Raw genomic sequence first — 179,581 nt, 5'->3', positions numbered from 1 at the left:
AAAAATGGTTTGTAATATATTCATAAGTCTATTATGCAGGAAAAACACATAAAAAGAAACCCCCAATTCCCCCATGAATGGGGGCTAGGGGGCTGAAGTGTCGAAGACACTTTTTTAATGCCTGGAAACGGAAGGAGGGGTGTCCGATGTACCCGGTGAGCGACGCGTTTCTGCAGGCAGTGCAGGGAAACACCCGGAAGTATTACTGGACGGGGAAGATCACCACGGCAGGCGGTGTGGAGTATCCCTTTGACCAGGAGGATATTGTGAAAGGCAGCGGCTATATCACGGCCCAGTGTTGCGGCAATTCTGAGATCGAACTGGGTGCGGTGTATGCTGCGGAGATGGGGATCAGCCTGTTCCTGGATATTGACCGGTATACGCTGGAGGATGCGGAAGTGGAATTGTCCTATCATCTCCGGCTTGCCAGCGGCGTCTATGAGACTGTCCCTATGGGGATCTTTGAAGTGAGTGAAGCCAACCGGACCGTCCATGTGCTGGAACTGAAGGCTTATGACCGGATGCTCCGCTTTGACCGGGCTTTCAATGGCTTTGAAACCATCGGCACCGCTTATGGGATGATGGCGCTGTGCGGTACGGCCTGCGGGGTGGAACTGGCGCAGACCCAGGCGGAGATTGAGGCTCTTCCGAATGGCTCAGAACTGCTCTCCATTTATCCGGAGAATGACATTGAGACATACCGGGATGTGCTGTATTTTACGGCACAGGTGCTGGGCGGGTTCTTCTGCATCAACCGGGCCGGGGAGCTGGAATTCCGGCAGTATGGGGAGACACCGGTAATGGAGATCCTGCAGAAGCATCGGTTTTCCAGCAGCTTTTCTGATTTTGTGACCCGGTACACAGCGGTCAGTTCCACCAACCTGCGGACGCAGACTTCCGAGTATTACGCTTTGGAAACAGATGACGGGCTGACCATGAACCTGGGAGTCAATCCCCTCCTGCAGTTCGGACTGGAAGAGACCAGGGCAGAACTGTGCGGGAACATCCTGGATGCCCTTTCCAAAGTGAAATATGTGCCTTTTGATTCCGATACCATTGGAAATCCGGCATTGGATCTGGGAGATGTGCTGACCTTCTCCGGCGGGCAGGCGGATGCCCAGCAGATCACCTGTGTGACGTCTTTTACGGTTAAGATCAGCGGCAGGCAGAGCCTGAAATGTGTGGGGAAAAATCCCCGGCTTTCTCAGGCAAAGTCCAAGAATGATAAGAACATCTCCGGCCTCTTAAACCAGATCGAGGCGGGAAAGATCGGCATCCATACCTTTACCAATGCTTCTGAGTATTCCATTGGGGAGACGGATGTCCGGATTATCAGCATTGAGTTTGCTTCCAAAGAGGAAAACCATGCCCAGTTCTTCGGCCAGGTGGTGGTGGATGTGGCGGCTGATCCGACAGTAAGGTCAGCCAATGCCAGCGGCACGATCGTGATCCCGTTTCCTTCCGGGAATACAGGAGACAGTGGAGGGACATCCGGTGGAGCAGCGGATACAGAAAATGGTTCTGAGGATGGTGCTGCCGGGGAAGAAACCACAGATATTTCCGTAGATGTGAGCCTGCCGGTCACCTGGACGGAGGACGGGAAGGCAGTCTGCTATGTCACCTTTGAACTGAACAATGCGGAGATCCTGCTCCATCATCCGGTGGAGACTTGGCACAGCGGAAAGCACATCCTGTCTTTGTATTATCCGATTGAAAATATCGTGCCGAATATCACAAATACCTTCAACGTGTACCTGCGGATGGAGGACGGCTCCGGCAGTGTGGGGATCGGGGACTGCATTGCTTCCATCAGCGGCCAGGCCATGGCAGCCGCGGCAGCATGGGACGGCAGGATTGATATTGAGGAAACGGCGGCTCTGTTTTCTGTGAGCGGCGGCCTGCAGGGGAAGAGTGTGACGGATGTGATGGCAGTAGAAACGATGGAACTGGTGCAGAAAAGTTACTCAGATACACTGACAGCAAAGCCGAAGATCGGGGCGTTCTGCCGGCCGGTGACGCTGCCGGTATCCAGTGACGCAGAATGATGGGAGGGAAATAGACATGATCTTAAAAGGCGTGATGACAATCGAACTGACAGACGCGAATACCGGGGCGGTGGAAACGGTTACGGAGGAGAACATGATTACAGAGTCCGTCAATAATATCCTGGGGTTAAACCCTATGGGTATCTTTTACGCGGCAACCGGGGAGTATGACGATGCGGTCCTCTGGAACGGGAATCTTCTTCCCATCTGCCCCAACTTGATCGGCGGCATCCTGCTCTTTTCTGAAGCGCTGGCGGAGGATGAGGAACTGCTGTATGAAAGCTCCGACAACCTGCCGGTGGCCTACGCTTCCAACAATGTCAATTCTACGGCGAACCTGGCCAGGGGGAGCCTGAACCTGACGGAGAGCATGGCGCTCAGCAATGGATATAAGTTTGTGTGGGAATTTACGCCCAACCAGGGCAACGGGACGATCGCAGCGGTGGCGCTGACCAGCGCTTTGGGCGGACAGAATGGTTTTGGAAGCCTTGTGGGGGATGCCAGCGCCTTCCTTCAGTTAAAGGCTGCGGATATCGGGGCAATCCCGGATGCCAACAAGATGGTGCTGTTTGAGGTAGTGGAGATGGATTTCGAGAACAGCCTGCTGTATTCCATCACCTTTGAGAATGCGGGCGTCCGGATCCGGAAGCTGCGGATCCCGGTGTTTTCCATCGGGCTGAATGAGAAGCTGGACGATTCCACTTATACCGTCCTGGATGATGAGGTGCTGACGCCGGAGACCTTTGAATTTCTGGGAAGCTATACCAAGTACGGGGAATTCATGGACGGGCAGGATGGATACTGGTACGGGTTTTCCAATGAGGGAAATTCTTCCGGGGATGCTGCGATGCTCTGGATCAAGATTTCTAAAACGGATTATTCCTTCACTGAGGGGCAGTGGACGCTGTCCAATGCCAAGCTGATGGATGTGGGGAACCGAGAGAACGGCACCTTTGCGGAGCGTGTGGTGAAATGCTGCGTCCGGGGCGGGTATCTGTATGTGCCAGCCTATGACAAGACGGGAATTTATAAGATCAGCCTGTCCAATTCCACGGATGTGACGCTGATCAATTTCGGATTTACCTCTAAGTGGAAGCCCCTTTGTGAGACCGGCTCCTGTGAGCTGTATATGACTTTGATCGGGGATTTGATTGTAGGCGGAGATTTTCAGATCACAGCGGAGGATACGGTGATCCAGACCCAGGGAAGTTTCCGGCTCAATAACGCCGCAACTCCCCTGTTCCAGTACAAGAATTTCCTGTTTGGATGGGGCGGCAGCTATGGGAATGAGTACCGGACGGCTTATCTGCTGACGCCGTACCTGGCATCCATCAATAACCTTTCCTCAGCGGTGGTGAAGACGGTGGATAAGACTATGAAGATCACCTACACGATGACGGAGGAGTAAGGGGGATTAGCGGCGGCGCTTTGGGGAGTCCCCGGAGATGAGGATGTATTCCTGCTGTGGCTCTGCTACACGCTGGAGTTCCTGGCCTTCTTTTTCCAGCCGGAATTGGAGGCTTCGGATTTCAGCGGCTTTGCTGTCCAACTCCTTCTGGGCCTCTCTGTGCTGTTTTTCAGCCAATTCCGTTTCGGTCATCGGGCGGATACACAGGGAACCTTCCCCATATTCGACCACAATGGTACTTCCGATGGAAAAGCCAAGTTCTTCCAGCCAGCGCCCCTCCATCTGAATTTTCGGGACCTGGGTGTAGGAACCGCCGGAAAGGCGGCTAGTGTATGCGACTTTGATATGTTTCTTGTTCATGAGCGTACCTCCTGTTCGTCTGTTTTGTGGTTTTTCCTGGGTCGCTTCCGATAAGACCCTTCCCTGCCAAGCCAATAGGTGTCATGGGACCGGATCTGCCGGAGACAGCAGGGAAGCGTAGCTCCATGCCCGTGTTCATGGTAAGGGGTTCCTCTGTGATGGGTGTGATAGATCCGGCAGCTTCTGAAACGTGGGTATTCCTCCAGAAGGATATGCCAGCAGTGGCCGGTGTTGTTTGACTGGAGCGTCACGGCGCTTCCATGTAATGCGATGATGGAAAAATAGACGGGGTCAATGGCGTTCAATTCCTTTGGCGTAAACATTTTTTCCTCCTTCCTGCCAAGGGCTTTTGGTGATTGTATTTATCACTCTATCTGGCAGGAATAGCAACCTGATTCTGTGCCATAAACCGCACAAATCTCCGCAATGGAGATTGTGCAGATTAGACACTTCACATAGCAACCTGAAGGCAGGCGCTCAGAGATGGGCGTCTTTTCTTATGGAACGAAAGCGAGGTATTTGTAATGAAAGAATTTTGGAACATGGTCCAGATGGTATTTGCCGCTGTGGGCGGATGGCTGGGGTATTTCCTTGGCGGCAATGACGGGCTGCTGATCGCCCTGGTGCTTTTTGTAGCGGTGGATTATCTGACCGGTGTGATGTGCGCCATTTCTGATAAGACGCTGTCCAGCAACGTAGGCTTTAGGGGCATCTGCAGGAAAGTGCTGATCTTCCTTTTGGTAGGGATCGCTAACATCCTGGATGTCCATGTTATCGGCACTGGATCGGTGCTGCGGACGGCGGTGATCTTTTTCTACATTTCCAATGAGGGCGTGAGCCTTTTGGAGAATGCGGCACATCTGGGGCTTCCGGTGCCGGAAAAGATCAAGGCTGTCCTGGAACAGCTTCATGACCGGGCAGAAAAAACAGAAACAGAGGAGAAATGAGATGAAGTTAGTACAGAGTATTTTGACGAAAAATCCCTGCTATACGGCAGGAAGAAAGATCACAGTCAAGGGGCTGATGCTCCATTCGGTGGGATGTCCCCAGCCGAAGGCGTCTGTGTTTATCAATAGCTGGAACAGCCCGTCCTATGACAATGCCTGTGTGCATGGTTTTATTGACGGCAATGACGGCACAGTGTATCAGACCCTCCCCTGGAACCACCGAGGCTGGCACTGCGGTTCCGGCAGCAAAGGCAGCGGAAACAATACCCATATCGGAGTGGAGATGTGTGAGCCTGCGTGTATCCGGTACAGGTCAGGCTCAAACTTTACCTGTTCCGATCTGTCCACGGCAAAGGCTGTGGCGAAGCGCACTTATGATGCGGCAGTGGAACTGTTCGCCATGCTGTGCAAGCAGTACAATCTGAATCCGACCGCAGACGGTGTGATCGTCAGCCACCGGGAGGGCTACAGCCGTGGGATTGCCTCCAACCATGGCGATCCGGAGCATCTCTGGAACGGCCTTAGTATGGGATATACCATGGATGGATTCCGTAAGGCAGTGAAGGCTGCCATGGGTGGAAGCACGGCCGGAGGCGGTTCTTCTTCTGGCAGCGGTGGTTCTGGGATTTCTGGGTTCCCAGCGGTTCCCTTTACGGTAAAGGTACTCATTCCGGATCTGAACTATCGGTCTGCCCCGTCCATGAGTGGAAGTGTAAAGGGCCAGACGGGAAAAGGGGTCTTTACCATTGTGGAAGTAAAAAATGGCTGGGGACGTTTGAAGAGCGGAGCAGGCTGGATTTATCTGGAGAACCCGTCCTACTGTACGGTGCAGTCCTCCGGTTCCGGAGGCAGTTCTTCCAGCGGCTCTTTTCTGGTACAGGTATCCGCCACAGACCTGAACATCCGGAAAGGTCCGGGAACCAACTATGGAACTACTGGAAAGTACACGGGAAAAGGAACCTTCACGATTGTGGAGACCCGATCCGGACAGGGCTCCAAAGCCGGATGGGGGAAACTGAAATCCGGAGCCGGATGGATCAGTCTGGATTATGCTAAACGAGTGTAAAAGAAAGTGAAAAGTGCCGGGCAGGAGAGAAACAATCTTCTGTCCGGCAAAATTTCTGCAAAGGATAAGTTTGGCGAGAGTGGAAGCAAAAAACGGTGGAAATGGTGAAACTGCTTGACTTTCAGGGGCTTTAGAGTGATAGATAGACTACCAAAAAAGAAAGGAGAACTTGTAAGAATGGTAATAGCAGGAAGAGTGAATAGGGTGGCTTTTTATTGCCGTATGAATCATAGGGATCATGATTATACCCAGTTTTTGGACGATGTAAAAAAACGGTTGGAAAGAGCCTATGGAAAACAGGAATGGGAACTGAAAATCTATTTTGAAGAAGCCTCTGGCGCTGATCCGGACAGGAAGGAGTTCAACCGTCTGAAACAGGAAATTTCACAAGATCAGATTGATGTAGTGGTTTCTGTCCGGGCGGCGATGATCGCCAGGGATTGGGGACAGTTTATGGAGTTTATGGAAATCTGTGAAAAGGCGCAGGTGGAAGTCCTCTGTTTGGATGAAGTGGAAGATGCAGGGCGTATTTTTCAAAGGATTCAGAAATTTATTGCGGCTTATTTTGAAGGAAGTGAAGAAACATGCGGATAAGGATTATCACTGCGGTTCCTGCGGCAGAAAAGAAAAAAAGAGTTTGTGCTTATGCCAGGGTTTCCACTGACAGCAGAAGGCAGGAGGAATCTCTGGAAAATCAGACAGCAACCTACGAAAGGCTGATCCGGTCGAATCCGGAATATGCGTTTGCTGGTGTCTATGCAGATCAGGGGATCTCCGGATATTGTGAAAACCGGCCGCAGTTCCAGAAGATGCTGGAGAGAGCAAGAGCAGGGGAGATCGATCTGATCATAACAAAGTCCATATCAAGGTTTGCACGAAATACCGTCACCGTTCTGAAAGTTGCGAGAGAACTGAAAGAACTGGGTGTCGGTATTTTTTTTGAAGAACAGAAAATCAACACTCTTTCAGGGGACGGTGAGATGATGCTTGCCGTCCTCGCTTCTTTTGCCCAGGAAGAGAGCAGGAGCATGAGTGAAAACAATAAATGGAGCATCAAGAAGAAATTTGAGCGGGGAGAGGTGATGATCACCACTTCCCGTTTTTGCGGCTATGACAAAAACGAATACGGGGATCTGGTGGTGAATGGCAAAGAGGCAGAGATTGTCCGGCTGTCTTTTGACCTTTATCTGATGGCCGTAGGAAGTACCAGAATTGCGAGCCTGCTGGATTATCTTGGAGTTCCCACAGTGGCAGGGGGAACCTGGGAAGGCGGGACCATTGGCGGAATGATTGCCAATGAAAAGTATAAAGGGGATTTCCTTTTACAGAAATATTATACGCCGCCAGACAAGCGGAATTTCACACGGAGAAATCGAGGGGAAGTACAGAGCTATTATATTTCAGAGAACCATGAGCCGATTGTTTCACCGGAAGTCTGGCAGCAGGCGCAGGAGATGCGGGATTACCGGAAAAAGATCAGAAATATCGGGCAGGACGGAACGAGGAAATTTCAGAACCGGTATCCCTTAAGTGGAATGCTGATCTGCCCGCATTGTGGAAAGACGCTTCGGCGGAGGCAGGTTTACAAGAAAAAGATCCAATGGCTGTGCAGCACTTACATTGAGCATGGGAAACAGGCGTGCAAGGGAATCCGGATTGATGATGCGGAACTTGCAGGACTGCACGTCACGGGACAAACGGTAGTAGAGGAGGTTTTGAAGGATGGCAAGAAGCATTACCGTTATACCAGCAAGGCAGAATTTGACTTCACAGGAGAATCCCAGCCAGAACGTCCGGAGGATACGGATGGCAGCGTACTGCCGGGTGTCAACCGACCAAGAAGAACAGTTATTAAGCTATGAGAACCAGGTGAATTATTATACGAAATTCATCAAAGACAATCCGCTGTATACGTTTGCCGGGGTCTATGCGGATGAAGGAATTTCCGCAACCAATACCAAAAAGAGAGAAGAATTCAACCGCATGATCGCAGACTGCAGGGAGGGAAAAATTGATATGATCATTACGAAATCCATCTCCCGGTTTGCCAGAAATACATTGGACTGCCTGAATTATGTACGGGAATTGAAAGAACTTGGTATCGGGATTCTTTTTGAAAAAGAGAATATCAATACTCTGGATGCAAAGGGGGAGGTTCTGCTGACAATCCTTTCTTCCCTGGCACAGGATGAAAGCCGGTCGATTTCTGAAAACTCCACATGGGGTATCCGCAGGCGCTTTGAAACGGGAAAGCATAAGATGAGTACCAAGCGGTTCCTGGGATATGACAGCGATGAAACAGGAAAACTGATCGTCAATTCCAGACAGGCGAAGATCGTTGTCCGGCTGTTCCAGGAATTCCTGGATGGAAAGACTACGGATTATATCAAGCGGATCTTTGAGCGGGAAGGGGTGGTAAATTGGGATGGAAGTACCAAGTGGCATGCCACTACAATGAACAGCATGCTTCAGAATGAAAAGTATAAAGGAGACGCCCTGCTACAGAAGAGTTATACCGTGGATTTTTTGACCAAGAAGCGGGCGAAAAATGCTGGAGAAGTCCAGATGTATTATGTGGAGGATGATCACGAGGCGATTATAGATCCACGTATTTGGGAATGTGTCCAGTTAGAATTTAAACGGAGAGAAAAATACCTACAGGAGCATGGAACCCATTCTTATTCCAGAAATCCGGAGACAAATCCCTTTGCTTCTAGGATTATCTGTGGAACCTGCAATAAAGTTTTTTCCAGAAAGGGATGGCGCAGCAGTGCCGGATATGACAGAAAAGTGTGGCAATGCAGCGAAAGATACCGGGTGAAAGGAGTCCAGGGATGCGATAACCGCCATGTGGAGGAAGAGACACTGATAAAGGCATATCTTATGGCATGGAATGCACTGGTGGAAAATCGTGAGAGTTTCCTGGAACAGTGGAAACGGCAGATGCAGGGAGAAGACCTTCTGGCTGGATACCGGGCGGAGAAATTTGTGGAATACACAGAAGATGTGAAGCCACTCAAAGAGATGGACACGGATTTCATGCTGAAAACATTGGATCATATCAAGGTGTTTGAGGATGGGACACTGCTGGTGATATTTCTGGACGGATCGGAGATTGAGTGTAGAAGTGAAGAAGCGTAAGAAAAGAGGCCGATTGGGATGTGAGAGTCCTGATCGGCTTTTTTTCTTGCGCTTTTTCCGGATAGTAAAAGATAGGGCTTTATGGTAAAATATGATCAGATTACAAAATGCTATTTTCAGTATTATGGGGTGACAATGATGCGGAAATATACAATACATAATTTTGTTAGTAGTTTTTCGGTTAAGCCAAATGGCAGTATGTCTTTACTTTTAGGAGCGGGAGCATCCATATCATCAGGCATTTTATCTGGAGGACAGATGATATGGGATTTTAAAAGAGAAATTTATTGTAATGAAAACAAAATATCAAAATCAGAATTTCCTGATTTGCAAAAAGAAAACATACAAAGCAAAATACAAAAGTATCTTGATGCAACAGGAGATCATCCTACCTTATATTCGCCAAATGAATATTCACATTATTTTGAATTTGTGTATCCCAATAGCAGAGATAGAGAACTCTATATACAGAGAAAAGTACAAAATGTTAAACCAGCTTTAGGTTATTTATGTTTAGGAGCAATGATTTTAGAAAATCGTATTAATTTTGTAAATACAACTAATTTTGATGATCTAATAAAAGCTGGTGTATATGCTTTAGATGCAGGGAAATCTATAAAAACTATTTCTTCTGCAGTAGAAAATAGTGTTGGATTTAACTTAAATGATGGATTTCCCACGATATTAAAATTGCATGGAGATTATTTATTTGATCACTTGAAAAATACAACTCAGGAATTACAGAAATTAGAAAACTCTGTTAGCCAAAAATTTCAGGACGGTTTACATGAAAAAGGGTTAATTGTGGTTGGATATGCTGGCAATGATACTTCTGTAATGACAGCATTAGAAAAAATTGTAGCAAATGATGGATTGCCATATGGTGTGATTTGGTGTAAGCCCAAGGAGTCTGAACTGAGCGAAAAAGCAGAAAAATTTATGGAATATGCCTGTGCTAATAATGACTTATCTGGAATCTTGGATATCGACAATTTTGATGATCTAATGTATAGACTATATTTGTCCTTAGGAAAGTCGTATAAGGAGATTGATGAACTCTGGAAAGATTCAGAAAAAATAAAACCTATTATGTTCGGGGGATTAAAGAAAAGGAATGTATTTACTAAAACAAATACATTTGAATCGAAAGTTTTGCCAGGTAAAAGCTATGTCTTCGATACTACGATTACTTCATGGAAAGAGTTGAGAAGGCATTTGAGTGAATCAAAAGAGGTTGTTGCAGCCTTGTTTAAGGGAAAAGTATGGGCTTTTGGAAAACGAGATGAGATACAAAAAAAATTTTTAGGAACGATAAAATCAGATATACAAGAACAAGCATTTCCTGAGAAATGGTATCAAAAAGATTATTCGTTTGTATGGAGCCTTTATTATGATTTGATAAAAATAACTTTACTTTCTAAAGGCTTAGTTTGCTTCGGCAGAAATAAATATTATGATCCCAAGAAAAGTGTGGAAGAAAAGGGAAATATTGTTTTTGAAGCAGTTGAATTGCATCTTTCGTCCATAGATGACAAAGTGGTATTATCAGTTTTGCCAACATTTTTTATAGAGAAGAGGAATGGAAAATCTATCGACAGATTACAAAAACAAAGTATTATAAACCGCTATTTTGCAAAAATGTATAATGATAGGGCGAGTCATTTAATTAATGAATGGACAACGAGAATGAAGAGCAATGGCAGATTGATTTTTGAAGTATCGGGATTTTCATTGGAGTTTGATAAACTTGTATATACAAGCGGAGGTACGGGGAGAGGTAAAGAGTGGCCTGCGGTTCAATGCTTTCAATGTGAAGAACCTCAAATGTGTTTTTCAATTGAAGACAGCAGTAAAGTTGCGGTAAATCAGTTAAAAGGTTTGGTAAACTATGGACCTATAGAACGATTTGGAAATAGTGGTTCTATTCAAGAAAGTATCAAGCTAGCTATTTTGACTCCGCGTCAAAAACAACAAGATATTATAGAACATTTACAAAAACTAAAGCAGAATTCTGTCACAAAATTAAAGCAGGAAAAATATTTTTTGCCTGAATATATCGGCTTTGAAAAAATATTTAGATGCGATATAGACATTCCTAATATACAAGATGGTCAGAGATTTAAATCATATAACCTAGACAATGTATTAAAATTGGATGCCATTAAATTTTATGAAGGTCTGGTTAAGTATGTAAATGTGTTCGCAAAAAATTTAGCAGCTTTTGATGTATTAATAATTTATATTCCAAGCTGCCTTGGCCATTTACGAGAAAAAAAGGATGATACAGAATATTTTGATTTGCATGATTCTTTAAAAATTTATTGTGCCAGTAAAGGGATTGTTATTCAGTTGATAGAAGAAAGATCAGCAGTGCAAAATTGGAGTACTGATTTGGCAAAAATAATGTGGGGATTATCCACCGGTCTGTATTCAAAAGCTGTAGGACGTTTGTGGAAGCCTGCTGTATATAATAAACACACGGCCTTTATAGGATTAAGCTATGTGCAATCTGTTAATAATGGTGAGCGGATATCTATTGGATGTAGTCAATTATTTGATGCAGAAGGAAATGGTATGAGGCTTTATTTGAGACCTCTAAAAAATCCTCAGTACATCCAAAAGAATCCTTTTATGAGAAATGAAGATGCTTGTAGATTAATGTTAAGCTTAAAAAAATTATATGATGATTCTGTTCCAACGTATGATTTGAGACGCGTTGTAATTCATAAAACTACATTTTTTACAAAAGAAGAAATGGAAGGGATTTCAAGAGGCCTGGCAGGTATAGATGATATAGAATTATTGCAGATACAAGAATTTACACCATGGAGAGCTATTCGATTTGATTCAGATAATATGAAAATTGTATCCAAATTTGCAATCCAACGAGGAACAGTTATACAGTTGAATAAAGACAATTTTTTAATATGGACACACGGATCTGTCCAACATGATGAATTAGCAGGACAGCATTTAAACTATTATAAAAATGGTAGAGGAATACCGGCACCACTATTAGTAAGAAGGTTCATGGGACAGGCAGATGGAGCCACACTGGCAAATGAAATCATGATGCTTACGAAGATGAATTGGAACAGTGGAGATAGTTTTTATAAAGTTTTACCAGTTACATTGGATTTCGCAAAAATGCTTTCAAGGGTGGCCAAACAAGATGTTGTGATTTATGATAAGCCATATGATTTTAGATATTTTATGTAATAATATGTAAAATACCATGGAGAAAGGTATGAGTAACTATGAGGTATCTAGTAGGATTAAGCTGTGAAGAATATTACCATTATGATAATATAAGTTTTTGCCATAATGATTTGTTCCTTTTACAAGAAACATTGATTAATTTTTGTGATTATGCAAAAGAAAATGTCCACAGTCAAATGATATATAAGGATGCGGATGAAAGTGACTGTGAGTACTGGTATAGTGAAATAAGTAAAATATGTAATAAAATGACACCGTATGACTCAATTCTGTTCTATTTCGCAGGCCATGGTATGGCCTTGGGAGAAGATGCGTTTTTACTTCTACCTAATTCTGTTCCGGGAGATGAATTAAATACAGCACTTTCATTATCAAAAATTAATCATATTTTAAAAAAATCTAAAGGAAATGCTTTTGTAATAATAGATGCTTGCCATTCTGGATTAGATGTCAGAGGAGATATGAGTGCAGGTTTTGTTACTAAACTTCTAGATAAAAGTTGGGCTACGTTAGCTTCTTGTTCTGAAAAAGAATGTAGTTATCCGGATTCAAAAAAAGAACAAGGGATTTTTACATATTGTATTTCAGAGGCAATAAAAAAATGGAAAAAAGAAAGTGAAATAACTATAGAAGAATTAAAAATTGTTGTCTCAGAAATGCTTGAAAAATGGTGTGAAGATACGGGCTTATCTCAGCATCCAACATTAAATGGTTCTATAGTTGGGATTCAAAGTCTTGCCATTCGGAATAATAAAACTGCAGAATATGAAATAGTAGTAATAGATAATAAAGGAGAGGTTGCAAAAATGAATGATGAAATTCAGGTTGTTCATAATGAATTGCCAGCTCTATGGACAGCGGCAAATGGAATACAGCTACCTAAAAAGGCTGATGTATCGACGATATTAAGATATAATGTTCAGTTAAGAGAAAAGGAAATTAAGGGGATTTATGGCTTATATATAGGAGATAATTTCGAATTTGCTTCAGAAACTATATGGGAGCGTTCAATCTTTATTTTACGAGATAGAGTTTTGTCCCTAGGCCTGGAATTTGTAGGAGAGATGGTAGGATTGGATAATCTTGACTATGTTAAAGAATTACCTGCTTTCGAGGTTATAAATTTGGCTGCTGAATTAGGATTTATTAATAAAACAGGAAAGATGCGCCTTTCTCAAGCAAATGAATTAGTTCAACATTATAAAGGAAGAGACATAGAAGAAGATATGCCTCAAAACGAAAGTGATACGGTTATAAGAGCCTGTATACAATATGTTTTAGGATATGATAGTTCTGAGATAACTATTGAATATGGAGATTTTAGGAGCAGTTTAAAATATGATCTATTTGAAAAAAATGCTGCTAAAATGGAAATGCTTTCTAACAGCCCATATTTTTATAAAAAAACGACAATCCGTACGTTGATTAATTTACTTTCAAGTACGGAAGGTGCTGAGTATGAAACAGTATCATCCAATTTTTGCACAATAGTTGAATGTGTCTGGAATAGTTTATCGTCAGATGATAGATATTATATTGGAATTACATATAGTAAGTATGCGAATCGAGGTGATCAAACGCATATTATTACATTTAAAAGAGCATTAGAACGGGTACATGGTTTTGATTATGTTCCTGAAAATTTGCGTTCACTTTCTTTTATTCAAGCAGCAAAGCATGTAAAAAGTGTTCATTATGCATTTAATAATTTTTATAATGAACCTGAAGCTGTCAATAGTTTGGAACGTTTGGGAAATAAAATCCCTAGACCTGCAATTAAAGAATGTGTAAGTGCATGTATAATGGTTCTTTTAGGAAATGCTTATGGTAGATCCTTTAATGCGGTAGATCCTGTATATCAAGTGTTAAATAAATTAGATAAAGCTTCATGGATTTATTATATAAATGAGTGTTTGCCATATGACGAAGAAGTGTTAAATAAAATTAAAGAAGGGGATGAAAGAACAACGCACTGGTGCGAATTGGTTAATGAGTATGATTTAAGTGAAATGGAAATCAAAGACAGTAAACTACAAGAAATGTTAAACTATTCAAAAAAGAATGATAGGAATAATACTAAAGCTATTGCAGGAATGTATTTAAAGAAATTAGAACACCAATAAATAGTAGAAATTAGTCATTGAATTGGGTATTAATAGTTCTTTGAAGATAGAAGCTTAAAATATATCTGTTGCTGATAAAGGTATGTTTGTAGAGTTTTATTTTGTAAAGAAACTTTAGATAAAGCGTTAGAGACAAAAATGGGATAGTTCGTTTTGGAGGGGTAGAAACAAAGCATAAGTATTTTTACACCCCCCATAAATATATATGTAACAGTTATGCAATATAGTATAAGAAGAAACTATCACCGCATGTGGAGACGGTTGTGCTGATGTCAAAAGTTAAAGAATAGAATACTGAAAAAGTATAGAAAACAAGGGATTTCCGGGAGTCGGGGCTTGTCAGAGGACAGGTTTCGATTGCCGGATTTTTTCATTTTATAGGTAAGTAGAAACTGGTCTACTTTGGAAAATAATGGAGAGTTGGTGGCCAATTTTGATATTAGGGGTGTGGAGCTGACAGGTTGGAAACAAGAATAATCTGGAAGGAAAGGTATAAGGAGGCAGGAAAAGTGGATGGGAAAAGTCAATGACGGCGTGAAGTATGAGTGGATTGTCGCTCAGGAGGAGCTTGATAAGTTCTGAATGCAGAAAGGAACAGCTATTCTGTTCCTTTTTGCGGATTACTCACGTTTTGCCTGAATGATGTCCTCGATATCCCTGCCACCGTAGAAAATTCGGATCACAGTTATCGTGCGGCTGCCGTTATTTACGACATAATAGACGATGAAATTGTCTACCGGTACCCGATGCATCCCCATGCTTTTCCACGGCTCCCAATCCACGACAGCATATCGGGACGGCATAAAATCCAGCGACCGGATTTCTTTCCGGATACGATTGACCTGGCCCTCTGCTGTCTCCGGTGCCTGCAGGTCATAAGCGATGTAAGAATAAATCTCCCTCAGATCATCTTTGGCTTCCGAGGAGTAGATAATGGAATAGGTATCGCTCATATACCGAACTCCCGCTTTAACTCGGAATCCACCTCATCTGCTGTATAGGTTTTTCCGGATTTCATGGATTCCACACCTTTCATAAGCTCTGCATTCAGCTGTTCCCGGCTCATATCGCCGACTGCGGTAGGTTTTGTGGAAGGCAGGCGCAGTTCAAAAGGCATTCCCTTTTTTAGTACAATTTGACTGTAAAGCATCTGGATTGCGCTGGACGGGGAAATCCCAAGCTGAGAAAGGATTCCTTCTGCGTTTTCTTTTAGCTCCTTATCAATACGGGCATAAACTGCGGATGTATTTGCCATATCTATCACACTCCTTTGGATATATTATACCCACTTTCTTTTGCAAATGCAAGCAAATGCAAGCATATTTAAAATTTGTTTACAGACATGTAAGGAGGAATTGTAGAAAACTATATCAAATCCAATAACGAGTGGAAATTTGGCGGACTTTACTTTGACAAAAGCATTTTGTCAGAAAGCGAGTCGGTGTCTATTTTTGAGAATGTGAAGTGGGTTATCAAACGGCGTTTTTAGAATGGAACCTTCATCATTTCCTATCCCAATACGGTTATGCCAATGTGGACGGGGAGATGGTGATCGTGAAATAGTGGGGCTAAAAAGGAAATGGTTATGACACCGGAAGATACCAGAACTGGTATGGTTTTCCGGTCGGATCTGCTGTGGAGAATGCGGAGGTAAATATAAGAGACGGATGCTTTATAAACCCAGCAGCCAATATATAGTGCGGACTTGTGTTAATCACCTGACAGATAAGAACGGTTGTTCATAGAAGCACTTCACGAATGATGCCCTGAAACTGCCTTTTGTCTATAATTTCTATAATTGAGATCAGGCAACTTGAGCTTATCGGGCAAAGAGATTATAATGATAATGTGCTGATGGAGCTTGCAAATGATAGCATTATAAGTTCAAACAATTTATCAATGATAAAAATCTGATGTTCAGTTTGGTGAAGTCTAAGTTTTCAAACATTGGTAGCTCTTGGCATAATTTGTCGATTCCGTGTGGAAATAGAGTAGAAATTTTAGTGGAGATTATAATATGTCAATTATCCTTACCGATGAACAAGAAAAATTTATTGAGAAAGCTTTAAATGGGAAGAATATTCTTGTTGATGCCTGTGTTGGTAGCGGAAAAACAACGGCTATACAGGCTCTATGTACTCGTTTTCCTAAAAACAAAAAGATACTTTATCTTACATATAACAAGCTTCTTAAAATTGACGCTAAAGAAAAGATAAAGGGTAGAAATGTTACTGTAACAAACTATCACGGATATGCATGGTCTTGTTTAAACAGAATAGGAATGCAGGTCGGTGTATCAGATTTGCTTCAGGAATTTAATAAGAAGAAACCGCCTGTTAGAAAGGTTGATCTTATTGTCCTGGATGAATATCAAGACATAGATCAGGAAATTGCTGATATGTTAGATTATATAGTCAGCTGTAATCCCGAGGCACAGCTTGTTGCTGTCGGAGATATGAAACAAAAAATATATGATAAGACTGCACTTGAAGTGGAAGAATATATTGAAAAGTTTCTTGGAGAGCACATTGAATTAAAATTTACAAAATGCTTTCGTCTTCCAAATGATTATGCACAAAAGTTGGGGCGTATATGGAAAAAGAAGATTACTGGAGTTAACAGTGAGTGTGAAATTTCTGAAATGTCGGAACAAGAAATAGTAGACTTTTTGGCTAAGCAGGAACCGAGCAAATTGTTATGTTTGGGAGCCAGAGAAGGAACTATGACAAAGATTCTTAACAAACTTGAATCAAAGAACAAAGATAAATTTAATAAAAATACTGTCTATGCAAGTATCTCAGATCAAGATACATCTGGGAAAGTGCAGCCAAGTAAGGAAACGGCAATATTTACTACCTTTGATAGTAGTAAAGGGTTAGAAAGAGAAATTTGTGTTGTTTTTGATTTTACAGAAAGCTACTGGAGAATGCGAGTTGGAAAACCTCAGCAAAAGTATGAGATACTTAGAAATATATTCCTTGTTGCAGCAAGCAGGGGGAAAAAGCAAATAATTTTTGTCCCAGGTAATGAAGAAACATTGTCAGAAGAATCTATTTCTACTCCAGAGGATATGAATACATCATTGGAGAACGTTGGAATATCGGAAATGTTTGATTTTAAATTTCAGGAAGATATAGAAGAGTGTTATGATCTTTTAGAAAAGAAAAAAATCAATATGGAAGATACCAGCGTAATCGATATTCGAAGTAATGATGGACTCATTGATTTATCTCCATGTATAGGTATTTTTCAAGAGGCATTTTTCTTTGATAATTATGACATTGACCGGGAATTTGCACTGTTTCGCCTGATTCATAAGGATAGAAAAATATTTAACGATAAGATAAAAGGTGTGGAAAAGAAGATTCTTCATCTAACATCATTAGAAACAAATCAGCGTAGATATTACTCTCAGGTTTCACTGCCATTAGTTACAGATGAACAGAAAGAGTTATTAACTAGACGAATCGAAACACGTCTTAGACATGACGAAGAGGAACAAATTATTTGTAGTATAGCATTTGCAGAAAGACGGAACGGGGAAAAGGTGTTTGAGGCTCTTGGGTATGCGGATGTAAAAAAAGATGATACAATATATGAACTTAAATTTGTTTCTCAACTTAACCATGAACATTATCTTCAGTGTGCGTGCTATATGATTGCACAAAATTTAGATAAGGGCATTTTATGGAACATAAGGACAAATGAAATGTGGGAAATTTCGATTCCGGATAAACAGAAGTTTATGGATTCAGTAGTAAAAACCATTACCAAAAGACAATTAACTAAATATTATAAGCCGAAAGGAAAATAGAATGAGAGAACACATTGCGGTAATAGATACAGAAACGACATGGAGCGGTGCTGTAATGACAGTGGGAATCGTGATTGCTGATGCGAGTAATTACGAGATCGTCGGGTATAAGTACTATGTAATCAAAGAAGCTTTTCGGGAAGGCGGAATGTTTGATTACGTTGTTCACATAAAAGGAATAAATGAGGAAAAGGTTTCTCGGAAAAAAATTGCAGATAACATTTCGGCCTTTCTAATGGAGCATGATGTTTCTTCTGTTTTTGCCTATAATGCAGGATTTGACAAAAACTGCCTTGCGTTTATGAAAGATTATATTTGGCATGATATTATGCGAATTGCAGCTTACAGACAATATAATCCAATGATTCCAACTTCGGCAGAATGCTGCAAAACAGGTAGATTGAAACGAGGATATGGCGTTGAAAATATCATGAGAATGATTAGCAATAAGGATTACATAGAAACACATAATGCTCTGTTGGATGCAAGAGATGAATTGGAAATCATGAGACTTCTTGGACATCCATCTGATATTTATCCCCAGATTTAAAGCAAAATGAGGCGTTTGAGATCTTGCTGTTCCTAGCAATTATCAGCGCCGTGGAATTTCTGTCTTTTAGCATCGATGATGAGAAAAAATGGGATATTTGAATATAACGCCTTCATCTTGCCAGTTAAAAAAAACAGGTTTGGAACAAGACGAGGGGATAATTGCCTGGTTGCTGATTTCGGCGGCAAGGCTGCAGGGGCAGTTTGGGCGAGAATTATGGATGACTATGGTCATGTGTATGCGAACTACAGGGAGGTGCAGAGATATGATTTTGGAAACAGAGAGACTGCTTCTCCGTCCATGGGAGGAGAGAGACGCAGAGGATTTATACCGATATGCAAGCCATCCTGATGTGGGACCTATAGCTGGATGGCCTGTTCATACAAGTGTGGAAAACAGCCGGGAAATAATCCGGGAAGTTCTTTCCGCACCGGAGACTTATGCAGTGGTTTTGAAAGAAAACGGCCATCCGGTTGGAAGTATAGGGCTGATGATCGGTGAAACCAGTAATATAGGACTTCCGAAGACAGAAGGTGAGATTGGATACTGGATCGGTGTTCCTTATTGGGGAAGAGGCTTGATTCCAGAAGCTGTTCGGGAAATTTTGAGACATGGATTTGTAGATCTGAATCTGTCTAAAATATGGTGCGGATATTTTGATGGGAACCAAAAATCAAAACGAGTTCAGGAAAAATGCGGCTTTCATTATCATCATTCAAGTGAAAATGTTCCCTGCGCTATAGAGGGCCTTTTACGGACGGAACACATCACCTGCCAGACGAAAGAAGAATGGAGCAACATGAAAGAAGGAATAGAATACTGATGGACATTAATCACATGGAAACAATCAATATTTATGGAGATAATCGTTTTGCTGAACACACCAAAATCCGAGAAGCCTGCCGCGGTATCGTGGTGAAGGACGGAAATATTCTGTTGTCTTATATGGAAAACAGCGATCTGTGGATGATTCCGGGCGGTGGTGTTGAGGTCGGTGAAAGCTATGAGGACTGTTGCATTCGGGAATTGGCAGAGGAAACAGGGATTCTTGTAAAACCGCTATACTGTAGCCTGATCATTAATGAATATTATGAAGAGTATTTGTATTCCAGCCATTATTTTATCTGCGAAGCTGATGGTCATACGGAACGCTCACTTACTGAGCAGGAGGAACAAGAAGGTCTGGAGCCCAGATGGGTTCCGGTGGAAAAAGCCATTGAAATTTTCTCAAAGCATCAGGAATATGGGCATATGGAAATGAAACGTGGGATGTATTTTCGTGAATATAAGGCGTTGACAGCATGTTTACTTAATGAATGATGCTTGAATGAAGAATCAGCTTCGTGCTAAAAAATGAAAAACTGTAAAAACATGTATTTTTCGGGAATCGGAACTTGTCAAAGGACAGGGGGCGGTTTCCGATTTTTTATTGGTAAACAAAGCTCAAAGTCTCTGTTTTATATAGCTATCCGTTCCCATGATTCAGACCTGTTTCCTTATGGTTGATTTTATCAACCAAAATCAACTTCTAATCCATTGTTAATACGATTAATACAGGTATAATAATAGGCAAGGAAGGTGATAAATTTGAATGAACTAAATATAGCAAAAACACTTGTTTTAAAACGTAAGGAAAAAGGAATCACCCAGGAAGAGATTGCGGCTTATATCGGAGTATCAAAAGCATCGGTATCGAAATGGGAAACAGGACAAAGTTATCCTGATATTACGTTTCTCCCGCAGCTTGCTTCGTATTTTAATATTACGGTTGATGAGCTTATCAATTATCAGCCGCAGATGATGAAAGAAGACATACAAAAGCTGTATCTGCGGTTATCAAATGATTTTGCTCAAAAACCATTCGATCAAGTGATGGACGAAATTCGAGAAATCAGAAAAAAATACTTTTCATGTTTTCCTCTGCTTTTTCAAATCGGTGCATTGTTGCTGAATCACTATATGTTGGCAAAGGGAAGCCGGCAGCAGGAAATTCTCCGTGAAGCCATTGCACTGTTTTCACGAATAAAAACCGAAAGCGATGATTTAACATTGTGCAGGAAGAGCAATGTAATGGAAGCTACCTGCTATATCATTTTGGAAGAACCCGATAAGACCATTGAATTACTCGCAGACGCAAAAACGCCTGTGCTGAATGAAAATCATATTTTGTCAATGGGGTATTCTATGAGTGGTAAGCCGGATAAGGCTAAAGAGATCTTACAAATTGAGATATACCAAAATTTCTTAAACATCATGCAAAGTCTTACTACGCTTTTACAGCTTGAGATAGCAGATGCACAAGCCTCGAAAAATATCATTGACCGGATTAATTGTCTTTCTGAAACTTTTCATGCACCGGAGTTACATCCTGCCACAATGCTTTCTGCATATTTAAACGTGGCTGCGGTTTTGGTCTTGCAAAATGACACCGACAACGCACTGGCGGCATTACAACAGTATTGTGATTTAGCAGTGGGAATATCTTATCCAATATCACTTCACGGCGATCGTTTTTTTGACAGAATTGATGAGTGGCTGGCGGAGCTTGATTTAGGTGTTCATGCACCGCGGGATGATAAAACAGTCAGGCAAGGCATCATTGACGGTGTTGCGAAGAATCCGGTCTTTTCGGTACTGGCTGATCATGTAAAGTATCGGCATATTGTCGAAAAACTTACATCTGTGTTAGGAGGATAGCGTTATGGATGTTTTAGTAGAATATCTTCCTTTTTTGATTCCTTTGATCATAATTGAATGGATTCTTGCAATAACAGCACTGATACACGTTTTAAGACATCCACATTACAAGTTCGGCAATAAGCCTGTCTGGATTGTTGTTGTATTGTTTGTACAGATCATCGGGCCGATTGTCTATTTTGTTTTTGGCAGAGGTGAAGAATGAGTATTTTAGAAATTGAGACTCTCAGTAAAAAATTTGGCGGGCACAATGTTATCAATAACCTTAGCCTTTCCGTGCCTGAAAATACAATTTATGGATTTTTGGGACAAAACGGTGCGGGAAAAACAACAACAATGAAAATGATATTAGGTCTGCTGAAACCAACAAGCGGTAAAATATCGGTATGCGGAGAAGAGGTAACATACGGCGAAACCAAAACCAATCGTTATATTGGGTTCCTGCCCGATGTTCCTGAGTTTTACGGTTATATGAAACCCAAAGAATATCTGGCACTTTGCGGTGAGATTACAGGGCTGGATCGAAAAGCAGTAAAAGCAAAGTCAGAAGAGCTTCTGTCACTGGTAGGGCTTGAGAAAGCGAACAAGCGTATCGGGGGCTTTTCCCGTGGGATGAAGCAACGGCTTGGAATTGCACAGGCCCTGTTATCGGAACCGAAACTGTTGATCTGCGATGAACCGACTTCCGCACTTGACCCGATTGGACGAAAGGAAATTCTTGACATACTGCTCTCAGTTAAAGGAAAAACGACCGTTGTTTTTTCAACACATATCCTGTCTGATGTAGAACGGATCTGTGATCACGTTGCAGTTTTGAACAATGGCAGTTTAGTGTTAAATGGGACCCTTTCTCAGTTAAAACAAAACCATCGTCTTGACACACTGCAGATCGAATTCCGTTCGTCGGAAGATTTGCAACGTTTTGCTGGGAATGAATGTGTTGGTATGCTTTTTCAAAATGCGGAGTGTACAGATTGCACGGTGATATTGAGGTCAAAGAATATCGATGAGGCAGCAGGACAGATTTACGATGCTATTTATAAAACAAAAATCTATCCGGTAAAGGTCGAAATTTTAGAGCCTACGTTAGAAAATCTGTTTCTGGAGGTGGTGAAGTGAGAGCGTTCATTGCCATGGCGAAAAAAGAATTTCTTGAAAGTATAAGAACATATAAATTGCTTATTGTTGCTACAGTTTTTTTACTTTTCGGTATGCTGAATCCGATTACGGCAAAAATTATGCCGAAACTTCTTTCGTCGTTTATGCCGGAAGGAATGACGATTACTCCTGGTGAACCAGGTACCGTTGATTCGTGGATACAGTTTTATAAAAACATGTCAACACAGCTGATTCTTTTTGTCATTGTTTTTAGCGGTATCGTGTCAAATGAACTTACCAAAGGAACACTGATCAATATGTTGACCAAGGGGCTGCCGCGAAAAACGGTCATACTCTCAAAGTTTACAGCAATCATTTCCATATGGACAGTGAGCTATCTGATATGTTTTGTAATAACGTTGGTTTACACAATGTATTTACTGCCGGGAGAATTACCAAATATAATTTTTGCTGCATGTTGTATGTGGTTATTTGGCGTACTGGAAATCTCAATGATGCTTCTTGGAGGGGCTCTGTCTGGCAGTATTTATGGATCCCTTCTTTTAGCAGGCGGTTTTGCAGGGGTGCTTATGCTTGCGAATATTTTTCCGAAGCTTGAAGAGTACAATCCATACTTACTGTCAACAGGGTGTGTGTCTTTACTCACATCAGAGAGGGTTCCATCGGATTTCTATGTTTCTATCATTGTAACGCTTGCTTTCATTTTATTGATTATGATAAGCAGTATCTGTTCTTTTAACAAAAAACAGATATAGCAGCGATGCTGCATATGAGGAGGGACACAAGGCGTATTGGGCTTTGTGTCCCTCCTGCTCTTTTATTATAAATCCACTCTTAATGTACGTTTTGGTTGCCTTTTGCATTAAAACATGACATGCTATTGTCATAGATCGTAGTTATACTGAATGCAAAGGAGATGATGGAAATGAAGATAGACCGACTGATTGGAATTTTATCCATCCTTCTTCAGAAGGATAAGGTGACTGCTCCTTATCTGGCAGAAAAGTTTGAGGTATCCAGACGGACGATCAACCGGGATATTGAGGATTTGTGCAAGGCCGGTATCCCGTTGGTAACGACCCAGGGTGTAAACGGTGGAATCTCCATTATGGAAGGATATAAAATAGACAGTACGCTGCTGACCTCCACCGATATGCAGGCGATTCTTGCAGGTCTTCGCAGTCTGGACAGTGTAAGTGGTACAAACCGGTATATGCAGCTGATGGAAAAGCTGTCTGCTGGTGCCTCTGATTTTATGCCGGGCGGACAGCATATTTTGATTGATCTTTCTTCCTGGAGCAAAACCGCTTTGTCACCAAAGATAGAACTGATTCATGGGGCAATTGAGTGCGAAAGGTGTGTCAGCTTCCATTATTATGCCCCGAAGGGAGAAAGTGAACGGCTCATTGAGCCCTATTATCTGATTTTTCGCTGGGCCAGCTGGTATGTCTGGGGATATTGTCGGGAAAGAAAAGATTACCGATTATTTAAACTGAACCGGATGACAGAACTGCAGATGGAGGAACCTTTTGAAAAACAGGCAGCACCACTGCCGGATCTGTCCAATGAAACAGTGTTTCCGCACACCTATTTGGTAAAAGCATTGATTGTACCGGAATATCGGTGGCGGTTGATAGAAGAATACGGACCTGGTTGTTTTACTCAGCAGGTAGATGGAAAACTGTTATTTTCTTTTGGATTTACCGATGAGGATGCGATCTTTGGCTGGATTTTATCTTTTCAAGGCGGTGCAGAGCTTTTGGAGCCGGCGTTTCTTCGGAAAAAATTGAGTTCCTTTGGACAAGAACTGCAAAAACAATATGCAGATTCATGACAAACAGTTGTCCTGTTTGGTTTGATAGAATGAAAATACCAAACGGAAAGGAGCATTTAACATGAATTATGAAATCGTAAATTTACAAGAAAAAGTGGTGGTAGGAATTGTTGCCCGTACCAATAATCATGCACCCGATGTGGGAGCGGTGATCGGAGATCTATGGCGTCAGTTTTACACAGATGGAATCTATGAGAGGATACAGGATAAGACGGATGGAAAAGCCATTGGGCTTTATACGGACTATGCCGGAGATGCAGATGACGACTATACGATAATGGTTTGTTATGCAGTAGAACATCAGCCGGAACATCCCCGGTATGAGACTCGCAGAATTCCAGCAGGACCGTATGCGAAATTTGTGATCCAATGCGATATGCGTACATCGTCTGAAGAGATTTCAAAAGCCTGGCAGGAAATCTGGAAAATGGATCTCCCGAGAGCATATCTCTGTGATTTTGAAGAGTATCAAAATGACGATATGGAACATGCAGAAATTCATTTCTACATCGGATTAAAGAATGCGCTTCCGGAACAGAAACCAAAGAGAGGGAGGAAAAAAGAATGACGGCGTTTGATTATAAAAAAGAGTATAAGGAATTTTATCTTCCGCCCAGGAAACCACAGATTGTGGAAGTTCCTGAGATGAACTTCCTGGCGGTGAGAGGAATGGGGGATCCGAATGAAGAAGAAGGAGATTATAAGGCGGCAATCGGATTGCTGTATAGTATTGCTTACACCATCAAAATGAGTAAGATGGGCAAACACAGGATAGAAGGATACTTTGATTATGTGGTCCCGCCACTGGAGGGATTCTGGTGGCAGGACGGAGTGCAAGGTGTTGATTACACACGGAAAGATCAATTTCAGTGGATTTCTCTTATCCGCCTTCCGGAGTTCGTTACCAGGGAGGAGTTTGATTGGGCCATACAAGAAGCAAGTGTGAAAAAGCAGATGGATTTTTCAAAAGTGGAATTTTTTACTTACCATGAGGGGTTATGCGTCCAGTGTATGCATATCGGTCCGTATGATAATGAGCCGGTGACGGTCCGGGAGATGGAGCGGTATGCCAAAGAACAAGGCTATGAACTGGATTTTTCCGATCAAAGATATCACCATGAGATTTATCTCAGTGATGTGCGTAAGTGTAAGCCGGAAAACTTAAAAACGGTTATCCGACAGCCGATTAAATAAGGTGAAAAGAAAAAGCACTGTACCCATAAGGAAGTAGTTCTATTTATGCAGGGCGGCATGGCCGAAAGGCTGTGCGGTTCTGCATTTTTCTGCTTGTCAAAGATTCTTTGCGCGAGTATTTTAGGTGTGTAAAGGTAAGTTGCTGGCTTTTTTTGAACCATGAGCTCGATAATGAATCCAGAAGGAGGTAACAAAAATGAACATCGGTGCAAAGATTATCGAAATAAGAAAACAGAGAAATATGACACAGGAAGATTTTGCAAAAATATTCCATGTAACAAGACAAACGGTTTCTAATTGGGAAAATGAAAAAAGTTATCCTGATTTACAAACGCTTGTTCAAATCAGCAATGAATTTGATGTGTCACTGGACACGATGTTAAAGGAGGATATGCTCATGGTAAAAAGAATTGATCACTTTAAGATTTACAAAAAAGCCTTTATAGGTTTAATAACGTGCATTTTAACTGTCGGAGTTTTTGCCGGTATCTATATAGGTGTATGTAAAATTCAACACAATCGTATGTATGACAAAGTGGAGAATGCCGGTTTTACAAAAGAATTGAATGAAGATTTTATCGAAAGGTATCAGGGATATTATGCCTTAACAGAGAATGATGTTGATTATCTCGTAGAACCGAAAAGCATCGGCGAATATGAATTAGACACTGATAATTTCGTACTGACTGCCCGCAAAGGTGACAGGGATATTACAATAAATATCGATGAGAATAAAAACATATATTTGGCTTTATATCCGGGAGAGGTCGAAATAGACGAAAATGGTAATGTGATGAATCCATCGAAAAAGTTAACCGATGTGCAAAAAGAACATATGGAAAATTTATTGAACAATCGAAAAGAAGAAATCCTCCCAATTATTAACAGAGCATTGGAATTGTGGGATTCTATCAATTAATAGAAATCCTGTTATTGAAGGGGCAGATAGAAAATAGATGAGAGATTCTCTGCAATCTATGCTATAATTGAAAAAACTGCTGAAAAGGAACTGCAACATGAATCAATACAAACTGTTAATAATAGAAGATGATACGGATTTAAGAGAAGGCTTATCCTTCTCTTTTTCCGGTGATGGATATGATATTACAGAAGTGGGAACCAAAAGGGAAGGATTGAGAGAAATAGAGAAGGGAGAGTACGATATTGTCCTTTTGGACTGCAATCTTCCGGACGGAACAGGGTTTGAACTTTGCAAAGAGGTGCGGAGCTACAGCAATGTTCCGATTATTATGCTGACTGCCCGTGATACCGAGCTGGATGAGATTCAGGCGTTGGAACTGGGAGTCAATGACTACTTGTCCAAGCCATTTTCACTTGGCGTATTAAAGGCGAGAATGAAGCGGATTTTACAGGAAAAAGTGGAAACTGCAAAGATTGTCACCGGATCATTAAGCATCGATCAGAGCAGCTGCAAAGTGTGGAAACGGGGAGAGGAAATTCCGCTTAGTAAATTAGAATATCGTTTACTTTTATACCTGATCGAGAATAAGAACCATATTCTTTCTAAAGATCAGATTTTAGAGAAAATATGGGACAGTAATGGGAAATATGTAGATAACAATACGTTGTCTGTCAACATCAGCAGGCTTCGTACGAAAATAGAAGATGATGCATCCAATCCTGTGCATATCAAAACGGTGCATGGAATCGGATACATCTGGAAGGAATAAAACGATGTGGATTATGATTATCTTAGCCGTGCTTTTGGTTTTATCCGTCTGCTGCGGCATTTATCAGAAAAGAAAAACATACCGCATGATTGACCGCCTGCTGGACAGAGTATTAAATCAGGAAATGATTGTATATTCTGATGTCGAGGAAGGAGAATATTCGGCCCTGATCAGCAAGATCAAGCAGATTCAGGAAGTGCTTGGTAATCATGCACAAAGTGCAGAGCGGGAAAAGGAGCAGGTGAAAAGTCTGGTGTCCAATATGTCCCACCAGCTGAAAACCCCGCTTGCGAATCTTTCTCTTTATACGGAAATTCTGGAGACAGGTGAGCTGGCGCCGGAGAAGAAAGCGGAATTTGCGGATAAAATGCAGAGACAGATTGAAAAGCTGAACTGGATTGTAGAGTCTCTTTCGAAAATGGTGAAGCTGGAGCAAAATATTGATGAATTTGAAGTGCAAGATACGAAGATAAAGCAGACCATTCTGGATGCGGTGGATGCAGTCTATGCGAAACTGGAGAAAAAGGGAATCCGCCTTGAAATGGAAGAATTTGATGATAGACTGCTATATCACAATCGGAAGTGGACAGCCGAAGTCTTTGTGAATCTATTGGAAAATGCCGTAAAGTATACAGAACCAGGCGGAGCGATTCGGATTCAGGTTCGCCCGTATGAACTGTATACAGAAATTCAGATTGCAGATACGGGACGGGGCATCCGGCAGGAAGAACTGACAGATATTTTCAAACGGTTTTACAGAAGTCCGGAAGTGGAGAATATGGAAGGCTCCGGGATCGGCCTGTATCTGTCGAATCTGATTCTGGAAAAAGAGAAGGGTTACATCACAGCTGTTTCCGAGTATGGAAAAGGCAGCTGTTTTTCTGTGTTCTTACAAAACTGTAAGAACGAATCATCCGTTTTGTAACGAAATTGCAAGATCCTCCCTCTATACTGGAGGTATCAAGAAAAGGAGCGATGACGGATGAGTATTTTAGAATTACAGAATGTGGAAAAAATATACGGCGAAAAAGAAAATCAGGTCAAGGCATTACGAAATATCAATCTGCAGGTGGAAGAGGGCGAGTTTGTTGCTATCGTAGGCACGTCCGGCTCGGGCAAATCGACACTTCTCAATTTAATCGGTGCTTTGGACAATCCGACACGAGGAAAGATTTTCATCAAGAAAAGGGAAATCGGTTCTTTGTCGAGGAAAGAACTGACTATCTTCCGGAGAAGAAATATTGGTTTTGTCTTTCAGAATTACAGCTTGATGCCGGTGCTGAATGTATATGACAACGTGGCCCTGCCGGTCACCTTTGACAGGGGAAGGCATATCAACCGCAAGTACATGGAAGAACTGCTGCGGGAGCTTGGCATCTGGGAAAAGCGTAAGAAATATCCAAATGAACTGTCGGGCGGACAGCAGCAGAGAGTAGCCATTGCAAGGGCGCTTGTCAATAAACCGCAGCTTCTCCTTTGCGATGAACCGACAGGAAATCTGGATTCGGCGACAACGATTGAGGTCATGGGGTTATTAAAAACGAGCTGCAGAAAGTATAAGCAGACAATCCTGATGGTAACCCACAACGAAGCCATCGCCCAGACGTGTGACCGGGTGATCCACATTGAAGATGGATGTATTGTTACGGGAAAGAGAGACATCCCGGTAAAAGGCGGTGATGGCGTATGTTAAAACTGGCGTGGAAATACATGCGGTATTACAAAAGCCAGACACTGGCCATTTTTGTGAGCGTCTTATTAACAGCGTCACTGCTTTCTGGAATCAGTTCTCTGATTTACAGCAGCCAGAAAAGTGATTTGGCAAACAGGAAGACCATTTACGGTGACTGGCATTATTATGTTGAGACAGACAAAGAAACATATGTGTCTGTGCAGAGCGGCGACAAGGGAGACGGATATGATCTGGAACAATGTGGAAAGATGGAAATCCGCGATGTGGTTTCGGAAGAATTTTTAATCACGTTTATTCATGCGGACGAAACTTACCGCCAGATGGCACATAGAGAACTACTGGAGGGAACCTTCCCGGAAAAGGAAAATGAAATTGCGGCGGACGGATATGTACTCAGCAATCTTGGATTTTCCGGTAATCCTGGGGATTCTCTTCGGATTGGCGAGAAGGATTATGTGGTAACAGGGGTGCTCAAAAGTGAATGGGCGGCAAGCTCCAGTGAGATGGAAGTCTTTGTGAGTGATTCTTTTACGGGCCGGGGAAGTCAGACCTTCTTATATTTGAAATTCGATGAAGACAAGAAGCTGTACAGGCAGCTGGATGCGTTTTTACAGGAACACCGGATTTCCTCCGAGGCTGTTGTCGGGAACGATGAAGTCACACAGTATCTTGGCGGCGAGAAACCCCAGAGCTTTTATGATACCGTGAAATTCGGATTGACCAGCGAGGAAGGGAATTTTACCTATATTGTCCTGCAATTACAAAGCGATTACAATCTGGCTTACTATGGAATGATTCTGCTGCTGTGTCTGTTCAGCCTTTTTATTGTATACAGTGTATTTAATATTTCTGTGTCAAAGAGGACTTCCGAATATGCCATGCTGCAGACATTGGGAGTCAGTGAGCAGCAGATCGGTGGCACGTTGCTTCTGGAACTATGGATGCTGTTTCTCGTTGGATATCCCCTTGGATGCCTTTTAGGCAACGGGATGCTAAGCCTTGTGTATCAGAGATTCAGTGGAGTTTTTGGAGAACAGGTGTTATCTGTCGCAGACCAGACGCTGGCAGAAGGAAGCGGAGGGATTCAGTTTTATCTTTCCTGGGACGCCATGGTATTTGGATTTGTGTTCCTGCTGATTTCATTTGCGCTAATTGCGTTCCTTGTAGTCCGGTCCATGCGAAAACAGTCCTTGAAAGAAGGAATGAGCGGCGATCTTTCTTTTACAAAAAGAAGAAAAATCTATGCACTGCGTCATGTGAACATGGCAGGAGTGGTAGTAAGGAAATTTATGTTTGCGAACAGGAGGAAAGTGGTTGGGATTCTGTTGTCCCTGTCCATTGGCGGCTGTATTTTCTTATGTACCACTTATATGGTAGAGAATTTGAAAGTGCATGCGGAGCTTTCTCTGAAATCGGACGACGGACTTAGTTCGGAATACCGGATTGGTCTAAAGTCCAATTCACTGGAAGATACGATTCCGGAATCGGTGGCGGATCAAATAAAAAGTATGCCGGAAACAGATCAGGTCTACGCAACGAAGTATACGCTGGGAGAAATACAGCTTACAAAAGGTGAATTTCTGGCGGATGAGAGATGGAAAGACTTTTTTCAATATCAAAATGAGGAACCGTATTTTATTCAGAGGTATGCGGGGATCTGCAATCAGCAGGAGGATGGAACGTACCGGATCAAATATGATGTGTACGGTTATGATGATGCGATGATGGAACAGCTTCGTGACTATGTTCTGGAGGGAGAGATTCTTCCGGAAAGCATAAAAAAGGAAAACCAGGTGATTGTGACGGCCAATATGGATGGCCAGGGGAATTACTATTTTTACGGGAAAAAGCCGGGAGATACGATTACGCTGCGGGTTCCAAAGCCAGAGGCGTATACAGATGACCTGCTGAAATTTCAGAGCAAGGAAGAAAATTATATAGAAAAAGAATTTGTCATCGCGGCCATTGTAAGCAGACCGCTGGCTCAGGAACAGGATTTCTTGAATACGGAAGTCTGGGAAAATGCGCAAAGCATCATTATGACAAATGAACAGATGAAAGAAAATTTCGGAATCACGAATTACAGTTTTATCCATGCGTCACCGGCAGAAGGAGCAGAGACGGCAAGCGTAAGTAATCAGTTACTGCAGACGATTCGTGATGTTCCAAAAGCAGTATTGCAGGACTATACTTCCGCGATTGAGACACAGAGGAATTATCTGAACCAGCAGCAGATTTTCTTCTCCAGCATTGCAGTGATTCTGTTCATCATTAGCCTGTTCCACATTATGAACAGTATGAACCACACCATTCTCGCAAGGAGAAAGGAATACGGAATCATGCGTGCCATGGGGATTACGGACAGTGGCTTTTACAAAATGATCCTGCAGACAGGTATTTTGTATGGATTACTGGCAGATGCATTGATCTTCGTATGTTATCATTACATTTTCCGTAGAGTCATGGATTACTACATGGCACATGTCGTACAGTTTTTACATGTAACCTCCACGGTCCCGAACATGGTTTTGGCCGGAATCATGGTGTTGAATGTGGTGCTTGCCATTGTGGCGGTGATGATTCCGGCACGGAAGATGATACGCGAAAATATTATCAGTGAGATCAGACGGTAAACCGCTCTTTTACCATTTCCAGCATCCGTTCTGCAATAGGAGTAAATACCTGATATTTTTTCCAGATCAGGTAGATACTGGTTTCGAGCTTCGGATTCAGCGGGCGAAAGACAAGTCCGCTGTCCGGATGGGTGTCAATGAGGTGGTCAAAGGTCAGGAGATACCCCAGTCCTTCCCGGACGAAAATGGAGCCATTGTAAGAAAGGCGGAAAGAGCCTTCCAGTTGCAGCTCATCCATACGGCTGCCGCACCATCTGGCAATATCATGGTTCCATCCCTGTTCCGAGCAGAACAGAGGGAGCCCGGCCAGATCATCGACTGTAACAGCGGATTTTCCAGCCAGCGGACATTCGGCAGGCATGACAAGACCCCACACATCCGGTTCGGGAAATTTTAGAAAATGATACCGGGCAGGATCGGGCCCCTGGGCCAGTACGGCAAAGTCAATAATTCCTTTGTCCAGTTTTTCTGTAACCTGCTCGGTATCACCGCTGGTAATATGATAATGAAGAGCGGGATAGGTTGTTTTCATGGTACGGATCACAGCGGCAAGATGCCGGATCTGATAGGATTCTGCAAGGCCCAGATAAATATCGCCGCCCAGAATATCGTCCAGAGTATGAAATTCTTCTGTGATTTTATCTGCCATTTTGACAAGATCTTCCGCACGTTTCCGCAGCAGAATCCCTTCTTCGGTGAGCTGAATGCTGAAACTGTGTCTCGTAAAAAGTTTCTTTCCAAGTTCCTCTTCCAGGGCTTTCAGCTGTTTGGAAAGAGTGGGCTGAGTGACGTGAAGCTGCTCGGCGGCCCGTGTCATATTTTCTTCCTGTGCAACAGCAAGAAAGTAGTTTAATGTTTTTAATTCCATTCCAATCTCTGCCTCCTGATATTCTAAAAAATTATATCACGATATAAATTATAACCATTAGCGACAGGGAAAACAAGAAGATATAATAAAGACAGAATGAAAGGATGGTAATGGACATGACTGATACTCAAAAGCTGAATTTAACGGAAGAATGGGATAAAATATTTCCGAAAAGTGAAAAGGTGAATCACCGGAAGGTGACATTCCACAACCGGTATGGGATTACCCTGGCAGCGGATCTATATGAGCCAAAAGAGAGTGAAGGAAAACTGCCGGCCATTGCGGTGTGCGGACCATTCGGAGCGGTGAAGGAGCAGGTAGCAGGACTCTATGCCCAGACTATGGCAGAGAGAGGGTTTCTTACGATTGCATTTGATCCTTCTTTTACCGGGGAAAGCGGGGGCGAACCGAGGTACATGGCCTCCCCGGATATCAATACGGAAGATTTTCAGGCAGCGGTTGATTTTCTCTCTGTACAGGATAACGTAGACCCGGAGAAAATCGGTATCATCGGCATCTGCGGATGGGGCGGCATGGCGCTGAACACGGCGGCACTGGATACCCGGATCAAAGCGACGGTGACGTCTACCATGTACGATATGTCCCGTGTCAATGCAAACGGATATTTTGACGCAGAGGATTCTGCAGATGCCAGATATGCAAAGAAAGAGGCGCTGAATGCACAACGGATCGTAGACTACAAAAACGGAAGCTACGCACTGGGCGGCGGCGTGGTGGATCCGCTCCCGGAAGATGCGCCGTTCTTCGTGGCAGATTATCACGATTATTATAAGACAGACCGCGGCTATCACAAACGCTCCTTAAATTCCAATGGAGGATGGAATGTCATCGGCTGTATGTCGTTTCTGAATCAGCCGATTCTGAAATACAGCAACGAAATCCGCAGCGCGGTGCTGATGATGCATGGGGAGAAGGCGCATTCCTGTTACTTCAGCCGTGATGCCTATGCTGCGATGGTCAAAGAGAATCCATATGCGGATAATAAGGAATTACTGATTATTCCGGATGCGGTGCATACCGATCTGTACGATGGAGGCGGAAAGGATGCGATTCCATTTGACAAAATGGAACAGTTTTTCCGGACTTATTTAAACTGTAAATAGATGGACAGGAATGCTGACAGAAAAACGAATTTATAAATAAAAACGAAAGCCAGTATGGTAAAGTTGCTTTCTGGAAGACAGAATGTTATACTAAAGAAAACACTTTAATAAAGTATGGGTGATATAACATGGAAAGAAAGCAGACAACAAATATGGAGGTAAAGAAAGCAAACAGAAATCGTGTTTTCAGGTATATCTGTAAGCGTGGAACTGCCTCTAATCCGGAAATCTCGTATGATATGAAGATGAGTCTTCCTACTGTGACGCAGATCACAAAAGAGTTGATTGAGAAGGGCTTCATTGAAGAAACCGGAGAACTGCAGTCTACTGGAGGAAGACGTGCGAAGGCACTCTCAACTGTGATAAATGTAAGGCAGGCTGTAGGATTAGATATTACGAAAAACCATATTAGCTTTGTGCTTACGAATCTTACCGGTGAGATTTTAAAGCATGTGCGTATTTATCTTCCGTATGCCCATGAGCCGACTTATTATCATAAGGTGAAAGAGGAACTGGAATGTTTTCTGGATGAAAGCAATGCTGACCGTAAAAGAATTTTGGGTATAGGAATTTCTTTTCCTGGAATCATTGATTTGGATAGACAGTTAATTACGTATTCGCATATCCTTGGGGTAGAAATGATACCTTTTGATTCCATAAGCAGTTTTTTTGATTATCCCTGTTGTTTTGTGAATGATGCGAATGCGGGAGCTTATGCGGAAGGAATTTGTTCAGATGAACGAGAGCGTTTTTTCTACTTGTCTTTAAGTAATACAGTTGGAGGGGCAATTTTTGATAATAATGGGCTCGTACAGGGCAAGCATTTTCGCTGCGGAGAAGTCGGGCACATGACTGTGATTCCGGATGGAAAGATATGCTATTGCGGGAAAAAAGGATGCCTGGATGCGTATTGCAGTGCGGCAATTTTGTCAGATGCAGCAGGAGGAAAATTAGAAAAGTTCTTTGAGCTATTGGAGAAGAAAGATCCAAAGGTGGCAGATATATGGGATGTCTATACAGGCTATCTTGCTGTGGCATTAAATAATATCCGGATGCTCCTTGATTGTGATATTATTCTGGGAGGATATGTGGGAAGCTATATAGAGCCTTATTTACCGGATCTATGGAATAAAGTATCGGAACGGAATACATTTACAGAGGATCAACAATTTGTAAATAGCTGCAGATATAAGGTTGGGGCAGCGGCGCTAGGAGCAGCACTGGAAGTAATTGAAAATTTTGTAAAACAGATATAAACTGCACGCAGGTGCTTTTACAGGAGACTTCAGAAATGGAGTCTCTTTTTTTGATGCAGTTTTACTAAAACGTAAGATGTCTTTTTGAAGATAATGACGAAATAATACTTGATTGCCAGGAACTATTGACAAAAAGTGGAATAGGATATAAAGTAAAAAACATAATAAAACTATTTAATTAAGTATAAAATAAAGTAACATAAAAAGGAGGAAATAATAATGAAAGGAAAGATGAAAGTTGCTGTCATGCTGGGAATCGGAAAGATGGGATTTGAAGAGCGGGATATTCCAAATCCAAAAGATGACGAGGTATTGGTAAAACTGGAATATGTGGGTATCTGCGGAAGTGACCTGCATTATTATGAAACAGGGGCCATTGGAGACTATGTGGTAAATCCGCCTTTTGTGCTGGGTCATGAACCGGGAGGAACTGTTGTCGAAGTTGGTAAGAATGTAAAGCATTTAAAGGTTGGAGACAGAGTTGCTTTGGAACCAGGAAAAACCTGTGGACACTGTGAATTTTGTAAAACGGGACGTTACAATCTGTGCCCGGATGTGGTGTTCTTTGCAACACCTCCTGTAGACGGCGTATTTCAAGAATATGTTGCTCACGAAGCAGATCTGTGTTTCAAACTTCCAGATAATGTAAGTACGCTGGAAGGTGCTTTGATTGAGCCATTGGCAGTAGGGTTCCATGCAGCGATTCAGGGAGAGGCACACCTTGGACAGCAGGCTGTTGTCATGGGCGCAGGCTGTATCGGTCTTGTTTCAATGATGGCATTGAAAGCAAGAGGAGTGTCGGAAGTGTATGTGGTGGACATTATGGAGAAACGGCTTGAAAAAGCATTGGAACTGGGGGCGACGGAAGTTATTAATGGCGCAAAGGAAAATGTACTGGAACGGGTAAAGCAGCTGACAGATGGAGCTGGTGTAGATCTGGTAATTGAAACAGCGGGTACGGAAATTACAACAAGGCAGGCAATTCATATGGCAAAAAAAGGCTCCAATATTGTTCTTGTGGGATATAGCAAGAGTGGAGAGATGACACTTCCGATGAGTCTTGCACTGGACAAAGAACTGACCTTTAAGACCGTATTCCGTTACCGTCATATTTATCCAATGGCGATTGATGCGGTTGCAGCAGGAAAAGTAAATCTGAAGGGGATTGTAACGGATATATTTGGATTGGACGAAGCACAGAAAGCAATGGATTATAGTGTGAATAATAAAGCGGATATTGTGAAGGCTGTTATCCGTATTACAGAATAAGGAAACAAATTTTTTCAATTACCGGCCCGGATCAGGAAAAAGTAGAGCCAGCCAGTATTTGTAATTGATAAAGGAGAATTGTAATGAATCAGAAAGATACAAACGTAAAAGTACCACTGATCAGTAAGATTGCATACGGTATGGGAGATGTGGGATGCAATTTCAGCTGGATGTTCGTGGGAAATTTCCTGATGATATTCTATACAGATATTTTTGGAATTAGTATGGGAGCGGTGGCAGGTCTGATGTTGTTCTCACGATTTTGGGATGCAATTAATGATCCGATTATTGGCGGATTAAGCGATAAAACCCATACGAAATGGGGAAGATACAGACCATGGCTTTTGGTGGCGGCACCATTGACAGCCGTGATACTGATCTTGACGTTTTGGGCACATCCGGATTGGTCGTCCACTGCAAAGGTCATCTATATGGCAATCACTTATTGTATTCTTGTATTAGGTTATACGTGCGTGAATATTCCTTATGGGACACTGTGTGGAGCAATGACACAGAATATAGAAGAACGGGCGAAAATCAATACATTCCGATCTGTCAGTGCAATGATTGCGATTGGCATTATCAATATTGTGACGGTTCCTCTTATTGGAAGGCTTGGTGGTGGAAATGATCAAAAGGGATATTTATTGATTGCTGTTTTATATGGATGTATTTTCGCAGCGTGTCATATTTTCTGCTTCGCAAAAACAAAAGAAGTGGTGGAAGTACCGGAGAAAGAAAAAATTTCTATAAAGGTTCAGTTAGCGACTGTGACAAAAAATCGTCCATATATGATCGCTCTTGCAGGACAATTTCTGTTCGGTGTGACACTCTATGGAAGAAATGCGGATGCATTATACTATTTTACCTATGTGGAGGGAAACGAAGCGTTATTTAGCACCTATTCTTTGTTTATTATTCTTCCATCTATTATTGGTGCTGCCTGCTTTCCACTGGTATTTCGGCTTACCAATAATAAAGGACGTTCTGCATCCATCTTTGCACTGTTGACGGGAATTAGTATGTTCTGTATGTACTTCTTTACAGTTGGAGAAAATCCTGTTCCATTTTATACATTTTCTTGTCTGGCACAATTTTTCTTTTCCGGTTTTAATACTGCGATCTATGCGATTGTTCCGGATTGTGTGGAGTATGGAGAATGGAAGACCGGACTCAGAAATGATGGATTTCAGTATGCATTTATTTCACTGGGAAACAAAATCGGAATGGCGATTGGAACTTCTGTACTTGCAGGTGTTTTGAGCATGTTTGGATATGTTGCAAACCAGCAGCAGAATGCAGCGGTATTATCCATTATTAAACATTCTTTTACAACAGTTCCGGGGATACTCTGGATCGTAACGGCGATAGTTTTGTATTTCTATCGTTTGAATAAGAAAGCATATAATAAAATTGTGAAGGAAATACAGGAAAGAAAGGTTGAGGGCAAGCATGTATGATGTTGTTGCGTTAGGCGAGCTGTTGATTGACTTCATCCAGAATGGGAACAGCTCCAATGGGAATCCGGTATTTGAAGCAAATCCAGGAGGTGCACCATGTAATGTGCTGTCAATGCTGACCGGGTTGGGTTATAAAACTGCCTTTATAGGAAAGGTCGGAGACGACTATTTTGGGAAAATGCTTGGGAATACCATCAAAAGAATTGGCATCTCCGACAAAGGTTTGATTTATGATAAGGAAGTGAATACTACCCTTGCGATAGTACATACGATGGAAGATGGAGACAGGGATTTTTCCTTTTATAGAAAGCCAGGGGCTGATATTATGCTGGATGAAAAAGACGTATGTAAAGAATTGATTGAAAATTGTCGTATTTTTCATTTTGGCTCCCTTTCATTAACGGATGAGCCGGCGGCTACGGCGACAAAGGCTGCTGTTACTTATGCAAAACAGATGGGAAGATGGATTTCTTTTGATCCGAATTTAAGAAAAACATTATGGAATGATTTGGAACATGCAAAGACAGCTATCTGGTATGGAATACAAGAATGTGACATTTTAAAGATTGCAGACGATGAAATAGAATGGTTGACTGGAACAAATGATTATGATCAAGGGGTAAGGATCATAAGGAAACAGTCAAAGGCAAAAATGATTAATGTGACATTGGGGAAAAAAGGAAGTATTTCGTATTATTGTAATGAAAAAGTTTTTGGAAAACCATTTCTCAGCAAGGCTACAGTTGATACAACAGGTGCAGGGGATACGTTTTGTGCCAATGTTCTAGGCTTTGTACTGGATCATGGGTTAGACAATTTGGGAAAGAAGCAATTAGAGCAAATGCTGTTGTTTGCAAACGCCGCTGCATCAATTGTCACAACTCGAAAAGGTGCGATTTGTTCTATGCCAAAGAAAGAAGAAATTCTCTTCCATGCCGAAAGGACTGACAGCATCGACGGGAATGGATGCTCTGACACATGCCATCGAAGGATATACGACAAAAGCAGCCTGGGAAATGACCGATATGTTCCACCTGAAAGCAATCGAAATCATCAGCAGATCCCTTCGGAGCGCAGTGGCAGGAGAAGCAGAAGGCCGGGAAGGCATGGCACTGGGCCAGTACATTGCCGGTATGGGATTCTCCAATGTAGGACTCGGAATCGCTCATTCCATGGCACATACATTGGGAGCAGTTTATGATACTCCGCATGGTGTTGCATGCGCTATGATGCTGCCGATCGTAATGGAGTACAACGCTGACTGTACAGGAGAAAAGTATCGTGAAATTGCAAGAGCAATGGGCGTCAAAGGTGTGGACGAGATGTCTGTTGAAGAATACCGGAAAGCAGCAATCGATGCCGTTCAGCAGCTGTCTGTAGATGTTGGAATCCCGACAAAACTGGAAGCATTAAAAGAAGAAGATCTGGACTTCCTTGCAGAATCTGCTCATGCAGATGCATGTGCGCCGGGCAATCCGAAAGACGCAAGCGTGGAAGATCTGAAAGATCTGTTCCGCAGATTGATGTAAAAACAGTTAGAAAAAGCAAAAAACCCGCTGGTGCCTTTGTGTGGGGCATCCAGCGGTTTTTTGGATATTTCACCATCTGGCATGGAATTCAATGCTGTTCTACGATCCATTGAATCCCCGCCGCTGTCCTTTGATCAGGATGATCGAAATGTCCGCCCTCATTCCATTCAAAGGTTACGTGAATGTTCTGTGACTGAAACCAGGAGAAGGCCTTTTCCGTATGATGTGCGACTGTTTTCATGAGAGGATTTCTTGTTTTGTGCTCTTTTTTTCCGAGAGAAAGGTAAATACAGTCCGGCCGGACAGCCAAGGAATGGGATTCCATGTATTCGGAGAAGCCGGGAAACCACAGAGAACCGGACATACTGGCAGCTCTGGAAAACAGATCTGTGTGATAGAGCGTATAGATGGCGAACAGCCCGGCAAGAGAATAGCCAGCGATTCCTCTCCAGACTGGTTCGGATCCGATCCGCCGTTCTGCTTCAGGAAGAATCTGTTCTGTCAGCTGGTGGATGTATGCGTCAGCGCCTCCGGTAAAAGGATCACCTTTTGGAAAGACAGCCGGACAGTCCCAGGGTGCCATATCGTGATTCCAGGAAAGATCACTGATCGAAATAAGTGTAAGATCCGGACAGCCGGATTCCAGCAGATACCGGGAGATGCAGGCACCTTCGTCCTTAACCGAAGGAAGATAAATAACGGGTGCGTCCGGTCGTCTGCCAGGTAAAATGGAAATCTGATTTTGGCCCAATGAAAAAGACTGCATAAAACGTTCTTCCTTTCTTTTCATATCGTTTAATTAAATATAGAAATAGTATAGCAGAAAGAAAACTAACCGGAAAGAGTTTGAAAAGATACATCGGGCATTCTGGAAATTCCATATTTGATAATTTTTTATCAGAAATTCTTTGACAACAGAAAAAGGAAGGACTATACTAAAAGTTAGAAATAACTAATTAAAGAAAGAAGGCCTTAAAATTGGGAAGGTATTATCGAGTGGCAAAAAATCTGACAGAGGAGATGGTTTCGGAAATCCTGAAAGAGATGTTGGAAATCCCGGAGGTGGAACGGGCAGAGTTTACGGAAGATAATACGAAAATACTGGTTCTGACACAGGAGGAGCAGTATCCCGAAGTCATGACGAGAATCGTCAATATCTTCAGCCGTGTTGGACACGGATGCGAATTATCGTTTGCCGGATTTGCACATTAGGAAGAGCGTGTGAGGGCACAAAAACAGAATAGACAGACAGAAAAAGGCGGGGAGACGACTGGAAAATGTCGTACTCCCCGTCTTTTTTTGCCTGTATGAATGTGGTATACTGAATCTATCTTAAGACTGGAGGGAAATGTCATATGGAGAGAAAGGAAACATTCAGCGAATTTTCTTACAAAAGAATCGATCTCGAGGAAGTGAAAAAGAAGATCAGGGAAATCACAGAAGAGGTAAAACAGGCATCTTCTGCTGAAGAGCAGGCAGCGGCCATTTACCGGATGAATGAAGTGGAAAAGGAGATTTCCACAGCAGATTCTCTCGTATACATCCGTTATACGGTGAATACAAAAGACGAATTTTATGTGAAAGAGCGGGAATATAACGATCAGATTTCTCCGATTCTCGAAGAAGAGATGCAGAAATACAATGAAGCGCTGCTTCACTCGCCATTCCGGAAAGAACTGGAGGAAAAATTTGGAAAAGTGATCTTTTTGAATCTGGATCTTGCGATGAAAGGATTTTCACCGGAAATTACCGGGCTTCTTCAGGAGGAGAGTACGCTGCAGACCCGGTATCAGTCTCTGCTTGCAGGAGCGCAGATCAAATTTCAGGGCGGACAATATAATCTTTCCCAGATGGGACTGTTTATGCAGAGCCAGGACCGTGAGATCCGGAAGGAAGCGTACGAAGCCTACGGGAAGTTTTTTGATGATCATCAGGAAGAACTGGATGAAATTTTCGATCAACTGGTGAAAAACCGTACCGAGCAGGCACACCGCCTTGGCATGAAAAATTTCGTGGAGCTTGGCTATGTGCGCCGCCAGAGAAACTGCTATGCACCGGAAGCCATTGCGGACTTCCGTGATCAGGTGGTTCGGGATCTCGTTCCGGTTGTCTGTGAAATCAAGAAGACACAGGCAGAGTGTATCGGTGTAGATCATTTGAAAATATACGATGATTCCTTCCGTTTCCCGGATGGTAATGCGGTTCCGCAGGGGACGCCGGAGGAAATCATGGAGGCAGGACGCCGGATGTATACGGAAATGTCCCCGGAGACTGCGGATTTTATCAAAATGATGTTCGAACGGGAGCTTTTCGATGTGGTAGCTAAACCGGGGAAAGCGACCGGGGGTTACTGCTGTGATATACCGGGCTATGGCTGTCCGTTTATCTTTTCCAATTTTAACGGTACGGCAGGAGATGTGGATGTGCTGACCCACGAAGCGGGACATGCTTTTGCCTCCTACATGGCGGAAAAGCACATCGATCTGCTTTCCATGCATCTGCCGTCCATGGAAGCTGCAGAGACTCACTCCATGTCCATGGAATTTTTTGCGACACCGTGGTATGAGCTGTTCTTCAAACATCAGACAAAGAAATATGAAGTTTCCCACCTTGAGGGAACGCTGAATTTTATTCCATATGGATGTCTGGTGGATCACTTCCAGCAGGTAGTCTATGAGCATCCGGAGATGACGCCGCAGGAACGCAACGAAGCGTGGCTGAAGCTGGAAAAACGGTACCGCCCGTATCTGGATCTGGAGGGAATTCCTTTTTACGAAAGAGGAGCCGGATGGCAGAGACAGAACCATATTTATGCATCACCGTTTTACTATATTGATTACTGTCTGGCACAGACCGTGGCGCTGCAGTTCTGGCTGGAAATCGAAAAAGACTGGGATCAGGCCTGGGTAAAATACAAAGAGTTTGTAAAACGCGGAGGTACGGATACATTCCTTGGACTGGTAAAGGGAGCGGGACTGACTTCTCCGATGGAGGACGGATGTCTCCGTTCGATCGCAGAGTATTCCGGTAAGTGGCTGGAAAAGCATAAAATCTGAAGTGTTTAAGAAATAGGATGTTAAAAATAACATCAATGGATGGACTGAGAAAGGGACAAGCTTTCTCAGTCCGTAACTATGTTATGGAGGTGACAGAATGACCTTGCATACCATGCTTTCAGAACTGCATTACCGGGATCAGATTCAGGAAGCGGTTCAAAAGGAAATAAACAGGCTGGGTGACACAGTGGAAGTGCTTGCAGACAAAGCGTATCAGGGAGAGGATTTCCAGTTTTTCCTGTGTGATCAGGTTCCGGCTGTCCGTTTAGCTGTCATTACCTGTCTTCTTGTGGAGAAATATGAAGAATACAGGGCACGGGGAATCTCGGACAGTATTATTTTTGATACCTTCCAGGATGTTACGCTGCGGGCAGAGATTTATTTTCAGAAAACCGGCCGGGCCGGGCTTGAAAAAGACGATGTGATCTGGTTTCGCCACATTATGAATGCTGAGATTTTTAAAATTGGCTCTTTGCAGTTTCAGCCATTCCAAATGGTATATCTGGATGATGATTATTTTTATATGATTTATTCCACGAATGCACAAGAACTTCTTCCCTGCGGCTGTCCGGTGTTAAACTGTCATGTTCAAAGAGGGGCAGATCTGCATACAGAGGCGGTGGAGGACTCCTTCCAAAGAGCGAAAAAGTTCTTTGCTCAGATTGATCCTGAAACGAAATATAAGGCTTTTCTGTGTTACAGCTGGCTGCTTTATCCGCCGATGATCCAAGCTCTTTCTCCGTCCTCCCATATCAGGCAGTTTGCGGAAAAGTTTCAGATAATTGGTACAAGCAGAAATTCAGATCAGGCAATGGAAAATCTTTTTAACGGGAAAGAAAAGAGACTTACTCCAGACTCTACGTTCCTTCAAAGGATGGCATTGAAGCAGGAAGAGCGGTTTGGATTTGGCTGTGGTGTTATTTTGCTTTAATTTGAGTGGAAATTGAACGAGAAATTTACGCACTGATAAGAAAATATGATATAATCATTTCATCAGGTAAAGTGATACGGAAAACCTGCGGGCAGTGAGATGATTTGAAGCAAAGAAACGAGGCGGGAATTGGTCAGACCAGTTCCTGTCTGTTTTATAATAATCAAATATAGAGCAGGGATTCTGGCAGGGGAAATACCTGGTTTTCGAAAGGCTTTAAATCCGTTTCGCGCCGCGGTAAGGAGGAGAATATGGAGCAAAATAAATATCTGGAATATCTGGCTGAACTGTATCCGACGATCGAGAAGGCATCCACTGAGATCATCAATCTGCAGTCGATTATCAACCTTCCGAAAGGAACAGAACATTTTCTGTCAGATATCCACGGGGAATATGAGGCTTTTTCCCATGTGCTGAGAAATGGTTCGGGTGCCGTGCGAAAGAAGATTGATGATGTATTCGGACATACCCTTGGTACGGCGGAGAAGAGGTCGGTCGCAACATTAATTTATTATCCGAGAGAAAAGCTGGAACAGCTAAGACAGTCCGGGGAGGACATGCAGAACTGGTATCGAGTGACGCTTTACCGTCTGATCGAACTTTGCAGAGTCGTTTCTTCCAAGTATACCAGATCCAAGGTACGGAAAGCGCTGCCGCCGGATTATGCTTACGTTATTGAAGAGCTGATTACAGAGAAGCCGGAACTTTCGGACAAAGAGGCGTATTATGAGGCCATCATTCAGACGATTCTGGATATCGGGAGGGCAGAGCCTTTCATTATAGCAATGGCAGAATTGATACAGAGGCTTGTGGTAGACCATCTGCATATTATCGGCGATATTTTTGACAGGGGACCTCTGCCGCACCAGATCATGGACTGCCTGATGGACTATCATTCACTGGATATTCAATGGGGAAATCATGACGTCCTCTGGATGGGAGCCGCAGCCGGACAACAGGCATGTATCGCGACGGTGATTCGCCTGTGCCTCCGGTACGGAAATCTGGACATTCTGGAGGATGGATACGGCATCAACATGCTTCCGCTTGTAACCTTTACGCTGGAGACCTATGTGGATGACGAAGCCCGGCAGTTCGGAATCAAAACCCAGCAGGAAAAAGCAGATATTTCGCTGGCGCTTCAGCAGAGAATGCACAAGGCAATTTCGGTGATTCAGTTTAAAATCGAAGGACAGCTTGCCGGTGAAAATCCGGAGTTTGGAATGCAGGGACGCTGCCTCCTTGACAAGATTGACTATGAAACAAAGCAGATCCGGATTGATGGAAAACAGTATGAGCTTTTGGACGGGCGGTTTCCGACAATCGATCCGGCTGAGCCATATGCCCTGAGCGAACAGGAGAAAAACGTGATGGAGAGGCTGACTCGGGCCTTCAAAAACTGTGAAAAACTGCAGAAGCATGTGAAGTTTCTGTTAAAGAAGGGCAGCCTTTATAAAGTATACAATGGAAATCTCCTTTATCATGGATGTGTGCCGATGAATGAGGACGGAAGCTTTATGGAAGTTCCGGTTTATGGGCAGACTTATCATGAGAAGGCACTCTACGATGTCCTGGAACAGTATGTGCGTAAAGCATTCTTCTCAATGGAAGAGGAGGAGAAAGAACGGGGCAGGAATATTCTCTGGTTTTTATGGTCTGCACCGGGATCTCCACTCTATGGCAGAAGTAAGATGGCGACCTTTGAGCGGTATCTGATTGCAGAAAAAGAAACGCATCAGGAAGTGAAAAATGCATATTATCAGCTCCTTGAAAAGAAAGAGACGGCAGAGAAAATCCTGAAGGAATTCGGACTGGAAGGAGAAGAAGCACGCATTATTAACGGGCATGTTCCGGTGCATCAGAAAGAAGGAGAAAGTCCTGTCAAATGCGAAGGCAAACTTCTGATTATCGATGGCGGATTTTCCAGAGCATATCACAGGGAAACCGGAATCGCCGGATATACGCTGATTTATAATTCCTACGGAATGTCGCTTGCGGCACACGAGCCGTTTGAGACGACAGAAATCGCCATTCAGGAGGAAAAGGATATTGTCTCCCATCAGATTGCGGTGAATTACAGCCACAAGCGCCAGACAGTGGGAGATACGGATAACGGAAAACAGCTTCTGAAAAAGATTGGGGAATTAAAGGAACTGATCGGCGCATACCGGTCAGGAACAATCAAAGAGAGAGGAAATTAAGGAGGAGCAACATGTATCAGGCAGCAGAAACAAGATATCAGGGGATGAGCTATGCAAAATGCGGGAAGAGCGGACTGAAGCTCCCGGCAGTTTCATTCGGACTGTGGCATAATTTTGGCAGCAATGCAGCATATGACAGAATGAAGGAACTGGTATTTACAGCGTTTGATCTGGGAATTACCCACTTTGATCTCGCGAATAACTATGGGCCGGTACCGGGAAGCGCCGAGGAGAATTTCGGACGGATTTTAAAGAATGAGATGGCAGCGTACCGGGACGAGATGATTATCAGCACAAAGGCAGGATACGACATGTGGGACGGCCCTTATGGAACAGGAGGAAGCAGAAAGTATCTGACAGCCAGCCTGGATCAGAGCCTGAAGAGAATGGGACTGGACTATGTGGATATTTTCTACCACCACTGCATGGATCCGGAAACACCGCTGGAAGAGTCGATGGGCGCTCTTGCGTCAATTGTCAAAAGCGGGAAGGCATTGTATGCAGGGATTTCCAACTATGATGGAGAGACGATGGAAAAAGCGGCAGATCTTCTGGAATCTTATCATTGTCCGTTTATCATCAACCAGAACCGTTACTCGATCTTTGACCGTTCGATCGAAGAAAACGGATTGAAGGCAGCGGCAAAACAGCGTGAAAAAGGGATCATTGCATACAGCCCGCTGGCACAGGGAATGCTTACGGACCGTTATCTGAATGGCATACCGGACGACAGCCGGATCCGGACAGACGGACGGTTCCTGAAAGAAAGTGCTCTGACAGACGAGCGGATTCACCAGATCCGTGCCTTGAAAGAACTGGCATCCCAGAGAGGACAGACCCTTTCACAGATGGCCTTGAACTGGGTATTAAAAGACGAAGAAGTGACAAGCGTTCTCGTAGGAGCATCCAGACCGTCTCAGCTTATGGAAAATGTCGGAGCGGTCAGCAGAACGCCGTTTTCTGAGGAAGAACTGGAACAGATCGATAAAATCAGCTTAAAGAAATTCAATTAATATAAAATGAGAGCAGCCCCGGGCAGAAAAATCCGGGGCTGTATTTTTCAGCTGTTTAATCTGTTTGGGGAAATGTCTCCCGGGATGGATGTCTGTCCGGGCGGAACCGGGCCTGATACTGTCTCGGAGTACAGTTCATATACCGCTTGAACAGTTTCCCGTAATAACACGCATTGGAAAATCCGCAGGACTCGGCTGCCTTGGAGATCGTACAGAGACCTTCCTGCAAAAGCGGAAGACTCTGCTGAATACGGTAATATAAAAGATAATCAAAGACGGTCATATTCATATGCCGCTTGAAAAAGCGACAGCACTCACTTTTTGACAGATGCACATGATCTGCAATCTCTTCCAGTGTAATCTGCTTTGCATAGGAAGTATGAATGAAAGACAAAATCTCTTTCAGCCGTCCAATGGAATCTGATGAGGACGGCTCTTCAAAGGAGCAACTTGTGAAATGTCCATATAAGTGTCTCCAGATTTCGGATATGAGAATATGAAGACGCAGTTCCTGGTCCGGTGCCGGCTGCAGATAAAGTGCATAGATCTCCCGAAGAAGGGAAAGAATTTCTGATGTCCATTCTTCCGATGAAAGAAATACAGCAGAAGAGAACGCCGGGGCATTCAGGACCGGATCCACATATTTGGTCTGAAGAATGCTGTTTTCAAATCCGTACAGAAACCGGGGATGAAACGTGGTGGAAAAATACTGGCAGTCCTGGTTGTCAATTCGCATTCCTGCATGCATGGCGTTGCTGTTGCAGAACAGCCCGTCGCCGGCCTTCAGATGGTAGGTGCGCTCATTGACCCGGTATTCGATCTGGCCTTTCAGAACTAAAGTCAGTTCTATTTCCGTGTGCCAGTGCCAGAAAAAGGCGCCGCCTTCATATCTGGACAACATCTCGCCGCTTAAATTCACCGGAAACGTATAATCTCCATGTTGTTTTAATTCTTTTTTATCTTCGTTAATCTGAATCTGCATAGTTTCAAACTCTACAGTCGAAATACAGCCCTTTCGGCTGGGAAGCATAGTAGTTTCGTAGTATCAATAAAACTTGGCTGAAAGGCTGTGATTTCAGTCCTATGTATCATACGCTGTTCCGGGGAAAAAATCAAGCTTTAACACCTCAATATTGTTATGGTTTTGAGCAATATATTTGTTGTACTGATCTCATAAACGCATTATAATTTTATTACAGAGAATAAATCAGGAAAAGAAAGCAGGTATGAAGTATGGAAAAGAAACTGATGGAAACATTTCAGAAACTGTACGGAGGGGAAGGGGAAATCAAAACCTTCTTTTCGCCGGGAAGAGTCAATCTGATCGGAGAACACACAGACTATAACGGCGGACATGTATTCCCATGCGCACTGACCCTTGGTACATATGGAATTGCAAGAAAAAGAGAAGACAGAAAGCTTCGCTTTTATTCTGCAAACTTTGAAAAATTAGGCGTGATTGAGACAAGCCTCGATGATCTGGTGCCGTCACAGGCAGCACAGTGGACCAATTACCCGAAGGGTGTAATCTGGGCATTTGAAAAGAAAGGCTACTCAATTCCGCAGGGAATGGATGTCCTGATTTACGGAACAATCCCGAATGGATCCGGACTTTCTTCCTCCGCATCACTGGAAGTGCTGATCGGAGTTATGCTGAAAGAACTGTTTAACATTGAAATCTCAATGCAGGACATCGCGCTGATCGGCCAGTATTCCGAGAACAATTACAATGGCTGCAACTGCGGTATCATGGATCAGTTCGCTGTAGCAATGGGCAAAAAGGACTGTGCAGTATTCCTCGATACGAATACACTTCAGTATGAATATGCTTCCGTAAAACTGGATGATGCAAAGATTGTCATCACAAACAGTAAAGTAAAACACAGCCTTGTAGATTCCGCTTACAATGACAGAAGACGGGAGAGTGAAGAAGCGCTTCATGATCTCCAGAAAGTCGTAGATATCAAGACACTCGGAGATCTGACAGAAGAAGAATTCGAGGCACACAAGGATGCCATTAAAGATGAAATCTGCAAAAAACGTGCAAAACATGCGGTTTATGAAAACCAGAGAACAATCCGTGCGGTAAAAGCACTGAAAGAAAATGATATTGCAGAGTTCGGACGTCTGATGAATCAGTCTCATATTTCTCTTCGCGATGACTATGAAGTATCCTGCGAAGAAATCGATGTTCTGGTAGATCTGGCATGGAAGATTGACGGAGTGATCGGATCCAGAATCACAGGAGGCGGATTCGGCGGATGTACAGTCAGCATTGTAAAAAATGATGCAGTGGATACCTTTATCGATCAGGTCGGAGCAGGATACAAAGAAAAGACAGGCCGTGAAGCAGAGTTCTATGTAGTAGAGATCGGTGACGGTGCAAGAGTATTATAAGGAAAGAAGGAAAATACGATGTTAAACGAAAGTATCAGCAGGCTGGTGCAGTATGGAATCGAAACCGGACTTCTTCCGGAATGTGAAAAAATCTATGCGACAAACCTCCTTCTGGATCTGTTCCATGAGGACAGCTATGAGGAACCGGAAGAAAAGGCAGAGAACATTGATCTGGAAAGTGTATTAAAAGAGCTTCTTGATGAAGCGGTAAACAGAGGACTGATCGAAGACAGTATCGGATACCGGGATCTTTTTGATACAAAGATGATGAACTGTCTGGTACCGCGTCCGGCACAGGTACAGAAAGAATTCTGGGATGCATACGAAAAATCTCCGGAAGCAGCCACAGAATATTTCTACAAACTGAGCCAGGATAGCGATTATATTCGCCGTTATCGTGTAAAGAAAGATAAAAAATGGACGGTAGAAAGTCCGTATGGTACGATTGACATTACGATCAATCTTTCCAAACCGGAGAAGGATCCGAAAGCCATTGCAGCAGCGAAAAATGCGAAGAACAATGCATATCCGAAATGCCAGCTCTGTATGGAGAACGAAGGATATGCGGGAAGACTGGATCACCCTGCAAGAGAAAACCACCGGATCATTCCGATTACCATCAATGAATCCAAATGGGGATTCCAGTATTCACCGTATGTTTACTATAATGAGCACTGCATCGTGTTCAACGGGGAGCATACGCCGATGAAGATCGACCGTGCTGCATTTACCAAGCTGTTTGACTTTGTAAAGCAGTTCCCGCATTACTTCCTTGGATCCAATGCGGATCTTCCGATCGTAGGCGGTTCCATTTTAAGCCACGACCATTTCCAGGGAGGCCATTATACGTTTGCCATGGCAAAAGCACCGATTGAAAAGAAAGTGACAATCCCGGGTTATGAAGATGTAGAGGCCGGAATCGTGAAGTGGCCGCTTTCCGTACTTAGAATTCGTCATCAGGATGAAAAGAGACTGATCGACCTTGCGGATCATGTACTGAAAGCATGGAGAGGATATACAGATGAAGCGGCGTTTATCTTTGCCGAGACAAACGGAGAGCCGCATAATACCATCACTCCGATTGCAAGAATGAAAGACGGTATGTACGAACTGGATCTGACGCTTAGGAATAATATTACGACAGAGGAGCACCCGCTCGGCGTTTACCATCCGCACGCACAGTACCACCATATCAAGAAAGAAAACATCGGTCTGATCGAGGTAATGGGACTTGCAGTTCTGCCGGCCCGCCTGAAAGACGAGATCGAACTTCTGAAAAAATACATTCTGGAAGGCAAAGACATCCGCAGCAATGAGAAGATCGAAAAACATGCGGACTGGGTAGAGAAATTCCTTCCAGAATACGAAGAAATCAATGCGGACAACATCGAAGAGATCCTGCAGCAGGAGATCGGTAAGGTGTTTGTTCATGTACTGGAAGACGCAGGTGTCTATAAATGCACCGAAGAGGGAAGAGAAGCGTTCATGCGCTTTATCCAGACTCTGTAGAAACAGACGGAGAAAAAGAGATGTATAGGATTGCCGACGATGTTGAGGCGGTTGTGACCAGCTTCAATCAGGGAGAGATGCTTCGGGATGCGGTACAGTCGCTATGCGGACAGACAGTTCTTCCATCCAGAATAATTATTGTGGACGACGGTTCCACGGATGAAACTTCAATCCTCATATTGGAGCAGATTCAGGAAGATACAAAGCGGCCTGTTCCTGTCAGTGTGATTCGCCGGTCTAACAGTGGGGTATCGGCGGCAAGAAATACCGGACTTTGTGAAGTAAAGACTTCCATGGCTCTTATTCTGGACGGGGATGATAAGCTGGAACCGGAATTTCTGGAAAAGGTCAGCCACATGCTGAGAGAAGATCCATCCATGGTGGCAGCATCCTCATGGATGCGGACCTTTGGCGTACTGGATGCAGTTGTGAAGCCTTCCGGAGGACCGGTGAAAAATTTCCTTTCACGTAATTGCTGTCCGGCATCCCATATCCTTCGGAAAGAGGTATGGGAAGTATGCGGCGGTTATGATGAATCCATGCGTTCCGGATTTGAGGACTGGGATTTCTTTTTGAATCTTCTGGAGACAAGACCGGATGCGTGGATTGGAATTGTTCCGGAACCGCTTCTTGACTATCGGACTGCTCCGGCATCAGCGAATGTAAAGAGTATGTCGAAGAGACTGGAACTGATGCGTTATCTGATTGACAAGCATTTTCGTTCTTATCAGGAGCATCTTGCGGATGCCATTCTGGGAATAGAAGCCATTTCCATGTCAAGGCTTGACGGATGGGAGAGAGAAATGCTTCACATGCTGGAATCCGGGCAAAAACCTGGAAATAATTCGGAAGAGTTTCTAAGACATCCATCCTATGGGGACGGCGGTATGGCAGCTGCAGTTCGGATTGCATCACGCTTTGACGTGAAAGCATCAGATAATGAATAAAAGAATGAAGAAAGGGACCGGCGGGCATTGCCCGACGGTCCCTTCGTTCTTTTAGGATCAGGATTCGGATACTTCTTTTAACATACTGATATCAGTATCCGCAATTAACGAATAATTGGTATGATAGATAACGAATCCCGGTTTCTGGCCTTTGACCTTTTTCACATGCTTTTTCTCTACATAATCGACTTCGACCTTTTCGCTTCCATTATTTTTGGAATAGAAAGCGGCAAGCTTTCCGGCCTCTTCAAAGACACGGTCCGGCATTTCTTCTCCCCGGGATTTGACAATGACATGGGAGCCAGGTACTTTTTTTGCGTGGAACCACCAGTCATTTCCCGATGCGAAAGAGAAAGTCAGCTCTTCGTTCTGGAAATTATTTTTTCCTACATACATATCATAGCCGTCGCTGGAAATATAGTGGAGCGGCATACTTTTGAATTTCTCTTTTTTCTTTGTGAATTTCCGGCGGACATAACCGCTCTGTGTCAGCTCTTCTTTGACCTGCGCCAGATCGTCTTCAGTCCGGGCAATGTCCAGTGCGTTGCTGACGGATTCCAGATAGGAGATCTCGTCCCGGGTCTCTACGATCAGATGGGAGAGCGCTTCATAAGTCCGCTTCATCTTATTATATTTTTCAAAATAGCGTTTTGCATTTTCCAGAGGCGTCTTTGTTGGATCCAGTGGAATCCGGATCATTTCATTTGTGTAGTAATTCAGCGCCTCCAGCTCCTTGGCCTCCGGTTCTGCCTGATAGCCGTAAGTCTGCAAAAGTTCTCCATAGACTTTGTAGGTTTCCCTCTTGTCCGTATCTTTCAGCTGGCGGGCCTGCAGGTCGTATTTCTTCCGGTTTCGCTCCAGGGCAGTCTGCACGATGTGCCGGAGATCGGCTGATTTCTGGCGGATCCGGGTGATCCGGTTCTTGACTGCGTAGTAGGAAGAGAGTACCTGAGAAATGGTGTCAAACTCCTGACGGGCACATCCTTCCAGATGCGTCAGCGGAACAGATGCAAACTCCTGAGGCTCGTTGTTCCGGTAATAGATGGCCGGATGAAAATCCTCTTCTCGAACCTGATCAAGAAACAGAGAAAACTGCCGGTACAGATGCGTCATCAGATCATCGGAAAGCTCTGACGGCGGAAGAGCAGAATCCAGTCCGGCGAGAAAGCAGATTTCTTCAGCCACGACAGGACTGATTCCGGTAAGGCTTGTGTAGAGAGCCTTGGAAAGCGCGGACGGCTTCTGTCTGAGAAGCGCTGCAAAATCGGATTCCGATATGGTCAGCGGGTCTGCTTTGTGCATCGTATCCGGTATAAAGTAAGTCCGTCCCGGAAGAACCTCCCGCACGGAACTCATCTGGGCAGGCACGTGCTTGATACTGTCGATGATCCGGTCATCCTCATCACAGAAAATGACGTTGCTGTGTTTGCCCATGATCTCAATGACAAGTTTCTTACGGCAGAGATCTCCAAGCTCATCCAGATGCTCGATTCCAAGCACGATAATCCGCTCAAGAGACGGCTGTGTGATGGACACGATTCGTCCGTTTGCAATATGTTTTCTGAGAAGCATACAGAAATTCGGGGCTGTAAACGGGCTTGGTTTGTTCTCGTCTGTCAGATACACAAGAGGCAGGGAAGCGCTCGCTGAGATATAGAGACGGCGCTGTCCGGAAGGTGCCTTGACAGTAAGAAGAAGCTCGTCAGCCTCCGGCTGGGCGATCTTTGCGATCCGTCCGCCAAGGAGGGCATCCCGCATTTCTTTTACTATATTTGCAATGGTAATTCCATCTAATGCCATAGGTCATTCTCCTTTGCTTTTAGTCTGTTTTACAGTATAACATAGTTGAACATGGTTGACGATAAAAATCAAATGAATTATAATGAAAAACAGCAAAATAAACTTTATAGAGGAAATGATCATGATAAGAAGTATGACGGGCTTTGGCCGGTGCGAGATTCAAAGCGGAGAAAAGAAATTTACAGTCGAGATGAAGGGTGTAAACCACCGCTACCTGGATGTCAATATCCGTATGCCGAAAAAGCTCTATTTTTTTGAAACCGCAATCCGGAGCTATTTGAAAAAGTATATTCAGAGAGGGAAAGTGGATATCTTTGTAACTTACGAAGACCTCTCAGAAGGACAGATGTCTCTGAAATATAATGAGGCGCTTGCCTCTGAGTATCTGGACTATTTCAGACAGATGGAGGAGAAGTTCGGACTGGAAAATGATGTCCGCATTTCCGCTCTTTCCAGATACCCGGAAGTCTTCACAATGGAAGAGCAGGATGTGGATGAAGAGGAAATGTGGAATGGCCTGAGAGAGGCACTGGATGGAGCTTGTGTCCAGTTTGTATCGGCAAGAGAGACCGAAGGAGAGAAATTAAGAGAAGATCTCATCGGCAAGCTTGACGATATGAAGGCTGTTGTAGAGAAGATTGAGGAGCGCTCCCCGCAGATTCTTTCGGAGTATCGGGAAAAGCTGGAAGAGAAGGTAAAAGAACTTCTGGCAGATACGCAGATCGATGAGAGCCGTATCGCCGCGGAGGTTGTGCTGTTTGCGGACAAGATCTGTACGGATGAAGAAATTGTCCGTCTGAAAAGTCATATCGATCATATGAAATCCACCCTCCAGGCAGGAGAGGGCATCGGACGTAAACTGGACTTTATCGCTCAGGAGATGAACCGGGAGGCCAATACGATTCTGTCAAAGGCCAATGACCTGACCGTTTCCAATTATGGAATCGATCTGAAAACAGAGATCGAGAAAGTCCGGGAACAGATTCAGAACATCGAATAGCAGTTAGATAGGAAAGGGAAGAAACAAACATGCAAAAAGGGATACTGACCGTGCTTTCGGGATTTTCCGGAGCAGGAAAAGGGACGGCCATGAAGCGTCTGATGGAGAAATATGAGGACTATGCTCTGTCCATTTCAGCCACCACGAGAAAACCGAGAGAGGGAGAAGTGGACGGAAGAGAATATTTTTTCAAAGAAACCGAAGAATTTGAAAAAATGATTGCACAAGACGAATTAATAGAGTATGCTAGATATGTTAACCATTATTATGGGACACCACGCTCCTATGTGAAGGAGCAGCTTGAGAAGGGCAAGGATGTGATCCTTGAGATCGAAATACAGGGGGCATTGAAGGTAAAAGAAAAGTTTCCGGATACGCTTCTTGTTTTTGTCACCCCGCCAAGCGCTGAGGAGCTTCGCAGACGTCTGATCGGACGGGGAACCGAGACGATGGAAGTCATCGAAGAGCGGCTTGCCCGCGCCAAAGAAGAGGCCAGAGGCATTGACTGTTACGACTGTCTGATCATCAATGATGATCTGGAGACCTGTGTGGATGAGCTTCACGCAGTGATTCAGAATGAGAAGAAGAAAGTCATGAGAAACGCGGAGTTTATCGCTAAAATAAGAGAAGAACTTGAAGAATTGTAAAGAAGAATAGAAAGGAGAATGAGGCTATGCTGCATCCATCTTACACAGACTTAATGAAAGTGGTGAATCAGGACGTAGAAGAGGGGGATACAAAGATTGTAAACAGCCGTTATTCTATCGTTCTTGCTACAGCAAAGAGAGCAAGGCAGCTGATCGATCATGCGGACCCGCTTGTTTCGGTTAAAGACGGAGAAAAACCGCTTTCTATTGCTATCGACGAGATGAACAATGGAAAGTTAAAAATTCTTGGAGAAGAAACCGAAGAATAAGAGACAAAAAGGCAGGTGCTTTTGAAACAAGTATCTGCCTTATGAACTGTTAGGAGAGAATACATGAATATTTTATTTATCTCACTTGGGTGCGACAAGAATCTTGCCGACTCGGAAACGATGCTGGGGATGCTGGCTTCCAGAGGATATCAGATCGTCGATGAAGAGGAAAAGGCGGATGTGATTATTGTCAATACCTGCTGCTTTATCCATGATGCCATGGAAGAAAGTATTGAGACGATTCTGCAGATGGCGGAGTACAAAAAATCCGGCAGTCTGAAAGCTCTGATCGTGACGGGATGTATGGCAGAACGATACCGTGAGGAGATCACAAAGGAGATCCCGGAAGTGGACGCGGTCCTCGGGACAGCTTCCTACGGACACATCCTTGACGCAGTGGATGAGGCTTTGAAAGGACACTCTTATCTGATGATGGAGCCGCTGAATACACTGCCGATTATCGAAACACACCGGCTCGTGACTACCGGCGGCCACTATGCCTACCTGAAAATCGCAGAAGGGTGTGACAAACACTGTACGTACTGCATCATCCCGAAACTCAGAGGAAATTTCCGAAGCGTTCCGATGGATCATCTGATCAAAGAGGCGGAACAGCTGGCTGCGGACGGAGTGAAAGAGCTGATCCTGGTGGCTCAGGAGACGACACTTTACGGAAAAGACCTTTACGGGGAAAAGAAACTTCCGGAGCTGCTCCATAAGCTCTGCCAGATCAGCGGGATCCGCTGGATCCGGATTCTTTACTGCTATCCGGAGGAGATTACCGAAGAGCTGATTCAGACGATGAAAGAAGAGTCGAAGATCTGTCATTATCTGGATCTTCCGATTCAGCATGCAAGCGATGGCATTTTAAAGAGAATGGGAAGACGTACATCCAAAGAGGAACTGGTACACATTATCTCAAGACTGAGAGAGGAGATCCCGGACATCACACTTCGTACAACACTGATTACCGGATTCCCGGGAGAGACGCAGGAACAGCATGAAGAGCTGATGGACTTCGTGGACGAGATGGAGTTTGACCGTCTTGGAGTATTCACCTATTCGCCGGAAGAGGGCACTCCTGCGGCATCCATGCCGGATCAGATTGAGGAAAGCATCAAGGAAGACCGGAGAGCCGAACTGATGGAACTTCAGCAGGAAATTGCCTTTGAACAGGCAGAAAACATGATTGGAAAAGAAGTTCTCGTTATGATCGAAGGGAAAGTAGCAGATGAAAATGCCTATGTGGGAAGAACTTATAAAGATGCGCCGAATGTAGACGGACTGATCTTTGTCAATACCGACGCAGAACTCATGTCCGGAGACTTCGCGAAAGTCAAAGTAACCGGCGCATGTGAATATGATTTGATAGGAGAGTTGATGTAAATGAATCTGCCAAACAAACTGACTGTACTGCGTGTCATTATGATTCCGTTTTTTGTTGTATTTATGCTGACGGATCTGGGAGGAACGTACAGCAACTATATCGCACTTGTGATTTTTTGCGTGGCAAGTCTTACAGATATGCTGGATGGAAAGATTGCAAGAAAGTATAATCTGGTAACAAATTTCGGAAAATTTATGGATCCGCTGGCGGACAAGCTGCTTGTAAGCTCCGCAATGATCTGTCTGATTCCGATGGATAAACTTCCGGCCTGGATTGTCATTGTCATTATCAGCCGTGAATTTATTATCAGCGGATTCCGTCTGGTAGCATCGGACAGCGGCATTGTGATCGCCGCAAGCTACTGGGGAAAATTCAAAACCGTTTCCCAGATGTTTATGATTATTTTCCTGATACTGGATCTTCCGGGGAATATTGCTTCCGTTATCGAGACAGTGCTGATCTATCTTGCGCTGATTCTGACGGTAGTATCCCTGATCGATTACATTGTAAAAAACAAAGAAGTATTGACAAAAGGAGGTATGTAGGATGGTTGCAGAGCTGATTTCCGTCGGTACAGAAATCCTGCTCGGCAATATCGTAAATACCAATGCAGCTTACCTAGCAGAGAAATGCGCTCTGCTAGGTTTGTCTTTATATCACCAAAGTGTGGTAGGGGACAATGAGGCGCGCATGGAAGATACGATCCGCCGGGCGTTGGAACGGTCTGATGTGGTAATTCTGACAGGAGGACTTGGACCGACCAAAGACGACCTGACAAAAGAAGTGACCGCAAAAGTATTTGGAAAGGAATTATATGAGGATGCCCGTACAAAAGAGCGGATTCAGGAATTCTTTAACCGGCTTCATTCAAAGGGGAACATTACCCGGAATAACTGGAAGCAGGCGCTGGTTCCGGAGGGAGCCATTGTGATTGAGAATCAGAACGGTACGGCTCCGGGGCTGATTGTGACGGGAGAGGAAGGCACTGAGTATGAAGGCAAGCGTGCAATCCTGATTCCGGGGCCGCCGAATGAGTGCATCCCGATGTTTGAAACTCAGATTGCGCCGTATCTATCCGGGCTGCAGCCGGAAGGAATCTATTCCTGCATGGTAAAGGTCTGCTCTATTGGTGAAAGCCGGGCGGAGACCATGGTTGCAGATCTGATGGATGCTCAGACCAATCCGACCCTTGCGCCGTATGCAAAGACTGCGGAGGTGCATTTCCGGATCACTGCAAAGGCAAAAGACGAGGAGACGGCAGAAAAGCTGATGGCGCCGATGGTGCAGGAACTGAAAAACCGGTTCGGCGATTATATTTATACGACAAAAGAAGAAGTCACACTGGAAGAAGCCGTGGTTCATATGCTGGAGGAACGTCATATGACAGTGACGACAGCAGAGTCCTGTACCGGAGGACTTCTGTCCGGACGGCTGATCAATGTGCCGGGAGCATCCAGCGTGCTGAACGAGGCGCATGTGACGTATTCTAATGAAGCAAAAGAGCGGATTCTGCATGTGCCGCATGAAATTCTGGTGCAATACGGAGCAGTCAGCGAGGAGACAGCACGGGCCATGGCAGAGGGAGCATGCAAAGTCTCCGGGGCAGACGCATCCATTGCTGTGACCGGAATCGCAGGTCCGGACGGCGGAACACCGGAAAAGCCGGTAGGGCTTGTTTACATCGGCTGTACTGTGAAAGGAAAAACAAAAGTCGAACGATGCTGCTTTACGGGAAATCGTCAGAAAAACCGGGAATATGCTGTGGCGAGAGGACTCATTCTGTTAAGAGAGATGCTTCTGGAAGCAAAATAGGATGATCGCCACATGGATCTAACCGAAAAATTCGACGTTTTGTGCAATCAGCTGATTGACGAAAACGCATTTTTGTGAGAAAATTAACACGGATAAAGGCTGTCAAAAGGCAGTCTCCCAAGAGAGATTACACATAGTTGAAAGGAGTCCTTAAGATGATTTATTCACACGAAGTAGAAATGATGTGTCCAGTTGCACAGGGTGCAAATCATGGACCAGCTCCAATCCCAGAAGAAGCAAAATGGGTACAGGCAAAAGAAATTAAAGATATTTCCGGTTTAACACACGGTGTAGGCTGGTGTGCTCCTCAGCAGGGAACATGTAAGCTGACACTGAACGTAAAAGACGGAATTATCCAGGAGGCACTGGTTGAAACAATCGGATGCTCCGGTATGACACATTCTGCAGCCATGGCTTCCGAGATCTTACCAGGAAAAACTATCCTCGAAGCTTTAAATACAGACCTTGTCTGCGACGCAATCAACACAGCAATGAGAGAGCTTTTCTTACAGATCGTATACGGACGTACACAGAGCGCATTTTCTGAAGACGGACTTCCGATCGGTGCAGGACTGGAAGACTTAGGAAAAGGTCTTCGTTCCCAGGTTGGTACCATGTACGGAACACTTGCAAAAGGTCCTCGTTATCTGGAAATGGCAGAAGGATATGTAACAGGAATCGCATTAGACGAAAACAATGAGATCATCGGTTACAAATTCGTAAGCCTTGGAAAATTCACCGATTTCATTAAGAAAGGTGACACACCGAACGAAGCATGGGAAAAAGCACAGGGACAGTATGGCCGTGTGGATGATGCAGTGAAGATCATCGACCCAAGACAGGAATAGGCGAGAGGAGGACTTTTAAAATGGCTTTATTTGAATCATATGAAAGACGAATTGATAAAATCAACGCTGTATTAAACAGCTATGGCATCGCTTCTATCGAAGAAGCAGAGAAAATTACAAAAGACGCAGGCCTTGATGTTTACAATCAGGTAAAAGGCATTCAGCCGATCTGCTTTGAAAACGCATGCTGGGCATATATTGTAGGTGCTGCAATCGCAATCAAAAAAGGATGCACAAGAGCAGCAGACGCAGCAGCAGCAATCGGAGAAGGACTTCAGGCTTTCTGTATTCCAGGATCTGTAGCTGACCAGAGAAAAGTAGGTCTTGGACATGGTAACCTTGGAAAAATGCTTCTGGAAGAAGACACAGACTGCTTCGCATTCCTTGCAGGACACGAATCTTTCGCAGCAGCAGAAGGTGCGATCGGTATCGCTGAGAAAGCAAACAAAGTACGTAAAAAACCATTACGTGTTATCTTAAACGGTCTTGGAAAAGATGCTGCAAAGATCATTTCCAGAATCAACGGATTTACATATGTACAGACAGAGTACGACTACTACACAGGAGAACTTAAAGAAGTATCCCGTACATCCTACTCTGACGGACTTCGTTCCAAAGTAAACTGCTACGGAGCAAACGACGTTCGTGAAGGTGTTGCAATCATGTGGAAAGAGGGCGTAGACGTATCCATCACTGGTAACTCTACAAACCCGACACGTTTCCAGCATCCGGTTGCAGGTACATACAAAAAAGAATGTATCGAAGCAGGAAAGAAATACTTCTCTGTAGCATCCGGCGGTGGTACAGGACGTACACTTCACCCGGACAACATGGCAGCAGGACCGGCTTCCTACGGTATGACAGATACATTAGGACGTATGCACTCTGACGCACAGTTCGCTGGATCCTCTTCCGTACCGGCTCACGTAGAAATGATGGGGCTGATCGGAGCAGGAAACAACCCGATGGTTGGTATGACAGTAGCTGTTGCAGTTGCCATTGAGGAAGCTGCTAAGGCTGGCAAATTCTAAGAAATTTTAATTTTAAGCGGTACTTTGTAAAACAGAGTGCCGCTTATTTTTATTTTTCTGTATCTCCTCTAAGTTTTTCAAGACTTTATGTGTCGATGATCAGGATTTAATTTTAGTATGGAATTAAGAAACGGGAGACTGTGAATAAAAGATAAGAATAATATAATGAAATGAAGGCTAGCACCTTAGGCGCTAGCCTATTACAATGCAAAATACATGCTTGACAGGTAATCATGATTTTATAACAAAAGTGAAAGTGCTAGAGGTAATACCGTATCTCACCAAATTGTGTGTACCATTTGTCTAATATAAGGTCACTGTTTGCTTCGATAATTCGGATCATTCGGCGAAGTTCTTTTTGAGGAATCTTGGAGTTATTATTGCATACTAAAGCTTTTCCAGTGCTGGTTATCCAAATTTTTGTGGCATTTGCTGATGCGCGTCCTTCTGAAATATGCACGTGTACTGGTTCCAGAGGATCGTTTTCATTTGACCAAAAGTAAACAAGATAGGAACCAATTCTAAAGATTTGCGGCATCAGAGAAGCCTCCTTCCTGAGAAAACTCCATGATCAAGTGCGCGTTGTTGCGAATCAGTTTTTTGAAATAGTTCATTTCGTTTTCTGAGTAGCCGTGAATATCTGTCCATTCATATTCGGGAAGAAAACAAGTTGCATTATGGAACCCGTCTTTCAGATCGGGTGTTTCAATATAGACTTTGACACGACCATCTGGGAGCATCTCAGAATGTGTGATTTCCGTATCATCATTAAGAGTTAAATATGGATACATCATGCCTTTATACCGTCCTTTCTATATATTATTCCCCAGATTGCTATGGAGACATCTGGTGATTTTCTATTTTTTCTTCTATAAGAAGATGTATGATATTTGTGTCCTGTATTATCATGAGCAAGAGTGATGTTGCTAAAGAATAATGAGATCATACCATCAGCACACCACTTTTTTACCTAGATCAGCGAAGCTATTGTAAAGCTTAAGTCTCCATATATTCCCACTGTTACAGGCTGATCGAAAGGAATCATGACAGGAGCGGAATCTTCGTCATAATGGTAAACAGTCGTTCGTTCCTTTTCGGGATCGACAATCCAGTATTCGCGGACACCTGCCTCGGCATATTTGCCATTTTTGATGCTGTAGTCCAGCTTACGACTGCCTGGCGAGACAATCTCGATGATGAAGTCGGGAGCACCAACACATCCTTTATCGGTCAGCTTATCTTTTGAGCAGATAACAGAAATATCCGGCCCAACATACACAGTATCGTCTGCGTTGAGATTTACGGCAAATGGTGCGGGATAGATTTTACAGTCACCACGTTTGTCAGAAATGTAGTTGCCAATAACGCGGCTTAACTGATGTACCAGTTCCTGATGTAAGCGACTTGGAGGAGCCATCATGTAAAGCTGTCCGTTGATTAGTTCTGCACGTTCTCCGTCCGGAAGATTCCAGTAATCATCTGATGTATAGCGTTTTTCTGGTAATGGCATAGTGTCACGTCCTTTCTCAAAGCTCTTTTTTGTTCAAGCTGTTTAAATATATTATACAAAAGAACACAATGAATATCAAACTTTTTGGAACACCCACTGGTTTGAAATCTCTTAGTATTATTGAATTTTTGACATCGACACAACAGACTTTGCAAATCTGGACATAGAGAAGATTCTGAAATGGATTGACAAAAACCGCGAAGAATGAGAAAAATATGATATACTTACGATAATAAAGCAAGGGGTGATAGGTATGGAGACTTTTCATGAAGCATCCATGAATGTTTATTTTATCCGGCATGGTCAGACTGATTATTCCCTGAAAGATCAAAAGATTTACCAGGGATTCGGTGTGAATCTGGCGCCGCTTTCCGAAGAAGGGATCCGTCAGATTGAAGAGGCAGCCAAAGATCCGAGACTGCAAGGTGCAGAGTTGATTCTGACCTCTCCTTATACAAGGGCGGTTCAGACGGCGGCAATTCTTTCCAGACGGTTGGATCTGCCGATTGCCGTAGAGACCGACCTGCATGAATGGGTGGCAAATAAGCATTACATTTACGAAGAAAATGAAACAGCTCACAAAGCATTTCATGAGTTCATGGAACGTAACGGAGAAGCAATGGAAGGAGCCCTCTGGGAGTCCGCAGAGGATATCCGGCAGAGGGTAGAAGGGGTTCTGAAAAAATACAGGCAGTATCATAAAATCATAGTTGCCGGACATGGATATATGATTCAGGCGATGACAGGGGTACCGCATCCTGACAATGGAGAGATCTGCTTTTATCAGGAAAAGCTATAAGTTTCCGAAGACATTGGGAAGTATCTATCAGTAACTTGTACCGCATACCGGGATGATTGTGGTATAATAATAAAAGCGCTTGCGTTTGCAAGAGAAGATACGACAGCAAAAACGAGGAGGTTTACCAACATGAAGTATGATTTTACATCCATTATGGACCGGCGCGGTAAGGACGCCATTGCAGTGGATCTTCCGGGCAATGTTCCGGCAGGGGGATTTGCGCCGGGAGGACCGAAGGAAGGGTTTGATCTGATCCCGATGTGGGTGGCAGACATGAATTTCCCGACAGCGCCGTCTATTATCGAAGAGGTGAAGACACGTCTGGAACATCCGGCATTTGGATATTTTAATCCATCGGATGCATATTTCGATGCCATTATCAACTGGCATAAGGAACGTAAAGGCGTGGAAGGACTTACAAAGGAAGATATCGGTTATGAGAACGGAGTGCTTGGGGGACTGGTATCTGCACTGAATGCGTTTGCATCTCATGGGGATCCGATCCTTGTTCACAGTCCGACTTATATCGGTTTTACAAACAGTATCGAAGGAGCAGGGTATAAGATAGTACACAGTCTGTTAAAGCAGGATGAAGAAGGAGTCTGGCGGATGGACTATGAAGATATGGATGCCAAAATCAAGGCAAACAAGATTCATGTCGCAGTGTTCTGTAATCCACACAACCCGACCGGAAGAGTCTGGGAGCCGGAAGAAATCGAAAAGGCCATGGAAGTCTACAAGGCAAACGACTGTATTGTTATTTCCGACGAGATCTGGTCTGATCTGATTTTGGAAGGATATCACCACACACCGACCCAGTCTGTAAGCGTGGACGCAAAGAACCGGACCATCGCACTGTATGCGCCAAGCAAGACATTCAATCTGGCCGGTCTGATTGGAAGTTATCACGTGATCTATAATTCCTATCTTCGTGACCGAGTTGTGGCAAGCAGCAGCAAATGCCATTATAATTCCATGAATGTGCTCTCCATGCATGCGCTTGTGGGAGCATACAGGAAAGAAGGAGCTGAGTGGGTAGATGAGCTCCGTCAGGTACTGTCCGGAAATGTGGACTATGCATATGATTACATCAAAGAGCATTTTGAAGGTGTAAACCTCTCAAAACCGCAGGGAACCTACATGTTGTTCCTGGATTGTGAAGAGTGGTGCAAAAAGCATGGAAAAACAGTGGACGAGCTTTTGAAGGCAGGATGGGATGTCGGTGTTGCATGGCAGGACGGACGTCCGTTCCACGGTGAATACGGTATTCGTATGAACCTTGCGCTGCCGCTTTCCAGGGTGCAGGAAGCATTCCGTCGGCTTGACGAATATGTATTTTAAAGGATAAAGGCTGATTACAAAAGAGATGTGCCAGGATAGAAGTGTAACATATATCCGGGGCGCATCTCTTTTTACTGCCTTTTTATGTCGAATATGGTATAATCAGCACAGGACGAAATGTCTGAAGGAATGAAAACAGTTACAAAAGAGAAAAGAGGGTGGAAAGCTATGACCGAAGAGGAAAAAAGACGGGAATTAGCCAGGCGCAAGAGAATCCGAAGAGAAAAGCGCCGGAAGAAGCTGATCTGGAAGCGGAGAATTCTGATCGGCTGTATGGTACTGATTCTTGTGCTGATTGTTGGCTTGATTTCATCGATCCGCTCCTGCCATCAGAAGGCAGTAGAGACTGATGCGAAGATTCAGGCGGAGAAAGAAGCCAAAGAGAAGAAAAAACGGGAAGAAGCGGAGAAAAAAGAAAAAGAGGAGCACACACTGCACATGGTAGCTGTCGGAGACAACTTTTTCCATGACACCGTACTGGCCGACGGACAGCAGGAAAGCGGAGTGTGGAGCTATGATTACATTTATGAAAATGTAAAAGAAGAGATTGAAAGGGCGGATCTTGCCGTTGTCAATCAGGAGACGCCGATTGTGAGCAGCCACGACAATACGAGCGGCTACCCGACCTTTGGAATGCCGCAGGAAGGCGGCCAGGCCCTTGCAAATCTGGGATTCGATGTGATTACCATGGCAACGAATCATTCCTATGATAAAGGAAAAGAAGGCGTGACAGATTCCCTTGCTTTCTGGGAATCCCAGGAGACGCCTCCGGCAGTGCTTGGAATTCATGAAAGCGCCGAAGACCAGCAGGCGGACCGGGTGAAGATCATCGAGAAGAAGGCGTTTAAGATTGCAATGATGAATTACACAACCCTGATCAATATCGGAGCTCCGGTTCCGGAAAATGAATCTTATGCGGTTGATGTCTATGATGAAGAGACGGTAAAAGCGGATGTGGAACGAGCCAAAGAAGAGGCGGATATCGTGATGGTCTTTCTGCATACCGGGGTGGAATATCAAAATGAACCGGATGAAGCGACGAAAGAGCGGGTGGAGTATCTGGCCGATCTTGGAGTAGATGTAGTGATTGGCACGCATCCGCATGTGATTCGTCCGTACGGCATGATGGAACGTCCGGATGGAAAGCAGATGCTTGTGTACTATTCTCTTGGGAATTTTGTTTCCGGACAGCAGGGAATTTCCCAGCTTCTGGAGGGAATGGCAGATATGACGTTTGTCAAAGATCCGGATACAGGCGAGATCAGTATTGAAACGTACTCCATGGAGCCTCTCGTGATGCATTATGAACCGGGATATTCAGGATATGCGGTATATCCGCTGGAAAAATATACCGAGGAGCTGGCAGCGGCCAGCGGTGTCCATCAGGAGACGAATGAGGATTTTTCACCGGAGAGTATTCAGGCTTACTTTGAACCATATCTGAAGCCGCAGGTATTTGAGCGGTCAGAATAATCCGGTCAGTCAGACAGCCTGCAACAGGGGCGAGATGAAAAAGGAGGTAAAAAAGAGCTATGGAACAATTATCGTTATTTGATGACAGAGAACGGTCGGCGCCTCTTGCCTCCCGGCTTCGTCCTTCCTCTTTGGAGGAGTTTGCAGGGCAGGAGCATCTGGTCGGGAAAGGGAGGATTTTAAGGCAGCTGATTGAGAAAGATCAGATCTCCTCCATGATTTTCTGGGGGCCGCCTGGTGTCGGAAAGACAACCCTTGCAAGTATCATTGCGGGGAAAACGAAGGCGGAGTTTGTCAATTTCAGTGCCGTGACAAGCGGGATCAAAGAGATTAAGGAAGTCATGAATACGGCGGAGATGCAGCGTCAGATGGGAAAACGGACCGTGCTCTTCGTGGACGAGATCCACCGGTTCAACAAGGCGCAGCAGGATGCCTTCCTTCCGTTTGTGGAAAAAGGAAGTATTATTCTGATCGGGGCGACTACGGAGAATCCGTCTTTTGAGGTAAATTCCGCGCTCCTTTCCAGATGCAAGGTCTTTGTACTGAAAGCACTGGAGATGAAAGATCTGGTGAAACTGCTCGAGCATGCGTTGAAAAGTCCGGCGGGATTCGGAAATCAGAATATTCAGATTACCGGGCAGCAGATAGAGGCGATCGCCGCCTTTGCAAACGGGGATGCCAGGACTGCGCTGAATACGCTGGAGATGGCGGTGCTGAACGGGGAAATGAGCGCAGAGGGAATCCGGATCACCAATGAAGGACTGGAGCAGTGTATCAGCCGGAAGTCTCTGCTCTATGATAAGACCGGGGAGGAGCATTACAATCTGATTTCCGCCCTTCACAAGTCCATGAGAAACAGCGATCCTGATGCAGCAGTCTACTGGATGTGCCGGATGCTGGAAGGCGGAGAAAATCCACTTTATATTGCCCGGAGACTGATCCGGTTTGCAAGCGAGGATGTGGGGATGGCAGACAGCCGGGCGCTGCAGGTGGCGGTTGCGTCATATCAGGCGTGCCATTTTCTTGGAATGCCGGAGTGCGATGTACATCTGACCCATGCAGTTGTATATCTGGCAATGGCGCCAAAATCCAATGCCCTGTACCGGGCGTGTGAGTCCTGCAAGCGGGATGTGAAAGAAAAACGCGCAGAGCCGGTGCCGCTGGTATTGAGAAATGCGCCAACAGGACTGATGAAAGAGTTAAATTACGGAAAAGGGTATGAATATGCTCATAATACTGAAGAAAAACTGACCCGTATGCAGTGTATGCCGGACAGTTTAAAGGGAAGAATCTATTATGAGCCGACGGAACAGGGAGAAGAGCGCAAAGTAAAAGAGCGCCTTCAGAAGATAAAGGAATGGAAAAACGGAGATCGAAATGATGTGGAGTAGAAAAAAGCTGAAGAAACAGGGAAAGCAGGCTTTGCGTAAGAACTGGTGGCGGATTATCGGAATCAGTTTGATGCTGGCATTTATTGCAGGAGGTATGAGGATTTCCTACCGGATTGACGATGCGGCAGTCAGACTTACCGGAGAGGAAATCGGAATACCGACGAATGCGCAGATTTTGAACGACTGGTATTTGAGTATAGAGAGAAGCTCTGATACGGAGAGCGGACAGATTCTGGCCTTTCTGGGGGAGCACTATACCCCGAAAAAAGGGGTGCTGGCCGGAGTCTATAATCATATGACCAAGGAAAGATCTGCTTTTTTTGGATTTTTAAATGCGATGAATGATTTTTTGTTCAAAGATAAAATTGCAGAAGGCTTTGTTATTCTGATCGGTGTCATTTTGCTGATTCTGTTTCTGATTTTTGTAAGTAACGTCCTAAGCGTAGGGCAGTGCAGATTTCTTCTGGAAAACAGAACATACCGCCAGGTAAAAATGGGCCGGCTTGCCTTTGTCTGGAGAGCAAGACGCTGGAAAAATGTAATGTTTATCATGCTGAAAAAATCAGTTTTTCTGTTTCTGTGGGATATGACGATTATCGGCGGTATCATCAAAAGGTATTCTTATCGGATGATTCCGTTTATTCTGGCGGAAAATCCGGATATTCCGCACCGTGAAGCCTTTCTTTTGTCCAGACAGATGATGAATGGAAATAAAATGCGGGCTTTTATCCTGGATCTTTCTTTTCTGGGATGGCATATCCTGAATATATTTACCATGGATATTTTAAGGTATGCCTTTATTACCCCGTATACGGAGACCACATCTGCCGAGCTTTATGTGGCGCTGAGAGAGGAAGCGTTTGAAAAAGGACTTGATGGAGTCCGTTTCCTCGATGACGAGAGGTTGTATGAAGAATCAGATCTGGAAGAGTATCCGGTAGAATCCCATAGACTTTATAATCCGCAGATGAAAAAATGGATCCGCATTGAGTATGAGCGGACCTATTCTTTGAGATCCCTTATTCTTATATTTTTTACCTTTTCATTCGTCGGATGGCTGTGGGAAGTGTCTCTTCATTTGTTTGGGGACGGTGTGTTTGTAAACAGGGGATTTTTTCATGGACCGTGGCTGCCGATTTACGGAACGGGAGGCATTCTGGTAGTCGTGCTTTTGAAACGGTTTGTGCATAAGCCGCTTGTGACTTTTTTGATGGCGGTGGTTGTGTGTGGTGCTGTAGAATATCTGTCCGCATGGCTTTTGTGGGAAATTAAAGGTATGTACTGGTGGAATTATACCGGATACTTTTTGAATCTTCACGGGCGCATCTGCGCGGAAGGGTTGATCGTATTCGGGCTTGGAGGCTGTGCCTTTATCTATATCGCGGCGCCGTTTTTTGATGAAATTTACAGGCGGATTCCACAGAAGATTGCAAGAATTATCTGTGTAGTCCTGCTGCTTCTGTTTGCTGTTGATATCGTTTATTCACTGATCCATCCGAACAGCGGAGCAGGGATTACCGACTATCATGTACATGCTGGCGAAGTATTGTCGCTGCTTTGTCTTTGAATAAATACACGGTGCACACTTTCCTTTTTTCCATGATTAATTTATAATAGAATCAGCGCATTAATGAAAGAGTAAGAAAAAAGGAGACAGGAGAGAAACATGTACGCTGATGAAAATGTAATCACAATCAAACATAAGGTACTGAATGAAGTGGCGAGGCTGGCTTTTGAAGGAAAACTGGAAGAAGAGCGGGATCACATTGCAGGCAGACTGATTCCGGGACCTCTTCCGCAGTTTCGATGCTGTATTTACAAAGAAAGAGAAATCATACGTCAGAGAGTTCGTCTGGCAGAAGGAAAGGCGCCGGGTGAAGAGGATGATGGAAATATTATTCAGGTCATTAATTCGGCGTGTGAGGACTGTCCGATTTCCAGTTATACAGTGACTGAAAACTGTCAGAACTGTCTTGGAAAAGCATGTATCAACGCATGTAAATTCGGAGCAATCGAATCAGGAAGACACCGGTCCCATATTGATGCATCCAAGTGTAAAGAGTGCGGACAGTGTGCAAAGGCATGTCCGTATAATGCGATTGCACATTTGAAGCGGCCGTGTAAGTTCAGCTGTCCGGTTGACGCAATTACTTACAATGAATACGGTCTTTCCGTGATCAATAAGGACAAATGTATCCGCTGCGGAAAATGTATCCACAGCTGCCCGTTTGGAGCAATCGGAACAAAGAGCTTCATGGTACCGGTTATTGAAGCGTTGAAGTCCGGAAAACATGTTTATGCAATGGCAGCCCCTGCCACAGAAGGACAGTTTGGTCCGGATATCACGATGGCAAGCTGGAGAAAGGCCATGAAGGAAATCGGCTTTGTGGACTTTTACGACGTAGGACTTGGCGGGGATATGACTGCGGCATACGAGGCGGAAGAATGGACGGAAGCCTACAAGGAAGGAAAGAAGAAAGTGACATCCTGCTGCCCGGCATTTGTCAATATGGTGCGGATGCATTTTCCACAGCTTGCAGACTGTGTTTCTACAACGGTATCACCGATGTGTGCGGTATCCAGGCTGATCAAGGCACAGGATCCTGAGGCAGTTACGGTATTCATCGGACCATGTGTGGCGAAGAAATCAGAAGTTGTGGATCAGCAGATTGAAGGAAATGCAGACTTTGTACTTACATACAGTGAGATCCGCGCGATTATGAGAGCCAAAAATGTGAAACTGGAACCATGTGAGAATAACGATCAGATTGCATCTACATTTGGAAAACGCTTTGCAAATTCCGGTGGAGTGACGGCGGCAGTACTGCAGAGTATGAAGGAGGCCGACGCCGATATCGATGTGAAAGTACAGAAGGCGAACGGGGCCGCAGAATGCAAGAAGGCTCTTCTTCTTTTAAGAGCAGGAAAACTTCCGTTTGACTTTATCGAAGGAATGGCATGCGAAGGCGGCTGCGTGGGAGGACCAAGCGCATATAACGACCAGTTCTCATCCAAAAAGAACAGAGATGCACTGATCAGCCAGGCAGACGACAGAGGAATTCACGAAAACCTGAGCAGATATCAGATGGACAGCTTCTCCATGCACAGAGAGTAGGAAATATCTGATTTCCTGTATATAGAAACGAATATAGAAAAAGGAAAGTTCATTGGAACTTTCCTTTTTTGTTGTTTATCTATGATTTCTTTTTTTCTTCTTTCGGAAGAATGGTATTCAGAATAATCGCCGTCAGTGTTGCAAGGACAACCGGAGAACTTCCAAAGATTGTTGTAACCCAGGATGGAAATGACGCCAGTGAAGCAGGTGCCTGTGTAACACCCATGCCAAGGGCAACTGACAGCCCGACAATAGCGGTATTCCGGTAATTCATCTCCTGGAGCATGATCAGCTTGATTCCGGTCATTGCGATGGATGCGAAAACGGAAATCGTTGCGCCTCCAAGTACACATTGAGGAATCGTAGTCAGAAGCGCTGAAAATTTCGGGACAAATCCGGCAACCAGCATGATGACCGCTGCAAGACCAAGTACACAGCGGTTGATGACTTTTGTTGTCGTAACAATGCCGACATTCTGACTGTAAGTTGCTGTCGGAAGTCCGCCGATCAGGGAGCACAGAATATTTGTGACTCCGTACATGACGATACCGCCCTGCAGTTCTTTATCTTTTGGTTCCCGTTCCATACTTCCTACTGTTGTAGCAGAAAGATCTCCGATCGCCTGAATGGAGTTGATGGCAAACAACACACCGATCGCAATGCAGGCGGATGGATCGAAAGAAAGTCCGAAATGCAGTGGCTGCGGGAGCTGGAAGTAGCCCGCGGACTGGATTCCGGAAAAATCGACGAGTCCCAGACAAGATGCAAAGATATACCCTGCGATGATTCCTACGAGGATGGACGCAAGCTTTAAAAATCCTTTCGCAAAGTGATTCAGACCGACTACTACGGCAAGAGTGAAAAAGGCCGCAAGCCAGTTTTTCCAGGAACCGTAATCAGGATTCGAAGTACCTCCTGCCATATAGTTGACCGCGGTAGGATACAGGGAGAGTCCGATTGTAAATACGACGGTTCCGGTAATGATCGGCGGGAACAGAACACGGATCTTCTGTATGGCAAGACCGACTATAATTGCGACAAATCCGCCGATGAGCTGCGCGCCGAGAATCGTTCCGACATCAGAATTCGCGGCGATGGCCTGCATGCTTGGCACGTAGGCAAAGCTGATTCCCATAATGACCGGAAGAGCCGAACCGAGCTGAAAATTTTTAAACCGGATAAAAGGAAACAGCTGAAGCAGAGTGCTGATTGCGGAAGTGAAAAGGGCAGCCTGCACTAAAATAACCTGATCACGCTCGTTGAGTCCGGCCACACCGGATACGATGATTGCAGGGGTGACACATCCAACAATCATGGCAACGACGTGTTGAAGCGCAAGAGGAAGTGCCTGGCCAAACTTCGGTACTCCGTTCAGCTCAAAAACTGAGGCATACTGCCTGCTTTGAGACGAGTGGTTTGAATTTGACATAATGTCCTCCTTAGTATAAATCTATAAAACATGATAATACTATACCAGTCACAGCCTGCCTGCAAGTGGTTTTGCCAAAAATCTTAAATTTTCTTAAAGATTTCTCCGCCTTTCTGCATGTTACGGTGTATAATAAAGGCAGGAAAGGTGCAGGTGATGGTATGAATTACGAAGGACAGATTTGCAGGGGACCGATGGAACGTTCCTCTTTTATGCTTCCTGTGGAAGTGGGGTGCGCGTATAACGGCTGTAAATTCTGCACCCTGTTCAAGCATCTGAAATACAGGGAGCTCCCAATGGAACAGATCGAAGAAGAATTAAAACGGGTCAGTACGGTGGGCGGAAATCCCAGGACCGTATTTCTGGGAGATGGAAATGCATTCGGACTTTCAACGGAAAAACTTTTGGCGATTATTGAAAGGATACATGTTCATTTTCCGGGATGCGAGGGGATTCACATGGATGCGACTGTGACCGATATCAGCCGGAAAAGCGATGAGGATCTGCGAAGGCTCTACGAAGCGGGAGTCCGGCATCTATATCTTGGTATTGAGAGCGGACTGGATGATGTCCTTGCTTTTATGAATAAGGATCATACATTAGAGCAGGCATACCGGCAGATTGACCGGATGAGAGAAGCCGGGCTGATTTACGATGCACATTTTATGACCGGTATAGCCGGAAAGGGCAGAGGTATAGAAAATGCGGAGTATACCGCAGAGTTTTTTAACCGGACCAGGCCGTCCAGAATGATTAATTTTTCCATGTTTCTTCATGAACGGGCAGCATTGTACGAAGAAATTCAAAAAGGTACATTCCGGCCTGCGGATGAGCTGGAAAATCTGATCGAAGAGAGAAGACTTCTGGAGCTTCTTAAGCCTTGGGGGCAGGAAGTGCTTTACGACGGATTTCATGACATGATTGAGTTCCGGGTCAGAGGAAAACTCCCGAAAGATAAGGAAAGTATGCTTGCAAGGCTTGACGAAAGAATTGCCGTAGAAAAGCCGGGACTTACAGCCTTTGTGAAATAAGAGAAAAGAAAAATGAAGGAGTGTCTGATTAGAAATCAGACACTCCGTTTTTTGACAACAAAGAGAATGACGGAACGTTCACCTAAAAGGACGGTATGGTCTGCCGGAGGCATTTCCGTATCCTGAAAGATCGTCCGGGACGGATCACCGGTATTGACGGCAATGTGCCAGTTCCATTCAAAAGGAAGATCAGGCAGAAAAAGGGTAACGGGTTCCCAATGTGCATTGATGGCAAGGTAGATGGTATCCTGAATCTGCTGTTCCTTGTCAAAACCGGAAAACAGCACACAGAGAACGTGCGATTCCAGGTCAGATACAGGTTCCCATGGATGGATACCGTGAAAACTCATCGATGGGAAAGAAAATCTTCCGGCAGGAAGATCTGTACGGATGGCAGGATGTCTCTTACGGAATGCAATCATATACTTGACGAAGGAAAACAGATTCTGGTTTTTCTCAATCAGCGACCAGTCCAGCCAGGAAACCGGATTATCCTGACAGTACGGGTTGTTATTCCCGTACCGGGTGTCTCCGAATTCGTCTCCCGAAAGAAACATCGGGGTTCCGCGGCTGCATAAGAGTACGGCAAATGCGTTCTCCATCATGCGTAGACGAAGGGAAAGAACATCCGGATCATCCGTTTCCCCCTCGACCCCGCAGTTCCAGCTGTAATTATCGTTGGTGCCGTCCGCATTGCTCCACCCGTTTCCCTCATTGTGCTTCGTGTTATAGGAATACAGGTCATTCAGGCAGAAGCCGTCATGGCAGGTCAGGAAATTGACGGAAGCATTGCTTCCGCGCCCTTCCGGAGGATAAAGGTCCGGTGATCCCATAATTCTCTGCGCTGCGGCATGAAGCATGAAAGCATCTCCCTTTAGAAACCGCCGCATATCATCCCGGTATTTACCGTTCCATTCTGCCCAGCGGTTCCAGGATGGAAAGGAACCGACCTGATAAAGTCCTCCTGCATCCCACGCCTCGGCAATCAGCTTGACATTGCCGAGGATGGAGTCGAAAGCAAGTGACTGCAGAAGGGGAGGCTGGTTCATAGGGGATCCGTTCTCGTTCCTTCCAAGGATAGAAGCAAGATCGAAACGGAAGCCGTCCACCCGGTATTCTGTTACCCAGTATCTGAGGCAGTTCATAATCAGATTTTGCACGACCGGATGATTGCAGTTCAGCGTATTTCCACATCCGCTGAAATTATAATAATGTCCGTCCGGGGTCAGCATATAATAAATCTGATTGTCGAATCCTTTGAAAGAAATATAAGGACCGCGCTCGTCACCTTCGGCTGTGTGATTAAATACCACGTCAAAGATCACCTCGATGCCGTTTGCGTGACATGCACGGATCAGCTGCTTCAACTCGGTCCCTTCCCGGTTATATTCGGAGGTAGAGGCATAACTTGTATTTGGAGCAAAAAAGCTGACCGGATTATAGCCCCAGTAATCCAGAAGCTGATTTTCGTCGAGGAGACGGCAGTCCCGCATTTCATCGAACTCAAATACCGGCATAAGCTCAATGGTAGTCACACCAAGCTCAAGAAGGTAGGGAATCTTCTCGATCAATCCGGCAAAAGTGCCGGGATGTGTGACGCCGGAAGAAGGATCTTTTGTAAATCCCCGGACATGGAGCTCATAGATGATCGTGTCCGACATGGAAATCATCGGTTGTTTATGATCGCCCCAGTCAAAATTGCTTCTGACAACACGGGCACGATATCCATGTTTCTGGTCGTTTTTACATCCCCAGCGGCTCTGCCCGGTGACAGCTTTTGCGTAAGGATCAAGAAGAATTCTTGTCTTGTCAAAACAAAGTCCTTTTTCCGGTTCGTACGGGCCGTCCAGCCGGTAGGCGTATTCAAACTCTTCGATGTCAAGCCCGAATACGATCATGGAGTAGACAAAACCGATCCGGTAGGTTTCCGGAAATTTCAGAACTGCAAAGGGTTCTTCAGCCTCCCGGTGATAGAGAAGCAGCTCACAGGAGGTAGCAGCCTGTGATTGAATCGTAAAGTTGACACCTCCGGGAATAACGGTGGTTCCAGGAGAAAGAAAAAATCCGGGACGTACCTGAAATCCGGAGATGACATCCAGTGGTTTTAGATGGTTGCTGGGAACAAGAGTTAAATCGGAGCAGGTCAAAATAATATACCTCCTTTCAAAAAGAAAGAGCTGCTCTGTCTTGCAGAGCAGCATTGATTTCCATGGATATTATGCTTCCGTGTTGTCTTTTTCGTCTTCTTCAGGCTCTTCACCGTCGGACGCGGCTTCTTCAGAAGAGGCCTCCTCTTCAGATGATTCCTCCTGCTCTTCTTCAGAAGAACCGTTGTTCAGAGGTACATATTCTCGTCCGGATGTATCGCTTAAATCATCATCCAGATCGAAGTCAAGATCTTCAAAATCATCAGCAAATTCGTCTTCCAGCTCTTCATTATCTTTTTTATTCTTCATATAAAGAATGCCGGCCGCTGCTGCACCGATCGCCGCGAGTCCGACGATACCTTTTGTCCATTTTTTCGCCATAAAGGGCAACTCCTTTCTGTTCAATCATATACTATCCTTATTGTAATACTTTTTGAGTGAAAAAGAAAGAAAAGATTCATAATTTTATATTTTCTTAATAGAAGTTTAGAATAGTTAATGAATGATTGAATCGTTTGGAGTTGAGGTGTAAAATGAAATGTGTTAGAATAAACCGTATTTAGTAAGGAACCGAGGTATTGAATTTGGAATCAAGCAAAAAGCGAAAAGTACAAAAGAAACTCTTCAGTGTGATCTACGGCAGAACTGCTGTCATTCTTCTTCTGATTCTGATCCAGATTCTTGTCATGGTTTTTGGTATTTATTTTCTGACGGATAGCTGGACCTATCTATATGGAGTCTTCAGTATTATCGGTACGATTGCGGTGATTTATATCATTAATTCGGAAGATAATCCGGCGTTTAAGCTGACATGGGTCCTGTGTATCATGGCTCTTCCGATTTTCGGAACGTTTTTCTACATCTATGTCAAATCCGAAATCGGTACGCGGTATATTGGCAAGAGGCTTGAAACCCTTCGGCAAGAGACCGAAGAGTACATGTGTCAGGATATGGAGATCATTGATGCCATGAAGGAGAGTAAACTGGCGAATAAGAATCTGTCCTTTTATCTTGGAAAACATATGGGATTCCCGACTTATGGCAACACCAGGCTGGAATATTACCCTCTTGGAGAGGACAAGTTTGATGCACTTAAAAGAGAGCTGAGAAAGGCGGAGCATTTCATTTTTATGGAATACTTTATCGTGGAAGGCGGAGAAATGTGGGATGAAGTCCGTCACATTCTGGAAGAAAAAGTAGCCGAAGGCGTGGAAGTCCGGTTTATGTATGACGGTATGTGCAGTATTTCCAAGCTTCCGTCAGATTATCCGTGGTATCTTAGAAGAAGAGGAATCCGGTGTAAGGTATTCAATCCGATCAATCCGATTGTATCCACAATTCAGAATAACCGTGATCACCGAAAGATCTGTGTGATTGACGGCAAGGTAGGATTTACAGGCGGGGTTAATCTGGCGGATGAATATATTAACAGGAGAGAGCGTTTCGGACACTGGAAGGATACGGCGATCATGCTGGAAGGAGATGCCGTACAGAGTCTTACGATCATGTTTCTTCAGATGTGGAATATTGATGAGAAGAAGAGTGATGTCTACGAAAAGTATTTGTATCCTTCCCGTAAACCGTTTGATCCGAAAGACGGATACGTTCTTCCGTACGGGGATACCCCGTACGACAATGAGACTGTCGGTGAGGAAGTATACTTCCATATCCTGAATCATGCAAAAGAGTATGTCCACATTATGACACCGTATCTGATTCTGGATAATGAAATGATAAAAACACTCGCCCGTGTGGCAAAAAGCGGGATGGAAGTGATCATCATCATGCCGCACATTCCGGATAAGCCGTATGCGTTTGCGGTGGCAAAGACATATTATAAAGAACTGATTGAAGCAGGGGTCCGGATTTATGAGTATACTCCGGGATTTGTTCACGCCAAGATCTTCGTATCTGATGATGACACCGCGACAGTAGGAACAATTAATCTGGATTACAGAAGTCTGTATCTTCATTTTGAAGATGGAGTCTTTATTTATAACAATCCGGTTGTCGCGGATATTGAGAGGGACTTTCAGGAGACATTGAAGAAGTGTCACTTTGTGACGATGAAAGAGGTTCAGGAGCGAAGTGTTAAGGAAAAAATCGAAGGACAGGTGCTGAGGCTGTTTGCACCTCTGATGTAGACCTGGATATGTCCCGGAAAGCATCCTGCCGGGCGGAAAGGCTGCGAAATCTTTGGAAAACTTCCGAAAAACGGAAAATCAAATGTACATTTGCCTAAAAATATAGTATAATGCTTAGGTGGTTAAAAAACGATTCACATACAGGAGGATATGTTATGGTAAAAGCAGTAGTAGGTGCTAACTGGGGAGATGAGGGGAAAGGTAAGATTACGGATATGCTCGCAAAGCAGGCCGATATCATCGTCCGCTTTCAGGGAGGAGCAAATGCCGGTCATACGATTATCAACGACTATGGAAAGTTTGCACTTCATACACTACCATCCGGTGTGTTCTATAATCATACAACAAGTGTAATCGGAAACGGAGTTGCACTGGACGTTCCGGTTTTAATAAATGAAATTCAGTCTATCGTGGACAGAAATGTGCCGACTCCGAAGATCAAAGTGTCAAACCGTGCACAGATGGTAATGTCTTACCACAAGCTCTTTGACCAGTATGAAGAGGAGCGTCTTGGAAAGAAATCTTTCGGATCTACCAAGTCCGGAATCGCCCCGTTCTATTCAGACAAGTATGCAAAGATCGGCTTCCAGGTAAGCGAACTGTTTGATGAAGAACTGTTAAAGGAAAAGGTTGTGCGTGTTGCAGAGCAGAAAAATGTTCTTCTGGAGCACTTATATCATAAACCGCTGATTCAGCCGGACGAGCTGTTCGACGAGCTGATGGGTTACAAGAAGATGATCGAGCCGTATGTCTGCGATGTATCTTTATTCCTTCACGAAGCATTAAAAGAAGGAAAAGAGATCCTTCTGGAAGGACAGCTTGGAACATTAAAAGATCCTGATCACGGAATCTATCCGATGGTTACATCTTCTTCCACTCTGGCTGCATACGGTGCAATCGGCGCAGGAATTCCGCCATATGAGATCAACAAGATCGTGACAGTATGTAAGGCATATTCCAGTGCGGTAGGAGCAGGTGCGTTTGTCAGCGAGATCTTCGGAGAAGAGGCAGACGAGCTGAGACGCCGCGGTGGTGACGGCGGAGAGTACGGCGCAACGACAGGCCGTCCGAGAAGAATGGGATGGTTTGATGTGGTTGCATCCAAATACGGATGCCGTATGCAGGGAACAACTGATGTGGCGTTCACAGTACTGGATGTACTTGGCTACCTGGATGAAATTCCGGTATGCGTTGCTTACGATATCGACGGAGAAATCACAACAGAGTTCCCGCCGACTTACCTTCTGGAGAAGGCAAAACCGGTGATCGAAAAGCTTCCGGGATGGAAATGCGATATCCGCGGCATCAGGAAATACGAAGATCTTCCGGAAAACTGCCGGAAATACATCGAGTTCGTAGAAGAGAAGATCGGTTACCCGATCACACTTGTTTCCAACGGACCGGGACGTGAGGATATCATTTACAGATAAAGAAAAACAAGAAAGAGCGGCTGCATGATGATTCATCATGCAGCCGTTTTGGATGTCCGGAATAAGTGGTTCAGAGCGGTTTTGAAATCTATAAAAGCGGAATTCCGTTTACCGCAGCTTCTTCAACCACTTCGTTCGGCCAGATGGAAGACTGAACTTCACCGATATGAGCCTTGCGCAGGTAGAACATACAGATACGGGACTGTCCGATCCCTCCTCCAACTGTATACGGGAGTTCCCCGCCGAGGAGAGATTTCTGGAAATCCAGTTCGGCACGTTCCTCGCAGCCGGCAAGAGCAAGCTGGCGTTTCAGCGCAGCTTCATCGACACGGATTCCCATGGAGGAAAGCTCGAGAGCTGTATCAAGAACAGGGTAGTAGACGATAATATCGCCGTTTAATTCCCAGTCATCGTAGTCAGGAGCACGTCCGTCATGGCGTTCGCCGGACGCTAATGTTTTTCCGATCTGTTTGATGAAGATGGCTTTTTTCTGCTTCGCATAGCGGTATTCCCGCTCCTTCGGCGTACATTCAGGATAGAGATCTTCCAGCTCCTGGGAAGTGATAAATGTAATGTCATCCGGCAGAATTTCTCCGATGTAGTTATAGCGCCGTGCCATAAAGTGTTCGGTTTCCTTCAGTGCCGCATAGACTTTCCGTACCGTGTATTCCAGCGTTTCATCATTGCGCTCTTCTCTGGAGATCACCTTTTCCCAGTCCCACTGATCCACATAGATGGAATGAAGATTGTCGGTATCCTCATCTCTGCGGATCGCACTCATATCTGTATAGAGACCTTCTCCAGAGTGAAAACCATAACGCTTCAGCGCATAGCGTTTCCACTTCGCGAGAGAGTGTACAATCTCCACCTCTTTATCATTCTGCTCTTTTATTCCAAAAGAAACCGGGCGTTCCACACCGTTCAGGTTGTCATTCAGTCCGGATTCCGGACGAACAAAAAGAGGGGCAGATACACGTGTCAGATGAAGGTTCTTTGCAAGAGACCTTTCAAAGTGATCTTTCACCTCTTTGATGGCAACTTCCGTTTCACGGATGGAAAGCGGCGGGCGGTAGCCCTCTGGTATCATTAAGTTTTCCATGTTCGAGTCCTCCTTTAAAAATTATTACTAGTGTAAAATAAAACTTTTATACTGTCAAGAGATAAAGTGATAACAGATAAGAGCGGTTTTGTTTATTTTTTAAGAAAGAAGTTAGATAAATTTTAGAACAGTGCCACAAAACAGACACATTTCGATGGTAAAGTGAAAGATGTAAAGGGGGAGTCATAAAGTTTTTTTCCGTTTCATATAATAGTGATACCGGGAAACAGAAAAAGGAGGTTTTTATATGCAGCAGAGTAGTATACCGGGACGCATGGAAGCAATTTCAATGGAAGAATACTTAAACAGAAGAAAAGAGATGAAAGAAAAAGAAAAAAGAAGCCAGAGAGAAGACGCAGGGGCGGATTTCAACCCGATTCTTTTTTTCAGTCTGGCATGAAATAAAATAGAATAACGCCCGGCCGGAAGTCAGGTCCCGGGCAGATAATAAAACAGTGTGTCCATGGAGAAAATGATTTGCTCCGGGCACACTGTTTTATTCTACAGGAAAATGTTTGCTGAAATCTGATATTCTGGTAAAGAGATTACATATCTTCATCGTTTCGGTGAAGAAGACGGTAAAACAAAGTGTAGGCATAAAGCAGAACAGGAACGAAAATTGTACAGGCGATGGATGCTTTTAACAATCCCAGGGATGCGGAATGATCAATCAATGCAAAAATGAGTGTACTGGCATACATGGTGATCAGAAGAATGATTCCAAGGACAGCCAGAATTCGTTTTGTCTTTTTCATGGTTAAACCTCCTGATGGATTATTTTCATGACAATTATATAAAAGATACGTTAAAAAAGCAATGGAAGAGGGCAGGGTGGTTTTTCTTGCAATATAAAATATCCTGTTATATAATGAAGTCTGCGAAGATTATTTTAAATCAAAGGAGAATTTGATATGAGTACGTTATTGGAACAGTGGAGAGAGACTGCGTATTCCAGAGAGATGACAAAGCAGCAGCTTGAGACTTTCTGGGGCGCATATTTTCAGACTGAAAAAGAAATTTACGAAAAATTACTTTCCAACCCGGATGAGAAAGTGAAAGGCACAGTGAAAGAACTGGCCGAAAAATATGGTGTGGAAGTTATGACAATGGTAGGATTCCTTGACGGAATCAACGAAAGCCTTATAAACGAGAATCCGATCGAGACCATGGAAGAAGATACAGAGGTCAATCTGATCTATGATAAAGAAAAACTTTACAAAAACATGGTAGATGCGAAGGCTGAGTGGCTTTACCAGCTTCCACAGTGGAACATCCTGCTTTCCGAAGAACAGCAGAAAGAGCTGTATAAGGAAGCGAAAAAGATGCATACTTTTGTAAGAGAAGGAAAGAAGATTGGAAGAAACGACCCGTGTCCGTGCGGAAGCGGCAAGAAGTACAAACATTGCTGCGGCAAAAATAAATAATGTCTTTTGTGACAGGAATGTTCTGTCTTCTTTATTATCTGGCTGTATGCCGGTATGTCGGAAGATGGAATTCAACCTTTTCCCGCTTCTGGCTTCTTTGTGGTGTGCTTTGCATCGGGTATGGATTGTTGCAGGAAAGACTTCCGTGGCAGGCTGAACGGGCGGCACTTGTGCTTTGGACACTGCTTTGGACGGCAGTGGCGGCTGTCTGGATCCGGATGCTGTTTTTTGGCAGGCAGAAAGAAGCGAAAGACCTGGAGTATCTGATTGTTCTTGGGGCAAAGGTAGACCGTACCCGGATCACAAGCTCGCTAAAGCTCCGGCTTGACAGGGCATACACTTATGCAGTCAGACACAGGGCTGTGAAAATTGTGGTTTCCGGAGGGCAGGGAAGAGGCGAGGATATCCCGGAAGCAGAGGCCATGAAAGAGTATCTGGCCGAAAGAGGGATCGAAAGAGAGCGGATTTTTCCGGAGGACCGGTCTTCCACAACGGAGGAAAATCTAAGGTTTACGGCGCGGCTCATTCCGGAGATCAGGGAAAAGAAAGCCGGCGTGGTGACGAACAGCTTCCACATTTACCGGGCATGGCTTCTTGGAAAGAGGGAAGGGTACCAAAGACTTTTCCCTGTTCCGGCAAAGTCAGAGCCGGTTCTTTATCTGAATTATATGGTGCGCGAAGCACTGGCTGTGCTGCTTTTGTCTGTAAAAGGATGGAGAAACAGGCATTGACAAATAAAATCGGAATGATTATAATTACTCTATATTTGAGAAACGAAAACGTGGTGACGAGACGAGTAGGGTGTGAAACCGGATCCAGAGAGAGAGGCCATTGGCTGGAAGCCTTTTATCACGGACCATCTGAAGACTACCTCTGAGCGGCGGCAAAACCGTCCGGTTTAATACCGTTATCATTATCAGCAAGAGATGTCTTTCATCTTTCGGGGTGGACGGCATAAGCGGGGTGGAACCGCGGGTGAGAACTCGTCCCCTGCAGCGATAGCTGCAGGGGACTTTTTATTTCACAGGGATCTGATTTTACAGTTAAGAAAAGGAGGAACTTGAAATGAACAGTATTAAAGAATGCAGGACGTTGAACAATGGTGTACAGATTCCGTGTCTGGGATTCGGCACTTACAAGGCAGCGGAAGGAAGTACATCAAAGATTATCAAAACAGCTGTCCGGTGCGGATACCGGTATCTGGATACAGCCTCCTTTTATCAGACAGAGACCTATGTGGGAGAGGCTGTGAAAGAAAGCAAAATTCCAAGGGAAGAGTTTTTCCTTGTCTCCAAGGTCTGGAAAGATGAGATGGGATATGATAATACTCTGCGGGCTTTTGAGCAGACATTAAAAAATCTTCAGACAGACTACCTGGATCTGTATCTGATTCACTGGCCGAAGCCATCGCCGGACTGTGAGAACTGGAAGAAACTGGATATCGAAACATGGAAAGCACTGGAGAAGCTCTATCACGAGAAGCGGGTACGCGCTATCGGTGTCAGCAATTTCCTTCCGCACCACATTGAGAATCTTCTGGAATCCTGTGAGGTTGTACCTGCGGTTGACCAACTGGAGTTTCATCCGGGATATACTCAGGAAGCGGCAGTGCGCTACTGCCAGGAACATGATATTCTTGTACAGGCATGGAGCCCGCTTGGAAGAAGGCGGGTGATGGATGATGAACTGATCCGTGCTCTTGCAGAAAGGCACCATGTGACCCAGGCACAGATCTGCCTGCGGTATGCCTTCCAGAAAGGAATCATTCCAATTCCGAAGGCATCGAGTGAGGAACGGATGAAGAATAATCAGGATATTTTCGGTTTTGAGTTGACGAAAACAGAAATGCAAAAGCTCGATACCATGCCTCCGGTCGGATGGTCAGGTGAACATCCGGACCGTGAGAGGGTTTCCATAGAATAAACAGAATAGAAAGGGGAAGAACAAGATGAAAATTACATTAAAAGACGGGTCTGTGAGAGAGTACGACAAGAGCATGTCTGTATTCGAGATTGCATCCGATATCAGCGAAGGCCTTGCAAGAGTGGCAATGGCAGGAGAAGTCAACGGGGAAGTGGTGGATTTGAGAACGGTGCTTTCCGATGACTGCGAACTCAGCATCCTGACATTCCAGGACGAAGGAGGAAAGGAAACATTCCGGCATACTTCCTCCCATATTCTGGCACAGGCGGTAAAACGTCTGTATCCGGAGACAAAACTTGCCATCGGACCGGCAATTGCTGATGGATTTTACTATGATCTGGACAGAGAGACTCCGTTTACAACAGAGGATCTGGAAAAGATCGAAAAAGAGATGAAAAAGATTGTAAAAGAGGCGCTGCCGATTGAAAGCTTTACACTTCCAAGAGAAGAAGCCATCGCTCTGATGAAAGAAAAAGAGGAGCCGTACAAGGTGGAACTGATCGAGGATCTTCCGGAAGATTCTATTATCAGTTTCTACAAACAGGGAGAGTTTACGGATCTTTGTGCAGGACCGCACCTGATGAATACAAAAGCGGTAAAAGCATTCAAGCTGACAAGTCTTGCAGGTGCCTACTGGAGAGGCAATGAGAAGAACAAGATGCTGACAAGAATCTATGGTACTTCCTTTACAAAAAAAGCAGATCTGGATGAGTATCTGACAATGATGGAAGAGGCGAAGAAAAGAGACCACAGAAAGCTTGGAAAAGAACTGGGGCTGTTCATGCTCAGAGAAGAAGGCCCGGGATTCCCGTTCTTCCTTCCGAAAGGAATGGCGCTGAAAAACGCGCTTCTGGAGTACTGGAGAGAGATCCATACAAAGAACGGCTATGTGGAGATTTCCACTCCGATCATGCTCAGCCGTCATCTCTGGGAGACAAGCGGACACTGGGATCATTACAAAGAAAATATGTATACAACAGTAATCGACGATCAGGATTTTGCCGTGAAACCGATGAACTGCCCGGGCGGCATCCTCGTTTATGAGTCAGAACCGCGTTCCTACCGTGACCTTCCGCTTCGTATGGGAGAACTTGGTATTGTACACCGCCACGAGAAATCCGGACAGATGCACGGACTGATGAGAGTGCGCTGCTTCACACAGGACGATGCCCATATCTTTATGACACCGGAACAGGTGAAAGATGAGATCAAGGGTGTTGCGCTTCTGATTGACGAAGTATACAAGCTGTTTGGCTTCAAATATCATGTAGAACTTTCTACAAGACCGGAAGACAGCATGGGAAGCGATGAAGACTGGAATCTGGCTACAGAAGCGCTCAGAGAAGCACTGGATGCACTGGGAATGGACTATGTAGTCAATGAGGGTGACGGTGCTTTTTACGGACCGAAGATCGACTTCCATCTGGAAGACTCCATCGGACGTACATGGCAGTGCGGAACAATCCAGCTTGACTTCCAGCTTCCGCTGCGTTTCAATCTGGAATATACAGGGGCAGACGGAGAGAAACATCGTCCGATCATGATCCACCGTGTAGCATTCGGCTCCATCGAGCGGTTTATCGGAATTCTGATTGAACACTTTGCAGGGGCATTCCCGACCTGGCTTGCTCCGGTACAGGTGAAAGTGCTTCCGATTTCCGACAAACATCTGGAATACGGAGAGAAAGTATTCGAGGCATTAAAAGAGGCAGGAATCCGCGCCGAGATTGACACAAGAGCAGAGAAAATCGGCTACAAGATCCGTGAGGCTCAGATGCAGAAGATCCCGTATATGCTGGTAGTAGGAGCAAAAGAGGAAGAAGAGAGCCTTGTTTCCGTAAGAAGCAGATTTGCAGGAGATGAAGGACAGAAAGCTCTGGAAGACTTCCTGTGCGATATCAAAAAGGAAATCTCTGGAAGAGTGAGAAGAGAAATCGAAACAAAGGAATAGATTATCTGAAAGCTGGACATACTACCTCCTGAGAAATAGAAGGAGGATGAAAAGATGCCAGAATTAAAATGTACGGTGCAGAATTGTATGCACAATCAGAACTATTATTGTAATCTTGACAGTATTCGCGTAGGAGGCGATCAGGCAAAAAATGCATCCGACACATGCTGTGACAGCTTTGAGGAGAGAAAATCCGGAACATTTACAAATGCGTCCATGGAGGCTTCTCCTCTCAGCACGATTGACTGTAAGGCTCAGGAATGCTGTTACAATGAAAACTGCAAATGTAATGCAGGGAAGATCAGTGTAGAAGGCGGCGGGGCATGCAGCTGCGAAGAGACAGAGTGCGCAACTTTCCAGTGTCGGTAAGAAAGAAGTAAGAGAGCAGACGGAATGATTTCCGTCTGTTCTTTTGTTGACGCGTTTCAAAGCTTTCGCTATAATAAATTTATATGTGTTTCAACCGGGAGGGAAGAATTTGAAGCGAAAAGATACCAGTCATTCGGGAATCGGAAACAAAAAGGAAAAAGAGCCGGATAAACTGCCTGCTTTTGGAAGAAAAGGCCCGTCCAGAATTCGCCAGTCCTTTGGGAGAGGTCTGACATTTTTCCTTGTAATCGCGGCATGTATCGTTCTTTATTTTGCGTTTCTCAGGGTAGACACGATCTTCGGCGTGATCCGGACGATCATGGGAATTCTGAAGCCGATTATTTACGGATTTGCCATCGCCTATCTGCTGAATCCAATTGTAAAAGCAGTAGACAGATACCTTTGCCCGCTGCTGGAGAAGAAGCTGAAAAAGAAGAGGACGGCAGACAGACTTTCCAGAGGAATTGGAATCTGCCTGGCTCTGCTTGTTTTATTCGCAATTATTATTACTCTGTTGAATATGCTGATTCCTGAACTCATAACAAGCGTTCACAATTTAATGGAGACATTGCCGGGGCAGTTGAACGCAGTGATGGACTCTTTTGATCATATTCAAAAAGAACAGTCGCCGGTCGGTGCTATAGTGGAAAATATTTTGAATCATGCGTCGGAGAATATTCAGAATTGGATTCAAACGGATCTGCTCAGACAAATGAATGTGCTGATGACCAATATAACGACAGGTGCTATTAATGTATTAAGCGAAGTGTTTAATTTTCTTGTCGGATGTATTGTTTCTGTCTACATGCTGTTCGGAAAGGAAACTTTTGCGGCACAGATTAAAAAAATGCTGTATGCGGGCATGCAGGTAGAGCGCGCCAATATGGTGCTGCATATTACAAGAAAAAGCAATGAAATTTTTGGCGGATTTATTATCGGAAAAATCATTGACTCCGCCATTATCGGCGTACTTTGTTTTATCGGGATCACCATTCTGGACATGCCGTACATCCTGCTTGTCAGCGTGATCGTCGGAGTGACCAACGTGATTCCGTTCTTCGGACCTTATATCGGTGCTATTCCAAGTACGATCCTGATTGCCCTTGCAGATCCGCTTAAGGGACTTTATTTTCTGATCTTTATCATTGCCCTACAGCAGCTGGACGGCAATGTGATCGGACCGAAGATTCTTGGAAATTCCACAGGACTGTCCGCGTTCTGGGTGGTGTTTTCCATTCTGCTCGGAGGCGGACTGTTCGGATTTATCGGAATGATCATCGGGGTTCCGACGTTTGCTGTGATTTACTATATCGTGAAGATGGTAGTGGAAGAGAAACTGAAGAAGAAAAAACTGCCTCCGGACACGGAACACTACGGAGATGTAGAGTATCTGGAAGAAGATGGAGAATTTACATATTTAGAAGAAACAAAGGAGAGAAGAGAAGATGCCGATTCGAGTACAAAATGATCTTCCAGCAAAAGAAATACTGGAGTGTGAAAATATTTTTGTGATGGATGAGCACCGTGCGGTGCACCAGGACATCCGTCCCCTGAAAATAGGACTGCTGAATCTGATGCCGCTCAAAGAGGATACGGAGCTTCAGCTTCTGCGTTCGTTTTCCAATACCCCGCTTCAGGTGGATGTGACCTTTGTGATGGTGTCCAATCATCAGTCCAAGAACACATCAGCAAACCATCTGAATAAATTTTATGTCCGGTTTCAGGACGTAAAAGATCAGAAGTTTGACGGATTTATCATCACGGGGGCTCCAATCGAGCAGATGCCGTTTGAGGAAGTAGACTACTGGGATGAGATGAAGGAGATCATGGAATGGACAAAAACCAATGTCACCTCCACGATTCATCTGTGCTGGGGAGCCCAGGCAGCTTATTATTATCATTTTGGAATTGACAAATACCCGCTTGATAAGAAGCTGTTCGGCGTATTCCGCCACCGCGTCATGAACAGAAGAATCCCTCTGGTCAGAGGATTTGACGATGTATTTTACGCGCCGCATTCCCGTCACACCCAGGTGGATCCGGAGCAGATCAAGGCGTGCGAGGATCTGATGGTACTTGCAGAGTCTGAAGAAGCGGGGATCTTCCTTGCCATGACGAAGGACGGAAAGCAGATCTTTGTCATGGGACATCCGGAATACGACCGGATGACACTGGATCAGGAATATAAGCGTGACAAAGCAAAAGGACTTCCGATTGAGCTTCCGGTCAACTATTATCCGGATGACAATCCGGAAAACCGTCCGCTCCTTACATGGAGATCCAATGCCAATAACCTGTATACGAACTGGCTGAACTACTACGTATATCAGGTGACACCGTACGATATGGTAGGAACACCGTTTTAGAACCGGGTTCTGATAAAGAAAATGTTGAAAAAGTAAATGGGTAATAAAAAAGAGCAGATTCCATGCAAAATGTCTGGATCTGCTCTTTTCACATTCTGGAAGTGTCAGAGTGTTTCCACGCCCCATGCTTTTTTTACATCCTCAATCGGAAGTTCTTCCCCGGTATAAAGGCGGAATGCTGCCGCGCCCTGATAGAGGAGCATGCCAAGGCCGTTGCAGCATGGCAGTCCTTTTTCTTTGGCGTACCGAAGCAGCGTTGTCTCTTCCGGAGAGTAGATAATATCCATGACAAAGAGACCTTCATTCAGAAACTCAGGTCCGGGAATCGGACAGGCATCTGTATTCGGTTCCATGCCGATGCTGGTGGCATTGATCAGAATATCGGCACGGACAAGTTCCTGTTTCAAGACAGTAGGATCCCCGATATCCAGAAGTGAAATCTGACATCCGGTTTCTTTCCGGATTTTCTCAAGAAATGCTTCGGATTTCCAGAAGCTTGACTTTCGGACAAAAACAGAAATTTCTGAAACGCCGTCCAGTGCCGCCTGTGTGATAATGGCAGTGCCGGCACCTCCGGCACCGAGGATGACAAGATGCTTTCCTGAAACAGAAACGCCCGCCTCGGAAAGAGCCAGCATAGCGCCGCTTCCATCGGTGTTATAACCGGTCAAATGCCCGCTGTCGTTCACAATGGTATTGACTGCGCCGCAGAGACGTGCTTCTGTGGAGATTTCGTCCAGATACTGCATGACAGCAGTCTTGTTCGGCATGGAAACATTTGCTCCGCGCATCCGAAGGGTACGCATGGACTGAACAGCATCCGGAAGTGTTGTCTGGTCGATCTGAAATGCAAGATACACGTAATCCAGTCCCAGTTTCTCAAAAGCCGTGTTGTACATCAATGGGGATCTGGAATGGGACGCCGGATCGGCAAAGAAGCCTAAGAGTCCGGTATGCCCGCTGATTTGTAATGACATAGGGATTCCCTCTTTCTATCTGGTTTTGATTATGGTAAGATTATAAAGAATGAGAAAAAGAAAGTCAATCTATCACGGAAGGCGGAAAACAGGATGAAGCACATATTTTTAACCGGATTTATGGGGACAGGCAAGACAACGATTTCAGGAAGTCTGAAAGAACTCCTGCATATGGATGTGATCGATATGGATCAGGCAATCGAAGATATGGAACAGATGCCGATTCCGGAGATCTTTGCACAGAAGGGAGAGGAGTATTTCCGGCAGTGCGAGACCGGGTTTCTGAGAAAGCTGAAAGAAAGAGAAGGAGCCATCATCTCCTGCGGCGGCGGCGTGCCTCTGCGAGATGAGAACGTGGAGGCCATGAAAGCGTGCGGCATTGTAGTCCTTTTGACCGCCAGTCCTGAGACGATCTATGAAAGAGTAAAGGACAGCCATGACAGGCCGCTTCTGGAACAGAACAAAACGCCGGAATATATCCGGGAACTGCTGGATAAAAGAGAGCCGTATTATCAGAGGGCGGCGGATCTGGAAGTTTCCACAGACGGAAAGAGTGCAGGGCAGATTGCAGAAGAAATAAAAAAATTTCTTGACAGCAGTAAAGCAGTGTGATAAAGTATATCCAAGATTTATATTTCAAACCGATGAGAAAGAAGAGTAGATCATCAGGCGATATCACAGAGAGCGGCAGATGGTGGAACTGCTGTATGGAGCGGATGATTGAATGGACTTTCGAGGGCAGCCTGAAAGCCGCATGGCAAGTATGGTTTGTCGGGAACCGAACCCGTTATCAATCAGGAGTGTATGTTAGTACATGAGAAAGTGGGCATCAGATGCCAATTTGAGTGGTACCGCGATAATAAGATGATTATTACCGTCTCAAGCAGAAGCTTGGGGCGGATTTTTATTTGAAGAAAAGATTTACAGACTTCTTTGAAGGGTTCCACTTCCTTTCTTACTGACAAGGGCCGGATGTTTGGCATACAACATCCGGAAGAATCATCATATTTTATGTAGTAGAAAAGGAGAAAACAATATGAAAAAGAAAATGGTAACCGTATTATTAAGTGCAGTGATGGCAATGGGACTTCTGGCAGGATGTGGAAGCGGTGATGGAAGCAGCTCGGGAGATGCGGAATATACAATTGGTATTTCCCAGTTTGCGGAGCATGGATCTCTGGATAACTGCAGAGAAGGCTTTATAGAAGGACTGAAAGAAGAAGGTATTGAAGAAGGAAAGAATCTGAAAATTGAATATAAAAACGCGGCAGCGGATCAGGGAACGACAAAACAGATCAGTGATGCATTTGTATCCGACAAAGTAGATCTGATCTGCGGAATTGCGACACCAAGTGCTCAGGCATCATTTAACTCTGCGTTGAATGCAGACATTCCTGTGATTTATACAGCTGTGACAGATCCGGTAGCTGCAAAGCTGGCTGATGAGGATGGTACTCCGGTTGGAGAAGTGACAGGAACAAGTGACGAGCTTCCGATTAAGGAGCAGCTGGAAATGATCCGTCAGATTCTTCCGGACGCGAAAAAGATCGGAATTCTCTATACAACAAGTGAAGCAAATTCCGTATCTGCGCTGGAAACATACAAAGAGCTGGCAGGAGATTATGACTTTGAGATTGTGGAAAAAGGCGTGACCCAGACAGCGGATATCTCTCTTGCAACTGAGGAGCTTTTAAGCGAAGTGGACTGTCTGACAAACTTGACGGACAATACTGTCGTCAATTCCCTTGCGACGATTCTTGACAAGGCGAACGCACAGAACATACCGGTATTTGGAAGTGAAATTGAGCAGGTAAAACTTGGATGTGTAGCAGCAGAGGGACTGGATTATATCGAACTTGGAAAGCAGACCGGAAAGATGGCGGCGCAGGTATTAAAGGGAGAAAAGAAAGCGTCCGAAATGAATTACGAGACAATTTCAGAACCTGGACTTTATGTCAATACAAAAGCAGCGGAAAATCTTGGAATTACGTTGGATGAAAGCCTGGTAAGCCAGGCGGTGGAAAGTTTCGATGAAATTTCCGCATCATAAAGGAAGAAAACGGGAGGCAGACAGATGAACCTTATTGTAACAACAGTAGAGCAGGGCCTGATTTACGGGATCCTGGCACTTGGAGTCTATATCACTTACAAGATTCTGGATTTTCCGGATCTGACCGTGGACGGCAGTTTCCCTCTGGGTTCTGCCGTGACGGCGGCTTTAATTGTCAAAGGAGTCAATCCGTATCTGACTCTGGTGATTTCCTTTGGGGCAGGAGTACTGGCAGGAGTCTGTACGGGATTGATTCATGTAAAATTCAAGGTCCGGGATCTGCTGTCCGGAATTATCATGATGACCGCGCTCTGGACGATCAATCTTCGACTTGCCGGAACAGCAAACGTGCCGATTTTTGGAGAAAAGAGTATTTTTGATAACGAGTTGATGGATGGAATTTTTACGGGATCTCTTTCTTCTTACAAAGTGTGTGTGATTTCCCTGGTGATTGCGTTGATTGCCAAAATCATTCTTGATCTGTATATGAAGACAAAATCGGGATTTCTGCTCCGGGCGGTGGGCGATAACGCAAATCTTGTGACGTCCCTTGCCAAGGATCAGGGAAATGTCAAGATCCTCGGTCTTGCTATTGCGAATGGACTTGTATGTCTCTCGGGCAGTATTTTCTGTCAGGAACAAAGAGTGTTTGAGATTTCCAGCGGTACCGGTGCGATTGTTATCGGGCTTGCAAGCGTGATTATCGGAACCAGCCTGTTCAAGAGCCTGACGTTTATGAAAGCAACCACGGCGGTTCTGATTGGTTCCGTCATCTATAAGGCCTGTGTTGCGGCAGCGCTGAAGTTCTTTGAACCGCAGGATATGAAGCTGATCACGGCAGTATTGTTCCTGATCATACTGATCATCGGAATGGAAAGAAAGAAGAAGGTAAAAGGAAATGCTTGAATTAAGAGGAATTACGAAATATTATAATCCGGGCACTATCAATGAAATGTGTCTGTTTCAGGATTTCAACCTGACTGTCCGGGAAGGAGAGTTTGTCTCTGTTGTAGGAAGCAACGGGTCCGGAAAGACTTCCATGCTGAATATTCTCTGCGGAAGTATCCCGGTGGAGTCGGGGCAGATCCTGATGGACGGTGAAGATATCACAAAAATGAAAGAATATAAAAGGAACCGTAGAATCGGAAGAGTGTATCAGAACACTGCCATGGGAACCTGCCCGTCCATGACGATTCTGGAAAACATGTCTCTTGCGGACAATAAAGGAAAGTTTTATGGACTTGGAAGAGGGATCAACAAAGGACGGAAAGAGCATTACAGGGAACTGCTCCGGCAGCTTAACCTGGGACTGGAAGATAAGATGGACGTCAAAGTCGGAAGCCTTTCCGGCGGCCAGCGCCAGGCCATGGCTCTTCTGATGTCCACGATGACCCCGATAGATTTTCTGATTCTGGATGAGCATACGGCGGCGCTGGATCCGAAGACGGCGGAGACCATTATGGAACTGACCGATAAGATTGTAAAAGAAAAGCAGCTTACGACCATCATGGTCACACATAATCTCCGGTATGCGGTAGAATACGGCAACAGGATGCTGATGATGCATCAGGGACGCTGTATTCTTGACAGATCAGGGAAAGAAAAAGAGGAGACAACAGTCGATACGATTCTGGAACTCTTTAATGAGATCAGTATTGAATGTGGAAATTAGAATAAACCAGGAAAAAGGATCAGAAGCAGAAGATTTGTTTTTGATCTTTTTTTTATTGTAGAATATTCAAAGGGGCACCCGGAATTCAGAATTGAATTTGACTTTCTGCGTTCAGAATAGTATGATGAAATTAATGCAAAACTTGTAAAATAAGGCAGAAAAAGGAGAACACGATGAAAAGAATCGCGAAATTTCAGAAAGTAAGTAAAGAACAGTTCCTGGAGGGGACAGAGGGGATTCTGACCGCAGAGGAGGCAGAGAAGGTGTATGAAGAGATCAGGCTTCCGAGAAGGGCAACAAAAGGCTCTGCGGGATATGACTTCTTCGCCCCGTATCCGGTCACGCTTGCACCGGGAGAGACGGTGAAAATCCCGACCGGCATCCGTGTCTGGATGGAGGAGGAATGGGTGCTGAAATGTTATCCGAGAAGCGGCCTTGGGTTCAAGTACCGCCTTCAGCTCAACAATACGGTCGGTATCATTGACAGTGATTATTACTACTCAGACAATGAAGGGCATATTTTCGCAAAACTGACCAATGATACCAATGAGGGAAAAACTGTGGAGCTGAAAGCAGGAGAAGGATTTATGCAGGGAATCTTTGTGGAATATGGCATCACCCTCGATGACGATGCTGACGGCATCAGAAATGGAGGTTTGGGCAGTACAACAAAATAAGAAGGAGGATGTGTAATGAATCTGGTACAGGAAGTCATGGATTATATCAGTCAGTATGATCCGGAAGTGGGAAAGGGACTGGAAGCGGAGCTGGCACGTCAGAGGAGAAATCTGGAGCTGATTGCGTCGGAGAATATTGTAAGTCCGGCGGTCATGCTTGCGATGGGAACAGTGCCGACCAATAAGTACGCGGAAGGATATCCGGGAAGACGCTATTATGGCGGATGTGAACATGTAGACGAGATTGAGACACTGGCAATCGAACGGGCCAGGAAGCTGTTTGGGGCGGAACATGCCTGTGTACAGCCTCATTCCGGTGCACAGGCCAATATGGCGGTTTATCAGGCATTTATTCAGCCGGGGGATACGGTGATGGGGATGAACCTGAATCATGGCGGGCATCTGACCCATGGTTCTCCGGTCAACCAGTCCGGAAAGCTTTATCATTTTGTACCATACAATGTCGGTGAGGATGGTTTTCTTGATTACGATGAGATCCGCAAAATTGCAAAAGAATGTAAACCGAAGATGATTGTAGCAGGTGCGTCCGCCTATCCAAGAGAGATTCGTTTTGATCTGTTTGCGGACATTGCAAAAGAAGTGGGCGCATACCTCTTTGTCGATATGGCGCACATTGCAGGGCTTGTTGCAGCGGGACTTCACCAGAGCCCGGTTCCATATGCGGATGTGGTGTCCACCACGACTCATAAGACATTAAGAGGCCCGAGGGGAGGTCTGATCCTCTGCAAGGAAGAATATGCAAAGCAGGTGGACAAGGCTGTATTCCCGGGCACACAGGGCGGACCTCTGGAACATGTGATTGCGGCAAAGGCCATCTGCTTTGGTGAGGCGCTGAAGCCGGAGTTCAGGAACTATCAGGAACAGATCGTGAAGAATGCCCATGCTCTTGCGGAGGCCATGCTGGAAGAGGGATTTGACCTCGTAAGCGGCGGCACGGACAATCATCTGATGCTGGTGGATTTAAGAAAGATGAATCTGACCGGAAAAGAGATGCAGAACCGGCTGGATGAAGTGTATATTACAGTCAATAAGAACGGAATCCCGAACGACCCGCAGAAACCGGGGATCACAAGCGGTATCCGGATCGGTACGCCGGCAGTGACAACACGGGGATTGAAAGAACCGGAAATGAAAGAGATCGCAGGACTGATTCGTCTTGCAGCAGTTGATTTTGAAAAGAACGCGGATCAGATCCGCAGGGCGGTGACCGACATCTGCGGCAGATATCCGATCTATCAATAACAGATGAATCCGCAAATCATATCAGGCGGACAGCATACCGTTAACGGGTATGCTGTCCGTTTTAAATATGTGGTTGATTACAGCTTCCAACTCTGACTGATGTCCTGCAGTCCTGCCATATGAGGGTAGATAGTGCCGGACTGAAGAAGTTCTTTTGGAGTTCCCTGTTCCGCAACAGTTCCTTCGGAAAGAACCACGACCTTGTCGGCACCGCTTACTGTCCGCATACGGTGTGCAATGACGAGAACAGTTTTCTCTTTGATCAGACGGGAAAGAGCGCTTTGAATCAGCGTTTCGTTCTCGACGTCCAGACTTGCGGTGGCCTCGTCCAGAAGAATGATCGGGGCGTCTTTCAGAAAGGCCCGTGCGATGGAGATACGCTGCCGTTCACCGCCGGAAAGTTCGCATCCATTTTCTCCGATCATGCTGTTGTAACCGTCCGGAAGCCGGAGAGCAAACTCTTCACAGTTTGCCAGTCTTGCGGCAGCCAGGACTTCAGCGTCTGTGGCGTCTTTTCGTCCGATCCGGATATTCTCCATGATTGTATTATTAAACAGGGTCACGTCCTGAAAGACGATGGAGTAAAAGGAAAGCAGTGTTTCCGGATCCACTTTGGAGATGTCCATACCTCCCACGGTGATGGTTCCACGCTGAATATCCCAGAAACGGGCAGCCAGACGGGAGACGGTTGTCTTGCCGCCGCCGGACGGGCCGACCAGGGCAGTAACTTCCCCCTGCTTTGCAGTGAAGGATACGTCTTTTAAAATGGTTTCTCCGGTATTGTAGGAGAAGCCTACATGATCGAAGCGGATATCATATCCTTTGTTGGTCAGGTCTTTGCTTCCGGTCTGTACCGGGTGATCGAGAATCTCGTTCATACGGCTGATATTTGTCCTGCTGGAAATGACGGCGGCCAGATTCTGGAGTGCGCCTTCCAGCGGAGAGTAAAGACGGGATACTACAAGCAGAAACATAAAAAACAGAGGAATATCGATCTCCCCGCGGATCAGAAGCACGGATCCGGTCAGAGCGGTGGTGGCGATTCCAAATTTCAGAATCAGGGTGGAAGATACGACAAAAAGGGCGGTGCCAAGCTCCGTTACAATATGGCGTTTTTCCGACTCGTCGATTTTCCGGTACAGACCGGTAAGATAGCGGTGCTCTGCGTTATATGCTTTCAGATCCTGCATACTTTCGATACATTCCTGGACGCCCTTCTCCAGTGCAACGTTGGCAGCCACCGCTTTCCGGTTGAAATATTCCTGAATCCGGGCAGAAAAGAGAGTAATGGCAAAGGCAACAGGAAGGACCCAGATCGCGGCAAGGGCCATTTTTACATTGAAAAACAGCAGGCAGACCGCAACGAGGGTGGTTGAAATCAAGGATCCGAACAGGGCGGGCACATAGTGGGAAAACGTAGTCTCCAAGGTGGCACAGTCTCCCATGATGGAATTGGTCAGATCGGCGAGATCTTTTTTTCCGAAGAAGGAGAGGGGGATCTTCCGGAGCTGTTCGGCCAGCGAGATCCGCCGCACACCGCTTTCCACATAGGTTGCCAGATAAGTGGCATTATACTGAAACCAGGTGACGACAAAAATCAGAACCAGGCATGCGGCACATCCTGCCAGATAAAAGAGGATCCGGCTGCCGTTTACGCCTCCGGCCATCATGTCAAGCACAAACTGGTATAAAAGTCCGACCGGAAACATAAAGGAAAGATCCTGCAGGACACAGGCCAGACAACCTTTGATCAGGTCAATGGCTCCCTGACGGGATAATGCAAATCGTCTTTGTAATTTCTGAATCATACTTTCTCCTCCTTTTCGATTTTCCATTCCGCCGCTTCGGAATAGTTCCGCCACATATGGGCAAACAGTCCGTTTTTTTGAAGCAGTTCTGCGTGAGTGCCGCTTTCCGTGATTTTCCCATCCTGCATGACATAAATACAGTCTGCTCCGGTGATGGAAGAAAGCCGATGGGCAATCATGAGCACGGTCTTGCCTCTGGAGAGTGTGGAGAGTGCCTGCTGTACACGGACTTCGTTATCGGGATCCGCAAATGCGGTGGCCTCATCCAGGATCAGGACAGGCGCGTTTTTCAAAATCGCCCGGGCAATGGCGATCCGCTGCTGTTCACCGCCGGACAGGTAGATGCCGTCCGCACCGATGACCGTGTCAATGCCGTCCGGAAGCTTTTCGATGATATCCATACACTGGGCGGCTTCCAGTGCCTGAAATACCTCCTGCCGGGAAGCATCAGGCCTTGCCATCCGGACATTTTCCAGAATGGAGGCCTTGATCAGCCGACTGTTCTGAAAGACAAAGGATACCTGATTCATCAGATCTTCTTTTGAAATCTGCCGGATATCCACATCTCCGATCAGCACCCGGCCTTTCTGAGGATCAAAGAATCTGGCAGCGATGCCGGCAAGCGTTGTTTTGCCGCCGCCGGAAGGACCAACCAGGGCGGCGACCTGCCCGGATGGAATGGACAGGGAAAGGTCGCTGAGAGCATCTTTCTGGCCGTCGTAACTGAATGTCACATGTTCCAGAGTGATAGAATGGCTGGAAGGGATTGTATGGGCAGCACTTTCGGCAAGGGGCTTTTCATCCAGGATGGTATCGATGCGGGAGAGGGCGTCCGTGACAATCATTGCATCTTCGCTCATGAACATGATTTTGGTCAGGGTTGTTCCGATTACCGGCGTAATAATAATATAAAAAATCAGATTCAGAAGAAGGTTGTTTGACACGCCGTTTCTGGACAGAAAGATTCCGCCTGCAATCAAAAAGGCAAAGACGCCGTTGATGGCTGTGGTATAAAACATCATTGGAAGCCGCAGCGTCTTCGTATAGGCGATCACCCATTTCTCATAGTTGTCAATGGAAGCTTTGAACCGTTTGAAGGTATAGACACTCTGGCCAAAGGTCTTGACAACAGGAATACCGCGGACGTACTCTACCGCTTCATTGGACATGTCTGAGAGGGCGTTTTGGTACTCTTTCATTTTTGCCTCCATATCCGGCCCTGTCATTTTCATCATAATCAGAAAGCCGAGTATGACAGGGATGAGACTTAAAAGCCCGAGACGCCAGTCAAATACGAGAAGCAGAAAGAGAAGACCAACGGGAGTTGCAATGGCTCCGGCCTTGTCCGGAAGACGGTGAGCAAGATATGTCTCCGCGGCGGCGCTGGATGTGTTGACAATTCGGCGGAGTTTTCCGCTGCCGTATTTTTCGATGGTGCCAAGCGGGAGAGAAGCAATATGGCGCAGGAGCTCTTTCCGGATGTTGGAAGCAATCCGGAATGCGCTAAGATGAGAACACATCAGCGCAGCAATGTAGACCAGAACAGAAAGTACTGCAAAAAGCACAGCACTCCAGCCATAGGACGCTGTCTGGTCTGCCCTGAAAAAATCAGGGGCTGCTTCCAGAAGATCATGGATGATACGCCAGATGTACCAGAAAGGGACAAGTGCCAGAAGCGCACTGACCACTGACAAAATCCATGAAAGCCATGTCAGGATTTTGTGACCGCCGGCATAGGACAAAAGCCGCGATAAATTTGACTGTTTTTTCATGATAAACCTCCTTATAAAAAGTGTCGGATGCTGTCCGAATACCTGCCAAGCCCGGCCGGAACATACAGGAACGGAGAAGCAGCCGGAGTCCGCTATAAAAAAGTTAGCACAAACTAACCTCTGGATAAAAATTACAGGGCTTACTGCCCCATAATCTTCAGCCATCCTGCAGTATAAAATTCCCGCATCTCTTCGAGATAGTTTTCCGCTTTTGGAAGCGGCATTTCATGGATAATAAGCTCAAAAAAAGCATTAAACATTCCGGTCACAAGGATGTGTTCCAGATGCTCATCAATCGGCGGTGCGGGTCTTCCAAGTGACTTCAGCACATTCAGATAGTCATGAGTCGCCTGAAGCTCGATTCTTACCATTTCATCAATCATACCGGCAAAGCGTGTGCCTGTGGAATGACAGAGAATCAATTTGAACTCCTTCAGATGAGAATAGGCATACAAAAGCATCTCGCGCATACATGAGCCGGACGTGATGCCTACCTGGTCAGGCTGAGCTTCCGCCGGAAGAGAAGCGAATTCCTGTTGAGCGCTGCAGAAACAGTTCATGAAATACTCATACTGTTCTCCGACGAGAGCTTCGAACAGAGCTTCCTTACTGGAAAAATATCCGTAAAAGGCTCCGGTGGTTACACCAGCCTGTTTCACGATATTCCTAAGAGAAGCTGATTGAAATCCCTTTTCCAGGAATTCGTCCATTGCTGCTGTCAGGATAGCCTGCAATGTGTCTGGTTTTGTTTCATTCATGCGGATCCCCTTCTATATAACACTGCTATATATCACTGTTATATTACAAAAGAAATGGAAAGATGTCAATAGAAGAAGGGGATTTTCCTGAGAATAAACAAAAGGCAGATTCCGAAATGTGTCTGAAACAGGACTCTGCATTCATGCAGAGTCCTGTAAATCTTATCTTTTATTTCCCATGCAGAACGTGGCAACAACGCCAGGGCCGGTATGGCTTCCGATGACAGTTCCGATCACGTTGATCAGAATGTTATCGATTCCGTATTTTTCCCGGATCAGACCGGCGACATATTGGGCATCTTCCTCGCAATCCCCATGTGTGATCATGACAATTTCATTGTCCCAGCCCTTCATCTGCTCCTCCATGATATCGACGATCTTGTGCAGGGAGCGCTTGCGTCCCCGTTCTTTTCCGATGACACTGAGTTTTCCTTCATTGTCCATGTGGATCATAGGCTTGATCTTTACCATGGTTCCAAGGACGGCGGTAGCTTTGGAAACACGGCCTCCCCGGTGCAGATGGTTCAGATCATCCACTGTAACATTGTGGCAGACGTGAAGCTTGTTCTCCTCTGCCCAGGTCACGATCTCATCGTAAGTTTTCCCTTCTTTTTTAAGCTTCAGAACATAGTAGAGAAGCAGTGCTTCGCCAAGACATGCACAAAGAGAATCGATCACGGTGATCCGTGCTTCAGGATAGTCTTCCATCAGATCCTGCGCGGCCATCCGTTCACTGTTCAGGCTTCCACTTAATCCGGAAGAAAATCCGATGTGGATAATATCTTTGCCTTCTTTTATGATAGGTTCAAACAGTTCCCTTGCCTGACCTGGTGTCACCTGGGACGTAGTCGGAAGAGAACCTCTTCTGATGCGGTCAAAAAATTCTTTTTTTGAAATCCCCTCCATATCCGGATAGGTTTCGCCGTCAATGGTATATGATAATTTCAGCGTCGGAATATTACGCTCTTCCAGCCATTCTTTTGGAAGATCGACGGTGCTGTCCGTAGTAATAACAAACTCTCTCATTGCTGTAACCTCCTCATCCTGCTTTTTACTTATCATACCATTTTTCAAGGCATGAAGCAAAAGATTTTATGCTGGAGGCTGTAATTTAATTCCTGCGGATATTCAGATAGCTTCGTCCGGAAACCGTACGGTTAAAACAGATGGAACACACGATAATGATGCACCCCGCCGCAAAACCGATCCAGTCAAATAAGGCCGTGAGCGTGAGAAGAAGAAGGCGCATGAATTTTAATGCATACCCCAGTTCAAAATTGGGCTGGGTATAGTTTGCCACAGCAACAAAGGCCATGTAAAGCATGATTTCGGAATTAAACCATCCGGATTGAACGGAAAATTCCCCCATCACAATACCGGCGATAACACTGAGAGGAGTACTGAGCATGCTGGGTGTGTTGAGAGCTGCCAGCCGCAGTCCGTCAATGGAAAGCTCCAGCAGCAGAAGCTGAAAGTACAAGGGGATATTTACAGTAGACCTCACAAGCACAAAATCGAAAATTTCCGGTATCCACTGCGGATTCTGCATAAAAAGCAGGAAAAGTGGCGTGAGAAAAATGGTCATCAGAGTAATCAGACCGCGGGAAATCTTCAGATAAATCCCGGTCAGTGTTGGAAAATAATAATCGTTTGCCTCCTCGATCATATCAAAGATAGATGTCGGCAGAATCATCGCGGAAGGAGAGGTATCTACAAGCAGAATGATTTTTCCCTCCAGAAGACAGGCGGCAGCAGTATCCGGACGCTCTGTATACTTGAACTTCGGAAATGGATTATACCACTTTCTTTTAAAGAGAAGCTCGGCAAGACTCTGCTGATTCATTTTCAGATCTTCTTCCTGCATTGCTTCCAGTTTTTGTGTAAGAAGTGAAAGCAGGTTCTGATCTACCCGGTCAGACATATAGCAAAGAGCGACATCTGTCCGGGAAGACTTCCCGATTTCCGTCATTTTCATAGTCAGATGCGGATCGCGAATCCTTCTTCTCATTAATGCGGTGTTAAAGACAATTGTTTCCACAAATCCATCTCTGGATCCCCGGAGTGATTTGTCCTGTGCTGGTTCGTCCACACTTCTGGAAGGATAGGTTCTGCAGTCAATGGCAATGCAGGATTCAAAGCCGTCTACAAAAAGACAGGAGACTCCGGATAAAATATTCTTTATAATTTCATCATATTCTGAAAAAGTATCGATTTCTACATACGAGATCATTGTTCTGGAAAGCTCGGTCGCCGTTTTCGGCATTTCTTCCGGTGTGAGTTTAAAGAGCGTATCCATAACTTTGGACATGACTTCATCTTTCATAAATCCGTCGATAAAGAAAAAGCAGCTTTCACGTCCGCCGATGATCATATCGCGTTCTATAATGTCAAAGCTTTCTTTTACCGGAAGGATTTCATTAATATAAGAAATATTTTCCTGTATCATCTTGGAAATCTTCATTAGACTGTTCCTCCGTTTTTCCTGTTTCAGTATGGAGTTTTTCCGAAATGGAGAAAAAGTATGCAAAAAAGCGGGCACAGTATCGAATAATACTGTGCCCGCCAAAGAACTCTTTTTAAACTATACCCAGTGAAATACGGAGCTTAGCAGGATTGCGACAAGGAAAAGCGGAGCGATCCATTTAATCATGACAGAGAAAAGCTTTTCGCTTTTGAATGTTCTGCTGCTCAGACGTACTTCTTCGCCGATAGCCTCCGGTTTGATAAAGAAACCTACAAAAATGCAGGTGAAAAAGGCTACAACAGGCATCATCACGCTGTTGCTGATAAAATCCATGAAGTCCAGAATCGAAAGATTCAGAATTTTGACGAAGCTTAACGGCCCAAATCCCATAGAAGAAGGAGCGCCGAGAATCAGTGCGCATACGGCTACGGTAAGCGCTGAACGTTTCCGGGTCCAGTGCAGTCTGTCGCAGATAATCGAGACAATCGTTTCCATCAGGGAGATGGAAGAAGTCAGTGCGGCAAACAATACAAGGAGGAAAAATACAGCTCCGATCAACTCTCCGAAAGGCATGTTTGCAAATACTTTTGGAAGTGTGACAAACATCAGGCCGGGACCTGTCTGAAGAGCGTCCTTGCCGGAAAAGACGAATACAGCAGGGATAATCATGAGACCGGCAAGAAACGCAAAGCCGGTGTCAAAAATTTCGATCTGCCGTACGGAAGATTCCAGGTTATTGTCTTTCTGCATGTAGGAGCCATATGTTACCATGATTCCCATGGCAAGGGACATAGAGTAAAACAGCTGTCCCATGGCAGCGAGGACGGTTTTGGTTGAAAAATCTTTCAGGTTCGGTTTCAGATAGTAGGCGACACCTTCACCGGCTCCTGGCAGTGTGATGCAGTATACCGCAATTCCGACTGTCAGGATTACGAGTACAGGCATCATAAACTTGCTGACCTTTTCGATTCCTTTTTCCACGCCCAGAAGGACAATAACAGCTGTGGCGGCGAGAAAAAGAAAAAACCAGCCCAGCGGCTCGACAGGAGAAGCGATAAAATCAGTATAATAGGTATCGGCTGCAGCTGACTTTCCTCCTCCTGTCAAAAAGACTGCAAGATATTTTGTAACCCATCCGCCGATTACGGAATAATAAGGAAAGATGATGATCGGCACAAGGGATGCCAGAATTCCGAGAAACCCAAAACGATGATCCAGTTTTTTGAATGCACCAATGGCGCTTAATCCGGTTTTTCGTCCGATGGCGATTTCCGCAAGCATCAGAGAAAAACCAAAAGTGACAGTAAGAATCAGATAAACCAGAAGGAAAGTTCCTCCGCCGTATTGTGCTGCCAGATAGGGAAAACGCCAGATATTCCCAAGACCTACAGCAGATCCGGCCGCAGCAAGAACAAAGCCGAGCCTGCTGGAAAAATTACTTCTTTCTTTCATTTGTACCCCCAAATTCCCAACAATTTATTTTTTTATCACTTTAAAGTGAGTGTGTATATTATGTCACAGAGACGTGTAAAAAACAAGAGAAAAATAGAAAGGTCAGATTTCTAAAAAAAGTATTTGACAGAAAAAGAAAGCTGTGCTAAAATAACAGCTGTGTGAAAAGAAAGCAGAGTATCCACTCTCACCGCAGCACGAAAGAGTGACTGATGGTTTGATATAGAATTACAATCGTTATCTCTATATTTTATATCAGAGAGCCCGGTTTGTAAAGATAGATCATGTGGATAGTCTGTGCTATCCATTTTTTTATGGCAAGGAATGAGTATTCAAACATGGAGGTGTACAACAATTAGCGATTTAATGATTAACGAACAGATCCGCGACAGAGAAGTGCGGCTGATCGGACAGGATGGAGAACAATTAGGAATTATGTCTGCAAGAGAAGCGCAGAAGATCGCGCAGGAAGCCGAGCTTGATCTCGTGAAGATTGCTCCAACAGCAAAGCCGCCGGTATGCAAGATTATCGATTACGGCAAATACAAATACGAGCAGACAAGAAAAGAAAAAGAGGCAAAGAAAAAGCAGAAGACTGTAGATGTAAAAGAAGTTCGATTATCTCCAAATATTGATACGAATGACTTGAACACGAAAGTAAACAATGCAAGGAAGTTTATCCAGAAAGGGAATAAGGTAAAAGTTACACTTCGTTTCCGCGGACGTGAAATGGCTCATATGCAGCAGAGCAAACATATTCTGGATGATTTTGCGGAACACCTGAAAGAGATTGCGGTTGTAGAAAAGCCGGCAAAGCTGGAAGGAAGAAGCATGAGCATGGTTTTAACTGAAAAACGTTAAAAATAAATTTTATAATTTAAGGAGGATCATTATTATGCCAAAAATTAAAACAAATAGAGCAGCTGCAAAGCGCTTTAAAAAAACAGCAACAGGACAGTTAAAGAGAAATAAAGCTTACAAGAGCCATATCTTAACAAAGAAATCTACTAAGAGAAAAAGAAATCTTAGAAAATCTATCATTACTGATTCTACAAATGTAAAGAACATGAAGAAAGTATTACCATACTTATAAGAGTTGGAAGAATAGAAGGAGGAGTAAGACATGGCAAGAATTAAAGGCGGAATGAACGCAAAGAAGAAACATAATAGAGTATTAAAACTGGCGAAAGGATACAGAGGAGCACGTTCCAAACAGTACAGAGTTGCAAAACAGTCTGTTATGAGAGCTCTTGCAAGCTCCTACGCAGGACGTAAGCAGAGAAAACGTCAGATGCGTCAGCTCTGGATCGCTCGTATCAACGCGGCAGCAAGAATGAACGGATTATCCTACAGCAAGATGATGCATGGATTAAAGGTTGCAGGTGTAGAGATCAACAGAAAGATCCTTGCGGATATGGCAATCAACGATGCGGAAGGATTTACAGCATTAGCAGAACTTGCAAAAGCAAATCAGGCTTAAGATAGAACTGGAAAAACAGAGGAAACCTCCTCTGTTTTTTTGATGCCTGAAAATGTGGTTCCGAGACTGGCTGTATCCGGCTTGCAGGATATGAATAATAAACTGAAATTATGAAATAATAAGAATATATCATTTTTCTTTATTGAAACTCTGTGTTATGATCATCACTGAAAAGAAAATAGAAGCGGAGGAAATAGAATGTACGATATTTGTGTCATTGGAGCGGGGCCGGCAGGAATCAGCAGTGCGGTATATGCCGCAAGCAGAGGGTTAAAAACCATTGTCTTAGAACAGAAAAAGGTAGGAGGACTTCTTGGAAGTGTGTCGACTGTCACTCATTATGCAGGAATTCTTGCGGACGAAACAGGTGAGAGTTTTTCCCTTAGACTGAAGGAACAGGCCGAACGTGCGGGAATCGAAATTGCAATGGAAAAAGTAGTAGAAGCAGATCTTTCCGGAGCGGTAAAACGGATCGTGACAGAAGGAACGACATACGAAGCGAAGGCGGTAATCATTGCAGCAGGAACGACGCCAAGAAAGCTTGGTATTCCGGGAGAAGATACATTTGCGGGACGTGGAACAGGGCTGAATCCGGCAAAAGATGCAAAGAAGTACGAAGGCAGAGAAGCATTTGTTGTGGGCGGAGCAGACGGAGCGGTGAAAGAAGCGCTTTTTCTTTCGAAATTTGCTTCTAAAGTAACGATTATCCACTTTGAAGATACGCTGGGAGCAATTCCGGAATTTACAGAGAAAGTAAAACGGACGGCGAATATGGAGGTGCGCCTTCACAGCAGACTGTCCCGGATTGAAGGAGAGGGGCAGGCGGATCGAATTGTTATTGAAGACGAACATACGAAAGAGCAGGAGTGGATTGAGGCGCCGGGATGTGCGGTCTATATCTATGCTGGTTCAACGCCGAATACATCGCTCTATCCGGAACTGGAGAAAAAAGACGGGTATCTTGTAACCAACGAAAAACAGGAGACGAATCTGCCGGGGGTATATGCGGCGGGGGATATCTGTGTCAAACTTGTACGACAGGCGGCCACAGCAGTAAGTGACGGGGCGGTTGCTGCGATTTGGGCGGCAGCGTACGTCAGAAGCCTGTCATAATAATAAAGAAAGAAGCGAAAAGACAAGCGGAAAGAAAAAAAGATTTCTTTCTGCTTTTTTTTGTTTTGGAGTGCGGAAAGAGTAGAAGCTAAAAATCCTTCCTTTATTCAAAAAAGAAAAAGCTGAAATCCTGCATAAAATGAGGATTTCAGCTGAATAATGAAAAATGCGGAAGATGGGACTTGAACCCACACGACTGCAATAGTCACAAGATCCTTAGTCTTGCTCGTCTGCCAGTTCCGACACTTCCGCATGTGACTGCCTTATCGGCTGTCCGTAGATTATATTACTACAAGTAAAAGAAAATGTCAATATAAAAATTAAAAATAATTGAAAAATGTATATTTTTTAATCAATAGATACAATTTATCATCAGATCGTGCTATAATAGAAAATAACACATTCTGATCAAAAAAGCAGAGCCTGACCTGCAGCACTCTGCTTTCAAGATGCGGAAGATGGGACTTGAACCCACACGACTGCAATAGTCACAAGATCCTTAGTCTTGCTCGTCTGCCAGTTCCGACACTTCCGCATGTGACTGTCTTTCGACCGTCCGAAAGATATATTACTACAGATCAGAGGGAATGTCAACAAAAAAATATAATTATTTTGTAGCATGAGGAGGAAGGACGATGTTAGAGAAAATTGACTTGTCGAAAAAAATGAAGAAACCGGAATACAAAGAAGAGATTCAGACACTTTCGATCAGGCTTGGGGAACTGCAGAGAGCCTGCCAGAGTGCCAAAATTCCGGTGATGATAGTATTTGAAGGCCTGGATGCGTCTGGAAAAGGAGTGCAGATCGGCAAGCTGATCCAGGCATTGGACCCGCGGGGCTTTGAAGTGTTTGCAGTCAAAAAAGAAACAGAAGAAGAAAAGTTCTATCCTTACATGAAGCGTTTCTGGACGAAGATCCCGGAGCGGGGCAAGATATCTATTTTTGACACGAGCTGGTACCGGAAGGTGCTTGGGGAGCGGTTTGAAAATCAGATGTCCAAAGGGGAAGTCGCCAAAGCATACCATACTATCCAGAATTTTGAAAAAGAACTGACTGATGACGGTATGGTGATTATTAAACTTTTCCTTTATATCAGTAAAAGGGAGCAGAAAAAGCGGTTTGAAAAGCTGACATCTTCCAGAGAAAGTGAATGGAGAGTGACAGGAAATGACTGGCGCAGAAACGAGGAATATGATGCATATCTCCAGGTGAACGAAGAGATGCTGGCAAAGACGGATACGGACTTTGCTCCTTGGACGATCGTGGAGGCAACGGATAAGAGATATGCTGCCGTCAAGATTTACAAGACGGTGATCAAGGCTCTGGAAGCTACGGTGGAACGGAAGCCGGAGGAAGAAGAAAAAGCATCGGAACTGGATGAAAAGCCGGTAGAGTCTGTATTGAATAAAGCTGATTTGTCCCTGTCCTACACAAGAGAAGAATATGAGAAGAAAAAGAAAAAGCTTCAGAAAGAACTGACAAAACTTCATGGGGAGTTGTACCGCAGAAGAATTCCGATGATCCTCGGATTTGAAGGGTGGGACGCCGGAGGAAAGGGCGGTGCCATCAAGAGGCTGACTCAGGCACTTGATCCGAGGGGATATGTCGTGATTCCGACGGCAGCTCCGAACGACTGGGAGAAAAAGCATCATTACCTGTGGAGATTCTGGATTAAGATGCCGAAGAAAGGACATATTACCATTTTTGACCGGACCTGGTACGGACGGGTGATGGTGGAACGGATTGAAGGATTCTGCACAAAGCAGGAGTGGAAACGTGCCTATAAGGAAATGAATGATATGGAAGAACAGCTTGCGGATTCCGGCGCGATTGTAATGAAATTCTGGATGCAGATCGATAAAGACGAACAGGAGCGGAGATTTAAAGAACGCCAGGCAAATCCGGCGAAACAGTGGAAGATTACGGACGAAGACTGGAGAAACCGGGAAAAATGGGATCTATATGAAAGAGCTGTTGAAGAGATGCTCGTGAAAACATCAACCCCGTCTGCACCTTGGATTATTGTAGAAGGAAATGATAAGTACTATGCGAGAATCAAAGTGCTTGAGACGGTAGTAGAAGCAATCCGCAGGCGGCTTTCTGAAGAAAAAGAGAAATAAAAAACAGTCTTTCATCGCTTTTTTGAAAAAATTAAAAAAAGAAAAAGGAAATCAACATCTTTTGTCGAATATATAATTTGTAGGAGAATGTACACAGGCAAGAAGGAAGGGAAAGACGTGTATTATTCAGAAGACGTGATAGAAGAAGTAAGAATGAAAAACGATATTATAGACGTGATTTCTTCTTATGTAAGACTGCAGAAAAAAGGAAATTCTTATTTTGGACTTTGTCCGTTTCACAATGAAAAATCCCCGTCCTTTTCTGTCAGCCGGGACAAGCAGATGTACTACTGCTTTGGCTGCGGGGCAGGAGGAAATGTGTTTACATTCTTGATGGAATATGAGCACTATTCGTTTACCGAGGCGCTCCGTTATCTTGCGGACAGAGCGGGAGTGGAGCTGCCGAAGGAACAGTATTCCAAAGAGGCAAAAGAAAGAGCAGATTTAAGAGAGACGCTTCTTGCGATCAACAAGCTTGCAGCAAAATATTATTTTGCACAGCTGAAGTCGGAAAAAGGGCGGCAGGCCTATCAATATCTGACCGACAGAGCATTGACAGAGGAGACCATCGTGCACTTCGGGCTCGGATATGCAAATAAATACAGCGATGATCTGAGCAGATTCCTGAAGTTGAAGGGCTATTCGGATGAGCTGATCGTGCAGTCCGGGCTTGCAAGTGTCGATGAGAAACAAGGAATTCATGATAAATTCTGGAATCGTGTGATGTTTCCGATCATGGACGCAAACAGCCGTGTTATTGGATTCGGCGGCCGTGTCATGGGTGACGGGAAACCGAAATATCTGAACTCCCCTGAGACTCCGATTTTTGATAAAAGCAGAAATCTTTACGGGCTGAACCGTGCAAGAAGTTCCAGAAAGCCTTATTTTCTGCTGTGCGAAGGGTATATGGATGTGATTGCGCTTCATCAGGCAGGATTTACCAATGCAGTTGCCTCCCTCGGGACTGCATTTACACCTGGACATGCATCTTTAATTAAGCGGTACGTTCAGGAAGTATATCTGACTTATGACAGCGATGAGGCAGGAACGAAGGCAGCCCTGAGAGCGATGCCGATTCTGAAAGAGGCGGGCATTACGGCGAAAGTGATCCGGATGGATCCGTATAAGGATCCGGACGAGTTTATCAAAAATCTGGGTGCGGCGGCTTTTGAAGAGCGGATCAGCAAAGCCAGAAACGGGTTTATGTACAGTCTGGAGGTGCTGGAACGTCAGTATGACATGAATTCCCCGGAAGGTAAGACCGGTTTCATGAAAGAGGCAGCGGCAAGACTTGGAGAATTTGAAGAGCAGATTGAAAGGGATAATTATACCGAGGCGGTTGCCAGAGCATATAAAGTAGCCTTTGAGGATCTGAAAAAGCTGGTGGCAAAGACGGCTATAGAGAAGGGGCTGGCAGCACCGGCCAGACGGCCGAAGCAGACTGCGGCTGTCAAGGAGAAGGAAGACGGAAATCTGAAGTCCCAGAAGATCCTTCTGACCTGGATGATTGATGATATGACAGTATTTTCTCAGGTGAAGAATTACATTACACCGGACGATTTCACCGGAAGCCTGTATAAGGAAGTTGCCTCACTGCTTTATGAGCAGTATGAAGAGGGAGATCTCAATCCTGCCCGCATTTTGAATCACTTTACGGATGAGGAAGAGCATCGGGAGGCCGCATCACTGTTTCATACAAAGATTCGTGAGCTATCCACGAAAGAGGAGCAGGAAAAGGCTCTCAAAGAGACGGTGATCAAGGTGAAAAACCACAGTATTGAAGAAGCGGGAAGAGCGCTGGACCCGACGGATATCAAAGGTCTTCAGAAGCTCATGGAAGCCAAAAAGGATCTGCAGAAACTGTATCAGATGCAGATATCCATAAAATAAAAGTATAGAACAAGCGATGAGAGGATGGACAAAAGCATGGAAGAAAACGTAGCAAAATTTGAGGAAAAGCTGAAAGAGCTGGTCGAACTTGGAAAAAAGAAAAAGAAAGTTCTGGAAATTCAGGAGATCAGTGATTTTCTGGCTGATCTGGAATTATCTTCAGAGCAGATGGAAAAGGTGTATGAGTATCTGGAGGCAATGAACATCGATGTGCTGCGTATTGGAAATGATGATGACCTGGACGCAGATATTGACGATCTGATTCTTGCAGAAGAAGAGGAAGAGGTCGATATGGAAAAGATCGATCTGTCTGTGCCGGACGGGATCAGCATTGAGGATCCGGTGCGTATGTACTTGAAAGAAATCGGAAAGGTTCCTCTTTTAAGTGCAGAAGAAGAGATTGATCTGGCCAAAAGAATGGCGGAAGGCGATGAGAGTGCCAAAAAGAGACTGGCAGAGGCGAACCTCCGTCTTGTAGTCAGCATTGCAAAGCGCTATGTCGGGCGGGGAATGCTCTTTCTGGATCTGATTCAGGAAGGTAATCTTGGTCTGATCAAGGCGGTTGAGAAGTTTGATTACCAGAAGGGATTTAAGTTCAGTACCTATGCGACCTGGTGGATCCGTCAGGCAATTACGAGAGCGATTGCGGACCAGGCGAGAACGATCCGTATTCCTGTTCATATGGTGGAGACGATCAACAAACTGATCCGGGTATCCAGACAGCTCCTTCAGGAGCTCGGAAGAGAGCCGCTTCCGGAAGAGATTGCAAAAGAACTGGACATGCCTGTGGACCGTGTCAGAGAGATTTTGAAGATTTCACAGGAACCGGTGTCTCTGGAGACACCGATCGGGGAAGAAGAGGACAGCCATCTTGGTGATTTCATTCAGGATGATAATGTGCCGGTTCCGGCGGAAGCTGCTGCCGCCACACTGTTAAAGGAACAGCTCAATGAAGTGCTGGATACACTGACAGACAGAGAACAGAAGGTCTTAAGACTGCGTTTTGGAATGAACGACGGCCGGGCAAGGACACTGGAGGAAGTCGGTAAAGAGTTTGATGTTACAAGAGAACGTATCCGTCAGATTGAGGCCAAGGCACTGAGAAAACTGCGCCATCCAAGCCGCAGCCGTAAATTAAGAGACTATCTGGATTAGGAGCGGAGCATGGAATTATCAAAGAGACTTCGGGCGGTCGCCGAGCTGGTGACGCCCGGATACAGAGTGGCAGACATCGGGACGGATCACGCGTATGTCCCGATCTGGCTGGTGCAAAACGGACGGATTCCATCCGCGGTTGCGATGGATGTTAACGAAGGGCCGCTCCAGCGTGCCAGAGAACATATCGGAGAATATGGGCTTGAAGAGCAAATCGGGACAAGAAGATCAGATGGACTCAAAGAACTGAGCATCCAGGAAGCAGACAGTATGATCGCCGCCGGAATGGGCGGCGCTCTTATTATACAGATTTTGTCGGCCTGTCCGGAAACGACGGCTTCGCTGAAAGAATGTATTCTCCAGCCGCAGTCGGAGATCGGGAAAGTCCGCCGGTTTCTGATTGAAAACGGATTTTCCATTGAGTATGAGAATATGATATATGAGGATGGAAAATACTACCCGATGATGAAGGCTGTTCCGGGGAAGAGGGAGCAGTTCCCGTACACGGAAGAGGAATATGAGTATGGAAGAGTTCTTCTGAAAGAGAAACATCCGGTTCTCCATGATTTTCTGAAACGGGAAATCCGGATCCGGACGAACATTCTGGAGAATCTGAGGAAGAGCCAGGATCCGTCGGAAAGTTCCAAAGCCCGGATCATAGAGATAGAAAAAGAACTGAAGCAGCTGTATGCAGCAGAAGGCAGGTACCGGTAAAAGGAGAGGCAAGATGAAGGTAAAAGAAATCCGAAATATTTTGGTGGAGGCTGCACCGGAGAGTTATGCGCTTGACTGGGATAACAGCGGTCTCATACTTGGAAGAGAAGAAAAGGAGGTCCAAAAGGTCCTGATTACGGTTGATGTCGATGATGCTGCCGTGGAGACGGCACTGGAAATCAAGGCGGATATGATCCTTTCTCATCATCCGCTTCTGTTCCGGGCTGTGAAGCGGATTACGGATGAAGCGTTTATCGGAAGAAGAATTCTAAAGCTGATACAGGCAGACGTGGCCTACTATGCCATGCATACGAACTACGATATCTGCAGGATGGGGATGCTTGCCGCAGAAAAAATCGGACTGGAAGAGACCGGTCCGCTTGAGGAAACCGGGGAATGGCTGGGGGTTCCGTGTGGAATCGGCGTGACCGGAACGTTGAAAGAGCCGGAGAGCCTTCTTGAATTTGCGGCCAGAATCAGAACACGTTTTGGCCTGGAGGAACTTCGGTGCTTTGGAGCAGACAGGCCGGTCAAAACGGTGGCGGTCTGTCCGGGATCGGGCGAAAGTGTAGTGCAGGAAGCGCTTTTGAAAGGTGCAGATGTATTTCTGAGCGGAGATATCGGTCACCATACCGGAATTGATGCCGATGCCCAGGGGATGGCAGTGCTTGATGCGGGACACTACGGACTGGAATATCTGTTTATGGAGGATATGAAACAGTATCTGGAGGATAAAACGGAAGGCAGAATCGAAGTGATTACCATGCCGAAGCATTTGCCGTATTCCGTGATTTTATAAAGGCTGGAAAGAAGGTGTTAGTTTGCACGATGTACTACAGTATACGGTTACATTTGAAAATGGAGAAACAAAGCAGTATCCGGAAGGAACCACTTTTCTTGAGATTGCAAAAGACAGACAGAAAGAGTACAAAAATGATGTTGTTCTTGTGATTCAGGACGGAAAACTGAAAGAACTGTATAAAACGCTCCGGAAAGATTGCAGGGTCAGGCTTGTCACGACCGGAGAGGACATCGGGTATAAGACCTACAAAAGAAGTATGAGCCTGATGCTTGTAAAGGCGGTCTATGATACAGCCGGACATGATAAGATTCAAAAAGTGCGGATTCATTACTCGGTGGACCAGGGGTATTACTGTACGATTGACGGGGATATCTGTCTGGATGAGGTATTTCTAAACCGTGTTAAAGATACGATGCGAAAGATCGTAGAGGCTGATATTCCGATAGAAAAACGGAATCTCCATACGGATGAAGCGATTGAGCTGTTTCATCAATATGGTATGTATGATAAAGAAGAATTGTTCAAATACCGGAGAAGTTCCAGAGTCAACCTGTACAGGATGGGAGCTTTCGAGGACTATAACTACGGCTACATGGTGCCGTCCACAGGATATCTGAAATATTTTGAACTCTATCCGTATGATGAAGGATTTGTGATCCAGATGCCGAAAATGTCGGATCCGGAACGGGTTCCGCCTTTACAGGTGCGGGAAAAGTTGTTTCAGGTACAGAAAGAATCCATGAAATGGGGTGATCTCCAGGATATTGAAACCGTTGGCGATCTGAACCGCGAAATTGTGCGGGAGGGAGCTCAGAACATGGTACTGGTGCAGGAAGCACAGCAGGAAAAGAAGATTGCTGAAATTGCGGAACAGATCGCAAAAAGAGGTGATGTGAAGTTTGTGCTTGTGGCAGGACCTTCTTCTTCGGGAAAGACGACCTTTTCGCACAGGTTGTCCGTCCAGCTCAGGGTAAACGGCCTGCGTCCTCATCCTCTTGCGGTCGACAACTATTTTGTCAACCGGGAGCACACTCCAAAGGACGAGAAAGGGAATTATGACTTTGAGTGCCTGGAAGCGATTGACGTAGAACAGTTTAATGAAGATCTGAGACGTCTGCTTCATGGCGAAGAGGTGGAAATTCCGACCTTTGATTTTATCACGGGACAGAGGAAATACGAAGGGAAAAAGCTGAAAATGGAGAGCAGGGATATTCTTGTGATTGAGGGAATTCACTGCCTGAATCCAGAGCTTACCAAAGCTCTTCCGAATGAGCGGAAGTTTAAGATTTATATCAGTGCGCTGACACAGCTGAATGTAGACGAACACAACAGGATCCCGACTACGGACGGACGTCTGATCCGCCGGATTGTCCGTGATGCAAGGACCCGGGGCACTTCCGCGGCAAGAACAATTGCCATGTGGTATTCGGTCAGAAGGGGGGAAGAGCGAAATATTTTCCCGTTCCAGGAGGAAGCGGACATCATGTTTAACTCGGCCCTGATTTACGAACTTGCGGTATTAAAACAGTATGTGGAACCACTGTTATTTCAGATTACACCGGAAATGGAAGAATTCCATGAAGCCAAGCGGCTTTTGAAGTTTCTGGACTATTTTCTCGGGATCGGAACAGAGAGGATTCCGGCAAACTCCCTGTTGCGGGAGTTTATCGGAGGCGGATGCTATGATCTTTAAAGAGTATTCAGAGAAACAGACGGGAAGAAAGAACGCATATCATCCGGCAGCGGGGCGGTAAAGGAAAGAGGATGCCCCGTAACAGGATGGAGAAAAGAGAGACGGCAGGAGTGAAGCGCCTGCCGTTTTATTTTTGTGTAATCCGGACAGTAAAGAAAGTCGCCGGGCAGAGGATGCCCAAGATATTTCATGTGGACACGGATCTGATGGGTACGCCCTGTGTCAAGGCGGAGCCGGACGAGGGAATATCCGCCCTCGGAGTAAAGGAGTTCATAATGGGTACGGGCCGGTTCACCGTGTTCAAAGTCCACCCGGCGTTCGATGGTAGATCCTTCTTTACGTCCGATTGGAGCATCGATGATTCCGGAAACATCCGGAGTGCCTCTGACAACTGCAAGATACTCCCGCTTAATCTGGCGGGCAGAGACCATCCGGGAAAGAAGGGCAGCGCTGTAGGCATGCCTGGCAAGGATGAGAAGTCCAGTTGTGTCCCGGTCCAGACGGTTGATACAGCGGTACACAAATGATTCCCCTTTTTCTTTGAAATACCAGGCGGCAGCATTGGCGAGAGTATTCTCGTAATTTCCCTGAGACGGATGAATCGGCATGTCAGCCGGTTTGTTCACGACAAGAAGATCTTCATCCTCGTATACAACCGGAAACGGAAGCGGACGCGGAACAATATGATCGGAAGAACTGTCTTCGACAATCCGCACCTGAAGGCAGTCGCCCGGCAGGAGTGGATCGTGTGCTCGTGCCCAGACACCGTTTTTTAGAATTCCCTCCGGAGTTTTTTTGAGGGAGACGATGACAGCATGAGAATATCCCCTGCTTTTCAGAAAGCTTTGGACGGTAAGCGGCGCAGCCGTACCGTCCGTTTCTTGTATGATATAGGTCAGTTCTCTTTTCATAAAGGACTTCCTTTCTCTCGTTTGAGCGTAAGATTACCGGTAAATCCGGAGAAGATGATCCATGGAGGCGCTCATGTTCCGAAGCAGCAGATCCACGGTGGTAAGCGCTGCCATGGATTCCACAACGACAACGGCCCGCGGAACAATGATCGGATCATGTCTTCCTTTGACAGAGATGTCAACCTCTTCCATAGAGGAGTTGACCGTCTGCTGCAGAGAGGAGATGGAAGGAGTCGGCTTGATGGCCGCACGGAAAATGACAGTGCTTCCGTCACTCATCCCTCCAAGTGTTCCGCCGGAATGATTTGTCTTCTTGGTGATCTGTCCGTCTTTCAGGCAGAAAGCGTCATTGTTTGTGGAACCGTTTGAACGGGCGGCTTCAAAGCCATCTCCGATTTCAAATCCTTTGACAGCTCCGATGGAAAGAACTGCGTGGGCAAGGAGGGCGTCCAGCTTGTCAAAAACCGGTTCGCCGATGCCGGCAGGAAGTCCCGCGATCTGACATTCGATAATGCCTCCTGCGGAATCCTGGTTTTCCATACAGGTACGCAGATATTCTTCCGCTTTTTGAGAGTATCCCAGATGAGGCATACAAAGCGGACTGCTTTTCAGAACGGAAAAGTCGTACTCATCAGCAGGGATGGTGTATGGACCGATCGCTTTCGTATATGCCTGAACCTGGATGCCGAGATTTTTCAGAAGGAGAGAAGCAATGGCGCCGGCAGCAACACGTCCGATCGTTTCTCGTCCCGAGGAACGTCCGCCGCCCCGGTAATCCCGGAATCCGTATTTTGCATCGAAGGTATAATCCGCATGACCGGGCCGGTAACAGTCTTTGATCTGAGAATAGTCATGGGAGCGCTGGTCCTGATTCCGCACGAGAAGGGAGATTGGTGTACCGGTTGTCTTTCCCTCAAACACGCCGGAGAGGATTTCCACTTCGTCTGCTTCCTTGCGCATGGTAGAGTAAGCATTCTGTCCCGGTTTTCTGCGGTTTAAAAAGGCCTGAATATCGGAAGGGGAGAGTGCAAGCCCTGCCGGGCAGCCGTCTACTACGACACCGATGCCGGCTCCGTGGGATTCTCCCCATGTTGTAATCTGAAAAAGAGTTCCAAAAGATGATCCTGCCATAATGATACCTCCAAATATACAAAATAATCTGAATAAACTTCTATCTATTATATAGAAGCACTGAAAAAACTGCAATCGAAATTTGAGGGAAAACGCCGAAAAGTAAGTAGGATATACGACAAGATTCAACAAATTTTCACTGTACTTTTCCACATAGACATATTATAATAGCGATGTATAAGGTAAAATAGTAAGGGGTAGATATTGAATGAAGAAAAACGAAAATATTCCGGAAGAAGAACTCCGGATTTCGGATCAGGATCATACAATGGACAGTGAAAATGAAATAGCAAGAAAGACGAGAATCAAACATAGACGGGGACCAAGGAAAAAGAAAGAGAAACGCCGGATATCCAAGGCGGCAAAGAAACGGATCGCGATTACCTGCGGCAGCATTGTCGGAATTGTAGCGGTTGCCTATTTTGGCGGAGTGATCTTTTTTCAGAGCCATTTCTATCCGGGAACAACGATCAACGGTAACAGCTTTTCACTCAGAAGCGTTCATGATGCGGAGGATTATATGGCAGAGCAGGTTGCCGGATACACGTTGACATTAAATGAAAAAGACGGAGGAACGGAGACGATCTCCGGAAAAGATATTGACATCTCCTATCAGGAGAGCGGTGCTCTTGAGAAAGTCAAGGAGGAGCAGAATCCATTTCTCTGGCCGACGGCACTGTGGACAAAATCCGATGTCACAACGGAAGTCGGAATCGAATATAATGAAGAAAAGCTGGCAGGGTTTGTTTCCATGCTGAAGTGCGTGACTTCCGCAGGCCAGACTGCCTCAGAAAATGCACATCCGGTATATGACGGAAACCAGTTTGTCATCCAGGAGGAAGTAGTCGGAAACCAGGTGAATCAGGAGACGCTTCTTCAGAAGGTAAAAGAGTCCGTAAGCGGCTTTAATCAGGAAATGAATCTGGAGACGGAAGGATGCTATATCACACCGGCTTACACGAAAGATTCTCCGGAAGTGCAGGCTGCGGTTGATACCATGAATAAGTATCTCCAGAGCAAGATTACATATGATCTGTCACCAAAGACAGAAGTAGTAGATAAGACGCTTATTTCCCAGTGGCTGACGGTTGATGAGAATATGCAGGTGACATTCAATACCGATCAGGTGAATGCCTATATTGCGCAGCTTGCTACAAAGTATAATACAGTTGGAACGACGCGGACATTTGTGACGGGCCGCGGAGATACAGTGCAGGTATCCGGAGGTGACTTTGGCTGGTATTTAAATCAGGAAGACGAGTATGCGGCTCTGGTTGCGAATATTCAGAGCGGCGAAGAAGTTTCAAGGGAGCCGAAATGGTCCAGAAGAGGAGCGGATCACGGAGACGACAATGACTACGGAGACACTTACGCGGAAGTGGATCTGACGACACAGAAATTCTGGTTTTTCCAGAACGGAGAAGTGATCATGAACTGTGATATTGTCAGTGGAACTCCGAATGGAGAAGATGACACACCGCAGGGAAGCTATGACCTGACTTACAAGACCAAGAATGCAGTACTTCGTGGAGAACTGCTTGCAAACGGAGAGTATTCCTATGAATCTCCGGTGGCATTCTGGATGCCTTTCAATGGAGACATCGGATTCCATGATGCGTCCTGGCAGACACGATTCGGAGGGGACTGGTACCTGAACCATGGTTCCCACGGATGTATCAATATGAAATACGATGATGCGGCAAAGCTTTATGATCTGATCAATGAGACGACACCGATCATCTGTCATTTCTAAACCAGATTTCAGAACGGAGCAAAGAAAACATGTATGAATTGTTAAAAAGAGACGGCCTCGCAAAAAGGGGCCGTTTTACAACGGTACACGGTGTTGTTGAAACACCGGTGTTTATGAATGTGGGGACGGCTGCCGCCATTAAAGGAGCAGTGTCCACCGATGACTTAAGAGAGATCAAAACCCAGGTGGAGCTTTCCAATACCTATCATCTCCACGTAAGACCGGGCGATGAGGTGGTAAAAAAACTTGGAGGGCTGCATAAGTTTATGGTATGGGACAAGCCGATTCTGACGGATTCCGGCGGATTTCAGGTGTTTTCCCTTGCGGGCCTCAGGAAGATCAAGGAGGAAGGAGTACATTTCCATTCTCACATTGACGGGAAGAAGATTTTTATGGGACCGGAGGAGAGTATGCAGATCCAGTCCAATCTGGCATCCACCATTGCTATGGCGTTTGACGAATGCCCGGCCAGTACAAAAGACCGGGATTATATTGAGCGTTCTGTCGCGAGAACATCACGGTGGCTTCGCAGATGTAAGGCCGAGATGGAGCGGCTGAACAGTCTTCCGGATACGATCAATCCGCATCAGCTGCTGTTCGGAATCAATCAGGGCGGAATTCTGGAGGATGTCCGGATTGCACATGCGCAGGAAATCGCAGAGCTTGATCTTCCGGGATATGCCATCGGAGGACTTGCGGTAGGAGAATCTCATGAGGAGATGTACCGGATTCTGGATGCCGTTGTTCCTTATCTGCCGCTTGAAAAACCAACGTATCTGATGGGAGTCGGTACCCCTGCAAATATTCTGGAGGCAGTGGACCGGGGCGTTGACTTTTTTGACTGCGTTTATCCGACACGAAACGGCCGGCACGGCCATGTGTACACGAATCATGGCAAACTGAACCTTTTCAATGCCAAATATGAACTGGATGACCGCCCGATTGAAGAAGGCTGCGGATGCCCGGTATGCCGGAAATATTCCAGAGCCTATATCCGTCACCTTCTGAAAGCAAAGGAGATGCTCGGCATGCGGTTCTGCGTACTTCACAACCTGTATTTTTACAATACAATGATGGAAGAAATCCGTGCCGCAATCGAAGAAGGCCGCTACAAAGAATATAAAAAGCAGAAACTTGAGGGAATGGCGCAGGGACAGAAAGGATAAAACCTGATAAAATTCCCAAAAGTACTTGATGAAACGGGAAAAATTGTGTATGATAGCAATAGTGTTTAGCTAGAAATTAGGAGGAAAGAATGATGGAATACACGTTACTTACAGAGTCAAGCGGAGGCATTTTCTCAAACCCGCTGTTTTTGATCCTTTTTTATGTAGTTGTTCTTGGCGGACTCTGGTTCATTCTGATGAGACCGCAGAAGAAAGAGCAGAAGAGGGTAGCGGCGATGATCGCTGATATGGAAGTTGGAGATACTGTTCTGACGACAAGTGGATTTTACGGAGTAGTGATCGATATCACAGAAGAAGATGTGATCGTAGAGTTCGGAAATAATAAAAACTGTCGTATTCCGATGCAGAAGGCTGCTATCATGCAGGTAGAAAAGCCTGGTGCAGGTGAAACAAAATAATGATAAGTCAGTGAAAAGAAAAGCAGATTCCGTTTTAGAGGGATCTGTTTTTTGTTGTTGAAAAAAGCCTCAGGCAGGTGGTTTTCATGGAGAAAACGGGTGGAAAAGGCACTTTTACGAGGTAAAGGGTTGAAACAAAAACAAAAATATTATATGATATTCTGTAACAGATTTTCTGGGAGGGATAGCAATGAAATTAAACATAGGAATTATAAAAGGAGACGGAATCGGCCCGGAAATTGTCACGGAGGCCATGAAGGTTCTGGATAAAGTAGGAGAGATATACGGACATACCTGTGATTACACGGAGCTTCTTCTGGGAGGCGCATCCATCGATGTGCATGGAGTGCCGCTTACAGATGAGACGGTGGAAAAGGCAAAAGCATGTGACGCTGTACTGATGGGGTCCATCGGAGGCGATGCAAAGACTTCCTCATGGTATCAGCTGGAACCGTCCAAAAGGCCGGAGGCAGGACTGCTTCGGATTCGTAAGGAGCTTGGCCTTTTCGCCAATTTAAGACCGGCAGTTCTCTATGAGGAACTGGAAGGGGCATGTCCTCTGAAACCGGAGCTCACCGAAGGCGGATTTGATTTTATGATTATGAGAGAACTGACGGGCGGACTGTATTTTGGTGAAAGAAAGACAGAAGAAAAGGATGGTGTCATGACCGCGGTGGACACACTTTCCTATAATGAAAATGAAATCCGCAGGATTGCAAAGCGCGCATTTGACATTGCCGGGAAACGTTCCCGCAAGGTGACAAGTGTGGATAAGGCAAATGTTCTGGATTCCTCCAGACTGTGGAGAAAGGTGACAGAAGAGGTGGCGGCAGAGTATCCGGACGTGACGCTGGAACATATGCTTGTTGATAACTGTGCGATGCAGATCGTAAAAAATCCAAAGCAGTTTGATGTGATTCTGACAGAGAATATGTTTGGAGATATTTTATCCGATGAAGCCAGCATGGTGACTGGATCTATCGGAATGCTGGCAAGCGCAAGCCTTAATGACAGTAAATTCGGCCTGTATGAGCCGAGCGGAGGATCCGCGCCGGACATTGCAGGAAAGGGAATCGCAAACCCGATTGCCACAATCCTTTCCGCAGCAATGATGCTTCGTTTCTCCTTTGATCTTGATAAGGAAGCGGACGCGGTAGAGAGGGCAGTGGATCAGGTTTTGAAAGACGGATACCGGACAGGAGATATCATGTCTGCAGGATGTACACAGGTCGGCACAAAGGAAATGGGAGATCTGATCTGTGAAAGAATTCAGGCATAATGACTATAGAAACAGAGTAAGGACAGGAGGAAGAAAGATGAGAAGTGATACTGTAACAAAAGGAAGCCAGCAGGCGCCGCATCGTTCTCTGATGAATGCGCTGGGACTGACAAAAGAAGAGATGGAACGTCCGCTTGTAGGAATTGTAAGCTCTTATAATGAGATCGTGCCGGGACATATGAATCTCGATAAGATTGTGGAAGCAGTCAAAATGGGAGTTGCCATGGCTGGAGGGACCCCGATCGTATTTCCGGCGATTGCAGTCTGTGACGGGATCGCCATGGGACATATCGGAATGAAGTATTCTCTTGTGACGAGAGATCTGATTGCAGACTCTACGGAAGCGATGGCTCTGGCTCATCAGTTTGATGCCCTTGTCATGGTTCCAAACTGTGATAAAAATGTGCCGGGTCTTCTGATGGCGGCGGCCCGGATCAATATTCCGACTATTTTTGTCAGCGGCGGCCCGATGCTTGCCGGACATGTGAAAGGAGAGAAGAGAAGTCTTTCCAGCATGTTTGAGGCGGTTGGAGCTTATGCGGCTGGAACGATTACAGAAGAAGAGCTGGATGAGTTTGAATGTAAAGTCTGCCCGACATGCGGTTCCTGTTCCGGAATGTACACGGCCAACAGTATGAACTGTCTGACAGAGGTGCTTGGAATGGGCTTAAAGGGCAACGGTACCATCCCGGCAGTTTACTCCGAGAGAATCCGTCTTGCAAAACATGCGGGTATGCAGGTGATGGAGCTCTGGAGAAAAAATATCTGTCCTCGTGACATTATGACCAGGGAAGCCGTTTTAAATGCCCTGACAGTGGACATGGCCCTTGGATGTTCCACAAACAGTATGCTTCACCTTCCGGCAATCGCCCATGAGATTGGAATGGATTTTGAGATTGATTTTGCAAACGGAATCAGCGAGAAGACACCAAACCTCTGTCATCTGGCACCGGCAGGACCGACATATATAGAGGACCTTAATGAGGCGGGCGGCGTTTACGCAGTCATGAATGAGCTGGACAAAAAAGGGCTTCTCTATACAGACTGCATGACGGTGACCGGAAAAACAGTGAAAGAAAATATCGCAGGATGTATCAATAAAAATCCGGAAGTCATAAGACCGGTAGATCACCCATATAGTGAGACGGGAGGCCTTGCCGTTCTGAAAGGGAATCTTGCTCCGGACGGAAGCGTGGTAAAACGTTCGGCGGTAGTAGAAGAAATGATGGTTCATGAGGGACCTGCCAGAGTCTTTGACTGTGAAGATGATGCAATCAAGGCAATCAAAGGCGGAGAGATTCATCCGGGTGATGTAGTGGTTATCCGCTATGTCGGACCAAAAGGCGGACCGGGAATGCCGGAGATGCTCAATCCGACATCCGCAATCGCGGGAATGGGACTTGGATCCAGCGTTGCCCTGATTACAGACGGACGATTCTCAGGGGCATCCAGAGGCGCGTCTATCGGACACGTATCGCCGGAGGCGGCAGTAGGCGGACCGATAGCACTCGTAGAAGAGGGAGATATCATTAAGATTGACATTCCGGGACTGAAACTGGAACTGGATGTTCCGGAAGAGGAGCTGGAAAGAAGACGCAAGGCATGGCAGCCGAAAGAGCCGGAGGTCAAGACCGGTTATCTGGCACGGTATGCAGCCATGGTAACAAGCGGAAACAGAGGAGCGATCCTGGAGATTCCGAAAAACTAGACGAAAGGAAGAAGAGCAATGAAGCTTACAGGAGCAGAAATTGTAATAGAATGTTTAAAAGAGCAGGGTGTGGATACCGTATTCGGATATCCGGGCGGTGCGATTCTGAATGTATATGATGCGCTGTATAAGCACCAGAACGAGATCCGTCACATCCTGACTTCTCATGAGCAGGGTGCGGCGCATGCGGCGGACGGTTATGCCAGGGCAACGGGAAAAGTCGGTGTATGTCTGGCCACAAGCGGACCGGGGGCGACAAATCTTGTAACAGGTATTGCGACTGCCTATATGGATTCTATTCCTGTTGTGGCAATCACCTGCAACGTCGGAGTATCCCTTCTTGGAAAGGACAGTTTCCAGGAAATCGATATTGCGGGAGTCACCATGCCGATTACGAAACATAATTATATTGTAAAAGATGTCAATAAACTGGCTGATACGATCCGGAAAGCGTTCCGGATTGCACGTAAGGGCCGTCCGGGTCCCGTACTGATTGACATTCCAAAGGATGTAACGTCCAATCTTGCCGAATATGAGCCGAAAAAAATCACACCTCAAAAGAGAAACGAAAAGGTCAATGAAGAAGATCTTCAGACGGCAGTAGAGATGATCCAGAACTCGAAAAAGCCATATATTTTCGTGGGTGGAGGCGCAGTGCTCTCCGATGCGGACGAAGAACTGTTTGAATTTGTTAAAAAGGTGGATGCGCCGGTTGCGGACACTCTGATGGGAAAGGGTGCGTTTCCTGGAACAGATCCATATTACACAGGAATGCTTGGCATGCATGGAACAAAAACATCGAATCACGGAGTCAGTGAGTGCGACCTTCTTGTTGTAGTGGGGGCACGATTCAGTGACCGTGTCACGGGAAATGCGGAGAAATTTGCGTCAAAGGCGAAAATTCTGCAGATTGACATCGATCCGGCAGAAATGAATAAGAATGTAGTTATCACGCATGGAATTACCGGGGATGTCAAGGTGGTACTTTCAAAGCTGAATCAGATGCTGGAGCAGCAGAATCACAGTGAATGGATTCAGACGATCGAAGCATACAAGGCAAAATATCCGATGACCTATCATCCGGACGTGTTAAGCGGACCGTTTGTCGTAGAGGAAATTTACCGGCAGACGAAAGGAGATGCTGTTATTGTAACAGAGGTCGGACAGAATCAGATGTGGGCCGCACAGTATTATAAATATCCAAAGCCGAGAACACTTCTGACATCCGGCGGTCTCGGAACGATGGGATACGGACTTGGGGCGTCCATCGGTGCGAAATGTGCGAGACCGGAAAAATGTGTGGTTAATATTGCAGGTGACGGATGTTTCCGGATGAACATGAATGAGATTGCAACAGCAGCACGTTATCAGATTCCGATTATCGAAGTCATTCTGAATAACCACGTACTTGGAATGGTGAGGCAGTGGCAGGATCTGTTCTATGGAAAACGGTATTCTGCTACCATACTCAATGACAATGTGGACTTTGTCAAACTTGCCGAGGCGATGGGAGCGAAAGCATACCGCGCCACAACAAGGGAAGAATTTGTCCGGATCTTTGAGGAGGCAAGAAACGCAGACGGACCGGTTCTGATTGACTGTCAGATAGACTGCGATGAGAAGGTATGGCCGATGGTTGCTCCGGGAGAAGCGATCGATCAGGTATTTGATGAGGGAGATCTGAAAGAAAAAGCAAAACAGAATTAAAAATCGACCTGCCGGGCGAAGGGGAATGTTTGGCCGGGAAACAGGGAGGAATCGTATGAGCAGAGTATATAATTTTTCGGCGGGACCGGCTGTTCTGCCAGAGGAAGTATTACAGGAAGCCGCAAAGGAGATGCTGGATTACAGGGGGACCGGAATGTCCGTTATGGAGATGAGCCACCGGTCTGCGGCGTTTGAAACGATCATACAGGATGCCGAGAAGGACATCCGGACACTTTTAAACATACCGGAAGACTATGAGGTACTGTTTCTGCAGGGAGGGGCATCGCTGCAGTTTGCAATGATTCCGATGAATCTCATGAAACATAAAAAGGCAGACTATATTCTGACCGGGCAGTGGGCAAAGAAAGCCTGGAAGGAAGCGCAGAAGTACGGAGAGGCAAAAGCAGCAGCCTCCTCTGAGGAGCAGAATTTTTCCTGCATCCCGGATCTGAGTGAGCTGTCTGCTTCCGGGGATGCGGATTATGTTTACATCTGTGAGAACAATACGATCTACGGAACGAAGTTTCATACCCTTCCGGATACGAAGGGCATCCCGCTTGTAGCGGATGTTTCCTCCTGCTTTCTGTCTGAGCCTGTGGACATTACAAAGTACGGCATCATGTATGGCGGTGTGCAGAAGAATATCGGGCCGGCCGGTGTGACGATTGTGATTATACGGAAGGATCTGATCCGGGAAGAGGTGCTTCCGGGAACTCCGACCATGATGCAGTACCATGTCCACGCCAAGGCAGGTTCCCTTTACAATACTCCGCCTGCATATGGAATTTATATCTGCGGGAAAGTATTCCGGTGGCTTCTGGATCAGGGAGGACTTCCGGGAATTCAGAAGAAGAACCAGAAAAAGGCGGCACTTTTGTACGAATATCTGGATGACAGCCGCCTGTTTTCCGGCACAGCAGCGAAGAAAGACCGTTCTTTGATGAATGTTCCGTTTGTGACAGGGGAGAAAGAGCTGGATGCCAGATTTACAGCCGCGGCTGCAGAACATGGTCTGGTCAATCTGAAAGGACACCGGAGTGTCGGCGGCATGCGGGCAAGTATTTATAATGCCATGCCGTATGAAGGCGTGGACGCACTTGTAACATTTATGGAAAAATTTGAAAAGGAGAATCGGTGATGTATCAGTATCAATGTTTGAACGCCATTTCGGAAGCAGGTCTCTCTCTCTTTTCGGAAGACTATCAAAGAACAGAAGAGATGGCCGGGGCAGACGCGGTTCTCCTGAGAAGCGCATCTCTGCACGAAACGGTATTTCCGGAGAAGCTAAAAGTGATCGCGCGGGCAGGTGCGGGGGTAAACAATATTCCTCTGGAAGAATGCGCGGAAAAAGGGATTGTTGTATTTAATACGCCTGGAGCAAATGCAAACGGCGTAAAAGAACTGGTGATTGCGGGGATGCTTCTGGCGTCCCGCGATATCATCGGAGGCATCGAGTGGGTGAAGGCCCATGCCGGAGAAGAGAATATCGCAAAGACAGCGGAGAAGCAGAAAAAGATGTTTGCCGGACAGGAGATTGAAGGAAAGAAGCTTGGCGTGATCGGTCTTGGAGCCATTGGCGTGCTGGTGGCGAATGCGGCGCTTCATCTTGGTATGGAAGTATATGGATACGATCCGTATATGTCGGTGGATTCCGCGTGGAATCTGTCGCGCCACATTCATCATGTGAAAAATCTGGAGACGATTTATCAGGAATGTGATTATATTACGCTTCATGTCCCGGCACTGGATGACACGAAAGGAATGATTGACCGGGAGGCTGCAGGGCAGATGAAAGACGGTGTAATTCTCCTGAACTTTGCAAGAGACCTTCTTGTTAAGGAAGAAGATCTGATCGAGGCACTGGAAACCGGGCACATACGGAAATATGTCACAGACTTTCCGACAGCGGGGCTGGCAGGAAGAGATCATGTCATCGTTATTCCCCATCTGGGTGCTTCCACGGAAGAGTCTGAGGACAACTGCGCCAGAATGGCTGTCCGGGAGATCCGGGAGTATCTGGAAAACGGAAATATCATGAATTCCGTAAACTTTCCGAACTGCGATATGGGAAAGAAAGGGAAAAATCCAAGAATTACCGTACTTCATCACAATGTGCCGAACATGATCGGCCAGTTTACGGCTCTTCTTGCAAAGAGAGGAATCAACATCGCGGATTTGACGAACAAAAGCCGCGGACGCTTTGCTTATACGATGATCGATATTGAAGATACGGATTCTTCCGGAATTGCGGAAGAACTTTCCAAAATCGAGAATGTCCTGAAAGTGCGTATCATTCTGTAAAAGAAAGAAAATATAAGGGAAATTTCATTCTTATTTAAGAACTCTTTCATTGTATCCGGGAAAGAAGTGCGCTATAATCGTAACGGATAACATAGGAATCGAGGTCAGATACGAATGAAGAGAAACATTCTTTCTGTTGGAAAAAAGACGAAAAAAAATCTGTTTCATACAAAAAGAATACGAAATAAATGGAACGTACCGGCCGCTTTTGCAGCCGGTGTCGTTTTTTGTCTGCTGATTTTCCTTTTGGTGAAAGTTATGCCGCAGTTCAACCGGAACGAAGAAACGCTGATTGTACTGACTGCACGGTCTGAAACAATTTACCAGGGAGAAAATCTGCCGGAATTATCAGCCGGGGCAGAGTTCGCAGACGGAACGGGAAAGAAAGAAAAGGAAGCATGGCTGAGCAAAGAGGCGGGATACCGTGTTCAGGATCTGCTGGATGATCTGAACGAAGGCGGCGATTACGAGGTAGAATGCGATGCGGACGGCAGTGAGGCTGGAGAATTTCCGATCCGGATCAGACTTTCCGGAGAACTGGAAAGTTCCCTTGAGAGTGAATGGAAAGGAAAAGTCCGGATCGAGGTGAAGGACGGTACTCTGACGGTGAAGAAGGATTCTTCGGAGGCAGGAAAATAAGTATTGACAAACCTGCAGATGTGAAGTAATATGGAAACAACTTCATAGATCTGCTTTGAAAATACGAAGAAAAGAAGTAGTAAGTATCATGGAATGTTACAGAGAGTCCCGCGTGGTGGAATGGGATACAGAAAGTGTTACTGAATTCCTCTTGGAGTAGAGTGCTGAATGTACAGACTAGTAGGCATTTCCGGCAGCAGCCGTTATCTGCAAGGGTATATCTGGAGACAGCGTACCTGATGAGGCAGTCATCGTGAGATGGCTGTAAAGTGAGGTGGAACCACGATGACAGTATCGTCCTCTGAGTAAATCAGAGGACTTTTTTTATTCTATAGAAAAGATCTTTGGACTCCCTATAGAATCAGGACACTTCCTTTGCAAGGTGATTTTCAAAGTCAGGAAAAGTGTGAGAAAGCAGGAGGAGAAGCATATGATTATTGTACTGAAACCAAGAACAACAGAAGAAAATTTGAACCGGGTAATAAAAATGGTAGAGGCAAAAGGTCTGGAGGCTCATGTCGTCCGGGGAGAAGAGATGACGATTATCGGATGTATCGGTGATACCGTAAGAATTGATCCGCGCCTGTTTGAGGTGGATAAAAGTGTAGATAAAGTCATGCACGTGCAGGAGCCTTATAAACTTGCAAACCGTGCATTCCACCCGGAGGACACCATTGTGGATGTATCCGGTGTCCAGGTGGGAGGCGGAAACATGGCGATGATTGCCGGACCGTGTTCAGTGGAAAGCGAGGAACAGGTGATTGAAGTGGCAAAGGCAGTCAAAGCTGCAGGCGCCAATTTGTTAAGAGGCGGGGCATTCAAGCCGCGTACAAGCCCGTATTCCTTCCAGGGACTTGGACTGGAAGGACTGGAGATGCTCTGTAAGGCGAAGGAAGTAACGGGGCTTCCGATTGTGACAGAGCTGATGTCCGCAGAATACCTTGATATTTTCGATGAGAAGGTGGATCTGATTCAGATCGGGGCGAGAAACATGCAGAATTTTGACCTACTGAAACAGCTTGGGAAGACCAGACGTCCGATCCTTTTGAAACGCGGATTAAATGCTACCTATGAGGAATGGATTATGTCTGCGGAATATATCATGGCGTCCGGAAATGAAAATGTCATTCTCTGTGAACGGGGCGTCCGGACTTTTGAGACTTATACAAGAAACACACTGGATCTTCAGGCGATTCCGGTACTGAAGAAGATGACCCATCTTCCGGTTGTTGTGGATCCGAGCCATGCCGGGGGCAAATGGTGGCTGGTAGATACGATGGCAAAGGCGGCGGTAGCAGCAGGCACAGACGGGCTGATGATTGAAGTACATAATAATCCGGACTGCGCGCTGTGCGACGGAGGTCAGTCCTTAAAGCCGGAGAAGTATGCGGAACTTTTAAAACAGCTTCGAAAGATTGCACCGATTGTAGAAAAAACTTGGTAGAAGAAGGCAGGCGGAAGAAATGGAATTGAATGTTAATCTGGGAAAAGACAGTTACCGTATTTTGATTGAAAGAGGACTATTAAAAAGAGCGGCCAAAGAAATCCGGGAGATTTATCAGGGGAAGAAAATCGCGGTGATCTCTGACGACAGTGTTTACGCATTTTACGGAGAGAGCCTTCTGGAACAGCTGAAAGAATACTGGGAGTGCAGTGCAGTCATTCTTCCACATGGGGAGGCGTCCAAAAGTATTGATGTCCTTCCGGGAGTGTATGCACAACTGTTAGAGGCGGGAATTTCCAGAAGCGACCTGATCGTTGCCCTCGGAGGAGGTGTTGTCGGAGACCTGGCCGGATTTGCGGCGGCAACGTATCTGAGGGGAATTCCATTCGTACAGATTCCGACTTCCCTGCTGGCTCAGGTGGATTCCTCTGTCGGAGGAAAAGTAGCAGTTGACCTGAAAGAAGGCAAAAATCTTGTAGGGGCATTCTATCAGCCAAAGAAAGTCCTGATTGATCCAGATGTGCTTAAAACACTTCCGGAGCGTTACATCCATGACGGAATGGGAGAAGTCATCAAGTATGGCTGCATCAAGGATGCAGAGCTTTTTACGCTGCTCAGGCGGGCCGGAAGTTTTGACGGACTTGCAGATCATCTGACGGAAGTAATTACAAGATGTGTGGATATCAAACGTCAGGTGGTGGAGGAAGACCAGTTTGATACCGGAGAGAGGATGCTGCTTAATTTCGGTCATACGCTGGCACATGCAGTGGAGCAGAGGTTCGCATATGAAAGAGAAAGTCATGGGGAAGCAGTTGCGATCGGCATGTATCAGATCACACGGATCTCGGAAGAACTGGGACTGACCCGGGAAGGAACGGCCGGGGAGATCCGAAAGATTCTGGAAAGCTACGGACTTCCGGTTTCCTGCGGCGTGCACCTCTCAGAACTGAAAGAAGCCATGAAGCGGGATAAGAAAAACTTTAAAAACAGTCTGAGGCTTATCCTTCTGAAAGAAATCGGAGAGAGCATCATTTATCCGTCGGATTTGTCATTTTTTGAAGATGAACGTATGGTATAAAAATACAGCAGGGAAGAAGTCTCTTTCCTGCTGTGTTTTTAAGAATTTTGTTTTTCGGTTCCGGAACCCTAAGCATTCCGGCCTGCGATCAGTGCATGAATCTTGTCTGTCGGATTCAGTACAGAACTGATGGCGATATCATGATTCATGGAATCGATGATGATTGCCAGGAATTTGCTCATGTCTGCTTCGATGAAGTATGGACGTTCATAGATCTCCGGCGGCAGATAGGTCAGATTCGTTGTAATCAGACGATCTATATAGCCTGTCCGGTAATAGTCGTCAAATTTCTCAAGCCCGTCGGTAAAGAGTCCGAATGTAGTGCAGACAAATACCCGGGAAGCGCCCCGGTCTTTGATCTGTCTTGCAACATCCAGCATACTTTCTCCGGAAGAGATCATGTCATCTACGATGATGGCGGTCTTTCCCTTTACGTCATCACCGAGAAATTCGTGGGCAACGATCGGATTTTTTCCATTTACGATTGTGGAGTAATCTCTTCTTTTATAGAACATTCCCATATCCACGCCAAGAACATTGGAAAAATACACTGCACGATGCATCGCACCCTCGTCCGGGCTGATGATCATGAGATGATCCTTGTCAAGCTTCAGGTCAGGCTCCGCTTTCAGAAGCGCTTTGATAAACTGATAAGGCGGATTGAAGTTGTCAAAGCCTTTCAGAGGAATCGCGTTCTGCACACGCGGGTCATGGGCATCAAAGGTGATAATGTTGGATACTCCCATGTCAACCAGTTCCTCCAGTGCCTGGGCACAGTCAAGAGATTCGCGTTTGGTACGTTTGTGCTGGCGGCTTTCGTAAAGAAACGGCATGATGACATTTAATCTGTGAGCTTTGCCGTTTGCTGCGGATATGATACGTTTCAGATCCTGATAATGATCGTCCGGCGACATGTGGTTCAGATGACCGTTCACTGTATAGGTCAGACTGTAGTTGCAGACATCGACCATGACAAAAAGATCTTTTCCGCGGACCGATTCGCCCAGAACGCCTTTTGCCTCACCAGAACCGAAACGCGGGCAGCTGTGCTCTATGAGATAATTTTCGCATTTATAGGATGCGAAAAGTGCGGAATCTACATATTTTTTAAGGGATTCCTTGCGAAATCCGACAATATGGTCGTTGACCTTCTTCCCAAGAGTTTCGCAGCTCTTGAGCGCGGCGATTTTAAGCGGAGCTGTCGGAAGCACCTGCTCTAACATTTTTATATTTGTCATAAACCCTCCTATGTAAGAAAACATGGAATTAAGACGCGGCATCAGCCGTAATCTCAATCCATTTATAACATTTTTTTATAGGTATGGCAAGAAAGGAATAGAAAAAATTGCATTTTGGGAAGGAATTTAGTATTATGAAAAAAGCAGGAAAATGAAGAGGAAAAGGAGACGAGATATGGAAAAACAGCGGAAAAGACATGAACATCTGGTTTCGGCTGTAGAAGAGGGAAGTATTGCATGGGAGATGGGCATCGAACCGGGGGACAGGCTTCTTTCGATAAACGGTCAGGAAATCGAGGATGTTTTTGATTACCATTACTATGTCAATGATGAGAATCTTCTCGTTCTGATTGAGAAGCCGGACGGCGAGCAGTGGGAACTTGAGATAGAAAAAGAATATGAGGAGGATCTGGGTCTGACCTTTGAGCAGGGTCTGATGGATGAGTACCGGTCCTGCAGAAACAAGTGCGTTTTCTGTTTTATTGATCAGATGCCAAAGGGGATGCGTGAAACACTGTATTTCAAAGATGACGATTCAAGACTGTCTTTTCTGCAGGGAAATTATGTGACGCTGACAAATATGAGCGACCATGATATTGACCGGATCACCCGTTATCATCTGGAGCCGATCAATATTTCCTTCCATACGACAAATCCTGAACTTCGATGTAAAATGCTTCATAACCGGTTTGCGGGAGAAGCATTGAAGAAGGTGGACCGCCTTTATGAGGCGGGAATTACGATGAATGGACAGATTGTACTCTGTAAGGGATTAAATGACGGTCAGGAACTGGAACGGACGATACAGGATCTGACAGCATATCTTCCGAAGCTGCAGAGTGTATCGGTCGTGCCGGTAGGGCTGAGCAAGTACCGCGACGGACTTTACCCGCTGGAGCCGTTTACGAGAGAAGATGCAAGAAAAGTGCTGGATACGATCCACCGGTGGCAGGAAAAAGTATATCAGGAATACGGATATCATTTCATCCATGCCGGAGATGAATGGTACATCCTGGCAGGATACGAAATGCCGGAGGAGAGCAGGTACGATGGATATCTGCAGCTGGAAAACGGGGTCGGCATGATCCGGCTTCTTCAGAATGAATTTGAAGAAGGCTTTCAGAAAATCCGTCCGACAGACCGGAAGATGTCCCTGTCGATTGCAACCGGAGCGCTTGCCTATGATTATCTGAATGAGTTCATCGGGCGGATGAAAGAAAAATGTCCGAATCTGGATGTTCATCTATATAAGATCCGCAATGAGTTTTTCGGAGAAAGCATTACCGTGTCCGGCCTGATTACCGGGCAGGATCTGATCAAACAGCTGAAAGGGCAGGAACTTGGGGACAGGCTTCTGCTTCCGTGCAATATGCTAAGAAGCGGAGAGGATGTTTTCCTGGACGATGTGACAGTTTCGGAGTTAGAAGAAACTTTACAAGTGAAGATAGATATTGTAAAATCAAGCGGACAGGATTTTATCGATGCAGTTTTAAAGGAGAGGTACGATGAGTAAACCAGTAGTTGCGATCGTAGGACGCCCGAATGTCGGGAAGTCTACGTTATTTAATGTTCTGGCCGGGGAGATGATCTCGATTGTCAAAGACACACCGGGAGTGACAAGAGACCGTATTTATGCGGATGTATCCTGGCTGGACAGAGACTTTACATTGATTGATACAGGAGGAATCGAGCCGGACAGCTCGGATATTATCCTTTCACAGATGCGGGAGCAGGCGCAGATTGCGATAGATACGGCAGATGTGATTATTTTTATTACAGATGTGAGACAGGGGCTTGTAGATGCAGACTCCAAGGTTGCAGATATGCTGCGCCGCGCGAAAAAGCCTGTGATTCTTGCAGTGAACAAGGTAGATAATTTTGACAAATTTATGCCGGACGTCTACGAATTTTATAATCTTGGAATCGGAGACCCGAATCCGGTATCTGCATCCTCCAGGCTTGGAATCGGAGACCTTCTGGACGCAGTTGTCGCGTATTTCCCGGAAAAAGACAAAGAAGAGGAGGAAGACGAAAGACCGCGGGTTGCCATTGTCGGAAAACCAAATGTCGGAAAATCCTCCATCATCAATAAACTTCTCGGGGAGAACCGTGTCATTGTATCTGATATTGCAGGGACAACACGGGATGCTATTGATACGGAGATTGTTCATAACGGAAAAGAGTATGTATTCATTGATACAGCAGGTCTTCGCAGAAAGAGCAAGATCAAGGAAGAGCTGGAACGGTACAGTATTATCCGGACCGTAACCGCGGTAGAAAGAGCAGATGTTGTTTTGATGGTGATTGACGCAGTGGAAGGTGTAACCGAGCAGGATGCCAAAATCGCCGGAATCGCGCATGAGCGCGGCAAGGGAATCATTATTGTAGTCAATAAATGGGACGCGATCGAGAAAAACGACCGGACCATGCGTGAATATGAAGGAAAGATCAGGAATGTACTGTCCTATATGCCGTATGCGGAGATCATGTATATTTCGGCAAAGACAGGGCAGAGGATTCAGAAGCTCTTTGATATGATCGATATGGTGATTGAAAATCAGTCCCTGCGGATTGCGACAGGCGTGCTGAATGAGATCATGACAGAGGCAGTTGCCATGCAGCAGCCGCCTTCTGATAAAGGAAAACGCCTGAAACTTTACTATATTACACAGGTATCTGTCAAACCGCCTACTTTTGTGATTTTTGTCAACGATAAGGAACTGATGCATTTTTCTTATACAAGATATCTGGAGAACAAGATCAGGGAGGCATTCGGTTTCCGGGGAACTTCACTGAAATTCTTTATCAGAGAAAGAAAGGAAAAGGAGAAGTAAGGTCATGGAACGGATCGTGTGTATTTTGATCGGGTATGTTTTCGGGCTTTTCCAGACAGGATATATTTACGGGAGACTGCAGCATGTGGATATCCGGAAAATGGGGAGCGGAAATGCCGGTTCTACAAATGCGCTGAGAACACTCGGGGTCAAAGCGGGAGCGTGTACGTTTTTGGGGGATTCCTTTAAGTGTATTTTTGCCGTTCTGGCAGTACGGCTGATTTTTGGAGAAACACATGGAGACATTCTTCCACTTCTTTCTATTTATGCCGGAATGGGAGCAGTGCTTGGACATAATTTCCCGTTCTATCTGAAATTCAAAGGAGGAAAAGGAATTGCGGCCATGGCAGGACTTCTGGCCGCCCTTACGAATGTCTGGATCTGCTTGATTGCGATCGTGGTATTTGTTACAATAGTAGCAGTAACAAAATATGTTTCCGTTGGTTCGATTGCGGTCGTTCTGATTTTCTTTGCAGGTGTCGTATTCCGCGGACAGACAGGAAGCTACGGGATGGCTGCGCCATATCTCCATGAGATGTATGTGGTGGCAGCATTTCTTGCAGTTCTTGCAATCTGGAAGCACAGAGCGAATATTCAGAGACTGTTAAGCGGCACAGAAAATAAAATCAGCATCGGAAAGAAAAAATAGGAGGCACAGTATGGCAAAAGTTGGAATTATGGGAGCCGGCAGCTGGGGAACGGCGATTTCATGGCTTCTGACAAACAATGGACATGAGGTGACTGTCTGGTCTATCGACGCGAAAGAGGTGGAGATGCTTGACAGAGAGCGGGAACACAAGTCCAAACTTCCGGGGGTGAAGCTTCAGGACGGTATCCGTTTCACAAATGAGATCCGGGAAGGCATTGAAGGAAAGGACTTTGTAGTGCTTGCCGTTCCGTCACCATTTACGAGATCGACGGCTCAGAGGATGTGTCCTTATGTGAAAGAGGGACAGATCCTTGTCAATGTGGCAAAGGGGATCGAGGAAAAGACGTTGATGACATTGAGCGAGCAGATTGAGGAAGAAGTGCCTCAGGCGGATGTGGCGGTTCTTTCGGGACCAAGCCATGCGGAAGAAGTAGGAAAGGGTCTGCCTACCACATGTGTAGTCGGTGCAAAAACAAGAGAGACGGCAGAGTACCTTCAGAAAGCATTTATGAGCGAAGTGTTCCGTGTGTATACAAGTCCGGATATCAAAGGCATCGAACTGGGAGGATCTTTGAAAAATGTCATTGCTCTTGCCGCCGGTATTGCGGATGGCCTTGGATACGGCGACAATACAAAAGCCGCTCTGATCACAAGGGGGATTGCTGAGATTGCACGTCTGGGAGTAAAGATGGGCGGAAAGATCGAAACCTTTACCGGGCTGACAGGAATCGGTGATCTGATTGTGACCTGTGCAAGTGTCCACAGCCGGAACCGGAAGGCAGGATATCTGATAGGACAGGGAAGGACGATGCAGGAAGCCATGGATGAGGTCAAAATGGTAGTTGAAGGCGTCTACTCTGCAAAAGCGGCAAAGCAGCTTGCCGGGCAGTACCAGATTTCCATGCCGATTGTAGAACAGGTCAATCAGGTGCTCTTTGAAGGAAAGAGTCCGGCCGAGGCGGTCAAAGAGCTGATGCTTCGTGACCGGAAAGAAGAACACAGTGCCCTTCCTTGGGGAGAAGAAGATACAGATACAAAATAAAACAGGTCTAAATACCTCCTTGCAGGCATACATTGGTATCAGCATTGCAAGGGGGTATTTTCATGGAGAATTTTCAGCTTTATCATGATATGCAGGTCAGAACAAACGGGGAAATCTATTTCGGGGTTGTAGGTCCGGTAAGGACCGGAAAGTCCACGTTTATCAAACGGTTTATGGATCTTCTGGTTCTCCCGCATATGAATGATGAAAATCAGCGGGCGAGGACAATGGATGAACTGCCACAGTCCTCTTCCGGAAAAACCATTATGACAACAGAACCTAAATTTATTCCAAAAGAGGCGGCGGAGATTACACTTTCAGATGATGTCCGGGTTCGGGTCCGGCTGATCGACTGTGTCGGATATATGACAGAAGGGGCAAAAGGGCATATCGAAGACGGGGAGGAACGCAAAGTTAAAACACCGTGGTTTGACTATGAGATTCCGTTTACAAAAGCAGCCGGAATCGGAACAAGGAAGGTGATTCATGATCATGCCACTATCGGAATTGTAGTGACAACGGATGGAACGATTGGAGAGATCCCAAGAGAAGCGTACCGGGACCCGGAAGGAAAGACCATCCGGGAACTGAAAGATATCGGGAAACCCTTTCTAGTTCTGGTAAATTCAGCAAGGCCTTACGGGAAGGAAGCGTCAGAGACCGTAAAAGAGATCCAGGAGTCCTATCAGGTGGCGGCGATGCCGGTCAATTGTGAGCAGCTGAAAGAGGAGGATATCCATCGGATGATGGAGGAGATCCTGTTTGAATTCCCGGTTTCCGAGATGGAATTTTATATACCAAAATGGGTGGAAATGCTGCCGCGAAGCCATAGAATCAAGGAAGAAATGGTATCCTATATCAGAGACTTGATGGAGGAAAAGACGGAAATCCGGGATTTTATCGGAGGAATCGAACAGCCGGATGATACATATATCGAAAGTGTCCGTGTGGATCATATTGCGATGGATACCGGATGTATCCGGATGGAAATCCGTGTTTACGAGAAATACTATTATGAAATGCTCAGTGAGATGACAAACATGAAGATACAGAATGAGTACGAACTCCTTAGGGCCATGAAGGAAATGTCCGCCCTTCAGGAGGAGTATGCCAATGTCAAAGATGCTATGGACAGTGTCAGGGCAAAGGGGTATGGAGTGGTGAGTCCGAAGAAAGAGGAGATTTCCCTTACAGATCCGGAGATCATCAAGCAGGGCAGCAAGTACGGGGTGAAGATCCATTCGGAGGCACCGTCGATTCACATGATACGGGCCAATATTGAAACGGAGATCGCGCCGATTGTGGGCAACGAGCAGCAGGCTCAGGATATCCTGCGGTACATCAAAGATGCGAAAGAGCAGGAAGGAGGAGTCTGGGAAACCAACATTTTTGGAAAAACAATCGAGGAACTTGTGATGGACGGAATGCGGCATAAGATTACGATGATCAATGACGAATGTCAGGGAAAACTTCAGGATACGATGCAGAAAATTGTAAACGACAGCAATGGAGGGATTGTCTGTATCATTATCTAAACCGGATAAATGGGCCTGTACGCAAAAAGTTGAAAAACTTGATGAACGTACAGGCCTCTTTGTGGTATACTTGATCTGTTAGAGAAAGAAGGAGAGCGGATATGATAATGATTACGGGCGGAAGCTTTCAGGGAAAGACAGAGTATGCCAGAGCACAGTACCCGGACCGGGAGATCATCGTACATTTTGAAGAACAGATTTTACAGTGCATCCGGGAGAACAGGGATCCAGCAGCGTACACCGGGCAGTTTATTGAGAGTCATCCGGATGCAGTTGTTCTGATGGATGAAATCGGAAACGGGATTGTTCCGGTGGACCGGGAGGAGCGGGCATGGAGAGAGGCTGCAGGACGTGCCGGATGCCGGCTGGCAAAAGAGGCCGGGGAGGTCTACCGCGTCATGGCAGGGATCGGGATCAGGATCAAATGAGCAGGGAAAAATATCCGCGGTTTCCGCTCTTTTTGAGTCTGTGCGGCAGAGAGATCCTGATTGTCGGCGCCGGGAATATCGCGGTCCGGAGAGCCGGCATCCTTCTTCCTTTTGGCTGCAGCATCCGGATGTGCGCTCCGGAAAGAGAGGATGAGCTGAAAGAGCCTCTCAGAGGATGGATTCTGGACGGAAAGATCCGGTACGAGAGCAGGCGGTTTGAAAAGGATGTGCTGACCGGCCGGGAGTTTCTTGTGTTTGCGGCGACGGATGAAAACGAAACAAACGCAGAGATTGTTCAGATATGCAGGGGAAAAGGGATTCTGGTGAATAACGCATCGGACGCTTCCGTGTGTGATTTCTTCTTCCCGTCTGTACTGCGGGATGAGGAGATTGTAATCGGAATTGCAGGGGACGGAAGCGACCACAGAAAGGTAAAACAGATACGAAAAAAGATACAGGACATGCTGAAAGGAGAGAAAAGACCCAAATGAAAGTCACTTATCTGTATCACAGTGGATTTACAGTAGAAGATGAACGTGCAATGTATGTTTTTGATTACTATAAGGGGAAGCTGCCTGAGACAGAGGCCGATAAACAGATGTATGTTTTTGTGAGCCACCGCCACAGCGACCACTTCAATCCGGAAATTTTTGAGTGGGAGAAAGAGCATCCGAAGATCCAGTACATTCTGTCGGATGATGTGGAGGCGGATCCTGCTCCCAACCGGATTTTTCTGCCTCCGGATAAAAAAATAAAGATCGGAACGCTGAAAATAGAGACGCTTCGTTCTACGGATGAAGGCGTTGCTTTTCTCGTTGCCTTCCGTGACAAGAGAATTTATCATGCAGGTGATCTGAACTGGTGGCACTGGGAAGGCGAGAGTATTGACTATAACCGCAGTATGCGTAAAAATTACCAGAAGGAAATCAAAAAGCTTGCACGAAAGAAGATCGATCTGGCGTTTGTCGTTCTGGATCCAAGACAGGGCGGAGCGGCATTTTCCGGCATTGATTATTTCATGAGAAATGTGAGGGCAGAGCATGTCTTCCCGATGCACATGTGGAAGGATTATGGGCTGACAGACCGTCTGCTGACTTCGGAAATTTCCTCGGGCTACCGGAACCGGATTCACCGCGTATGGGAGGAAGGACAGACTGTGGAGATCAAGGAACGGAAGGGAGAATAACAATGCTTGTAAAAATCTATACGGACGGTGCGGCAAGAGGAAATCCGGACGGACCGGGAGGATATGGAACGATTCTCTCCTATACCGATCCGAAAGGACAGACCCATATACGGGAGCTTTCCCAGGGGTATGAAAAGACAACTAACAACCGGATGGAGCTGATGGCAGTCATTGCCGGACTGGAAGCGCTGAACAGGCCCTGCGAAGTGGAAATCTATTCGGATTCCAAATATGTAGTGGATGCGTTTAACCAGCACTGGATTGACAACTGGATCCGGAAGGGCTGGAAGCGCGGGAAAAATGAGCCGGTCAAAAACATCGATCTCTGGAAAAGGCTTTTGGAGGCGGCAAAGCCGCACAAGATGACATTGATCTGGGTAAAAGGGCATGACGGCCACCCGCAGAATGAACGATGTGACGAACTTGCGACAACGGCAGCGGACGGTGAGGATCGGATCGTTGATGAAGGGCTTGCAAGTGAAGGCCAAGTGTGATATTGTATTACAGGTGCAGGTAAGATAAACAGTCGCGGCTGCGAATCCCGAAAGGGTGCAGACGAGGAAAGTCCGGGCTTCACAGGGCAGGATGCCGGATAACGTCCGGTGGAGGCGACTCCAAGGATAGTGCAACAGAAATAAACCGCCGCTTATGCGGTAAGGGTGGAAAGGCAGTGTAAGAGACTACCGCTTTTCTGGTAACAGAAGAGGCACATGTAAACCCCATCCGAAGAAAGACCGAATGAAAACGATACGGCGGCCCGTCGTGTTTTAGGTGGGTTGATGGACTCCCGCGGCGACGCAGGAGCTAGATAGATGACTGTTCAAGACATAACCCGGCTTATCGTCTTGCCTGCCGTTTATACAGAAAGCAAAAAAGGGTGCGGTGCTTAAACCGCACCCTTTTTATAAGCTTTCCGGCAGAATGATAGATTCCGTTTATGCGACAGCAGTTTTTATTGATAGCGCAGATAATCAGCTGCCATTTCAATCAGTTCTTTTGGGTAAAGAGTACCGTGAGAAAGAAATCCGGGAAAGAAGGCCCGGAGCTGCGCTTCGTTGGCGGCCGCTATCTGGCAGACAGTGCGGATCGCCCTTGCGATACTTGGGACAGAGACGTGATACATTTCGGCAATCGGCCGGTAGATTTCCTTTTGGATGTTACACAGACAATGCTCGTCTTCCAGTACAAGAAAGACGGCCTCCTTCAGATAGTAAAAGCCTTTGTATCTCCCTGAAATTCCGATGCTTTTCAGAAAGATACTTAATTTTTCTTCCACATTTGATGTTGTCATCTTTGTTTCCTCCTTGGTTGGCCGGAAGCTTACATAACCTTTATATAAAAAGGGAGGAAAAAAGAAAGTCAAGATATGCAACAAAACGTGGCATTTTAACACGCACACCTAAAATATGGATAAAAAGAACCGGGAGGGCATCAGCCCTCCCGGCAGTTTATTTTCTATGATACTTTTCTTCGCAGTATTTGCAGCGGTATTCTTCACGTTCCGGATCCGTCAGAATAAACACATGATCCAGCTCCTGCTCGATGGAAGTGATGCATCTCGGGTTTTTGCAGCGGATCACATTGGTGATTTTTTTCGGAAGCTTCAGAGACATTTTATCTACAATTTTTTCATTCTCAATGATGTTTACCGTAATATTGTGATCGATGAAACCAAGGATGTCCAGATCGATCATCTCCAGAGGACATTCAATTTTGATGATGTCCTTCTTCCCCATCTTGTTGCTTTTTGCGTTCTTGATAATCGCGACACAGCAGTCCAGCTTGTCGAGACGCAGATATTTGTAAATATCCATACTTTTTCCTGCCTGGATATGATCCAGTACAAAGCCTTCGGAGATTCTTCCGATATTCAATGTATTTTTAACCATAATTAGCTCCTTTCCAGATTTGCAGATCAGTCGACATGGATGTCGAGAAGAGTAAGAATCAGTGCCATCCGTACATAAACACCGTATTTGGCCTGCTTGAAATAAACGGCGCGTGGATCGTCATCCACTTCCACGGAGATTTCATTTACTCTCGGGAGCGGGTGGAGCACAAGCATATCCTTGCTGGCAAGTTCCATCTTTTTCTTGTCCAGAATGTAGAAGTCTTTCATACGGACATAGTCTTCCTCGTTGAAGAAACGTTCTTTCTGAACACGGGTCATGTAAAGGATGTCCAGATCCGGAAGTGCTTCTTCCATACGGACAACCTCTTTGTATGGAACATTGTTGCGTCTCAGTACATCGTGGCGGATGTAGGTTGGAAGACGCAGCTCCTCAGGGGAGATCAGTACAAAGTTCAGATTGTCATAACGGACAAGTGCCTGAATCAGAGAATGAACAGTACGCCCGAACTTCAGATCTCCGCAAAGACCGATTGTCAGGTTGTTAAGACGCCCTTTTAAAGAACGGATCGTCAGAAGGTCCGTCAGCGTCTGGGTCGGATGCTGGTGTCCCCCGTCACCGGCATTGATAATCGGAATAGAAGAATGGGCAGCGGCTACCATCGGAGCGCCTTCCTTTGGATGACGCATCGCAACGATGTCAGCATAGCATGCCACAGTCCGAATCGTGTCCGATACACTTTCCCCCTTTGCAGCGGAACTCGAATCGGCAGAAGAAAAGCCAAGAACACTTCCGCCCAGGTTTAACATGGCAGCTTCATGACTTAAACGGGTACGGGTACTTGGCTCATAAAACAATGTTGCTAATTTTTTTCCTGCACAGGCATGTGCATATTTCGCTGGATTATTTTCAATATCATTGGCAAGATCTAAAAGCTTGTCCAGTTCTTCCACGGAAAAGTCCAGCGGACTCATTAAGTGTCTCATATAACATCCTCCTCTTGCTACCTAGCTCTCCTAATAATATATAATAAATTGATCTTGTTTTCAACAGCCAATTCAAATATGAACGTAGATTTTGCAGAAGAAATGTATTATAATATGGAAGAGTTTAAGCGAAGGAGGAAGCAGATGGCATCGTTAGAGGAACTGCGCGGTGAGCTGGATTGTCTTGATGAGCAGATCATCGCTTTATTTGAAAAACGGATGGAAGTCTGTTCTTTAGTTGCAGACTATAAGATTGAAAATGGAAGAAAAGTCTATGACCGGGCAAGGGAGCAGGAGAAGCTGCTAAAAGCAGCATCCCGGGTGGAGCATGCGTACAACAAGAAAGGAGTACAGGAGCTGTTTACCCTTCTGATGTCGGTCAGCAGGAAACTTCAATATCAGAAACTTTCCGCCTGCGGGACAACGGGGAGACTTCCGTTTATAGAAGTAAAAGAGCTGGATGTAAAGAATTCACGGATTGTATTCCAGGGAGTGGAGGGAGCCTACAGTGAGGCGGCGCTGAAGCAGTATTTCGGAGATGAAGTCAACAGTTATCATGTACGTACCTGGAAAGATGCGATGGACGCCATCGAGGATGGAGCAGCGGATTTTGCCGTGCTCCCGATTGAGAATTCTTCAGCAGGCGCAGTGAATGAGGTATACGATCTGCTTGTAGAATATGAAAATTATATCGTGGGAGAGACCGTGCTTCCGGTCAGCCATGTACTTGCGGGACTGAAGGGGAGCAAAGAGGATGAGATCACAAGAGTCTATTCCCATCCGCAGGGGCTGATGCAGTGTGAGAAATATCTGTATGACCATCCTGCAATGGAGAAGATCAGCGTACCGAATACTGCGGTTGCGGCACGCAAGATTGTGGAGGAGCAGGATGTGCACCATGCGGCAATCTGCAGCGCCTGCGCGGCTTCTTTATACGGACTGGAAATTCTGCGGGAGCAGGTCAACGACAACCGTCATAATTCCACCCGCTTTATTATTGTGACCAACCAGAAGATTTTTCTGGAGCATGCGGACAAGATCAGTATCTGTTTTGAACTTCCGCACGAGAGCGGCTCGCTTTATCAGATACTGTCCCACTTTATCTACAACGATCTCAATATGACAAAGATCGAATCACGGCCGATCGAGGACAGGCCTTGGGAATACCGCTTTTTCGTGGACTTTGAGGGGAATCTGGCAGACGGAGGCGTGAAAAACGCGATCCGGGGACTGCGTGAAGAGACGAAGAGCATGAAAATACTGGGGAACTACTAGAAAACAGAAAAGAAGGAAGAGAAGATGCATACAAACGAACTGATGATTTACAGAAATATGGAATATGGTCGGATTCTCCAGGATATGACTTTTCTGATGGAGCATGCGGGAAGTGATTATTATAATCCGGAGGATCTGAAAAATCTGTTCTTTGAATGTGTCAATAAGATCCTTGAGCTTTCGGAACAGCATGGTCTGGAGGGAAATCTGTGGCATACCTATCTGACATTTCTGCTCGTTAACGACGAAAATGCCTACAGCACAGCCTGCGAGATCCGGGGAGCGGTTGAGGGAAGTGTCAATGACGTGGCGCTGCATGATTTCGCGATTATGAAGGAGCTGTTTGACTATGATGTAAAGGGGCTCGGTGAGAAACTAGGCACGAAAGCCCACAGGATTTTATTTGACTATCAGGGAACGAGGCAGGAAGGACATGTCTACAACCGTAGGGTAAGAGACCGGATCTGCACGTTGGCTGTCCACCTTGCAGGGACTTCTTCTCCGGAAGAATTTAAAACAGTCATGACCCAGTTTTACAAGGAGTTCGGGGTAGGGAAATTCGGGCTTCACAAGGCTTTTCGGGTCGAACATACTGAAGAGGGTGCCAGGATTGTTCCGATTACCAAGATTGCCCATGTCAGACTGGATGATCTGGTAGGATATGAGATCCCAAAGAAGAAGCTGATTGAAAATACAGAGGCTTTTGTACGGGGAAGAAAGGCGAATAACTGCCTGCTGTTTGGGGACGCGGGAACCGGAAAGTCCACTTCCATCAAGGCAATTCTGAACCAGTACTATGAAGAAGGACTGCGTATGATCGAAGTGTACAAGCACCAGTTCCAGGATCTCAATGATATCATTGCCCAGATCAAAAACAGGAATTACAAGTTTATCATTTACATGGATGATCTTTCTTTCGAAGAATTTGAGATTGAATATAAATATCTGAAAGCGGTGATTGAAGGCGGTCTGGAGCGTAAGCCGGATAACGTTCTGATCTATGCCACATCCAACAGAAGACATCTGGTACGGGAACAGTGGAGCGATAAAAATGACAGAAGAGATGATGATCTTCACACATCGGATACGGTACAGGAGAAGCTGTCCCTTGTGGCGAGATTTGGGGTATCGATCTTTTTTGTCGGTCCGGATAAAAAAGAGTTCCAGAATATCGTTCTCGAACTTGCAAAACGGAACGGCATTCAGATGGAGGAAAACGAACTTCTGCTGCAGGCAAATCAATGGGAGATGACCCACGGCGGCAGATCAGGAAGAACAGCACAGCAGTTTATTGACTACCTGCTGGGGAAAGCATAAAACATAAGAAAAGAGAGGATGAGACGATGAAAAAAGAGAATGTAAAGTATGGAGCGTATGTGCAGATTTTAAAGGAAGAGCTGGTACCGGCTATGGGATGTACGGAGCCGATCGCACTGGCCTATGCAGCGGCTAAGGCAAGAGAAGTTCTTGGAGTAAAACCGGACAAAGTGAAGATCGGCGCAAGCGGAAGTATTATTAAAAATGTAAAATCGGTAATTGTACCGAATACGGATCATCTTAAAGGAATACCGGCGGCAGCGGCAGCCGGAATCATTGCAGGAAAACCGGAAAAAGAACTGGAAGTCATCGCAGAAGTATCACAAGAACAGATTGAGGAGATGAAAGACTTCCTTAAGAACACGGATATTTCCGTAGAATACGTGGATAACGGCATCACTTTTGACATCATTGTAACAGAGACAAAAGGGGAATCCAGCGCGACAGTACGGATCGCGAACTATCATACAAACATCGTACTGATTGAAAAAGACGGACAGGTACTTTTTGAGGAAAAGGTAGAAGGCGAGAAAGAAGAGGGACTGACGGACCGTTCTCTTTTGAATATGAAAGATATTCTGGATTTTGCAGAAACCGTGGACATCGAAGATGTCAGAGAAGTGATCGGACGCCAGATCCGGTATAATACGGCGATTGCACAAGAGGGATTAAAAGGAAACTATGGTGCAAATATCGGAAGTGTTCTTCTCGAAATGGAAGGGGACAATATTCGTGTCCGGGCAAAAGCTATGGCAGCAGCAGGATCTGACGCGAGAATGAACGGATGTGAACTTCCGGTAATCATTAATTCAGGAAGCGGCAATCAGGGAATGACCTGCTCTCTTCCGGTGATTGAATATGCTAAAGAACTGAATTCCGGGGAGGAAAAGCTGTACCGGGCACTGACGTTGTCAAACCTTGTGGCAATCCATCAGAAGACCGGAATCGGAAGATTGTCCGCATACTGTGGGGCAGTCTGCGCAGGTGCGGCGGCAGGAGCCGGAATCGCTTATCTGCACGGAGGCGGATATGAAGAGATTGCACATACGGTAGTCAATGCGCTTGCGATCGTATCCGGAATTGTCTGCGACGGGGCAAAGGCATCCTGCGCAGCCAAGATCGCATCTTCAGTGGAGGCGGGAATTCTTGGATATAACATGTATAAATGCGGACAGCAGTTCTATGCAGGCGATGGTATCGTGACGAAAGGCGTTGATGAAACGATCAGAAATATCGGACGTCTTGGCAAAGAAGGCATGAGGGAGACTAATGTCGAGATCATTGATATCATGGTAGGAGAAGGATGTAAATAAACGAAAGTAGGTGAAAAGATGCCGGCTTTTTTCGATGACATCGAAGCATTTCGCGGGGATGGAAGCAGAAACGAAAAGGGAGAATCCCTGGAAGCGTTTCTGGAAAAGTATGATCCTTACAAATACAAAAATCCATGCTGTACGGTGGACATGGCAGTATTCGGGTATTCCGGAACAGAACCGGATCGGGCAGAGGACCTGAAAGTCCTCCTGATCCGGAGAAAGAATCATCCGAGTATCGGAGACTGGGCACTGCCTGGCGGGTTTATAGATCTTTATGAAGATCTGGAAGAATCCGCAAAACGAGAACTTTATGAAGAGACACATATTGAAGGAGTCGAGACAGAGCAGATCCGGGCCTTCGGAGATGTCAGAAGAGATCCGAGAGCGAGAGTGATCACTACTGCATTTATGGCTCTTGTCCGGCTGGAAGATGTGAAAGCACAGGCAGGCGATGATGCAAAGGATGCGGCCTGGTTTACAATTGATGTCAGCGAAAAAGAGACAGAAGAAGGGAGCTTCTATGCGATGGAGCTTTCTAATCCGGAACGGAAGCTTCTGTTGAAACCTTTGGTCTGTCTTCGGGAAACCGGAGAATTGATCCGAAAAGAAGAGACTGTCATCCGGGACCGCGGCCATGTGGCATCTGATCATGCGGCCATTCTGCTTCTTGCCTGGCTGAAACTGAAACGCAGGATGGAAAACGCAAGAGCAAAAAAGGAGACAAAAATCAAATGAAATGGAATAAATTCAGACTACAGACGACAACTCAGGCGGAGGATGTTGTCAGCAGTATTCTTACGGACCTCGGAATCGAGGGCGTGGAGATCGAGGATAAGGTTCCGCTTACACAGAAAGAAAAGGAGCAGATGTTTGTCGACATTCTGCCGGAGACCGCACTGGATGACGGCGTGGCGTATTTAAGTTTTTATCTGGAAGAGAGCGAGGACAAAGAAGCAGTTCTTGAGAAAGTCAGAAATGAACTGGACGAAATGAGAGAATTCATGGATCTGGGACCTTGCACGATCGAGGAATCCCAGACCGAGGATGTGGACTGGGTCAATAACTGGAAACAGTATTTCCATCAGTTTTACGTGGATGATATCCTGATTATTCCATCCTGGGAAGAGGTAAAGCCGGAAGATGAAAGAAAGATGATCATTCACATTGATCCGGGAACTGCATTTGGAACGGGTATGCATGAAACGACACAGTTGTGCATCCGCCAGATTAAGAAATATGTGACGGATACGACCCGGATTCTGGATGTAGGATGCGGAAGCGGGATTCTTGGCATGCTGGCACTGAAATTCGGTGCGGCCTATTCAGTGGGAACGGATCTGGATCCGTGCGCGATTGATGCCACCCATGAAAATATGAAAGAAAACGGGGTGGAAAAAACCCGTTATGAGGTCATGATCGGAAATATCATCGATGATAAAGAAATTCAGGACCGTGTCGGATATGAAAAATACGATATTGTTGCGGCAAATATTCTTGCGGATGTCCTTGTCGCCCTGACTCCGGTGATTGTAAACCAGCTGAAACCGGGCGGAATTTATATTACAAGCGGCATTATTGATGACAAGGAAGAAGTCGTGAAACAGGCAGTGAACGATGCGGGACTGGAGCTTCTTGATGTAACTTATCAGGGAGAATGGGTCTGTGTCACAGCGAAAAAGCCGTTGGATAAGGCAGGAGAGTAATCAGCATGCAGCATTTTTTTGTGACACCGGAACAGGTGGAGGAAGAAGAGATTACGATTACGGGAAGCGATGTGAACCATATCCGGAATGTGCTGCGCATGAAGAAAGGCGAACAGCTCGAAATCAGCGACGGCAATAATAAAAAATATTTGTGTGAGATCCGGGAAATGACTGCGGATACCGTTCAGGCCGGGATTCTGGAGGTTTATCAGACAGATACGGAGCCGGCCTGCCGGACTGTCCTGTTCCAGGGGCTGCCAAAAAGCGACAAGATGGACTGGATTGTGCAGAAGGCTGTGGAGCTTGGTGTATCCGAGATCGTTCCGATGGCTACCCGCAGGGCGGTCGTAAAGCTTGACGCGAAGAAAGCAAAAAAGAAGACGGACCGCTGGCAGGCAATCGCCGAGAGCGCCGCAAAACAGGCGGGACGCGGAGTGATACCGGAGGTTCACGATGTAATGAGCTTTTCGGAGGCGCTTGCCTTTGGCAGGACACTGGATCATGTATTCATACCGTATGAGCTTGCCGAAGGAATGGAAGAGACGAGAAAACAGCTTCAGTCACTGAAAAAGGGAGAATCTGCAGGGATTTTTATCGGACCGGAAGGCGGATTTGAAGTGGAAGAAGTAGAAAAAGCCGCGGCGGAGGCCGGGGCGGCTCCGATTACACTTGGTAAACGGATCCTGCGTACCGAGACGGCGGGACTATTTGTACTTTCTGTTCTCTCGTATCTGATGGAAGAATAAAACCGGTGTCAAGATCCGGAAGAAATCATATGGTAATAAAAAAGGCGGAAAGGTAAGATCTGATGGAAGTATATTTGGACAATTCGGCAACAACAAAAGCATTTGACGAGGTCGGCGATCTGGTCCGGAAGGTGATGTGTGAGGACTATGGAAACCCGTCATCCCTGCACCGGAAAGGGATGGAAGCAGAGCAGTATGTCCGCAGCGCGAGGGAGACTTTCGCGAAAATCCTGAAAGTCCAGGAAAAGGAGATTTTCTTCACTTCTGGAGGGACAGAAAGCGATAATCTTGCATTGATCGGGACGGCACGGGCATACAAAAGACGCGGTAACCACCTGATTACAACGGCGATTGAACACCCGGCCATTTTAAATACGATGCGGTATCTGGAAGACGAGGAAGGATTCCGGGTCACCTACCTGCCGGTGGACCAGTACGGCAGAGTGAAGCTCTCCGCGCTCCGGGAAGCACTCTGCAAGGAGACGATTCTTGTTTCCATCATGTATGTAAACAATGAGGTCGGATCTGTTCAGCCGGTCAAGGAGGCGGCCGGCATTGTGAAGGCATACAACAGGGAGATTATTTTCCACTCGGATGCCGTACAGGGATTTGGAAAGTACAGAATTTTTCCAAAAAGAGAAGGAATCGACCTCCTGACAGTCAGCAGCCACAAGATTCACGGACCGAAAGGAATGGGAGCGCTTTATATCAGCGACAAGGTGAAAATCCGTCCGATTGTGTTCGGAGGGGAACAGCAGAAAAATATCCGGTCCGGAACGGAAAATGTGCCGGGAATCGCGGGATTTGCTCTGGCTGCAAAAATGGTTTATTCGGATCTGGAAGAAAAGACGGCGCGGATGCGGAAACTGAAAGAGCGTTTCATAGAAGGAATCAGGCAGGTGGACCATGTGTCTGTACACGGACTGCCGGATGAAACAAGCGCTCCGCATATTGTCAGTGTCGGAATTGCCGGAATCCGGAGTGAAGTACTGCTTCATACACTGGAAGAAAAAGGAATCTATGTATCGTCAGGCTCGGCCTGTTCTTCAAATCATCCTGGTATCAGCGGGGTGTTAAAGGGAATCGGTGTGGAGCGTGAATATCTGGATGCAACACTGCGGTTCAGTCTTTCAGAGTTCACGACAGAAGAAGAAATTGACTATACGCTGAAAACATTATATAATTGTATACCGATGCTCAGAAGATACAGACGGAGATAAAGGAGAAAGAAATGACATTTCAGACGTTTTTGATAAAATACGGAGAGATTGCGATCAAAGGGAAGAACCGTTACATGTTTGAAGACGCACTGGTGCGTCAGATCCGCTTTGCTCTTCACAACACAGAAGGAACATTCCGTGTGCATAAATGTCAGGGGCGCATTTATGTGGACTGCGACGGATATTATGACTTTGATGAGACCGTTGAGAGCCTGAAAAAGGTATTCGGGATTGTCGGCATCTGCCCGGTTGTCCGGACAGAGATCAAAGAGTTTGAAGAATTGAAAAAAGATGTAGTGGCATACATGGACGAAGCATATCCGGACAAAAATCTGACATTTAAAGTGGAGTCGAGGCGCGCAAAGAAGACCTACCCGGTCAACTCCATGGAGATGAACTGTGATCTGGGAGAGGCGATCCTGGATGCGTTTCCGGAGATGCGGGTGGACGTTCACAATCCGGATGTGCTCCTGAACGTGGAGGTACGGGAAGAGGTTTATATTTATTCCCACATCATACCGGGGCCTGGCGGAATGCCGATCGGAACAAACGGCAGTGCCATGCTGCTCCTCTCGGGAGGAATTGACAGCCCGGTTGCAGGTTATATGGTAGCAAAAAGAGGCGTCGGTCTTGAGGCGGTTTATTTCCATGCACCTCCGTACACAAGCGAGCGGGCAAAACAGAAGGTAGTGGATCTTGCAAAGAAGGTGGCGGCTTACACCGGACCGATCCGGCTCCATGTTGTCAACTTTACAGATATTCAGCTTTACATCTATGATAAATGTCCTCATGATGAGCTGACGATCATTATGAGAAGATATATGATGCGGATTGCCGAGACGATTGCAAAGGAAAATGGCTGTCTGGGACTGATCACAGGGGAAAGTATCGGACAGGTTGCAAGTCAGACGATGCAAAGTCTTCTTGTGACAAATGAAGTATGTACCCTTCCGGTATACCGCCCATTGATCGGATTTGACAAGCAGGAAATCGTAGAGATTTCAGAAAAGATTGATACTTATGAGACTTCGATTCTTCCGTACGAAGACTGCTGTACGATCTTTGTCGCAAAGCATCCGGTGACCAGGCCGAAATTGGATGTGATCAAGCGTTCTGAGACAAGGCTGTCGGAAGATATTGACCGTCTCGTACAGGAAGCGCTTGACACAACAGAAGTCATCGATGTGGAAGCATAGGAGAATTGGAAAAGTTTCCAGAGTGAATGAGGGTCCTTTTGACTCTCTTATGGAATAAAAAAATCCCCCGCGCTCAACGTGGGGGATTCGATTTCATCTAAACAAGATAAGGTTTTAAAACTTCTAAAACTTCATCAACGCCAGCATCAGCGTGAATGTTTAAATCAATCGGTTTAGATAAATCCAGGCTGAAGATACCCATAATGGACTTTGCGTCGATTACGTATCTGCCGGATACTAAATCGAAATCGTAATCAAATTTTGTAATGTCGTTTACAAATGATTTTACTTTGTCAATCGAGTTTAATGAAATCTTTACTGTTTTCATTGGAAACACACTCCTCTCTCTTTGTTTATATCAATATCTTATGATAGTACAATTAAAAAGTCAAGAAACAACTTGCCAAAGAAATGGAAGAAATTTCGTCATATTTTATAAAATTTTAGAAAAGGACTGAGGAAAAAATGAAAAAAGCGGCACTTCATAATCTCGGATGCAAAGTAAACGGATATGAGACAGAGGCCATGCAGAAACTTCTTGAAGAAGATGGATATGAGATTGTCCCTTTTCATGAGAAGGCGGATGTTTATGTAATCAATACCTGCACAGTGACAAATATTGCTGACAGAAAATCCAGACAGATGCTCCACCGTGCAAGAAAGCTGAATCCGGAGGCGGTGATAGTGGCGGCAGGATGCTACGTCCAGGCACAGGAAGAAGCGGGACAGGCGATTGAGGGAATCGATATTCTGATCGGGAACAATCAGAAAAAGAATCTGATCAGCCTTCTCCATGCACATGAACAGCATGAGGATATAAAGGCGGTGATTGATATCAATCATACCGGCGAGTTTGAAGAACTCTACGTGGATTCAGCCGGAGACCATACGAGAGCCTACATCAAGATTCAGGACGGATGCAACCAGTTCTGCACGTACTGTATTATCCCGTATGTGCGGGGCAGGATCCGCAGCAGACAACCGGAGGAAATCGTAAAAGAAGTGGAACGGCTTGCGGATGCCGGCTATCAGGAAGTAGTTCTGACCGGAATTCATGCAAGTTCCTACGGGGTGGATTTTGTGAATCCGAAGATGGATCTGGATTCCTGGGTGACTATGGAGGGAGAAAAAAAAGATCTTCTCTACCTGATTCAGCAGATCCATAAAGTAGAAGGAATCAGGAGAATACGCTTAAGCTCGATCGAGCCGAGAATTATTACAGAAAAATTCGCAAAAGAACTTGCAAAGCTTCCAAAGGTCTGCCCGCATTTCCATCTGTCCATGCAGAGCGGCTGCGATGCAACGCTAAAGAGAATGAACAGACACTATACGAGCAGAGAATACTATGAAAAATGCGGTATTTTAAGAACGTATTTTGAGCATCCGGCGATTACAACGGATGTTATTGTAGGCTTCCCGGGAGAGACGCAGGAGGAGTTCGAGACGACCAGGGCGTTTATTGAAAAAGTCGGATTTTATGAGACTCATGTGTTTAAGTACTCCAGAAGAAACGGTACAAAGGCGGCGTCCATGCCGGACCAGGTGCCGGAACAGGAAAAGGCGGAAAGAAGCCAGATCCTGCTTGATCTCTGTAAAAAGAAAAAGAAAGAGTTTGAAGATCAGATGATCGGAAAGCAGGTAGAAGTCCTTCTGGAGGAAACCTTTGAAAAAGACGGGGTCCTTTACCGGACGGGCCTTACAAAAGAATATGTAAAAGTTGCGGTAAAGGCTGATAATACGAGGGAAAATCAGATTCTGGAAATGACCATTGAGAATCATTCTCAAATTATGGATTGAATTTTAGATGGGATTATATTAGAATAGAGTAGTAGTATTGGAGGTCGCAACGATGAAAGATTTATCAAACACACAGTTTTTCCAGGTGGGCCAGGGCCCGCAGATTCAGGCAAAGGATATTCTTGAGATCGTTTATAAGGCTTTGCGTGAGAAAGGATACAATCCGGTCAACCAGATGGTTGGTTATATCATGTCCGGAGACCCGACTTATATCACAAGCCATAACGGTGCAAGAAGTCTTGTCATGAAGATGGAACGAGATGAACTGGTCGAAGAGATGCTCAAAGCATATATTGAGCACAATGGCTGGGAGTAACGATGAGAGTAATGGGATTGGACTTTGGCGCGAAGACCGTAGGAGTCGCTGTGAGCGATCCTTTAGGTCTGACTGCCCAGGGGGTCGAAACAATTACAAGGACGCAGGAGAACAAGCTGAGAAAGACACTGGCGAGGATTGAGACACTTGCCGGAGATTTTAAGGTGGAAAAAATTGTGCTTGGATTCCCGAAACACATGAATAATGATATCGGAGAGCGTGCCGAGAAGACACTCGCGTTTAAGGAAATGCTTGAGAGACGGACCGGGCTTGAGGTGGAATTATGGGATGAGAGGCTCACGACAGTCTCTGCTGAGAAAGTACTGATGGAAAGCGGCGTGCGCCGGGAAAACAGGAAACTCTATATAGATAAAATTGCAGCAGTTTTCATACTGCAGGGATATCTGGATTCCGTTGGTATGAGAGGAGTTTAGAATGGAGAAAATTATGTTTATGCCGGAAGGTTCGGATCAGCCGGCAGCATTCTATGTTTTGGAACAGACAAAAATCAGGGGAATTTCCTATATTCTTGTGACGGATAAAGAAGAGGGAGATGCGGAATGTCTGATTTTAAAAGATAAAAGCAATAGCGAAGGGGAGGACTCCCTGTATGAGATCGTAGAAGACGAAGTGGAACTTCAGGCAGTATCGAAAGTGTTTGAAGAACTTCTGGAAGATGTGGGGATCGAACTGTAGCTTTTTGCGGATCTTATTACCAGTCAGAGAATGAATGGACGGAAAATAAAATCATGGAGGTGTAGATTTGAAAAAAACGAACAATTCAAAATTGCGTATCATTCCGATAGGCGGACTGGAGCAGATCGGAATGAACATTACTGCCTTCGAATATGAAGACAGTATTATTGTGGTAGACTGCGGTCTTGCATTCCCGGAGGACGACATGCTGGGAATTGATCTTGTGATACCGGATGTCACCTATTTAAGAGATAATATTTCAAAAGTGAAAGGGTTTGTGATTACCCACGGACATGAAGACCATATCGGAGCGCTGCCGTATGTATTGAAAGAACTTAATCTTCCAATTTACACGACAAAACTTACGATGGGCATTATCGAAAACAAGTTAAAAGAACACAATCTGATGAGGAGTACGAAGCGGAAAGTCGTACGCCACGGCCAGTCTATTAATCTCGGGAAATTCCGAATTGAATTTATCAAAACAAACCACAGCATTCAGGATGCGTCTGCGCTTGCCATTTACTCACCGGCGGGGATTGTTGTTCATACGGGAGACTTTAAGGTGGATTACACGCCGGTATTCGGTGACGCGATTGATCTGCAGCGCTTTGCCGAGATTGGAAAGAAAGGCGTACTGGCGCTGATGTCGGACAGCACCAATGCGGAGCGGCCGGGATTTACCCAGTCTGAACGTACGGTCGGACGGACATTTGACCATATTTTTGCGGAGCACACTAATACGAGAATTATTATCGCGACGTTTGCATCGAACGTGGACCGTGTGCAGCAGATTATCAACTCTGCTTACAAATATGGCAGAAAAGTTGTCGTGGAAGGACGGAGCATGGTCAATATCATCTCTACCGCCGCGGAACTGGGATATCTGGACATTCCAAAGAATACACTGATCGAGATTGACAAGCTGAAAAACTATCCTCCGGAGAAGACGGTTCTGATTACGACAGGAAGCCAGGGAGAGTCCATGGCGGCACTTTCCCGCATGGCAGCGGATATTCATAAAAAAGTGACCATTATGCCGGGAGATACGGTTATTTTCAGTTCCAACCCGATCCCGGGAAATGAGAAGTCTGTATCGAGAGTGATCAATGAGCTCTCTGCAAAAGGGGCAAATGTGATCTTCCAGGATGCCCATGTATCCGGACATGCCTGCCAGGAAGAACTGAAACTGATCTATTCTCTTGTGAAGCCGAAATATGCGATTCCGGTACATGGAGAGTACCGCCATATGAAAGCAAATGCGGGGATTGCGGAGCAGCTTGGAATTCCGAAGGAAAACATTTTCATTCTCCATGCCGGAGACGTGCTGGAGCTGGATGACAAGGGTGCAAAGATTGCTGACCATGTGCAGACGGGAGCGATCCTTGTCGATGGACTTGGCGTCGGCGATGTGGGAAATATTGTGTTAAGAGACCGCCAGCATCTGGCAGAGGACGGAATCCTGATCGTTGTTCTGACCCTTGCAAAAGGAACAAACCAGCTGCTGGCCGGACCGGATATTGTGTCCCGCGGATTTGTCTATGTACGGGAATCCGAAGGGCTGATGGAAGAGGCGAAAGAGGTGCTTGGTGTCGCTCTGGAGGGATGCTTAAGCAGCCGTAACGCAGACTGGAGCAAAATCAAACTTGTAATCCGTGATACCATGAATGAGTTTATCTGGAAGAGAACAAAGAGAAGACCGATGATTCTTCCGATCATTATGGACGTCAATGTATAGGCGGGAAAGGGACAAAACGGATGATAGTGGATGAGAGGATCGTAGATTACATCCGTTCACTGGAAACACGAAACAGCGAAATACTGGAAATGATTGAGCAGGAAGCACTTAAAGAGCGGGTTCCGATTATCAGAAAGGAAATGCAGAGCTTTTTAAAAGTGCTTCTGCTTTTGAAAAGGCCAGAACGGATTCTGGAGATCGGTGCCGCGGTCGGGTTTTCGGCACTGCTCATGAGCGAGTATGCTGGAAACGGATGCAGAATCGATACGATCGAAAATTATGAAAAGCGGATTCAGAAAGCTGAAGAAAATATCAAAAGAGCCGGAAAAGAAGAGCAGATTCATCTTCTGAAAGGGGATGCGATGGAGATCTTAAAGACACTGGAAGAACCGTATGACATGATCTTTGTCGACGCAGCGAAGGCACAGTATATTGCCTATTTTCCGGAAGTGATGCGGCTTTTAAACAAGGACGGGATGCTGATCTCGGACAATGTCCTTCAGGACGGCGGAATTATGGAATCCCGGTTTGCTGTGGAGCGGCGTGACCGGACGATCCACAGTAGAATGAGAGAGTATCTCTATCTTTTAAAACATGACGAAAGACTGGAGACAGCTGTCGTGCCAATCGGGGACGGGGCGTCTGTCAGTGTAAAGAAGGAGTGAACAAAAATGCGTCATCCGGAATTATTAGTGCCGGCGAGCAGCCTGGAAGTGCTGAAAACCGCAGTGATTTTCGGGGCAGATGCCGTATATATCGGTGGAGAGGCCTTTGGCCTTCGTGCGAAAGCGAAAAATTTTTCCATGGAAGACATGAAAGAAGGAATTGCCTTTGCGCATGAACATCAGGTGAAAGTCTATGTGACAGCCAATATTCTTGCGCACAATGCAGACCTTGAGGGCGTACGGGCATATTTTCAGGAATTAAAGGAAATTGGACCGGATGCACTGATCATTGCAGATCCGGGAGTGTTTGAGATCGCAAAGGAGGTCTGTCCTGAGATTCCGCGCCATATCAGTACACAGGCGAACAATACAAACTATGGTACCTACCTCTTCTGGCATCACCAGGGAGCGGAGAGGGTTGTGACGGCAAGAGAGTTGTCTTTGGATGAAATCCGGGAGATCCGTGAGCACATTCCGGATGACCTTGAGATCGAAACATTTATTCACGGGGCAATGTGTATTTCCTATTCCGGCCGCTGCCTTCTGAGCAATTATTTTACCGGCCGGGACGCGAATCAGGGGGCATGCACCCATCCGTGCAGATGGAAATATTCCATCATGGAAGAGACAAGACCGGGCGAATACATGCCGGTTTATGAAAATGAACGTGGAACCTACATTTTTAATTCCAAGGATCTGTGCATGATTGAGCACATTCCGGAATTGATGGAAGCCGGGATCGACAGTTTCAAAATCGAGGGAAGAATGAAGACGGCTCTCTATGTAGCCACTGTGGCACGGACCTACCGGAAAGCGATCGATGACTATCAGGAGAGCCCGGAGCTTTACGAGGAACATATGGACTGGTACAAAGAGCAGATCGCAAACTGTACCTACCGCAAATTTACAACAGGCTTCTTCTTCGGAAAGCCGAATGAAGAGGCGCAGATTTACAATAACAATACCTATCTGAAAAATTATACGTATCTTGGTATTGTAGACGAGATAAAGGACGGTCTCATCCGGCTGGAACAGAAAAATAAATTCTCTGTAGGTGAGGAGATTGAGATCATGAAGCCGGATGGAAGCGATGTGAAGACGAAAGTCCTTGCAATCTATGACAGCGAAATGCAAAGTCAGGAATCTGCCCCGCACGCCAGACAGCTTTTGTGGGTGAAGCTTGACAGGGAAGCATCCAGATACGACCTTCTGAGGAAAAAAGAAGAATAAAGAAGACATAGTATGTAAAACACGGCAGAAAACGCCGTGTTTTTTTAATCCTCAAAGAAGAGACGGAGTTTTTCAATAGCGCTCTTTTCAATCCGGGAGACGTAGGATCTGGAGATGCCAAGCCTTTTCGCGATTTCACGCTGTGTCAGGATTTCCTCGTTGTAGAGACCGTAACGAAGTTTCAGCACCAGACGTTCTCTCTGAGAAAGTTCGGATTCTACTTTTTGATATAGTTTTCCAATATCATCCTGGAGTGTGATCTGCTCATCCACTTCCCGTGCCTCGGATTCCATAATGTCAAAAAGACGGATTTCGTTTCCCTCCTTGTCAGTTCCGATGGGTTCGTAGAGGGAAACCTCCCCGGATACTTTTTTCCGGGAGCGCATCAGCATCAAAAGTTCATTTTCAATACAGCGGGCGGCATAGGTGGCAAGACGTACGCCTTTGTCCGGATTGAATGTCATGACAGCTTTGATCAGTCCGATGGTTCCGATGGAGATCAGGTCCTCGGTATCTTCGGAAAGATGCTGGTATTTTTTGACCACATGTGCTACAAGGCGCAGATTATGTTCAATCAGGATGTATTTTGCTTCCAGATCTCCCTCTGTATACTTCTGCATATAATACTGTTCTTCGTCGGCAGTGAGGGGCTGTGGAAATGATTTCAAGGGAATACGCACCTCTTAACATGTTTGCTATCAGTTTATGAGAATGTAGGATTTTTTGTGCTTTTCCAAAATAAGAATTGACATTTAGGGACGAAGGGACTACCATGAAAGCAAAGATCTGAAAATTCACATGCCGGTTCCGGCAGAAACAGGGATTCACCTGGGTATTTCAACGGGAAAATCAGAAAAAGAAATATGGGATTTGCAATGGTAAAATCAGCAGTGATGGATGGACTGACGGTGAGAGAAGTCTGCGTGGAGGCTGATACAGGGAGCGGCCTTCCGGTTTTTCACATGGTAGGGTATCTTTCGTCCGAAGTAAAAGAGGCTGGAGAACGTGTCCGGACAGCGATCCGCCATACAAGGGCGCGTCTGCAGCCCCAGAGGATGGTGGTCAACCTGTCGCCGGCAGACATTCGAAAGACAGGTGCCTCATTTGATCTTCCGATTGCGGTGGCCCTTGCTTTGTCGGCGGGGAGTATTATGGACCGGTGTGAAAAGAGGGTCCTTTTCATTGGAGAACTGAGCCTGGATGCCAGAATACGGAAGGTAAGAGGTATCCTGCCGATTGTTTCTTATGCCAGAGAAAATGGATACGAGATCTGTGTCGTACCGTGGGAAAATGAGACAGAAGGGAAGCTGGTTTCGGGAATCGAGGTGGTTGGAGCCGCCACGCTTTCCGAAGTATGGAATTTTCTTGAAACAGGGGAACGGCCGGTCAGAAAGCAGCAGGCGGCAAAAGTGCGTGACAGAGACAAAAGTGAGCTTGACTTTGCGGATATAAAGGGTCAAAGTGGTCTGAAACGAGCTTCGGAAGTGGCTGCCGCAGGAGGTCATAACATTTTATATCTTGGCCCGCCGGGTTCGGGAAAAACCATGGCGGCACAGCGGCTTCAGACCATTTTGCCGGATCTGGACGCCAGGACCGGGATGGAGGTAACGACGATCTACAGTGCAGCAGGACTTTTAGATGAAGCGCAGCCGCTGCTTATCCGGCCGCCGTACCGGGAAGTCCACCATACGGTAACAAAAGCAGCACTTCTTGGAGGCGGCAGATATCCGACACCGGGAGAATTAAGCCTTGCCCATGGGGGAATTCTTTTTCTGGATGAGCTTTCCGAGTATCAGAGAACGGTGCTGGATGCGCTGAGAGAGCCTCTGGAGACAAAGCAGGTACGGATAACAAGAAAAAAAGGCACTTACATCTTTCCGGCGGATGTACTGGTTGCTGCAGCTATGAACCCGTGTCCGTGCGGGAACTATCCGGATCTGGAGCGCTGCCGCTGTACACCCGGCGAGATTCACCGGTATCTTGGCAAGGTCAGTCAGCCGTTTTTGGACAGGATGGATATTTGTATCGAGACGCCGAAAATTTCCTACGGGGAGCTGACATGCGAAAAGCAGGAAGAATCTTCCGGAACAATCCGGGAAAGAGTGCTTCGGGCCAGGAAAATCCAGAAGAAAAGGTATCGGGAAAGGGAGATGTTGACAAACAGCAGAATGGGACGGAAGGAAATCGAGGAATTCTGCTGTTTAGAAGAAAAAGAGAAGCAGATGATTGAACGCGCGTTTGAACGCCTGAATCTGACAGCCCGCACCTACTACAAGACACTGAAAGTAGCGCGGACCATTGCGGATCTGGAAGGAAGCGGACAGATCCGTACGAATCATCTTGCGGAAGCAATCAGTTACCGGATGGTAGACCAGACAATATGGGGGAATCAGAAAAGATGAGTAAAGAAGAGGAGTTTGTATTCTGGCTGGCATGTATCCAGGGAATTTCATCTTCCAAAAAAAGACTCCTGCAGGAGACATTCGGCTGTGCGAAAGCAGTCTATTATATAGAAGAAACAGGACGGAAATCATGCTGGTTTTTAACGGAAAAGGAGAAAGCAGCTCTCAAAGAGCATCAGAAGGAGGCAGTTCTGGATGAACGGAAAAGAGTCTGGGAAAAGGCCAGGAAAAAGGGGATCAAGCTTACATACTGGACAGACAGTGCCTATCCGGAAAAGCTTTCCCGGATCGTGCAGCCACCCTATGCACTGTTCGGAGCCGGGAAGGAATGTTTTGCCTTTGAGGGTGTGACTGCGGCAATTGTAGGAGCAAGAGAGGCAAGCGCATACGGCAGGCAGATGACATATGAGTATGGGAGAGAACTGGCAAAAGCCGGAATGAACATCATCAGCGGCATGGCAAGAGGAATCGATGCTGCAGGACTGGAAGGAGCGCTGCTGGAAGGGAAAGGGCATTGTGCAGTGCTTGGTTCCGGAGTGGATGTCTGTTACCCGAAAGACAATCAAAGGCTTTATCAGAGACTTTGGGAAGACGGAAGGATCCTCTCGGAATATCCGCCTGGAACACCGCCGCTTGCCCGTAATTTTCCTCCAAGGAACAGGATCATCAGCGGGCTTGCCGATGTGGTTCTTGTAATGGAGGCAAGAAAAAGGAGCGGCTCTTTAATCACGGCTGACTTTGCGCTGGAACAGGGAAAAGACGTATATGCCCTTCCGGGGCCTGTGACCAGTGACTTGAGCCGGGGGTGCCACCAGCTGATCCGGCAGGGCGCTGGTATTTTGGTTTCACCGGAGGAATTCCTTTGTGATTTGCCGTATAAATTGCAGAAATCACTCATAGAATTCTGTAAAAATCCGGTTAAAAATTCAAACGAAAATGAAATAATGCTTGAAAGTCCTGAAAAATTGTTGTATAGTGTTCTGAGTTTGGAGCCTAAAAATATACAGGAAATCGAGGATCAGTTATCGCTTCCGAGAGGTGAAATCATGGAAGCGCTGTTGAATCTGGAGATGAATGGATGGATCCAGGAAGTTTCAAAAAATGATTATATCCGATTGAAGTAAGATTTGAAGTTGGATGGAGGAATAGGTATTATGGCACGTTATCTGGTGATTGTGGAGTCACCTGCGAAAGTAAAAACGATCAAAAAATTTCTGGGAAGCAATTATGTGGTGATGGCATCCCAGGGACATGTGCGCGATCTGCCGAAAAGCCAGCTCGGTATTGATGTAGAGCACGATTTTGAACCAAAGTATATTACTATTCGCGGAAAAGGAGAGATCCTTGCGCAGCTTCGCAAAGAGGTCAAAAAGGCGGACAAGATTTATCTTGCGACTGACCCTGACCGTGAAGGAGAAGCAATTTCATGGCATCTGACCAAGGCGCTGAAACTGGAAGGGAAAAAGGTTTACCGTATCAGTTTTAACGAGATCACAAAGAACGCAGTCAAGGAGTCCATCAAGAACGCCCGGGAAATCGATATGAATCTGGTTGACGCACAGCAGGCGAGAAGGGCGCTTGACAGGATTGTAGGATATAGAATCAGCCCTTTGCTCTGGAAGAAGGTAAAACGCGGCTTAAGTGCAGGCCGGGTACAGTCTGTGGCGCTTCGGATTATTGCGGATAGAGAGGCGGAGATTGATGCGTTTATACCGGAAGAGTACTGGACGCTGGACGCGGTTTTAAAGGTACAGGGAGAGAAAAAGCCTCTGCGTGCCAAATTCTATGGGACGAAAACAGAAAAAATAGTGATTCGTTCTGCCGAAGAAGAACAGAAGATAGAAAAAGAACTTGAGAATGCCGATTTTCATGTTGCAGAGGTCAGAAAAGGAGAGCGCACCCAGAAGTCTCCGCTTCCGTTTACTACCAGTACCCTGCAGCAGGAAGCATCCAAGGTACTGAATTTTGCGACACAGAAGACAATGCGGATTGCCCAGCAGCTATATGAAGGAATTGATATCAAGGGTCAGGGAACGGTTGGTATCATTACCTATCTCCGTACGGATTCCACCCGTGTTTCCGAGGAAGCGGAGCGTCTTGCGAGAGAATATATCTCCTCTGTTTACGGTGCAGAATATGTAGCGGACACAGAAAAGAAAAAGGACGGGGGAAAAAATATTCAGGACGCCCACGAGGCAATCCGTCCTACGGATATTTCCAGAACACCGGCTTCTCTCAAAGAGTCTCTTTCGAGAGACCAGTTCCGCCTGTATCAGCTGATCTGGAAACGCTTTGCGGCGAGCCAGATGCAGCCGGCGAGATTTGAGACGACTTCCGTCAAGATTGACGCGGGAAATTACCGGTTTACCGTTGCAGCATCCAAAATCGCATTTGACGGATTCCGTTCCGTTTATGTACAGCCGGATGAAGAAAAGGCAGAGAACAATGTCCTGCTCAAAGGACTGGATGAACAGTCCGTCCTGACAAAAGAGGATTTTGAAAAGAAGCAGCACTTTACGCAGCCGCCGGCACACTACACAGAGGCGTCTCTTGTAAAGGCACTGGAGGAACTGGGAATCGGACGGCCTAGTACGTATGCTCCGACGATTTCCACGATTATTGCAAGACGTTACGTTGCAAAGGAAAATAAAAATCTTTATCTGACCGAGCTGGGCGAAGTAGTCAACAATATGATGCTGAAATCTTTCCCAAGTATTGTGGATGTGAATTTTACAGCCAATATGGAAGGACTTCTGGACCGGGTTGCCGAAGGCAAAGTGCAGTGGAAATCGGTAATCAGCAATTTCTATCCGGATCTGGAGGAAGCAGTGGAAATAGCGGAAAAAGAGCTTGAGGAAGTCAAAATCGAAGATGAGGTGACCGATGTTATCTGTGAAGAATGCGGACGGAATATGGTCATCAAATACGGACCTCACGGGAAATTCCTGGCATGTCCGGGATTTCCGGAATGCCGCAATACGAAGCCGTATCTGGAAAAGGCGGGTGTATCCTGCCCGAAATGCGGAAAGGATGTGGTAATCCGGAAGACCAAAAAAGGAAGACGCTACTACGGATGCGAAAATAATCCGGAATGCGATTTTATGTCCTGGCAGAAGCCGTCTGACAGGAAATGCCCGAAATGCGGCAGTTATATGGTGGAAAAAGGGAACAAACTTGTATGCTCTGATACCTCCTGCGGGTATGTTGAAAAAAAAGAAAAAAAATAATTTCCGAAATTTATTGATAACATGGAAATTGTATGATAATATTAAAATATGAGCCGCATATTCTATAATTTGTTCGTACAATTACATGGAACAACGTCATGAATTTGAATGGAGGAAAATTATGAGTGTACAATTATTGGATAAGACGAGGAAAATAAACAAATTGCTTCACAATAATAATTCCAGTAAAGTTGTTTTCAATGATATATGTGAAGTGCTTACGGAAATTCTGAATTCAAATATCCTTGTGGTAAGTAGGAAAGGGAAAGTTCTGGGAATCAGTAAAAAAGAGGAGATCCGCCCGCTGACAGAACTGATTAATGGAGAAGTTGGCGGACATATTGATTCCATGCTGAACGAACGTCTGTTGAGCGTTCTATCAACGAAGGAAAATGTCAACCTCCAGACACTGGGATTCGATGCCGAAACAGCGAAAGGCTACCAGGCGATTGTATCTCCGATTGAGATCGCGGGAGAACGGCTTGGAACTCTGTTTATTTATAAACAGGATGAAGAATATGAAATTGACGATATTATTCTCAGCGAGTATGGTACAACAGTAGTCGGACTTGAGATGCTCCGTTCTGTCAATGAAGAGAATGCAGAGGAGACGAGAAAAGAACATATTGTTCAGTCGGCGATCAGCACGCTTTCGTTTTCAGAGCTGGAAGCGATTATCCATATTTTTGACGAGCTTGACGGTATGGAGGGAATTCTTGTCGCAAGCAAGATCGCGGACAGAGTAGGAATCACAAGATCTGTCATTGTAAATGCGCTTCGTAAATTCGAAAGCGCAGGCGTGATTGAGTCCAGATCCTCCGGAATGAAAGGAACCTATATTAAGGTGGTGAACGACTACGTATTCACGGAACTGGAAAAGATAAAAAAAGAAAAGCAAAAATAGAAAGGCATTGAACAGTAGGATATGCAAATAGAAGGGAGCGTCAGTATTCTGAGGCTCCCTTTTAGGAAAGGAGAAATAAAAATGTACGAGGACGGAGCTGCTGTTTTACAAATGAAAAAGGTATTTTTGAAAGATGAGAAATATAACCGGAAAAAATATATGACACGCATAAAAAACTATGATCCGCAGCAAGAAGAGATGACGCTTTACACAAGCCGGGGCGATGTGGACGAGTTTTCCCTGGATGCTGTATATGAATGTATTTTTGAAGTGAAAGAAGGCCGGTTCGGATGCGAAGGAGTCATTCGGAAACGTTTCCGCAGCCAGGAGAAGGATCAGGTTGTATTCCGGATTCAGAACGGGTTTTATAAAGTTTAAACGGACAGAATTATAAACGAATTATAAAGAATGAGAATGGATGTTGACAAATAAAATAGAGAGTGCTATTTTATTACTAGAGTGTTTTAGCACTCTAGTTCAATGAGTGCTGATAAACTGATAGGCAATGAAGGAGGAACAATCATGAAATTAGTACCATTAAGTGACAGAGTTGTATTAAAACAGATGGAAGCAGAAGAAACAACCAAATCCGGGATCGTGCTTCCGGGACAGAATAAAGAAAAGCCGCAGCAGGCAGAAGTCATCGCGGTAGGACCGGGAGGACTGGTCGATGGGAAAGAAGTGGAAATGAAAGTTTCTGTTGGAGATAAAGTCATTTATTCAAAATATGCAGGTACAGAAGTAGAGCTTGACGATGTAGAATATATCATCGTAAGACAGAGCGATATCCTCGCAGTGATCGAAGCTTAAATTCAGAGTGACAGATAATAATATTTAAAATAAACAGATTATGGAGGGATTTGAAATGGCTAAGGAAATCAAATATGGAGCAGAAGCCAGAAAAGCGCTTGAAGCAGGCGTAAATAAACTTGCTGACACAGTCAGAGTTACACTTGGACCAAAAGGAAGAAACGTCGTACTTGACAAATCATTCGGCGCACCGCTGATCACAAACGATGGTGTGACAATCGCAAAAGAGATCGAGCTGGAAGACGCATTTGAAAATATGGGAGCTCAGCTGATTCGTGAAGTTGCGTCCAAGACAAACGATGTAGCTGGAGATGGTACAACAACCGCAACCGTACTTGCCCAGGCAATGGTTCATGAAGGTATGAGAAACCTTGCAGCAGGCGCAAATCCGATTGTTCTTAGAAAAGGTATGAAAAAGGCAACTGACCTCGCAGTGGAAGAGATCGCAAAAATGAGCAGCAAAGTAAAAGACAAGGCTCAGATCGCAAGAGTTGCCGCTGTATCTTCCAGTGATGATGAAGTAGGAAACATGGTTGCGGACGCAATGGAAAAAGTTTCCAACGATGGTGTTATCACAATCGAAGAATCCAAGACAATGAAGACAGAGCTTGACCTGGTAGAAGGTATGCAGTTTGACCGTGGATATATTTCCGCATACATGGCAACGGACATGGATAAGATGGAAGCAAATCTGGAAGATCCGTATATCCTGATTACAGATAAGAAGATCTCCAATATTCAGGAGCTGCTTCCTCTTCTGGAACAGGTTGTTCAGGCGGGGGCAAGACTTCTTATCATTGCAGAAGATGTAGAAGGAGAAGCACTGACGACTCTGATCGTAAACAAACTGCGTGGTACTTTCAATGTTGTTGCTGTGAAAGCTCCGGGATACGGCGACAGAAGAAAAGAAATGCTTCGCGATATCGCAATTTTGACAGGCGGAGAAGTAATCTCTGAAGAACTGGGACTGGATCTGAAAGAGACAACTCTGGATCAGCTTGGCCGTGCAAAATCTGTAAAAGTTCAGAAAGAAAATACAACTATCGTTGACGGTATGGGAGAGAAATCTGAAATTGAAGCACGGATCGCGCAGATCAAGGCTCAGATTGAAGAGACAACATCTGATTTCGATAAAGAGAAACTTCAGGAAAGACTTGCAAAACTTGCAGGCGGTGTAGCAGTCATCCGGGTTGGAGCAGCTACAGAGACAGAGATGAAAGAAGCAAAACTTCGTATGGAAGATGCTCTTGCTGCAACAAGAGCAGCCGTAGAAGAAGGAATTATCGCCGGAGGCGGATCTGCATATGTACATGCGACAAAAGCTCTGGAAAAACTTGTTTCCGAAATGGAAGGGGATGAAAAAACCGGTGCTCAGATTATCATGAAAGCACTGGAAGCTCCTCTTTACAGAATTGCGGCAAACGCCGGACTGGAAGGTTCCGTAATTATCAACAAAGTGAAAGAATCAGAGCCGGGCATTGGATTTGACGCATACAAAGAAGAGTATGTAGACATGGTTGCAGAAGGAATTCTTGACCCTGCAAAGGTTACAAGAAGTGCCCTTCAGAATGCGACGAGTGTTGCCTCCACACTTCTGACAACAGAGTCTGTCGTTGCCAACATCAAAGAAGAAACACCGGCAGCAGCAGGAAATCCGGGCATGGGTATGATGTAAATATAAAAAATTCGAAAACTCCTCGCAAGAGGAGTTTTCTTTTTGTATCAGAAATGATATACTGATTAGGAATAAACAGATGGAGGAAACGTGTATGAGCGATTATTACACAGAACAATTAGTCAAAAAGAAACCGGAAGGGAAAGACATTATCATTAAGATTCTGCTGGTGTTTTGTACGGTCCTTTCCTTTTTCTTTGTTTTGTTGTTGCCGTTTTTGCTGATTCTTCCGGTGCTGATGATTGTACTGGACTACTTTATGTTCCGGAGACTGGATCTGGAATATGAGTATTTGTATGTGAACGGAGATCTGGATATCGACAAGATCATGGGAAAACAGAAGAGAAAAAGAGTATTTTCCATGAATGTCAATGACATGGATCTGCTTGCGCCGCTTGGAGCAGGAGAGCTCAACCAGTACAGAACCGGCAAGGTACTCGACTTCAGCTCCCATATGCCGAATGCGAGATGTTATGTAATGGTGATTACCAAAGACGGACATCAGACAAAAGTGATTTTTGAACCGGAGCAGGTTATTCTTGACGGAATGAGGATGCTGGCACCAAGAAAAGTCATTTTATAGAGAAAAAGAAAGAGTTGACAGCAGATATTTTTTTCGGTATTATATCATTTAATACAAAAACAGTCAGAGAAAGAGAGGAAAAGAAGTCATGGGTAAGATTATTGGAGAAGGTATTACGTTTGATGATGTATTACTGGTACCGGCTTATTCGGAGGTTGTTCCGAATCAGGTCGATCTGTCTACACACTTGACAAAGAAGATTCAGTTAAATATTCCGATGATGAGTGCCGGGATGGATACGGTAACGGAACATCGTATGGCCATTGCTATGGCACGCCAGGGTGGTATCGGAATCATCCATAAGAATATGTCGATTGAGGCTCAGGCTGAAGAGGTGGACAAGGTAAAACGTTCTGAGAACGGTGTTATTACAGATCCATTTTATCTGTCGCCGGAGCACACACTGGAAGACGCCAACAATCTGATGGCAAAATTCAGAATTTCCGGTGTGCCGATCACAGAAAACGGAAAACTGGTTGGTATTATCACGAACCGGGATCTGAAATTTGAGACAGATTTTTCAAAGAAGATCAAAGAGTCCATGACTTCAGAAGGACTGATCACGGCTCAGGAGGGCATCACTCTGGAGGAGGCAAAGAATATCCTTGCCAAAGCCAGAAAGGAAAAACTCCCGATTGTAGATAAGGATTTTAATCTCAAAGGACTGATTACAATAAAGGATATCGAAAAGCAGATCAAATATCCGCTTTCCGCAAAGGACGAGCAGGGACGTCTTCTCTGCGGTGCAGCAGTCGGCATCACAGCCAACTGTCTGGAGAGAGTAGAGGCACTGGTCAATGCAAAAGTTGACGTGATCGTTCTCGACTCCGCGCACGGACACTCGGCAAACGTGCTCCGCTGTGTACGCATGATCAAGGAGAAATTCCCGGATCTGCAGGTAATTGCAGGAAACGTTGCAACAGCGGAAGCGACAAAAGCGCTGATCGAGGCCGGAGCAGACGCTGTCAAAGTCGGAATCGGACCTGGATCCATCTGTACGACACGTGTCGTTGCAGGAATCGGTGTTCCTCAGGTGACAGCAGTCATGAACTGCTATGAAGCGGCAAAAGAGTACGGTATCCCGATTATCGCAGACGGCGGTATCAAGTACTCCGGAGATATGACGAAAGCGATTGCTGCCGGAGCCAATGTATGTATGATGGGAAGTATCTTTGCAGGATGTGACGAGAGTCCGGGAACATTTGAACTGTTCCAGGGAAGAAAATACAAGGTTTACCGTGGAATGGGCTCGATCGCTGCGATGGAAAACGGAAGCAAGGACCGTTATTTCCAGACGGATGCCAAGAAACTGGTACCGGAAGGTGTGGAAGGACGTGTTGCATATAAAGGTACCGTGGAGGATACGGTATTCCAGCTTATGGGCGGACTTCGTTCCGGTATGGGATATTGTGGAACAAAGACAGTGGAAGAGCTGAAAGAAAACGGAAGATTTGTTAAGATTACAGCTGCTTCCTTGAAAGAAAGCCATCCGCATGATATCCATATTACAAAAGAAGCACCGAACTACAGTGTTGATGAGTAAAGGCATGCGATAAATTAAATAACAGACCTCCTGACTTCCTTTCTATGGGAAGCGGGAGGTTTTTTGATTTAACAGGAAACTTCGTTCCCTGCTAAACAAAAACGCTCTGCGGGATCGCGCGCGCAAAGCAGAAATTTGTCGTTAAAGCGACTGTGCCCGGCGCGAGAGTTCCTCGAGAGGAATCCTTTGCTTTTTTCGGTATGAGAACAAGATAAGAAAAGCTTAAGAAATTCGAATCAAAATTTTTAAAAACGCCGGAACCTTTTTGTTTATAATAGAAAGAGGGAAAAAGAAAAGGGGAATAGTATCGTGCGAAAGAGAAGACAAAGAAGAAAAAGAAAAAGCAGAGGGTCGGACAGACTGCTGAAGGCAGGTCTTATGATTTTAATCCTCCTGGCGGTTGTGCTGGGGGGAATGAAACTTACCGGGGCAGGACCGATTTTTAATGGATACAGAGAGCTGGAAGGAGAGGCTGTGGATGCCTATCGTCCGGATATGGAGGTGGAGCTTCTGACACCGAATCCGTATTCCAGACCGGAGACCGGAACATCGAGAATCCGGAATATTGTCATTCATTATACTGCCAATCCGGGAGCTACGGCGCAGCAGAACCGGGATTATTTTGAGGGTCTCAAAGACACACATCTGACACAGGCAAGCAGCCATTTTATTGTAGGGCTGGAAGGTGAGATCGTCCAGTGCATCCCGACCTGGGAGGTGGCGTATGCGTCCAACAGCAGAAACGGAGATACCGTTTCCATCGAGTGCTGTCATCCGGATGAAACGGGAGCATTTAATCAGGCGACATATGACTCCATGGTAGAACTTTCTGCATGGCTCTGTCTGAAGTTCGGACTTACAGAAGATGATCTGATCCGCCACTATGATATTACCGGAAAGATATGTCCGAAGTATTTTGTAGACTATCCTGAAAAATGGGATGAGTTTTGCGGCGATGTCGGGAAAATGCTTGAAAAAATGCAGTAAACTGGTTATGATAGAAAAAGCGAAAAGGGAACAAAAGAAGTGGATGGAGGTAGCTTGATTTATGGAAAAAGAATTTGATGTAATCGCGCTGGGTGAACTGTTAATTGATTTTACAATGAACGGAATGAGCAGCCAGGGGAACCAGATGTTTGAGGCATGTCCGGGAGGCGCGCCGTGCAATGTGCTTGCCATGCTGAACAAGCTTGGAAAAAGAACAGCTTTTATCGGAAAAGTAGGAAAGGACCAGTTTGGTTTACGGCTGAAAGAGACACTGGAACAGGCCGGCATCAATACGGAGCATCTGTATATGGATTCCGAAGTGCATACAACGCTGGCGCTGGTTCACACACTGGAAAACGGAGACAGAGATTTTTCCTTTTACCGGAATCCGGGAGCGGATATGATGCTGACGGAAGATGAAGTGGATACCGAATTTTTGAAGAAAGGAAAAGTGTTCCATTTCGGGACTCTTTCCATGACACACGAAGGAGTACGCAAGGCGACAAAAAAGGCTCTGAAAGCGGCGAAGGAGGCAGGAATGCTGATCTCCTTTGATCCGAATTTAAGACCGCCTCTCTGGGACAGCATGGAAAATGCAAAGGAGCAGATCCGGTACGGCCTTGGATTCTGCGACATTCTGAAAATTTCGGATAATGAGATTCAGTTTATTACCGGTAAAGAAGATTATGATGAGGGCGTGCGTCAGCTGACAGAGGAGTACCACATTCCGCTTGTGCTTCTGACCATGGGAGCCGATGGAAGCCGGGCTTATTATCGGGGAATGAGGGTGGAATGCCCGGGATTTTCCTGTGATACGATCGAGACAACCGGAGCAGGAGATACTTTCTGCGGAAGTGCACTGAATTATCTTGTAGATCATGGACTTGAAGAGCTTACCGAAAGTGATCTGAAAGAAATGCTGACATTTGCCAACGCGGCAGCGGCTATTATTACAACGAGAAAAGGGGCGATCCGTTCCATGCCGGAACGCGGGGAAGTGGAAGCGCTGATCCACAGTATGGAGGAGAGAGAATGTTAGAACGGTTTTTTCCGGATGAATATATGGCATCTACCTATGTCATTCCTTTTGAAAAACTGTATAAAGAAGGATACAGGGGAATTATTTTTGATATCGATAATACGCTCGTTCCCCACGGGGCGCCTGCGGACGAGAGGTCCAAAAAGCTGTTCCATGAGCTGAAGAGCATGGGATATTCCTGCTGTCTGCTCTCGAACAATCAGGAGCCTCGGGTAAAGATGTTCAACGAAGAGATCGGTGTCCATTATATCTGCAACGCCCATAAGCCGGCGGTGAAAAACTACCGGAAAGCCATGAGTCTGATGGGAACAAACCGTGAGACCACACTGTTTGTAGGAGACCAGCTGTTTACAGATGTATGGGGAGCGAAAAGGACTGGAATCCGAAATATTCTCGTGCGTCCGATTCATCCAAAGGAAGAAATCCAGATCGTGTTGAAACGTTATCTGGAAAAAATCGTACTTCATTTTTATATAAAAGAAAAGAAGAAACACGTGTAAAATTGACCTGCCCGGGCCAGCTTATCTGAAAACTTTCCCTTCTGAAAAGACTTGACGAAAATTTTTCAGGGGGGGGGGTATAATGGAAAGAGAATTTACAAAAGAGGGCAGAATGATGAGTATACTGGAGTTTATAAAAAAGCAGTTAAAATACAGGTATGAGATTACAGAGATTCAGTGTCTGGATGAGATTCATGGAGAACCGGAACTGGTAGTCGTACCGTTCGACAGGCATTGCTCCATGGACAAGGTAATCGGAAAGATCCGGGAAAGCGGAGGGCATTACAGTTCGATTATCCTTTTGGAAGAGGACCAGAAACAGATGGACCTTGTTGTCGGAAATTTCCAGAAGAACGGACTGGATCTGATTTACATACGGGAAGATACATGCGGTACGCAGTCTTTTACAAGGCTGGATTTTGAAAGACTCTGGTAAAAGAAATGGAGAATGCGATGAAAACGGTCAAAATCAGAAATCTTGTAATTGGCGGGGGAAAGCCGAAAGTATGTGTTCCGATGATGGGTGACGAGGAGGCTGTGCTCCGGACAGCGGAGGGTATAAAGAAAAGCCGTGCAGATCTGGCGGAATGGCGCATCGATACAGATCCGGACTGGAATAATGAAAGCCATATTCTTCAGACAGCGGAAAAACTGCGGAGTGTTCTGGGGGATATGCCGTTGCTTTTTACATTCCGGACAAGGGAAGAGGGAGGTAGTGCGGCGGTTTCTGAAGAGCGCTACCGGGAACTGAATAGAACAATGATCCGGTCCGGCCTGATTGACCTGGTGGATGTCGAGTTTTTCAAGACGGAAGAGACTGTAAAGAGCCTGATCCGGGAGGCAGAAGCACATGGGGTCAGGACGGTGCTTTCCAACCACGATTTTGAGAAAACTCCACAGGAAGAAGAAATTGTCCGAAGACTGTGCGCCATGCAGGAAGCAGGTGCTGATCTGGCAAAAATTGCAGTTATGCCGAAGGAAGAGCAGGATGTTATCGAACTGTTGAACGCGACATGGACTATGAAAAAATTCCATCCGGATACTCCGGTGATTACAATGTCCATGGGGCAAAGAGGAATGATCAGCCGGCTCTGCGGGGAGCTTTACGGTTCGGCTGTGACATTTGCAGCCTATGAAAAAGCATCCGCGCCGGGGCAGATGCAGGTGGAAGAGGTACGTGAAATTATTGAAAAACTGCATGTCTGATACGGGAAAACGAGAGAAATTTGTAAGATGACGGTATTTTTCGTAACTTTCAGTTGAAAAAAGGACAGGAATCATATAAAATAAGACTTAATGAAAGTTTAGAATTAGAAAAGAATACGTTCGTATTCGTTTAAGGAGGATTTAAAGATGATTTCAGCAGGCGAATTTAGAAACGGTTTAACCGTCGAAATTGACGGAAACGTATACCAGATTCTGGAATTCCAGCATGTAAAACCAGGAAAAGGAGCAGCGTTTGTCAGAACCAAATTAAAAAATGTTATAAGTGGTGGTGTGGTTGAAAAGACTTTCAGACCAACTGAAAAATTCCCGAAAGCTCACATTGAGAGAAAAACCATGCAGTATCTGTACTCAGATGGTGATCTCTACCACTTCATGGACGGCGAGACTTATGACCAGATCGCACTGAATGAGGAGACCATCGGAGATGCTCTGAAATTTGTAAAAGAGAATGAAGAAGTGAAGATCTGCTCCTATCAGGGAGAAGTATTCGCGGTAGAACCGCCGTTATTTGCAGAACTTGCAGTAACAGAAACTGAGCCGGGTGTAAAAGGTGACACTGCAACAGGTGCTACAAAGCCGGCTACAGTAGAGACAGGAGCTACCGTTATGGTACCGCTGTTCGTAAACGAAGGAGATGTGCTTAAGATCGATACACGTACAGGGGAATATTTATCACGTGTATAGGAAAAGTTTACAGATAATCAAGAGTTCCGCATTGTGCGGGACTCTTTTTCTTGAATTAACAGGAAACCTCAGTGTAAAAAACAGTTGCATTCTGCATTTTAAGCACGTATAATAGATTCAATACCAAATAAACACTCAATTCATAAACTCATTTTTATCAGATCAGAATCAGATCAATTCAGACTTCAGCGGGCCCGAAAGGAGCTTAGATGGAGTATCAGTTATTTTTATCAAATGTAAAAGAAAGACTAATAGAGGAGCTGCCGGCGGATGTCCATGTAGAAGATTACCGGACAACGAAGAATAACGGCGAAGTGCGTCAGGGTTTTTTATTCCGGAAATGTGAAGAGGGGATCTCGCCTATTGTCTATATGGAAGATTACTATGAACGGTATCTCAGAGGCATGGAAATGAAAGGAGTAACGGAAGGTCTTCTGGAGTGGTACAGTCAGAGCCAGAAGGTCCCGGAACCATTGATGGAAGCGGAGTATCTGGACAACTATGAGCGGATGAAGGACAAGATTGTATACAGGCTGATTAACGGGGAGAGAAACAGGCAACTGCTAAAAGAGGTTCCGCATCTTTCCTATCTGGACCTGGATATTGTGTTCTGCGTATTGTTTTCGGTAGAAAAGTACAGTGCCATTTCCATGATGATTACAAATGAACATCTGAAAATGTGGGGGATCACCCGGGAAGAGATCAGGCAGGCGGCCGGACAAAATACGCCCCGCCTTCTCCCGGCAGAGCTTCAGGATATTCAGAATGTAGTCATGGAACTGATTCCGGACTGCCGTGGAGAAAGCTGCTTTGCCGGCTATATGTATGTCCTTACCAATATGCAGAGAAGCCATGGTGCGGCCGCAATTCTGTACCCGGGGCTTCTGGAAATGATCGGGGAGGAGTGGAAGGAAAATTTTTATATTCTTCCAAGCAGTATTCATGAAGTTCTTCTTGTGCCGGAGAGTAAAAGTCCGGGTATCTGTGAATTAAAAGATGCGGTCTACAGCATCAACCGTTCCGAGGTTTCGGGGGAAGAATACCTTTCGGACACAGTATATTATTATAATTACAGGAAAAAGCGGCTTTGCATGTAGATATTAAAGAAAGGTTATGCTAAAATAAAAAGAACTATGGATAATTTCAGAGAAACGGGAGGAGAGACATTTTGATAACAGTGAAAAACTATGTAAAGCCCGGCACACTCGAGGAGGCATATGAGTTGAATCAGAAACGGGCCAACCGGATCATTGGAGGGATGATGTGGATCCGAATGGGCAGAGGAAATGTTAATACAGTCATTGATCTGTCCGGGCTTGGGCTTGATCAGATCACAGAGACCGAAACAGAATTTCGCATCGGCTGTATGAGTACTCTTCGTCAGCTCGAGACACACAGTGGGCTGAAAGAGACATTTGGAGACTTTTTTAAAGAGTGTACCAGACATATTGTCGGAGTGCAGTTTAGGAACGGGGCGACAGTAGGGGGAAGCATTTTCGGAAGATATGGATTTTCAGATATTCTGACGGCATTTCTTGTACTGGATACGAAAGTAAAGCTTTATAAAAAAGGAATCGTTCCTCTTTCTGAATTTATCAGAATGGATCGTGACAGAGATATTCTGGAAGAACTGATTGTGGCCAAGGACGGCAGAAAGGCAGTTTATCTCTCGGAGAGAAGAAGTCAGACTGATTTCCCGGTGCTGACCTGTGCGGCATCTGAAAAAGACGGAACAGTTCTACTTTCCATCGGCGCAAGACCAATGAAGGCGGATGTGACAGAGACTACAATAGACGAGATGGAACAGGCGGCTGATACCTTCACCTATGGAAGCAATATGCGTGGAAGCGGAGAGTACCGGAAGCATCTGGGACGAGTCCTTGCCGGCCGGGCGAAAAAAGCGTTGGAAGAGGGGAATGTGTAGATGGAAGTACAGTTTGAATTAAATGGGAAACCAGTCCATACAGAGATTGAAGCAGGTGCAGTGCTTCTGGATGTATTAAGAGATCTTGGATGCTACAGTGTAAAGTGCGGATGCGAGACAACCAACTGTGGACTGTGCACCGTCTGGGTTGACGGAACACCACGGCTTTCCTGCTCGATTCTGGCAGCAGGAATTTCAGGAAGAAAGATTACGACACTGGAGGGGCTTCAGGAAGAAGCGGCCCGGTTCGGAGCATATCTGGCGGCAGAAGGGGCAGAGCAGTGCGGATACTGTTCTCCTGGATTTATCATGAATGTCCTTGCCATGGAAAGAGAGCTCTGTGTATCCGGACATTGTCCGGACGCGGAAGAAATCCGGGAATATCTGGCCGGAAACCTGTGCCGCTGCACAGGATATGCAGGACAGCTGCGCGCTGTGGAAAAATATCTGAGAGAAAGCAGGGGGTAGATCCATGAAGAAAGTAAATCAGGCGATACCAAAGATCGACGCCAAAGCGCTGGTGACAGGAAAGCCGGTCTATACAGATGATCTGGCACCGAAGGACTGTCTCGTCGTGAAAGTACTGAGAAGTCCGCATGCCCATGCGCTGATTAAGAACATTGACTCTGCCAGAGCGATGAAAGTGCCGGGTATGGTGGCAGTATTTACCTATGAGGACTGCCCGAATGAGCGGTTTACAATGGCTGGACAGACCTATCCGGAGCCAAGTCCGTATGACCGTCTGATCCTCGATCAGAGAGTCCGTTTCGTAGGGGACGCGGTGGCGATCGTTGCGGGAGAGACAAAAGAAGCAGTAGACAGAGCCATGAAGATGATCAAGGTGGAGTATGAAGTACTGACTCCGCTTCTGGACTTCAGAAAGGCAAAAGATAATGATATCCTGGTACATCCGGAGGAAAACTGGAGAAGTCTCTGCAATGTCGGAGCAGACAATCAGAGAAATCTGTGCGCCAGCGGTAAGGATGAAGCCGGGGATGTAGATCAGGTCCTTTCAGAATGTAAGTATGTGGTAGAGCAGACCTACCATACCCAGGCAAACCAGCAGGCGATGATGGAAACATTCCGCACTTACTGCTACATGGATGTCTATGGAAGGCTGAATGTGGTGTCATCCACCCAGGTTACCTTCCATGCAAGAAGAATTCTTTCCAATGCCCTTGGAATACCGAAATCAAAGATCCGTGTGATCAAACCGAGAATCGGAGGCGGTTTTGGAGCAAAACAGACCGTTGTGTCCGAAGTATATCCGGCATTTGTTACATGGAAGACAGGACGTCCGTCAAAGATCATTTACACAAGAGAAGAATCACAGATCGCATCATCCCCACGTCATGAGATGGAAGTGCATGTGCGGGTAGGAGCCGATGAGGCCGGAATTATCCGGGCGATTGACGTCTATACCCTATCCAATACGGGAGCATTCGGAGAGCACGGGCCGACAACGGTTGGACTTTCCGGACACAAATCCATTCCTCTTTATGGAAAAACAGATGCGTTCCGGTTCCGGTATGATGTCGTTTATACGAATGTCATGTCAGCGGGCGCATACCGTGGATATGGAGCCACACAGGGAATTTTTGCGGTAGAATCCGCGGTCAACGAGCTGGCGGAACAGATGCATATGGATCCGGTGAAACTCCGTGAGCTCAATATGGTAAAAGAAGGACAGGTTATGCCTGCGTACTATGGCGAGACTGCACAGAGCTGTGCGTTGGACCGCTGTATGGCAAGAGCAAAAGAGATGATCGGCTGGGACAAAAAATATCCGGCAAGAGATATGGGTAATGGAAAGGTGAGAGGAGTCGGCGTTGCCATGGCAATGCAGGGATCCGGAATTTCCAACGTGGATACCGCTTCCGTTGCAATGAAAGTCAATGACGACGGATTCTACAGCCTGATGGTCGGAGCTTCTGACATGGGAACAGGATGTGATACCATTCTGGCACAGATGGCGGCCGACTGTATGGACTGTGAGATGGAAGATATTATTGTATCCGGCGTGGATACGGATTCTTCTCCGTACGATACCGGATCTTACGCGTCCAGTACGACTTATGTGACCGGAATGGCAGTGATCAAGACCTGTGAGAAACTCAAAGAGAAGATCTGCCTGAAAGGAGCCGAATATCTGGGCTGCGAAAAGGAAGAGGTAGAGTTTGACGGTAAGCGTGTATGGTGTCCGAAGGACGGAAAAGAGATCACCTTAAAAGAAATCGGAAACCGTATCATGTGCGCAAACGAAGAAGCGCTGATGGCTTCAGAGGCTCATTACTCACCAACGTCTCCACCGCCGTTCATGGTTGGTATGGCAGAAGTGGAAGTGGATCTGGAAACTGGAAAAGTGACACCGATTGATTACGTTGCCGTAGTAGACTGTGGTACTGTTGTCAATCCGAGTCTTGCAAGGGTACAGACAGAAGGCGGACTGGTACAGGGAATCGGAATGGCCCTTTATGAGGATGTTGTATATAATCCAAAAGGACAGAATTTCAGCAATTCCTTTATGCAGTACAAGATTCCGACGAGACAGGATACCGGAGAAATCCGCGTGGAATTTGAAAGCAGCTATGAGCCGACCGGACCGTTTGGAGCAAAATCCATCGGAGAGATTGTAATCAACACTCCTTCTCCGGCACTGGCAGCCGCAGTTGCCAATGCAACAGGCGTTCATATCCGGGAGCTTCCGATTACGGCGGAGAAAGTATATATGGGAATGAAACATTCATCATGATGAAAATACACTTTGCGCTTCTTGCGGCAGGAAGAAGCCTTCGTTACGGAAAAGAAGATAAACTGATGGAGCAGATCGGAGGAAGAGAAATTCTCTTCCTCCTGCTTGATAAGACGAGAAAGATTCACGCTTCCTGGAAAGGAAGTACAGTTCTTGTTGTTTCAGGTGAAAAAGAAAAGAGACTCGATATTCCGGAAATCTGTGTAGTCAACAAACATCCGGAGAGGGGGATTTCTTCTTCCATCGCCCTTGCCCTGGAAACGATCCGGCATCAGCCTGAGTGGCAGAGCGGCGACGCGGTATGCTTTTGCGTCTGTGACCAGCCGTTTCTAAAGAGAGAAACACTGGAAGCGATGCTGGAAGGTTTTCAAAGAAGCCGGAAGGGAATCGGCTGTATCGACTGGAATGGTCCGAAAAATCCCTGCGTGTTTCAGGAACGGTATTTTCCGAAACTTTTGAACCTTTCCGGTGATGAAGGCGGGAAGAAAGTTTTGAAACGACATCTGGACGATCTGTACCGTCTGGAGGCAAAAAAAGAGGAAGTCTGGGATATGGATGAGAAGAAGACCGTAGTTGTGCGGGGCGGAGGGGATCTGGCGACAGGAACTGCTTATCTGCTTGCCCAAAAAGGATACCGGGTGCTCGTACTGGAAACCGGATGTCCCGCATGTATCAGACGGCAGGTTGCCTTCTGTGAAGCGGTGTATGAAGGAAGCTGCACCGTGGAAGGAATGACGGCAAGGAAAGTGCTGTCCCGGGAGGAGACAGAAGAGGCCTGGGAATGCGGGGAAGTTCCGGTTTTGATTGACCCGGAATGCAGCTGCCTGTCCTGGCTCCATCCGATTGCTCTGGTGGACGGGATTCTTGCGAAAAAGAATCTGGGGACCACCATCGATATGGCACCGCTGACGATCGGACTTGGGCCGGGATTTACAGCAGGAGTGGATACGGACCTGGTCATTGAAACCATGAGAGGAGAGACTCTTGGGAAAATCTACCGAAGCGGAACAGCCATTCCAAATACCGGAGTGCCAGGTATGATTGCGGGATATGCCAAAGAGCGGGTGATCCATGCACCTTGCAGCGGTGCGATTCGGTATCTGAAACAGGTGGGCGATCTCGTTGAAGAGGGAGAAGTTCTGGCAGTGATCGGGGAAATGGATGTCCGTGCGACGCTCACCGGATACCTGCGCGGTGCAATCAAGGAAGGATACCCGGTCACAAAAGGGTTAAAAATCATGGATATCGATCCAAGAACAGACGGCAATGAGAGATGCTTTGTGATTTCGGATAAAGCGCTTGCCATCGGGGGAAGTGTCTGCCGTGCGCTGGACGAATGGGAGAAAACATGCTTGGAGAATTAGGTCTGGAAAACAAAAGATGCATCGCATTTACGGGTGCCGGCGGAAAGACGACGGCCGTCTATACCTGTGTGCGGGAAATGCGGGAAGAAGGTCTGCCGGCAGCGGCTGTGACAACAACAAAGATGTGGAAGCCGCAGGAAGGATTTCTTCTGTGGCGTGATGACCTCTCCGCAGAGGAAGTCAAAGAATGGATTAGATTACACGGGATGAGGCCGGTGACCATCGGCCGGGAACTTCCGGATGGAAAGATCGGATCCATACCCTTAAATACCCTAAAGACTCTGGTGGATCAGGGAGTCCGTCTGTGTGTGGAAGCAGACGGGGCAAAGGGCAAATGGATCAAAATTCCAAATGACCGGGAGCCTGTGGTGCCGGACTTTTGTGATGCGGTGATAGGGATTCTTAATCAGAAAGCGCTGGGAAAGTCCTTTCTGGAAGTGGCACACCGGTCGGAAATCTGTGCGGAAAGGCTTGGAAAAAGACCGGAGGATCTGGTAGAGATGAAGGACCTTTGCAGACTATGGCTTGACAAAGATGGAATTTTCCAGAATTGCAGACAGATAAAAAGGGCGGTCCTAAGCGGGCTGGAACCGGGGATGGGAGAAGCCCTCTTCAAAGAATACCGTGAGGTTTTTCGATGGATGAGACAACAGGAGATGCCTGTTTATATATGGGAGCGAAATGATGACAGACAGAGAGTTTTTAGAACGGATCAAGAGCCTTTATGAGAAAGACGGAGGGATGATCGTCCGTCTGGCAGAGAAAGGTGGAAAAGTCCGGACATGGATTTTGAAGAACCAGGAAGAACTGAAGAAAGAAAAGACGGAACTGATTCCGGAGAAATGGAAGGAGCGGATCCGGAAATTGTATCAAAAGGCGTCCCTCTCGGGGACTGCCATGGATTGGGATGAAGACGGCGGATTTTTGTTTCTGGAGAATGCAGAAAAAGAAGACCGGATTGTAATCTGCGGAGCAGGGTACGTCGGACATGCACTGGCGAAGCTTTCTGTCTTTGCCGGAATCCGGACTATTGTTCTGGAGGACCGGGAATATTTCGCGGAGCTTGCCAAAAAGAGCGGTGCCCATGAGGTGATCTGCCTTCCATTTGATGAAGCGGTGCGAAGTCTGAACGATGAAAAAAATACCGCCTATGTTGTCATGACAAGAGGGCATGCCTATGATCAGAAATGTCTGATGGAGATTGCCAAAAAAGAATCCTACTATACCGGGATGATGGGAAGCAGAACGAGGGCCGCCATGATGCGGGAAGAACTGGAAAAAGCCGGAATTGACCGGGAATGGACTAAGAGGCTGCATGCACCGATCGGTCTGAAAATCGGCGCGCAGACGCCGGAAGAGATTGCGGTGTCTGTCATGGCAGAGATTCTTCAGGAGAGGAGCAAGGCCGGATGCTCCATGAAGACCGGTTACGAAGTATTTCGTCATGCCCTCGAGAACATGCAGGAGGGAGAACGCTTTGTACTTTCCACGATTCTGGAAAGAAGAGGTTCCGCCCCAAGAAAAGAAGGAACGCATTTTATTGTGTCGGAATCCGGGAACTGTTTTGGAACCATCGGCGGAGGAAAGCTGGAGGCAGATATCGTCCGTGCATCGCAGGAAATGATGAAACAGGGAGAGGACTGGAGAATCGAAGAGTCTGACCTGAATAACCGGGATGCGGCCGATGAAGGGCTCGTATGCGGAGGACATGTGAAAGTCCTGATGGAAACGGGAAAAAACAGATAGAAAGAAAAAACGAGGACTGTGCCGGGATGGCACAGTCCTCGCTGGTCTCTGCTTTGCCTTATCTAATCTTCTTTAAATGTGAGAGAAGTGTCGGTCATGGATGAAATGATCGCAAGAGATTCCAGATGGATACCAAGATCACGGATCTTGTCGCCGCCCTGCTGGAAGCCTTTCTCAATAACGATTCCGGCACCTTCAATGGTAGCCTGTGCATCCTTGACGATGGAGATCAGCCCGAGAAGGGCGCATCCGTTTGCCAGAAAATCGTCGATGATCAGAACATGATCGTCCGGTCCGAGGAACTTCTTGGAGAGAATCACGTCGTAAGTACGTTTGTGTGTGAAAGACTCTACCTTGGAATGGTAAACTTCTCCGTCGATATTGATGCTCTGTGCCTTTTTCGCAAAAACAACCGGAACATGGAAATACTGTGCCGCGATACAGGCGATCCCGATTCCGGAAGCTTCGATTGTCAATATTTTTGTAATCTTTTCAGAAGGGAACCGTCTGCGGAATTCCTTTCCGATTTCATTTATTAAGTCAATGTCCATCTGATGATTCAGGAAGCTGTCGACCTTCAGGACATTTCCCGGCTTGACAACCCCGTCTTTTAATATACGTTCTTTAAGAAGCTGCATGATAATTCCTTCCTTACAAGATTTTTTATTTAACATATATCATACTGAATGGAAAGAAAAATTTCAATGAAAAACTGAAAAATATCCGGAAATTCGTCGAATTTTTTCTCTTTACAATCTGCAAAAGATGTGGTATTATAATCAATGCGTTCACATGACGCAGAAATACACCTATAGCTCAGGGGATAGAGCACCGCCCTCCGGAGGCGGGTGCGGCGGTTCGAATCCGCCTAGGTGTGTAAAAACCTGTCGGATTTTCCGACAGGTTTTTTTTGCTTTATAGGAAATTGCGTTTTTGGAGCAGTCAAAAAAAGAACGCATGTTCATCGAACATATGTTAGATAAACATGCGTTTGGGTATGACAATAAGACGTTGGCAGGATCAGA

167 protein-coding genes, 3 tRNA genes, 1 other RNA gene, 3 pseudogenes and 2 other annotated features are annotated in these 179,581 nt (G+C 45.7%); of the genes and pseudogenes, 140 read left to right on the top strand and 34 right to left on the bottom strand.

Features of this window, described 5'->3' with window-relative positions:
• Positions 1-146 precede the first annotated feature (146 nt).
• On the top strand, positions 147-2,045 hold the full coding sequence (locus B5G11_RS08585) for a hypothetical protein (RefSeq protein WP_087252852.1): 1,899 nt from the start codon (positions 147-149) through the stop codon (positions 2,043-2,045).
• Positions 2,046-2,061: 16 nt separating this feature from the next.
• A complete protein-coding gene (locus B5G11_RS08580) occupies positions 2,062-3,453 on the top strand; it encodes a hypothetical protein (protein WP_087252851.1) in 1,392 nt (463 codons plus the stop codon).
• 6 nt (positions 3,454-3,459) lie between these two features.
• Here B5G11_RS08580 and B5G11_RS08575 read toward each other — a convergent pair whose 3' ends face one another.
• Both B5G11_RS08575 and B5G11_RS08570 read right to left on the bottom strand, forming a co-directional pair.
• Positions 3,460-3,813, bottom strand: a complete 354-nt coding sequence (locus B5G11_RS08575; protein ID WP_087252850.1) for a SymE family type I addiction module toxin — start codon at positions 3,811-3,813, stop codon at positions 3,460-3,462.
• A complete protein-coding gene (locus tag B5G11_RS08570; protein WP_087166752.1) occupies positions 3,810-4,136 on the bottom strand; it encodes a hypothetical protein in 327 nt (108 codons plus the stop codon). The genes B5G11_RS08575 and B5G11_RS08570 overlap by 4 nt, the downstream gene beginning before the upstream one ends.
• A 201-nt stretch (positions 4,137-4,337) precedes the next feature.
• Between B5G11_RS08570 and B5G11_RS08565 the strand changes: the two genes are divergently transcribed.
• The 7 genes from B5G11_RS08565 to B5G11_RS08535 all read left to right on the top strand — a co-directional run bounded on the left by B5G11_RS08565 (position 4,338) and on the right by B5G11_RS08535 (position 14,309).
• Positions 4,338-4,760, top strand: a complete 423-nt coding sequence (locus tag B5G11_RS08565; protein ID WP_087252848.1) for a phage holin family protein — start codon at positions 4,338-4,340, stop codon at positions 4,758-4,760.
• A 1-nt stretch (position 4,761) separates the two neighbouring features.
• Complete coding sequence (locus tag B5G11_RS08560; RefSeq protein WP_087252845.1) at positions 4,762-5,826, top strand: peptidoglycan recognition family protein; 1,065 nt, start codon at positions 4,762-4,764, stop codon at positions 5,824-5,826.
• Between the two features lie 177 nt (positions 5,827-6,003).
• Positions 6,004-6,420, top strand: coding sequence for a recombinase family protein (locus B5G11_RS08555; protein WP_087252841.1), 417 nt, complete (start codon positions 6,004-6,006; stop codon positions 6,418-6,420).
• Positions 6,411-7,688 carry a recombinase family protein gene (locus B5G11_RS08550; RefSeq protein WP_087252838.1) on the top strand — a complete coding sequence of 426 codons (1,278 nt, stop codon included), beginning with the start codon at positions 6,411-6,413 and terminating at the stop codon, positions 7,686-7,688. The genes B5G11_RS08555 and B5G11_RS08550 overlap by 10 nt, the downstream gene beginning before the upstream one ends.
• Positions 7,633-8,967 (top strand): recombinase family protein, encoded by a 1,335-nt coding sequence (locus tag B5G11_RS08545; RefSeq protein ID WP_087252837.1) that lies wholly within the window; start codon positions 7,633-7,635, stop codon positions 8,965-8,967. Before B5G11_RS08550 ends, B5G11_RS08545 begins: the two co-directional genes overlap by 56 nt.
• An 81-nt stretch (positions 8,968-9,048) precedes the next feature.
• Positions 9,049-12,186, top strand: a complete 3,138-nt coding sequence (locus tag B5G11_RS08540; RefSeq protein WP_087252836.1) for an SIR2 family protein — start codon at positions 9,049-9,051, stop codon at positions 12,184-12,186.
• Between the two features lie 38 nt (positions 12,187-12,224).
• Positions 12,225-14,309 (top strand): caspase family protein, encoded by a 2,085-nt coding sequence (locus B5G11_RS08535; protein ID WP_087252835.1) that lies wholly within the window; start codon positions 12,225-12,227, stop codon positions 14,307-14,309.
• A 620-nt stretch (positions 14,310-14,929) separates the two neighbouring features.
• Here B5G11_RS08535 and B5G11_RS08530 read toward each other — a convergent pair.
• Together B5G11_RS08530 and B5G11_RS08525 are read right to left on the bottom strand one after the other, a co-directional pair.
• Positions 14,930-15,262 carry a type II toxin-antitoxin system RelE/ParE family toxin gene (locus B5G11_RS08530; protein ID WP_087168421.1) on the bottom strand — a complete coding sequence of 111 codons (333 nt, stop codon included), beginning with the start codon at positions 15,260-15,262 and terminating at the stop codon, positions 14,930-14,932.
• Entirely contained in the window at positions 15,259-15,564 is a 306-nt protein-coding gene (locus tag B5G11_RS08525) for a type II toxin-antitoxin system RelB/DinJ family antitoxin (protein ID WP_087168420.1), read from the bottom strand. The genes B5G11_RS08530 and B5G11_RS08525 overlap by 4 nt, the downstream gene beginning before the upstream one ends.
• 762 nt (positions 15,565-16,326) lie before the next feature.
• Here B5G11_RS08525 and B5G11_RS08515 point away from each other — a divergent pair.
• The 17 genes and pseudogenes from B5G11_RS08515 (at position 16,327) to B5G11_RS08435 (ending at position 31,534) form a co-directional block, all read left to right on the top strand.
• Complete coding sequence (locus B5G11_RS08515; RefSeq protein WP_087252834.1) at positions 16,327-18,123, top strand: AAA family ATPase; 1,797 nt, start codon at positions 16,327-16,329, stop codon at positions 18,121-18,123.
• A gap of 1 nt (position 18,124) precedes the next feature.
• On the top strand, positions 18,125-18,673 hold the full coding sequence (locus B5G11_RS08510) for a hypothetical protein (RefSeq protein ID WP_087252833.1): 549 nt from the start codon (positions 18,125-18,127) through the stop codon (positions 18,671-18,673).
• 132 nt (positions 18,674-18,805) lie between these two features.
• Positions 18,806-18,910 (top strand): annotated as a pseudogene (locus B5G11_RS16725) (N-acetyltransferase); the annotation flags it as partial.
• 28 nt (positions 18,911-18,938) lie between these two features.
• Entirely contained in the window at positions 18,939-19,496 is a 558-nt protein-coding gene (locus B5G11_RS08500; protein WP_087252832.1) for a GNAT family N-acetyltransferase, read from the top strand.
• Positions 19,496-19,993: an NUDIX domain-containing protein gene (locus B5G11_RS08495; RefSeq protein ID WP_242958999.1), complete on the top strand. Its 498-nt coding sequence runs from the start codon at positions 19,496-19,498 to the stop codon at positions 19,991-19,993. The genes B5G11_RS08500 and B5G11_RS08495 overlap by 1 nt, the downstream gene beginning before the upstream one ends.
• A gap of 267 nt (positions 19,994-20,260) precedes the next feature.
• Complete coding sequence (locus B5G11_RS08490; RefSeq protein WP_087252831.1) at positions 20,261-21,370, top strand: XRE family transcriptional regulator; 1,110 nt, start codon at positions 20,261-20,263, stop codon at positions 21,368-21,370.
• A gap of 4 nt (positions 21,371-21,374) precedes the next feature.
• Complete coding sequence (locus B5G11_RS08485) at positions 21,375-21,575, top strand: PLD nuclease N-terminal domain-containing protein (RefSeq protein WP_087252830.1); 201 nt, start codon at positions 21,375-21,377, stop codon at positions 21,573-21,575.
• Positions 21,572-22,489, top strand: coding sequence for an ABC transporter ATP-binding protein (locus B5G11_RS08480; RefSeq protein ID WP_087252829.1), 918 nt, complete (start codon positions 21,572-21,574; stop codon positions 22,487-22,489). The genes B5G11_RS08485 and B5G11_RS08480 overlap by 4 nt, the downstream gene beginning before the upstream one ends.
• Positions 22,490-22,503: 14 nt before the next feature.
• Complete coding sequence (locus B5G11_RS08475) at positions 22,504-23,244, top strand: ABC transporter permease subunit (RefSeq protein WP_204229583.1); 741 nt, start codon at positions 22,504-22,506, stop codon at positions 23,242-23,244.
• 170 nt (positions 23,245-23,414) lie between these two features.
• Positions 23,415-24,323 carry a YafY family protein gene (locus B5G11_RS08470; protein WP_087252827.1) on the top strand — a complete coding sequence of 303 codons (909 nt, stop codon included), beginning with the start codon at positions 23,415-23,417 and terminating at the stop codon, positions 24,321-24,323.
• A gap of 61 nt (positions 24,324-24,384) precedes the next feature.
• Positions 24,385-24,891: a GyrI-like domain-containing protein gene (locus B5G11_RS08465; protein ID WP_087168414.1), complete on the top strand. Its 507-nt coding sequence runs from the start codon at positions 24,385-24,387 to the stop codon at positions 24,889-24,891.
• Positions 24,888-25,517, top strand: coding sequence for a GyrI-like domain-containing protein (locus B5G11_RS08460; RefSeq protein ID WP_087168413.1), 630 nt, complete (start codon positions 24,888-24,890; stop codon positions 25,515-25,517). The genes B5G11_RS08465 and B5G11_RS08460 overlap by 4 nt, the downstream gene beginning before the upstream one ends.
• Before the next feature lie 196 nt (positions 25,518-25,713).
• Positions 25,714-26,436 carry a helix-turn-helix transcriptional regulator gene (locus B5G11_RS16720; RefSeq protein ID WP_242958997.1) on the top strand — a complete coding sequence of 241 codons (723 nt, stop codon included), beginning with the start codon at positions 25,714-25,716 and terminating at the stop codon, positions 26,434-26,436.
• 97 nt (positions 26,437-26,533) lie between these two features.
• Positions 26,534-27,208 (top strand): response regulator transcription factor, encoded by a 675-nt coding sequence (locus B5G11_RS08450; RefSeq protein WP_087168469.1) that lies wholly within the window; start codon positions 26,534-26,536, stop codon positions 27,206-27,208.
• 13 nt (positions 27,209-27,221) lie between these two features.
• Positions 27,222-28,133: a HAMP domain-containing sensor histidine kinase gene (locus B5G11_RS08445; RefSeq protein WP_242958995.1), complete on the top strand. Its 912-nt coding sequence runs from the start codon at positions 27,222-27,224 to the stop codon at positions 28,131-28,133.
• A gap of 57 nt (positions 28,134-28,190) precedes the next feature.
• Positions 28,191-28,901 (top strand): ABC transporter ATP-binding protein, encoded by a 711-nt coding sequence (locus B5G11_RS08440; protein WP_087252825.1) that lies wholly within the window; start codon positions 28,191-28,193, stop codon positions 28,899-28,901.
• Entirely contained in the window at positions 28,895-31,534 is a 2,640-nt protein-coding gene (locus B5G11_RS08435; protein WP_087252824.1) for an FtsX-like permease family protein, read from the top strand. The genes B5G11_RS08440 and B5G11_RS08435 overlap by 7 nt, the downstream gene beginning before the upstream one ends.
• Here B5G11_RS08435 and B5G11_RS08430 read toward each other — a convergent pair.
• Positions 31,524-32,402, bottom strand: coding sequence for a LysR family transcriptional regulator (locus tag B5G11_RS08430; RefSeq protein ID WP_087252823.1), 879 nt, complete (start codon positions 32,400-32,402; stop codon positions 31,524-31,526). The genes B5G11_RS08435 and B5G11_RS08430 overlap by 11 nt on opposite strands.
• A gap of 116 nt (positions 32,403-32,518) precedes the next feature.
• On the opposite strand from B5G11_RS08430, the gene B5G11_RS08425 reads away from it, so the two are divergent.
• From B5G11_RS08425 to B5G11_RS08400, 6 genes and pseudogenes are all read left to right on the top strand, one after another.
• Positions 32,519-33,526, top strand: coding sequence for an alpha/beta hydrolase (locus B5G11_RS08425; protein ID WP_087252822.1), 1,008 nt, complete (start codon positions 32,519-32,521; stop codon positions 33,524-33,526).
• 128 nt (positions 33,527-33,654) lie between these two features.
• Positions 33,655-34,782, top strand: coding sequence for an ROK family transcriptional regulator (locus B5G11_RS08420; protein WP_087252821.1), 1,128 nt, complete (start codon positions 33,655-33,657; stop codon positions 34,780-34,782).
• A 219-nt stretch (positions 34,783-35,001) separates the two neighbouring features.
• Complete coding sequence (locus B5G11_RS08415; protein ID WP_087252820.1) at positions 35,002-36,051, top strand: NAD(P)-dependent alcohol dehydrogenase; 1,050 nt, start codon at positions 35,002-35,004, stop codon at positions 36,049-36,051.
• Between the two features lie 83 nt (positions 36,052-36,134).
• Positions 36,135-37,511: an MFS transporter gene (locus B5G11_RS08410; RefSeq protein WP_087252819.1), complete on the top strand. Its 1,377-nt coding sequence runs from the start codon at positions 36,135-36,137 to the stop codon at positions 37,509-37,511.
• Positions 37,504-38,412, top strand: a pseudogene (locus tag B5G11_RS08405) (carbohydrate kinase); the annotation flags it as partial. The gene B5G11_RS08410 and the pseudogene B5G11_RS08405, both read left to right, overlap by 8 nt.
• Before the next feature lie 25 nt (positions 38,413-38,437).
• Positions 38,438-39,040, top strand: a pseudogene (locus B5G11_RS08400) (iron-containing alcohol dehydrogenase); the annotation flags it as partial.
• 88 nt (positions 39,041-39,128) lie between these two features.
• On the opposite strand, the gene B5G11_RS08395 reads toward B5G11_RS08400, so the two are convergent.
• Positions 39,129-39,791, bottom strand: a complete 663-nt coding sequence (locus B5G11_RS08395; RefSeq protein WP_242958994.1) for an alpha/beta hydrolase-fold protein — start codon at positions 39,789-39,791, stop codon at positions 39,129-39,131.
• Between the two features lie 245 nt (positions 39,792-40,036).
• On the opposite strand from B5G11_RS08395, the gene B5G11_RS08390 reads away from it, so the two are divergent.
• The 5 genes from B5G11_RS08390 to mgrA all read left to right on the top strand — a co-directional run bounded on the left by B5G11_RS08390 (position 40,037) and on the right by mgrA (position 46,241).
• Positions 40,037-40,252, top strand: coding sequence for a hypothetical protein (locus B5G11_RS08390; protein ID WP_242958991.1), 216 nt, complete (start codon positions 40,037-40,039; stop codon positions 40,250-40,252).
• Positions 40,253-40,395: 143 nt separating this feature from the next.
• Entirely contained in the window at positions 40,396-42,096 is a 1,701-nt protein-coding gene (locus B5G11_RS08385) for a M3 family oligoendopeptidase (protein ID WP_087252817.1), read from the top strand.
• A gap of 97 nt (positions 42,097-42,193) precedes the next feature.
• A complete protein-coding gene (locus tag B5G11_RS08380; RefSeq protein WP_087168401.1) occupies positions 42,194-43,027 on the top strand; it encodes an acyltransferase domain-containing protein in 834 nt (277 codons plus the stop codon).
• 251 nt (positions 43,028-43,278) lie between these two features.
• Positions 43,279-45,228: a fructose-1,6-bisphosphatase gene (locus tag B5G11_RS08375; RefSeq protein ID WP_087252816.1), complete on the top strand. Its 1,950-nt coding sequence runs from the start codon at positions 43,279-43,281 to the stop codon at positions 45,226-45,228.
• Positions 45,229-45,239: 11 nt separating this feature from the next.
• Positions 45,240-46,241 carry an L-glyceraldehyde 3-phosphate reductase gene (gene mgrA / locus B5G11_RS08370; RefSeq protein ID WP_087252815.1) on the top strand — a complete coding sequence of 334 codons (1,002 nt, stop codon included), beginning with the start codon at positions 45,240-45,242 and terminating at the stop codon, positions 46,239-46,241.
• Positions 46,242-46,296: 55 nt separating this feature from the next.
• Here mgrA and B5G11_RS08365 read toward each other — a convergent pair whose 3' ends face one another.
• Positions 46,297-47,223: an AraC family transcriptional regulator gene (locus B5G11_RS08365; RefSeq protein ID WP_087252814.1), complete on the bottom strand. Its 927-nt coding sequence runs from the start codon at positions 47,221-47,223 to the stop codon at positions 46,297-46,299.
• A 251-nt stretch (positions 47,224-47,474) separates the two neighbouring features.
• On the opposite strand from B5G11_RS08365, the gene B5G11_RS08360 reads away from it, so the two are divergent.
• The 3 genes from B5G11_RS08360 to B5G11_RS08350 are packed head-to-tail and all read left to right on the top strand — an operon-like array spanning position 47,475 to position 51,094.
• Positions 47,475-48,638, top strand: coding sequence for a galactokinase (locus B5G11_RS08360; protein ID WP_087168397.1), 1,164 nt, complete (start codon positions 47,475-47,477; stop codon positions 48,636-48,638).
• Positions 48,639-48,656: 18 nt separating this feature from the next.
• The gene (gene galT / locus B5G11_RS08355; RefSeq protein WP_087252813.1) at positions 48,657-50,147 is read left to right on the top strand and encodes a UDP-glucose--hexose-1-phosphate uridylyltransferase; all 1,491 of its coding nucleotides are present in this window, start codon (positions 48,657-48,659) and stop codon (positions 50,145-50,147) included.
• Between the two features lie 20 nt (positions 50,148-50,167).
• The gene (locus tag B5G11_RS08350) at positions 50,168-51,094 is read left to right on the top strand and encodes a glycosyltransferase family A protein (protein ID WP_087252859.1); all 927 of its coding nucleotides are present in this window, start codon (positions 50,168-50,170) and stop codon (positions 51,092-51,094) included.
• 57 nt (positions 51,095-51,151) lie between these two features.
• Here the strand turns inward: B5G11_RS08350 and B5G11_RS08345 are convergent, their stop codons facing one another.
• Complete coding sequence (locus B5G11_RS08345; protein WP_087252812.1) at positions 51,152-52,894, bottom strand: NFACT RNA binding domain-containing protein; 1,743 nt, start codon at positions 52,892-52,894, stop codon at positions 51,152-51,154.
• A gap of 121 nt (positions 52,895-53,015) precedes the next feature.
• Between B5G11_RS08345 and B5G11_RS08340 the strand changes: the two genes are divergently transcribed.
• The 8 genes from B5G11_RS08340 (at position 53,016) to B5G11_RS08305 (ending at position 59,888) form a co-directional block, all read left to right on the top strand.
• Entirely contained in the window at positions 53,016-53,894 is an 879-nt protein-coding gene (locus tag B5G11_RS08340) for a YicC/YloC family endoribonuclease (RefSeq protein WP_087168394.1), read from the top strand.
• A gap of 29 nt (positions 53,895-53,923) precedes the next feature.
• A complete protein-coding gene (gene gmk, locus B5G11_RS08335) occupies positions 53,924-54,541 on the top strand; it encodes a guanylate kinase (protein WP_087252811.1) in 618 nt (205 codons plus the stop codon).
• A 26-nt stretch (positions 54,542-54,567) separates the two neighbouring features.
• Positions 54,568-54,810: a DNA-directed RNA polymerase subunit omega gene (gene rpoZ / locus B5G11_RS08330; protein ID WP_087168392.1), complete on the top strand. Its 243-nt coding sequence runs from the start codon at positions 54,568-54,570 to the stop codon at positions 54,808-54,810.
• A gap of 63 nt (positions 54,811-54,873) precedes the next feature.
• Positions 54,874-56,196: a 30S ribosomal protein S12 methylthiotransferase RimO gene (gene rimO, locus B5G11_RS08325; protein WP_087252810.1), complete on the top strand. Its 1,323-nt coding sequence runs from the start codon at positions 54,874-54,876 to the stop codon at positions 56,194-56,196.
• Entirely contained in the window at positions 56,197-56,742 is a 546-nt protein-coding gene (pgsA, locus tag B5G11_RS08320; RefSeq protein WP_087168390.1) for a CDP-diacylglycerol--glycerol-3-phosphate 3-phosphatidyltransferase, read from the top strand.
• A gap of 1 nt (position 56,743) precedes the next feature.
• On the top strand, positions 56,744-58,009 hold the full coding sequence (locus B5G11_RS08315; protein ID WP_087252809.1) for a competence/damage-inducible protein A: 1,266 nt from the start codon (positions 56,744-56,746) through the stop codon (positions 58,007-58,009).
• A 155-nt stretch (positions 58,010-58,164) separates the two neighbouring features.
• Complete coding sequence (locus B5G11_RS08310; RefSeq protein WP_048622003.1) at positions 58,165-58,857, top strand: nitrogen fixation protein NifU; 693 nt, start codon at positions 58,165-58,167, stop codon at positions 58,855-58,857.
• Between the two features lie 20 nt (positions 58,858-58,877).
• A complete protein-coding gene (locus B5G11_RS08305) occupies positions 58,878-59,888 on the top strand; it encodes a GGGtGRT protein (protein ID WP_087252808.1) in 1,011 nt (336 codons plus the stop codon).
• A 259-nt stretch (positions 59,889-60,147) separates the two neighbouring features.
• Here the strand turns inward: B5G11_RS08305 and B5G11_RS08300 are convergent, their stop codons facing one another.
• The 3 genes from B5G11_RS08300 to B5G11_RS08290 all read right to left on the bottom strand — a co-directional run bounded on the left by B5G11_RS08300 (position 60,148) and on the right by B5G11_RS08290 (position 61,398).
• The gene (locus B5G11_RS08300; RefSeq protein WP_087168387.1) at positions 60,148-60,426 is read right to left on the bottom strand and encodes a DUF4160 domain-containing protein; all 279 of its coding nucleotides are present in this window, start codon (positions 60,424-60,426) and stop codon (positions 60,148-60,150) included.
• Positions 60,410-60,682: a hypothetical protein gene (locus tag B5G11_RS08295; protein ID WP_087168386.1), complete on the bottom strand. Its 273-nt coding sequence runs from the start codon at positions 60,680-60,682 to the stop codon at positions 60,410-60,412. The genes B5G11_RS08300 and B5G11_RS08295 overlap by 17 nt, the downstream gene beginning before the upstream one ends.
• Before the next feature lie 176 nt (positions 60,683-60,858).
• Positions 60,859-61,398, bottom strand: coding sequence for a Uma2 family endonuclease (locus B5G11_RS08290; protein WP_087252807.1), 540 nt, complete (start codon positions 61,396-61,398; stop codon positions 60,859-60,861).
• 253 nt (positions 61,399-61,651) lie between these two features.
• On the opposite strand from B5G11_RS08290, the gene B5G11_RS08285 reads away from it, so the two are divergent.
• The 6 genes from B5G11_RS08285 (at position 61,652) to B5G11_RS08260 (ending at position 69,517) form a co-directional block, all read left to right on the top strand.
• Positions 61,652-62,197: a histidine phosphatase family protein gene (locus tag B5G11_RS08285; protein ID WP_242958989.1), complete on the top strand. Its 546-nt coding sequence runs from the start codon at positions 61,652-61,654 to the stop codon at positions 62,195-62,197.
• A gap of 129 nt (positions 62,198-62,326) precedes the next feature.
• A complete protein-coding gene (locus B5G11_RS08280) occupies positions 62,327-63,538 on the top strand; it encodes an aminotransferase class I/II-fold pyridoxal phosphate-dependent enzyme (protein WP_087252806.1) in 1,212 nt (403 codons plus the stop codon).
• Positions 63,539-63,667: 129 nt separating this feature from the next.
• Positions 63,668-65,011, top strand: coding sequence for a CapA family protein (locus B5G11_RS08275; protein ID WP_158099240.1), 1,344 nt, complete (start codon positions 63,668-63,670; stop codon positions 65,009-65,011).
• 59 nt (positions 65,012-65,070) lie between these two features.
• Complete coding sequence (locus B5G11_RS08270; protein ID WP_087252804.1) at positions 65,071-66,402, top strand: replication-associated recombination protein A; 1,332 nt, start codon at positions 65,071-65,073, stop codon at positions 66,400-66,402.
• A complete protein-coding gene (locus B5G11_RS08265; protein ID WP_158099239.1) occupies positions 66,392-67,969 on the top strand; it encodes a DUF975 family protein in 1,578 nt (525 codons plus the stop codon). The genes B5G11_RS08270 and B5G11_RS08265 overlap by 11 nt, the downstream gene beginning before the upstream one ends.
• Positions 67,970-68,068: 99 nt before the next feature.
• Complete coding sequence (locus B5G11_RS08260; protein WP_087168380.1) at positions 68,069-69,517, top strand: 4Fe-4S dicluster domain-containing protein; 1,449 nt, start codon at positions 68,069-68,071, stop codon at positions 69,515-69,517.
• A gap of 79 nt (positions 69,518-69,596) precedes the next feature.
• On the opposite strand, the gene B5G11_RS08255 is transcribed toward B5G11_RS08260, so the two are convergent.
• Positions 69,597-70,946: a nucleobase:cation symporter-2 family protein gene (locus B5G11_RS08255; RefSeq protein WP_087252802.1), complete on the bottom strand. Its 1,350-nt coding sequence runs from the start codon at positions 70,944-70,946 to the stop codon at positions 69,597-69,599.
• Between the two features lie 161 nt (positions 70,947-71,107).
• Between B5G11_RS08255 and B5G11_RS08250 the strand changes: the two genes are divergently transcribed.
• On the top strand, positions 71,108-71,977 hold the full coding sequence (locus B5G11_RS08250; RefSeq protein ID WP_087252801.1) for a radical SAM protein: 870 nt from the start codon (positions 71,108-71,110) through the stop codon (positions 71,975-71,977).
• Between the two features lie 35 nt (positions 71,978-72,012).
• Here B5G11_RS08250 and glgX read toward each other — a convergent pair whose 3' ends face one another.
• On the bottom strand, positions 72,013-74,130 hold the full coding sequence (gene glgX / locus B5G11_RS08245; protein WP_343215487.1) for a glycogen debranching protein GlgX: 2,118 nt from the start codon (positions 74,128-74,130) through the stop codon (positions 72,013-72,015).
• A 63-nt stretch (positions 74,131-74,193) separates the two neighbouring features.
• On the bottom strand, positions 74,194-74,505 hold the full coding sequence (locus B5G11_RS08240; RefSeq protein ID WP_087252799.1) for a hypothetical protein: 312 nt from the start codon (positions 74,503-74,505) through the stop codon (positions 74,194-74,196).
• A gap of 248 nt (positions 74,506-74,753) precedes the next feature.
• Between B5G11_RS08240 and cls the strand changes: the two genes are divergently transcribed.
• Positions 74,754-76,268, top strand: a complete 1,515-nt coding sequence (gene cls, locus B5G11_RS08235) for a cardiolipin synthase (protein WP_242958986.1) — start codon at positions 74,754-74,756, stop codon at positions 76,266-76,268.
• 155 nt (positions 76,269-76,423) lie between these two features.
• Positions 76,424-77,698, top strand: a complete 1,275-nt coding sequence (locus B5G11_RS08230) for an adenylosuccinate synthase (protein ID WP_087252798.1) — start codon at positions 76,424-76,426, stop codon at positions 77,696-77,698.
• Positions 77,699-77,786: 88 nt separating this feature from the next.
• On the opposite strand, the gene asnA is transcribed toward B5G11_RS08230, so the two are convergent.
• On the bottom strand, positions 77,787-78,797 hold the full coding sequence (gene asnA / locus B5G11_RS08225; protein WP_087168277.1) for an aspartate--ammonia ligase: 1,011 nt from the start codon (positions 78,795-78,797) through the stop codon (positions 77,787-77,789).
• A gap of 247 nt (positions 78,798-79,044) precedes the next feature.
• Between asnA and B5G11_RS16320 the strand changes: the two genes are divergently transcribed.
• The gene (locus B5G11_RS16320) at positions 79,045-79,197 is read left to right on the top strand and encodes a hypothetical protein (protein ID WP_158099238.1); all 153 of its coding nucleotides are present in this window, start codon (positions 79,045-79,047) and stop codon (positions 79,195-79,197) included.
• A gap of 145 nt (positions 79,198-79,342) precedes the next feature.
• Here B5G11_RS16320 and B5G11_RS08220 read toward each other — a convergent pair whose 3' ends face one another.
• The gene (locus B5G11_RS08220) at positions 79,343-79,552 is read right to left on the bottom strand and encodes a hypothetical protein (RefSeq protein ID WP_087168276.1); all 210 of its coding nucleotides are present in this window, start codon (positions 79,550-79,552) and stop codon (positions 79,343-79,345) included.
• A gap of 156 nt (positions 79,553-79,708) precedes the next feature.
• On the opposite strand from B5G11_RS08220, the gene B5G11_RS08215 reads away from it, so the two are divergent.
• The 7 genes from B5G11_RS08215 (at position 79,709) to metA (ending at position 86,830) form a co-directional block, all read left to right on the top strand.
• Positions 79,709-80,221, top strand: a complete 513-nt coding sequence (locus tag B5G11_RS08215) for an SEC-C metal-binding domain-containing protein (RefSeq protein WP_087168275.1) — start codon at positions 79,709-79,711, stop codon at positions 80,219-80,221.
• Entirely contained in the window at positions 80,221-80,952 is a 732-nt protein-coding gene (locus B5G11_RS08210; protein ID WP_087252797.1) for a YdcF family protein, read from the top strand. The genes B5G11_RS08215 and B5G11_RS08210 overlap by 1 nt, the downstream gene beginning before the upstream one ends.
• 334 nt (positions 80,953-81,286) lie before the next feature.
• Positions 81,287-82,144: an aldo/keto reductase gene (locus tag B5G11_RS08205; RefSeq protein WP_087252796.1), complete on the top strand. Its 858-nt coding sequence runs from the start codon at positions 81,287-81,289 to the stop codon at positions 82,142-82,144.
• A gap of 25 nt (positions 82,145-82,169) precedes the next feature.
• Entirely contained in the window at positions 82,170-84,095 is a 1,926-nt protein-coding gene (thrS, locus tag B5G11_RS08200) for a threonine--tRNA ligase (RefSeq protein WP_087168272.1), read from the top strand.
• A 54-nt stretch (positions 84,096-84,149) separates the two neighbouring features.
• On the top strand, positions 84,150-84,464 hold the full coding sequence (locus B5G11_RS08195; RefSeq protein ID WP_087168271.1) for a DUF1540 domain-containing protein: 315 nt from the start codon (positions 84,150-84,152) through the stop codon (positions 84,462-84,464).
• Positions 84,465-84,573: 109 nt separating this feature from the next.
• Positions 84,574-85,932 carry an AI-2E family transporter gene (locus tag B5G11_RS08190; protein ID WP_087168270.1) on the top strand — a complete coding sequence of 453 codons (1,359 nt, stop codon included), beginning with the start codon at positions 84,574-84,576 and terminating at the stop codon, positions 85,930-85,932.
• Positions 85,910-86,830, top strand: a complete 921-nt coding sequence (gene metA, locus B5G11_RS08185; RefSeq protein ID WP_087252795.1) for a homoserine O-succinyltransferase — start codon at positions 85,910-85,912, stop codon at positions 86,828-86,830. Before B5G11_RS08190 ends, metA begins: the two co-directional genes overlap by 23 nt.
• A gap of 104 nt (positions 86,831-86,934) precedes the next feature.
• Here the strand turns inward: metA and aroE are convergent, their stop codons facing one another.
• On the bottom strand, positions 86,935-87,807 hold the full coding sequence (aroE, locus tag B5G11_RS08180) for a shikimate dehydrogenase (RefSeq protein WP_087252794.1): 873 nt from the start codon (positions 87,805-87,807) through the stop codon (positions 86,935-86,937).
• A 93-nt stretch (positions 87,808-87,900) separates the two neighbouring features.
• Here aroE and B5G11_RS08175 point away from each other — a divergent pair, with 93 nt between their 5' ends.
• The 6 genes from B5G11_RS08175 (at position 87,901) to glyA (ending at position 93,469) form a co-directional block, all read left to right on the top strand.
• Positions 87,901-88,419 (top strand): shikimate kinase, encoded by a 519-nt coding sequence (locus B5G11_RS08175; protein WP_087252793.1) that lies wholly within the window; start codon positions 87,901-87,903, stop codon positions 88,417-88,419.
• A gap of 23 nt (positions 88,420-88,442) precedes the next feature.
• Positions 88,443-88,692 (top strand) — a binding site (T-box leader).
• A gap of 151 nt (positions 88,693-88,843) precedes the next feature.
• Positions 88,844-89,857, top strand: coding sequence for an ABC transporter substrate-binding protein (locus B5G11_RS08165; protein ID WP_087168265.1), 1,014 nt, complete (start codon positions 88,844-88,846; stop codon positions 89,855-89,857).
• Positions 89,858-89,881: 24 nt separating this feature from the next.
• Entirely contained in the window at positions 89,882-90,763 is an 882-nt protein-coding gene (locus B5G11_RS08160; RefSeq protein ID WP_087168264.1) for an ABC transporter permease, read from the top strand.
• Entirely contained in the window at positions 90,756-91,529 is a 774-nt protein-coding gene (locus B5G11_RS08155) for an ATP-binding cassette domain-containing protein (RefSeq protein ID WP_087168263.1), read from the top strand. Before B5G11_RS08160 ends, B5G11_RS08155 begins: the two co-directional genes overlap by 8 nt.
• A gap of 173 nt (positions 91,530-91,702) precedes the next feature.
• Entirely contained in the window at positions 91,703-92,206 is a 504-nt protein-coding gene (locus B5G11_RS08150) for a deoxyuridine 5'-triphosphate nucleotidohydrolase (protein WP_087252792.1), read from the top strand.
• A 21-nt stretch (positions 92,207-92,227) separates the two neighbouring features.
• Positions 92,228-93,469: a serine hydroxymethyltransferase gene (glyA, locus tag B5G11_RS08145; protein ID WP_087168285.1), complete on the top strand. Its 1,242-nt coding sequence runs from the start codon at positions 92,228-92,230 to the stop codon at positions 93,467-93,469.
• A 77-nt stretch (positions 93,470-93,546) separates the two neighbouring features.
• Here glyA and B5G11_RS08140 read toward each other — a convergent pair whose 3' ends face one another.
• The 6 genes from B5G11_RS08140 to B5G11_RS08115 form a co-directional block, all read right to left on the bottom strand.
• On the bottom strand, positions 93,547-95,277 hold the full coding sequence (locus tag B5G11_RS08140) for an ABC transporter ATP-binding protein (protein WP_087252791.1): 1,731 nt from the start codon (positions 95,275-95,277) through the stop codon (positions 93,547-93,549).
• On the bottom strand, positions 95,274-97,049 hold the full coding sequence (locus B5G11_RS08135) for an ABC transporter ATP-binding protein (protein WP_087252790.1): 1,776 nt from the start codon (positions 97,047-97,049) through the stop codon (positions 95,274-95,276). Before B5G11_RS08135 ends, B5G11_RS08140 begins: the two co-directional genes overlap by 4 nt.
• A 140-nt stretch (positions 97,050-97,189) precedes the next feature.
• Entirely contained in the window at positions 97,190-97,807 is a 618-nt protein-coding gene (locus B5G11_RS08130; protein ID WP_087168259.1) for a TetR/AcrR family transcriptional regulator, read from the bottom strand.
• 162 nt (positions 97,808-97,969) lie between these two features.
• Complete coding sequence (locus tag B5G11_RS08125) at positions 97,970-98,833, bottom strand: DegV family protein (RefSeq protein ID WP_087168258.1); 864 nt, start codon at positions 98,831-98,833, stop codon at positions 97,970-97,972.
• A gap of 85 nt (positions 98,834-98,918) precedes the next feature.
• Positions 98,919-100,253 (bottom strand): spore germination protein, encoded by a 1,335-nt coding sequence (locus tag B5G11_RS08120; protein ID WP_242958983.1) that lies wholly within the window; start codon positions 100,251-100,253, stop codon positions 98,919-98,921.
• A gap of 135 nt (positions 100,254-100,388) precedes the next feature.
• The gene (locus tag B5G11_RS08115) at positions 100,389-101,723 is read right to left on the bottom strand and encodes a sodium-dependent transporter (RefSeq protein WP_087168256.1); all 1,335 of its coding nucleotides are present in this window, start codon (positions 101,721-101,723) and stop codon (positions 100,389-100,391) included.
• A gap of 366 nt (positions 101,724-102,089) precedes the next feature.
• On the opposite strand from B5G11_RS08115, the gene infC reads away from it, so the two are divergent.
• The 4 genes from infC to B5G11_RS08095 all read left to right on the top strand — a co-directional run bounded on the left by infC (position 102,090) and on the right by B5G11_RS08095 (position 104,316).
• Complete coding sequence (gene infC, locus B5G11_RS08110) at positions 102,090-102,584, top strand: translation initiation factor IF-3 (protein WP_087168255.1); 495 nt, start codon at positions 102,090-102,092, stop codon at positions 102,582-102,584.
• Between the two features lie 34 nt (positions 102,585-102,618).
• On the top strand, positions 102,619-102,816 hold the full coding sequence (gene rpmI / locus B5G11_RS08105) for a 50S ribosomal protein L35 (protein WP_087168254.1): 198 nt from the start codon (positions 102,619-102,621) through the stop codon (positions 102,814-102,816).
• Positions 102,817-102,846: 30 nt separating this feature from the next.
• Positions 102,847-103,203: a 50S ribosomal protein L20 gene (gene rplT, locus B5G11_RS08100; RefSeq protein WP_087168253.1), complete on the top strand. Its 357-nt coding sequence runs from the start codon at positions 102,847-102,849 to the stop codon at positions 103,201-103,203.
• 198 nt (positions 103,204-103,401) lie between these two features.
• Complete coding sequence (locus B5G11_RS08095) at positions 103,402-104,316, top strand: NAD(P)/FAD-dependent oxidoreductase (protein ID WP_087252789.1); 915 nt, start codon at positions 103,402-103,404, stop codon at positions 104,314-104,316.
• A 167-nt stretch (positions 104,317-104,483) separates the two neighbouring features.
• Here B5G11_RS08095 and B5G11_RS08090 read toward each other — a convergent pair.
• Together B5G11_RS08090 and B5G11_RS08085 are read right to left on the bottom strand one after the other, a co-directional pair.
• Positions 104,484-104,568: transfer RNA gene (locus B5G11_RS08090), tRNA-Leu, on the bottom strand.
• Between the two features lie 198 nt (positions 104,569-104,766).
• A tRNA-Leu gene (locus B5G11_RS08085) sits at positions 104,767-104,851 on the bottom strand.
• Positions 104,852-104,951: 100 nt separating this feature from the next.
• Between B5G11_RS08085 and pap the strand changes: the two genes are divergently transcribed.
• The 6 genes from pap (at position 104,952) to B5G11_RS08055 (ending at position 112,690) form a co-directional block, all read left to right on the top strand.
• Positions 104,952-106,436 (top strand): polyphosphate:AMP phosphotransferase, encoded by a 1,485-nt coding sequence (gene pap, locus B5G11_RS08080; protein ID WP_087252788.1) that lies wholly within the window; start codon positions 104,952-104,954, stop codon positions 106,434-106,436.
• A 117-nt stretch (positions 106,437-106,553) separates the two neighbouring features.
• The gene (gene dnaG / locus B5G11_RS08075; RefSeq protein ID WP_087168284.1) at positions 106,554-108,326 is read left to right on the top strand and encodes a DNA primase; all 1,773 of its coding nucleotides are present in this window, start codon (positions 106,554-106,556) and stop codon (positions 108,324-108,326) included.
• Between the two features lie 36 nt (positions 108,327-108,362).
• Complete coding sequence (gene rpoD / locus B5G11_RS08070; protein ID WP_087168250.1) at positions 108,363-109,481, top strand: RNA polymerase sigma factor RpoD; 1,119 nt, start codon at positions 108,363-108,365, stop codon at positions 109,479-109,481.
• A 9-nt stretch (positions 109,482-109,490) separates the two neighbouring features.
• Positions 109,491-110,195, top strand: a complete 705-nt coding sequence (locus B5G11_RS08065) for a class I SAM-dependent methyltransferase (RefSeq protein WP_087168249.1) — start codon at positions 109,491-109,493, stop codon at positions 110,193-110,195.
• A gap of 13 nt (positions 110,196-110,208) precedes the next feature.
• On the top strand, positions 110,209-110,994 hold the full coding sequence (locus B5G11_RS08060; RefSeq protein ID WP_087168248.1) for a Nif3-like dinuclear metal center hexameric protein: 786 nt from the start codon (positions 110,209-110,211) through the stop codon (positions 110,992-110,994).
• A 22-nt stretch (positions 110,995-111,016) separates the two neighbouring features.
• Entirely contained in the window at positions 111,017-112,690 is a 1,674-nt protein-coding gene (locus tag B5G11_RS08055; protein ID WP_087168247.1) for a nucleoside kinase, read from the top strand.
• On the opposite strand, the gene B5G11_RS08050 is transcribed toward B5G11_RS08055, so the two are convergent.
• Positions 112,687-113,601, bottom strand: coding sequence for an RluA family pseudouridine synthase (locus B5G11_RS08050; RefSeq protein ID WP_087168246.1), 915 nt, complete (start codon positions 113,599-113,601; stop codon positions 112,687-112,689). The two genes, B5G11_RS08055 and B5G11_RS08050, sit on opposite strands and share 4 nt — an antisense overlap.
• 33 nt (positions 113,602-113,634) lie before the next feature.
• Positions 113,635-114,732, bottom strand: a complete 1,098-nt coding sequence (gene aroC / locus B5G11_RS08045) for a chorismate synthase (protein WP_087168245.1) — start codon at positions 114,730-114,732, stop codon at positions 113,635-113,637.
• Positions 114,733-114,940: 208 nt separating this feature from the next.
• Here aroC and B5G11_RS08040 point away from each other — a divergent pair, with 208 nt between their 5' ends.
• The 11 genes from B5G11_RS08040 (at position 114,941) to aroB (ending at position 128,226) form a co-directional block, all read left to right on the top strand.
• Entirely contained in the window at positions 114,941-116,485 is a 1,545-nt protein-coding gene (locus B5G11_RS08040; RefSeq protein WP_087168244.1) for a peptidoglycan binding domain-containing protein, read from the top strand.
• Positions 116,486-116,514: 29 nt separating this feature from the next.
• Positions 116,515-117,651: a tRNA guanosine(34) transglycosylase Tgt gene (tgt, locus tag B5G11_RS08035; protein ID WP_087168243.1), complete on the top strand. Its 1,137-nt coding sequence runs from the start codon at positions 116,515-116,517 to the stop codon at positions 117,649-117,651.
• 92 nt (positions 117,652-117,743) lie between these two features.
• The gene (gene yajC / locus B5G11_RS08030; RefSeq protein ID WP_087168242.1) at positions 117,744-118,070 is read left to right on the top strand and encodes a preprotein translocase subunit YajC; all 327 of its coding nucleotides are present in this window, start codon (positions 117,744-117,746) and stop codon (positions 118,068-118,070) included.
• 190 nt (positions 118,071-118,260) lie between these two features.
• Positions 118,261-119,349: a 3-isopropylmalate dehydrogenase gene (gene leuB, locus B5G11_RS08025; protein WP_204229581.1), complete on the top strand. Its 1,089-nt coding sequence runs from the start codon at positions 118,261-118,263 to the stop codon at positions 119,347-119,349.
• A 37-nt stretch (positions 119,350-119,386) separates the two neighbouring features.
• Entirely contained in the window at positions 119,387-121,057 is a 1,671-nt protein-coding gene (gene ilvD / locus B5G11_RS08020) for a dihydroxy-acid dehydratase (RefSeq protein WP_087252787.1), read from the top strand.
• An 18-nt stretch (positions 121,058-121,075) separates the two neighbouring features.
• Positions 121,076-122,764 (top strand): biosynthetic-type acetolactate synthase large subunit, encoded by a 1,689-nt coding sequence (gene ilvB, locus B5G11_RS08015; protein WP_087252786.1) that lies wholly within the window; start codon positions 121,076-121,078, stop codon positions 122,762-122,764.
• Between the two features lie 55 nt (positions 122,765-122,819).
• Positions 122,820-123,902, top strand: coding sequence for a 3-phosphoserine/phosphohydroxythreonine transaminase (serC, locus tag B5G11_RS08010; RefSeq protein WP_087252785.1), 1,083 nt, complete (start codon positions 122,820-122,822; stop codon positions 123,900-123,902).
• Positions 123,902-125,065, top strand: a complete 1,164-nt coding sequence (locus B5G11_RS08005; RefSeq protein WP_087252784.1) for a phosphoglycerate dehydrogenase — start codon at positions 123,902-123,904, stop codon at positions 125,063-125,065. Before serC ends, B5G11_RS08005 begins: the two co-directional genes overlap by 1 nt.
• 114 nt (positions 125,066-125,179) lie before the next feature.
• Entirely contained in the window at positions 125,180-125,704 is a 525-nt protein-coding gene (locus B5G11_RS08000; RefSeq protein WP_087252783.1) for a hypothetical protein, read from the top strand.
• Positions 125,705-125,761: 57 nt separating this feature from the next.
• Positions 125,762-126,009, top strand: a binding site (T-box leader).
• 125 nt (positions 126,010-126,134) lie between these two features.
• Positions 126,135-127,148, top strand: a complete 1,014-nt coding sequence (gene aroF / locus B5G11_RS07995) for a 3-deoxy-7-phosphoheptulonate synthase (RefSeq protein WP_087168235.1) — start codon at positions 126,135-126,137, stop codon at positions 127,146-127,148.
• Between the two features lie 19 nt (positions 127,149-127,167).
• A complete protein-coding gene (gene aroB / locus B5G11_RS07990) occupies positions 127,168-128,226 on the top strand; it encodes a 3-dehydroquinate synthase (RefSeq protein ID WP_087252782.1) in 1,059 nt (352 codons plus the stop codon).
• Between the two features lie 68 nt (positions 128,227-128,294).
• Here aroB and B5G11_RS07985 read toward each other — a convergent pair whose 3' ends face one another.
• Positions 128,295-129,464, bottom strand: coding sequence for a ribose-phosphate pyrophosphokinase (locus B5G11_RS07985; protein WP_087252781.1), 1,170 nt, complete (start codon positions 129,462-129,464; stop codon positions 128,295-128,297).
• Positions 129,465-129,639: 175 nt separating this feature from the next.
• Here B5G11_RS07985 and B5G11_RS07980 point away from each other — a divergent pair, with 175 nt between their 5' ends.
• From B5G11_RS07980 to rnpB, 10 genes are all read left to right on the top strand, one after another.
• On the top strand, positions 129,640-130,977 hold the full coding sequence (locus B5G11_RS07980; RefSeq protein ID WP_087252780.1) for a DUF512 domain-containing protein: 1,338 nt from the start codon (positions 129,640-129,642) through the stop codon (positions 130,975-130,977).
• Positions 130,970-132,298, top strand: a complete 1,329-nt coding sequence (der, locus tag B5G11_RS07975) for a ribosome biogenesis GTPase Der (protein ID WP_087168231.1) — start codon at positions 130,970-130,972, stop codon at positions 132,296-132,298. Before B5G11_RS07980 ends, der begins: the two co-directional genes overlap by 8 nt.
• A 4-nt stretch (positions 132,299-132,302) precedes the next feature.
• Positions 132,303-132,947, top strand: coding sequence for a glycerol-3-phosphate 1-O-acyltransferase PlsY (plsY, locus tag B5G11_RS07970; RefSeq protein WP_087168230.1), 645 nt, complete (start codon positions 132,303-132,305; stop codon positions 132,945-132,947).
• A 10-nt stretch (positions 132,948-132,957) separates the two neighbouring features.
• Complete coding sequence (locus B5G11_RS07965) at positions 132,958-133,989, top strand: NAD(P)H-dependent glycerol-3-phosphate dehydrogenase (protein ID WP_087252779.1); 1,032 nt, start codon at positions 132,958-132,960, stop codon at positions 133,987-133,989.
• A gap of 62 nt (positions 133,990-134,051) precedes the next feature.
• On the top strand, positions 134,052-135,524 hold the full coding sequence (gene spoIVA / locus B5G11_RS07960; RefSeq protein ID WP_087252778.1) for a stage IV sporulation protein A: 1,473 nt from the start codon (positions 134,052-134,054) through the stop codon (positions 135,522-135,524).
• A 101-nt stretch (positions 135,525-135,625) separates the two neighbouring features.
• The gene (locus B5G11_RS07955) at positions 135,626-135,952 is read left to right on the top strand and encodes a bifunctional adenosylcobinamide kinase/adenosylcobinamide-phosphate guanylyltransferase (protein WP_087168227.1); all 327 of its coding nucleotides are present in this window, start codon (positions 135,626-135,628) and stop codon (positions 135,950-135,952) included.
• Positions 135,949-136,443: a bifunctional precorrin-2 dehydrogenase/sirohydrochlorin ferrochelatase gene (locus B5G11_RS07950; RefSeq protein ID WP_158099237.1), complete on the top strand. Its 495-nt coding sequence runs from the start codon at positions 135,949-135,951 to the stop codon at positions 136,441-136,443. Before B5G11_RS07955 ends, B5G11_RS07950 begins: the two co-directional genes overlap by 4 nt.
• On the top strand, positions 136,440-137,138 hold the full coding sequence (locus B5G11_RS07945) for an MBL fold metallo-hydrolase (RefSeq protein WP_087252776.1): 699 nt from the start codon (positions 136,440-136,442) through the stop codon (positions 137,136-137,138). The genes B5G11_RS07950 and B5G11_RS07945 overlap by 4 nt, the downstream gene beginning before the upstream one ends.
• Positions 137,139-137,140: 2 nt before the next feature.
• Positions 137,141-137,632 (top strand): ribonuclease HI, encoded by a 492-nt coding sequence (gene rnhA / locus B5G11_RS07940; RefSeq protein ID WP_087168224.1) that lies wholly within the window; start codon positions 137,141-137,143, stop codon positions 137,630-137,632.
• Positions 137,633-137,648: 16 nt separating this feature from the next.
• Positions 137,649-137,994: RNase P RNA component class A (gene rnpB, locus B5G11_RS07935), an RNA gene on the top strand.
• A gap of 96 nt (positions 137,995-138,090) precedes the next feature.
• Here the strand turns inward: rnpB and B5G11_RS07930 are convergent.
• From B5G11_RS07930 to pyrB, 3 genes are all read right to left on the bottom strand, one after another.
• Complete coding sequence (locus B5G11_RS07930; protein ID WP_087252775.1) at positions 138,091-138,429, bottom strand: sporulation initiation factor Spo0A C-terminal domain-containing protein; 339 nt, start codon at positions 138,427-138,429, stop codon at positions 138,091-138,093.
• Positions 138,430-138,586: 157 nt separating this feature from the next.
• Entirely contained in the window at positions 138,587-139,027 is a 441-nt protein-coding gene (locus B5G11_RS07925) for an aspartate carbamoyltransferase regulatory subunit (protein ID WP_087168222.1), read from the bottom strand.
• Positions 139,028-139,053: 26 nt separating this feature from the next.
• Positions 139,054-139,974, bottom strand: a complete 921-nt coding sequence (gene pyrB, locus B5G11_RS07920) for an aspartate carbamoyltransferase (RefSeq protein WP_087168221.1) — start codon at positions 139,972-139,974, stop codon at positions 139,054-139,056.
• Positions 139,975-140,118: 144 nt separating this feature from the next.
• Between pyrB and pheA the strand changes: the two genes are divergently transcribed.
• The 8 genes from pheA (at position 140,119) to thiI (ending at position 148,747) form a co-directional block, all read left to right on the top strand.
• Complete coding sequence (gene pheA / locus B5G11_RS07915) at positions 140,119-141,249, top strand: prephenate dehydratase (RefSeq protein WP_087252774.1); 1,131 nt, start codon at positions 140,119-140,121, stop codon at positions 141,247-141,249.
• A 24-nt stretch (positions 141,250-141,273) separates the two neighbouring features.
• Positions 141,274-142,566: an ATP-binding protein gene (locus B5G11_RS07910; RefSeq protein ID WP_087252773.1), complete on the top strand. Its 1,293-nt coding sequence runs from the start codon at positions 141,274-141,276 to the stop codon at positions 142,564-142,566.
• Between the two features lie 26 nt (positions 142,567-142,592).
• On the top strand, positions 142,593-143,879 hold the full coding sequence (locus B5G11_RS07905) for an L-serine ammonia-lyase, iron-sulfur-dependent, subunit alpha (protein ID WP_087252772.1): 1,287 nt from the start codon (positions 142,593-142,595) through the stop codon (positions 143,877-143,879).
• 18 nt (positions 143,880-143,897) lie between these two features.
• The gene (locus tag B5G11_RS07900; protein ID WP_087252771.1) at positions 143,898-144,617 is read left to right on the top strand and encodes an NUDIX hydrolase; all 720 of its coding nucleotides are present in this window, start codon (positions 143,898-143,900) and stop codon (positions 144,615-144,617) included.
• Complete coding sequence (prmA, locus tag B5G11_RS07895; protein ID WP_087252770.1) at positions 144,614-145,585, top strand: 50S ribosomal protein L11 methyltransferase; 972 nt, start codon at positions 144,614-144,616, stop codon at positions 145,583-145,585. The genes B5G11_RS07900 and prmA overlap by 4 nt, the downstream gene beginning before the upstream one ends.
• A 5-nt stretch (positions 145,586-145,590) precedes the next feature.
• On the top strand, positions 145,591-146,331 hold the full coding sequence (locus B5G11_RS07890) for a 16S rRNA (uracil(1498)-N(3))-methyltransferase (RefSeq protein ID WP_087168215.1): 741 nt from the start codon (positions 145,591-145,593) through the stop codon (positions 146,329-146,331).
• A 62-nt stretch (positions 146,332-146,393) separates the two neighbouring features.
• The gene (locus tag B5G11_RS07885; RefSeq protein WP_087168214.1) at positions 146,394-147,551 is read left to right on the top strand and encodes a cysteine desulfurase family protein; all 1,158 of its coding nucleotides are present in this window, start codon (positions 146,394-146,396) and stop codon (positions 147,549-147,551) included.
• A gap of 11 nt (positions 147,552-147,562) precedes the next feature.
• Positions 147,563-148,747: a tRNA uracil 4-sulfurtransferase ThiI gene (gene thiI / locus B5G11_RS07880; protein WP_087252769.1), complete on the top strand. Its 1,185-nt coding sequence runs from the start codon at positions 147,563-147,565 to the stop codon at positions 148,745-148,747.
• 97 nt (positions 148,748-148,844) lie between these two features.
• On the opposite strand, the gene B5G11_RS07875 is transcribed toward thiI, so the two are convergent.
• Positions 148,845-149,075: an HPr family phosphocarrier protein gene (locus tag B5G11_RS07875; RefSeq protein WP_087168212.1), complete on the bottom strand. Its 231-nt coding sequence runs from the start codon at positions 149,073-149,075 to the stop codon at positions 148,845-148,847.
• 137 nt (positions 149,076-149,212) lie between these two features.
• Here B5G11_RS07875 and mtaB point away from each other — a divergent pair, with 137 nt between their 5' ends.
• From mtaB to B5G11_RS07840, 7 genes are all read left to right on the top strand, one after another.
• Positions 149,213-150,544, top strand: a complete 1,332-nt coding sequence (gene mtaB, locus B5G11_RS07870; RefSeq protein ID WP_087252768.1) for a tRNA (N(6)-L-threonylcarbamoyladenosine(37)-C(2))-methylthiotransferase MtaB — start codon at positions 149,213-149,215, stop codon at positions 150,542-150,544.
• Positions 150,545-150,596: 52 nt separating this feature from the next.
• Positions 150,597-150,860 (top strand): IreB family regulatory phosphoprotein, encoded by a 264-nt coding sequence (locus tag B5G11_RS07865; protein WP_087168210.1) that lies wholly within the window; start codon positions 150,597-150,599, stop codon positions 150,858-150,860.
• Between the two features lie 2 nt (positions 150,861-150,862).
• Positions 150,863-151,294 carry a Holliday junction resolvase RuvX gene (gene ruvX, locus B5G11_RS07860; RefSeq protein ID WP_087168209.1) on the top strand — a complete coding sequence of 144 codons (432 nt, stop codon included), beginning with the start codon at positions 150,863-150,865 and terminating at the stop codon, positions 151,292-151,294.
• Between the two features lies 1 nt (position 151,295).
• Positions 151,296-151,556, top strand: a complete 261-nt coding sequence (locus B5G11_RS07855; protein ID WP_087168208.1) for a DUF1292 domain-containing protein — start codon at positions 151,296-151,298, stop codon at positions 151,554-151,556.
• Positions 151,557-151,623: 67 nt separating this feature from the next.
• Complete coding sequence (locus B5G11_RS07850) at positions 151,624-153,294, top strand: ribonuclease J (protein WP_087252767.1); 1,671 nt, start codon at positions 151,624-151,626, stop codon at positions 153,292-153,294.
• A gap of 20 nt (positions 153,295-153,314) precedes the next feature.
• Positions 153,315-153,959: an O-methyltransferase gene (locus tag B5G11_RS07845; RefSeq protein ID WP_087168206.1), complete on the top strand. Its 645-nt coding sequence runs from the start codon at positions 153,315-153,317 to the stop codon at positions 153,957-153,959.
• A gap of 6 nt (positions 153,960-153,965) precedes the next feature.
• Entirely contained in the window at positions 153,966-155,189 is a 1,224-nt protein-coding gene (locus tag B5G11_RS07840; RefSeq protein WP_087252766.1) for a U32 family peptidase, read from the top strand.
• A gap of 44 nt (positions 155,190-155,233) precedes the next feature.
• Here the strand turns inward: B5G11_RS07840 and sigK are convergent, their stop codons facing one another.
• A complete protein-coding gene (sigK, locus tag B5G11_RS07835) occupies positions 155,234-155,857 on the bottom strand; it encodes an RNA polymerase sporulation sigma factor SigK (protein ID WP_087168204.1) in 624 nt (207 codons plus the stop codon).
• Between the two features lie 195 nt (positions 155,858-156,052).
• Between sigK and B5G11_RS07830 the strand changes: the two genes are divergently transcribed.
• The 22 genes from B5G11_RS07830 (at position 156,053) to B5G11_RS07725 (ending at position 178,556) form a co-directional block, all read left to right on the top strand.
• Positions 156,053-157,591 carry a YifB family Mg chelatase-like AAA ATPase gene (locus B5G11_RS07830; RefSeq protein WP_087168203.1) on the top strand — a complete coding sequence of 513 codons (1,539 nt, stop codon included), beginning with the start codon at positions 156,053-156,055 and terminating at the stop codon, positions 157,589-157,591.
• A complete protein-coding gene (dprA, locus tag B5G11_RS07825) occupies positions 157,588-158,715 on the top strand; it encodes a DNA-processing protein DprA (RefSeq protein WP_242958980.1) in 1,128 nt (375 codons plus the stop codon). The genes B5G11_RS07830 and dprA overlap by 4 nt, the downstream gene beginning before the upstream one ends.
• 30 nt (positions 158,716-158,745) lie before the next feature.
• Positions 158,746-160,818 carry a type I DNA topoisomerase gene (topA, locus tag B5G11_RS07820; protein ID WP_087252764.1) on the top strand — a complete coding sequence of 691 codons (2,073 nt, stop codon included), beginning with the start codon at positions 158,746-158,748 and terminating at the stop codon, positions 160,816-160,818.
• A gap of 121 nt (positions 160,819-160,939) precedes the next feature.
• Entirely contained in the window at positions 160,940-161,722 is a 783-nt protein-coding gene (gene codY, locus B5G11_RS07815; protein WP_087168200.1) for a GTP-sensing pleiotropic transcriptional regulator CodY, read from the top strand.
• Between the two features lie 81 nt (positions 161,723-161,803).
• Positions 161,804-162,100 carry a hypothetical protein gene (locus tag B5G11_RS07810; protein WP_087168199.1) on the top strand — a complete coding sequence of 99 codons (297 nt, stop codon included), beginning with the start codon at positions 161,804-161,806 and terminating at the stop codon, positions 162,098-162,100.
• Positions 162,101-162,244: 144 nt separating this feature from the next.
• Positions 162,245-162,532: a co-chaperone GroES gene (locus B5G11_RS07805; protein ID WP_087168198.1), complete on the top strand. Its 288-nt coding sequence runs from the start codon at positions 162,245-162,247 to the stop codon at positions 162,530-162,532.
• Positions 162,533-162,587: 55 nt separating this feature from the next.
• Positions 162,588-164,207 (top strand): chaperonin GroEL, encoded by a 1,620-nt coding sequence (groL, locus tag B5G11_RS07800; protein ID WP_087168197.1) that lies wholly within the window; start codon positions 162,588-162,590, stop codon positions 164,205-164,207.
• 94 nt (positions 164,208-164,301) lie between these two features.
• Positions 164,302-164,790 (top strand): DUF6106 family protein, encoded by a 489-nt coding sequence (locus B5G11_RS07795; protein ID WP_087252763.1) that lies wholly within the window; start codon positions 164,302-164,304, stop codon positions 164,788-164,790.
• Positions 164,791-164,878: 88 nt separating this feature from the next.
• Positions 164,879-166,333 (top strand): IMP dehydrogenase, encoded by a 1,455-nt coding sequence (gene guaB / locus B5G11_RS07790; RefSeq protein WP_087168195.1) that lies wholly within the window; start codon positions 164,879-164,881, stop codon positions 166,331-166,333.
• Between the two features lie 378 nt (positions 166,334-166,711).
• Positions 166,712-167,320, top strand: coding sequence for a peptidoglycan recognition family protein (locus tag B5G11_RS07785; protein ID WP_087252853.1), 609 nt, complete (start codon positions 166,712-166,714; stop codon positions 167,318-167,320).
• 61 nt (positions 167,321-167,381) lie between these two features.
• Positions 167,382-168,359, top strand: coding sequence for a PfkB family carbohydrate kinase (locus B5G11_RS07780; RefSeq protein WP_087168194.1), 978 nt, complete (start codon positions 167,382-167,384; stop codon positions 168,357-168,359).
• Positions 168,353-168,859 (top strand): YqeG family HAD IIIA-type phosphatase, encoded by a 507-nt coding sequence (locus tag B5G11_RS07775; protein WP_087168193.1) that lies wholly within the window; start codon positions 168,353-168,355, stop codon positions 168,857-168,859. The genes B5G11_RS07780 and B5G11_RS07775 overlap by 7 nt, the downstream gene beginning before the upstream one ends.
• 82 nt (positions 168,860-168,941) lie before the next feature.
• Positions 168,942-169,295: a hypothetical protein gene (locus tag B5G11_RS07770; RefSeq protein ID WP_087252762.1), complete on the top strand. Its 354-nt coding sequence runs from the start codon at positions 168,942-168,944 to the stop codon at positions 169,293-169,295.
• 17 nt (positions 169,296-169,312) lie between these two features.
• A complete protein-coding gene (aroD, locus tag B5G11_RS07765; RefSeq protein ID WP_087252761.1) occupies positions 169,313-170,065 on the top strand; it encodes a type I 3-dehydroquinate dehydratase in 753 nt (250 codons plus the stop codon).
• 147 nt (positions 170,066-170,212) lie between these two features.
• Positions 170,213-170,770 (top strand): elongation factor P, encoded by a 558-nt coding sequence (gene efp / locus B5G11_RS07760; protein WP_087168190.1) that lies wholly within the window; start codon positions 170,213-170,215, stop codon positions 170,768-170,770.
• Between the two features lie 209 nt (positions 170,771-170,979).
• Complete coding sequence (locus tag B5G11_RS07755) at positions 170,980-171,867, top strand: DUF5688 family protein (RefSeq protein WP_087168189.1); 888 nt, start codon at positions 170,980-170,982, stop codon at positions 171,865-171,867.
• Between the two features lie 80 nt (positions 171,868-171,947).
• On the top strand, positions 171,948-172,694 hold the full coding sequence (locus B5G11_RS07750) for an FAD binding domain-containing protein (RefSeq protein WP_330616746.1): 747 nt from the start codon (positions 171,948-171,950) through the stop codon (positions 172,692-172,694).
• On the top strand, positions 172,695-173,162 hold the full coding sequence (locus tag B5G11_RS07745) for a 2Fe-2S iron-sulfur cluster-binding protein (protein ID WP_087168187.1): 468 nt from the start codon (positions 172,695-172,697) through the stop codon (positions 173,160-173,162). It abuts the gene before it with no gap.
• A gap of 4 nt (positions 173,163-173,166) precedes the next feature.
• Positions 173,167-175,446 (top strand): molybdopterin cofactor-binding domain-containing protein, encoded by a 2,280-nt coding sequence (locus tag B5G11_RS07740; protein ID WP_087252759.1) that lies wholly within the window; start codon positions 173,167-173,169, stop codon positions 175,444-175,446.
• A complete protein-coding gene (gene yqeB, locus B5G11_RS16980; RefSeq protein WP_087252758.1) occupies positions 175,443-176,810 on the top strand; it encodes a selenium-dependent molybdenum cofactor biosynthesis protein YqeB in 1,368 nt (455 codons plus the stop codon). The genes B5G11_RS07740 and yqeB overlap by 4 nt, the downstream gene beginning before the upstream one ends.
• Positions 176,795-177,538: a selenium cofactor biosynthesis protein YqeC gene (gene yqeC / locus B5G11_RS07730; RefSeq protein ID WP_158099236.1), complete on the top strand. Its 744-nt coding sequence runs from the start codon at positions 176,795-176,797 to the stop codon at positions 177,536-177,538. The genes yqeB and yqeC overlap by 16 nt, the downstream gene beginning before the upstream one ends.
• Positions 177,492-178,556: an XdhC/CoxI family protein gene (locus B5G11_RS07725; protein WP_087168183.1), complete on the top strand. Its 1,065-nt coding sequence runs from the start codon at positions 177,492-177,494 to the stop codon at positions 178,554-178,556. Before yqeC ends, B5G11_RS07725 begins: the two co-directional genes overlap by 47 nt.
• A 62-nt stretch (positions 178,557-178,618) precedes the next feature.
• Here the strand turns inward: B5G11_RS07725 and B5G11_RS07720 are convergent, their stop codons facing one another.
• Positions 178,619-179,194, bottom strand: coding sequence for a xanthine phosphoribosyltransferase (locus tag B5G11_RS07720; protein ID WP_087169687.1), 576 nt, complete (start codon positions 179,192-179,194; stop codon positions 178,619-178,621).
• A gap of 167 nt (positions 179,195-179,361) precedes the next feature.
• Here B5G11_RS07720 and B5G11_RS07715 point away from each other — a divergent pair.
• A tRNA-Arg gene (locus B5G11_RS07715) sits at positions 179,362-179,433 on the top strand.
• The last annotated feature ends 148 nt before the right edge of the window (positions 179,434-179,581 follow it).

Source organism: Drancourtella sp. An57, assembly GCF_002161525.1.
Taxonomy (GTDB): domain Bacteria; phylum Bacillota; class Clostridia; order Lachnospirales; family Lachnospiraceae; genus Sellimonas; species Sellimonas catena.
Note: the sequence above shows the minus strand (reverse complement) of the source record. Positions and strands in the feature narration are given on the sequence as shown.

What these genes read in the sequence shown, in the direction of transcription:
- B5G11_RS08165 (WP_087168265.1), top strand. Translation starts at nt 88,844, where the DNA reads ATGAAAAAGAAAATGGTAACCGTATTATTAAGTGCAGTGATGGCAATG.
- B5G11_RS08005 (WP_087252784.1), top strand. Translation starts at nt 123,902, where the DNA reads ATGTATCAGTATCAATGTTTGAACGCCATTTCGGAAGCAGGTCTCTCT.
- der (WP_087168231.1), top strand. Translation starts at nt 130,970, where the DNA reads ATGAGTAAACCAGTAGTTGCGATCGTAGGACGCCCGAATGTCGGGAAG.
- B5G11_RS08285 (WP_242958989.1), top strand. Translation starts at nt 61,652, where the DNA reads ATGGAGACTTTTCATGAAGCATCCATGAATGTTTATTTTATCCGGCAT.
- ilvD (WP_087252787.1), top strand. Translation starts at nt 119,387, where the DNA reads ATGAGAAGTGATACTGTAACAAAAGGAAGCCAGCAGGCGCCGCATCGT.
- B5G11_RS08450 (WP_087168469.1), top strand. Translation starts at nt 26,534, where the DNA reads ATGAATCAATACAAACTGTTAATAATAGAAGATGATACGGATTTAAGA.
- B5G11_RS07900 (WP_087252771.1), top strand. Translation starts at nt 143,898, where the DNA reads ATGCCGGCTTTTTTCGATGACATCGAAGCATTTCGCGGGGATGGAAGC.
- B5G11_RS08375 (WP_087252816.1), top strand. Translation starts at nt 43,279, where the DNA reads ATGGAGCAAAATAAATATCTGGAATATCTGGCTGAACTGTATCCGACG.
- B5G11_RS08000 (WP_087252783.1), top strand. Translation starts at nt 125,180, where the DNA reads ATGAAGAGAAACATTCTTTCTGTTGGAAAAAAGACGAAAAAAAATCTG.
- B5G11_RS08195 (WP_087168271.1), top strand. Translation starts at nt 84,150, where the DNA reads ATGCCAGAATTAAAATGTACGGTGCAGAATTGTATGCACAATCAGAAC.
- B5G11_RS08040 (WP_087168244.1), top strand. Translation starts at nt 114,941, where the DNA reads ATGAAGAAAAACGAAAATATTCCGGAAGAAGAACTCCGGATTTCGGAT.
- B5G11_RS07985 (WP_087252781.1), bottom strand. Translation starts at nt 129,464, where the DNA reads ATGACAAATATAAAAATGTTAGAGCAGGTGCTTCCGACAGCTCCGCTT.
- aroB (WP_087252782.1), top strand. Translation starts at nt 127,168, where the DNA reads ATGGAATTGAATGTTAATCTGGGAAAAGACAGTTACCGTATTTTGATT.
- thiI (WP_087252769.1), top strand. Translation starts at nt 147,563, where the DNA reads ATGACATTTCAGACGTTTTTGATAAAATACGGAGAGATTGCGATCAAA.
- yqeB (WP_087252758.1), top strand. Translation starts at nt 175,443, where the DNA reads ATGATGAAAATACACTTTGCGCTTCTTGCGGCAGGAAGAAGCCTTCGT.
- B5G11_RS08125 (WP_087168258.1), bottom strand. Translation starts at nt 98,833, where the DNA reads ATGAGAGAGTTTGTTATTACTACGGACAGCACCGTCGATCTTCCAAAA.
- B5G11_RS08150 (WP_087252792.1), top strand. Translation starts at nt 91,703, where the DNA reads ATGAAAAGAATCGCGAAATTTCAGAAAGTAAGTAAAGAACAGTTCCTG.
- B5G11_RS07720 (WP_087169687.1), bottom strand. Translation starts at nt 179,194, where the DNA reads ATGCAGCTTCTTAAAGAACGTATATTAAAAGACGGGGTTGTCAAGCCG.
- pgsA (WP_087168390.1), top strand. Translation starts at nt 56,197, where the DNA reads ATGAATCTGCCAAACAAACTGACTGTACTGCGTGTCATTATGATTCCG.
- B5G11_RS08230 (WP_087252798.1), top strand. Translation starts at nt 76,424, where the DNA reads ATGGTAAAAGCAGTAGTAGGTGCTAACTGGGGAGATGAGGGGAAAGGT.
- B5G11_RS08050 (WP_087168246.1), bottom strand. Translation starts at nt 113,601, where the DNA reads ATGAAAAGAGAACTGACCTATATCATACAAGAAACGGACGGTACGGCT.
- B5G11_RS08430 (WP_087252823.1), bottom strand. Translation starts at nt 32,402, where the DNA reads ATGGAATTAAAAACATTAAACTACTTTCTTGCTGTTGCACAGGAAGAA.
- B5G11_RS08460 (WP_087168413.1), top strand. Translation starts at nt 24,888, where the DNA reads ATGACGGCGTTTGATTATAAAAAAGAGTATAAGGAATTTTATCTTCCG.
- B5G11_RS07925 (WP_087168222.1), bottom strand. Translation starts at nt 139,027, where the DNA reads ATGGTTAAAAATACATTGAATATCGGAAGAATCTCCGAAGGCTTTGTA.
- B5G11_RS16720 (WP_242958997.1), top strand. Translation starts at nt 25,714, where the DNA reads ATGAACATCGGTGCAAAGATTATCGAAATAAGAAAACAGAGAAATATG.
- B5G11_RS08365 (WP_087252814.1), bottom strand. Translation starts at nt 47,223, where the DNA reads ATGCAGATTCAGATTAACGAAGATAAAAAAGAATTAAAACAACATGGA.
- mgrA (WP_087252815.1), top strand. Translation starts at nt 45,240, where the DNA reads ATGTATCAGGCAGCAGAAACAAGATATCAGGGGATGAGCTATGCAAAA.
- B5G11_RS08550 (WP_087252838.1), top strand. Translation starts at nt 6,411, where the DNA reads ATGCGGATAAGGATTATCACTGCGGTTCCTGCGGCAGAAAAGAAAAAA.
- B5G11_RS07980 (WP_087252780.1), top strand. Translation starts at nt 129,640, where the DNA reads ATGGAAAAACAGCGGAAAAGACATGAACATCTGGTTTCGGCTGTAGAA.
- B5G11_RS07845 (WP_087168206.1), top strand. Translation starts at nt 153,315, where the DNA reads ATGATAGTGGATGAGAGGATCGTAGATTACATCCGTTCACTGGAAACA.
- prmA (WP_087252770.1), top strand. Translation starts at nt 144,614, where the DNA reads ATGAAATGGAATAAATTCAGACTACAGACGACAACTCAGGCGGAGGAT.
- B5G11_RS07775 (WP_087168193.1), top strand. Translation starts at nt 168,353, where the DNA reads ATGTTAGAACGGTTTTTTCCGGATGAATATATGGCATCTACCTATGTC.
- B5G11_RS08540 (WP_087252836.1), top strand. Translation starts at nt 9,049, where the DNA reads ATGGTAAAATATGATCAGATTACAAAATGCTATTTTCAGTATTATGGG.
- B5G11_RS07910 (WP_087252773.1), top strand. Translation starts at nt 141,274, where the DNA reads ATGCATACAAACGAACTGATGATTTACAGAAATATGGAATATGGTCGG.
- B5G11_RS08060 (WP_087168248.1), top strand. Translation starts at nt 110,209, where the DNA reads ATGAAGGTAAAAGAAATCCGAAATATTTTGGTGGAGGCTGCACCGGAG.
- ilvB (WP_087252786.1), top strand. Translation starts at nt 121,076, where the DNA reads ATGAAGCTTACAGGAGCAGAAATTGTAATAGAATGTTTAAAAGAGCAG.
- B5G11_RS08480 (WP_087252829.1), top strand. Translation starts at nt 21,572, where the DNA reads ATGAGTATTTTAGAAATTGAGACTCTCAGTAAAAAATTTGGCGGGCAC.
- B5G11_RS08260 (WP_087168380.1), top strand. Translation starts at nt 68,069, where the DNA reads ATGTACGCTGATGAAAATGTAATCACAATCAAACATAAGGTACTGAAT.
- B5G11_RS08250 (WP_087252801.1), top strand. Translation starts at nt 71,108, where the DNA reads ATGAATTACGAAGGACAGATTTGCAGGGGACCGATGGAACGTTCCTCT.
- B5G11_RS08350 (WP_087252859.1), top strand. Translation starts at nt 50,168, where the DNA reads ATGTATAGGATTGCCGACGATGTTGAGGCGGTTGTGACCAGCTTCAAT.
- B5G11_RS08220 (WP_087168276.1), bottom strand. Translation starts at nt 79,552, where the DNA reads ATGAAAAAGACAAAACGAATTCTGGCTGTCCTTGGAATCATTCTTCTG.
- B5G11_RS08585 (WP_087252852.1), top strand. Translation starts at nt 147, where the DNA reads ATGTACCCGGTGAGCGACGCGTTTCTGCAGGCAGTGCAGGGAAACACC.
- efp (WP_087168190.1), top strand. Translation starts at nt 170,213, where the DNA reads ATGATTTCAGCAGGCGAATTTAGAAACGGTTTAACCGTCGAAATTGAC.
- yajC (WP_087168242.1), top strand. Translation starts at nt 117,744, where the DNA reads ATGGAATACACGTTACTTACAGAGTCAAGCGGAGGCATTTTCTCAAAC.
- B5G11_RS07805 (WP_087168198.1), top strand. Translation starts at nt 162,245, where the DNA reads ATGAAATTAGTACCATTAAGTGACAGAGTTGTATTAAAACAGATGGAA.
- B5G11_RS08465 (WP_087168414.1), top strand. Translation starts at nt 24,385, where the DNA reads ATGAATTATGAAATCGTAAATTTACAAGAAAAAGTGGTGGTAGGAATT.
- rpmI (WP_087168254.1), top strand. Translation starts at nt 102,619, where the DNA reads ATGCCAAAAATTAAAACAAATAGAGCAGCTGCAAAGCGCTTTAAAAAA.
- B5G11_RS08155 (WP_087168263.1), top strand. Translation starts at nt 90,756, where the DNA reads ATGCTTGAATTAAGAGGAATTACGAAATATTATAATCCGGGCACTATC.
- B5G11_RS08570 (WP_087166752.1), bottom strand. Translation starts at nt 4,136, where the DNA reads ATGTTTACGCCAAAGGAATTGAACGCCATTGACCCCGTCTATTTTTCC.
- codY (WP_087168200.1), top strand. Translation starts at nt 160,940, where the DNA reads ATGAGTGTACAATTATTGGATAAGACGAGGAAAATAAACAAATTGCTT.
- tgt (WP_087168243.1), top strand. Translation starts at nt 116,515, where the DNA reads ATGTATGAATTGTTAAAAAGAGACGGCCTCGCAAAAAGGGGCCGTTTT.
- B5G11_RS08345 (WP_087252812.1), bottom strand. Translation starts at nt 52,894, where the DNA reads ATGGCATTAGATGGAATTACCATTGCAAATATAGTAAAAGAAATGCGG.
- B5G11_RS08340 (WP_087168394.1), top strand. Translation starts at nt 53,016, where the DNA reads ATGATAAGAAGTATGACGGGCTTTGGCCGGTGCGAGATTCAAAGCGGA.
- B5G11_RS08160 (WP_087168264.1), top strand. Translation starts at nt 89,882, where the DNA reads ATGAACCTTATTGTAACAACAGTAGAGCAGGGCCTGATTTACGGGATC.
- B5G11_RS07740 (WP_087252759.1), top strand. Translation starts at nt 173,167, where the DNA reads ATGAAGAAAGTAAATCAGGCGATACCAAAGATCGACGCCAAAGCGCTG.
- B5G11_RS08495 (WP_242958999.1), top strand. Translation starts at nt 19,496, where the DNA reads ATGGACATTAATCACATGGAAACAATCAATATTTATGGAGATAATCGT.
- B5G11_RS08205 (WP_087252796.1), top strand. Translation starts at nt 81,287, where the DNA reads ATGAACAGTATTAAAGAATGCAGGACGTTGAACAATGGTGTACAGATT.
- B5G11_RS07950 (WP_158099237.1), top strand. Translation starts at nt 135,949, where the DNA reads ATGAGCAGGGAAAAATATCCGCGGTTTCCGCTCTTTTTGAGTCTGTGC.
- B5G11_RS08385 (WP_087252817.1), top strand. Translation starts at nt 40,396, where the DNA reads ATGGAGAGAAAGGAAACATTCAGCGAATTTTCTTACAAAAGAATCGAT.
- B5G11_RS08475 (WP_204229583.1), top strand. Translation starts at nt 22,504, where the DNA reads ATGGCGAAAAAAGAATTTCTTGAAAGTATAAGAACATATAAATTGCTT.
- rnhA (WP_087168224.1), top strand. Translation starts at nt 137,141, where the DNA reads ATGCTTGTAAAAATCTATACGGACGGTGCGGCAAGAGGAAATCCGGAC.
- B5G11_RS08265 (WP_158099239.1), top strand. Translation starts at nt 66,392, where the DNA reads ATGTGGAGTAGAAAAAAGCTGAAGAAACAGGGAAAGCAGGCTTTGCGT.
- B5G11_RS08560 (WP_087252845.1), top strand. Translation starts at nt 4,762, where the DNA reads ATGAAGTTAGTACAGAGTATTTTGACGAAAAATCCCTGCTATACGGCA.
- B5G11_RS08305 (WP_087252808.1), top strand. Translation starts at nt 58,878, where the DNA reads ATGGCTTTATTTGAATCATATGAAAGACGAATTGATAAAATCAACGCT.
- yqeC (WP_158099236.1), top strand. Translation starts at nt 176,795, where the DNA reads ATGCTTGGAGAATTAGGTCTGGAAAACAAAAGATGCATCGCATTTACG.
- pheA (WP_087252774.1), top strand. Translation starts at nt 140,119, where the DNA reads ATGGCATCGTTAGAGGAACTGCGCGGTGAGCTGGATTGTCTTGATGAG.
- B5G11_RS07945 (WP_087252776.1), top strand. Translation starts at nt 136,440, where the DNA reads ATGAAAGTCACTTATCTGTATCACAGTGGATTTACAGTAGAAGATGAA.
- B5G11_RS08215 (WP_087168275.1), top strand. Translation starts at nt 79,709, where the DNA reads ATGAGTACGTTATTGGAACAGTGGAGAGAGACTGCGTATTCCAGAGAG.
- B5G11_RS08310 (WP_048622003.1), top strand. Translation starts at nt 58,165, where the DNA reads ATGATTTATTCACACGAAGTAGAAATGATGTGTCCAGTTGCACAGGGT.
- B5G11_RS07930 (WP_087252775.1), bottom strand. Translation starts at nt 138,429, where the DNA reads ATGACAACATCAAATGTGGAAGAAAAATTAAGTATCTTTCTGAAAAGC.
- B5G11_RS08315 (WP_087252809.1), top strand. Translation starts at nt 56,744, where the DNA reads ATGGTTGCAGAGCTGATTTCCGTCGGTACAGAAATCCTGCTCGGCAAT.
- B5G11_RS08135 (WP_087252790.1), bottom strand. Translation starts at nt 97,049, where the DNA reads ATGAAAAAACAGTCAAATTTATCGCGGCTTTTGTCCTATGCCGGCGGT.
- B5G11_RS07745 (WP_087168187.1), top strand. Translation starts at nt 172,695, where the DNA reads ATGGAAGTACAGTTTGAATTAAATGGGAAACCAGTCCATACAGAGATT.
- B5G11_RS07890 (WP_087168215.1), top strand. Translation starts at nt 145,591, where the DNA reads ATGCAGCATTTTTTTGTGACACCGGAACAGGTGGAGGAAGAAGAGATT.
- B5G11_RS07785 (WP_087252853.1), top strand. Translation starts at nt 166,712, where the DNA reads ATGATTTTAATCCTCCTGGCGGTTGTGCTGGGGGGAATGAAACTTACC.
- B5G11_RS08120 (WP_242958983.1), bottom strand. Translation starts at nt 100,253, where the DNA reads ATGATACAGGAAAATATTTCTTATATTAATGAAATCCTTCCGGTAAAA.
- B5G11_RS08555 (WP_087252841.1), top strand. Translation starts at nt 6,004, where the DNA reads ATGGTAATAGCAGGAAGAGTGAATAGGGTGGCTTTTTATTGCCGTATG.
- B5G11_RS08290 (WP_087252807.1), bottom strand. Translation starts at nt 61,398, where the DNA reads ATGCCATTACCAGAAAAACGCTATACATCAGATGATTACTGGAATCTT.
- B5G11_RS08435 (WP_087252824.1), top strand. Translation starts at nt 28,895, where the DNA reads ATGTTAAAACTGGCGTGGAAATACATGCGGTATTACAAAAGCCAGACA.
- mtaB (WP_087252768.1), top strand. Translation starts at nt 149,213, where the DNA reads ATGAAAAAAGCGGCACTTCATAATCTCGGATGCAAAGTAAACGGATAT.
- B5G11_RS07885 (WP_087168214.1), top strand. Translation starts at nt 146,394, where the DNA reads ATGGAAGTATATTTGGACAATTCGGCAACAACAAAAGCATTTGACGAG.
- pyrB (WP_087168221.1), bottom strand. Translation starts at nt 139,974, where the DNA reads ATGAGACACTTAATGAGTCCGCTGGACTTTTCCGTGGAAGAACTGGAC.
- B5G11_RS08485 (WP_087252830.1), top strand. Translation starts at nt 21,375, where the DNA reads ATGGATGTTTTAGTAGAATATCTTCCTTTTTTGATTCCTTTGATCATA.
- B5G11_RS07780 (WP_087168194.1), top strand. Translation starts at nt 167,382, where the DNA reads ATGGAAAAAGAATTTGATGTAATCGCGCTGGGTGAACTGTTAATTGAT.
- B5G11_RS07830 (WP_087168203.1), top strand. Translation starts at nt 156,053, where the DNA reads ATGGGATTTGCAATGGTAAAATCAGCAGTGATGGATGGACTGACGGTG.
- B5G11_RS08240 (WP_087252799.1), bottom strand. Translation starts at nt 74,505, where the DNA reads ATGGCGAAAAAATGGACAAAAGGTATCGTCGGACTCGCGGCGATCGGT.
- B5G11_RS07905 (WP_087252772.1), top strand. Translation starts at nt 142,593, where the DNA reads ATGAAAAAAGAGAATGTAAAGTATGGAGCGTATGTGCAGATTTTAAAG.
- B5G11_RS08580 (WP_087252851.1), top strand. Translation starts at nt 2,062, where the DNA reads ATGATCTTAAAAGGCGTGATGACAATCGAACTGACAGACGCGAATACC.
- guaB (WP_087168195.1), top strand. Translation starts at nt 164,879, where the DNA reads ATGGGTAAGATTATTGGAGAAGGTATTACGTTTGATGATGTATTACTG.
- B5G11_RS08525 (WP_087168420.1), bottom strand. Translation starts at nt 15,564, where the DNA reads ATGGCAAATACATCCGCAGTTTATGCCCGTATTGATAAGGAGCTAAAA.
- B5G11_RS08500 (WP_087252832.1), top strand. Translation starts at nt 18,939, where the DNA reads ATGATTTTGGAAACAGAGAGACTGCTTCTCCGTCCATGGGAGGAGAGA.
- rpoD (WP_087168250.1), top strand. Translation starts at nt 108,363, where the DNA reads ATGGAAGAAAACGTAGCAAAATTTGAGGAAAAGCTGAAAGAGCTGGTC.
- B5G11_RS07810 (WP_087168199.1), top strand. Translation starts at nt 161,804, where the DNA reads ATGTACGAGGACGGAGCTGCTGTTTTACAAATGAAAAAGGTATTTTTG.
- thrS (WP_087168272.1), top strand. Translation starts at nt 82,170, where the DNA reads ATGAAAATTACATTAAAAGACGGGTCTGTGAGAGAGTACGACAAGAGC.
- B5G11_RS07795 (WP_087252763.1), top strand. Translation starts at nt 164,302, where the DNA reads ATGAGCGATTATTACACAGAACAATTAGTCAAAAAGAAACCGGAAGGG.
- B5G11_RS08210 (WP_087252797.1), top strand. Translation starts at nt 80,221, where the DNA reads ATGTCTTTTGTGACAGGAATGTTCTGTCTTCTTTATTATCTGGCTGTA.
- B5G11_RS08270 (WP_087252804.1), top strand. Translation starts at nt 65,071, where the DNA reads ATGGAACAATTATCGTTATTTGATGACAGAGAACGGTCGGCGCCTCTT.
- B5G11_RS07955 (WP_087168227.1), top strand. Translation starts at nt 135,626, where the DNA reads ATGATAATGATTACGGGCGGAAGCTTTCAGGGAAAGACAGAGTATGCC.
- gmk (WP_087252811.1), top strand. Translation starts at nt 53,924, where the DNA reads ATGCAAAAAGGGATACTGACCGTGCTTTCGGGATTTTCCGGAGCAGGA.
- asnA (WP_087168277.1), bottom strand. Translation starts at nt 78,797, where the DNA reads ATGGAAAACTTAATGATACCAGAGGGCTACCGCCCGCCGCTTTCCATC.
- pap (WP_087252788.1), top strand. Translation starts at nt 104,952, where the DNA reads ATGTTAGAGAAAATTGACTTGTCGAAAAAAATGAAGAAACCGGAATAC.
- B5G11_RS08275 (WP_158099240.1), top strand. Translation starts at nt 63,668, where the DNA reads ATGAAAACAGTTACAAAAGAGAAAAGAGGGTGGAAAGCTATGACCGAA.
- leuB (WP_204229581.1), top strand. Translation starts at nt 118,261, where the DNA reads ATGAAATTAAACATAGGAATTATAAAAGGAGACGGAATCGGCCCGGAA.
- B5G11_RS08530 (WP_087168421.1), bottom strand. Translation starts at nt 15,262, where the DNA reads ATGAGCGATACCTATTCCATTATCTACTCCTCGGAAGCCAAAGATGAT.
- B5G11_RS08140 (WP_087252791.1), bottom strand. Translation starts at nt 95,277, where the DNA reads ATGATTCAGAAATTACAAAGACGATTTGCATTATCCCGTCAGGGAGCC.
- B5G11_RS08425 (WP_087252822.1), top strand. Translation starts at nt 32,519, where the DNA reads ATGACTGATACTCAAAAGCTGAATTTAACGGAAGAATGGGATAAAATA.
- rimO (WP_087252810.1), top strand. Translation starts at nt 54,874, where the DNA reads ATGAATATTTTATTTATCTCACTTGGGTGCGACAAGAATCTTGCCGAC.
- aroE (WP_087252794.1), bottom strand. Translation starts at nt 87,807, where the DNA reads ATGTCATTACAAATCAGCGGGCATACCGGACTCTTAGGCTTCTTTGCC.
- topA (WP_087252764.1), top strand. Translation starts at nt 158,746, where the DNA reads ATGGCACGTTATCTGGTGATTGTGGAGTCACCTGCGAAAGTAAAAACG.
- rpoZ (WP_087168392.1), top strand. Translation starts at nt 54,568, where the DNA reads ATGCTGCATCCATCTTACACAGACTTAATGAAAGTGGTGAATCAGGAC.
- B5G11_RS08095 (WP_087252789.1), top strand. Translation starts at nt 103,402, where the DNA reads ATGTACGATATTTGTGTCATTGGAGCGGGGCCGGCAGGAATCAGCAGT.
- groL (WP_087168197.1), top strand. Translation starts at nt 162,588, where the DNA reads ATGGCTAAGGAAATCAAATATGGAGCAGAAGCCAGAAAAGCGCTTGAA.
- B5G11_RS07770 (WP_087252762.1), top strand. Translation starts at nt 168,942, where the DNA reads ATGGAAAGAGAATTTACAAAAGAGGGCAGAATGATGAGTATACTGGAG.
- rplT (WP_087168253.1), top strand. Translation starts at nt 102,847, where the DNA reads ATGGCAAGAATTAAAGGCGGAATGAACGCAAAGAAGAAACATAATAGA.
- B5G11_RS08295 (WP_087168386.1), bottom strand. Translation starts at nt 60,682, where the DNA reads ATGATGTATCCATATTTAACTCTTAATGATGATACGGAAATCACACAT.
- B5G11_RS08510 (WP_087252833.1), top strand. Translation starts at nt 18,125, where the DNA reads ATGAGAGAACACATTGCGGTAATAGATACAGAAACGACATGGAGCGGT.
- B5G11_RS07865 (WP_087168210.1), top strand. Translation starts at nt 150,597, where the DNA reads ATGAAAGATTTATCAAACACACAGTTTTTCCAGGTGGGCCAGGGCCCG.
- B5G11_RS08115 (WP_087168256.1), bottom strand. Translation starts at nt 101,723, where the DNA reads ATGAAAGAAAGAAGTAATTTTTCCAGCAGGCTCGGCTTTGTTCTTGCT.
- B5G11_RS08445 (WP_242958995.1), top strand. Translation starts at nt 27,222, where the DNA reads ATGATTATCTTAGCCGTGCTTTTGGTTTTATCCGTCTGCTGCGGCATT.
- B5G11_RS08175 (WP_087252793.1), top strand. Translation starts at nt 87,901, where the DNA reads ATGAAGCACATATTTTTAACCGGATTTATGGGGACAGGCAAGACAACG.
- B5G11_RS08280 (WP_087252806.1), top strand. Translation starts at nt 62,327, where the DNA reads ATGAAGTATGATTTTACATCCATTATGGACCGGCGCGGTAAGGACGCC.
- aroF (WP_087168235.1), top strand. Translation starts at nt 126,135, where the DNA reads ATGATTATTGTACTGAAACCAAGAACAACAGAAGAAAATTTGAACCGG.
- B5G11_RS08440 (WP_087252825.1), top strand. Translation starts at nt 28,191, where the DNA reads ATGAGTATTTTAGAATTACAGAATGTGGAAAAAATATACGGCGAAAAA.
- B5G11_RS08255 (WP_087252802.1), bottom strand. Translation starts at nt 70,946, where the DNA reads ATGTCAAATTCAAACCACTCGTCTCAAAGCAGGCAGTATGCCTCAGTT.
- B5G11_RS08545 (WP_087252837.1), top strand. Translation starts at nt 7,633, where the DNA reads ATGGCAGCGTACTGCCGGGTGTCAACCGACCAAGAAGAACAGTTATTA.
- B5G11_RS08130 (WP_087168259.1), bottom strand. Translation starts at nt 97,807, where the DNA reads ATGAATGAAACAAAACCAGACACATTGCAGGCTATCCTGACAGCAGCA.
- spoIVA (WP_087252778.1), top strand. Translation starts at nt 134,052, where the DNA reads ATGGAGAATTTTCAGCTTTATCATGATATGCAGGTCAGAACAAACGGG.
- B5G11_RS08470 (WP_087252827.1), top strand. Translation starts at nt 23,415, where the DNA reads ATGAAGATAGACCGACTGATTGGAATTTTATCCATCCTTCTTCAGAAG.
- B5G11_RS07725 (WP_087168183.1), top strand. Translation starts at nt 177,492, where the DNA reads ATGATGACAGACAGAGAGTTTTTAGAACGGATCAAGAGCCTTTATGAG.
- B5G11_RS08360 (WP_087168397.1), top strand. Translation starts at nt 47,475, where the DNA reads ATGGAAAAGAAACTGATGGAAACATTTCAGAAACTGTACGGAGGGGAA.
- B5G11_RS08065 (WP_087168249.1), top strand. Translation starts at nt 109,491, where the DNA reads ATGGAATTATCAAAGAGACTTCGGGCGGTCGCCGAGCTGGTGACGCCC.
- B5G11_RS08415 (WP_087252820.1), top strand. Translation starts at nt 35,002, where the DNA reads ATGAAAGGAAAGATGAAAGTTGCTGTCATGCTGGGAATCGGAAAGATG.
- serC (WP_087252785.1), top strand. Translation starts at nt 122,820, where the DNA reads ATGAGCAGAGTATATAATTTTTCGGCGGGACCGGCTGTTCTGCCAGAG.
- B5G11_RS08575 (WP_087252850.1), bottom strand. Translation starts at nt 3,813, where the DNA reads ATGAACAAGAAACATATCAAAGTCGCATACACTAGCCGCCTTTCCGGC.
- B5G11_RS07855 (WP_087168208.1), top strand. Translation starts at nt 151,296, where the DNA reads ATGGAGAAAATTATGTTTATGCCGGAAGGTTCGGATCAGCCGGCAGCA.
- aroD (WP_087252761.1), top strand. Translation starts at nt 169,313, where the DNA reads ATGAAAACGGTCAAAATCAGAAATCTTGTAATTGGCGGGGGAAAGCCG.
- B5G11_RS07840 (WP_087252766.1), top strand. Translation starts at nt 153,966, where the DNA reads ATGCGTCATCCGGAATTATTAGTGCCGGCGAGCAGCCTGGAAGTGCTG.
- B5G11_RS08565 (WP_087252848.1), top strand. Translation starts at nt 4,338, where the DNA reads ATGAAAGAATTTTGGAACATGGTCCAGATGGTATTTGCCGCTGTGGGC.
- B5G11_RS08535 (WP_087252835.1), top strand. Translation starts at nt 12,225, where the DNA reads ATGAGGTATCTAGTAGGATTAAGCTGTGAAGAATATTACCATTATGAT.
- galT (WP_087252813.1), top strand. Translation starts at nt 48,657, where the DNA reads ATGTTAAACGAAAGTATCAGCAGGCTGGTGCAGTATGGAATCGAAACC.
- B5G11_RS07755 (WP_087168189.1), top strand. Translation starts at nt 170,980, where the DNA reads ATGGAGTATCAGTTATTTTTATCAAATGTAAAAGAAAGACTAATAGAG.
- B5G11_RS08410 (WP_087252819.1), top strand. Translation starts at nt 36,135, where the DNA reads ATGAATCAGAAAGATACAAACGTAAAAGTACCACTGATCAGTAAGATT.
- B5G11_RS08420 (WP_087252821.1), top strand. Translation starts at nt 33,655, where the DNA reads ATGGAAAGAAAGCAGACAACAAATATGGAGGTAAAGAAAGCAAACAGA.
- B5G11_RS08515 (WP_087252834.1), top strand. Translation starts at nt 16,327, where the DNA reads ATGTCAATTATCCTTACCGATGAACAAGAAAAATTTATTGAGAAAGCT.
- plsY (WP_087168230.1), top strand. Translation starts at nt 132,303, where the DNA reads ATGGAACGGATCGTGTGTATTTTGATCGGGTATGTTTTCGGGCTTTTC.
- metA (WP_087252795.1), top strand. Translation starts at nt 85,910, where the DNA reads ATGCCGATTCGAGTACAAAATGATCTTCCAGCAAAAGAAATACTGGAG.
- B5G11_RS16320 (WP_158099238.1), top strand. Translation starts at nt 79,045, where the DNA reads ATGCAGCAGAGTAGTATACCGGGACGCATGGAAGCAATTTCAATGGAA.
- B5G11_RS07875 (WP_087168212.1), bottom strand. Translation starts at nt 149,075, where the DNA reads ATGAAAACAGTAAAGATTTCATTAAACTCGATTGACAAAGTAAAATCA.
- B5G11_RS08380 (WP_087168401.1), top strand. Translation starts at nt 42,194, where the DNA reads ATGACCTTGCATACCATGCTTTCAGAACTGCATTACCGGGATCAGATT.
- aroC (WP_087168245.1), bottom strand. Translation starts at nt 114,732, where the DNA reads ATGGCAGGATCATCTTTTGGAACTCTTTTTCAGATTACAACATGGGGA.
- dprA (WP_242958980.1), top strand. Translation starts at nt 157,588, where the DNA reads ATGAGTAAAGAAGAGGAGTTTGTATTCTGGCTGGCATGTATCCAGGGA.
- infC (WP_087168255.1), top strand. Translation starts at nt 102,090, where the DNA reads ATGATTAACGAACAGATCCGCGACAGAGAAGTGCGGCTGATCGGACAG.
- ruvX (WP_087168209.1), top strand. Translation starts at nt 150,863, where the DNA reads ATGAGAGTAATGGGATTGGACTTTGGCGCGAAGACCGTAGGAGTCGCT.
- B5G11_RS08300 (WP_087168387.1), bottom strand. Translation starts at nt 60,426, where the DNA reads ATGCCGCAAATCTTTAGAATTGGTTCCTATCTTGTTTACTTTTGGTCA.
- B5G11_RS07965 (WP_087252779.1), top strand. Translation starts at nt 132,958, where the DNA reads ATGGCAAAAGTTGGAATTATGGGAGCCGGCAGCTGGGGAACGGCGATT.